Origin of the sequence: Nocardia sp. GCM10030253, from assembly GCF_042675075.1 — a bacterium.
Classification (GTDB): Bacteria; Actinomycetota; Actinomycetes; order Mycobacteriales; family Mycobacteriaceae; genus Nocardia.
Map to the genome: position 1 here is coordinate 605 of NZ_JBHTDL010000002.1, position 227479 is coordinate 228083.

The 227479-nt window shown below is 65.6% G+C and carries 210 protein-coding genes, 1 tRNA gene and 12 pseudogenes (1 of these 223 only partly in view); 97 read left to right on the forward strand and 126 right to left on the reverse strand.

Going from position 1 to position 227479, the window contains the following annotated elements:
* A partial coding sequence (locus ACFQZZ_RS00405; RefSeq protein ID WP_378672121.1) for a transposase occupies positions 1 to 534 on the forward strand: 534 nt, incomplete at its 5' end.
* A gap of 861 nt (positions 535 to 1395) precedes the next feature.
* Here the strand turns inward: ACFQZZ_RS00405 and ACFQZZ_RS00410 are convergent.
* Together ACFQZZ_RS00410 and ACFQZZ_RS00415 are read right to left on the reverse strand one after the other, a co-directional pair.
* On the reverse strand, positions 1396 to 1863 hold the full coding sequence (locus tag ACFQZZ_RS00410; protein ID WP_378672124.1) for a hypothetical protein: 468 nt from the start codon (positions 1861 to 1863) through the stop codon (positions 1396 to 1398).
* A 140-nt stretch (positions 1864 to 2003) separates the two neighbouring features.
* Positions 2004 to 2234 (reverse strand): hypothetical protein, encoded by a 231-nt coding sequence (locus tag ACFQZZ_RS00415; RefSeq protein ID WP_378672127.1) that lies wholly within the window; start codon positions 2232 to 2234, stop codon positions 2004 to 2006.
* A gap of 25 nt (positions 2235 to 2259) precedes the next feature.
* Here ACFQZZ_RS00415 and ACFQZZ_RS00420 point away from each other — a divergent pair, with 25 nt between their 5' ends.
* Positions 2260 to 2421 carry a hypothetical protein gene (locus ACFQZZ_RS00420; protein WP_378672130.1) on the forward strand — a complete coding sequence of 54 codons (162 nt, stop codon included), beginning with the start codon at positions 2260 to 2262 and terminating at the stop codon, positions 2419 to 2421.
* Here the strand turns inward: ACFQZZ_RS00420 and ACFQZZ_RS00425 are convergent.
* The 3 genes from ACFQZZ_RS00425 to ACFQZZ_RS00435 all read right to left on the reverse strand — a co-directional run bounded on the left by ACFQZZ_RS00425 (position 2418) and on the right by ACFQZZ_RS00435 (position 5246).
* On the reverse strand, positions 2418 to 3128 hold the full coding sequence (locus ACFQZZ_RS00425) for a hypothetical protein (protein ID WP_378672133.1): 711 nt from the start codon (positions 3126 to 3128) through the stop codon (positions 2418 to 2420). The two genes, ACFQZZ_RS00420 and ACFQZZ_RS00425, sit on opposite strands and share 4 nt — an antisense overlap.
* Before the next feature lie 198 nt (positions 3129 to 3326).
* On the reverse strand, positions 3327 to 4187 hold the full coding sequence (locus ACFQZZ_RS00430; RefSeq protein WP_378672136.1) for an alpha/beta fold hydrolase: 861 nt from the start codon (positions 4185 to 4187) through the stop codon (positions 3327 to 3329).
* 234 nt (positions 4188 to 4421) lie between these two features.
* Entirely contained in the window at positions 4422 to 5246 is an 825-nt protein-coding gene (locus ACFQZZ_RS00435) for an endo alpha-1,4 polygalactosaminidase (protein ID WP_378672139.1), read from the reverse strand.
* A gap of 641 nt (positions 5247 to 5887) precedes the next feature.
* On the opposite strand from ACFQZZ_RS00435, the gene hrpB reads away from it, so the two are divergent.
* The 5 genes from hrpB to ACFQZZ_RS00460 all read left to right on the forward strand — a co-directional run bounded on the left by hrpB (position 5888) and on the right by ACFQZZ_RS00460 (position 12289).
* The gene (gene hrpB / locus ACFQZZ_RS00440) at positions 5888 to 8329 is read left to right on the forward strand and encodes an ATP-dependent helicase HrpB (RefSeq protein WP_378672143.1); all 2442 of its coding nucleotides are present in this window, start codon (positions 5888 to 5890) and stop codon (positions 8327 to 8329) included.
* 614 nt (positions 8330 to 8943) lie between these two features.
* Positions 8944 to 10395: an amidase gene (locus ACFQZZ_RS00445; protein WP_378672146.1), complete on the forward strand. Its 1452-nt coding sequence runs from the start codon at positions 8944 to 8946 to the stop codon at positions 10393 to 10395.
* A gap of 37 nt (positions 10396 to 10432) precedes the next feature.
* The gene (locus ACFQZZ_RS00450) at positions 10433 to 10564 is read left to right on the forward strand and encodes a hypothetical protein (protein WP_378672149.1); all 132 of its coding nucleotides are present in this window, start codon (positions 10433 to 10435) and stop codon (positions 10562 to 10564) included.
* Between the two features lie 69 nt (positions 10565 to 10633).
* The gene (locus ACFQZZ_RS00455; RefSeq protein ID WP_378672152.1) at positions 10634 to 11302 is read left to right on the forward strand and encodes an LppP/LprE family lipoprotein; all 669 of its coding nucleotides are present in this window, start codon (positions 10634 to 10636) and stop codon (positions 11300 to 11302) included.
* Between the two features lie 366 nt (positions 11303 to 11668).
* The gene (locus ACFQZZ_RS00460; protein WP_378672155.1) at positions 11669 to 12289 is read left to right on the forward strand and encodes an AAA family ATPase; all 621 of its coding nucleotides are present in this window, start codon (positions 11669 to 11671) and stop codon (positions 12287 to 12289) included.
* Between the two features lie 43 nt (positions 12290 to 12332).
* Here the strand turns inward: ACFQZZ_RS00460 and ACFQZZ_RS00465 are convergent, their stop codons facing one another.
* From ACFQZZ_RS00465 to ACFQZZ_RS00475, 3 genes are all read right to left on the reverse strand, one after another.
* Positions 12333 to 13262 carry a dihydrodipicolinate synthase family protein gene (locus ACFQZZ_RS00465; protein WP_378672159.1) on the reverse strand — a complete coding sequence of 310 codons (930 nt, stop codon included), beginning with the start codon at positions 13260 to 13262 and terminating at the stop codon, positions 12333 to 12335.
* 196 nt (positions 13263 to 13458) lie between these two features.
* A complete protein-coding gene (locus tag ACFQZZ_RS00470; RefSeq protein WP_378672162.1) occupies positions 13459 to 14250 on the reverse strand; it encodes a hypothetical protein in 792 nt (263 codons plus the stop codon).
* Between the two features lie 48 nt (positions 14251 to 14298).
* The gene (locus ACFQZZ_RS00475) at positions 14299 to 15537 is read right to left on the reverse strand and encodes an alpha/beta hydrolase family protein (protein WP_378672165.1); all 1239 of its coding nucleotides are present in this window, start codon (positions 15535 to 15537) and stop codon (positions 14299 to 14301) included.
* On the opposite strand from ACFQZZ_RS00475, the gene ACFQZZ_RS00480 reads away from it, so the two are divergent.
* Positions 15536 to 16261 carry a TetR/AcrR family transcriptional regulator gene (locus ACFQZZ_RS00480; protein WP_378672168.1) on the forward strand — a complete coding sequence of 242 codons (726 nt, stop codon included), beginning with the start codon at positions 15536 to 15538 and terminating at the stop codon, positions 16259 to 16261. The two genes, ACFQZZ_RS00475 and ACFQZZ_RS00480, sit on opposite strands and share 2 nt — an antisense overlap.
* A gap of 435 nt (positions 16262 to 16696) precedes the next feature.
* On the opposite strand, the gene ACFQZZ_RS00485 is transcribed toward ACFQZZ_RS00480, so the two are convergent.
* Both ACFQZZ_RS00485 and ACFQZZ_RS00490 read right to left on the reverse strand, forming a co-directional pair.
* Positions 16697 to 19879: a tetratricopeptide repeat protein gene (locus ACFQZZ_RS00485; protein ID WP_378672171.1), complete on the reverse strand. Its 3183-nt coding sequence runs from the start codon at positions 19877 to 19879 to the stop codon at positions 16697 to 16699.
* Between the two features lie 122 nt (positions 19880 to 20001).
* A complete protein-coding gene (locus ACFQZZ_RS00490; protein ID WP_378672174.1) occupies positions 20002 to 20310 on the reverse strand; it encodes a hypothetical protein in 309 nt (102 codons plus the stop codon).
* A 659-nt stretch (positions 20311 to 20969) separates the two neighbouring features.
* On the opposite strand from ACFQZZ_RS00490, the gene ACFQZZ_RS00495 reads away from it, so the two are divergent.
* The 3 genes from ACFQZZ_RS00495 to ACFQZZ_RS00505 all read left to right on the forward strand — a co-directional run bounded on the left by ACFQZZ_RS00495 (position 20970) and on the right by ACFQZZ_RS00505 (position 23074).
* Complete coding sequence (locus ACFQZZ_RS00495; RefSeq protein WP_378672177.1) at positions 20970 to 21869, forward strand: EamA family transporter; 900 nt, start codon at positions 20970 to 20972, stop codon at positions 21867 to 21869.
* Positions 21866 to 22435 carry an NADPH-dependent FMN reductase gene (locus ACFQZZ_RS00500; RefSeq protein WP_378672180.1) on the forward strand — a complete coding sequence of 190 codons (570 nt, stop codon included), beginning with the start codon at positions 21866 to 21868 and terminating at the stop codon, positions 22433 to 22435. Before ACFQZZ_RS00495 ends, ACFQZZ_RS00500 begins: the two co-directional genes overlap by 4 nt.
* Positions 22436 to 22522: 87 nt before the next feature.
* The gene (locus ACFQZZ_RS00505) at positions 22523 to 23074 is read left to right on the forward strand and encodes a MarR family winged helix-turn-helix transcriptional regulator (protein ID WP_378672183.1); all 552 of its coding nucleotides are present in this window, start codon (positions 22523 to 22525) and stop codon (positions 23072 to 23074) included.
* Between the two features lie 306 nt (positions 23075 to 23380).
* On the opposite strand, the gene zomB is transcribed toward ACFQZZ_RS00505, so the two are convergent.
* Both zomB and ACFQZZ_RS00515 read right to left on the reverse strand, forming a co-directional pair.
* Positions 23381 to 25315: a flagellar motor control protein ZomB gene (zomB, locus tag ACFQZZ_RS00510; protein ID WP_378673193.1), complete on the reverse strand. Its 1935-nt coding sequence runs from the start codon at positions 25313 to 25315 to the stop codon at positions 23381 to 23383.
* A gap of 26 nt (positions 25316 to 25341) precedes the next feature.
* Positions 25342 to 25443, reverse strand: a pseudogene (locus ACFQZZ_RS00515) (decaprenyl-phosphate phosphoribosyltransferase); the annotation flags it as partial.
* Positions 25444 to 26216: 773 nt separating this feature from the next.
* Between ACFQZZ_RS00515 and ACFQZZ_RS00520 the strand changes: the two are divergent.
* Positions 26217 to 27056: an NAD(P)-dependent oxidoreductase gene (locus tag ACFQZZ_RS00520; protein ID WP_378672186.1), complete on the forward strand. Its 840-nt coding sequence runs from the start codon at positions 26217 to 26219 to the stop codon at positions 27054 to 27056.
* Positions 27057 to 27447: 391 nt separating this feature from the next.
* Here the strand turns inward: ACFQZZ_RS00520 and ACFQZZ_RS00525 are convergent, their stop codons facing one another.
* Positions 27448 to 27687: a hypothetical protein gene (locus ACFQZZ_RS00525; protein WP_378673196.1), complete on the reverse strand. Its 240-nt coding sequence runs from the start codon at positions 27685 to 27687 to the stop codon at positions 27448 to 27450.
* 371 nt (positions 27688 to 28058) lie between these two features.
* Between ACFQZZ_RS00525 and atpB the strand changes: the two genes are divergently transcribed.
* From atpB to ACFQZZ_RS00555, 6 genes are all read left to right on the forward strand, one after another.
* A complete protein-coding gene (gene atpB / locus ACFQZZ_RS00530; protein ID WP_378672189.1) occupies positions 28059 to 28781 on the forward strand; it encodes a F0F1 ATP synthase subunit A in 723 nt (240 codons plus the stop codon).
* Between the two features lie 47 nt (positions 28782 to 28828).
* Positions 28829 to 29089 carry an ATP synthase F0 subunit C gene (atpE, locus tag ACFQZZ_RS00535; RefSeq protein ID WP_378672192.1) on the forward strand — a complete coding sequence of 87 codons (261 nt, stop codon included), beginning with the start codon at positions 28829 to 28831 and terminating at the stop codon, positions 29087 to 29089.
* Between the two features lie 6 nt (positions 29090 to 29095).
* Positions 29096 to 29569: a F0F1 ATP synthase subunit B gene (locus ACFQZZ_RS00540; protein ID WP_378672195.1), complete on the forward strand. Its 474-nt coding sequence runs from the start codon at positions 29096 to 29098 to the stop codon at positions 29567 to 29569.
* A 4-nt stretch (positions 29570 to 29573) separates the two neighbouring features.
* Complete coding sequence (locus tag ACFQZZ_RS00545) at positions 29574 to 30071, forward strand: hypothetical protein (protein WP_378672198.1); 498 nt, start codon at positions 29574 to 29576, stop codon at positions 30069 to 30071.
* Positions 30072 to 30234: 163 nt separating this feature from the next.
* The gene (locus ACFQZZ_RS00550) at positions 30235 to 30393 is read left to right on the forward strand and encodes a hypothetical protein (protein WP_378672201.1); all 159 of its coding nucleotides are present in this window, start codon (positions 30235 to 30237) and stop codon (positions 30391 to 30393) included.
* Positions 30394 to 30490: 97 nt separating this feature from the next.
* Positions 30491 to 30955 (forward strand): NUDIX domain-containing protein, encoded by a 465-nt coding sequence (locus ACFQZZ_RS00555; protein WP_378672204.1) that lies wholly within the window; start codon positions 30491 to 30493, stop codon positions 30953 to 30955.
* Between the two features lie 437 nt (positions 30956 to 31392).
* On the opposite strand, the pseudogene ACFQZZ_RS00560 reads toward ACFQZZ_RS00555, so the two are convergent.
* A pseudogene (locus tag ACFQZZ_RS00560) lies at positions 31393 to 32237 on the reverse strand (APC family permease); the annotation flags it as partial.
* 142 nt (positions 32238 to 32379) lie between these two features.
* Here ACFQZZ_RS00560 and ACFQZZ_RS00565 point away from each other — a divergent pair.
* Complete coding sequence (locus ACFQZZ_RS00565) at positions 32380 to 33021, forward strand: SAM-dependent methyltransferase (RefSeq protein ID WP_378673198.1); 642 nt, start codon at positions 32380 to 32382, stop codon at positions 33019 to 33021.
* Here the strand turns inward: ACFQZZ_RS00565 and ACFQZZ_RS00570 are convergent.
* Both ACFQZZ_RS00570 and ACFQZZ_RS00575 read right to left on the reverse strand, forming a co-directional pair.
* Positions 33018 to 33335, reverse strand: a complete 318-nt coding sequence (locus ACFQZZ_RS00570; protein ID WP_378672206.1) for a hypothetical protein — start codon at positions 33333 to 33335, stop codon at positions 33018 to 33020. The two genes, ACFQZZ_RS00565 and ACFQZZ_RS00570, sit on opposite strands and share 4 nt — an antisense overlap.
* Positions 33332 to 33676, reverse strand: a complete 345-nt coding sequence (locus ACFQZZ_RS00575) for a dihydrofolate reductase family protein (protein ID WP_378672209.1) — start codon at positions 33674 to 33676, stop codon at positions 33332 to 33334. The genes ACFQZZ_RS00570 and ACFQZZ_RS00575 overlap by 4 nt, the downstream gene beginning before the upstream one ends.
* 225 nt (positions 33677 to 33901) lie before the next feature.
* Here ACFQZZ_RS00575 and ACFQZZ_RS00580 point away from each other — a divergent pair, with 225 nt between their 5' ends.
* Both ACFQZZ_RS00580 and ACFQZZ_RS00585 read left to right on the forward strand, forming a co-directional pair.
* Entirely contained in the window at positions 33902 to 35044 is a 1143-nt protein-coding gene (locus ACFQZZ_RS00580) for a tyrosine-type recombinase/integrase (protein WP_378672212.1), read from the forward strand.
* 134 nt (positions 35045 to 35178) lie between these two features.
* Complete coding sequence (locus ACFQZZ_RS00585) at positions 35179 to 36783, forward strand: hypothetical protein (RefSeq protein ID WP_378672215.1); 1605 nt, start codon at positions 35179 to 35181, stop codon at positions 36781 to 36783.
* A 56-nt stretch (positions 36784 to 36839) separates the two neighbouring features.
* On the opposite strand, the gene ACFQZZ_RS00590 is transcribed toward ACFQZZ_RS00585, so the two are convergent.
* Together ACFQZZ_RS00590 and ACFQZZ_RS00595 are read right to left on the reverse strand one after the other, a co-directional pair.
* Positions 36840 to 37007, reverse strand: coding sequence for a hypothetical protein (locus tag ACFQZZ_RS00590; RefSeq protein WP_378672218.1), 168 nt, complete (start codon positions 37005 to 37007; stop codon positions 36840 to 36842).
* Positions 37008 to 37201: 194 nt separating this feature from the next.
* Positions 37202 to 37873 carry a dihydrofolate reductase family protein gene (locus tag ACFQZZ_RS00595; protein WP_378672221.1) on the reverse strand — a complete coding sequence of 224 codons (672 nt, stop codon included), beginning with the start codon at positions 37871 to 37873 and terminating at the stop codon, positions 37202 to 37204.
* A 780-nt stretch (positions 37874 to 38653) separates the two neighbouring features.
* Between ACFQZZ_RS00595 and ACFQZZ_RS00600 the strand changes: the two genes are divergently transcribed.
* The 3 genes and pseudogenes from ACFQZZ_RS00600 (at position 38654) to ACFQZZ_RS00610 (ending at position 41013) form a co-directional block, all read left to right on the forward strand.
* On the forward strand, positions 38654 to 39088 hold the full coding sequence (locus ACFQZZ_RS00600) for a YbhB/YbcL family Raf kinase inhibitor-like protein (RefSeq protein WP_378672224.1): 435 nt from the start codon (positions 38654 to 38656) through the stop codon (positions 39086 to 39088).
* A 151-nt stretch (positions 39089 to 39239) separates the two neighbouring features.
* A pseudogene (locus ACFQZZ_RS00605) lies at positions 39240 to 39472 on the forward strand (VOC family protein); the annotation flags it as partial.
* A 371-nt stretch (positions 39473 to 39843) separates the two neighbouring features.
* Positions 39844 to 41013, forward strand: coding sequence for a lipase family protein (locus ACFQZZ_RS00610; protein WP_378672227.1), 1170 nt, complete (start codon positions 39844 to 39846; stop codon positions 41011 to 41013).
* Between the two features lie 614 nt (positions 41014 to 41627).
* On the opposite strand, the gene ACFQZZ_RS00615 is transcribed toward ACFQZZ_RS00610, so the two are convergent.
* Entirely contained in the window at positions 41628 to 42113 is a 486-nt protein-coding gene (locus ACFQZZ_RS00615; protein WP_378672230.1) for a hypothetical protein, read from the reverse strand.
* 586 nt (positions 42114 to 42699) lie between these two features.
* Between ACFQZZ_RS00615 and ACFQZZ_RS00620 the strand changes: the two genes are divergently transcribed.
* The 4 genes from ACFQZZ_RS00620 to ACFQZZ_RS00635 all read left to right on the forward strand — a co-directional run bounded on the left by ACFQZZ_RS00620 (position 42700) and on the right by ACFQZZ_RS00635 (position 47490).
* Positions 42700 to 42969 carry a DUF6400 family protein gene (locus tag ACFQZZ_RS00620; protein WP_378672232.1) on the forward strand — a complete coding sequence of 90 codons (270 nt, stop codon included), beginning with the start codon at positions 42700 to 42702 and terminating at the stop codon, positions 42967 to 42969.
* 260 nt (positions 42970 to 43229) lie between these two features.
* The gene (locus tag ACFQZZ_RS00625; RefSeq protein WP_378672235.1) at positions 43230 to 44255 is read left to right on the forward strand and encodes an Acg family FMN-binding oxidoreductase; all 1026 of its coding nucleotides are present in this window, start codon (positions 43230 to 43232) and stop codon (positions 44253 to 44255) included.
* Between the two features lie 910 nt (positions 44256 to 45165).
* Positions 45166 to 45951 carry a hypothetical protein gene (locus ACFQZZ_RS00630; protein WP_378672238.1) on the forward strand — a complete coding sequence of 262 codons (786 nt, stop codon included), beginning with the start codon at positions 45166 to 45168 and terminating at the stop codon, positions 45949 to 45951.
* A 651-nt stretch (positions 45952 to 46602) separates the two neighbouring features.
* A complete protein-coding gene (locus ACFQZZ_RS00635; protein WP_378672241.1) occupies positions 46603 to 47490 on the forward strand; it encodes an LLM class flavin-dependent oxidoreductase in 888 nt (295 codons plus the stop codon).
* A gap of 331 nt (positions 47491 to 47821) precedes the next feature.
* On the opposite strand, the gene ACFQZZ_RS00640 is transcribed toward ACFQZZ_RS00635, so the two are convergent.
* From ACFQZZ_RS00640 to ACFQZZ_RS00650, 3 genes are all read right to left on the reverse strand, one after another.
* On the reverse strand, positions 47822 to 49075 hold the full coding sequence (locus ACFQZZ_RS00640; RefSeq protein WP_378672244.1) for an FAD-dependent monooxygenase: 1254 nt from the start codon (positions 49073 to 49075) through the stop codon (positions 47822 to 47824).
* Between the two features lie 105 nt (positions 49076 to 49180).
* Positions 49181 to 49522 carry a hypothetical protein gene (locus tag ACFQZZ_RS00645; RefSeq protein ID WP_378672247.1) on the reverse strand — a complete coding sequence of 114 codons (342 nt, stop codon included), beginning with the start codon at positions 49520 to 49522 and terminating at the stop codon, positions 49181 to 49183.
* A gap of 461 nt (positions 49523 to 49983) precedes the next feature.
* A complete protein-coding gene (locus ACFQZZ_RS00650; protein WP_378672250.1) occupies positions 49984 to 50244 on the reverse strand; it encodes a hypothetical protein in 261 nt (86 codons plus the stop codon).
* A gap of 297 nt (positions 50245 to 50541) precedes the next feature.
* Between ACFQZZ_RS00650 and ACFQZZ_RS00655 the strand changes: the two genes are divergently transcribed.
* The 3 genes and pseudogenes from ACFQZZ_RS00655 to ACFQZZ_RS00665 form a co-directional block, all read left to right on the forward strand.
* Entirely contained in the window at positions 50542 to 50868 is a 327-nt protein-coding gene (locus ACFQZZ_RS00655; protein ID WP_378672253.1) for a helix-turn-helix domain-containing protein, read from the forward strand.
* Between the two features lie 123 nt (positions 50869 to 50991).
* A complete protein-coding gene (locus ACFQZZ_RS00660) occupies positions 50992 to 51603 on the forward strand; it encodes a GNAT family N-acetyltransferase (protein ID WP_378672255.1) in 612 nt (203 codons plus the stop codon).
* 123 nt (positions 51604 to 51726) lie between these two features.
* A pseudogene (locus tag ACFQZZ_RS00665) lies at positions 51727 to 51987 on the forward strand (hypothetical protein); the annotation flags it as partial.
* A gap of 12 nt (positions 51988 to 51999) precedes the next feature.
* Here the strand turns inward: ACFQZZ_RS00665 and ACFQZZ_RS00670 are convergent.
* The 9 genes and pseudogenes from ACFQZZ_RS00670 to ACFQZZ_RS00710 all read right to left on the reverse strand — a co-directional run bounded on the left by ACFQZZ_RS00670 (position 52000) and on the right by ACFQZZ_RS00710 (position 59883).
* Entirely contained in the window at positions 52000 to 52431 is a 432-nt protein-coding gene (locus tag ACFQZZ_RS00670; protein ID WP_378672258.1) for a YdeI/OmpD-associated family protein, read from the reverse strand.
* Between the two features lie 105 nt (positions 52432 to 52536).
* Entirely contained in the window at positions 52537 to 53166 is a 630-nt protein-coding gene (locus ACFQZZ_RS00675) for a glyoxalase (protein ID WP_378672261.1), read from the reverse strand.
* A 140-nt stretch (positions 53167 to 53306) separates the two neighbouring features.
* Positions 53307 to 53970, reverse strand: a pseudogene (locus ACFQZZ_RS00680) (ISL3 family transposase); the annotation flags it as partial.
* Between the two features lie 133 nt (positions 53971 to 54103).
* The gene (locus tag ACFQZZ_RS00685; protein ID WP_378672264.1) at positions 54104 to 54463 is read right to left on the reverse strand and encodes a hypothetical protein; all 360 of its coding nucleotides are present in this window, start codon (positions 54461 to 54463) and stop codon (positions 54104 to 54106) included.
* Between the two features lie 115 nt (positions 54464 to 54578).
* A complete protein-coding gene (locus ACFQZZ_RS00690; RefSeq protein WP_378672267.1) occupies positions 54579 to 54941 on the reverse strand; it encodes a hypothetical protein in 363 nt (120 codons plus the stop codon).
* Between the two features lie 400 nt (positions 54942 to 55341).
* On the reverse strand, positions 55342 to 55899 hold the full coding sequence (locus tag ACFQZZ_RS00695) for a hypothetical protein (RefSeq protein WP_378672270.1): 558 nt from the start codon (positions 55897 to 55899) through the stop codon (positions 55342 to 55344).
* An 816-nt stretch (positions 55900 to 56715) separates the two neighbouring features.
* A complete protein-coding gene (locus tag ACFQZZ_RS00700) occupies positions 56716 to 57177 on the reverse strand; it encodes a hypothetical protein (protein WP_378672273.1) in 462 nt (153 codons plus the stop codon).
* Positions 57178 to 57225: 48 nt separating this feature from the next.
* Positions 57226 to 58479: an alpha/beta hydrolase gene (locus ACFQZZ_RS00705; RefSeq protein ID WP_378672276.1), complete on the reverse strand. Its 1254-nt coding sequence runs from the start codon at positions 58477 to 58479 to the stop codon at positions 57226 to 57228.
* 590 nt (positions 58480 to 59069) lie between these two features.
* Positions 59070 to 59883, reverse strand: a pseudogene (locus ACFQZZ_RS00710) (IS5 family transposase).
* A 471-nt stretch (positions 59884 to 60354) separates the two neighbouring features.
* On the opposite strand from ACFQZZ_RS00710, the gene ACFQZZ_RS00715 reads away from it, so the two are divergent.
* Both ACFQZZ_RS00715 and ACFQZZ_RS00720 read left to right on the forward strand, forming a co-directional pair.
* On the forward strand, positions 60355 to 60573 hold the full coding sequence (locus tag ACFQZZ_RS00715) for a hypothetical protein (RefSeq protein ID WP_378672279.1): 219 nt from the start codon (positions 60355 to 60357) through the stop codon (positions 60571 to 60573).
* Positions 60574 to 60702: 129 nt separating this feature from the next.
* On the forward strand, positions 60703 to 61332 hold the full coding sequence (locus ACFQZZ_RS00720) for a LysE family translocator (RefSeq protein ID WP_378672281.1): 630 nt from the start codon (positions 60703 to 60705) through the stop codon (positions 61330 to 61332).
* 44 nt (positions 61333 to 61376) lie between these two features.
* On the opposite strand, the gene ACFQZZ_RS00725 is transcribed toward ACFQZZ_RS00720, so the two are convergent.
* Entirely contained in the window at positions 61377 to 62255 is an 879-nt protein-coding gene (locus tag ACFQZZ_RS00725) for an alpha/beta fold hydrolase (protein WP_378672284.1), read from the reverse strand.
* Positions 62256 to 62363: 108 nt separating this feature from the next.
* On the opposite strand from ACFQZZ_RS00725, the gene ACFQZZ_RS00730 reads away from it, so the two are divergent.
* Positions 62364 to 64358, forward strand: coding sequence for a BTAD domain-containing putative transcriptional regulator (locus ACFQZZ_RS00730; protein WP_378672287.1), 1995 nt, complete (start codon positions 62364 to 62366; stop codon positions 64356 to 64358).
* Positions 64359 to 64369: 11 nt separating this feature from the next.
* Here the strand turns inward: ACFQZZ_RS00730 and ACFQZZ_RS00735 are convergent, their stop codons facing one another.
* Positions 64370 to 65326: an alpha/beta hydrolase gene (locus ACFQZZ_RS00735; RefSeq protein ID WP_378672290.1), complete on the reverse strand. Its 957-nt coding sequence runs from the start codon at positions 65324 to 65326 to the stop codon at positions 64370 to 64372.
* 72 nt (positions 65327 to 65398) lie between these two features.
* A complete protein-coding gene (locus ACFQZZ_RS00740; RefSeq protein WP_378672293.1) occupies positions 65399 to 66331 on the reverse strand; it encodes an NADP-dependent oxidoreductase in 933 nt (310 codons plus the stop codon).
* A gap of 133 nt (positions 66332 to 66464) precedes the next feature.
* Here ACFQZZ_RS00740 and ACFQZZ_RS00745 point away from each other — a divergent pair, with 133 nt between their 5' ends.
* The 5 genes from ACFQZZ_RS00745 to ACFQZZ_RS00765 all read left to right on the forward strand — a co-directional run bounded on the left by ACFQZZ_RS00745 (position 66465) and on the right by ACFQZZ_RS00765 (position 69769).
* Entirely contained in the window at positions 66465 to 67013 is a 549-nt protein-coding gene (locus ACFQZZ_RS00745) for a MarR family winged helix-turn-helix transcriptional regulator (RefSeq protein ID WP_378672296.1), read from the forward strand.
* A gap of 95 nt (positions 67014 to 67108) precedes the next feature.
* On the forward strand, positions 67109 to 67327 hold the full coding sequence (locus ACFQZZ_RS00750; RefSeq protein ID WP_378672299.1) for a hypothetical protein: 219 nt from the start codon (positions 67109 to 67111) through the stop codon (positions 67325 to 67327).
* A gap of 150 nt (positions 67328 to 67477) precedes the next feature.
* Positions 67478 to 67795 carry a BTAD domain-containing putative transcriptional regulator gene (locus tag ACFQZZ_RS00755; RefSeq protein WP_378672302.1) on the forward strand — a complete coding sequence of 106 codons (318 nt, stop codon included), beginning with the start codon at positions 67478 to 67480 and terminating at the stop codon, positions 67793 to 67795.
* Between the two features lie 352 nt (positions 67796 to 68147).
* The gene (locus ACFQZZ_RS00760) at positions 68148 to 68927 is read left to right on the forward strand and encodes a helix-turn-helix domain-containing protein (protein WP_378672305.1); all 780 of its coding nucleotides are present in this window, start codon (positions 68148 to 68150) and stop codon (positions 68925 to 68927) included.
* Positions 68924 to 69769: a fructosamine kinase family protein gene (locus tag ACFQZZ_RS00765; protein ID WP_378672307.1), complete on the forward strand. Its 846-nt coding sequence runs from the start codon at positions 68924 to 68926 to the stop codon at positions 69767 to 69769. The genes ACFQZZ_RS00760 and ACFQZZ_RS00765 overlap by 4 nt, the downstream gene beginning before the upstream one ends.
* Positions 69770 to 69857: 88 nt before the next feature.
* Here the strand turns inward: ACFQZZ_RS00765 and ACFQZZ_RS00770 are convergent, their stop codons facing one another.
* The 3 genes from ACFQZZ_RS00770 to ACFQZZ_RS00780 are packed head-to-tail and all read right to left on the reverse strand — an operon-like array spanning position 69858 to position 72875.
* The gene (locus ACFQZZ_RS00770) at positions 69858 to 70733 is read right to left on the reverse strand and encodes a TIGR03619 family F420-dependent LLM class oxidoreductase (protein WP_378672309.1); all 876 of its coding nucleotides are present in this window, start codon (positions 70731 to 70733) and stop codon (positions 69858 to 69860) included.
* A gap of 1 nt (position 70734) precedes the next feature.
* The gene (locus tag ACFQZZ_RS00775; protein WP_378672311.1) at positions 70735 to 72312 is read right to left on the reverse strand and encodes an FAD-binding protein; all 1578 of its coding nucleotides are present in this window, start codon (positions 72310 to 72312) and stop codon (positions 70735 to 70737) included.
* A 41-nt stretch (positions 72313 to 72353) separates the two neighbouring features.
* On the reverse strand, positions 72354 to 72875 hold the full coding sequence (locus ACFQZZ_RS00780; protein WP_378672313.1) for a VOC family protein: 522 nt from the start codon (positions 72873 to 72875) through the stop codon (positions 72354 to 72356).
* A 60-nt stretch (positions 72876 to 72935) separates the two neighbouring features.
* Between ACFQZZ_RS00780 and ACFQZZ_RS00785 the strand changes: the two genes are divergently transcribed.
* On the forward strand, positions 72936 to 73583 hold the full coding sequence (locus tag ACFQZZ_RS00785) for a helix-turn-helix domain-containing protein (RefSeq protein ID WP_378672316.1): 648 nt from the start codon (positions 72936 to 72938) through the stop codon (positions 73581 to 73583).
* A gap of 540 nt (positions 73584 to 74123) precedes the next feature.
* Complete coding sequence (locus ACFQZZ_RS00790) at positions 74124 to 76430, forward strand: arylsulfatase (protein WP_378672319.1); 2307 nt, start codon at positions 74124 to 74126, stop codon at positions 76428 to 76430.
* An 80-nt stretch (positions 76431 to 76510) separates the two neighbouring features.
* Here ACFQZZ_RS00790 and ACFQZZ_RS00795 read toward each other — a convergent pair whose 3' ends face one another.
* Entirely contained in the window at positions 76511 to 77527 is a 1017-nt protein-coding gene (locus tag ACFQZZ_RS00795; RefSeq protein ID WP_378672322.1) for a CobW family GTP-binding protein, read from the reverse strand.
* 121 nt (positions 77528 to 77648) lie between these two features.
* Positions 77649 to 78917 carry a guanitoxin biosynthesis MBL fold metallo-hydrolase GntH gene (gene gntH / locus ACFQZZ_RS00800; RefSeq protein ID WP_378672325.1) on the reverse strand — a complete coding sequence of 423 codons (1269 nt, stop codon included), beginning with the start codon at positions 78915 to 78917 and terminating at the stop codon, positions 77649 to 77651.
* 530 nt (positions 78918 to 79447) lie between these two features.
* On the opposite strand from gntH, the gene ACFQZZ_RS00805 reads away from it, so the two are divergent.
* On the forward strand, positions 79448 to 79864 hold the full coding sequence (locus ACFQZZ_RS00805) for a DUF2254 family protein (RefSeq protein WP_378672328.1): 417 nt from the start codon (positions 79448 to 79450) through the stop codon (positions 79862 to 79864).
* 140 nt (positions 79865 to 80004) lie between these two features.
* On the opposite strand, the gene ACFQZZ_RS00810 is transcribed toward ACFQZZ_RS00805, so the two are convergent.
* Entirely contained in the window at positions 80005 to 80487 is a 483-nt protein-coding gene (locus tag ACFQZZ_RS00810; RefSeq protein WP_378672331.1) for a hypothetical protein, read from the reverse strand.
* Positions 80488 to 80899: 412 nt separating this feature from the next.
* Here ACFQZZ_RS00810 and ACFQZZ_RS00815 point away from each other — a divergent pair, with 412 nt between their 5' ends.
* Positions 80900 to 82390, forward strand: a complete 1491-nt coding sequence (locus tag ACFQZZ_RS00815) for a glyceraldehyde-3-phosphate dehydrogenase (RefSeq protein ID WP_378672334.1) — start codon at positions 80900 to 80902, stop codon at positions 82388 to 82390.
* A gap of 190 nt (positions 82391 to 82580) precedes the next feature.
* Here ACFQZZ_RS00815 and ACFQZZ_RS00820 read toward each other — a convergent pair whose 3' ends face one another.
* The 4 genes from ACFQZZ_RS00820 to ACFQZZ_RS00835 all read right to left on the reverse strand — a co-directional run bounded on the left by ACFQZZ_RS00820 (position 82581) and on the right by ACFQZZ_RS00835 (position 87020).
* A complete protein-coding gene (locus ACFQZZ_RS00820; protein ID WP_378672337.1) occupies positions 82581 to 83147 on the reverse strand; it encodes a hypothetical protein in 567 nt (188 codons plus the stop codon).
* A 131-nt stretch (positions 83148 to 83278) separates the two neighbouring features.
* Entirely contained in the window at positions 83279 to 84079 is an 801-nt protein-coding gene (locus ACFQZZ_RS00825; protein ID WP_378672340.1) for a crotonase/enoyl-CoA hydratase family protein, read from the reverse strand.
* Positions 84076 to 86244, reverse strand: a complete 2169-nt coding sequence (locus tag ACFQZZ_RS00830) for an acetate--CoA ligase family protein (protein WP_378672343.1) — start codon at positions 86242 to 86244, stop codon at positions 84076 to 84078. Before ACFQZZ_RS00830 ends, ACFQZZ_RS00825 begins: the two co-directional genes overlap by 4 nt.
* Positions 86245 to 86246: 2 nt before the next feature.
* Entirely contained in the window at positions 86247 to 87020 is a 774-nt protein-coding gene (locus ACFQZZ_RS00835; protein WP_378672345.1) for an enoyl-CoA hydratase/isomerase family protein, read from the reverse strand.
* A gap of 232 nt (positions 87021 to 87252) precedes the next feature.
* Here ACFQZZ_RS00835 and ACFQZZ_RS00840 point away from each other — a divergent pair, with 232 nt between their 5' ends.
* The gene (locus ACFQZZ_RS00840) at positions 87253 to 88632 is read left to right on the forward strand and encodes an amino acid permease (RefSeq protein WP_378672348.1); all 1380 of its coding nucleotides are present in this window, start codon (positions 87253 to 87255) and stop codon (positions 88630 to 88632) included.
* 14 nt (positions 88633 to 88646) lie between these two features.
* On the opposite strand, the gene ACFQZZ_RS00845 is transcribed toward ACFQZZ_RS00840, so the two are convergent.
* Complete coding sequence (locus tag ACFQZZ_RS00845; RefSeq protein WP_378672351.1) at positions 88647 to 89549, reverse strand: MurR/RpiR family transcriptional regulator; 903 nt, start codon at positions 89547 to 89549, stop codon at positions 88647 to 88649.
* Between the two features lie 288 nt (positions 89550 to 89837).
* Between ACFQZZ_RS00845 and ACFQZZ_RS00850 the strand changes: the two genes are divergently transcribed.
* Positions 89838 to 90221 (forward strand): MmcQ/YjbR family DNA-binding protein, encoded by a 384-nt coding sequence (locus tag ACFQZZ_RS00850; RefSeq protein ID WP_378672354.1) that lies wholly within the window; start codon positions 89838 to 89840, stop codon positions 90219 to 90221.
* An 86-nt stretch (positions 90222 to 90307) separates the two neighbouring features.
* On the opposite strand, the gene ACFQZZ_RS00855 is transcribed toward ACFQZZ_RS00850, so the two are convergent.
* Positions 90308 to 91024, reverse strand: coding sequence for a spermidine synthase (locus ACFQZZ_RS00855; RefSeq protein WP_378672357.1), 717 nt, complete (start codon positions 91022 to 91024; stop codon positions 90308 to 90310).
* A gap of 110 nt (positions 91025 to 91134) precedes the next feature.
* On the reverse strand, positions 91135 to 91932 hold the full coding sequence (locus ACFQZZ_RS00860; protein WP_378672360.1) for a HugZ family protein: 798 nt from the start codon (positions 91930 to 91932) through the stop codon (positions 91135 to 91137).
* Between the two features lie 95 nt (positions 91933 to 92027).
* Here ACFQZZ_RS00860 and ACFQZZ_RS00865 point away from each other — a divergent pair, with 95 nt between their 5' ends.
* Positions 92028 to 93122 carry a hypothetical protein gene (locus tag ACFQZZ_RS00865; RefSeq protein ID WP_378672363.1) on the forward strand — a complete coding sequence of 365 codons (1095 nt, stop codon included), beginning with the start codon at positions 92028 to 92030 and terminating at the stop codon, positions 93120 to 93122.
* Positions 93123 to 93347: 225 nt separating this feature from the next.
* On the forward strand, positions 93348 to 94208 hold the full coding sequence (locus tag ACFQZZ_RS00870; protein WP_378672366.1) for an SDR family NAD(P)-dependent oxidoreductase: 861 nt from the start codon (positions 93348 to 93350) through the stop codon (positions 94206 to 94208).
* A 52-nt stretch (positions 94209 to 94260) separates the two neighbouring features.
* Here ACFQZZ_RS00870 and ACFQZZ_RS00875 read toward each other — a convergent pair whose 3' ends face one another.
* The 3 genes from ACFQZZ_RS00875 to ACFQZZ_RS00885 all read right to left on the reverse strand — a co-directional run bounded on the left by ACFQZZ_RS00875 (position 94261) and on the right by ACFQZZ_RS00885 (position 96832).
* Positions 94261 to 95247, reverse strand: coding sequence for an SMP-30/gluconolactonase/LRE family protein (locus ACFQZZ_RS00875; protein ID WP_378672369.1), 987 nt, complete (start codon positions 95245 to 95247; stop codon positions 94261 to 94263).
* Positions 95248 to 95510: 263 nt separating this feature from the next.
* Entirely contained in the window at positions 95511 to 95945 is a 435-nt protein-coding gene (locus tag ACFQZZ_RS00880; protein WP_378672372.1) for a PPOX class F420-dependent oxidoreductase, read from the reverse strand.
* Positions 95942 to 96832 carry an NAD(P)-dependent oxidoreductase gene (locus tag ACFQZZ_RS00885; RefSeq protein WP_378672375.1) on the reverse strand — a complete coding sequence of 297 codons (891 nt, stop codon included), beginning with the start codon at positions 96830 to 96832 and terminating at the stop codon, positions 95942 to 95944. Before ACFQZZ_RS00885 ends, ACFQZZ_RS00880 begins: the two co-directional genes overlap by 4 nt.
* A 103-nt stretch (positions 96833 to 96935) precedes the next feature.
* On the opposite strand from ACFQZZ_RS00885, the gene ACFQZZ_RS00890 reads away from it, so the two are divergent.
* Positions 96936 to 97322: a MerR family transcriptional regulator gene (locus ACFQZZ_RS00890; RefSeq protein ID WP_378672378.1), complete on the forward strand. Its 387-nt coding sequence runs from the start codon at positions 96936 to 96938 to the stop codon at positions 97320 to 97322.
* Between the two features lie 615 nt (positions 97323 to 97937).
* Here the strand turns inward: ACFQZZ_RS00890 and ACFQZZ_RS00895 are convergent.
* Both ACFQZZ_RS00895 and ACFQZZ_RS00900 read right to left on the reverse strand, forming a co-directional pair.
* On the reverse strand, positions 97938 to 98654 hold the full coding sequence (locus ACFQZZ_RS00895) for a metal-dependent hydrolase (protein ID WP_378672381.1): 717 nt from the start codon (positions 98652 to 98654) through the stop codon (positions 97938 to 97940).
* 72 nt (positions 98655 to 98726) lie between these two features.
* A complete protein-coding gene (locus ACFQZZ_RS00900) occupies positions 98727 to 99098 on the reverse strand; it encodes a DUF4913 domain-containing protein (RefSeq protein WP_378672383.1) in 372 nt (123 codons plus the stop codon).
* A gap of 77 nt (positions 99099 to 99175) precedes the next feature.
* Here ACFQZZ_RS00900 and ACFQZZ_RS00905 point away from each other — a divergent pair, with 77 nt between their 5' ends.
* Positions 99176 to 99940, forward strand: coding sequence for a hypothetical protein (locus ACFQZZ_RS00905; protein WP_378672385.1), 765 nt, complete (start codon positions 99176 to 99178; stop codon positions 99938 to 99940).
* Positions 99941 to 100004: 64 nt separating this feature from the next.
* On the opposite strand, the gene ACFQZZ_RS00910 is transcribed toward ACFQZZ_RS00905, so the two are convergent.
* The 4 genes and pseudogenes from ACFQZZ_RS00910 to ACFQZZ_RS00925 all read right to left on the reverse strand — a co-directional run.
* Positions 100005 to 100592: a hypothetical protein gene (locus ACFQZZ_RS00910; RefSeq protein WP_378672387.1), complete on the reverse strand. Its 588-nt coding sequence runs from the start codon at positions 100590 to 100592 to the stop codon at positions 100005 to 100007.
* Positions 100593 to 100870: 278 nt separating this feature from the next.
* The gene (locus tag ACFQZZ_RS00915; RefSeq protein ID WP_378672389.1) at positions 100871 to 101545 is read right to left on the reverse strand and encodes a winged helix-turn-helix transcriptional regulator; all 675 of its coding nucleotides are present in this window, start codon (positions 101543 to 101545) and stop codon (positions 100871 to 100873) included.
* Positions 101546 to 101968 carry a VOC family protein gene (locus ACFQZZ_RS00920; protein ID WP_378672391.1) on the reverse strand — a complete coding sequence of 141 codons (423 nt, stop codon included), beginning with the start codon at positions 101966 to 101968 and terminating at the stop codon, positions 101546 to 101548.
* 628 nt (positions 101969 to 102596) lie between these two features.
* Positions 102597 to 103349: pseudogene (locus tag ACFQZZ_RS00925) on the reverse strand (alpha/beta fold hydrolase); the annotation flags it as partial.
* 48 nt (positions 103350 to 103397) lie between these two features.
* On the opposite strand from ACFQZZ_RS00925, the gene ACFQZZ_RS00930 reads away from it, so the two are divergent.
* The 6 genes from ACFQZZ_RS00930 (at position 103398) to ACFQZZ_RS00955 (ending at position 111430) form a co-directional block, all read left to right on the forward strand.
* The gene (locus ACFQZZ_RS00930; RefSeq protein WP_378672394.1) at positions 103398 to 103958 is read left to right on the forward strand and encodes a TetR/AcrR family transcriptional regulator; all 561 of its coding nucleotides are present in this window, start codon (positions 103398 to 103400) and stop codon (positions 103956 to 103958) included.
* A gap of 132 nt (positions 103959 to 104090) precedes the next feature.
* Positions 104091 to 104723, forward strand: a complete 633-nt coding sequence (locus tag ACFQZZ_RS00935; RefSeq protein ID WP_378672397.1) for a YitT family protein — start codon at positions 104091 to 104093, stop codon at positions 104721 to 104723.
* 161 nt (positions 104724 to 104884) lie between these two features.
* On the forward strand, positions 104885 to 105775 hold the full coding sequence (locus ACFQZZ_RS00940) for an SGNH/GDSL hydrolase family protein (protein WP_378672400.1): 891 nt from the start codon (positions 104885 to 104887) through the stop codon (positions 105773 to 105775).
* Between the two features lie 108 nt (positions 105776 to 105883).
* Entirely contained in the window at positions 105884 to 107359 is a 1476-nt protein-coding gene (locus tag ACFQZZ_RS00945; protein WP_378672403.1) for a flavin-containing monooxygenase, read from the forward strand.
* A gap of 9 nt (positions 107360 to 107368) precedes the next feature.
* On the forward strand, positions 107369 to 109066 hold the full coding sequence (locus tag ACFQZZ_RS00950) for a GMC oxidoreductase (RefSeq protein WP_378672406.1): 1698 nt from the start codon (positions 107369 to 107371) through the stop codon (positions 109064 to 109066).
* A 147-nt stretch (positions 109067 to 109213) separates the two neighbouring features.
* Positions 109214 to 111430 carry a molybdopterin oxidoreductase family protein gene (locus ACFQZZ_RS00955; protein WP_378672409.1) on the forward strand — a complete coding sequence of 739 codons (2217 nt, stop codon included), beginning with the start codon at positions 109214 to 109216 and terminating at the stop codon, positions 111428 to 111430.
* Between the two features lie 21 nt (positions 111431 to 111451).
* On the opposite strand, the gene ACFQZZ_RS00960 is transcribed toward ACFQZZ_RS00955, so the two are convergent.
* The 6 genes from ACFQZZ_RS00960 to ACFQZZ_RS00985 form a co-directional block, all read right to left on the reverse strand.
* Complete coding sequence (locus tag ACFQZZ_RS00960) at positions 111452 to 112720, reverse strand: hypothetical protein (RefSeq protein WP_378672412.1); 1269 nt, start codon at positions 112718 to 112720, stop codon at positions 111452 to 111454.
* A 238-nt stretch (positions 112721 to 112958) separates the two neighbouring features.
* Positions 112959 to 113663, reverse strand: coding sequence for a DsbA family protein (locus ACFQZZ_RS00965; RefSeq protein WP_378672415.1), 705 nt, complete (start codon positions 113661 to 113663; stop codon positions 112959 to 112961).
* Positions 113664 to 113810: 147 nt separating this feature from the next.
* Entirely contained in the window at positions 113811 to 116129 is a 2319-nt protein-coding gene (locus ACFQZZ_RS00970; RefSeq protein WP_378672418.1) for a molybdopterin-dependent oxidoreductase, read from the reverse strand.
* Positions 116126 to 117100: an enoyl-CoA hydratase/isomerase family protein gene (locus ACFQZZ_RS00975; protein WP_378672421.1), complete on the reverse strand. Its 975-nt coding sequence runs from the start codon at positions 117098 to 117100 to the stop codon at positions 116126 to 116128. Before ACFQZZ_RS00975 ends, ACFQZZ_RS00970 begins: the two co-directional genes overlap by 4 nt.
* A gap of 342 nt (positions 117101 to 117442) precedes the next feature.
* Positions 117443 to 118057 (reverse strand): TetR/AcrR family transcriptional regulator, encoded by a 615-nt coding sequence (locus tag ACFQZZ_RS00980; protein WP_378672424.1) that lies wholly within the window; start codon positions 118055 to 118057, stop codon positions 117443 to 117445.
* A 43-nt stretch (positions 118058 to 118100) separates the two neighbouring features.
* Positions 118101 to 118991 carry an alpha/beta fold hydrolase gene (locus tag ACFQZZ_RS00985; RefSeq protein ID WP_378672427.1) on the reverse strand — a complete coding sequence of 297 codons (891 nt, stop codon included), beginning with the start codon at positions 118989 to 118991 and terminating at the stop codon, positions 118101 to 118103.
* Between the two features lie 140 nt (positions 118992 to 119131).
* Here ACFQZZ_RS00985 and ACFQZZ_RS00990 point away from each other — a divergent pair, with 140 nt between their 5' ends.
* Positions 119132 to 120991, forward strand: a complete 1860-nt coding sequence (locus ACFQZZ_RS00990) for a Na+/H+ antiporter (RefSeq protein WP_378672430.1) — start codon at positions 119132 to 119134, stop codon at positions 120989 to 120991.
* A gap of 8 nt (positions 120992 to 120999) precedes the next feature.
* Here the strand turns inward: ACFQZZ_RS00990 and ACFQZZ_RS00995 are convergent, their stop codons facing one another.
* A complete protein-coding gene (locus tag ACFQZZ_RS00995) occupies positions 121000 to 121548 on the reverse strand; it encodes a TetR/AcrR family transcriptional regulator (protein ID WP_378672433.1) in 549 nt (182 codons plus the stop codon).
* A 238-nt stretch (positions 121549 to 121786) separates the two neighbouring features.
* Here ACFQZZ_RS00995 and ACFQZZ_RS01000 point away from each other — a divergent pair, with 238 nt between their 5' ends.
* The 3 genes and pseudogenes from ACFQZZ_RS01000 to ACFQZZ_RS01010 all read left to right on the forward strand — a co-directional run bounded on the left by ACFQZZ_RS01000 (position 121787) and on the right by ACFQZZ_RS01010 (position 123958).
* Positions 121787 to 122410, forward strand: coding sequence for a TetR/AcrR family transcriptional regulator (locus ACFQZZ_RS01000; protein WP_378672436.1), 624 nt, complete (start codon positions 121787 to 121789; stop codon positions 122408 to 122410).
* A 37-nt stretch (positions 122411 to 122447) separates the two neighbouring features.
* A complete protein-coding gene (locus tag ACFQZZ_RS01005) occupies positions 122448 to 123128 on the forward strand; it encodes an enoyl-CoA hydratase-related protein (RefSeq protein WP_378672439.1) in 681 nt (226 codons plus the stop codon).
* A 48-nt stretch (positions 123129 to 123176) separates the two neighbouring features.
* Positions 123177 to 123958: pseudogene (locus ACFQZZ_RS01010) on the forward strand (crotonase/enoyl-CoA hydratase family protein).
* 36 nt (positions 123959 to 123994) lie between these two features.
* Here the strand turns inward: ACFQZZ_RS01010 and ACFQZZ_RS01015 are convergent.
* Entirely contained in the window at positions 123995 to 124717 is a 723-nt protein-coding gene (locus ACFQZZ_RS01015) for a dienelactone hydrolase family protein (RefSeq protein WP_378672441.1), read from the reverse strand.
* Between the two features lie 250 nt (positions 124718 to 124967).
* Between ACFQZZ_RS01015 and ACFQZZ_RS01020 the strand changes: the two genes are divergently transcribed.
* Positions 124968 to 126113: a lipase family protein gene (locus ACFQZZ_RS01020; protein ID WP_378672444.1), complete on the forward strand. Its 1146-nt coding sequence runs from the start codon at positions 124968 to 124970 to the stop codon at positions 126111 to 126113.
* A 116-nt stretch (positions 126114 to 126229) separates the two neighbouring features.
* On the opposite strand, the gene ACFQZZ_RS01025 is transcribed toward ACFQZZ_RS01020, so the two are convergent.
* The 4 genes from ACFQZZ_RS01025 to ACFQZZ_RS01040 form a co-directional block, all read right to left on the reverse strand.
* Positions 126230 to 126856 (reverse strand): TetR/AcrR family transcriptional regulator, encoded by a 627-nt coding sequence (locus ACFQZZ_RS01025; RefSeq protein ID WP_378672447.1) that lies wholly within the window; start codon positions 126854 to 126856, stop codon positions 126230 to 126232.
* A gap of 19 nt (positions 126857 to 126875) precedes the next feature.
* A complete protein-coding gene (locus ACFQZZ_RS01030; protein ID WP_378672450.1) occupies positions 126876 to 127019 on the reverse strand; it encodes a hypothetical protein in 144 nt (47 codons plus the stop codon).
* A 46-nt stretch (positions 127020 to 127065) separates the two neighbouring features.
* Positions 127066 to 127524, reverse strand: a complete 459-nt coding sequence (locus tag ACFQZZ_RS01035) for an FAD-dependent oxidoreductase (protein ID WP_378672453.1) — start codon at positions 127522 to 127524, stop codon at positions 127066 to 127068.
* A gap of 290 nt (positions 127525 to 127814) precedes the next feature.
* Positions 127815 to 128723 carry a dihydrodipicolinate synthase family protein gene (locus ACFQZZ_RS01040; RefSeq protein ID WP_378672456.1) on the reverse strand — a complete coding sequence of 303 codons (909 nt, stop codon included), beginning with the start codon at positions 128721 to 128723 and terminating at the stop codon, positions 127815 to 127817.
* A 70-nt stretch (positions 128724 to 128793) separates the two neighbouring features.
* Between ACFQZZ_RS01040 and ACFQZZ_RS01045 the strand changes: the two genes are divergently transcribed.
* The 7 genes from ACFQZZ_RS01045 (at position 128794) to ACFQZZ_RS01075 (ending at position 135821) form a co-directional block, all read left to right on the forward strand.
* The gene (locus tag ACFQZZ_RS01045; RefSeq protein WP_378672458.1) at positions 128794 to 129738 is read left to right on the forward strand and encodes a LysR substrate-binding domain-containing protein; all 945 of its coding nucleotides are present in this window, start codon (positions 128794 to 128796) and stop codon (positions 129736 to 129738) included.
* A gap of 315 nt (positions 129739 to 130053) precedes the next feature.
* Complete coding sequence (locus tag ACFQZZ_RS01050; RefSeq protein ID WP_378673201.1) at positions 130054 to 131166, forward strand: methyltransferase; 1113 nt, start codon at positions 130054 to 130056, stop codon at positions 131164 to 131166.
* Between the two features lie 84 nt (positions 131167 to 131250).
* Positions 131251 to 133068 (forward strand): fatty acid--CoA ligase FadD11, encoded by a 1818-nt coding sequence (fadD11, locus tag ACFQZZ_RS01055; RefSeq protein WP_378672461.1) that lies wholly within the window; start codon positions 131251 to 131253, stop codon positions 133066 to 133068.
* 157 nt (positions 133069 to 133225) lie between these two features.
* On the forward strand, positions 133226 to 133693 hold the full coding sequence (locus ACFQZZ_RS01060; RefSeq protein WP_378672464.1) for a WXG100 family type VII secretion target: 468 nt from the start codon (positions 133226 to 133228) through the stop codon (positions 133691 to 133693).
* Positions 133694 to 133710: 17 nt separating this feature from the next.
* The gene (locus tag ACFQZZ_RS01065) at positions 133711 to 134013 is read left to right on the forward strand and encodes a WXG100 family type VII secretion target (protein WP_378672467.1); all 303 of its coding nucleotides are present in this window, start codon (positions 133711 to 133713) and stop codon (positions 134011 to 134013) included.
* Complete coding sequence (locus ACFQZZ_RS01070; protein WP_378672470.1) at positions 134010 to 135476, forward strand: hypothetical protein; 1467 nt, start codon at positions 134010 to 134012, stop codon at positions 135474 to 135476. Before ACFQZZ_RS01065 ends, ACFQZZ_RS01070 begins: the two co-directional genes overlap by 4 nt.
* 9 nt (positions 135477 to 135485) lie before the next feature.
* Positions 135486 to 135821 (forward strand): hypothetical protein, encoded by a 336-nt coding sequence (locus tag ACFQZZ_RS01075; protein WP_378672473.1) that lies wholly within the window; start codon positions 135486 to 135488, stop codon positions 135819 to 135821.
* A 45-nt stretch (positions 135822 to 135866) separates the two neighbouring features.
* On the opposite strand, the gene ACFQZZ_RS01080 is transcribed toward ACFQZZ_RS01075, so the two are convergent.
* Together ACFQZZ_RS01080 and ACFQZZ_RS01085 are read right to left on the reverse strand one after the other, a co-directional pair.
* Complete coding sequence (locus tag ACFQZZ_RS01080) at positions 135867 to 136016, reverse strand: hypothetical protein (protein ID WP_378672476.1); 150 nt, start codon at positions 136014 to 136016, stop codon at positions 135867 to 135869.
* Complete coding sequence (locus ACFQZZ_RS01085; protein WP_378672479.1) at positions 136003 to 137277, reverse strand: saccharopine dehydrogenase family protein; 1275 nt, start codon at positions 137275 to 137277, stop codon at positions 136003 to 136005. The genes ACFQZZ_RS01080 and ACFQZZ_RS01085 overlap by 14 nt, the downstream gene beginning before the upstream one ends.
* A 96-nt stretch (positions 137278 to 137373) precedes the next feature.
* Here ACFQZZ_RS01085 and ACFQZZ_RS01090 point away from each other — a divergent pair, with 96 nt between their 5' ends.
* On the forward strand, positions 137374 to 137556 hold the full coding sequence (locus tag ACFQZZ_RS01090) for a hypothetical protein (RefSeq protein ID WP_378672482.1): 183 nt from the start codon (positions 137374 to 137376) through the stop codon (positions 137554 to 137556).
* A gap of 234 nt (positions 137557 to 137790) precedes the next feature.
* Here ACFQZZ_RS01090 and ACFQZZ_RS01095 read toward each other — a convergent pair whose 3' ends face one another.
* From ACFQZZ_RS01095 to ACFQZZ_RS01110, 4 genes are all read right to left on the reverse strand, one after another.
* Positions 137791 to 139182, reverse strand: coding sequence for a PQQ-binding-like beta-propeller repeat protein (locus ACFQZZ_RS01095; protein WP_378672485.1), 1392 nt, complete (start codon positions 139180 to 139182; stop codon positions 137791 to 137793).
* A complete protein-coding gene (locus ACFQZZ_RS01100; protein ID WP_378672487.1) occupies positions 139179 to 140522 on the reverse strand; it encodes a hypothetical protein in 1344 nt (447 codons plus the stop codon). Before ACFQZZ_RS01100 ends, ACFQZZ_RS01095 begins: the two co-directional genes overlap by 4 nt.
* 272 nt (positions 140523 to 140794) lie before the next feature.
* On the reverse strand, positions 140795 to 140968 hold the full coding sequence (locus ACFQZZ_RS01105) for a hypothetical protein (RefSeq protein WP_378672489.1): 174 nt from the start codon (positions 140966 to 140968) through the stop codon (positions 140795 to 140797).
* A 417-nt stretch (positions 140969 to 141385) separates the two neighbouring features.
* Positions 141386 to 142228 carry a PaaX family transcriptional regulator C-terminal domain-containing protein gene (locus tag ACFQZZ_RS01110; protein ID WP_378673204.1) on the reverse strand — a complete coding sequence of 281 codons (843 nt, stop codon included), beginning with the start codon at positions 142226 to 142228 and terminating at the stop codon, positions 141386 to 141388.
* A 193-nt stretch (positions 142229 to 142421) separates the two neighbouring features.
* Between ACFQZZ_RS01110 and ACFQZZ_RS01115 the strand changes: the two genes are divergently transcribed.
* A complete protein-coding gene (locus ACFQZZ_RS01115; protein ID WP_378673207.1) occupies positions 142422 to 143420 on the forward strand; it encodes an alpha/beta hydrolase family protein in 999 nt (332 codons plus the stop codon).
* Positions 143421 to 143547: 127 nt separating this feature from the next.
* Here ACFQZZ_RS01115 and ACFQZZ_RS01120 read toward each other — a convergent pair whose 3' ends face one another.
* Together ACFQZZ_RS01120 and mshC are read right to left on the reverse strand one after the other, a co-directional pair.
* On the reverse strand, positions 143548 to 144648 hold the full coding sequence (locus tag ACFQZZ_RS01120; RefSeq protein WP_378672492.1) for an MBL fold metallo-hydrolase: 1101 nt from the start codon (positions 144646 to 144648) through the stop codon (positions 143548 to 143550).
* Positions 144649 to 144721: 73 nt separating this feature from the next.
* The gene (gene mshC / locus ACFQZZ_RS01125) at positions 144722 to 145960 is read right to left on the reverse strand and encodes a cysteine--1-D-myo-inosityl 2-amino-2-deoxy-alpha-D-glucopyranoside ligase (RefSeq protein ID WP_378672495.1); all 1239 of its coding nucleotides are present in this window, start codon (positions 145958 to 145960) and stop codon (positions 144722 to 144724) included.
* Between the two features lie 275 nt (positions 145961 to 146235).
* Here mshC and ACFQZZ_RS01130 point away from each other — a divergent pair, with 275 nt between their 5' ends.
* Positions 146236 to 147102, forward strand: coding sequence for an LLM class flavin-dependent oxidoreductase (locus ACFQZZ_RS01130; protein WP_378672497.1), 867 nt, complete (start codon positions 146236 to 146238; stop codon positions 147100 to 147102).
* A gap of 65 nt (positions 147103 to 147167) precedes the next feature.
* Here ACFQZZ_RS01130 and ACFQZZ_RS01135 read toward each other — a convergent pair whose 3' ends face one another.
* The 5 genes from ACFQZZ_RS01135 to ACFQZZ_RS01155 form a co-directional block, all read right to left on the reverse strand.
* Entirely contained in the window at positions 147168 to 148148 is a 981-nt protein-coding gene (locus tag ACFQZZ_RS01135; protein WP_378672500.1) for an aldo/keto reductase, read from the reverse strand.
* A gap of 61 nt (positions 148149 to 148209) precedes the next feature.
* The gene (locus tag ACFQZZ_RS01140) at positions 148210 to 149010 is read right to left on the reverse strand and encodes an SCO1664 family protein (RefSeq protein WP_378672503.1); all 801 of its coding nucleotides are present in this window, start codon (positions 149008 to 149010) and stop codon (positions 148210 to 148212) included.
* Between the two features lie 3 nt (positions 149011 to 149013).
* Positions 149014 to 149598: a DUF3090 domain-containing protein gene (locus tag ACFQZZ_RS01145; RefSeq protein WP_328400927.1), complete on the reverse strand. Its 585-nt coding sequence runs from the start codon at positions 149596 to 149598 to the stop codon at positions 149014 to 149016.
* Positions 149599 to 149669: 71 nt separating this feature from the next.
* Positions 149670 to 150440, reverse strand: a complete 771-nt coding sequence (locus ACFQZZ_RS01150) for a histidine phosphatase family protein (protein ID WP_378672507.1) — start codon at positions 150438 to 150440, stop codon at positions 149670 to 149672.
* Between the two features lie 43 nt (positions 150441 to 150483).
* Positions 150484 to 151413: an undecaprenyl-diphosphate phosphatase gene (locus ACFQZZ_RS01155; protein WP_378673210.1), complete on the reverse strand. Its 930-nt coding sequence runs from the start codon at positions 151411 to 151413 to the stop codon at positions 150484 to 150486.
* 283 nt (positions 151414 to 151696) lie between these two features.
* Between ACFQZZ_RS01155 and ACFQZZ_RS01160 the strand changes: the two genes are divergently transcribed.
* The 4 genes from ACFQZZ_RS01160 to ACFQZZ_RS01175 all read left to right on the forward strand — a co-directional run bounded on the left by ACFQZZ_RS01160 (position 151697) and on the right by ACFQZZ_RS01175 (position 156242).
* On the forward strand, positions 151697 to 152665 hold the full coding sequence (locus ACFQZZ_RS01160; protein ID WP_378672509.1) for an aldo/keto reductase: 969 nt from the start codon (positions 151697 to 151699) through the stop codon (positions 152663 to 152665).
* Between the two features lie 89 nt (positions 152666 to 152754).
* Entirely contained in the window at positions 152755 to 153786 is a 1032-nt protein-coding gene (locus ACFQZZ_RS01165; RefSeq protein WP_378672512.1) for a hemin ABC transporter substrate-binding protein, read from the forward strand.
* Positions 153787 to 153925: 139 nt separating this feature from the next.
* Positions 153926 to 154999 carry a FecCD family ABC transporter permease gene (locus tag ACFQZZ_RS01170; RefSeq protein ID WP_378673213.1) on the forward strand — a complete coding sequence of 358 codons (1074 nt, stop codon included), beginning with the start codon at positions 153926 to 153928 and terminating at the stop codon, positions 154997 to 154999.
* A gap of 379 nt (positions 155000 to 155378) precedes the next feature.
* Positions 155379 to 156242 carry a heme ABC transporter ATP-binding protein gene (locus ACFQZZ_RS01175; RefSeq protein WP_378672515.1) on the forward strand — a complete coding sequence of 288 codons (864 nt, stop codon included), beginning with the start codon at positions 155379 to 155381 and terminating at the stop codon, positions 156240 to 156242.
* Between the two features lie 28 nt (positions 156243 to 156270).
* On the opposite strand, the gene ACFQZZ_RS01180 is transcribed toward ACFQZZ_RS01175, so the two are convergent.
* From ACFQZZ_RS01180 to ACFQZZ_RS01200, 5 genes are all read right to left on the reverse strand, one after another.
* Entirely contained in the window at positions 156271 to 156789 is a 519-nt protein-coding gene (locus ACFQZZ_RS01180; protein ID WP_378672517.1) for a hypothetical protein, read from the reverse strand.
* A 29-nt stretch (positions 156790 to 156818) separates the two neighbouring features.
* Positions 156819 to 158042, reverse strand: a complete 1224-nt coding sequence (locus ACFQZZ_RS01185) for an alpha/beta hydrolase (RefSeq protein WP_378672520.1) — start codon at positions 158040 to 158042, stop codon at positions 156819 to 156821.
* A gap of 754 nt (positions 158043 to 158796) precedes the next feature.
* Positions 158797 to 160890 (reverse strand): MMPL family transporter, encoded by a 2094-nt coding sequence (locus ACFQZZ_RS01190; RefSeq protein WP_378672523.1) that lies wholly within the window; start codon positions 160888 to 160890, stop codon positions 158797 to 158799.
* On the reverse strand, positions 160890 to 161423 hold the full coding sequence (locus ACFQZZ_RS01195) for a hypothetical protein (protein ID WP_378672525.1): 534 nt from the start codon (positions 161421 to 161423) through the stop codon (positions 160890 to 160892). Before ACFQZZ_RS01195 ends, ACFQZZ_RS01190 begins: the two co-directional genes overlap by 1 nt.
* A 6-nt stretch (positions 161424 to 161429) precedes the next feature.
* Positions 161430 to 161786: a hypothetical protein gene (locus ACFQZZ_RS01200; RefSeq protein WP_378672528.1), complete on the reverse strand. Its 357-nt coding sequence runs from the start codon at positions 161784 to 161786 to the stop codon at positions 161430 to 161432.
* 165 nt (positions 161787 to 161951) lie between these two features.
* Here ACFQZZ_RS01200 and ACFQZZ_RS01205 point away from each other — a divergent pair, with 165 nt between their 5' ends.
* The 3 genes from ACFQZZ_RS01205 to ACFQZZ_RS01215 are packed head-to-tail and all read left to right on the forward strand — an operon-like array spanning position 161952 to position 164336.
* Positions 161952 to 162974 carry a YncE family protein gene (locus ACFQZZ_RS01205; protein ID WP_378672531.1) on the forward strand — a complete coding sequence of 341 codons (1023 nt, stop codon included), beginning with the start codon at positions 161952 to 161954 and terminating at the stop codon, positions 162972 to 162974.
* Positions 162974 to 163255, forward strand: a complete 282-nt coding sequence (locus tag ACFQZZ_RS01210) for a DUF5703 family protein (RefSeq protein WP_378672534.1) — start codon at positions 162974 to 162976, stop codon at positions 163253 to 163255. The genes ACFQZZ_RS01205 and ACFQZZ_RS01210 overlap by 1 nt, the downstream gene beginning before the upstream one ends.
* Before the next feature lie 4 nt (positions 163256 to 163259).
* A complete protein-coding gene (locus ACFQZZ_RS01215; RefSeq protein ID WP_378672537.1) occupies positions 163260 to 164336 on the forward strand; it encodes a quinone-dependent dihydroorotate dehydrogenase in 1077 nt (358 codons plus the stop codon).
* 55 nt (positions 164337 to 164391) lie between these two features.
* Here the strand turns inward: ACFQZZ_RS01215 and ACFQZZ_RS01220 are convergent, their stop codons facing one another.
* Together ACFQZZ_RS01220 and ACFQZZ_RS01225 are read right to left on the reverse strand one after the other, a co-directional pair.
* On the reverse strand, positions 164392 to 164796 hold the full coding sequence (locus tag ACFQZZ_RS01220) for a hypothetical protein (protein WP_378672539.1): 405 nt from the start codon (positions 164794 to 164796) through the stop codon (positions 164392 to 164394).
* Between the two features lie 53 nt (positions 164797 to 164849).
* On the reverse strand, positions 164850 to 165128 hold the full coding sequence (locus ACFQZZ_RS01225) for a hypothetical protein (protein ID WP_378672542.1): 279 nt from the start codon (positions 165126 to 165128) through the stop codon (positions 164850 to 164852).
* Between the two features lie 467 nt (positions 165129 to 165595).
* Here ACFQZZ_RS01225 and ACFQZZ_RS01230 point away from each other — a divergent pair, with 467 nt between their 5' ends.
* The 3 genes from ACFQZZ_RS01230 (at position 165596) to ACFQZZ_RS01240 (ending at position 168912) form a co-directional block, all read left to right on the forward strand.
* The gene (locus ACFQZZ_RS01230; protein WP_378672545.1) at positions 165596 to 167092 is read left to right on the forward strand and encodes a carbohydrate kinase family protein; all 1497 of its coding nucleotides are present in this window, start codon (positions 165596 to 165598) and stop codon (positions 167090 to 167092) included.
* A gap of 215 nt (positions 167093 to 167307) precedes the next feature.
* Positions 167308 to 168087 (forward strand): GTP cyclohydrolase II, encoded by a 780-nt coding sequence (locus ACFQZZ_RS01235; RefSeq protein WP_378672548.1) that lies wholly within the window; start codon positions 167308 to 167310, stop codon positions 168085 to 168087.
* Between the two features lie 96 nt (positions 168088 to 168183).
* Complete coding sequence (locus ACFQZZ_RS01240; RefSeq protein WP_378672551.1) at positions 168184 to 168912, forward strand: GTP cyclohydrolase II; 729 nt, start codon at positions 168184 to 168186, stop codon at positions 168910 to 168912.
* A 138-nt stretch (positions 168913 to 169050) separates the two neighbouring features.
* On the opposite strand, the gene ACFQZZ_RS01245 is transcribed toward ACFQZZ_RS01240, so the two are convergent.
* From ACFQZZ_RS01245 to ACFQZZ_RS01255, 3 genes are all read right to left on the reverse strand, one after another.
* Complete coding sequence (locus ACFQZZ_RS01245; RefSeq protein ID WP_378672554.1) at positions 169051 to 169578, reverse strand: YbhB/YbcL family Raf kinase inhibitor-like protein; 528 nt, start codon at positions 169576 to 169578, stop codon at positions 169051 to 169053.
* 20 nt (positions 169579 to 169598) lie between these two features.
* Positions 169599 to 170912 (reverse strand): M20/M25/M40 family metallo-hydrolase, encoded by a 1314-nt coding sequence (locus tag ACFQZZ_RS01250; protein ID WP_378672557.1) that lies wholly within the window; start codon positions 170910 to 170912, stop codon positions 169599 to 169601.
* A 262-nt stretch (positions 170913 to 171174) separates the two neighbouring features.
* Positions 171175 to 171531: a winged helix-turn-helix transcriptional regulator gene (locus tag ACFQZZ_RS01255; protein WP_378672560.1), complete on the reverse strand. Its 357-nt coding sequence runs from the start codon at positions 171529 to 171531 to the stop codon at positions 171175 to 171177.
* A gap of 141 nt (positions 171532 to 171672) precedes the next feature.
* Between ACFQZZ_RS01255 and ACFQZZ_RS01260 the strand changes: the two genes are divergently transcribed.
* The 3 genes from ACFQZZ_RS01260 (at position 171673) to ACFQZZ_RS01270 (ending at position 173536) form a co-directional block, all read left to right on the forward strand.
* Complete coding sequence (locus ACFQZZ_RS01260; RefSeq protein WP_378672562.1) at positions 171673 to 172542, forward strand: NAD(P)-dependent oxidoreductase; 870 nt, start codon at positions 171673 to 171675, stop codon at positions 172540 to 172542.
* 146 nt (positions 172543 to 172688) lie between these two features.
* Positions 172689 to 172773 (forward strand) — tRNA-Leu (locus ACFQZZ_RS01265).
* 340 nt (positions 172774 to 173113) lie between these two features.
* Positions 173114 to 173536, forward strand: a complete 423-nt coding sequence (locus ACFQZZ_RS01270) for a hypothetical protein (RefSeq protein ID WP_378672565.1) — start codon at positions 173114 to 173116, stop codon at positions 173534 to 173536.
* Here ACFQZZ_RS01270 and ACFQZZ_RS01275 read toward each other — a convergent pair.
* Positions 173525 to 174738 (reverse strand): IS3 family transposase gene (locus ACFQZZ_RS01275; RefSeq protein WP_378673216.1). Its coding sequence is split into 2 segments (ribosomal slippage): positions 173525 to 174507 and positions 174507 to 174738, totalling 1215 coding nucleotides; the frame shifts between segments, so codons are not numbered across the junction. The two genes, ACFQZZ_RS01270 and ACFQZZ_RS01275, sit on opposite strands and share 12 nt — an antisense overlap.
* Positions 174739 to 174876: 138 nt before the next feature.
* Here ACFQZZ_RS01275 and ACFQZZ_RS01280 point away from each other — a divergent pair.
* The 3 genes and pseudogenes from ACFQZZ_RS01280 (at position 174877) to ACFQZZ_RS01290 (ending at position 178403) form a co-directional block, all read left to right on the forward strand.
* Positions 174877 to 175095, forward strand: coding sequence for a hypothetical protein (locus tag ACFQZZ_RS01280; RefSeq protein ID WP_378672568.1), 219 nt, complete (start codon positions 174877 to 174879; stop codon positions 175093 to 175095).
* Between the two features lie 605 nt (positions 175096 to 175700).
* Positions 175701 to 176822 (forward strand): annotated as a pseudogene (locus ACFQZZ_RS01285) (zinc-ribbon domain-containing protein); the annotation flags it as partial.
* A gap of 138 nt (positions 176823 to 176960) precedes the next feature.
* Entirely contained in the window at positions 176961 to 178403 is a 1443-nt protein-coding gene (locus ACFQZZ_RS01290) for a zinc-ribbon domain-containing protein (RefSeq protein ID WP_378673219.1), read from the forward strand.
* A gap of 1221 nt (positions 178404 to 179624) precedes the next feature.
* Here the strand turns inward: ACFQZZ_RS01290 and ACFQZZ_RS01295 are convergent.
* Together ACFQZZ_RS01295 and ACFQZZ_RS01300 are read right to left on the reverse strand one after the other, a co-directional pair.
* Positions 179625 to 180479, reverse strand: coding sequence for a hypothetical protein (locus ACFQZZ_RS01295; protein ID WP_378672571.1), 855 nt, complete (start codon positions 180477 to 180479; stop codon positions 179625 to 179627).
* A gap of 367 nt (positions 180480 to 180846) precedes the next feature.
* Positions 180847 to 181743 (reverse strand): hypothetical protein, encoded by an 897-nt coding sequence (locus ACFQZZ_RS01300; RefSeq protein WP_378672574.1) that lies wholly within the window; start codon positions 181741 to 181743, stop codon positions 180847 to 180849.
* Between ACFQZZ_RS01300 and ACFQZZ_RS01305 the strand changes: the two genes are divergently transcribed.
* A complete protein-coding gene (locus tag ACFQZZ_RS01305) occupies positions 181733 to 181954 on the forward strand; it encodes a hypothetical protein (RefSeq protein ID WP_378672577.1) in 222 nt (73 codons plus the stop codon). The two genes, ACFQZZ_RS01300 and ACFQZZ_RS01305, sit on opposite strands and share 11 nt — an antisense overlap.
* 760 nt (positions 181955 to 182714) lie before the next feature.
* On the opposite strand, the gene ACFQZZ_RS01310 is transcribed toward ACFQZZ_RS01305, so the two are convergent.
* From ACFQZZ_RS01310 to ACFQZZ_RS01335, 6 genes are all read right to left on the reverse strand, one after another.
* Positions 182715 to 183263: a hypothetical protein gene (locus tag ACFQZZ_RS01310; RefSeq protein WP_378672579.1), complete on the reverse strand. Its 549-nt coding sequence runs from the start codon at positions 183261 to 183263 to the stop codon at positions 182715 to 182717.
* A gap of 639 nt (positions 183264 to 183902) precedes the next feature.
* Complete coding sequence (locus ACFQZZ_RS01315) at positions 183903 to 186065, reverse strand: DUF4132 domain-containing protein (protein WP_378672581.1); 2163 nt, start codon at positions 186063 to 186065, stop codon at positions 183903 to 183905.
* 522 nt (positions 186066 to 186587) lie between these two features.
* Positions 186588 to 186977: a hypothetical protein gene (locus ACFQZZ_RS01320; protein ID WP_378672584.1), complete on the reverse strand. Its 390-nt coding sequence runs from the start codon at positions 186975 to 186977 to the stop codon at positions 186588 to 186590.
* A gap of 276 nt (positions 186978 to 187253) precedes the next feature.
* Complete coding sequence (locus ACFQZZ_RS01325) at positions 187254 to 187592, reverse strand: Tn3 family transposase (RefSeq protein ID WP_378672586.1); 339 nt, start codon at positions 187590 to 187592, stop codon at positions 187254 to 187256.
* Positions 187559 to 187951: a DUF4158 domain-containing protein gene (locus tag ACFQZZ_RS01330; RefSeq protein ID WP_378672589.1), complete on the reverse strand. Its 393-nt coding sequence runs from the start codon at positions 187949 to 187951 to the stop codon at positions 187559 to 187561. Before ACFQZZ_RS01330 ends, ACFQZZ_RS01325 begins: the two co-directional genes overlap by 34 nt.
* Complete coding sequence (locus tag ACFQZZ_RS01335; RefSeq protein ID WP_378672591.1) at positions 187918 to 188301, reverse strand: DUF4158 domain-containing protein; 384 nt, start codon at positions 188299 to 188301, stop codon at positions 187918 to 187920. The genes ACFQZZ_RS01330 and ACFQZZ_RS01335 overlap by 34 nt, the downstream gene beginning before the upstream one ends.
* Before the next feature lie 292 nt (positions 188302 to 188593).
* Between ACFQZZ_RS01335 and ACFQZZ_RS01340 the strand changes: the two genes are divergently transcribed.
* On the forward strand, positions 188594 to 188899 hold the full coding sequence (locus tag ACFQZZ_RS01340; protein WP_378672593.1) for a hypothetical protein: 306 nt from the start codon (positions 188594 to 188596) through the stop codon (positions 188897 to 188899).
* 142 nt (positions 188900 to 189041) lie between these two features.
* On the opposite strand, the gene ACFQZZ_RS01345 is transcribed toward ACFQZZ_RS01340, so the two are convergent.
* The 7 genes from ACFQZZ_RS01345 to ACFQZZ_RS01375 form a co-directional block, all read right to left on the reverse strand.
* Entirely contained in the window at positions 189042 to 189473 is a 432-nt protein-coding gene (locus tag ACFQZZ_RS01345; protein WP_378672596.1) for a YbaB/EbfC family nucleoid-associated protein, read from the reverse strand.
* Complete coding sequence (locus ACFQZZ_RS01350) at positions 189470 to 189946, reverse strand: hypothetical protein (protein ID WP_378672599.1); 477 nt, start codon at positions 189944 to 189946, stop codon at positions 189470 to 189472. Before ACFQZZ_RS01350 ends, ACFQZZ_RS01345 begins: the two co-directional genes overlap by 4 nt.
* Positions 189947 to 189962: 16 nt before the next feature.
* Positions 189963 to 191276 carry a hypothetical protein gene (locus tag ACFQZZ_RS01355; protein WP_378672602.1) on the reverse strand — a complete coding sequence of 438 codons (1314 nt, stop codon included), beginning with the start codon at positions 191274 to 191276 and terminating at the stop codon, positions 189963 to 189965.
* A complete protein-coding gene (locus ACFQZZ_RS01360) occupies positions 191273 to 191569 on the reverse strand; it encodes a WXG100 family type VII secretion target (protein WP_378672605.1) in 297 nt (98 codons plus the stop codon). Before ACFQZZ_RS01360 ends, ACFQZZ_RS01355 begins: the two co-directional genes overlap by 4 nt.
* Positions 191570 to 191572: 3 nt before the next feature.
* Positions 191573 to 191887 carry a WXG100 family type VII secretion target gene (locus ACFQZZ_RS01365; RefSeq protein ID WP_378672607.1) on the reverse strand — a complete coding sequence of 105 codons (315 nt, stop codon included), beginning with the start codon at positions 191885 to 191887 and terminating at the stop codon, positions 191573 to 191575.
* A 383-nt stretch (positions 191888 to 192270) separates the two neighbouring features.
* Complete coding sequence (locus tag ACFQZZ_RS01370) at positions 192271 to 192753, reverse strand: hypothetical protein (protein ID WP_378672610.1); 483 nt, start codon at positions 192751 to 192753, stop codon at positions 192271 to 192273.
* Positions 192754 to 193039: 286 nt separating this feature from the next.
* Positions 193040 to 193468, reverse strand: a complete 429-nt coding sequence (locus ACFQZZ_RS01375) for a tetratricopeptide repeat protein (RefSeq protein WP_378673222.1) — start codon at positions 193466 to 193468, stop codon at positions 193040 to 193042.
* Between the two features lie 542 nt (positions 193469 to 194010).
* Here ACFQZZ_RS01375 and ACFQZZ_RS01380 point away from each other — a divergent pair.
* Both ACFQZZ_RS01380 and ACFQZZ_RS01385 read left to right on the forward strand, forming a co-directional pair.
* Positions 194011 to 194112 (forward strand): annotated as a pseudogene (locus ACFQZZ_RS01380) (hypothetical protein); the annotation flags it as partial.
* 13 nt (positions 194113 to 194125) lie between these two features.
* Positions 194126 to 194488, forward strand: coding sequence for a hypothetical protein (locus tag ACFQZZ_RS01385; RefSeq protein ID WP_378673261.1), 363 nt, complete (start codon positions 194126 to 194128; stop codon positions 194486 to 194488).
* Between the two features lie 31 nt (positions 194489 to 194519).
* On the opposite strand, the gene ACFQZZ_RS01390 is transcribed toward ACFQZZ_RS01385, so the two are convergent.
* Together ACFQZZ_RS01390 and ACFQZZ_RS01395 are read right to left on the reverse strand one after the other, a co-directional pair.
* Entirely contained in the window at positions 194520 to 194957 is a 438-nt protein-coding gene (locus tag ACFQZZ_RS01390; RefSeq protein WP_378672612.1) for a DUF2871 domain-containing protein, read from the reverse strand.
* A 14-nt stretch (positions 194958 to 194971) separates the two neighbouring features.
* The gene (locus tag ACFQZZ_RS01395) at positions 194972 to 195343 is read right to left on the reverse strand and encodes a DUF4267 domain-containing protein (RefSeq protein WP_378672615.1); all 372 of its coding nucleotides are present in this window, start codon (positions 195341 to 195343) and stop codon (positions 194972 to 194974) included.
* Positions 195344 to 195516: 173 nt separating this feature from the next.
* Here ACFQZZ_RS01395 and ACFQZZ_RS01400 point away from each other — a divergent pair, with 173 nt between their 5' ends.
* Positions 195517 to 196431 carry a LysR family transcriptional regulator gene (locus ACFQZZ_RS01400; RefSeq protein WP_378672618.1) on the forward strand — a complete coding sequence of 305 codons (915 nt, stop codon included), beginning with the start codon at positions 195517 to 195519 and terminating at the stop codon, positions 196429 to 196431.
* Between the two features lie 354 nt (positions 196432 to 196785).
* A complete protein-coding gene (locus tag ACFQZZ_RS01405) occupies positions 196786 to 197163 on the forward strand; it encodes a nuclear transport factor 2 family protein (RefSeq protein ID WP_378672621.1) in 378 nt (125 codons plus the stop codon).
* Positions 197164 to 197408: 245 nt separating this feature from the next.
* Here the strand turns inward: ACFQZZ_RS01405 and ACFQZZ_RS01410 are convergent.
* The 5 genes and pseudogenes from ACFQZZ_RS01410 to ACFQZZ_RS01430 all read right to left on the reverse strand — a co-directional run.
* A pseudogene (locus ACFQZZ_RS01410) lies at positions 197409 to 197717 on the reverse strand (alpha-mannosidase); the annotation flags it as partial.
* A 139-nt stretch (positions 197718 to 197856) separates the two neighbouring features.
* On the reverse strand, positions 197857 to 198636 hold the full coding sequence (locus ACFQZZ_RS01415; RefSeq protein ID WP_378672623.1) for an enoyl-CoA hydratase-related protein: 780 nt from the start codon (positions 198634 to 198636) through the stop codon (positions 197857 to 197859).
* Positions 198637 to 198742: 106 nt separating this feature from the next.
* Positions 198743 to 200149: a selenium-binding protein SBP56-related protein gene (locus ACFQZZ_RS01420; RefSeq protein WP_378672626.1), complete on the reverse strand. Its 1407-nt coding sequence runs from the start codon at positions 200147 to 200149 to the stop codon at positions 198743 to 198745.
* A gap of 407 nt (positions 200150 to 200556) precedes the next feature.
* Positions 200557 to 204009 (reverse strand): hypothetical protein, encoded by a 3453-nt coding sequence (locus ACFQZZ_RS01425; RefSeq protein WP_378672629.1) that lies wholly within the window; start codon positions 204007 to 204009, stop codon positions 200557 to 200559.
* On the reverse strand, positions 204006 to 208967 hold the full coding sequence (locus tag ACFQZZ_RS01430; protein ID WP_378672632.1) for a WD40 repeat domain-containing protein: 4962 nt from the start codon (positions 208965 to 208967) through the stop codon (positions 204006 to 204008). Before ACFQZZ_RS01430 ends, ACFQZZ_RS01425 begins: the two co-directional genes overlap by 4 nt.
* 419 nt (positions 208968 to 209386) lie before the next feature.
* Between ACFQZZ_RS01430 and ACFQZZ_RS01435 the strand changes: the two genes are divergently transcribed.
* Positions 209387 to 211552 (forward strand): WD40 repeat domain-containing protein, encoded by a 2166-nt coding sequence (locus ACFQZZ_RS01435; protein ID WP_378672635.1) that lies wholly within the window; start codon positions 209387 to 209389, stop codon positions 211550 to 211552.
* Between the two features lie 21 nt (positions 211553 to 211573).
* Here ACFQZZ_RS01435 and ACFQZZ_RS01440 read toward each other — a convergent pair whose 3' ends face one another.
* Entirely contained in the window at positions 211574 to 212794 is a 1221-nt protein-coding gene (locus ACFQZZ_RS01440; RefSeq protein WP_378672638.1) for a WD40 repeat domain-containing protein, read from the reverse strand.
* Between the two features lie 178 nt (positions 212795 to 212972).
* Here ACFQZZ_RS01440 and ACFQZZ_RS01445 point away from each other — a divergent pair, with 178 nt between their 5' ends.
* Both ACFQZZ_RS01445 and ACFQZZ_RS01450 read left to right on the forward strand, forming a co-directional pair.
* Positions 212973 to 215210 (forward strand): caspase family protein, encoded by a 2238-nt coding sequence (locus ACFQZZ_RS01445; RefSeq protein WP_378672641.1) that lies wholly within the window; start codon positions 212973 to 212975, stop codon positions 215208 to 215210.
* A gap of 358 nt (positions 215211 to 215568) precedes the next feature.
* Positions 215569 to 216726, forward strand: coding sequence for an FIST N-terminal domain-containing protein (locus ACFQZZ_RS01450; protein WP_378672643.1), 1158 nt, complete (start codon positions 215569 to 215571; stop codon positions 216724 to 216726).
* Between the two features lie 65 nt (positions 216727 to 216791).
* Here ACFQZZ_RS01450 and ACFQZZ_RS01455 read toward each other — a convergent pair whose 3' ends face one another.
* Positions 216792 to 218057: an aminotransferase class I/II-fold pyridoxal phosphate-dependent enzyme gene (locus tag ACFQZZ_RS01455; protein ID WP_378672646.1), complete on the reverse strand. Its 1266-nt coding sequence runs from the start codon at positions 218055 to 218057 to the stop codon at positions 216792 to 216794.
* Between the two features lie 292 nt (positions 218058 to 218349).
* A complete protein-coding gene (locus tag ACFQZZ_RS01460) occupies positions 218350 to 218985 on the reverse strand; it encodes a TetR family transcriptional regulator (protein WP_378672649.1) in 636 nt (211 codons plus the stop codon).
* A 97-nt stretch (positions 218986 to 219082) separates the two neighbouring features.
* Between ACFQZZ_RS01460 and ACFQZZ_RS01465 the strand changes: the two genes are divergently transcribed.
* Positions 219083 to 219865: an SDR family NAD(P)-dependent oxidoreductase gene (locus ACFQZZ_RS01465; RefSeq protein WP_378672651.1), complete on the forward strand. Its 783-nt coding sequence runs from the start codon at positions 219083 to 219085 to the stop codon at positions 219863 to 219865.
* Between the two features lie 330 nt (positions 219866 to 220195).
* A pseudogene (locus ACFQZZ_RS01470) lies at positions 220196 to 220408 on the forward strand (glyoxalase); the annotation flags it as partial.
* Between the two features lie 39 nt (positions 220409 to 220447).
* Here ACFQZZ_RS01470 and ACFQZZ_RS01475 read toward each other — a convergent pair.
* The 9 genes from ACFQZZ_RS01475 to ACFQZZ_RS01515 all read right to left on the reverse strand — a co-directional run.
* Complete coding sequence (locus ACFQZZ_RS01475) at positions 220448 to 220915, reverse strand: hypothetical protein (protein ID WP_378672654.1); 468 nt, start codon at positions 220913 to 220915, stop codon at positions 220448 to 220450.
* Positions 220916 to 220971: 56 nt separating this feature from the next.
* The gene (locus tag ACFQZZ_RS01480; protein WP_378672657.1) at positions 220972 to 221886 is read right to left on the reverse strand and encodes an SDR family NAD(P)-dependent oxidoreductase; all 915 of its coding nucleotides are present in this window, start codon (positions 221884 to 221886) and stop codon (positions 220972 to 220974) included.
* A gap of 161 nt (positions 221887 to 222047) precedes the next feature.
* Complete coding sequence (locus ACFQZZ_RS01485; protein ID WP_378672660.1) at positions 222048 to 222785, reverse strand: hypothetical protein; 738 nt, start codon at positions 222783 to 222785, stop codon at positions 222048 to 222050.
* A gap of 110 nt (positions 222786 to 222895) precedes the next feature.
* Entirely contained in the window at positions 222896 to 223897 is a 1002-nt protein-coding gene (locus ACFQZZ_RS01490) for a zinc-binding dehydrogenase (protein ID WP_378672663.1), read from the reverse strand.
* A 183-nt stretch (positions 223898 to 224080) separates the two neighbouring features.
* Positions 224081 to 225280, reverse strand: a complete 1200-nt coding sequence (locus ACFQZZ_RS01495) for a VWA domain-containing protein (RefSeq protein WP_378672666.1) — start codon at positions 225278 to 225280, stop codon at positions 224081 to 224083.
* Positions 225277 to 225927 (reverse strand): SRPBCC family protein, encoded by a 651-nt coding sequence (locus ACFQZZ_RS01500; protein ID WP_378672669.1) that lies wholly within the window; start codon positions 225925 to 225927, stop codon positions 225277 to 225279. The genes ACFQZZ_RS01495 and ACFQZZ_RS01500 overlap by 4 nt, the downstream gene beginning before the upstream one ends.
* A gap of 13 nt (positions 225928 to 225940) precedes the next feature.
* A complete protein-coding gene (locus ACFQZZ_RS01505) occupies positions 225941 to 226828 on the reverse strand; it encodes an AAA family ATPase (protein WP_378672671.1) in 888 nt (295 codons plus the stop codon).
* Positions 226825 to 227418: an NTP transferase domain-containing protein gene (locus tag ACFQZZ_RS01510; protein WP_378672673.1), complete on the reverse strand. Its 594-nt coding sequence runs from the start codon at positions 227416 to 227418 to the stop codon at positions 226825 to 226827. Before ACFQZZ_RS01510 ends, ACFQZZ_RS01505 begins: the two co-directional genes overlap by 4 nt.
* Positions 227415 to 227479, reverse strand: the 3' end of a protein-coding gene (locus ACFQZZ_RS01515) for an XdhC family protein (RefSeq protein ID WP_378672676.1). Its footprint extends 829 nt past the window's final position; 65 of the gene's 894 nt are visible here — the last part of the coding sequence; its start codon lies off the right edge, out of view; its stop codon occupies positions 227415 to 227417. The genes ACFQZZ_RS01510 and ACFQZZ_RS01515 overlap by 4 nt, the downstream gene beginning before the upstream one ends.

Genomic DNA, 227479 nt, shown 5'->3' on the forward strand with positions numbered 1-227479 from the left:
CTCACCGAACTACTCGCCGAAACCGGCACCAGCGTGATGAACCTCTACGGCATCGGCCCTTCGGGAGCGGCACGACTGCTCGGCGACATCGGCGACATCCACCGGTTCCCCAACGCTGGCCGGTTCGCCTCCTGGAACGGCACCGCCCCCATCGATGCCTCCAGCGGCGACAACCAACGACATCGCTTGTCCCGCACCGGGAACCGGCGAATCAACCGCGTCCTGCACATCATGGCCATCGTGCAATTACGCAACGACACCCCGGGCCGCGCCTACTACCGACGCAAACTCGCCGCCGGGAAGACACCGATGGAAGCACTACGCTGCCTCAAACGACACCTATCCGACGTGGTTTACAAACAACTCCTCCGCGACGCCCACCAACGCTCAGGGGCGAGCCCGGGAGGACATTCGGGGGCGTCTCTGACATCCAGCGCGGCCGACTCAACCCCAACGATCGACACTTCGGACAAGTCACTTCCCGAACCCGCCACCAGCGAGACTACGCCCCAAACAACCGCCCTCTTGACATAGAGGGGTGCCAGAAGCGGACGTTCGCCGGACACGCGATAGGCGGCATCAGGGCTGGCTGAACGGCTGCGAGTGGGCACGGTGTGGGTCAACGGATTCGAGACCGATGACTTGACCGTGCCCGCCGCAGGCCGGGGACCATACGGATACGGACGATCGAAAAGCCTTGCCGTGCTGGACAAATACTCTGACCTGAAACCTCGGTTCCGTAAGCGCGGGAGAAGATCACCCGCTTGCCGTAGCCGGCCGGTGCGTCACAGCGCACGCAACGGCCCGTCCGCGGCGGCCCTGCGCAGCCCCTCGGCCAGCGTCTGTGCAGCCGCCACCACGTCCGCGCCGTTGCCGCGGATGGTCGGCACGATCACCACCTGATAGGGCGCCGGTACCAGGCCCCGATCATTGTGTGAGTCTCACGATCCCGCCGAGTATTCGGGTGTCCCAGCACGTGGTGTGGCACAACGCTTCTCACCCTTCCATGCTGGCATAGCGGATGCCGAACGCTGTCGCGAAATTCGTGCCCATGTAGTGCGATGTGCAGGCCTGCAAGCCTTTACCGTCGCACATCATCGACTCGATCGTCATCGTCGAGACCGCGAACCGCTCACCGGGTGTCTACTGCGCCATGCACTACCGGCATCGCCGCGTACTCGCGCGCCACCTCCTGTAGATGCCCAGCGCGAGCAGCATCTCCTCGCGCTTGCTGCTCATCGGCATGCGCGGTGTGGCCTTTGTGTCACAGGAACTCGGTGGTGCGCAAGAACATTCGCGGCCTCATCTCCCACCGGGCGACATTGGCCCACTGGTTCAGCAGCATCGGCAGATCCCGACGCGCCTCGAAACTTGCGCTGAAAACAAGCTCGGATGCTACGGCAAAACCAGGTCCGGGCTGTAGATACGAGCAATCCCTTGGCCGTCTTTGGTGACCTCGGTGAAACTGCGATAGCGATGCCCCGGCTTCGCCAGTGCCTTGTCCACAGTCAACGGCGGGGAGGGATACCTCCCGTTGATGCAACGAAATGGGCCACTGGTCGCGACCTCTTCGTTCGCCCCGGTCTCATACGCGTTGTAATCCACAACCTTCACAACCATGGTGCAATCAGTTTCGGGCGTGATGGCCCCATTTTTGATCGTGAGGCCGCCAAATGCCCTGGGTACCCCATTCTCGGCGTAAATACAGGACTCTACTTCCGCGGAGCCATCGCTCGACAGAAATGAGCCCGAGCAGCTGTAAGGGCTGTCCGGGGCCGCAAGAGCAGCCGGTGCGATCAAGAGCAGTGGTGCTGCAGTGGCGAAAACGCAAGACAGGACACGTGATAACGAACCGATGGGCATGTCAGACCTTTCGATATCAGATTTATCAGATTCCCAACGAATGACCTTGTCACCCTATGTGTGCCACCGGCAGGCCACACGATCGTAGTAAGTGGGGCACTCGCTACGAAAACGTGTGCCCCACTAGGGGCGCCAAATTATCAGCGTAGTGCACCGCCGGCTCGCCTTCCCTTATGCGGGAATACCCAACCCGGGCCGAGGAGGACCGTGGGCGGCAGGTCCTCGGCGTCCTGCTCGGCATAGAGGATCCGCAAGACTTCACCGACGCCGACGAGGTCCAGGATCGACTTCCATCGCTCGGCCGCGTCAAAGGTATCGAAGCGTTCGGATGGTTGTTTGCCGTTGCGGCGGTAGAGACTTGGAAAGCGCAAGCCGAACTCGCCGGACCACTCTCCGTTGCCCGAGACACACACCCCACGGCCATCACTGAGCGGGTCGCAGCCTTGTCACCTGGCCGACCGCGACGCGCTGTTGAACTTCATCTCCCTGCACCTGCCCGGGTCGACGCCGCCGACCATGTGCACGGTGATCCCGAAGGAGCTCGACGAGCAGATCTAATCTGCCTCCGGGGTATCGCCCTGATCGTGGCTCGGCAGCGCGCCTCGGAGCAACCGGCTCTTCCTTCGATGGAGGTGAAGCAAAACATCGCCGATCTCGTTCGGGCCGTCTGGATGGGTGCGTGCGAACTTCAGGACTTCCATCCGGCTGTCATCGGCAAGTTCCTGCCATGCGGCACCGAGCGTGTTTGCTGTCGATGCGCGATCCTCGCTGTTGAGGAACGTTGCAGCAGCCGACAGTCCCGCCGAGACAAGTGCGATGATCGCGGCCGTGACTCGAAACTGTTCCGAAGAGAGGCCAGCGGCACCAGCGATCCCGGCCAGGATCGCCGCAGGCAGCCCGAGTATGAAGTAGGCGCGTCCCCAGCGTTTGCTCGACCGCCGAAGGTCGAAGGCGTGAAGGTCTGCCTCGGCCACCAGATTTACCAATGCGGCCCGTTCGTCCCTCGGAGGTGTACCCAGGACATCATCGAGCTCGGCGCGCAGCCGGGCACGCCGACTCAACTGGCGCCTTCGGACCGGCGAACGTTGGATTTGCCCTGTATCTTGGGGGAGCACCATGGGGCCGCGCGCGCGAACATTGCGGACTTCCATCGACGCACCCCACATGACGTCGGCCTGCGACATCGGCTCCGCAATCGCTTGGCCTGTGTCCGGACCCAACGGGTCGTCGATTGTCTTACCACCGTCAGTACCAAGATCGCTCATCGCTATCTCCGTATCCGTCGCAGACGTCGGCAATGCTCTCACTTCGCGCGATGCTGCGCTCGGCATTCGGCATACGTGAGTGACGAACTGACGTTTGCTATGTGTATCGCGGGCTCGTCGATGCTCGTGTCGAGGGTTAGTCCACCCCATAGGTAACTCTCGGTCGAGAGCGAGGTAACAGCGCGCGTTCGGGTGCGCTCATTCCGAATGGTCATGGGCTCGAAATCCGTAGTGTCGGCGCAGGAAAGGGATGAGGTGGTCGGCGACGGCCACGGGATCATCGGCGAAGGGCCAGTGGCCCAGACCCGGCAGGACCTCGACCCGGCTGTCCGGCCAGATCATCGACTGGAGATGGGCGTGGCGGGCGGGCAGCCACGGATCCGCACCACCCCACAGGACCAGGGTGGGAATGTCGGTGGGCAGGGTCGGCAGGGATCCGGCCAGCATGGACGCCGGATCTCGCGCGGCCCGGTAGAGGGCGAGGACGGTGCGGCGGGTGTGGGCGTCGTAGTTGTCGTACATACGGTCGATGAAATCGACGGGCAGTCGTGGATTGGCGCGACGCAACAGCAGGCGCATTCCTATTCGGTTACCGACCATTTGTACGAATTCGCCGAGCAGAGGGGTCTGCCAGATGCGCGCGTAGGTGTGCCACCGATAGTCCGGCATGGCACCGGCGTTAAGCAGCGTCAATGAGGCGAGCCTGTCCGGGTGAGCGGCCGCCCACGCCAATCCCCATGGCACACCGAAATCGTGGGCGACCAGATGTACCCTGGCGATACCGAGTTCGTCGAAGGCCGCACCGAGAAAAGTGCGGTAGTCCCCTTCGACGCGATGGTCGAATCCGGGAAAGGTGCGCGCCGATCCGAATCCCGGCATATCGAAGGCGACCGCACGCGCGAAATCCCCGGTGCGATCCAGAAATTCGCTCCAATCGGCTGCACATCCAGGCGATCCGTGCAGAAACACCACAGCCTCGCTCGCCCCCACATCACCGGCCTGCAATACCGTCCCGGTGACGCCGTGGCAGCTCAGCGGCCTCGAAGTGATCGAGCCCATCGGCGGCCGCCTCCTCACTAGAATCCATCGCGCCGTGATACCGCGCGGCGATATCCGGCGAGCGTACCGACGCACCCGCCCTCCTGGCATCGTGCCGCGAGCGGGTTCCGTCTGCACCCGAGGGCGGAGGCGAACCTCCACCCTCGGTCGAATCCGTGGACCGGCTCGATGCCGTTGCATATGAAACGTGTTGACTACTAACAGAATTCGACCATGGTGTGCGCTTTCGCCGGTTCAGCACGTCTTCCGGACGTAGCCGGGATCACCCGGAGTGGAGACGTCGACATCCCTGAGCACGATGCTCAGCCTGCTTGCGTAGCCTTCGCACGCCGCCGACAGGCCTGGTTCGGTGTATTCGATATCGATGACGTGGTTGTCGTATGCCGTCGCGTAGACACCACACTCCGCAGTGTCACCGCATTCTTCGGACACCGCGAAATCCAGTCCGGCAGCGGTCCTTTTGTCCACGAGTTCGGCGCCGTTCTTCTGGCCGATGGCCAGGCCGCGGTCGTGCGAGTGCTTGGCGAGCATCGCGATGAAGATGACCGCTTGGTCGGTGGTCAGCAGCTCCTTCGATCGGCTGTAGCTGTCATAGTTGTCGACCTCGACGGCATTGAAACGCTTGTTCGCGCACTCGTCGATCCACTGGTTGACTTTGTCCGCGATACGGGTGCGCTTCTCGGCTGTGCGGATGTCCAGCAGCGCCTCCTTCCACCTCGTGTCGTAGACGACCTTGCCGTCCTTGTCGCGCAGCAATAGGTCCTCCGGCCACTCGCTCTCCGCCTCGGGCTGGACCTGAAAGCCGTTCACGTAGCAGATGTTGTACAACCCATCGGCCCGCTCGGCGCTGTGATCGCGACTGACGACCGTGACTCCCGCCGGCGGATCGTAAGGACTGGTGATCTGGTAGTCGAACCCGGCATGTATCGGAGGCAGGGTTATCGCCGGTGCAGCGCCCGCGGTACCGGCCTGCTGCGCAACGATGCTGGTGGCCGCGGCAACGCCCGCTAGTGCGGTCGCCGAGCGGCGACGAATGCGTGCGGTGGAAGTGGTGATCACAAGCCCCTTTTCGTTCCTCGATGACGGCTCGGTCCGACGGGCTTCACCGGCCGAAGATCCATCACGCACCATGCCGGAAACCCTTCAGGCACAGGCAGATACAACCATCACCGGCCAGCTCCGTCAAAGCCCCGAGATCGGTGGCAGCTCGACCGCTATACGGGTGACTTTGTCGCCAGTAGGATGTCGAGATAACTTGATGCAGACCCGGCTCCATGGCGATCCGCGCATGGGGCAGAGAGCTATGCCGAGGCATTGGAACCCAAACAGCGGGCTCTGATCCCCGGATCTCACTTCGCGGTGCACGAGGAGCAGTTCCAACAAGCATCCTGCGTCGCCGAGGACTTCCTACTCGACAAGCTCAGCGGGTAGGGCCTCGCTGCGGTCAGGGGTGCGGGACCAAATCGGTGTTGCTCCACCGACCCCATTCGACCAGCCCGCGCCTAGCGTGCGGGTCAGCGGCCGCACAACAGCGTCTCGGAGGTCGAGGCTGTGGATGTCTGGTTACCGACCGGACCGCCTGAACCTGATTTGTGACAGATTCGCACACAATACGAAGCGTCCAATCGCAGTCCGTGACGGTATCCGTGCGATGGGGTAGCGCGTCGTTGATTGGAGCCGAGGCCGCAGACTGGTTGGTAATGAAACTGCCTGAGCTTCCTGATCTACCGGTCCGTGGCGTTCTCGATCGTATTGTCGAGACGTTGGCCGAGCGCGTAACTGCTGTGCTGGTCGCGCCGCCGGGAACCGGGAAGACGACGTTGGTGCCGTTGGCGTTGGCGGCGGGGACTGCGGGGCGGGTGCTGGTGGCTGAGCCTCGACGGTTGGCGGCTCGAGCCGCGGCTGGGCGGATGGCCGCTTTGCTGGGGGAGTCGGTGGGGGAGACCGTCGGGTACTCGGTCCGAGGAGATCGGCGAGTCGGGCGGGAGACTCGGGTCGAGGTCGTCACGTCGGGGTTGCTGGTGCGACGGTTGCAGGGCGATCCCGAGTTGGCGGGGGTTGATGTGGTTGTCCTCGACGAGTGTCATGAGCGGCATCTCGACGCGGATCTGTTGTTGGCGTTGCTGCTCGATGCTCGGGCTGGGTTGAGGCCGGATCTGCGGGTGCTTGCTACGTCGGCGACTGTTGCGGCCGAACGGCTTTCGGTGCTTTTGGGTGGGGATCGTGCGGCGCCGGTCGTGCAGGTCCAGGGTCGGACCTATCCGGTGGACATGACGTATGTTCCGTCGTTGCCGCGGGAGCGGGTCGAAGCGCAGGTGGCGCGCGCCACCCGGGCCGCGCTCGCCGGAACCGAGGGTGACGTGCTGGTCTTCCTGCCCGGGGCAGCCGAAATCCGCCGGACGACAGCACTTCTGGACGGCGTGGACGGCGTGGATATTGTTCCGTTGCATGGCAGACTTTCCGCTGCGGGGCAGGACACGGCGTTGCGGCCCGGGCCGCGGCGGCGAGTGGTGTTGTCCACGGCGGTGGCGGAGTCCAGTTTGACGGTGCCCGGGGTGCGGGCGGTGGTGGATTCGGGACTGGCTCGGGTGCCACGCATCGATCGGGGGCGGGGGTTGTCCGGCCTTGCGACAGTTCGAGTTTCGGCGGCGGTGGCCGAGCAGCGCGCCGGGCGGGCCGGGCGTGAGGCACCGGGGCGGGTGTGGCGATGCTGGCCGGAATACGAGCACGGCACGTTACCTGCCTATCCGGAGCCGGAGATTCGGACGGCGGATCTGACGCGGTTGGCGTTGGAACTGGCGTGTTGGGGCACGGCCGATGGCCATGGCCTCGCCTGGTGGGATGCTCCGCCGCCCGGTGGGTTGGCTGCCGGCCGGGATGTATTACGCGCGTTGGGGGCCGTGAAGGGAGACGGTGATGTGACCGAGCGTGGGCGGCGCATCGCCCGGATCGGGCTGCATCCTCGGTTGGCGCGGGCGTTGCTCGATGGGGCGGCCGAGGTCGGTGCGCGGGCGGCTGCGGAAGTTGTCGCCGTCCTCGACGACGACACCCTTACCTGCGGAGTCGATCTCACGGCCGGGCTGCGTATGCTGCGGCGCGAGCGGCCGGCGCGCTGGCGGCGGGAGGTCGAGCGGCTGGCACGATTGGTCGAGGCGTCGGACGGGGTCGATGATCCGGCTTTCGTTGTCGCCCTGGCTCATCCGGAGCGGCTGGCGCGACGACGCGGCCCGGGGTCGGCGAGCTATCTCATGGTTGGCGGCACTGCGGTGACGCTGCCGACCGGTTCCGGAATAGGCGATGCGGAGTGGCTGGCGGTCGGCGTCGCGACGCGCGATCCGGGTCGTTCCGACGGGTGGATACGGTTGGCTGCGGTCGCCGATGAACAACTGGCCCGCCGTGCCGCATCGAGTCTGCTCACGACCGTCGACGAGGTCGATTGGATCGACGGCGATGTGGTTGCCAGGAGGGTTGAACGACTGGGGGCGATCGTGTTGTCGGAGAAGCTGATTCGTGATCCTGATCGCCAATTGCTCGGCGCCGCGGTGCGTCGTGGACTGAGCTCGACCGGTGTCGGCCTGCTGCGCTGGGATTCCGATGCGATCGCCTTACGTCAGCGCCTCGACTTCCTGCACCGCACCCTCGGCGCCCCCTGGCCGCCGGTCGATGACGAGTCACTGCTCGCCGCCGCCGACACCTGGCTCGGCCCCGAACTCGCCACCGCCCGCCGCCGCGCCGACCTCGAACGCATCGACGCCGGACCAGCGCTGCACCGCCTGCTGCCCTGGCCGGACGCCGCCCGTATGGACGAACTGGCGCCGGAACGCCTAGAGGTCCCCTCCGGCAGTCGCCCCCGCCTCGACTACTCGACCGACCCGCCGGTGCTCGCGGTCAAAGTACAGGAAGTTTTCGGGTGGACAGACGCACCACGCCTGGCCCATGGCCGCGTCCCGATCGTGCTGCACTTGCTCTCGCCCGCCCAACGCCCGGTCGCAGTCACCGCGGATCTGGCATCCTTCTGGCGCACGGGCTGGCCCCAAGTCCGTGCCGATCTCCGCGGCCGTTACCCCAAACACGCCTGGCCGGAAGACCCCGCCACCGTGCCCGCCCACCGCGGCACGGCCCGCAACGCGGGCCGCGGCTAGCCAAGACCCCGCGCGCTGACCCCTCGTTTGGCTCCGAAAGTCGGGGCCGGTGTTCCTTACCGACCGCAAGGCCCGCTCGTCGGTGGCGAAGAATGATGTCGACCCGTCGACCGGACGGGCGCGGCTGTCATACCGGCGCGCGGCCGAGTTGTTCGAGGCTCACACCGGCCATTACGACGACGGCCCCTGTACCTTGCACCAGCTGCGGCACTCGCGGTTGACCCACGCTGCGGAGAGGGCGCGTCCACGCCGGTGCTGATGAAGCTGTCTGGGCATACCTCGGTTCGCAGCCTTGCGAAGTACGCGCGGGTGTCTGATGAAGGTCTCCTGAACTTCAGGCCGACACCGATCCCGCCGCGCGTCGCCATCGCCAGCGGTCGGGCGAATAGTCTGTGGCCGGGGGAAACATGATGAGTATTGAGACATCCATCCCGTTGCACGAAGCGGCATTTCATGGCTTGTGCCAGTGGAGTTGGTCCACTGTCGACACTGCGACCTGGGGCAGACCTTCTACGAAGGCAGAACGAGTGCGTGACTTCGGCGGCCTGTTCGACTTTCCCGTTGTGTGAATCGGCATTTTATGGCTTCTGCGGCGCGCCGATACCGTCGGATTCATGGAATGGAATCTTCAGTCGGCAGAAGAACTGTCGGCGGCGTTGCGGGCCGGTGAGGTGACCTCGGTGGAACTGACCGAGGAGGCGATCGCTCGTATCGAGCGGGACGACAAGGTGATCAACGCGATCTGTGTGCCGGATTTCGACCGTGCGCGGGCCGCCGCAAGCCGTGCCGACCAGGCGCGCGCCCGCGGCGAGGACCGGCCGCTGCTCGGTATTCCGGTGACGGTCAAGGAGTCCTACAACATGGCCGGGCTGCCCACGACCTGGGGCATGCCGCAGCACGCGAACTATGTGCCGGCCGAGGACGCGGTACAGGTGTCGCGGTTGAAGGCGGCCGGCGCGGTGCTGCTCGGTAAGACCAATGTGCCGTTGATGCTGCGAGATATCCAGAGCTTCAACGAGATCTACGGCACCACCAACAATCCGTGGGATCACGGCCGCACGTCGGGTGGATCCTCCGGCGGATCGGCGGCGGCCCTGGCGTCCGGATTCGGCGCGCTGTCCATCGGCTCCGACCTCGCCGGTTCGCTGCGCACCCCCGCGCATTTCTGCGGTGTCTACGCGCACAAGCCGACACTCGGGCTGGCGCCGACCCGCGGCATGGTCGCGCCGCCCGCGCCAGCCTTGCCGATCGACCTCGACCTCGCCGTCGTCGGCCCGATGGCGCGCACCGCCCGCGATCTCGCGCTGCTGCTCGACGTGATGGCCGGACCGGACCCGCTGACCCACGGCGTCGCCTACGACGTCGCACTGCCGCCCGCGCGCCACGAGCGGCTGTCGGACTTCCGTGTCCTGATCATCGAGGACCATCCGCTCATTCCGACCGGATCGGCGGTGCGGGCGGGCGTGAACCGGGTCGCCGAGGCGCTCGTCGACGAGGGCGCCCGCGTCGAACGGCGCAGTCCGCTGCTGCCCGATCCGACCGAAGCGGCGACGCTCTACATGCTGCTGATGCTGTCGAACGCCGCCGCAGGTATTTCCGTCGACGTGTACGAACAGCTGCAGACCCACGCCGCCGCCCTGAGCGCGGACGACCGGAGTCTCGATGCGGCGCGGCTGCGCGGCATGGTGCTCAGCCACCGCGACTGGGTCGAGGCGAACAACCGTCGCGAACTCCACCGCCACGGCTGGCGGCAGCTCTTCGCCGAGTTCGATGCCGTGGTGTGCCCCATCACGCCCACTCCCGCCTTCCCGCACGACCACAACGGAGGTCTGGAGAACCGGCACATCGACATCGACAGCGTCGAGTACCCGTACTTCGACCAGCTCGTCTGGGCCGGTGTGGCCACCATGCCCGGCCTGCCTGCCACCGCCATACCCGCGGGCCGGTCCCCCGAGGGGCTGCCGGTGGGAGTGCAGCTCATAGGTCCGATGTTCGAGGACCGCACCCCGCTGCGGCTGGCCGAACTGCTCGAGCAGCAGATCGGCGGCTTCCAGGCACCGAAGTAGGGCGCACTACCGGGTGTCCTGCGAGGACGAGGTGCGGATGACGAACGACAAGCTGGTCGCACAGAACACGGTCGATGACGTCGACCGGCACTCGAACAGTGAATGGCTCGGTGTCGGCAATTTCCTTGGCAGAGACGACCTTTCGTGCGATGCCGGAGCAAGCCCATAGAATTCGGGGTGTAACAGCAACCCTCCCGGATCCGACCTTCCCAGCAGAGCCAATTCGGGAGGAATTCGAATGAGAAGGATCATCGGTACGGTTTTCGCGGCGATCTTGGTGACCGGTGCGGTCGCGGGATGTCAGAGCACCGCGACGCCATCGGTGACCGGACAGCCGACGCCCGGTGCATCGGGCCCGGCCACCGCGTCCGTCACCGCCGCACCGACTAGTTCGGACTCGACCCAGGACACACCGGCGCAGCGGTCGCCGACGACGACGCGCACGCAGGCCAATGACGCCCCTGCCACCGCAGGTAAAGGCAGGTGCGTCGATCTGAACTCGGGTGTGGTCAACAGCGCGATCACATCGATCGGCCCCTCGGTGGGCGGTGCCCCGTACATCATCGACAGCGCCACCGACGCGCCTGTCGGCTCCTGCCCTCAGCTGCTCTGGGTGCTTGCGGCAACGCCGGGCGGCACGGCCAGCTCGCCCTACCATGTGCTGTTCTTCAACCACGACGGGTATCTCGGCACCGCGACACTGAAGGCGACGTCGTACACGAGCGTGGTCGACTCCTCCGACCGCGGTGTCCAGGTGCGCTATCGCTGGCTGACAGGCAACGATGCCAACTGCTGCCCCTCGGGCGGTCCGGTGGTCATCACCTACACCCTCGGCTCGGACGGCCGCAAGGTCATGCCGAACCCGTCGATCCCGGATGAGGTCGCCAATCCCGGCGCTCACCGCTAGGGCGTGTTTTGAAGTGGTCGTTGCGAGGTTGAGCGCCGATGTTTCGGCGAGTTGTCAAATGAGTGCTTCTGTGTCCCAAAGTTATTAGATAGATTGGTCCGCGATCGGTTGGGAGCGTCCAGATCGGTGGTCGGGTCGCCGCGCACGGCGATCAGGTGAGCGACCTTTCACCTGCCTGGGGCGGAGGGCTTCGACGGCGCAGCTGGTGGCCATGTCGATGACATCGTGCGGGCTGAGCCCGAGATCGGCTTAGGCGGGCAGGGACGCCGCGAACCGCTCGTGCGGCGTGTTCGGGATGCCGAAATTGCCGCCCGCGATCAGCCGGATTCCGACTACGAGCATCGCGCTCAAAATAGGATCACCGTCGTGCAGGCACGGCAAGGTGATCAGGTGGGTGTGCTCCCGGAGGCGGTGACGGCGGCGTTGGATGATGTGGCCGCAACGCTGAACGGGCGGGGTGTGGTTGTGGTCTGTGGGTTTCCTGGTTCTGGCAAGTCCACGGCCGCAACGTATCTCGCTGCTCAGGTGCAGGCGATTGTGTTGGATAAGGACAGTTTCGCGCCGCGTCTCGAGCAGGATGTGATGCGCGCATTGGGTGGCGATCCGTTCGATCGTGACAGCGAGGTGTATCGGTCGGTGGTGTCGCCGGGGGTCTACGACGGGCTGATCCGCATGGGGTTGGGAATCGGGATCTGTCACCCCGTGGTCCTGGATGCGCCGTTCCTATCGGTGATTCGCGAAGCAGCCGTCGCCGGGTTGCGATTGGGGCAGCACCTGCGGGGGCGAACCCGGACACCGGATTCGCTTGTAGTGCACACGATATGGCTCGACAGTCCGGCTGGGCGGGTCAAGGAGCGGATGATCGACCGCGGCGCCGAGCGCGACGCGCCGAAGCTCGCCGACTGGGACGCTTACCGGTCTGCTGTCCTCGACAGCGGTTTACGCGAGATCGCGCACGATGTCGTTGATGTCGTTATCAGCAACTGACGGCGAAGATCGACCGCAGGGGAGCGCTGTCTGGTTGATCGGCTCAGATGGACTCGAGGATATCGATCATGATGTCGCGCATGAAGCCACGAACTTGTTGATATTGTTCGGCCGTCGCGGCCGACAGCGGCGGCCGCATGTGTGACGGGAAGCCGGGAAGGCGTTGTGCGAGTGCGGCTTTGGCGAAGGATATATCGGTGACGGGGATGGATTTACGGGTATCGCTGTAGAGGTCGAAGTTGCGTTGCAGGGAGTCGGCGCGGGCCTGATCTCCGGTGCGAGCGGCGGCCGCGATGGCGACCGGTAGCTCGGCGACCGGGCCGCCCGCGCCGGTGACAACGCCGTCGACACCGATCTCGGTTACCTGCGCGCCGATGCGGTCATCGCCGATGAACACTTGGAGATCCGGGCAGCGGGCCTTGAAAGCTTGGGTGATCGCCAGGTCTTTTCCGGAGTCCTTGATCCCGCACAGTTGCGGAAACCGGGTGGCCAACCGCGCCACAAGATCCGGGCTCAGTGGGTTCTGGGTGTGGCGTGGGAAGTTGTAGAGCAGCACCGGCAGTGCCGTGGTCGTGATCAGGTCGGTGAAGTACTGCTCGACTCCGGCTTCGGGGGCATCGGCGAAGAAGTAGGGGCTGATCGCGGCAAGCCGGTCTGCGTGATCATGGGCGTGGCGCGCCAGTGTGATGGCTTCACCGATGGCGGTGGAGCCGATGTGGGCGATCAGCTCGCCGGGCCATCGACCACGGCAGTACTCGACAATCGAGCACCGTTCGGTGCCGGTGAGGCTGGCGAACTCGGCGGTGGTTCCGTTGACCAGGATTGATCGGACACCGTTGGCGGCGAGCAGGTCCAGGTAGTCGCCCAGTGCCGCGAAGTCGATGCGGCCGTCGGTCTGGAACGGCGTCAGGATCGCCACGATCGGCGAGCGCGCCGAGGCATACGAACCCTCTACCTGCACTGCGCAGTCCATCCTCTTCTCGGTACCGGCACGTTGACACCGGGGTCAGCTGCTGGTCGGCAGCCGGTTCCAGTCGATCGTGAGCGCGCGTACGCATCCGGTTCCTGCTCCACCAAGAAATGCGCGCATTTCGCGCCGATGATGCCCGCGGCGCCGATGATGCCCGCGGCGCCTATGACGAGATAGGTGACGGCCACGGGGGCCGAGCCTAGCTGACCACCACCACCGGTCTGATCGGCCGCCGGATGCGCTGGCGCTGCTGCCGGTCAGCGTTCCGGCGGGCGCTCCCGACGCTGTCAAGGAGTGATCGAGCCACCGTCGCGTGGGATCGATCTCGAGAGCCTGGCCGAGGGCCTTCCCACCCGAGGGTGGTGACGTATTCGTAGAGCGCGAAAGCTGCGGTGGGACCACCGGCAAGGACCAGTCCGGTCAGGCCGCCCACCGCGCCGCCCAGCCCGACGACCGGGAGCACTGCCACGACACAGCCGAGGCTGAGAATCACACAGGAGGCGCCGGCCAGGGCGAACCCGATACCGATACCGACGACGGCGCCGATGGCGGTTCCGATCAGGCTGCCCACCGACGTGCCGATGCTCACCGCGTTGATGAGATCGTTCATGGCGAGCTGGTTTTCGAGTGGGGAAGCGACGGGTCGGAATGCGTCGTGGCGGATGCCGTTGGTGTCGGGCGTGAGGGTGAGTGTGCGACCGTCTGTGGAGATCTGTTGCTGGACCGGGAGCTGCTGGCCGTCGATCGAGAAGGTCAGCGGCAGTGCGGTGAGCATCTGTCCTGCGGTGTCGCGGATAGCGACGGCCCGGCGGTCCTCGGTGACGGCGAATGTTCCGTGGTCGAGGGTCGTGACCACCGATTTGTCAGCCAGTGTCGCTAGGTATGTCACGGGCTGCGGGGCCGTCTCGGGTGCCGCTGTGGCTGGTGCTGCGGCGAGGCTGACAGCGGCCGTGGCGAGCAGTGCGGTGACGACCGGTCTGCGGATTTTCATGGATTCCTCATCTGGGTGATGCGTGGATGGCATGAAATGGTTTGGTGCTCAGGCGGTCAGCTGGTCCAGCAGCCACGGGATCATGACCTCCCAAGCGGCGGGAATGTAGTCGGCTTGACAGTGGGCGGAACCGGGTTGGCCGGACGGGACGATGTGCAGGGCCTTCGGGGCCTGGATGGCGTCGTGCAGTTTGTGGGCCTGCTCCACGGGCACGAGCGCGTCGTCGGCGCCGTGGACGATGAGAATCGGATTACGGATCAGGTGGGCGGCCGGGGCCATCGTGAATCTACGGGCATCGAGGAACGCCGTGGCCGGGTTGCCACCTCCGAACACCCATGCCCCGTATTGGGCGAGGAATAGCTTGGACTCCAGATCGCTTCCACTGGAAAGGATTTCGGATTCGTCCCAGATCGCACCCCAGACGACGGTGGCCCGTAGCCGCCGCTCGAAAGCGGCGGACCGTGCGGCGTAGTAGCCGCCGAGGCTGATTCCGATCAGGCCGATCCGGTCCGGGTCGACTCCGGGGCGTTGTTCCAGATAATCGACGGCTGCCTTGGTGGCCACTTCGTAGTCGTAGCGCGACAGGATGTCGCGGAATCGCAGGGAAGCGCCGTTGCCGGGACCGTCGACCAGTAGGACACCGATTCCCTGACGTGCCAATTCTTTTCCGGCCCACAGATAGAGCTCCTCGCCGATGCTGTCGAGGCCGCCGAAGAACACCACCGCTGGATGATCCTGCGTACCAACGCCTTCCGGCGGAACGTAGTAGGCGTCGAGCACCGTATTCTCGGGAACCTGGACCCGTTCGACCCGGGAGCCCTGGGTTGCCATGGCGAAGGACTCCCGTACCTGCCGGTACATCGCGATCTTCGTATCGAGCGCGGAACCCAGTGGTGGGATGAAGAACTCGGCGGCGCGCAGGTAGTTGGCCGCCCGCAGGGCCGTGCTGCGCGCCGCGAGGGGGTCGATGACGGTCAGTTCCCTGGCGCGGTCGGCCAACCCGTGGCCAAGGGCTGCGAACTCGCGCACCCAAGCTTCCGCGTTCGGGGACGGTCCGATCGCCTGGACGGCGGCGGACACCTCGTCGGGGTTCGCGCCGCCCATCGGTGCCTCGCCGAGCAGGCGGCGCAGTTGGAAGTCGAAGAACGGGCGGTCGAGCCAACGCTGGATGGGCACGGACGCGGGTTCGGCCCGCGCCGGTGCGGCCGTGGCCATGGCCAGGGCGCCGGCGGCTAGGGCTCCACTCGCCAAAAAATGCCTTCTATCGAGCGTGGATCGTCGGTGCATGGTGGGGCTCCTCATCAACCGAATTCTTAACGCATTCGAAAATGCGTTAATGGAGTTTGAGGCTGTAGCCCTCGGATGTCAAGCTTTCGACGTGACACAGGGACAGGGCACCCAGACCCAACGCAGGTCCAGGCCCGGCGGGCGCAGCGCGCGCGTCGTCGGGGCCGTGCACAAGGCGACTTTCGACCTGCTGCTGCAGCACGGGTACTACGGTTTCGAGATCCCGGACGTAGCCCGCATTGCCGGCGTCCACCCGACGACGATCTATCGGCGCTGGCAGGACAAACAGGACCTGGTTGCCGACGCGATGCTTGCGCACATGGCCCAGCAGATCGGCACGCCGGACACCGGCTCCTTGCGCGGTGATCTGGCGGAGTTGATCCACGATGTCGCTGCGGTCCTCATGCGGCCGCCGATGCTCGCTTTGTTACGGGTGCAGGTCGCGATGGCCGATACGGCGCCGAATGTGCGGGCCGCGGGTCAACGATTCTGGACAACGCGTTTCGGCCACTCGGCCGCGATCGTCGAACGCGCGATAGCCCGCGGCGAACTGTCCGACGGAACAGATCCGCAGGAGTTCAACGAGTTTGCGATCGCCCCGCTATACCTCCGGGTCCTCGTCACCGACGGCTCCGTCGACGACGACTTCATCCGCAATTGCGTCCATCGCACCCTCCGCGCTTTCGACGCCACGGGTGCTGGTCCCGCAGGCTCGGACAGCTGACTGCCGCTCGGCGGCCTTGAATTCTCCATGTCCCAGGCACGCCGGACGGGCACAGGGCTGACGACCGTGCGCGTTCGGGTGATACCGCCACCCCGTCACCCGCCGTACGTGCCGAACCCGATGCGGCTCGGCGAGGGCGATCGAACGAGGTACGACGATCTGGTATCCGCGCGCGGCCGCGGCGTGAAGAATAACCGAAACAGCCTCGGCCGCAGTCATTTCCGTGCTGGGCAGCTGAGTAGTATCCGACATTGTCGAACACCGCACCCGCCGATCCTGTCGATGGTCGGAGTCATCTGCACAGATTTCCGAGCCCTCTGCCCGCAGCGCCCATACCTCGCTGGCTGTGACTTGCCACCAGAATGACAGTGGTTGCCCCAGGGGGGTCACCAGGTCGCAGAGCTCTCGTCACGATTGTGTCAGTGGCTGAACGGTTCACTTCTCGGATTCTTGCCGACTGCGCACTCGTTCGAGGTTGCGGCGGTAGATTTGAGTCGCGGCATCCTCGGGGCCGAGCACCCGCTCCGAAACGGTGAGGTTTTGCTCGAGCAACGTGATCGCCTCTCTGATCCGGCCTGTCGACTGGTACGCGATCGCGACGTTGTTGAGGAAGTACAGGGTGTCGGGATGATCCGTGCCGAGCACCCCTTCGTGCCCGCCGAGAGTCCGCTCGTGCAACGTGATCACCTCCTGCGGCCGATCTGCCGCTAGGTATGCGCTGGCTAGATGGTTGCGGGACGCCAGCGTGTCGAAATGATCGGCACCGAGCACGCGCTCACGGTCGGTGAGGTTCTGCTCATGAAGCGTGATCGCTTCGGTAATCCGGCCAGCGGACTTGTAGGCCTCGGCGAGGCTTTCGCCCAAGGTCAGCGTCTCGGGGTGATCGGGACCGAACACCCGCACGTGGTCGGTGAGGTTCTGCTCGTAGAGCGTGATCGCTTCGGTAATCCGGCCTGCGGACTTATAGGCGTCGGCGAGGCTTTCGCCCAGGGTCACGGCGTCGGGGTGATCGGGACCGAGCACCCGTGCCGCATCGCAGATGTTCTGTTCGTAGAGCGTGATCGCCTCGGTGATCCGGCCCCCCGCTTCGTATGCGGTGCCCAGGGCGTGGCGGGCGGATACAAAAGGGTTGCGATCACGGCCGTACGCCTGCTCCACATCGATGAGGTTGCGCTCGGCCAGCGTGATCGCCTCCGCGATCCGGTCGGCCGCCAGGTACGCGAAGGTCAGGTGATAGCGGATTTGCAGGGCATCGGGGTGGTCAGGACCGGCCATGCGTTCGGTGTCGGTGAGATTCTGCTCGTAAAGCGTGATCGAATGCTCGATTCGGCCCGCCGACTTGTATGCACCGGCGAGGTCGTTGCGAAAGACCCGAGTATCGGGATGGTCGGGTCCAAGCACTCGCAGTGCGTCAGTGAGGTGCTGCTCGTACTGCGTGATTGCGTCCTCGATTCGGCCTGCGGACTTGTAGGCGTCAGCGAGGGACTTACGGGCGATCAAGGTGTCAGGATGATCAGGACCGGCCATGCCTTGGCTATGGATGAGGTTCTGCTCATAGAGCGGGATCGCCGCGCCGATCCGGCCCGCCACCTCGTATGCGTGGGAGAGAAGGGTGCGGGAGCGCAGAGTGCGGCGATGGTCGGCGCCCAGCACCCGCGTGTGATCGATGATGTTCTGCTCATAGAGCGGGATCGCTTCTGCGATCCGGCCTGCGGCCTTGTAGGCATCGGCGAGACTCTCGCCCAAGGCCAGGGTGTCGGAGTGATCAGGGCCGAGCACTCGCGCAGCGTCGCGGGCGTTTTGCTCGTAGAGTGTGATCGCCTCGGTGATCCGGTCTCCCGCCTCGAATGCGCTGGCCAAGGCGTGACGGGAGGCCAAGAAACGAAGGTGATCACGACCGTACTCGCGTTCGACGTCGGTGAGGTTGCGCTCGCCCAGCGTGATTGCCTCCGCGATCCGATCCGCTCCCCGATACGCCAACGTCAGGGCGTAGCGGGAGGCGCGGGTGTCACTGTGGTCGGTACCCAGCACCCGCTCGCGGTCGTTGAGGTTCTGCTCGTGCAGTGTGATTGCTTCGTCGATCCGCCCCATCGTGGCGTAGGCGCGGGCGAGGTGGTGGCGAATCTGCAGGGTATCGGGGTGATCATCACCGGCCACACGTTCGGTGTCGTTGAGGTTCTGCTCGAACAGCGCGATCGCCTCCTCATTCCGGCCCTCCTCCTGATATGCGGCGGCGAGGTCGGTGTGCGTGGCCAGAGTGTGGAGGTGTTCGGCACCGAGGAGATGTCGGCGCACAAAGATCGTGCGCTGGAGATAGTCGATGGCCCGCGCATGCTGGCCGTGGCCGGTGAGGAAGACAGCCGCGTTATGGAGGATGTCCGCGGTCTTGATGGTGTCGAAGACGGTGTGGGCGGCGAGCGCGTCGATGTGCGGGAGCAGGGCTCGCAATGTGGCCCAGTTGGTGGGATCGTCAGGGCTTCCCTTGGGCAGGGCACTGTGCAGGGCGGACGTCGCGCTGGAATGCCAGTATTGGATCGCGTCGGGGCTGCGATCAGGATCAGTGGGGTCCGGGGTGCGGGCGACAGCCTGCACGAGCCGGTGGATCGACACCGAGGCGGTGCCAGGGTCCGGGGTGACCATGCTGTAGGCGGCCAGCACCCCGATCGCGGCGTTGAGCGAGCGAGGACTCGCGAAGTACTCGCACAGGATGAGGGGAATGGCATCTGGCCCGTACCAAGCCAGGGCGCGCAGCAGGTCCGCCGCCGCCATGTCGGTGGCGGCGATGCGGTCCATGGTCACCCGCCAGATCCGGGCGATCGTCCGCTCGGGATCGGTGTCGACAGCCGCCCGACGGAACATGTCGCCTGGGTGGTCTGCCAGCAGCTGTAGATAGATCCGCGGAGTGGTGAGCGGGTTCTGCGCCATATACGCACCGGCCTGCTCGATAGCCAGCGGCAGATATCCCAGCTCAGCACACAATTCGACGGCACCATCCTCCGCACGGGGCCCTGCGGCGGTGAGTACGCCGATGAGCAGCCGCAGCGACTCGTCCGGCTCGAGCACACCCAGGCGCACGATCGCAGTGCCCGGCTGCCAGCCCGAGGAGCGTCGGGTGGTGATCACGACGCGTCCGGTTCCGGCTCGGGCGAGCACAGCGGTGATGTAGGCGTGATTGTCGACGTTGTCGAGGATCAGCAGCCATCTGGTGTGGGTGGCCAGCCACTGCAAAGCCCGCTCGGCGAGCTGTTCGATCTGCAGCGCCTGCGCCAGTGCGGGCTGCAGCTTGGCGGCGAAGCCCGCGAGGCCCTGCTCGACGGCAGCCGCGGTATCGGCGGTGATCCACAAGACCGGCGCATGCCCGTGGGCGCGCGTTGCGGCCCAGTGCGCGACCAGGGTGCTCTTGCCGATCCCGCCCAACCCGTGCACGGCCTGCACCACCACCTGCCCTGGATCGGTCAGTACGGTATCGAGCCTGTGTAGCTCGGCTTCGCGGCCGACGAACTGGCCTGGCCGCACAGGCAGATTATCGATCCCGGGAGGGGCGTCAACCTCGGCGATAGGTTGGAATGCCTCCGGCGGCAGGTGCACCACCCGAGAGTTGTCGCCGGTCTGGATCACACCAGCGTTCCCCCCGACGGCCGCTGCCCGATCGCCTGCGGCCTGCACCCCGACAGCGGGGACAGCATCAGCCGTCGCAAGTGCCGGGACGCCGGATCGCTTGCGGCCCAAGCCGAACCATTTCACGCCGATGTCGGCCTGTTCTGGTCGCCGGTGGTGATGTCGCCGTGTGCGTCTCTGCCGATGGCGACCGAACGTTCTCCACGCGCCGACACCGAGTGGTCAGACGTTGGTGAGGTGGTGGACTGGCGCTGGTACTGCCATAGCGAGGTCCCGGCACCGGCCACGGTCAGTGCCACGACCACGACCCATAACCACCAGGACCCTCCTCCGGTCGCCAAGTTCACCACCACGGCCAATCCGGTAGCCACCACAGCCGCCACAGCGACAGGCGCCACCACCGGCACCAAAGAGCCTGACCGTGAACTCATCACTGCCTCCCCACATCCGGCCGACCACGGTGTACCCGCCACCTAGCCGAAACCTGTTGGCCCACCGTCATTCGAATCAATGACAGCACATGTGTGGCAGGGCTGAAAGACGAATCACTCGAGCCGCTCGCGGGCCCGCCGAGATTTCCTGCGTATCGGAGCGGGTGTGGTGGTGTCCTGGCCGGTGAGCTCGGCGATCGTGACGAACACGGGCTCTGGGGGCGCCGACACCGAGTACGCAGGGTGGGGGAGAAGCTGCTGCCGTCACCGGTCTCGGCGCGATGTCTTTGTGAGGTCCAGCCGGTCCGGTGCCCGTCGCGATGATCGCACGCGGTGTCGCGCCCGCGAAATGCAGTTGACCCTGGCTGGGGGTGCCGTGCCGGCCAATCCGGACACGATCGGACGACGGATGAATCCTGAAGCGACGCCACCAGTGCCGCAACCATTTCGACGCATTCTGGCCCGCGCCCCTGGCCGCCCCCATCGGATCTGCTGACCCCACCCAACGAGCTGACCACCGCCGTCACACCTGGCAGCCCCATATCCGACCGCGGCGACTCCCTTCGCAATTCGTCTCGACATCGAGAGACTTGACATCGACACTGTCGAGTGGTGTTATCTCGATGTCGAGATTAATACGCAGAAGGGGGCGGCCGGACATGGTCACCATCGCCGCACGAACATTCGAGACATATGGCCGAACGACGACATCGCTGCACGACATCGCGCTCACCGCGATCGCGCCCGCGCTGTTCGGAACCGTCTATGCCGCAACAGCTCTCCTACTCCCACCGGATCGGCCGATGCTGGCCGCGGCGATGCGCGCGCTGCCTGCCGGACTGCTCATCCTGGCGTTCACCCGAACGTTGCCGCGCGGAACGTGGTGGCCCAAAGCCATCGCGCTTGCGACCCTCAACGTCGGAGCGTTCTTCCCGCTGCTGTTCGTCGCCGCGTACCGCCTGCCCGGCGGGCTCGCCGCCGCCATCGGTGCGTTGCAACCGCTCATTGTTGCGGCGCTGGCGTTCCTGATATTGCGGACCCGCACTCCGCACGCCATGTTGCTCGCGTGCCTCACGGCCGCGGCCGGCGTCGCGCTCATGACAATGACCGCCGCGACCACGCCGGACCCGATCGGCGTCGCCGCGATGATCGCCGCGACCACGATCCTCGGCCTGGGGATCATCCTCGGAAAGAAGTGGGGCTCACCGGTCCCGCCACTGACGATGACCGGCTGGCAGCTCACTATCGGCGGACTGATGCTCTGGCCGCTGACCCTCGTAGCCGAAGGAGTGCCATCGACGGTCACCGCCCAGAACGTGCTCGGCTTCCTCTACGTCGGACTCGTCGGTACCGCCCTCGCCTACACGATGTGGTTCCGCGGGGTGCAGCGACTCGCACCCACCTCGCTATCGCAACTGTCGACCATCAACCCGCTCGTCGCGGCCCTGGCAGGCCTTGCCCTTCTCGGTCAGACCTTCACCCCGTGGCAACTCACCGGATTCGCCATCACCCTCATCGCCCTCATCGTCGGCCAGTCCATGAACAGGAACTCGAAATGACCTCCACCGCACCCGAATACCGTGTCCTCGCCCTTTCCGGAAGCCTGCGCGCCGACTCGTACAACACCGCACTGCTGCGTGCGGCTCGCGAACTCGCGCCCAGCTCGATGTCCATCCAGTTCCACTCCGGTCTCGGCGACCTGCCGCTGTACAACGAAGACCTGGAGAAGGGCCCGCTGCCCGCCGCCGTGCACGACCTGTACCAGCAGATCCTGCAGTCCGACGCACTGCTCATCGCGACGCCGGAGCACAACGCGTCGATCCCGGCCGCATTGAAGAACGCGATCGACTGGATGAGCCGCATGCCCGACGGGGCGGGAATGAGCGGCAAGCCGATGGTTGTGGCAGGCGCGTCGCCCGGCGCCCTCGGCACGGCGCGGGCCCAGCTCGCGCTGCGCCAGATCCTGGCCGCCGTCGGCGCCGACGTCCTCACGAAGCCGGAGGTGATGGTGTTCCGTGCGCACGAACAATTCGACGCCACAGGCACTTTGACCGATCCGTTCACCCGGACCCGGCTCGTGGACCTGCTGTCCGAACTGGCTCGGCGAATCAAGCGAGGACCGTAGCATTCTCAGTCGACCTCGAGAGATTCCCCGTCCGCGAACCCACGAGTGCGCGGACGGGTAATCTCGATGTCGAGATAAGGAGTGGGAATGACCGACAGCGTCGATGTGATCATGGATCTGTGGCGCCACGAGGTGCCGGAACTGGCCGACGACCTGTGGCCGGTGGCGATCGTGGGGCGAGTACAGCGGCTTTCGCGCATCCTCGACCGCGCACTGAAAGACTTCTACGCCGAGCACGGACTCGAGGTCTGGGAGTTCGACGTCCTCACCACGCTCCGACGCTCCGGCCCGCCCTACGAGCTCACCCCCGGTGCACTGCTCGAAGCGGCCATGATCACCTCGAGCACGGTAACCAACCGGATCGACCGCATGGAAGCCAAGGACCTCGTCGAACGCCTCCGCGACCCCGACGACCGCCGCTCGGTCCGCGTCCGCCTCACCCCCCACGGAAAAGAACTGGTCGACCGCGTCTTCCGCCTCCACCTGGCCAACGAAGCACACCTACTCCCGGACTACACCCCCACGGGCTACCGCCAGTTCACCGGCGAACTTCGCCGCCTCCTGGAACACTTCGACGACCACCTCGACCGTGACCGGGCCACCTCAGCGGCCAGCTCCGAGGCGGCAACGCCGAACTGAAGCATCCGCGGCTGACGGCACGAGATTCGACGGTCGGGTGGGACGCTCCTCGGGAGCGCCCCACCCGCTGTTTCACCCCTCGATCAGCGGCCCGAGCGGGGCAGCCGGTCGAGATCGATCTTCGGCGTGGTGCCACACAGGCACCCGAGCTCGCCAACGATCGTGGCGAACAATGCGGCCGCGACACCATCGCAGCCTCCACCGGCGAAGCCCCCACCCCGACCATAAGGTTCCGTCGACCGCCGCGATACACCCACCAAATCTCCGCAGGTCAACCACTCACTCCAGGAGAGCTGCGCCCTTCGCTCATGGCTCGCCTATGTCAAGACGCAACCTCGGTGCGTTAGGGTCGCTCCGGTCGACCACGTGGCACCGCTCGATCTCGTATTCCGGCACCCGGTCGATGCGGTACTTGGCGTATTCCACCGACTGCTGGATGTTGCGCCGGAATCGGTCGAAGGTGAGCGGGGCGCGGGTGGCGGCCAGCAAATCCCGAGTTTCCGGGCAGCTCAGGGCGGTTCGGATCCGGGTCACCCAGCCCTCGTCCAGGAACCATGGCATCCAGGGATGCTCGTCCACCATGCCGGCGTCCACGACCACCCAGTCCGAGTCGAGGTTCTTGTCATGGCCGATACGGGCATTCGGGAACCTAAAAGTGTGTGCGGCAAGCGGATACGACAGACCCATCGGATCGAGGACGCGGACATCGAGGGGCATGTTCATGCCGATCATGCCGAGGTTCACGAAGAACACGGTATGCCCGGCGCCACCATCCGGGATCGGTGTCGGAGGCGGGACGATGGTCCAGCTCCAGGACGGCGAATTGATGAGCAGACCGCCGTTCGGGCTTCTTGCGATATCGCCGACCATGGCGCGCATACGCGGGTAGTTCAGGTAGTCCTCGGCGCGGAGCGGGTGATCGTGGCCGGTGGTCTGGACGTAGTAGAGCCGCTCGTCTGCGATGCCGGAGGTACTGATCTTGGTGTCGGTCTCGATGGCGGTGGCGTTGGCCGCGAACAGCGCCCAGCCCATGGTTCCGGCGAAAGCCGCCGGCACGATCAGGAAGGGCCGGTCGGTGCGGCGCGGGTCCGCCTGCGCGGCCGAAGGCTTCAGCGGCAGCACCATGACGGGCAGCAGCAGGCAGAACAGCTGCGGCAGGAGCATCCGGCCGTGCATGAAGTCGCCGCCGACACGGATCTCGTAGACGGCCAGCAGGACACCGCTGCCGAGCATGAGTGCGACCACCGCGACCGGGGTCCGCAGCCACCCGCTGAGTCGGTGAATACGTTCGCGCAGAGCTGGTTTCCCATCGCGGTCGGACGCGATAGCGGCATGACCACCAATGCGTCGGGACCGCACCGCCACCACCGCGGCCACGCCCAGCATCACCAGCGGCACCCACAGCCAGTACGGCCCAACCAGATTCCACAGGTAGACCAACCCCTGGCGCCATTTCGCGCCGCCCGCATCTTTGGCAACCGCCGTATTCGGGTACGGCAGACCGTAGTAACCCATGCGCCAGATCTGATAGGCGCCCGGCACCACGCCCGCCATCGCCACCATCAGTGCACGGAACATCCACGGCCGCACCCGGATCCCCGGCTGTGGCGCGCAGCAGATCATGAGCAGCGCCAGCGCGCCGACCAGCGTCATCTCCGGCCGGATCAGCGGCGCCAGACCTGCGACGAAGGACAGGCCGAAAATGCCTGCGAAGCGCATTGTTTCGGCGCGGCTCCAGCGGATCAGCCACCACCACAGCACCGCCAGCCAGCAGATGACCAGGCTGGACTCCAGTCCTGAGGTGGCATAGTCGCGGGCCGGGGGCACCGCGATATAGACCAGAGCGCCTGCCGGAAGCAATAATTGGGCACCGCGGCCATCCCACAACCGGGCCGCGCCCAGCATCGCGAAGACGATGGCCGCAACCGACAGCGTCAGCGCGATACCCAGCACCACGTACTCCAGCCGCGCCTGCGTCAGCCAGCTGAAGAACCAGATGAGGTAGGTCCAGGCTGTACTGGTGTTGACTTCGACGCGCTCACCCGCATTGAAGACTGGGCCGTTGCCCGCCAGCAGGTTTCGCACTGTACGCAGCACGGTCAAGCCGTCGTCGGCGATCCAGCGCCGCTCCCAGCCGCCGATCGCGAAAAGCGCAGCGGTGAGCACAATTCCGCTGACGAGAGTCGTGCGAGATGGTCGCTGTGTCGCCGGCGCAACCGCGAGCTCTTCGCTCACCACCATGTCGGGCGAGATCGTCAGCGTCACCTAAGCGAACCGAACGCCATGATGAGCAGGAACCACTGTGGGCGGCCGGATACCGGCGACCATCCCCCGGCCACCGCGCTCAGCAGGAAGCCGGAGGACACGAGACCGCCGCGCTGTCCGGGCTGCCCGGAAAGGTAACTCATGGATCTCCCCCTCATTGGTACGGGCGAACCATACCGTGCGATCCAACGAGGGGCCAAAATCTTGGGGTCAGCCGTGCGGCCGGACCGACGTCGAGGATTTTTCGCGCACAAGCACTTTCAGAGCAGCAGCGCCGAGCCTGCACCAGCAGGCCACTACGGTCGCGGGCCGATCGGCGAGCATCCTGGGCGGTTTCCGCATTGGACACGTGCTTGGGCGTATTCGGGGGTACTGCCGTCCCGGCGTAATGTCGAAAGCGGCTGCCTGCTCGTGGGAATCCCACATCGCAAGCATCCGCTGATGGCTCAGTTATCGCGGCAATGGCCCACTTTCGCTGGCAGCGGACATGACAAGGGGCCGCCGTGGATGAGCGCCGCCCACAAGTCGGGACGCGTCGGAGGTTGAGCGCGTAGGTCGCAGGTGGTGCGGTGCAGGGCGGTGGCGGCCTCGGTTCTGGCCTGGCCGACAAGGCCTACTCCTCGCGCGCCAACTGGCACGGCCGCGCGGGCACGGCATCCGCGCAACCAGGTTGTCAGCGGCATTCCGCCGCGCGGGTCTGAAGTCGATCGTTGCTTCTGACGGTCGGGATGCCATCATGGCCAGCAGGGCTCTGGGATCCAGCTAGCGGGAGTCGGCACTGTCTGGTTAGCGATCATGACGTATCCGTCTGGTGTGCGAGCGGGATCCGCTACGGAGATGTCTGGTCACAGCGAATTCGAGAGCCGAGGAGGTCGGTATGGATATCGCGGTGTTGGGCATGGGACAGATGGGGCGGGCGCTGGCCGGGCGTCTGCTAGACGGTGGGCACCAGGTGCGGGTGTGGAACCGAACGAGGGGTAGGGCTGGGCAACTCGTGTCCGGAGGCGCTGAGGAGGCGCAGAGTATCGCTGCGGCTGTGGATGGTGTGGATGTCGTTGTCACTATGTTGGCCGACGACGCCGCGGTCAGGGCGGTGGCGTTGGGGGAGTTGCGTCCGTTGCTTGGCTCCGCGACCATCTATGTCGACTGCTCGACGGTGTCGCCTGCGCTCAGTGGTGCGCTGAGCGAGGGTTTTGCGGATCGGTTCGTCGCTATGCCGGTCCTCGGTGCTCCTGCTGCGGTCAGTGCGGGCCAGGCGGTGTTGCTCGTCGGCGGTGCGGCTGACCAGATCGACCGTCTCGGTCCGATGATCGATTCGCTGTCGGATACGGTCCGGCGCTACGACACGGCGCCACTCGCTCTCACCGCCAAGCTGACGAGCAATATGTTGTTGCTGTCCGGCGTTGTCGCGCTGGCCGAGGCGTTCGCCGTCGGCCGGTCGGGAGGACTCCGGGGCGATCAATTGCGGGATCTGCTCGCCACGAGCGTGGCGCCCGGATTACGGAACCGGTTCGACAGTGTGCTGACCGGCTCTCCCGAGGGGTGGTGGACCGTCGTTCTCGGAGCGAAGGATGCTGGGTTGGCGATCGAAACAGCACGTGCCGCTGGTGTCGAGTTACCGTCGGCCGAGGTGGTGCGGCACCTCTATGAGGCAGCGGCGTCCCGTCAGGCGGATGCCGACATCGCGTTCGTCGCCGACCTGTACGGCCGGCCATAGCGCTCCGGCTCGTTGGTGTCAGGAGGACGTCGGCGACTCGATGATCGGGATTCGCACGATGAGGGTTGTCCCGCGTCCGGGATAGCTCGTGATCTATGGCCGCCGAGGGCTTCGACGCGGTCGGTCAGACCGATGAGGCCTGACAGCGAGGTGCACGTGCGGGCCGTCGGTTCGGGCGTGGACGTGGATCCCGGATGCCTGCGCATATTTGATTCGTGAGTGCTTCTGCCGCAACGTAATACGCGGCCACTTCAGCGGATTCCGGTACCCGGTCGGTCAGGTCGAGATTCAGTTCGACAGGGACGGACGCGCGGCGCGCCAGTGCCTCGAGCGCGGGGCCGAGTCCACCTTTGGACAGGATCGCGGTCTATGTGGATCGGTGCGAACCGGCCTACGGGATCAGGGCCAGCTGACGGGACTGCGCGACGAGTGCGCCTGTGCTGTCCCAGATTTCGAAGTCTTCGCGGAAGCCGTCGATGACGTGGTTGGTGTGGATGCGGCAGGCCAGCCAGCCGAAGCGGGGCCGGATATGCACCGTCAGTTCGATGGTGGAGGAGCGGGTAAGGGCCGCTGATTCCATACGGTATTGATGCCGATCGGCAACGTGCAGATGGGCATCTCCCCATCTAATCGCACACGACCCAGCTCAGTCAATAGCGTTGCCGCGATGAAATGTAGCAACTATGCTACGTAGTATTACGACGTCAACGGGGAGGCCTGGATGGCGATATCGCTAGTTGTATTCATTTGCGCCGGATTGGCGCTCGGCTGGGGGAATGCTCGATTCACTCGTGTGGCGGTTGCCCGGATCGCTGATTCGGCGACCGCGGGAGCCGGACGTCTTGCGCTCCTCTCAACCACGAGATTGTTTGTCCTGACGGCTATTTCGGTTGCTGTGGCCCATCTCGTGCGGCCGGGCGGAGTCGGAATCTTCTTCGGGCTGGGGGTATTTCAAGCTGGTGCGCTGCTTTGGGGCGCGCGGCCGATGGCGCGGGGGCGGACATGACGGCGATCAAGGTCGGTGAGCACGAAACCGCGCGGTGGCTCGGGATGGAGTTCAACGTCGACACGATTCTGTCGACGACGGTCGCGGCGGCGATCGTGCTCGGTCTGGCGTTCTATCTGCGGGCGACGGTGACTTCCGGTGTGCCGAAAGGGGTTCAGCTTTTCTTCGAGACCGTGACGGTGCAGCTGCGCGGGCAGGTGGAGAACGCCATCGGGATGCGTATCGCTCCGTTCGTGCTGCCGCTGGCGGTCACCCTGTTCACCTTCATTCTGCTGTCGAACTGGCTGGCGGTACTGCCGATGCGATACGGCGAGGGCGAGCTGATCCATCCACCAGCGGCGGACGTCAACTTCGTCTATGCGCTCGCGGCATTCGTCTTCGTCAGCTACCAGGTGGCCGGTGCGGTCCGGCGCGGACCGCTCGCTCACTTGAAGCAACTGCTGAAGGGCCACACTGGTTGGGGCCCAATGGTATTCATCAATATCATCGAGGAGATCGCCAAGCCGCTGTCGCTGTCGCTGCGGCTGTTCGGGAATATGTTTGCCGGTGGCGTGATGCTCTCGGTGATCACCCTCCTCCCGGCCTGGATCAGCTGGGGGCCCAATGCGGTCTGGAAACTGCTCGACCTGTTCGTCGGGCTCATCCAGGCGTTCATCTTCTCGCTGCTGACCATCCTCTATTTCGGTCAGTCGATGGTGCGCGAGGACGAGAACCACTGACCGGCAGTCGAAGACATTCCTGTTCCACGAAGAAGGGAAGTGAAAAAATGGCGGACATTACTAACGCGGGCATCATCCAGGCGGCGGCGCTGATCGGCGGTGGATTCATCATGCTCGGCGGCGCGATCGGCGCGGGCTTCGGAAATGGTATGGCGGGCTCCGCGCTGATCAACGGTGTTGCCCGGCAACCGGAGTCGGAAGGTCGACTGCGCGGAAACTACTTGATGGCGGTCGGCCTGATCGACGCGGTGTACTTCATCAACCTCGCGTTCATGGCGCTGTTCGTGTTCGCGACACCGGGTAAGTAGCGGGCCATGTCGACGAGAAATGCTGCCGGGGAGAACTTCTTGCTCCCCAACGGTACGTTCTTCGCCGAGTTGCTGATCTTCCTGACCGTGCTCGGCGTCATCTGGCGCTTTGTTGTTCCGCCGATCCACCGGGTGCTGGCGGAACGCGAAGCGCGGGTCGCCAAGACCGCGGCTGATCAGCAAACAGCTAAGGATGCGCGTGCGGAGGCTGAGGTTGCCTACCGGTCGGCGCTCGCGGATGCGCGTGCGGTGGCCACCGGAATCCGGAATCGGGCACGCGAGCAGGGCCGTTCGATCATCGAGCAGCGGCGGTGCGCGGCGCAGGAGGAATCTGATGCGGTGGTGACCCGGTCGGTGGCCGAGCTACGGGCGGATGCGGATCGGGTGGCCGCCGACCTTCGGGACAGTGTCGATCCGCTCGCGCAGACGCTCGCCGATCGGGTGCTCGGCGCCGAAAACGACCGGGCGGGAAGGGGATAGGCGCATGTTCCACATCACCTGGGACTGGCCCATCTTCCTCAGCCAGCTGTTCGGTTTCGCGGTCCTTGTATACGTCCTCGCCAGATGGGTGGCGCCGCGAGTTCGTGCGGCAATGGTCAAGGCACAGGACAGTATTCGAATTCAGCTGGAGGAGAGCGAACGCGCGGTCGTCCAGGTCGTCGCGGCTGCGGAAGCGCACGAAGCGGCGCTGGCTCAGGCGGGTCTCGCGGCGGCGCAGCTCGAAAAGGACGCGCATGCCGCCGCAGAACGGATTCTCGCGGACATGCGGGAGGAAGCCGAGGAGGTGGCAGTGCGCACGAAGCGACATGGTCTCGAGCGGATCGGGCAGGTGCGCCGGGAGCTGGTCCACGAGTTGCGGGCGGGATTGCATGCCGCCGTCCTGGAACGGACCGAGCACATGGTGCGGCATCGGCTCAGCTCGCCGCAGGCCAAGTCGGGCGGCGTCGACCGGTTCCTGGACGAACTCGAGGCGATGGCGTGAACGCGTGATGTCCTGGTCGCTGGGGCCGTGGTCGATGTGCTGTTGGCTGGAGCCTTCCTGAGCCCCGACGCCATGCACTTGGGTGTGACCGGAGAGGCTGATGCATCTCGCTGTAAGAACTTGGATTCAGTGGCGCGTTCGGCGTGGGCGGAATGTTCATGACGTGGCTGCTGGCCTCGCGGTCGACCAGCCACGTCAGAAGCGTCAGTTGTTCATCGACTTCCTCGCTGCCATGACGGTGCTCGTAGACGTACCGCCAGATGCCGATGTATTTCCCGAGTGCGGCGCAGCAGTGCCGCGCCGCTATACGTCCGGCGTATAGCCCACCCCTCGCCAACCGATTAGGCTCGGTTCGTTTCACCCGCTGTTTCGGAAAATGCCTGGTCAACGGTGTAACTGAAGGTGAAAGGAATGCATGTATGAGTGTGACGGCCGAATCCAGTCAGCAGACAAAGCCCCAGCGGCACAAAGTGACCGGCGATGTTCATCTCCTGCTGCGCCGTGGCAGTGCGGTGCTGTTCGGTCAGCGCCAGAATACCGGCTTTGAGGATGGTGCGTGGCACCTGCCGTCTGGACACGTGGAGGCCGACGAATCCGTCATCGCTGCCCTGATCCGTGAAGCTGGCGAAGAGATCGGCGTGACAATCGAGGCGAAAGATGTGCAGTTCAGCCACATCATGCACAACTCGTCGTCTGGTGGCCGGATGGCGTTCTTCTTCACGGTTCGCTCCTGGCAGGGGGAGCCGACCAATCTGGAGCCGGACAAGTGCAGCAATCTGGAGTGGTTTGCGTCAGATGCCCTGCCCGATCATATGATTGACTACTGCCGCGTAGCCATTCAGCACATCCAACGCAGCATGCCCTTCTCGATCTACGGCTGGTAGTCCCGTGGCGGCACGCAGTGATGGCCCTGTTGTTTGCATTGCCTCGCCCAGGCCGAATTGTGGAGCGTGCCGCTGTTCCCAGTTGCTGATCACGGTGCACATCAGACACGAGCAGTCCATTGCTGCCGATGTTCCGTTGACCACGGTCGTGCTGGCGGCGCTCGATATTCCAACGCTCCTCATTGCCAACGACATCGGCGACGATCAAGAAGGCCGGAATGTTCGGGACTGGTTGCAGCACAGAGTTCCAACCACTGCTGCAACCAGTACCGAGGCCGTCACCCCGTGGATCGTGGTGGTCGCTGACGACCACCACACCCGCAACTCGGATTGCCCATCTCCTAGGCGTTGCCGATGGCCTCGCTGTGGCCGGGATCGCCCGCACGCACCACTTCACCGGTGAACATGGTGGCGGTAGTCAAGGGTTTCCCTCTCGATCAGTGCGAGAAAACATCGGCGGCTCCGGGCTCGGTGTCCAGTACCTCGCGTTTGAACATCAACAGGTAAACGAAGTACAACCCGCCCGCGATGAGCAAGCCGACCGCAATCAGGAGTGAGGTCACGGCAGTTGAGGGCGACACGATCACGAACGGCACGACAGCCGACCACACCAGCGCGCCGATCGCTACCGGCATCTCGAAGCGCCCGAGATCGAACGCGCCCTCCTTACGGTCCAGCCGCCTGCGCACCCAAGATAAAGGACGATTATCGCGCCGTAGAGGACCGCCGAGATGATCGTCCCCACCGTGAGCAACTCCAGCAGTGCGCCACCGGGCAGCGCGGCCATCAGGACGACCCCCACGACGACGATCAAGATGGTCGCCGGAATCGGTGTCTGCGTGCGCGGGTTGACCTGACGCATCAGCGGGTAAGCAGGGAAACGTGCGTCGCGCGACATCGCGAAAACCATCCGCGAGCAGGTGGCCAGGGTCACCATCCCGGCACCGAAGAATGCGAATGCGATCGCGACCAGCAGCGTCCGCTCCATCACCGGCCCCAGTTGATCGCGCAGGATCGCCGCCACCGGCGTGTCGATGGCGCTGACCCGGGGGACATTTTCGATCGCGATCGTGAGCGCGATCAGGAACACCAGTCCCAGCACCGCCGCCACCACGACCGACCCCACGCTCGCGCGCGGGACGCTGCGAAACGGGTCCTTGGCCTCCTCGGCCATGTTCGCCGCGGAGTCGAAGCCGACGAGCGTTGCGAGCCCCATGATCATCACAGCCATCAACCCGCCGCCGACGGCGAAATAGTTGGGGGCGCCCTCGGTGATACCGCGCCAGGCGGTTCCAGCTGGGTGTGCCGGATCTGAGCCCGATCGGACTTGCGGGAGCGGCAGATTCCCGCCCCGGGACCGACTACGGTCCGGGGGTATCTAAATCCCCACGGCGGCGTCGTCTCGACCGTGCCCTGATACCAACATCTTCGACTTCCAACAGCCGATCGCCGTGATGTTCATGGGCGTGCTCGGTTACGCCCGCACCTGTGACGACATGCTGCGGATCATCCACACCATCATGGCCGCGGTGCCTGCAGGCAGCTACCTGGTCCTGTGGGATCTTACCGTCGCGGTCTTCGTAGGAGCGCTGCTCGAGCCGCCTGGTCGCCGAACAGCCCGACGGGACTGCCGTCTACTGCTGCGGGCCGACGGGCTTGATGCGTGTTCTGTCCGAATGTGCCGGACCCGCACTGCTTCTCGAACGTTTCACCCCGTGGATCGCGACGACAAGCCGGCCACCGAGTTCGACCTGTACCTGTCGCGAACCGGCGTCTGGTCCATGTACCCGAGGCGGTCAGCGCGCTGGATGCCTTGCGAACAGCGCTGCCCACAGCACCAGGGTCCTGCGAGAACGGGCTGTGCGGAAGCTGGCTCGAAGCCGGAGGCCCCGACCGCCACATCGATGTCGCGGCGGATTCGCGGGAGATCTTCCACCCGTGCGTGTCCCGATCCCGGGCACCGTTGCTGGTGGTCGACGACTGATGACTGCGCGAATCCCCTGCCGACGCCTCGGCGATGCCGCTACCGACAGGGGATCCACCGCGCAGCCGTTACGCGCGGTTAGGCGCAGGCGCGGTTGAGTTCGTCGGTGAAGGGCGTGAGGTCGGGGACCTCGTCATCGATCAGGGCGCCAGCGTAGGCCGCGATGGCATCCCGTTCGGCACCCTGCGTGGTGTCGGCCAGGCCGCTCAGCCTGCCGGACAGCGCGGTCGCGGTCGCCTCGTCCATGGTGCCGCCGGTCGTGTCGATGGCGATGTTGATCAGCTCGATGGCTTTGGCACAGCTCAGAGACTGGGCGTGCGCGGGCGTGGCGGGCAGCGCGATGAGCGCGCCCGCAGCGATGGCGAGCGCGGCGGCGACGGACGAAGACTTGATCATGGTTTCCTCTCGAAGGTGTGCGAGTCGGGACCGTAGCAGAGATGGACGACATCGTTGTCGTACACCTCGTCGGACTTGAGAGCGAGGCGGACGGCGCTTGCATCCGAGGACCAGAACCGCGCGCCGGAGCCCGGGGCGACCGGATGCACGAACAGGTGCAGTTCGTCGACGAGACCGTCGGCGAGGAGAGCGCGAACGAGGGCGCCGCTGCCCGAAACGTAGATGTTGCCCGCGGATTCGTCCTCGAGCCGCCGGATCTTGTCCGCGTCGCAGGACCCGAGCCACGTCGTCTCCGCCAGTCGAGGTCGAAGCCCGGCCAGCCGGTGAGGGTGGTCTGCCACGTCGTGGTCCGATTGTCCGCGAGCAGTAGGCTCCCCCAGCTGGCGCCTTCCCGTCGGTGCCCGGCAGCGACACCGCCTGTGAACACCACTGCCGCACTCAAATCCGGCCCTGCCGGTTGTCTGTCGTCACCACGCATGTCACATACGCGATCCGCGATCCGCGTGTCCTGTTAACTGCACTTCAGTCGTTGATCCACGGGTCTAACGTTTGTGGGGGTGCATCGAGTGGAGGAGCAAAGGCGCGCGCTTCGTGACGGGCGTATCGAGCTGCCAGCGGTCGGGAGTGTGCAGCAGGTCGGGCCGCCGGGGGTGGTGCCGTACATCGTGGTGGTCCACGGGTCCGAAGTTGACCCTGTCTCGTCGTTTTTGTCGAGTTTGGTGTTGTCCGATGTCAGTCCATTGACGGTGCGGTCCTATGCCCACGATCTGCTGCGGTGGTGGAGGGTTCTGGCCGGGCTGGGTGTGCGATGGGATCGTGCGACGCGCGAGGATGTCGAGGCGATGGTGGGGTGGATGCGGTCGGCGGTCAATCCACAACGCCTGCGCTCCAACAATTCTGGCTCCCAGCCTGGGTCGGTGAATCTCAAGACCGGGAAGCCGGTCCTGTCCGCGGGATACGCGGCGTCGACGATCAACCACGCGTTGACCGTGGTGTTCGGGTTCTATGAGCATCACCTCTTGTACGGGCGCGGTCCGTTGGTGAATCCGGTGCCGGCCTCGCCTGATCGACGTCGGATCCAGCAACGAGGCCCGCTCGACCCGCGGCCGCGCCTGCGTCGGGCACCGATGCGGCAGAAGCTGCCGCAGCGCGCGCCGCGGTCAATTCCCGACACAGCATGGTCGGCTCTCTTCGGAGTGCTGACCGATGACCGGGATCGGGCGCTGCTGGAGTTCGCGGTGTCGTCCGGCGCCCGCGCGAGTGAGTTGTTGGGCGTGTGTGGCGAGCACGTCGACTGGGGCGAGCGCCGGATCTGGGTGGTGTCCAAGGGAACCCGGGACTTGATGGCTGTGCCGGCCTCGCCCGACGCGTTCGAGCTTCTGGCCAGGTATTTCGACCAGCATGGAACGCCGAAGCCGTCCGAGCGGATCTGGCGGGCCCTGCGTGGGGATCCGCGGCCGCTGACCTACTGGGCGCTGCGGCGGGTGATGCAGCGGGCCAACGACGAGCTCGGCACCAACTGGACGTTCCACGATATTCGACACACCGCGGCGACGCGCATGGCGAAGGATTCGCAGTTGACGTTGCCGGAGGTTCAAACGATCCGGTGCGTCACCGGCATCTGTCGACCACGGAGATGTATTTGCTCCCGCGGATCGAGGAGCTGCACGAGAAGATGCAGGAGTTCTACTCGCGGTCGCGACCGGTAACCACTTTCGTCAACGGCTATTCGGCCGAGGACATCGCGACGGTGTTCGGTGGGTAACGTTCGCACCGACCGCCCGGGGAGATCGCGACGAGAGGCCGCTGCGCCGCCGACCACGAGATTATCAGGCCTTCCGTCGTGGCGGCACCTCCTGTGCCTCAGCGCCTGCACCGGCACGGCGATCTGGACAACGCGTCGGCGGCCGCGCTCTACGAGATAGCCTGTCGGTTTCGCGCCAGCCCCGACAAGCGCCACGATGTGCGCGACCGTGGGTTCCAGCTGCTGTGCGACTACCTCGCGCAGCATCCAGGGCAGACGTGGCAACAGCGTTGGGAGGCCAGCGAACTCGGCACAAGAGCCGTGTTGCTGACCGAGGTCGTCGAGAACAAGACCCTGCGTGAGCACGTCAGCCGGGCGTTGGGAGCGATGTATGCGCTGCGGGTCATCAGGCCGACCCTGGCCGTTTTCCGGGCGAACAAGCTCGGCAAGTACATCGAAGTGTTCGTGGCGGCCGAAGCCGATCCCGCACTCGATGCCTATATCGCGGCCGTGCAGGCCACCGATTCCACCGTGACGTTCAAGAGCTGGGCCGTTCGCGATGTCTGCACCGCCCTGACCGTGCAAGGGATTCCGTTCTCGGACCTTACCCCGGAAGCGTTCCTGCATCACGCTCAGCAAACCAGAGAGTCCACCAGCCGCACCGGCCTTCATCTGAGCAAGTACATCGGTCATCTCGCTTGGCAGGTGATGCACAGCATCGGGCACTTTCCGCCGACAACCCCGACGACTCTGCGTGGTGCCCTGCGATCGCCGCAGTTCACCACCACCGAGATGGTCGACCGGAACGAAGTCATCGATCCGGCGATCCGCCAGATGCTCATCGACTACCTCGACCGGCGGGCCCCGAGCATCGAGTACTCCACGCTGTCGATGATCGGCACCAACATCGTCAAGTTCTTCTGGAAAGCCGTCGAGCGGATCAACCCCGAGCAAACCGACCTGCGGTTGTCCGAGGACCTCTACCAGCAATGGCGCGCCACCGTCGACTTCTGCGAGGACGGCACCCCGCGCTCGGACCCGTGGAACATCCTGGGAATGGTGCAGGCGATGTACTACGACATCCAGGTGTGGGCTGTCGGCGAACCGCAAAGGTGGGCACGCTGGTCCGCGTCGTGCCCGATCCCGCGCGGGGAAATGCGTCAGATCACCAAGCACAAACGGCGCGCCCAGGAGAAGACCCACCATCAGATCCGCACCCTGCAACCGCTGCTGCCCGTTCTGGTCGACTACGTCGACAAACGCAACGCGCATTGGCGCGAGGTCCTCGAACGTGCGTCGGCGGCCGAACACGACGAGAGCTTCGTCCACGAGGGGTACCGCTATACCCGGATCATCACCCGCGGCGATGCCCAGCTGATCGCGGACGGTGACCGGCCCGGTGTGCATGGTGCGCAGTCCGCGATTCGGGCGCACGGTCGATGTGGCCGTGTACGAGGATGCCGCGTTCTGGATGTGGGCGATCATCGAAACCCTCCGGCACAGCGGGCTGCGCATCGAAGAACTCACCGAACTGTCGCAGTTGAGCGTGCGTCAATACCAGCGACCGAACGGGGAAGTCATCGCCTTGCTCGTCGTGGCGCCGTCCAAGACGGACCGCGAACGCGTCATCCCGATGTCCGCGGAGCTGTTCCATGTCATTGTTCCGATCATGATTGGTTGCACGACAAGCACTTTGAGTGCTGAGCTGCCTGCTTGGCAGTCTTGATCGGTCGGGCAGTACCTGGTTCGGATCGTGTGTCTCATAGAGGTTTTCGGTCGATGGCTGCCAGGAGTTCCTCCACCGCCCGCAGCGACGAGCAGGGGTCGGTGGCGCACAGTTCCGGGTAGTCACCCGATACCGCCATGTACACCGTCTCGGTGACAACCCAGTGCACGTGGATCGATGACATCGGTATCGCCTCGTTCATGAGGGTCTCCGTGCTCGCGGAGGGAACGCGACGAACGCCGCTGGCACGCGCGAGCGGCGCTCCTGCACTCGGAAGATGTTCTCTCCGACTCTACGCGCCCGCTCACCCGCGCAGAGTCTGAAACTCCTGCTCAGAGAAGCCCTTTTGTTCGCGCGGCATGAGCGGGTGTTGGGCAGGAAGCTACTTCGTTCCGGCTACTCCGCGGCCGGCGACGCCGTACCGGCGACCCGGTCGTAGGTGAGGAAGGCCGCTCCGCTGCCGAGGACCGTGTGGTCGACGAGGTTCCACGCATCGGGGGCGAAGCTCGCCGAGCGGCCGAACATCGGAATGCCGGCGCCGAGGGTGAGCGGGCTGAGCTTGACGATAACCTGATCGATCTCGCCGTAGAGCGCGCCTGCCAGGTCTCCGCCGCCCACGAGCCAGATGTCCTTGCCGCCTTGACGTTTCAGCTCGCGCACCGTCGCCACCGGATCATCGGCCACGACCTTCACCTGCGGGTCCGGGCTTTCGGTCAGGGTCCGGGAGAAGACCACATGCTCCAGATGCGGGTAGGCATCGGACACCCCGACCGCCAGCCCGATCTCGTAGCTCTTGCGGCCCTCGACGACGGTGTCGAACCGAACGTTCTCGGCCGTGATGCCGAACGCGGCCCGCGCCGCCCCCGGCAGCGTCTCGGGGTATCCCTCGATGAGGTGCTTCAGGTAGTCCTCCGACGGAGTCCAGAAGCCACCGGGCCCGCTCGGGTCCGATCCGTCCGGGCCCGCGATGAAGCCGTCGAGAGTGGAAGCAATGAGGTACACCAGCTTGCGCAAAAAAGGCCCTTCGTTGATCGGATGGTGAGTGTCCGGTCCGAACCGGACGTCCACCGAGCTATCACTTCGTTGAAGTTGGACCAGTAAAGCACTTCATCCAAAGTACTGCAAGCAGAGTGTTATGTGAGGTGGGCCACCACTGCCGAGCATCCCCGACGTTGGCGTACCGCACGACGCGGCGACAGATTCTCGCTACATTCGGCATTACAGTGCGTCGCTCATCGCCCCGAGCTGGCCCTGCGCGAAGCAGTGGCCGATTCGGTGGAGCTGCTTGCCAAGTGCAGAGAAGAGGTCCGCGCCCACGCATGCAACAGGCCCGGTGCATTACCCGCCAGCTCCAAGCCGTCAATCTTCAAGCGCAACGGCACACTGCTGGCATTGAACGCGGCGTCCGGCATCGAGATCAGCCGCCTCGAGTCGACGACAACGCGCACCGGTGGATCCACTACGCGATACGAGGGAGGGTCGAACTCGTCCCGCCATTCATCAAACATAGTTTCGAATGGCAGACCGCGGTTGCGGTGTGGCTGTTGAGGACGACCGCTCGCGCTCATGGCAGTCGACCGCGGGAGGGGAATGCGGCGGTCCCTTCTGATGACGGCCGTATGACCGTCGGGGACGGTGGGCGAGTCCGTTCGCCGAAGGCCGGCTGCACTGCCCACGTCGGCCTACTGTTGAACCATGACTCCATACCGTTCGCCTGGTATCCGCCAGAGTCCTGGCGCTGGGGCTTGACGGGGCATGCGGCAATGCGGACACCAGCGAATCGAGGGACTTGAACGACCACAACCATCCCGAGCGGAGGTCACGATGTCTGCGACGAATGAGATCAGTGTGAGCAGTAGCGCTTTCGCCGACGGCGCACCTATTCCCCCGGTGTATTCGTGCAGCGGCAGGAACGAGCCGCCGCCCTTGACCTGGACCGTGCCAGCGCAAGCGGTTCGAATGGCCTTGATCATGGACGACCCCGATGCGGTGGGCGGCCTCTTCACGCACTGGGTGGTCAGCGATATCCCGCTGACCACGACTTCCAGCCGGGTGGGCCGGGCACCGGAGGGCGGTGCGGTAAGCGCCAATAGTGCAGGCCGAGCCGATTATTTCGGGCCATGCCCGCCGGTCGGGACTGGCGTGCACCACTACCGGTTCACCGTGCACGCGCTGTCGCGCCCGATCGAGTTGAGCCCGGAAACCCCGGTGGCTCGAGCGATATCTGCGATCGAGAGTGTCAGCATCGGGCACGGCCGGTTGATCGGCACCTACGCCAATTGACACGCTCCGGCCAGAACGGTATCGAGGACGGGCAAAAGGATATCGGCGGCCAGGGGACAATCCGCTCCACCCGCGACCGTGAATTCCGCCAAGTCGGGCTGATCATCGGCCCTGCCACTTAACACAGACGTTCGATGCGCACAGAATATTCAGTCGCAGCACCGAGCCGAAGCGCGGGAAACTGCCGCTGCACCTTGACGTGAACCCCACCGACCGCGATCAGGCGCGGAACTGGAACGACTGCTCGCCGCGGGTGCGCGGAAGGTCGACATCGGCCAGACCGGCGCCGCAACGTGGCACGTGCTGGCCGACCCGGAGGGGAACGAATTCTGCCTGCTCCGCCGTCGGGTCGAGGCGTTGGAGGGCCATCCGAACGCACGGTAATGGCGCATTCCGCCCGTTCTCGCGAGTAGTAGCCGATTATCGCAAGTTCATGAATGGACGGGCTCCTAAATCCCGCGTTTGCGCGCTTTCATGTCGTAACTTGATGAGTCGTGAAGCATCTGTTGACTGCGGCCATGATGGTACTGGGTCTTTCGATCACAATGGGGCAGATACCTGCCCGTGCGGAGGCGGATCCGCCGGAATCTTCGGTGTCGGTTGCCCCGTCCGTTGGTGTGCGGGAGGGTCCGAACCCGCTGCAGCAGTGGATCGATTCCCACCTTCCCTCGCCGACGAAGATGTTACCGCGAGCGTCGCGGCCCCTTGCGGCACCGAGTGATCTGCCGCAGGAACTGATAGCGCTTTGGAACGCTGTGCAATCCGCGCCGACCGGTGACCCACTGTTCGACACCTGGCCGGCGGATCTCGCCCGCTATGCGCCCGGCGACATTCTGGAATGGCGGGATGTGACGGCGTCGGCCAGGCCGACGCTGCTTCTCCTGAACTTCACCTTCATTTCACGCGCCACTCTCCTGAAATTCCGCACCACCAACTCCGCCGGTGAGCCCTCCATCGGCACCGCGACGCTGGTCCTTCCCCCCAAGGCGTGGACGGGGCCCGGCAGCCAGCCCGTCTTGGTGAACGCGCCAGCCACCAACGCGCTCAACAAGCGCTGCACCCCCGGTTACGTGCTCTCCCACGGCATGGAAGTCCCGACCGGCAACGATTTCACACCGTCGCCGACCGCCTGGGCGATCGAGCACGGCTACGCGCTGATTATCCCCGACCACGAGGGCCCCCTGATGGCCTACTCGGAGCCGGCCGTCGCCGGACACAACCTGCTCGACTCCATCCGCGCGGTCCGTAATTTCGCCCCGGATCAGTTCGGCGAGAGCCGTTTCGCCTCGACCGGATACTCCGGCGGTGCCATCGCTTCCCACGCTGCGGCCATGTTGGTACAGGAATACGCACCGGAACTGCTCCCGTATTTCGCTGGCGCGAGTTTCGGTGGATTGGTCACCGACTATCGCCGGTTCGCCCACGCCTTCGATGGTTCCTACATCTCCGCGTTCCTGCTCACCACCGCGCTCGCGCTCGGCCGGGAGCACCCAGAAATCCTCGGCCTTATGAACCATGCGGCGCAATGGTTGGCGACGTCCCCCATTAAAGATAACTGCAGCGGTAGTTTCGGTGCACTCGGGATAGTGCCCATCCCGGTCGACACGATGGCCACAATCGATAAGTCGCTCGACAGCGAATCGGCCGAGGCAATCTTCCAGCGTCTGAGTTTAAACGGCCGGAAATCGGGAGTGCCGCTGTTCATTTACCACGGTATCAACGATCCTTGGATTCCCGTGCCGGAGGCCGAGCAGTTGTGGCGCGAGCAATGTGCTCTGGGGGTGGCGGCGACGAAGAATATCGTCGGCGGTGAACATCTGGCGGCCTACGTCAGCTCCTATAGCGCGACCATGGATTGGCTGGATCAACGATTGCGCGGTGTGCCTGCGACCGGAACATGTGCCGCGACACCCGGCGGACGGTGACACCGCCGTCGATCGCGGCGTGGTCCACCGGTCGCGCCGCAGAGACCTGCGCCTCGTAACCGATTTCAGATCCCGTCGACCGACGTCATAGTTCGCCGATGACCGACGTCGGAACGCCGACCTGAGCGGGATCATAGGCCGCCAGGCCGGTCGCGGCTCGTAGCCGATGTGCGGACGGGAGGTTGGGGTGCCGGCGGGCCGATGTCGAAGATGAGGATCACAATGTGCTTGTTCGGCAGACGACGCCGCGCTTTGTCGCACAGATCCTCGGCCAATACATCCGCGTCCGGGTAATTGCTGCGCCATGACGGCGCCCGACTATGGCTAGTCAACTCTGCGCCCTCGATGTCGTTAAACCACTCGCTCTAGACGGTGATCCGCTCCACCCCATTGCAAGCTGTGTCAGTCGCTGCCGTCGTATTCGCGCTCCAGCTCGTGTTTGGTGTCGAGCTGGTTATTGGTCAAGCATCTCCGGAAAGAACTGCGCGACAAGGGAATCCACTCGTCGCTCCGGGAAACGGAGTACGAGTTCCACCATGGTGCGCAGACCATGCTGATCCTGCACGGTGACTGAGTGTGCCGTGTCCAGCGATCACTGGACACGGCACACGCGCTCAGCTCAGTGTGAACGTCGCCGTACCCGAGATCTGCTCCATCTCCCTGTCGTTCGAGTCCAGCGCGACGATCCGAGCCTCCACCCGGCCGACGCCCGGCGCCGTGCCGAAACCGACGATCACGCCGTCCACCGTGTTTTGGACGACACCGTTCACGACGCGGTGCTGCTGCCCGTCCGCGTACCCGGTATTCAGGTTCTTGAAGCGCACAGCGACCTTCCAGTCCGCGCAGCTGTCCCCGGTCTGGGTGACGTTCACCCGCACGCCGAACGTGCCAGGCTTCTCCTGCCGCACGGTGACCGCGTCGATGATCGCGGAGCAGCTGGTCGGAATCAGGCGCGTCAGGGTCGGCGAGAACGGAAAGCCTGGGTCGTGCGGAATGGCGGTAGATGGCGCTGCGAACCCAACGACCCCGGCGGCGGTCACCGCTGCGATGACACCAGCGCGGGCCAAAAACTGTTGCAGCTGCTTGCGATTGAGAGTCATGCCTGGTTTACCGGGCCATCAGCAGCCGTTGTTACGACAATGTTGCGTTAGTGAAATCACTGTAACATCCGGAATAGATGCTGTTGATGATCTCGTCGACCAGGACCGAAATCCGTTACAGCTCTGAAGATCTCAACTCCACCGCTGATCCGGCGGCAACGGCAACTGTTCCAGCCCGCCGAGACCCCGTCGCTGGGCGAACTCACATCGCGAGGAGTACGACCGCAATCGCTATCAGCACCAGCAGCCCCCACGCACAGCGCGCGACGATGACACCGGCTCTGGAGCGGGAATGCGACGCTCGCCCGGTCGGCGTCAAGGACTGAAGTCCGACGTCGTGGGGCGATCTCGGTCCATGCTGTGCTGGCATCTGCTGCCCGTAGGCCGATTGCGCGGGCACCGGGCCGCCCGAAACCAGGTTGTGCGAACACCGGCTGTCGCGGCACGGATTGCCCTGTAGTGGAGGGCATTTGGTTCCAAAGCTGCTGACTCATCTCCGCCATCGGCTGTTGCGGCATAGATTGGGCTGCCGCGGAGGGCATTTGATACGTGGGCTGCGGGATCATCCGTTGTATCGGCTGCGCAGGTGTCGTCGGTCGGTCGTGCCTGCGGGCACAATTTTGCTTACGACCGCACGCTGGACGAGGCACGACCGCGCAGCGCGGTCGTCGCGGCGCTCGGTGATGACTGGGATCCGGTCGCGGTGCTCGCCGAGGAAGATCTGGCGTACGACATGCTGTACTCGAATCTCGACGACGAGCAGCAGCGGATCTGCGAGGAACTCGTCCGGGCCGGGATCCTGCCGGATCGGGCGACGCGCTATATCGCCGGGGTTGCCAAATCGGGTCCTTGGTAGCCGATGGCCAGCGCGCGGATCCTCAGCGTCTGTTGCAGCTCGACGGTGGCGTTGAGGAGAGTCTGTGCCCTATTGCCGGTGCACGCGTCCGGCGAGGTGACGTCGATGGTGAACCGAAGACGCCGCGCACACGGTGGACATGATCACCGGTGATCCGAGGTGGGCGGGATTGGCCGACACCCGTCCGGGGCGATTCGGATTCCGGCAGCCGCGTGGCGGATCTGGAACGACTGACCAGGGGGAGGAGGACACTGGAAGTCATGACCGATAGCCACGCGTCTTCCACACCGCAGGTGCCGGATATCGCCACTGTGGTGGCGGCGCTCGAGCTGGCCAGCCGCGCTCCCTCGGTGCACAACACCCAGCCGTGGCGCTGGGAATTCGATGGCAGTGAACTGCTGCTCTACCGCGACGAGGACCGGCGGCTCGGCGCCGCCGATCCGCAAGGGCGGCAATTGGTCATCAGCTGTGGGGCGATGCTGCACCACTTGCGCACCGCCTTGGCCGCCCACGGTTGGCACACCGATACCGTGCGGGTGCCCGAACCGGCCCGGCCCGAGCTGCTGGCCCGCATCAAATTCCGTGCCTGGCCCGACCCGCCGGCCGCCGTGAGGACCCGCGCGCAGGTCATCGAACACCGCCGCACCGACCGGCTTCCGTTGACCCCGCCCCCGGGATTCGACGCCATCGTTCACACCGTCCGCATGCTGACCAGCCCACATGATGTCGAACTCGACGTCCTCGACGACAACGCCCGCCCCGTGCTGGCCGCGGCCTCCCAGCAAGCCAGCGCCAGCCGCCACTACGACATGGACTACCAAACCGAACTGCAGTGGTGGGCAGGACACACCGCGACCACCGAGGGCGTCCCCCGCACGGCGCTGACCTCCGACGCCGAAGCCTCCCATGTTCCGATCGCGCGCAGCTTCCCCGCCGCCCCGCACTCCCAGCGCCGCGGTGACCTCGACGACCAAGCGCGGCTACTGGTCCTCAGCTCCGGCGGCAACACACCCGCGGACTGGCTACACACCGGCGAAGCACTCTCAGCGGTCCTACTCGAATGCACCGCCGCCGGGTTGGCCACCTGCGCGCTGACCCATATCACCGAGCTACCCGCCGCGGTCACCGCCATCGAACCCACGCTCACCAAGGCAGGGACACCCCAGGTCATCATCCGGGTCGGGGCCGCACCCACCGATGCCACATCACCCCCACCGACCCCGCGCCGCCCGGTCACCGAAATCCTGACCGTCCGCCCAGCGCGCCCGGCATCCGTCGACCACTGACCGACCGGCACTGTGCTGCGCACCGGCAGATTTCTGGCTCGGCAAGGCAATCGGCTATCGGCCGCGCACGACAAGGGGTCCCGGTAGTAGTCGCCGAAGAAGCAACGGATATGGCGTAGCCGCTGGTGAGGCTGACGATGCTACGGGGTTGGCTGACTGAGGTGCGCTGGCCCGCGCGCGGGGATCGCGGGCACCTGTTTGCCGCTCTCGCGCGCGAAATCTATTCTGCCACTGATCCGTTCACCACCACCCCCGCCCGCCACCGGCCCCGGGCGCCGACTGTGCGGTGGGGTGAGACGTCAGGGTCGCAGCTGGGTTTCTCCCACCTGGAACGGCGGGCCGCGCGCCAGTCTGCTTCGCGCGCGTACCGCCGTCCCCCACGCACCTACGCGCGGCGCGTCGTGGCCGCGCCCGCGGCGAGCGCGGGGTTGCGGTCACGACACCCGGATGTCCACACTGAGGGAGACCCCCGCCGCACGGGCAGCGAGGGCCTCCCTCAGCTAGTAGGGCTCGAGCGTGATCGACAAGGACCCCCGGGTCCACCGAACGGTCAATCGAAATCCACGCTTCACGAGCATCACCTCCTTCCTGGGGAATCGGGTACCGGACGCAGGACGCGCAGCCCGGCCAAGGTCGTCGCGTCCTGCGTTCATCACAGCCCATCGCACCCCTCCTCACAACCGGCCCCGAGGGACGTTTCAGCGGTGACCTTAGACCTCTTTCGGCATAGACCAATGAACTATTAGGGCACATGCGACATACCGAATAAGCGGTTGACAATACCCATCCAAGCCCCCAAGAATTGGGCTCTGAGCTGGTGATGCAGCACGAGTCCTTGACCCCTATAGCACCTGATCCCGGAGACCGGTGGTCCGCTCAAACGGGTCCGGCACTTCTCGAAAGGGATGCAATGGGTACACGAACGGTCACCGCCGACCGACTCCTGCGCGACGCGGTCAAGCGCTCGGGCAGGCGATCCACTGTGCAGCTGCCGGGGCAGTTCGTGCGCAAGGTGGACCCGGATCAGACCCGGACCCCGCTGTCGGAGATGTTCGAGGGCGGCGAGGCCCCGATGAAGCTGTACCTCACCTTGGTGCTGCTCACCTGCGCGGCACCCCACGACCTGCACGACAGGGCCGCCGATCACTACTGGGCCGAAATGCTCGGATACGAGGAGCAGGACCACACCCGCTTGATCGCCGGTGCCGGAACCAAACGGATCAAGCGCGCCATGCGCAGACTGACCGGTAGCGGGCCCACCGCGAACACGCGCTGGGTCGCTCGCGTGCGCGAACCCGGCAAGGGCTACAAGATCGAGGTCACCCACTTGCCGCGCGGGCGGGCACCGTACATCACTGTGCCGCTCGAGTTCTGGTCCCACGGCTGGATCGCGGTGATCTCCGCGCGTGCGTTGTTCGTCTACCTGATCCTTCGCCTGATCCTGGCAGGCAAGGACGACCACGCCGGCACCCACGTCAACGGTTCCGATCGCGGCGAGTACCTGATCAAAGACGACACCTGGCAGCGCGGGCTCAAGGAACTCGAGGAACTGCACCTGGTGCGCACCGAGATCGCCAAGGTCGTGCCGGACCGCTGGAGCAACGAGCGCATCCCCCGCAAGGTCGTCTACCTGAACAACGAGTACCTCAAGACCAACCGCGCACCGACCCAACCCGTGGACCTGGACAACCGGTAGGGGGGCGGCCGGTTATCGTCACCCTCACCAGCGGCTACGCCATATCCGTTGTTTCTTCGGCGATTACTACCGGCACCCCCAGTTGAACGCCAGCGCTCCGGGGTGCGGGAGTCCAATGGGGCACCGTGCCGGCGTTACTACCGGATGACCTCGGTCGCACCGACGGTCGCCGCCCGGACTCGCCAACTGCTCCTTCCATAGGAGCTCTCCCGACCCGGAATCCCAGCCGAACATGCCCACTGCGATAGCGCGCGAAACCCTCGGCGAGCCATCGCTTCCCGCGCACCCCGATATCGTGGCCGCCTATCCGCAGACATCTTTGGACTGTAGTGATTCGATCTGCGCGTCGAGGTGGTGGTTCTGATCGCGAATCTCGACACCATCTGGGGAACAACGAACTTCGTGCTCGCGAATCTCGACACCACCACCGGAGTGGCGATGGCACGCATGGTTGTGCATCACCGCTGACACCGCGCCGACGACGAGCGCCCCTATGTGGTCTTGTGTAGCTGGAGGGTAATGGATCAGATGTTCTTCCGGGGACCGGACCATGCGGGCGGATTACGGGCGCCCACAACACGTCGACCCCGAGGTCATCGATAAGGTCGGGACTGGCTGAAGGCGCGCTGACGCGGCTGGCATGATCGCGGTGTGAACCTACGATTCGGTATTCAGTTGGCGCCGACGGTGAGCGAGCTGCCGCAGCTACGCGCGATGGCCAAGGTAGCGGACCGGGAAGGCCTGGATCTGCTCGGCATCCAGGATCATCCGTACTCGGGCGGGCTGGCCGATACGTTCGCGGTGATCGCCACGGTGCTGGCGGAAACCGAACGGCTGCGGGTGTTTCCGGATGTGGCCAGCCTGCCGTTGCGCGGGCCCGCGATGCTCGGGAAGCAGAGCGCGACCTTGGATCTGCTCAGCGGCGGGCGATTCGAACTCGCTTTGGGAGCGGGCGCGTTCTGGCCCGCGATCGGCGCCATGGGCGGCCCAGTGCGGTCGAATCCCGAAGCGCTGCAGGCACTCGAGGAGGCCACCGCGATCATCCGGGCCATGTGGCGGCCGGGGACGAAGGCGAAAGTCGAAGGCACGCACTACACCGTGAAGGGCGTGCAGTCCGGACCCGCGCCCGCGCATCCGGTCGGGATCTGGTTCGGCAGCGTCGGCCCGAAGGCCAACGCCCTCACCGGGCGTATCGCCGACGGGTGGGCCGCGCCCATCCCGCACTACCTACCGTACGAGAAATGGCAAGCGACACAGGACATCATCTCTGCCGCCGCGATCGACGCGGGACGTAACCCGGCCGAGATCACCCGGATGGCACAACTCGTCGGAACGATCACCGACACTCCGGGGCCGGTCACACTGCGCGGCGAGGAACCGATTCGCACCGACGCCGCTGGCTGGGCCTCCATTCTGGTCGATCTCGCGATGGAGACCGGCTTCGACACATTCGTGTACTGGCCGGAATCCGCCGACGATACCCAACTCCGCCGCTGGATCGGTGACGTCGTTCCTCCCACCCGAGCCTTGTGCGCCTGACGATCACAGGTGCCCCCACCCGCATTCGGTTTCCTACGTTGGACACACCGTGGCGGGGTTGCGTCCAGCACCGCTGGTCGCGGTGCTGACCACGGACGCGGGTATGGCTGGCAGCGATATTGTCGGCACCCAGTGGGCAGCCGGCCACGACGAGGCCGCCCAGCTTGCGGTATCGACCTCATCCAAACTGGCGACCGCGTGCGGCCGGACGAGAAACATGATCGTTGCCGGAGCCGACAACCACCCGCCGTTCGGGCTGCTGGATACGTTGCGTGCGGATGTGGTTGCCGCGGCGCGGCGGTGGCGTGCCGGTGGCCGGCTTGTGCGGGAATCAGAACATCGTCTGATCGGTCGGGATCGGTTCGGGTGGGCGTCGTGGCGAGGGCAGTGCCATCGCGAGTTCTCCCCGTCGGGCAGCCCGCCGCCAGCGCTGTCCGGAGTCGATGGCACGCCGGATCTTGCGCACAGTGGGTACCTGTGTGAGCAGGTGTAGCTGATATCGCCACGGCATTTGTAACCCGTGCCGAGCCGCCATCGCGTAGGCGAACTGCACGGCACTGCGGTCGAGATATCGGTCGGCGTGTTCGAACCAGATCATGCTGGTACGGGCGGCGGCCTGTATCGGGCGCAGCGCAGCGCGCCGCTGCGCATCGTAGTTCTCCAGTGCGTCGGCGACCTCGGCATGCTCATACAGGTTCTGTGCGAGCACGACGGCGTCGACGATTGCCAACCGAGTGCCAGAACCGATGGTGAAGTGCGTCGTGTGCGCTGCATCGCCGAGCAGCACCACGTTGTCGTGATACCAGGTCTTGTTGGTTACCTCGGGAAAGCGGCTCCACCTTGCGAACTCGCCTTGTGTCTTGCTGATCAACGAGTGACCATCGAGAAGGCGCGTGAATATGTTCTCCAGAACACGCAAGTTCTCCAGGTTGTCCAGGGAATCGAATCCCAGTCCATGCCAAGTCTGCGGTTGGCACTCAACGATGCAGGTGCTGATTTTTTCGGCAACCGACGGGTAGGCATGGAACCAGATCCAACCGGCCGAGGTGTGTTCGAAGGCGAAGGTAAATCGGGTGAAGACCTTGTCCGTACCGAGCCAGATATATCGATTCTCGCCGAGTGTGACGGACGTGCCGAAGCGATGATTACCCAGCTGCCGTACCCGGCTGTTCGCGCCGTCGGAGGCGACGATGAGATCGATGTCGTCGAGGCCGGACAGATCGTGGACCTCTCGCCCGTGCTGGACATCGACGCCCAGGTCGCTCGCCCGTCGGGAAAGTACGTCGAGCAATGCCGCGCGCCCCATGCTGAACCCGTAGCCCCCGAAATGTGCGACCTGGTCGTCGCGCACATGGATTGCCTGTTCACGCCATAGGACCGACCCGGCACGCACCGCCTGGGCGCTGTCGGGGTCATTCCGATACAGAATGTCGAGCAGGTCGTCCCAATACACGACGCCCCAGCCATAGGTGGACCCAGGGGGATCGCGGTCGATCACCGTGATGTCATGGGCTGGATCGCGCCGCTTCATCGAAATAGCGAAGTACAACCCGGCCGGCCCGCCACCGATACACACAATCTTCATCTCGTCACCAGCTCCAGCCCGGTTGGTTGAACCTGGCTTCACGTGATCGGTACTCGATGCAACCGAGCCCGGCACGCTGTGCGTGTCCGGGCTCGGTTACCGGCGCTAGAAGCTACCCCAGCTACCCCAGCCGCCCCAGCCGGGATTCCATCCCCAGCCGCCCCAACCCCAACCGCCGCCGTGACCCCAACCCCAACCGCCGCCGTGACCCCAACCCCAACCGCCGCCGTGACCCCAACCCCAACCGCCGCCGTGACCCCAACCCCAACCGTCGCCGCGACCCCAACCGGGGTTGTCGACGAGTTGGGTTACAGACGTGGGCGTCGTTGCGTGCGCGGTAGGCGCTTGCGCCGCGGCTGTGACGACCGGAATCGCGGCAACTGCGGCTATACCGGCAGCGGCCGCCAACCGGGCGAACTTCGTGTGTGATTTCTTTCTCTCGGTCATGATAGGGCTCCAAATGCTGTCCCGACCTGCTCGAATTCTACGCGGTTTCGCCGAACTCTAGAAGTCGCCACGTTGACCCATCTAAAACGCCCGCCACATTCCCCAGCGTTGCCCAATCCGAGGATGCCCGCGTACTCCGTGGCGGAGGAACCCCGGTGGCGACGGTCGCAAAAGGGTGCGACGAACGAGCGTTGACGGAGCTGACCCAAGGCCATCACCAACTGGACTCAACCCAACATGCCGGCCGAAAACGCACTATCCGCCACAGCAACAGTCACAGGGGCTTGCGCCGAACGGGGCACCGATGCGAGCGGGTGCGTCGTCCGATCCTTCGACTTCATCCGGCCGGGCCCCGCGCCAACCGATTACCTCGACACCGCCGTCGAGCCTGCCCCTTGGCCGGAACAGACTGAACCGCGCCAGCAGTCCATTCCGCGGCTGCGGTCGGTCAGCGAACCGCCCTACTTCACGCCCAGCCCGCGCCGACGGCGGCAGTTCCGGCTCAGATGAGCCGTGGACGGCGGCGGCAGGGAAGCTCCCGTCAGGGTGACCCGGGTGACGTCGATCGGAGCGGCTTTGGTGTCGCTGGTGGGGGTGATGCGGCGTAGGAAATCATGCGCCGCGAAAGCGACGAGTACGCCGACGAATAGCGCGCTGAGTACCGCGGGGAATAGGCCGACCTGCCCGATGCGTCGGCCGATCGCTTTGCTGGGTTTGCTCACCCGTTGACGCATTTGCCCGAATCTGTTGGCGGGCAGTCCAGAACGCTTCAATCTGATCGTGGGCAATCCAGGATGCTCGAAGCTTGTTGCGGGCAATCCAGGATGTGCTACGCCCAACGCCCATACAGTGTCCCCTCAATTCACATAGGTCAGATACTGAAAGTTACTCTGCGCTTGCTATTTTGAGAGCGGTGTCCGTGTCATCCGACTTGTTCGGCCCGACCACACCGGGGTCTGTCAGGCCGCGTCCGCCGCCGGGAGTGTGAGGCCGGTGTTGTCGGTGATGCGGGTCAGGATGTGGACGCGGAGCGCGCGAGCGACGGCGAGCTGGCCGAGTCATGCGGGTGGAGCCGCAAGCGGTCGTGGGCGAGGTTCGAGTCCCAGATCGGTCTGACGCCTGAGCGTGCCGCGATGATGGTCCGATTCCGTTACGCGGTCGAAGGTCTACTGGCGGGCCAACCTGCTGCCGACATCGCTGTGGCCTGCGGTTATACCGATCAGTCCCACCTCTGTCGGGATGTGTCGAGCTTCGCGGGCAGCACGCCGGGGGCGCTGTCGGGAGAGGCTCTCACCCCCTTCTCGAAGCTCCGCCACCAGACTTGGGGAACATTTTTCCAATACTGAGCGGGGCCGGTCGGCCGATAGTGAATCGGGCCGACGATCCCTCGTCGCTGACAACACCAGCATCAGGAATCGCTTGCCTGGATTGGCGATCACGCACACCAGTCACCGTGAAAGGGTTGAATTATGGAAACTGAGCTCATCGTCCGACAGGCGACTTCGGCGGACCGCGATGCGGTCGTGGAGGCGTTCGGTGCGGCATGGCTCGACGAAGCAGGGACCGCGTGGGTGCTGGAAGGCAACCCTGTCGAGATATTTCTCGCCGAGCACGCGCCCGCCATGATCGACCGTGCCCTGCACGATGACGAAGTGTGGATCGCGGCTGCCGGCGCGGAGATCTGGGCGGTATCGATCTGGCAGACGGTCATATCCGCTGACCGGGTGCTGGCGGAAGCGGCCGAGGCACAGGCGCTGGCCGACGCGGCACCCGACGTGCGACCGTTCCAGCGGCTGACCACGCTGACGGCCTTACTTGCCAGGGAGCACCCGCGCGAATTTCCGCACCGCTATCTGCAGGTGATCGCCACCGTGCCGCAGCGCCGCGGCTCCGGTGCGGGCGGTGCGATCCTCGCCGACCGGTTGAAGGCAGCCTCGGACGCTGGTGTGCCCGCGTTCCTGGAGGCGAGCACCGAACGCTCGGCCCGCCTGTACACCCGCCGTGGTTTCGTGCGCGACAACATGACGCATACGCTGCCCGACGGAGGTCCAACCTTGATCCCCATGTGGTTCCGCGGCTGAGGGCCAGGGCCTGCGTCTACGCGCCCGTGCACCAATTGTCGCGTCCGGCTGAATACTGACCCTCTGATTCCGCTTGGGTTCAACAGCTTGTCGCAACACTCCTGCTAGAAGACGGGTGTGCGAGTGGTTGGGAAGCGTGGTGCCAAGCGCCGGTTGGCATTGGAGGCGCAGTACTGGGAGTTGATCCTGGCCGGTGTCGGTCCGGTCGAGGCCGCCAAGCGTGTCGGGATCGGCCGGAAGATCGGATACCGGTGGCGGCACGAGAACGGCGGCTTACCTCCCTCGCGGATCTCCGACGACGTCCGCTCGGACCGATACCTGAGCTTGCTCGAACGTCAACGCATCGCCACCCTGCGAGAACGCGGGCTCTCGATTCTAGAGATCGCGCGCAGACTCCTACCGCAGGGTGGCGATGGCCTTGTCGATGCGCCGTTGGCGTGTGTCAGGCTTCTTCGCGCTCTCGATGGCGTGTACGTGCTCGCGCTTGCGGCTATAGGCAAGGTTGTCATATGCGGCGCGGGCGACGGGGTCGTCGTCCAGGGCTCGGGCGAAGTCGGGGGGCTCGACGACGACGCGCGGCTGGGTGTCGAGCTCCAGCTCGACCTCGACCTCGTCGCCGATCGCGACACCGGCGGCCTGCCGGTTGGCGTTGCTGAGGCCGAGCAGGTAGCGGCCGCGCATGAGGGCGACCCGGCTCTTCCAGGAATGCCCGTTGATCGTGATCGTCACTGGCGGCCGCGCGCCCTCGCCGAACGCTGCTACCACCTCGGGCGGAACTTCCAGGCCCCGCATTGGCTCGGGTGGCTCGACGTGGGTCCGAAACTTCATGATCTTCTCCTGTTGTTCTGCTGCGGGCGCCGGCCTTCTGGGCCTCCGCCATGATCTCCTCGACCCGCGCCTCGCTGCGGACGACGTAAGTCGGATGTAGCCCGCTCAGGCCGTTGCCTCCCACGCGAACCCGTCCGGGTCGGTGAACGAACCGATGCCGCTGTCCATGACGATGCGGTGCGATCCGCTGCCTTCCTGGGAGACCCCCGCCTCCTTGGCGGCAGCCTTGCGTGGGTACAACGCCAGGGTGACCGGCGAGCTCGAGTTCGCGAACTCGGCGTACTTGCCGCCGAAGCTCTTCGATGCCGTCAAGCCGCGATCGACATAGAACTGCTTGCTGGCCTTCACATCCGTCACGCCCATCAGCAACACCAGGTCGTCGATTTCGCGGGTGAACGGGCCCACGTCTTTCTTCTTCGAGGTGGCGATCTTCCAGATCGTGCCCTCCGGCGCCTGCACCACCGCGCTGTAACCCCACAGGCTCTTCTTCGCGGGCTTGAGGACGGTGAACCCGGCGTCGACCGCGGTGCCGACGAGGCTGTCGACGGTGGAGGGCTGCGACACCACCAGCGACAAGATGAATCCACGGAAACCGGTCGTCGGCGCCGGCGAAGCCCGGAACCCGAGCCGGTCACCCAGTCCGAACGCGGCGTCGTAGGCCGCGGCAGTGGCCTGGGGATCGGCCACCTCGAGGTGAACGTTGATGTCGGTGCTGATGTTCGCGTTGATTTCCATGCTCATAACGCTAGACACGGGCCACGTCGGTCACATCCGTGCCGGCCACGGAACACACCACTGAGCTGAGACCGTGGGAGCACGGTAAACCCGCCGACGAGTCCAAGCCTTTGAGCGCTCATCGGCATGACAGTGTGTTCGGTCGCCGCCAGCCCATGCCACAAATGCCACCGGTCCGAAGCCAGGATCACTGCGCCATGCCTCGAGTGTCTCGGATCTGCGGTCGGGTAGCACGTCGATCCGCTCATGCGTGACGGCATCGATCAGGACTGTGCCGTAACGGTTTCGGTGGCGCGCTGCGAAGTCGTCCACGCTCAGCACCCGCGGCACCGGCCTTGCGGGGCGGGAATACGCAGCAGGATCCGCACGGCGGTGTGGCGCGACAACCCCACCGCCAGCCGCGACCGCAATCGTGCTGCCGCCGCCCGGCCAGCTCCCACACCACCGGCCGCACTGTCGGGTCAGGCGAACAGTTCGCCGATGGTAACGTTCCGCAACACCGGGCATCACGAAATGTGTTGCAGCAGTTGAGTGTTAGACAGAACCGCCGCCGAACCCGCACCCGCACGACAACCGCCCGGCCATCGACCGGAACGTCGGCGAGGGCTCGTTCGTGATAGCTGTGCACCCGGCCGGACTCGGCACCTCGAGCCGGACAGGACGCTGGCCCGTCCGGCGTTCGCGTCAGCACAAGGATCCGTTCACCCTCATCCACAACACGCTCGACAACGGGGGTGACAATCCCGAAAACGCCACGCCAACAACAACATTCACCTCACGCGCCGTCGCATCGTGCCTTCTCAGAGCCTCATCCGCCACCGAAAGTGCACCAGAGCCGTTTTCCGGACAGACCCATGATTTGAGCCATTCGACGATGAGGGGGAGGGGGGCGCTGCAACCCATTTTCCGGGGGTTGGAGTCGGGGGATGCACTGCGGTCAGCAGGTCGGGTTTCCGTATTGCGCGGCGCTCAGGATCAGGAGGTAGCCGGACGCGATGATCAGGATCCCGGCGCTGAGTACCGCCATGGGGAGCGGGCCTATCCTTCGGAGGTTGAGCCACAAGTAGGCGAGCGCGAGCGCGCCGAGCAGGAGCATGACAATTGCGCCGGTGGTTTGGATCGTGTCGATCAGGGTGTAGTCGCGGTCGCGTTGTTCACGGGAGCCGTGGACTCCTACGTCGCAGAAGTCGCCGTTTGCGGGGGTGATGAGGTAGCTGGCCAGGAAGATGGTGGGGCCGAGGAGGATTGAGCCGAGGATGTAGAGAAGCGCCGCGGGGATTGGGCGGATCTTGATCATGACGACTCACGATAGTTCGCGGTCGTGGGGACTCCGTGGACGTTGTGTGGAGATGCTGTGGGGTGGGTGGTCCAGGTTCTGTCTCGAAGTCGTGAGGGCGGGCGCGAACCCGTCCTCACTGGTCGCTGAGCCAATGGTTGATGGCGGCGATATGGAGAGTGGCCAGGTATCGGACGGCGAGTTCGTCGAACCAGGTGGCTACTGCCTGGTGTTGTTTGAGGTGGTTGATGCCGCGTTCGACGGTGTTGCGGTCCCGGCAATGGTGGTGTCGAACTCCGGGGGCCGACCACCGTCGGAGCCGCGGTTTGCGGCGGTGGGCGGCCTGGTCGGCGGGGATCGCGATGGTCGCGCGGATGCGGCGCTGTCGCAGGTATTCGCGGTTGGCGCGGGATGAGTAGGCTTTGTCGGCCAGGAGCCGGTCCGGGCGGGTACGTGGGCGGCCGTATCCGAGCCGAGGAACCGCGATCGCCTCGAGCACGGCGGTGACTGCGGGCTGTCACCGGCTTGTCCACCGGTGAGCAGCATTGCCAGGGGGTTTGAGTCCTTGTTCGCAGGCCAGGTGCACTTTGCCGGGATCGGCCCAGGGCATGATCAGCGGGTTCGGTGCCGGTCTCGCTGGGTGGTTCGGCTTGGACGGCCGGGTCGCGGCGGCGAAGGCCTGCAGCATTCTGGTGATCGACACACCAACGCGGACAACGTGTTCCACAAACACCCAGGTGAGGGGCACCGCAATGCGGTGCCCCTCACCTCGAGCCGCTTCGAGACAGAACCTAGGTCGCGGGCGGGGTCCGGCTCCACTGTGGGAACTGTCGGTTCACCCCGTGGCCGACCCGGCCGGAGTGAGGAAGGGTGTGCTCGAGACCGAAGGATCGCTGCTCTTATTTCACGCCCGCCTTGATGGCGGCGTCCTGTTTCTTCGCGATCTCGATTGCCACTTCGGCCGGGACACGTTCACCGTTTTTGCTGTTGAATTCGAGGATCGCAAAGGCCCTGCCTTCACCGAAAGCTACGACGGTCGTCCCACCCGGGGCATTCAGTACGCCGCCGCCAACACCGACGTCGACGGGAGAAAAGGCCGCGCCTCCGGCTTTCTGGGACATGGCATCCTTTGCCGCCGCGACGGCTGCAGCGGCGGTCTCCGAATTCTCGCGCACAGTGATAGACGTACTGATCTTCTCAGTGGCCTCACTGTTGCCGAAAATGCCGGTAATGCCAGCCTGCTCCGGCTTGGTGGTCTTCAATGTCCAGCCGGCGTCGATGTCGCTCGGCTTGATGAGCAGGCTCGTGTAGTCGATCGATGCGGGCGACGAGGCCGCGACGCTGGTCGACGCGACCGAGGTGGTGGCGGACGACGATTTCTCGTCGGAATTGCAGCCGGCGATTCCGACGGACAGCGCCGCAGCGGCACCGAGTACCGCAACTTTCGATATCTTCACCCGAGGATGATGACAGGGGCGCAAATCTCGCGCAACCTAGGACCCCGGACGTCAATGCAAGATATGCGGCAGGAACTCGCCCTGAGGTTCCCCCGCATTGCTGGAGGGCGGATTCTCAGGTTCCAGCCGGAACCGGGTGATGGTAGCCGACTTCGAACTCGTCCGGTGATCGCCACCCAGCTTCTTCTCGATTGCGCTACCGGCGACCTCACCTATATACCAACGCGGGCATCATCTTTCGCCGAAACGAAGGGTGGGTGGCACCGCGTCGCAGTGCCACCCACCTTTACTTCGAAACAGGCCCTGACTCCCGTAAACCGTTGTGCTGGAACAAACTTAGAGCGTGTCTACGTGGTCGCTTTCGCGAGTTTCTGGTAGCAGGTGAGGGTGGCTGCGAGGGCGAGGAAGTCGCAGAAATGGTTGGCGTAGCGGTCGTATCGGATGCCCAGGCGGTGGTAGCCCAATTGCGGGCAGCACGAACACGTTGCGTGCCTACGCTGACGTGCTCAACCGGACCGCCGAGGCGATCGGTCCCGGCCGCAAGTTCGCCGAGGTGGTCGACACCGATATCGGCGACGCACTCGCTGAACTATGGGGCGAGGTAAAACCGACGACCTGGAATCGCAACCGCGCCGCTGTCGGCTCCTGGCCGGCCCGGTGTGCCGACAACCAACACCTGCCCTGCCCGGCTCAAGTGGCAGCGCGAGAACAACGACGACACCGAGGCCGTGTCGCGTTCCCGGATCGACCGGCGGCGCGACGTACCGCAGGAATACTGCCCAGGCAGGATGCTGGACCGGGTGCGCTGCCGGAAAGTCAGAAAAGATGGCCGATGGACTCAGGGAAAGGGGCTCCCATCGGGCCACCGGGATCAAACGGAGGAGTCGAGCCCGAAAGGCTCATGTAGTGGTCCGCGGTTTCCCGCACCGATAGCCCGAACCGGTCCGGTGTCTGGGTAAAGGCCGCTCGCGGCGGTGCGTCACGGTCCGTTCGGGTCGGCCAGTCGGCCTCGATCCAGGAGCGCACTACGTGATCGAAACATGCACCCACGGCATCCGGAGCGATCCCGACGACCCAGTACGAGATATCGAAGAACTCGGTGATGTCGCCCGGGTCGCCCGCACGGTAGGGCAGTGTGACACCCCGGTGCAGCCGAGCCTGCGGGATCGCCGGATGTACCAATGACAACGCGGCTTCGCCCGGCAGCACACCCAGCGTTCGCTGGAGATGCCCGTACAGCTGATCCAGAGCCGCCGCTCGGGTAGGTTCGGAACTCATCACACCGCCGATCGTCTCAATGCTGCCGCGATACGCCCGCGGCAACTATCAGGAAACCAGATCGCCGCGGCCGGTGATGATGAGCCCGATATTTTGCGCGGCCGGATTTGTGGAGGCCAGGTAGAAATCCGACCTATGGTCGTAACCGTTCCAGCGGTCAGGGATCAGCGACATCGACTCGAACGTTCTCGCACCGTACTCGGGATCGGTGGGCAGTGGGCCGTGTGTATCGGGCATCAGGTGCACGTGATCGCCGGAAGACATCGTCGAGAAGACGTGGTCGGCGGTGTTCTCCGGCGCGACGCCGCTGAGACTCAGTTCGCTGGCGTTGTTCGTACCGGTGCCCCAGCTACCGATGAACACGACGTCGTCGGTGTCGAGCCTCGCTCCGCCCCCGGCGGAATGGCCGGTCAGGACACTGGCATAGGAGTGGCCGAGTGTCGTGATGTGTCCGGGCGAGCCCTCGTGCGTGGCGCGCAGGCCGGTGTGAAATTCGCGCGCTCCGGCAGCCCCGTCCTGCGCGAACTGCGGGAAAATCGTTTCGACAAAGGATTGTGGTTGTTGGTAGACGTCCCAGTAGGAGACCGACGTTCTGGCGCCGGGCGCGCTGAGCAGCGCTAGCTCCCGTAACTGTGCAACGGTCGGACTTGCGTACTCGAGCGCGTCGCCATCGCGACCGGCGGGCCCGAGCAGAACTGCGGTATTGTCGGCGAAGTCCGGATCATCCAGTGAAAACGCGACCCTTCTGTTCTCGTCGATATGGGCGAGGTAGATCCGCGGCTCACCGGGTTGCTGCGCATCGAGCATTTGCCTGAGCTGGGAAAAGTAATCGCTCCGGTTGAAATCCTGGGATTCATGGGCTCGCCGCAGCAGATCGTCCAGGTTGCGGCGGTTGAGTAGGTCTCGGTCAGCGTGTGGAATCCCATTCCGATTCCCCAGGAACGGATCCAAGTGGAATAGCTCTGCTCTATCGGCTTCGGAAAGGTCTTCCCAGGCGTGGCGGAGCTGCCGTGGATCACGGGGTAATCCGATGTCGGGACGTGCAGGCCCGGACGCGGCGGCAAGCGGCTGTTCCCGCTGTAGCGCCTCGAAAACCCGCGCGTTGTTCTGATCGGCAAGGATGTACTCGTAATTTCCGCGCATGACCGCATCGCGAGTTCGTCGGTACACGGTCTCGGATATCCCTTCGCCCATTTCCAGGATGATTCGCTCCAGGCGCTGGGCAAGCACCCGGGCACTGAAGATCGGGAGATGGTTCTCCTGCAGATACGAGTCGCCGGGATCCGGCCTGGCGCCGCGCATATCACCACCTCGGCGTCAGCTGATCAGATCCGGCCGGGCTGCCGACCATGCCGTCGGGTTGGCGCGCAAGCGACACCGCGGACCACCGCGGCCGAAGCCCGGCAATTGAGCCAAGTCTGCCAGATAACCCTGACGGTCAGTAGTGTCGCTTGCGCCGGTTTCGGCGGATATGTTCTTCGACCCTCGTATAGGACCCGTATTCGGGTATTCCCCGATTCATGTCGTTGGGTCGCGACCGGGTCTTCCTCGGGCAGCCTCGCCGTAGGCGGTTGACAACTCGGTCGGTGGTGCGTCCGATGGCGGGATGGCCAGGGGCAGTCGGGTGAGGGGTGGGTGACAGAGCGTACCCGAGGGCATGGCGTTGAAACGCGCGCGGCGGCGTACTCTCAGGTGCATCCGGGAGAAGTGTTACTGCACAGTCTATTTCGCGGTTCGATGCAGGGCTGCCCTGCTCTCGGTTTCAAAGGAGCATGCCATGAAGGCGAGCTATCAGCACAATCTTACTTTGCCCGAACACATTTCATTCGTAGTGCAGCGGGTTGCAGATGCCACCGTGAACCAGGCCGCTGTGGACGCGTATGTCAATGGGTTCAATAGGACCGTGTCTCATGTCGCTGATTTCGCCTGTGGCCGGTCAATGCTGCGGCGAGGGTGAGGAAGCCCAGGAAGTGCGTGGCCTCGCGTCGTAGCGGATGTTGAGCCGGTGGTAGCCGGTCAGCCAAGAGATTGTTCGTTCGATGACCCATCGGTGTCGGCCGAGGCGGTCGCTGGATTCGATGCCCTTGCGGGCGATCCGGACGCCGATGCCCCGGTCACGGACCCATCCGCGCAGCTCGGTGTGGTCATATGCCTTGTCGGCGTGCAGCTTTGCCGGTCGGCGTCGACACGGCCCGCGCCGCGACCGCACTGCCGGGATCGCCCGCACGAGCGGGCGCAGCGCTTCGGCGTCGTTGGTATTGGCTGCCGAAATACCCACGGCCAGAGGCAGTCCCACGCGATCGGACAGCACGTGGATCTTCGAACCGGACTTGCCTCGATCGACCGGGCTCGGGCCGGTCATATCGCCCCCTTTCTCGCTCGCACCGACGCCGCGTCGATCACCGCCCGCGACCAGTCGATCAAGCCCTGGCTACCCAACTCGTCCAGCACCGCGCGATGTAATCGCCGCCAGAGACCGGCCTCGGTCCAGACGGTCAACCGGCGATGTGCCGTCGGGACAGTGACCCCGAACGATGGCGGCAGCATCCGCCACGCACAACCGCTGGTCAGCACGAACACCACCGCGGTGAACACGGCCCGCTCATCGACCGGCGCCGTGCCACCACCCTGCGGGCGAGCCTCGAACTTCGGCAACAAAGGCTCGACCAGCACCCAAAGCCCATCCGGGACCAGACGTCGCGACAGATCATCGACCACGACCAGACAGCATGCGACACAACCAGTTACGACACACATCGAACGGTAACAACGACGTGAGACACGGTCTTAGCGTCGCAATATCTGCCGCAACGCTGTGCGTGGGCGCATCGACTTTCATCTGGTTGCGCCGGCCACCCCCAGCCGCGGTGCCTGTAGCACAGCAGCGTGCCTACGCTGTGGAGCGTCTGGCCGAGGCGGTGGGTAAGCGATGGCACGCAGAGGCGAAGATTCGGGGTCTCTATGACCCCGAGCCATTGCTGGTGCGGTGGTTGCTCAACGAACGCAATATTTCAGACCACCGCCATCATTTTCTCTGCGTGCGGCCGGTCCTTTGGCGAGCGACCTGCTGTCCTGCACAGAAGGACACCGGCCAGATATGGGTCCAACCCGCTGCGTCCGCGCATACATCGGAGTCCCCGTCAGTGCCGTCGATGGTTGATATTTCTGGCGGTCCGGATGAACGGACGCCGCGACCTGGAACCGCTGCGACTGTTCGACTCCCGCACGGCAACAGGACGCCTTCTGAGTAGCGTGCAGCGGTTCGCCAATTACGAACGCCCCGAACTCGTTACGAGCGCGGGGCGTTCGGCGTCGTGGCTGTTGGGCGAGGCCGGAAAGCCGATCGCACCCCTACCGAATCAGTCGAACGACTGCACCCTCGACTGCATCGAATGACTCGGTCACGCGGCGCTCGAGGGCGTATCGCTGATTCTGGGCACTGCTGAAGTGGCGAATGGGCTGGGAAGTGAGCAGCGTCCGGGGTGACCATGGACCCTCAGATCCACGCGCAAAGGAGACCGCAGAATGCACGCGATCAACTGGGTCGGGTTCTTCCCCGCCGCTGTCCTCGTCTCGCTCATCCCGGGGGCAAGCCAGATCCTCGGTCTGAACAATGCCATGCGCCATGGCATTCAGTACGCCCTGGCCGGTGTGGGTGGTCGGCTGGCCGCCTTCGCCGTACTCGTTGCGCTGGTTGTGGCCGGACTCGGCGCGACGCTGGCGGCCTCGGCAACCGCGCTGACCGTGATCAAGTGGGTCGGTGTCGCCTACCTCGCCTGGATCGGGATCCAGGGCCTTCGGCGCGCATGGCGGCCGACGGTCGGCTCGGCACCGGGTATGGACGCGAGCGCGATCCGGTGGCGCGTCGTCGGAAACGAATTCGCCGTGGGGATCAGCAACCCGAAGGCGCTCCTGCTCTTCGCCGCGCTGCTTCCCCAGTTCGCCGACGAATCGGCAAGCGAGTTCGGCACGCAGATCGCCCTGCTCGGCGCGGCGTACGTCGGCATCGAACTGGTCGTCGGCCTGGGCTACGTCATCGTGGGCGGTCTCATCGGCGCGACCGGTTTCTCGGCGCGAACATCGCGCCGGATCGACCTGGGCAGCGGAGTGTCCTTTCTCGGCTTGGCCGGACTGCTCGCAGTGGACGGCATCTGACGCCGGAGCAGACTCAGCCTGACAGCTGCTCGATCCGCGAAGGCTCAGCGCTCGACCAGGTCTCGGATGGCGGCGACGACGGCTCCGGGGGCTTCTTCGGCCATAAAATGACCAGCGTCGACGGTGCTGTGGGCGAGGTCCGATGCCCAACTCGACCACAGCGCCGCCGCTTCGAATCCGAGCGCGGCGCCCCAGTCCTGCTGCATGACCGTCACGGGCATCGACAGGCGGACCCCTGCCGCACGGTCGGCGCGGTCGTGGTCTACGTCGATGGTCGCTGACGCGCGATAGTCGGCCACGATCGAGGGGACCGCCGCGCGGCAGGCGTCCAGGTATGCGGCGCGCACGGGCGCGGGGATCGCGGCGGGATCCTTGGTCCACTGGTCGAGGAAGTAGGCGAAGAAGGCATCGGCGCTGGCGGAGATCATCTGTTCGGGTAGTCCAGGGGGTTGCGCCATCAGGTACAGGTGGAATCCGACGGCGGCGGTGGTGCCGTGCAGCACTTCCCACATGTCCAGGGTGGGCAGCACGTCCAGGCAGGCGAGGTGGGTGATCGCGTCGGGATGGTCGAGTCCGGCGCGGAAGGCGACCAGTGCGCCGCGGTCGTGCCCGACGAGCGCGAAGCGTTCATGGCCGAAAGCCGCTGCCAGGGTGACGATGTCGGCGGCCATGCGCCGCTTGGAGTAGGTATCGGGCCCGGCGTCGGCAGGTTTGTCGCTGCCGCCGTAGCCACGGAGGTCCGGGACGATCACCGTGTGGTCGGCGGCCAGGTCGGTGGCGACGTGACGCCACATCAGGTGGGTCTGCGGGAAGCCGTGCAGCAGCACGATCGGGGTTCCCGAGCCGGCGACGGCGACGTTGAGGGCGACATCGTCGGCGACCGTGACACGGTGGTAGTCGAATCCGGGAATGGTGCTGGTCATCGTAGGTGGAATCTTTCGTCCGTAGGTGTTCCGCAGGGTTTGTGCGGATCGAGTTCGAGCGTGCGGTGCCGCGATGAGCAACCGATGAACGCGCACTACATTGGCCTGATGCGGTTTCAGGTACTCGGTCCGGTCGCTGTGCACGACGACCTGGGCGAACCGGTCGGACTGCGCGGTCCCCGCTACCGCGAGGTGCTGGCCCGGCTGATCCTCGCGCACCGGCGGGTCGTTCCGGTCGGTCTGCTGGTCGAGGATCTGTGGGACGAACCACCTGGGGACGCGGTCGGCGCGATTCGGACCTTCGTCGCCGGATTGCGGCGCGCGCTCGAACCCGACCGTCCCCCCCGCACACCGGCACGGCTGCTGGTCACGCAAGGGCTCGGTTACGCGCTGCGGGCCGAACCCGATGCCGTCGATGCGTGGCGATTCGACGACGCCGTGAGGAGCGCATCGAAACTCCCTGCAGGACAGGCGTTCTCGCTACTGACCGAGGCGCTGAGCTGGTGGCACGGACCTGCCTACGCCGACTTCCCCGAGCAGGGCTGGGCGCAGGCCGAGCGGTCGCGACTCGCTGAGCAACGGCTGCTCGCGGTCGAACGCCGCGCCGAAGCGCAACTGGCCCTCGGCGGTGCGGCGGCGGCTGTTCCCGACCTCGACGCGCACGTCGCCGAGCATCCATGGCGAGAAGACGCGTGGGGGCTGCTGGCCACCGCGCTGTACGGCTCGGGCCGTCAGGCCGACGCACTCGCGGTCCTCGCCCGAGCCCGGCGAATGTTGGCCGAGGACCTCGGAATCGACCCGGGACCGAGACTGCGACGCCTCGAACACGACCTGCTGCGCCAGGCGGAACACCTCGACCCCGGCGCTGCCGATCCCGCCGCACAGGTCTGGGAACAGGCGCGGGCCGCCTACGACAGCGCGGTCCCGCCACGCGCCGCGACACGGCTGGAGTCGACCGCAGGACTCATGCGCGACCTCGCGGTGACAGGCGGCGGGGGGCTCGAAGCTGCTCGCAAACACCGTATTTCGGCCGTGGTCGCGGCCGAGGAGCTCGGTAGTCCCGAGCTGACCGCGCGCGTGATCGGCATCTACGACGTTCCCGCGATCTGGACACGGTCCGACGACCACGGGCAGGACCGCCGACTCGTCGACATCGCCGAGAAGACACTCCTTCGGCTCCCTGACCACGACGACGCCGACCGGGCCAGGCTGCTCGCGACCATCGCCGTCGAATCGCGCGGTGAGCTACCGGTGGAAACGCCGACCGAGGCCGGACTGCGACCGCTGCGCGCAGCCCGCCAGGCCGAAGAAATCGCGCGCCGACTGCACGACCCATCGCTGCTGGTATTCGCGCTCAACGGTGTGTTCATGCAGAGCTTTCAGCGGGCCGGACTGGCGCCGCGGCGCGACGCGCTCGGCACCGAGATCATCGCGGTCGCGGCGAACAGCAAACTCGCCACCTATGAGGTGCTCGGCCACCTCATCCGTCTCCAGTCCCGGTGCGCGGTGGCCGATTTCGTCGGGGCCGACCAGCATGCCGATGCCGCCGACACGGTCGCCCAACGCTATGCGCTGCCGCTGGTAGCGGTGTTCACCACCTGGTACCGCGCCCTACGAGTCAGTGCGACAACCGATCTCGCGACCGCTGAGGCGGCCTATGCGGCGGCGGCCGCCACCCTCGCCGGAGCGGGCATGCCAGGACTCGAGCAGGGTCTGCTGCCGCTCGCCCGGCTGAGCTTGTCTCTGCGACACCACGACACCGACCGGATCGCGGCGATCGAACCCGACACGGACTGGGGACCTTACAAACCCTGGGTCGAGCCCACTCTGCTGGTCGCCCGTGGTGATTTCGCGGGGGCGCGAGATCTGTTGTGCGGCATCGCCTCCCCGCCGCGCGACCTGCTGTTCGAAGCGCTGTGGGCCGTCGTGGCGTACGCGGCCATCGCCGTCGACGATGTCGATGTCATGCGCCGAGCCAGGACCCACCTCTCGCCCGCCGTGGCCGAAACCACCGCGCAGAGCGGACTTCTCGATGTGGGTCCGGTTCGCACCTATCTCGACGATCTCGAATCAGCGCTGTCATCGCACGGCGCGCAGGCGTGAATCACCGGTTCTCAGAGGGAAGCCAGGACGCGGATGCGGTCGGCCATGACGCGGTGCGCGACATCGGAGGTGAAGGCGATCCCTTCGAACTCGTGCGGGACGCCCGCGTGGAGGTGGAATTCGACCGGGACGCCCGCCTGGGACAAGCGCAGGGCGTAGGTGAGGTCCTCGTCGCGGAAGATGTCGAGTTGGCCGACCTCGATGTATGCCGGTGGCAGGTCGGTGGGGTCGGTGACGCGGGCGGGCGCGGCGTGGGCTGAGGTGTCGGGTCCGCCTGCGGCGTCGCCGAGCAGCGCTTGCCAGCCTGTTCGATTGTCGTCCCATGACCACAGGACGAACGGCACGAGATGCGGGTCCGGTGTGCGGGTGCGGTCGTCGAGCATCGGCATGACCAGGATCTGGCGGGCGATGGCGGGCCCGCTGCGGTCGCGGGCCAGGATCGCTACCGCGGCAGCCAGCCCACCGCCCGCGCTGTCGCCGAACACCGCGATGCGGGCGGGATCGACATTCAGGTCGGCGGCGTGTTCGTGCAGCCAGAGCAGGGCGTCGTAGGCGTCGTCGACCGGAGTGGGGTGCGGATGTTCCGGGGCGCGCCGGTAGTCGACCGACAGGATCGGGGTGCCGCTCGCCGACACGTATCGCGACACCGACCCGTCGAACAGACCGACATGGCCGAGGATCATCCCGCCGCCGTGCAGGTAGAGCGCGGCCGGGCCCGGTTCGGTGGGGCTGTCGTCACGTTCGTACCAACGCAACAGGATCGAGGCGCCGTCGGCGGTGACCATCGTGTGGTCGGTGATCGTGACATCGGCCGCGGCCGGTTGGGCGGTGTCGGTGTGGGCGATGACCTGCTCGAGGATTGCGCGGCGCGCATCGACATCGCCGACCAGCGGAGGTGTGCTGTCAGCCATCGCGGCGGCCATGGGGGCCAGCGCGTCGGCGACTTGTGGATCGAGGGTGAAGGACATGACGTATCTCCTTGTGCGACAGCGGATGAGGTGTCAGGGTGAGTGGGATGTACGGCAGCGGCGGGTGCCCGCTCAGGGCAGCAGGATCGTCTTGCCGGGCAGCTTTCCGGTGATGGCTTCGGCGTGGACGGTGGCCAGTTCATTCAGTGACCGTCGCCCGGCCACGTCGATACGCAGGGCGCCGGCATCGACGAGGGCGACGAGTTCGGCGAGCTGTGCGGCGTCGCTGCGGGCGAACATCCGTACCGCCCGCACTCCGCGCTCGGCGTCGGCGTCACCGGGAGTGGTTGTGCTGACGAAGATTCCACCGTCGGCGACCAGGTCGACGAGTTCCGCGGTCTCCTCCGGCGAGGTGGCCACCAGGTTGACCACGACGTCGAACCGCTGCCCGGATACCGCCCGCGTCAACGGAATCGCGGTGTAGTCCACGATGTCGACGGCGCCGTCGGCACGGACCCGGTCGGCGCTGCGCGCGCTCGCCGTTGCCGTGACCACGGCTCCGGTCCGTGCGGCCAGCTGGACGGCGTAACCGCCGACCGCACCGCCCGCACCGTTGATCAGCACACTGTTCCCGGCAACCAGGTCGGCATGGTCGAACAGCGCTTGCCAGGCCGTCAGCCCTACCGCGGGAAGTGCGGCGGCGTCTGCCAGCTCGACGTCGCGGGGGGCTGTGGCCAACAGCTCGGCGGCGACGGCGACGTACTCCGCGGCCGCGCCGTCGGTATTCATCGGGAGGAACGCCACGATCGCGTCCCCCGCTTCCCAGCCGCTCACCTCCACACCGACTTCCGCGATGGTGCCTGCCACGTCGATGCCCGGCACATGTGGGAAGGACACCGGGAACACCTGCTGCAAGTAGCCGGCGCGGATCGCGACATCCACCGGGTTGAACGAGGTCGCGGCTACCTTCACCACGACCTCCCCCGCGGCGGCGACGGGTCGGGGCGCTTGCTCGTAGGCCAGGACTTCGCTGTCGCCGTGGGCGTGGAATCGCACTGCCTTCATGATCTCTCCTCTGTCTGCTGCTTCGAATTCGAAGCATGTACAGACGGTAACCTGCTTCGAGTTCGAAGCAATACCCGCGAATGCGGTGATTGTCGTCACTATGTTTCGAATTCGAAGCAGGTAAGGTGCGGGCATGACAGCCCACGACTCCACCCCTGCGGCGGACACCGGCGACGTCGAGCCGCTCGAGCCCGGCCAACTCGGGGCCTATTTCGCGCTCCTGGAAGCAGTCGGCCTGCTCCAACACGCCATCGAGCAGCAATTGCGCGCCGAAGGAGACATCAGCTACGTGCAGTTCCAGCTCCTGGCACGTCTCCTCGAGGCCCCCGGCCCGCTCACCATGACCCAGCTGGCCGACGGCGTCGTCTACAGCCGCAGCGGTCTCACCTACCAGGCCGGGCTACTGGAGAAGGCCGGTCTCATCACCCGCGCCCCCTCACCAGAGGACGAGCGCGCCACACTAGTCACCCTCACCGACAGCGGCCGCGACCTGTTCCACCGTGTCCTGCCCGGCCACGTCCAGCTCTCCCGCGACCTGCTGTTCGACTCCCTCACCGACAACGACGTCGACCACCTCGGCGACATCATGACCCGCGTCCGCGACCACATGCGCGCCCAACCGCCACGCTCGGCCGCTCCCCGCAAATCCCGCGCCACCACCCCGACCACAGCGCCCGGCTGATCAACCTCACCCGAACCGCGCCGATTGAGCACGAACTGGGCAGAGATCGGGGGTCGCCCCTGGTCCAGCTGCTGGCGGCCGGTATCCCGGATCGAGTGGCCAGTGTCAGCCTGCTCTCGGCAGGTAGTCCGGCCGCGAACGTGGAGGCGGGTCTGGCGCAGCGCGAGAAGTCTTGGTATTTCCTGTTCTTCCAGTTTCCCGGTATCGCGGAGCGCTGGCTGTCGCTGACGACTTCGCCAACGCGAGACAGTTTCTGGGCTCCCATCCGGAGCTATCGGAGGTCATCGAGCGACTGCGCGACCCGCGTGCGCTGAGCACCTCGCTCGGGCTGTATCGCACCGGCGCGGGACCACAGCTACTCGTCGAACCTCCTCAACTCCCGCCGGTGCTCGCGCCGGTCATGGGGATCTGGAGCAGCGAGGATCGTTTTCTGACCGAGGAGTCGATGGTCGGGACGGAGCAGTATGTTCGCGGATCGTGGCGGTACGAGCGACTCGACGGGATCGGCGCTGGCGGCACTGCGCTGTATTCGACGGCAGCTCATCGACGACATCGGCATCGAGCCACGGATTTCGCTGCGCGCGCTCGAGCACCGCATCCTCCGACAGGACCCGGACCTGCTGCTACCAGGGGCGGTGCGTGCGGCGGGGCAGTACGAGGACCGATCGCCCCGACCCAGGAGGTGGCGGCCGAACTGCTCGGCTTGCCGTTCAGCACCTACCGCCGCCACCTGTCCACCGCGGTGGAGCGGATCGGCGACCTGCTCTGGCATCAGGAGTTGAACGGCCACTGAGCACCACGCGCGGGAAACAATGACTCCCAGTAATCAGACAACGCCCGCGCGGCGGCGGGATCGTCGAGCATCCACCAGTGCCCGGCTGCGGGCATGAGCAGCACCGCCTTGGAGACTCGGGAGCTGCCGTGGCGACCCAAGGTCGGCGAAGGTTGGTCAGGACGCGGATGTTTTGGTGGTCGTCCTGGGTCCTCGTCGGCGCCGCCATGCCGGTGGTTCGCCCTCGGACACAAACACGTAGTCATCGGTCGGTCCGTCACACGATCGCCTGCCGACGGTAGCCGTGTCGATTACCCGCGAGGTAATGGCCGTGCCGACCGCGAGTTCGTAGGATTCGGGTGGTGACTACCCAGACTGCCGGTGACCTGCTGCGGCATTGGCGCCTCGAGCGCAGGCTCAGTCAGCTGGAACTGGCGGGACGCGCCGAGACCTCCACCCGGCACCTCAGCTTCATCGAGACCGGTCGCGCTACGCCGAGCCGCACGATGCTTGTGCATCTGTGTGAACAGCTGGAGGTTCCGCTGCGCGAACGCAATCGCTTGCTGCTGGCGGCGGGATACGCCCCGGTCTACGCCGAACCGGCCCTCGACACCCCCGCGATGGCGCCGGTGCGCGAGGCGATGCGGCAGATGCTCGTCGGGCTCGAGCCGTTCCCGGCGCTGGCGATCGATCAGAACTGGAACATGGTCGACGCCAACGCCGGTATCGCGCTGATGCTGCACGGTATCGACCCGGCGTTGCTCATCGCGCCCGCGAATGCCCTGCGATTGAGCCTGCACCCCGATGGGATGGCAAGCCGCATCGTCAACCTCGCCGAATGGCGCGGTCACCTGTTCGAGCGGTTGACGCGCCGGATCGAGCTCACCGGCTCGCCGGAACTGATCGAACTGCTCGAGGAGTTGCGCGGATATCCCGGCGGGGAGATCGAATTGTCCTTGCCGGAGCCCGACCAGGTGGTGGTGCCGCTGCGCCTGCGGCATGACAACCACGAGCTGTCGTTGATCAGCGCGACAACAGTGTTCGGCACCCCGATGAACGTCACCGTCGCCGAATTGGCCATCGAATCGTTCTATCCGGCCGACCAGGACACGAAGAAGCTGCTGGCGACGGCGCAATCGTGAGTGTCGCAGCGGATCTCGGTGAACTGCTCGGCGCGCCGGTCCGGGCGGTGACCGACCTAGGGGTGAGACATTCGTGGACGTTGCATCGCGCGATACTGGCCGACGGCCGTCACGTTTTCGCGAAGGTCGCCGACAATCATGCGGAGGTACTCACCGCGGAAGCGGCCGGTCTGGCTTGGTTGCGAGCCGGGGCACCAGGACTCGTACCTGAGGTGTTGGCGGTCGACGACCGCATGCTGGTGCTGCCGTGGTTGCCGGAGGCCCCCGCCACCCCCGCCGCCGCCGAACGTCTCGGCCGCGAACTCGCCGCGCTGCACGCGAATTCACCAGCGGCATTCGGTGCGCCATGGTCCGGCTGGATCGCCGATCTTCCTCTGGACAACACCACAGGTACCGGTCCATGGTCACGCTGGTACGCCGAACGCCGTATCGCCCCCTACCTCCCGCACGCCGCCCCGCATCTCGGCCCCGACGGAATCCGCCTGCTGGAGCGCGTCATCGAGAACATCGATGCCTTGGCCGGCCCGCTGGAACCACCCAGCCGCCTGCACGGCGACCTCTGGTCCGGCAACATCCTCTGGACCGCCGACCGCGCGATCCTCATCGACCCTGCAGCCCACGGCGGCCACCGCGAAACCGATTTGGCCATGCTCGCCCTCTTCGGTGCCCCCCACCTCGACCGAATCCGTGCCGCCTACCAAGAAACCCATCCGCTGTCCGACGGCTGGCGCACCCGAATCCCCTTGCACCAACTGCACCCACTACTTGTGCACGTCGTGCTATTCGGCAGCAGCTACAGCGACCGAACCATCACCGCCGCCACCGCCGTACTCGCGGCGTAACACACCCTCCCCAGCCATCCGCCGCGCATCGACGGTGCATTGAACGCGTGTTGGCATGCGGTGAATGGTGTCTCGTAACCCGTTCGGCTCACCCGTTCGTTCGCGCGATCACCTTCTCGGCGAACCGCGACAGATTGGCGATCTTGGTGTCCAGCGGCTCGGTGTCGACCTCGGTCGTGTACGGGTAGCGGAAGCCGACGATGACATCGGTAACGCCCTTGTCCTCCAGCCGTTTCACGCCGTCGACGGTGAACCCGTCGAGCGAGATGACGTGCACCTCGAAGTCCTCGCGGGTGCCGTACTCGGCGCGCAGCACGGTCAATCGATCCAGCAGCCGATCCAGTTCGGCCGGGTCACCGCCCGCGTGCATCCAGCCGTCGCCGCGCTGTGCCGCACGCCGCAGCGCGGGTTCGCTGTGCCCGCCGATCAGGATGGGCAGCGGGGCCCGCGGGACCGGATTGATCTTGATCGGTGCGATGTCGTAGAACTTGCCGTGGAACTCGAAGTAGCCGCCCGCGGTCAGCCCGCGCACGATGTCGATGCACTCGTCCATCCGTGCGCCCCGATGCTCGAACGGCACCCCCATCATGTCGAAATCGTCCGGCCACGGACTGATTCCGACGCCGAGCCCGAGCCGGTCACCGCTGAGCGCGGCGATGGAGGCGGCCTGTTTGGCGACGAGCACGGGCGGACGGATGGGCAGCTTCAGCACGAACGGTGTGAACCGCAGCGTTGTCGTCACCGCGGCCATGGCGGCGGTCACCACGAACGCCTCGACGAACGGCTTGTTCTCCAGGAACTCCCGGCTGCCGTCGGGCGTGTACGGGTATTTCGCGTCGGAGTCCTTCGGGTATGCGACGCTGTCGGCGACGACCATGGTCGTGTACCCGGCCTCCTCGGCCGCGCGGGCCAGCGGCACGTAATACGTGGGGTCGACCATCGTCTCGGCGTAGGTGAAGCGCATATCAGAGGTCCTTCGGTGCGGAGGTGTGTGGTACGTCCGCCTGTTCGGCGGGCGGTGTACTCGGGCGGGTGCCGTGCGCGGCATGAAGACCCGCGCGGCGGCCGAAATAGGAGCCCTCGCCCAGGCAGGTGCCACTGGAATAGCCGGAGCTGTCCTGTGCGATGTTCGAGGCGCAGGCACCCGCGGCATACAGCCCGCCGATCGGCGATCCGTCGGCGCGCAGCACCTGCCCGTCGACGGAGGTGGCCAGCCCGCCGAGAGTGAACCCGACATAGGTGGCCTTCGCGGGCGTGAGATCGAAGGCACCCCACGGGCCCTCGGTCAACGGCGTCAGCCAGTCGGGATGCTTACCGAACTCCGGATCGTGCCCCTCGGCCGCGGCGGCGTTGTAGGCCGACATCGTTCGCCGCAACGCGCCTACTGGGAGAGCGAGGGCGGATTCCATCGCGTCGACGGTGTCCCAGCCGTCGACGAACTTCACCATCGGCAGTTCCGGCCACACCATGTGGTTGGTGTCGACGATCAAATACGCCGTCGAATCCGGTTGCGCGACAACCGCGGCGGCGGTGCGGCCGTGATAGGAGTCCTCGGCGACGAATCGGCGCCCCGCCTTGTTCACGATGATGCCGTGCAATAGATCGGCGGGCGGATAGAACGATGCCGTCATGAACGCACCGTCCATGTGCGCGGTCGCGGCGCCCGCCGATTGCCCGAGCCGGATACCGAGGCCGTCGTCGGACGGGACACCCAGCGGCAGGAAGTGTTCGGCGAGCCGGGGCGTGTAGGCGGCGACCATGTCCCGGTTCATCACATAGCCGCCCGCCGCCAGCACCACCGTGCCCCCGGCCGCACCGTCGCGCCACCGCACACCGACGATGCGACCGGTGGGATCGGCAACCAATTGCTCGACCCTGGTCTCGTAGCGCACGGCGATGCCCAGTTCCCGGACCCGCTCGGTGAGTGCGGCCATCACCCGATGACCGCCGCGCTCGGCCGGCGCATTCACCTTGTGCCCACGCGGCGCGGGCGGCGCCTGATCGCGGTAGGGCCACACCTTTTCGTTGCCGGTCCACATCAGCCCTTCGGTGCCCGGCTGCACGACGGCCTTGCCGGGATAGAACGACCGCTCGAACTCGACGCCGTGCGCCTCGAGCCACTGGAAATGTGCGACGCTCCCGCGGCAGTAAGCATCGATCTTCGCCGGATCGGGTTTCGGGGTGACCGCTTCCAGGTACGCCGCCATCGCCTCGACGCTGTCGTCGTAGCCGGTGGCACGCTGCACCGGAGTGCCGCCGCCGAGATAGAAATGTCCGGCCGCGAGCGCCGACGCCCCGCCGGCTGCGCTGTTGCGTTCCAGGATCAGCACCCGCGCCCCGGCCTCCGCTGCGCTGATGGCGGCACAGGATCCGGCGATACCGAAGCCGACAACGATGACATCGGCGGTCTCGTCCCACCGGAGCTGGTCGCCGATCAACTCGGGTAGCTCGGTGCCGCGCACGATCACCTCGGCCGTCTCGTCCCACTCGGGCTCGTCGGCATCCAGCTCGGTGCCCACAGGGCGCCGTTCGGGGGAGCCCATCGGCAATCCTGCGCTCGAGCGAGCGTCGGCGCGGTCACCGCCTAGGTCCATGGGTTCGAATATCCTTCCGGGATCAGGTAATCGAACATCGCCCGCATGTCCGCGGATAGCCGCATCAGCTCGACATGCGAACCGAACGCCCCGCCGTCGAGGTAGGCGAACTCCATCCCGACGCCCTCGAACGAGCCCCTGGCGAGGATCTCGGAGCCCCTCGCCGTCGCCGCGGCCAGTGCGGCATCGAAGTCCTCAGGAACCCACGCGACATGATGCAGCCCGGGCCCGACGCGGTCGAGATGTTCGGAGTAGAGGCTCGTCCCGCTCCTCGGCTCGATCAGCTCCAACTGCTGCCCGCCCGCATAGCCCAGCGCCACGGTGATCGTGTACTCGGCGGGGGCGCCGCGCAGTTCGGTGGATTCCGGTCCGAAGCGCACATCCGGGATGGTGAGCCACTCCGCCACACCGTAGCGCTCGGTGAACTCCCGCTGCGCGCCCGCCATATCCCGGACCACCCAGCACAGCTGGAATATCGGCCCGTGCGCGATGCGGCGATCGGTACTTCCCACGCCATCAATTAATCACTGATGCTTAACATCGTCAATACTCGGGTTTAGTACAGTTCGGCTATGCCCATCGACGATTCGCGCGCGGCACTGCTCGACGCCGGGGAACGACTCATCGCCGAACGCGGTGTCGACGTCCCACTGCGCGACATCGCCACCGCGGCGGGCCAGCGCAACAACTCCGCGGTCCACTACTACTTCGACTCACGCACCGGCCTGATCGAAGCCATCGTCGAGCGCCGCATGAACTGGCTGGAAGAGCGCAGAATGCAGCTGCTGGCCGCACACGAGGACGACGGCACCGCACATGAGGTCCGCACCTTGGTCGCCATGCTCGCCGCACCGATGCTCGAACTGGTCGGCACCGACGGCGTCACCCACTACGGCCGATTCCTCGAAGTTGTCCGCGCCCACCCGGTGATCGCCGACGCCCGCCGCCTCGCGGGCGCCGACCGTGCCGCGGTCCGCATCATCGCCGCCCGCCTGGACGCCGCACTCCCACAACTGCCCGCCCGCCGACGCCGCCAACGCCTGGAAACGATGGCAACGGTCATGTTCGCCCTCATCGCCGACTACGAACGCGCACTGGAGTCCGGCGTGCGCACCGCGAGCCCGGACGCAGACACCGCCGAAATCATCGACATGATCGTCGCCATGCTCACCGTCCCCACGCGCGAACCGGCTCCCGCGGGCCGCGACCGATCGCGCTGATCCCCGCCCCTCAGTCCTGCGGCCCGTGCTCGACCTCGCCCGATTTCGAGGCCGCGTCCGCGGCGGCCATCCCGCAATCCTGGCGGCATCGCACGATCGGGTTTCTCCGCTCGGCATCCGAGTACTGGGTCGGGTCGGGGGCGATCTCGGCGATGGTGACGTGCCCGGTTTCCTCCCGTCAAGGCCGGATGGTCCTCGCGGCGGGGAAACCACATGGCGTGCTGATCCGGGCTCCTGTTCTCTCATCTCATCTTGTCTCGCTCTGTGAGCATCGGCGGCCGGACCGCCTGGTCGCGTCCCCGAAGGGGGTGACCGATCAGGGTGCGGCGGGGTTGAATGGAGAGGGCGCGTGATATCGCATCACCATCCGCACCGCCGCCGTGCAAGCGGTGTTGAGAGGGTGCCAGCTGTCCGCGGCGTCGATGAGGTGCTGCATGCGCGGTTCTCCGGAACTGTCTCTCAGGACTCGATGACTTCATGCAGAACCCCGAAGATCGCCAAGTCGTGGCGAGTCGGTGAATCGTTCGAGCGAGGAGAATCATGAATCCGCAAGAGGTGTTGCCGTTTCCGCCGACTCCGTCTGCGAGCACCGCCGGCAGAACGATGCAGGATTCGGTTTATGCGCAACGTGAAAAGCCGCGCCGCTTACCCGAGGATGTACCGAACATCCTGATCATCTTGGTCGACGACGCCGGCCCGGGTCTGCCGACCACCTTCGGCGGGGAGGTACGAACCGACACGCTGACCAAAATTTATGAGGAAGGCATCGGGTACAACCGTTTCCACACGACCGCGATGTGTTCGCCTACCCGGGCATCCTTGATGACCGGCCGTAACCATCATCGCATCGGCAACGGCCAGGTCGCGGAACTCGCCAACGACTGGGACGGGTACGCCGGGCAGATCCCCAAGAGCAGCGCACTCGGGGCCGAGGTCCTCAAGCAGTACGGCTATTCCACCGGCGCGTGGGGCAAGTGGCACAACACCCCTGCCATCGAAACCACCGCCGCCGGACCGTTCGACAACTGGCCGACCAGTATCGGTTTCGAGTACTTCTACGGCTTCCTCGCCGGTGAGGCCTCGCAGTACGAGCCGAACCTGGTCCGAAACACGACTATGGTGCTGCCCCCGAAGACACCCGAGGAGGGCTACCACCTCAGTGAGGACCTCGCCGACGACGCCATCGGCTGGCTGCACAGACACAAAGCCTTCGAACCCGACAAACCGTTCTTCATGTATTGGGCAAGCGGATGCCTGCACGCTCCGCACCACATCATGAAGCCGTGGGCCGACAAGTACGCCGGCAAGTTCGACGACGGCTGGGACGCCTACCGGGCGCGGACCCATCAGCGGGCCAGGGACCTGGGCTGGATTCCGGCCGACACCGAACTGACCCCGCGTGATCCGCGACTGGCGGCCTGGGACGACATCCCCGATGAGCAGAAACCGTTCCACCGACGGCTGATGGAGGTGGCTGCCGGCTTCGGCGAGCACGTCGACGTCCAGGTGGGTCGGCTGATCGATGAGGTCGAGCGCCTGGGATACGGCGAGAACACTTTGGTGTTCTACATCTGGGGTGACAACGGCTCCTCGGGTGAGGGACAGAACGGCACCATCAGCGAGATGCTCGCACAGAACGGCATACCGACCACGATCGACATGCACATTCGAGCGCTCGAAGAGATGGGCGGCTTGGACGTACTCGGTACACCGAAGGTCGAAAACCAGTACCACGCCGCTTGGGCGTGGGCGGGAAGCACACCGTACAAGGGGATGAAACTACTCGCCTCACACCTGGGCGGCACCCGCAACCCGATGGTCGTGCGCTGGCCGGCGAAGGTCAAGCCGGATCCCACGCCGCGGACCCAATTCCACCACTGCAACGACATCGTCCCCACCATCTACGAGGTCGTAGGTATCACGCCGCCGCTGGTGGTCAATGGTGTTCCGCAAATCCCGATCGACGGCGTCAGCATGGCCTATTCCTTCGATGACCCGGACGCGAAAGGCCGCCTCCGGACTCAGTACTTCGAGATCATGGGCAGCCGCGCGATCTATCACGACGGCTGGATGGCGTCGGCGTTCGGCCCGCGGGCGCCGTGGGTTCCCGGTGCGCCCCCCGGCATCAAGGAATGGACGCCTGATCAAGACCAGTGGGAGCTCTACCACCTCGACAAGGACTGGTCGCAGGCGCACGACCTCGCCGACCAGATGCCCGAGAAACTCGCCCAGCTCAAGGACACCTTCTCGATCGAAGCGGCCAAGAACAGCGTCTACCCGGTCGGCGGCGGCCTGTGGATTACCGTGCTTCATCCCGAGTTGCGGATTTCGACCCCGTATCGGGAATGGAACTTCACCGGCGACGTGATCCGGATGCCCGAGCCCTGCGCCCCGAGTCTGGGCAATCGGGCGAATCTGGTGACCATTGATGCGGACATCCCTGACCGCGCGAACGGCGTCCTCTACGCACTCGGCGGTGCCGGCGGCGGCCTGACCTGCTACGTCGACGATGGATTCCTGTGCTACGAGTACAACCTGTTCATCATCCAGCGCACCAAGATCCGCTCCGAACACCGACTCCCGACCGGTCCCACCACCATCGAGGTCAAGACGGTCTATGCGGGGGAGGCCAAACCAGCAGGCCCGCTCGACATCACGATGAGTGTCAAGGATGCGCCCTATGGCAGCGGGCAGGTGCCGATCAGTGCCCCGCTGCTCTTCACCGGCAACGACTGCCTCGACATCGGCACCTGCCTCGGAGGGTCGGTTTCCCTCGACTACTTCGACAAGGCGCCCTTCCCGTTCAACGGCCACATCGACAACGTCAACGTCCGCTATCTCTCGTAAACAGCAGACGCGCAATCTGCGGAAGCAGTCTGGGCGCGTCCAGGTTTCTCTCCCGCGCCCGCACTGTCGCCGACGTCCGCTCATCGGGGCACCACTGTGCGTAAACGCGGCGGGTCAGATGGGGCCTGGTGCGGTGTCTGCGCCATCTCGATCTGGGTGCGCAGCGCCACAGCGTCGAGGCGACCAGCGGCGCCGATGACGACGATCCGTGTGTGTGGCGTCCGCTCGCCCCATTGATCCTGTAGCGAGATGTCCACGCGCTTCCCGACCACCTGGAGCACCGCACGCCGCTCTGGCGCCTCCGACGTATAGATCAGGCCCTTGGCCCGATAGATGTCAGGCGGCAATTTTTGAACCACTTCGCGCAGCGCCTCCAGTGAGAGCGGCAGCTCGCTCTCGTAGCTCCAGACGCTGAATGTCGTCGACTGGTCGTGTGTGTGGTGGTCGTGACGACAGCATGGGTCGGTGCAGCCGGCGTCTGCGAGGGCGCGCACGTTGAGATCCGCTTGCGCCGGGTCGAAACGTCCGACCGAGAGCAGGATGTCCAGTGGCACGTCGCCGTGGCTGGCTTCGACGAGCCGGTAGCGATGAAAGCGGCTGTCAAGCCAGGCCCTGATCCGGTCGGTCTGGGCTCGATCCACCAGATCCATCTTGTTCAAGATGTTCATGTCGGCGAAGGCCATCTGACGGATCTTGAATTCCATCAACTCGGGGACCGCCAACAACTGCTCGGCGTCCACGACACACACGATGCTGTCCAACCGGATGCGGTCCCGGAAAAAGTCCGCACCGAAGGTCACCATGATGCCGGACGGATCGGCCACCCCACTGGCTTCGAGGAGGATGTACTCCGGCCGCTCAGGGCGGTTGATGGTCGCCATCGTCGTCTCGATGAGATCGTCGCGGATCGTGCAGCAGATGCAGCCGTTGGCCAGACTGATGACATCGGGTGCCACCCCGACGATCAGCTCGGCGTCGATGTTGATGGAGCCAAAGTCGTTGACCAGCACCGCCACTCGCAGTCCGTGGTCCCCGTTCAGGATCCGATTCAGCAGGGTCGTCTTCCCCGCGCCGAGGAAGCCGGTCAAAACCGTCACGGGAATGGGCACCGGCCCGGTGCCCAGGTCGTGGTCGATTGCGTCACAGTTCAACGGTTGCATCGGTTCCCCGGGCGAAGTTCATGTCCAGAATCCTGTCTGCGAGCTCGTGGCATGATCGTCAGCCGAGCTTCAGGGTGAAGTCCTTGGGGAAGTTGGGCGTCTGTTCCCGATACACGTCCGGTGGGTAGTAGACCCTCGGGTCGATCTCGGTATCGCGGGTGGCCTGCTCCTGGATCTCATCACGGTTGTACTCGGGGTTCGGGAAGGCGATCTCGGGCGGCCCCGCTGCAGTGGGGGATTTGAGCGCGAGGAGATCCTCCGGGCTCAGCAGCTGTGCCGGATCAGGTCGGGCAGGATTGGCCGCGTCGGGCAGCACGGCGTCCCGGACCCAGATCGCGTCCGTCGTGACGTTCACGACGGTCACGTCCAGGCCGAATTCGAACCACCCGTTGTAGTGCGTTCGGATGCCCGCGATGATTTCCGGTGCCGTCCCCCGGTCGTACTCGAGGTGGGTGGCCATCCCCAGCCGTGGTTTGAGCTGGTTGAGCAGGTATCCGACGGCGTACGGGACGGTGTGGGCGCTGTCGATTGTCGTGTTGCCGATGAGCTGAGGTATCCCCATGCGCGATTCCGAGAGACTTCCCAGGTCAGCCTGCACCTCGGTGACGAATACATCTACATCCTTGGAATGTTTCAGCGTCAATTTGTCCGGCCGGCCGTCGCCGGTCCACACGAAGGACAGACCGTTCCAGTCGAGGCGATAGGCGCTCGCCCCGTCCATGACGTGTGAGCGCGGCCAATGCCGAACTTGGACGCCATTCCTGTCGTAGCACAGGCCGTTCACGTCCTGCCAGTCGAACTCGTTGACCTCGACTTCATACCCGTCGCCCACCGCCGACGTTTTGAAGGATTTGGTGTGCCAGTGGGTCATCTGTTTCATGCCCTCGATCATGGACTTCGTGCCATCTTTCGGCGTTCGTCCCGACGGGCCGTGCACCCGCAACGGCTTCCAGCGCAGCAGCCAGGGGGCGAAGCAATAAAGGTAGGGCAAGTCCGCAAAATGGTCGACGTGCAGATGCGAGATGAAGATGTCGTTCACCGCCATGATCGGCACCTGCATAGCGACGATATTGCGGAGGCAGCCCGAGCCCAGGTCGAAGAAGAATCGATCCCCGTTGCCCAGTTCGACCATGATGCTGGTGCCGGCCTGGTCGCGGCGCGGCGGGAAGGGGCAGCTTCCCACGAAGGAGATCCGCATTTCGTCCGGGCCGAGCGTCTCGCCAACCGGGAAGTAGTTGCTCGCGTTCACCACGCTCGGGGTCGGCCGGAAATAGGGCGGCAGGCTGATCCCGCTGCCCGGTTGTCCCCCATAGGGGTTCTCGGCCATCGCCGGGCTGTCGCCGGATATTGGTTCGTCAGTTGAATTCACTACAGTCTCCTTGTCGGAGCTGAGTTCGAGCGGACGGGCAACTCGAGTGAAACCGCCGAAGCCGGGCGCCGTGATGGGCTCGGACTCGACACGAGACGAACATAATCGTCCCCGGGTCAGCGGGGTGCAATGGCGTCGGCGCGTGCGGCAACCGCCGATGAGCCGGCCGGATGGCGCCGATTCCCGGACACCCGGAGTGTGTGCCCGCACTCCAATCAGTCAATACCGACCACCCCGGCGCCGTGTGGGAAACGGTCCACATTCTTGCGAATAAGCTCGATCCTCACCGAGTTGAGCATTGATTCCACTCCTAGCGCGGCGATGCCGGCTCGCAGTCCGCTCCTGGCAAGCACCGCTGACAGAGTGGTCATGTCGTGGGGTGCGAGAGTCGTGTGAGGTACTCGTACACCTCGGCTTCGGCCATGATTGGTCTATGGCCGACGCCAGTGGCGAGGTGCGGTTCCGCCGACTGAAGACGCCGTGTGGTGGTGGGTGAGGCGCGGACCTTCGAGCAGGACCTGTTGTTCTCCTTCCAGCTGCTGTCCGACATCGCGCTGCGAGCACTCGATAAGAATGACCCAGCGTCGGCCGTCGAGGCCCTCGACTATCTGGAGGACTTACTCGGCTGGATTGCCTCCGCGCAGACTGGACCCCTGCGCGTCGCCGACCGCAGCGGGACAGTACATGTCGTGATCCACTACCCCGGGTGGGAGGATTTCGTGCGGACCGGGCTCGATAGTGTCATCGCCGCCGCGATGGACTTCCCCACGGTCCTCCTCCGCATCAAGGTGCTGCTCGAGCATGTGCGCAACCGCGCCCGGCCCGACCGTCACGACCTGCGATTTCGGATGCTGTGTCCGTCGGGCGTCGATTGCAGTCTCACAGAGCACCTAGCCGCCCCATAAGATCGTTGCTTTCGAGGGGTGCCCCCGGGGACCGCTCTATCCAGCGGTCAGCGGTAGCCCAGCCGCTGCCCGGGGATGTGGTGGGCGGCGAGATCGAGCATGTTCTCCGCATCCGACGCGGATGGCGGATATAGCCGGGCTCAAAGAGCCGTGAACGTACCGAACCCCGAGGAAAGAGTGACGGCGAGGCCGCCGGCAGTCGCGAGGGCGACGATCCGGCCCGCTCCGGTGAACACCGGTACCGGCGCCGGCGCGCAGTCGCAGGGCTGCTGCGCTGTTTCCCGATCTGCCACGTCGACCACACCGGATGCTCCGGTCGTCAGGTTCGACCACCGGATCCGAGCGTGGGAGTCGAGAATGCTGCTACCGCCGAACGGTCCGGCGTTGGCGACACCGAAGGTGGTTACTCCGGGTTCGTCGCCGACGGTCGCCGTCAAGTAGATGCTGAATTGCGTTGGAATACCCCATGATTGAGATATTTTCACCAGCGGGAGCTGGAACATGGCCGTCTGCGCGGCGTGGGCGACGGTGTGCTGCCCCAGCACCAACGCACTGACCATTGCACCGGCGAAACCCAGCTTGGCGCCCACACCGGCAGCCCGGCGAACCACGTTGTTCGTCACTAGCTCTCCTCACAGTCGATTCCGGCCTGCATCGATGCCGGCGACGCGATGACGATCGATGACATGATCGCCGGATCGGCGTTGCCGACAGCCGCATTCACGGGTGCTGCCTGTGCAGTCGACGAGGCGCCGTGAACGAGCACCCTGCCAAGTAAACAACCCGAGGTGCGATATTCACGGCACCGACCCGCCCAGACTCTCGATGAATCCTTATGCCGGAGTCGGCGCAGCACCCGAAGAAGAGTGGGCCTCGAACGAGATTCGTTGGTATTGCCGGTTCTTCGCGAACCGCTTGATGCTCGGTCGGCGTCACCATCTGGCGATCTCACCAGTGGGTATCCGGCCTCGGTGATATCGCGGCTCTCATTAGCATCGATGTGTCGAACAAATCGAGGAAATCCGAGGACCTGTGTTGACTACCGAACAACTTGACCGCTGGAACGCTCAGGAAGCCGCCGCGGAGGTGATGATTCCCATCATCGGCACGTTGTATCGGGGGAAGGGCGTGACGATCCTGCTCCACAGCCGGTCGCTGGTGAACAAGTCGGTGATCAGCATCCTGCGGACGCACCGCTTCGCGAGGCAGATCGGGGGCGAAGAGTTGTCGGTGGACGAAACCCTTCCCTTCCTGCAGGTGCTCAGCGAGCTGGATCTGGGGCCATGCAAGATCGATCTCGGTCAGTTGGTCATGACCTATCACGCCGACGATCGCGGACTGTCGATCCGCGAGTTCACCGCAGCGGTCCTGGCCGACGTGACCAACGGCAACAAGGCTCGGTCACAGGGCCCAAGGGATGTTGTCCTGTATGGCTTCGGCCGCATCGGTCGTCTGGTCACTCGTCTGCTCATCGAGAAGGTCGGATCCGGCAGCGGGCTGAACCTGCGTGCCGTGGTTGTGCGCAAAGGAGGCGACGACGATCTGGCCAAGCGTGCGTCGTTGCTTCGCAGGGATTCGGTGCACGGACACTTCAACGGCACGATCAAGGTCGATACCGACAATGACACGATCACCGCGAATGGGAACGTGATCAAGTTCATCTACAGCGATGATCCGACGACGATCGACTACACCGAGTACGGGATCAAGGACGCGATCCTGATCGACAACACAGGTAAGTGGCGTGATCGTGTCGGGCTGTCGCAGCATCTGCGCCCCGGCATCGCGAAGGTCGTTCTCACCGCACCCGGTAAGGGCGACGTTCCGAATATCGTGCACGGCGTCAACCACCGCAGCCTGGACCTGTCGCAGCAGATCTTCTCGTGCGCCTCGTGTACGACCAACGCGATTGTTCCGCCGCTCAAGGCCATGGATGACGAGTACGGCATCATCCGCGGTCATGTGGAGACGGTTCACTCGTTCACCAACGACCAGAACCTACTGGACAACTATCACAAGGCGGACCGCCGCGGTCGATCCGCGCCGTTCAATCTCGTGCTCACCGAAACCGGTGCCGCGTCCGCGGTCGCGAAGGCGATGCCGGATTTCAAGGCCAAGATCACCGGCAACTCGATTCGTGTTCCCACCCCCGACGTATCGGTCGCGATTCTGAACTTGCAGCTCGAGCGAGAGACGACGAAGAGCGAGGTGCTCGCGTATCTGCGTCAGGTGTCACTCGCCGGCCCGTTGAGTCGAAACCTCGATTACACCGCCGCCACGGACGTGGTTTCCAGCGATTTCATCGGATCGCGCGCAGCGTCGATCATCGATGCCAATGCCACGATCGTCGAGGGTGACACCACGATTCTGTATGTCTGGTACGACAACGAATTCGGCTACTCGTGCCAGGTGGTGCGGACGGTGCAGTACATCTCGGGCATCGAGTATCCGACCTACCCGCAGGTCGGCGCGCGGCTGGACCGCGCCGCCGACACTCCCGTACTGACTGCGACCGACGCGCGGTAACTCGCGCGGCCGCGAGCAGCCGAAATATCGGCCGGTACCCGAGCGCTGCGGGCCCCCTGCTCTCTCGGCAGGGTCCCTTCGTCGCGGGCGGCCCGATGATGAGCCGCCAAGCTTGGAACCGTCCGGGTCCCTATGCTCGAGGACATGGCGATCCAGCGGATGGACCACGTCGTCGACGACGACGAGGCTGCTACCGCGGTAGTCGGATCGGCATCCCTTCGTGGACAAGTCCGACGGGCAGTGCTCGTAGCGACGCGTGGTCGCCGAGTTGGACCAGTCGTGGATTGAAGTGTTCGTGTACGTAGGTGCGTCCACCGTCGGCGTCGTGGATGATGTACGACTTGAACGCGGACAGTGTCGGTTCGTCGCCGCCTTGCCATGGCGCCAATCCGCTGGACACTTGTGCTCGATATTGCGGTATCCGCTGTTGTCGGAGTTGTATGCCGAAGGGGATCGTGGTGTCGGGGTTGCCCATGCGGCGGCGGGCGATGTTGTCGGTGACGACGTGGTTGATGCTCACTACTTCGTGCTCGCTGGTCACCAGGCAGGATCGGCGTTCCAGCACGGGGGCGTCGGTGTCGAGTGCTAATGCTTCCCGGATCGTGTCCGAGAGAGATTCGGGCGCTGTATCGCCCTGGGTATCGACCCGGACGAACAGGGTTTCACCGGTGAGAGCTTCGAGCAGCACGGTGGTGGAGCCGTCGCAGGAGAGCAGCATTCGGACGGTCGGTCCCAGCTGCACGGTGTGTTGGTTCATGCGAATCCATCTATCTGGTCTGGGTGCGGTCAGGCCGCGACAATGCCCTTGGCTTCAAGGGAATCGGTGTGGTGACGGGATCGTCGAGAGGCTTGGATCAGCCGGTTGCCCGCGAATGAATCGCGGTCTGCTCATCGACCGGTGAAGGCGGGTGGTCTGTGCTCCAGCACAGCCGCGACAGCCTCTCGGTGATCATTGGTGTGGTGGGCGGCAGCCTGCATCGCCGCCGACAGCTCCAGGAGGCTTTCGAGGCTTTGCTGCTGGCCCTCGCGCAGTAGTCGCTTGGTCATCCGCAGCGCGTGCGGCGGGTTGGCGCACACCCGAGCGGCGAGCTGGTGGGCCGCGTCGAGGAGGTCTTCGGGTTCGACGACCTGGGAGACCAGGCCCCACTCGAGAGCGTTGTGTGCATCGATCGGTTCACCGGTGAAGGCCATCTGACAGGCCCGGGCCATACCGATCGCCCTCGGCAGCAACCAGGCGCCGCCGTCGCCGGGAATGAGGCCGACCTTGATGAAGCTCTCGGCGAATACCGCGGTGCTGGCGGCGATACGCATATCGCACAGTAGTGCCAGATCGCAGCCTGCGCCGATGGCCGGACCGTTGATGGCTGCGATCGTGGGGATTTCGCAGTGGTACAAGGCTTTCGGGATGCGCTGGATGCCGTGCCGGTACCCCTGGCGCAGCTCCGCCGGTGCGCCGCCGAACATTCCGGCCCGATCGCGCATGTCTTTGACGTTACCGCCGGAGGAGAACGCAGACCCCGCACCGGTGAGAATCGCCGCCCGCAGTGTGTGGTCCCGATTGGCCGCCGCCACTGCGTCCTCGAGGGCGGTGACGGTGTCGGCTTCGGATATCGGGTTGCGCGCCGCCGGGTTGTTCAGCGTCCAGACGGCGATGTCGCCGGTGCGGTCTATCAGGATCGGTTCACTCACCTGTGATCTCCAGTTGTCTTCTCTGACAATATGATTCGGACATCGAGCGGGACTGTTCCCGAGCTGGATGCGATGACCGGATTGAGATCGAGTTCGGATATCTCCGGGTGCGCGGCCACGAAATCACCGATGCGGACGAGGAATCGGGCCAGCTGGTGCCGGTTGACCGCGGGGAGATGGCGATAGCCGTCGAGCATGCGGGAGGCGATCGTCTCGTCGATCATTTCGAGGGCCTCGAGCTCGGTCAACGGGGCGGCCCGGAATGCGACATCCCGCAGCGCCTCGACCATCACCCCACCGCTGCCGAAAGCCACCACCGGACCGAAGATCGGATCGTGCGTGGCGCCGACGAGCAGTTCGACACCGGGATCGACCATCGGGGTGACGATCATCCCGTCGATGTGGGCACCGGGCATATGGGCACGGACGAAGTCGATGATCGCCTGAGTGTGTTCGGCCGCATCGGAGGCCACCACCCCGAGCCGGACCCCTCCGACGTCGGATTTGTGGATCACCTGTGGTGAAACAACCTTCAGAGCGCACGGCTGCCGGTAACCGGCGACGGCCGCGACCACTTCCTCGACCGTCGGTGCGAAGATCCAAGCGCCGACGCCGATTCCGGCGGCCGCAACCGCCCGCCGTGCGGTCGGCTCATCGAGAGGTCCCGAGCCTTGGATGGGCGGGGCGGGGGGCGGCAGTACGAGCGAGGAGCGTTGCGCGGTATCGGCCAGTTTGCGGCCACGCCGCTCCAGGGCTACCGCCACTCGCACGGCGTGGTCGATCGAGCTGAGCACCGGTACTCCGCCGGCCCGCAGGCGGTCGTGGTTGTCTATCTCGAGAGCGGCGTAGCAGCTCTGGATCAGCAAGGGGACACCGTGTTCGGCGGTGAGCGTGAGTAATATGCCGGCGGCGGCGTCCTCGATCCGGCGCAGCCCGGAGTCGAATCGGAGGTGGTAGCCACCGTAGAGGCCGATGATCAGTACGAGACCGACCTCGGGATCACGCATGAGGATATCGACGGCCACGGCGAACACGATGGGGTCGGTGTCGGTGGCGCCGGCCACGTCGACTGGATCGACCACGGTGGCGGCGCTGCCCAGCAGTTGTCGCAGTCGCCGCTGGGTCCGGTCGCCGAGCTCGGCCAGTTCGAGGCCGCTGGCGGCAAGCGCATCGGCGGCCAGCGTCGCGTGGCCACCGCCATCGCTGAGGATCGCGACTTTGCGACCCTGAGCGATCGGATTGCAGGTGGCGAGGGCACCGGCGACGACAGCGAGCTCGTCGGGGCGGTCGACCAACTCCACCCCCGCCTGCCGCAGCACTGCCGTTGCCACCGCGTCGGAGCCCGCGATCGAGCCGGTGTGGGACCGCGCGGCGCGGCGGCCGACTTCCGATCGTCCGCCACGCAGCGCGACAACCGGTTTGTCCGGCACGGCCTCGGCGGCGGCGACCAGAAACGACCGTCCGTCGACGAATCCCTCGGAATGGATCGCTACGACACCGGTGCCCGGATGGCGGGCGAGCTCGGTGAGGCATTCGTCGTAGCGGACGTCGGCCTGGTTTCCCAGCCCCACATAGGCGTGGAAACCGGGACCTCTGATTGCGCGATTGTCGTTGACCACCGAGAGCAGCATGTTCCCGCTCTGCGTGATCACACTGATCGGGCCGTGCGGAACATCCTGTAGGCCAACCAGATTCGCGCCCGAGGAAACGTTGATCAGGCCCGAGGTGTTGGGGCCGATGACACGAATGCCGGTCTCGGCAATCGCCGCAGCCAGTGCGGCGTCGAGTTCGGCGCCGGCTTCCCCGATCTCGCCGAATCCATTGGCGAGCACCACGGCTCCGGCGATGCCGGCGGCGGCGCACTGGCGCAGCGAGTCGGGGACAGCGGCGGCAGGCACAGCGATCAGCGCGACATCGATGCCGTACGGGAGTCGATCGATCGACGAACACACGTCGAGGCCGAGGATCTGCCCTGCGGTCGGGTTGACCGGGTGGATGGGATGCGCATAGCCGGCCTGCAGCAGGGTTCGAATGGCGTGGAACCCGCGCTTGGCCGCATTGGCGGACGCACCGACGATAGCGATGGAATGTGGGTCGAACAGCCGCTCGAGGGCGGTGCGCGCGGGCGTGTCGATGCTGGGCGTGTGCTCGTCGATGCTGGTCATACCTATTTCCCTTCGAAGATGGGGGTGCGGCGTTCGGCGAACGCGGCGACGCCCTCGGCCCAGTCGCTGGTTGCCATCAACTCGAGCAGCATTCGCGGCTCGGTGGTGAACGCGACATCGAGGGGGTCGTTGCGGCGCAGCGCGGCCTTCATCCGGGCCAGCGCGAGTGGCGCCTTCGCCGCGAGGGTTTCGGCGAGCTCGCAGGCCGACCCGAGCAGCAGATCCCCGGGCACCGTGGAATGGGCCAACCCCCATTCGAATGCCTGCCTGCCGGTGAATCGGTCTCCGAGGATCAGCAGGTCCATGGCCCGACGCAGGCCGACCAGACGCGGAAGCCGGGTGGTCACGCCGCCGCCGACGAAGGTGCCGATGCTCACCTCGGGGAAACCCATCTGCGCGTCCTCGGCCATGACCAGGAAGTCCGCGCTGACCGCCAGCTCCGCACCCGCACCGAGGGCGTAGCCGTTGACCGCCGCCACCACCGGCGTGTCCATCGTCTGGATCTGCTCGCAGGCGCGCTGGCCCAGGTCGATGTAGTCGGCCTGCTCGGTGGGGGTCCTCGTGCCGGACTTGTGCGCTTTCAGGTCGGCACCGACACAGAACGCCCGCCCGGCGCCGGTGAGGACGACACAGCGGATATCGGGATCGGAGTCGGCGGCAACCAGTTCGTCGATCAGCGTTCGATACAACTCTTCGCTGACCGCGTTGAGCCGTTCGGGGCGGTGCAGCACAAGTGTTGCGGTGGAACCGGATCTGCTCACCAGCACGGTGGACATGGGCCTCACTCCTTGTTGGTCGGTGCCTGAAATGCTTTGTGGAGCAGGAGGATCGGCCAATCGGTCCGCCTCGCGATCCGCTGCCGTGGTGCATGCGATCGTCGCACGATGCCATCAGAATTGCAACGCGAAACATATTTGCAAACGCCATTGCATAAGCTCGGTCGGCGGTGTTTCATGACTCACTACCAGTCGTCGGGTCACAGCCCACGGGTCCATGGAAGAAGGCATCGTGCCCACCACGGGAAATTTGAAGCACAGCATCAACACTCGCCAGCTGACGATGATCGGAATCGGCGGAGTTATCGGCGCCGGGTTGTTCGTCGGCAGCGGTGAGGCGATCTCCGCGGCAGGGCCGGGCATCGTCCTCGTCTACCTACTCACCGGCCTCGTCATCATCCTGGTGATGCGCATGCTCGCCGAACTGGCCACCGCCAGCCCCGAGACTGGATCGTTCTCGAGCTACGCCTCCCGAGAACTAGGTTCTTGGGCCGGGCTGTCGGTCGGATGGGTGTACGCCTACCACTGGTGTGTCACAGTCGCTTTCGAGGCCGTCGCTGGTGCGGCGATCGCCGATCAACTGCTGCCGTCGGTGCCGACCTGGCTGTATTCGCTGATTTTCATGAGCGCCCTGACCGGTGTGAACCTCGCGGCAGTGACCTCCTTCGCGCGTTTCGAGTTCTGGTTCGCCATGATCAAGGTGATCGCGATCGTGGCCTTCATCGGAATCGGCATCGCGGCGTTGTGCGGCTTGTTCCCGCACTACGACACGCCAGGAACGGCGAATCTGCTAGGGCACGGTGGCCTGTTCCCGAATGGATTCACACCATTGTTCGTGGCGTCGTTGACGGTTTTCTTCTCCTACTTCGGCACCGAATTGGTGACGATCGCCGCAGGTGAGGCAAAAGATCCAGTCAGCGCGGTGCGCGTGAGCATGCGCAGCGTCGCCGGACGCATTCTGATCTTCTACGTCGGCTCCATATTCGTAGTCGTCACGCTCTTGCCTTGGAACGCAACGCAAGTCACCCACAGCCCTTACACCGCGGTGCTGAACCTGCTGGGAGTTCCCGGTGCGCAGACCATCATGAATCTGGTCGTGCTCACCGCGGTGTTGTCGTGCCTGAACTCGGGTCTCTACTCGTCCTCACGCATGCTGTTCGCACTCTCGCGCCGCGGTGAAGCCCCCCGCTGGCTGGGCACGACGGCCCCCTCCGGGGTACCCGTCGCCGGTGTTCTTGCCGCTTCGAGTGTGGGATTCCTTGCGGTGGTGGCGAATTACTTCGTGCCCACCGGAGCGGTTTTCACCTTCCTGCTCAGTTCCTCCGGCGCGATCGCGGTTGTGGTCTACCTGTGTATCTGCGCCACCCAGATCGCCGGACGCCGAAACAAAACCGTTGCGCAGATCACCGACCTGCCGGTGAAAATGTGGGGCTCCCCCTACCTGTCCTATGTGGTGGGAGCCATCCTGCTGGCCATCGTCGGCGCGATGGCGCTGACCCCCGGCACCCGGACTCCGCTGGCGCTGACGCTGGTTGTTACCGCTGCTGCCGTCACCGCAGGCCTGATTCATCAGCGTCGAAGGGTCGCGGCACAGCTGGCATCGGCCGAGTAGAGGCTCCGCCTGCGCTATTCGCTGGGCGTATCGGCGTAGGTACCGAACTCGGCCAACAGTCTTTCCTCGTCGAGCAGTGTCGGACGCACCTGATGCCCCAGGAGGTGTGCGACCGCACCCGTCATCGCTTGGACGAGGGAGGTGAAGGCAGTCATCGATCGCAGCACGCTCGCGCTGGACGCCTCGATATAGAACGTGTCGTGCGCTGACATCGCGAGCGGTGAGACGGCGGTATCGGTCAGTGCGATGACGTGGGCGCCGCGCTGCCGAGCCCACTGCGCAGCGCGCACGGTGTCGAGGCTGTAGCGATGGATCGATATCGCCACGAAGCAATCGCCCGCATGGACCCGGCGCAGTTCATCGGTCAGGGATCCCGCGCTGGCATTGATCGTCGCCACGTCCTCGCGCAGCATGCCGAGCAGATAGCTCAGCAGATACGCCGGAGCGTGACATTTGCGCAGACCCATCACGTGTACCCGGGGCGCTCGGGCCAGCCGATCGACGACCGACTCCCACATCACGTCGTCGATGCGCGCAAATGTCCGGGCGATATTCGCTTGGTCCAGCCCCACCGTCTGTTCGAGCAGCCCGGCGCCGTCGGCTACGAGGTGCTCGAGATTGTCGAAGCGGCGCAACAGTTGCGCTTGCTCCTGCAACCGTTCGCGACACAACCGCGTGAGCCCGGGGTACCCCTTCAAACCCAGACCGTTGGCAAAGCGCACGACAGTGGCCTCATTGACCCCGACCGCACCCGCCAGCTCGGAAACGGTCATGAACGCCACCGCTTCAGGATCCGACAGCACTCGCTGAGCCAGCTTCTTGTGCGAAGTGGACAGCGAATCCATCCGGCTGCGGATTTCGACCACCAACTCGTCGAAGCTCGCAGGACCCGATGTAACCTGCGCGTTCGTGTCCACCGAGCCTCCTCCTGGTCCACCCCTCGCCGACTACCTCGTAACGGCGACACTCTGCCAATCTAGCCGATTCCGCCGGTAGCGCAGTCACCCGAACAGGCTCGCGTCGAGGCACCCGCCGTGACCGAGCGGCCTGCCGCGAGCAGCGAGATGTCCGGACCCGCGGATGGATGTGGTTGAGTTGATACATGCCGATCACCTTGCTGCGCCGCGTCTTCGCGACCGCGTACCCGGTTGTCGGGACAATGTCGGTGGTGGCCGCTTCGGCGGACTCCGGCCAAGAGGTCCACGGTGGCCGTGCACAGTAAAGAGTTCTTCCGGATCGTCGACACACTCGTCGACGTGCAGCGCGCCAAAGGCGACAAATACACCACTTTCAGTGTGCGCGGCAAGCGGTTCGGCTACTACTGGCCGCGGACCGAGACCGTCGGCTTGAAGCAAACCCTGTCCGAACAACTGGCATTGGTGTCCGAAAGGCCCGAGGTATTCGAAATACAGTTCACCGCAGGCGGGTTCGGTTGGGTGGTTGTCCACCTCGCAGGCATCGAGGTCGACGAGTTGTCCGAATTGGTCTTCGAGGCATGGCGGTTGTCCGCCCCCGAGGAACTGCTCGCCGAAGTCCCCGACTTGGCACAGTCGACACCCCCATCCACGGACTCGATGAGCGCACCCTGAGCGACGCCCGCAGTCCGGCTCGGACCTGCGCTACAACGGCCGAGCACACGAACGGGAGCGGCTGAAAGAGCACCGCCTCCTGATCGTCAGACCCGGGTTGCCAGATAGATCGTGCTCGCTGACCGGGAACGGGTGAGCGGATTGTCGAAGCTCACCCGCTCTGCCACGACATCGGTGAAGACGCTGTCGAGGACAGCGAGGAACTCGGCGTCGGGAGCATCGTCGGACCACATCGCGAAGGTGCCGCCGGGGGACAGGAACACAGACACGGCAAGCAACCCGTCGCGGGTGTAAAAGGTCGCGTGCGGGTCATGCAGCAGGTGACGTGGCGAATGGTCGATATCGAGCAAGATCGCGTCATACGTTCGGCCGGGCCGCTGCGGATCGAACCCGACCGAGCCCGAAGCGGCGGCGAAGAAATCTGCACACACCAGCGCAACGCGACCGTCCGCGGCCAGCCCGGCCGTGTCGGGCAGCAGACCCCGTACCTGCCAATCGATGACCGCTTCGGAGTATTCGATCACGGTGAGCGTACGAATCCTCCCGTCCTCCAACGCTTCCCGCGCGGTATAACCCAGACCGAGCCCGCCAACGACCACATCCAAACCCGCACCCGGCGTACGCGCCAGCCCCCGCCGCGCCAACTCCCGCTCCGCGACGGTGAACAGACTCGACATGAGGTACTCATCCCCGAGCTTGACCTCGTAGACGTCGGCGCGCACCGTCGGATCGAATCGCCGCCGCAGACTGACCTCACCCATCGGCGTCTGCTGCCAGCCCAGTTCCTCGAAGTGTGCGCTCATCGCAGTGACGATAGCCCCAGACTCGACGATGAGCTGGTAGGTGCCGTAGACCGAAGTCGCTGGACAAAGCAGTGGACGGACGATCTCCACTCGCGCTGTGCGACGTGCGATCAGCTCTCGCGCGACCGCCGTGCCAATTCGACCGTAGCCGCCCGCAACCCGTCGATCGAATCCAGCGGCGTCAGGTAACCCACCCGAGTACGTGCCACCCCGCGCGGCGTGACGACCCGCAGATCCAACCCATATCTGTCGGCGCGCTCACAGCTCGCCGCCGTCGAATCCGGATACCCGCCGAGCACCCGCGCCATAGACAGCAGCGCATCGGCGTGATCGTCGTTGAGATGCGTAATCGCCGCGGCGGCAACCGGTATGACCGGGTCCGGCGCGGCAGCGGCATACTGCTCGGCCGTCGCCGAATCCATCCGCCCATACCCACCGACCCACCGAATCCGCTGCACCCGCAACACCCACACCGCGAAATCGCTGTAATCGATGTAGTACCTCGCCGCCGGCACCGCCGCCAGATGCGCCCGCCGCGCAGCCTCGGCCTCCGCGCCGACAGGCTGCTCGACGACACCGGCCAGAGTAATCCGGGTACCCGCCAACGGGTCGGCGGGCGGATTCGGCTCCACCACCGCGATGCTGGCCCGTGGATCGGCAGCCAGATTGCGGCCGTGCTCCGCCATCCTGGACACACACAACACCGGCTGCCCATCCAGCAAGCCATAGGTGACGAACGACGCCCACGGCGACCCGTCCGCACTCAGGCTGGCCAAGGTTGCCGTATTCGTCGCCGCCGCAACAGTTCTGGCCTCCTCCGCCGCGGAGGGTCGTGCGGAATTCACCACCGGCGCGGTCGGCTGCGGAATCGAAGGCGCGTCGCCGGGATCACCGTGATCGAGAGTCATGCTCCTCAGCGTGCCATGGAGAAACGCCGCTCAGAGCAGAGGGATGGACTGGATTGCGCGCGCGCAACCACGCCGAATCAGCAAGACTTGCGGATGTGACCCGATATGCATTCGACGCAGACCGCAACGCGCTAGTCGCCATCTGGGCGACCGGACGCGGCGATCTCGCGGCGACGGTGGCCGTACTGCCACCGATAAGCCCAGACCAGGCAACAAGTTTGGCGTCGAATCTGACCACCCTGTCCCGGTTCCAATGGCGCACCTACACACACCCGGCCAGCGCCGCGGGGGATCCCGACATCCCCAACAGCGAGGCTTGGCGCCGCGCAGAGGAACGCAGAAACTTCAAGGAAGTCGACGCCGCCATCCGCACGCCGAACCTGCCGACCGACCATGGCCTCATCGTCTCCTACAGCGGCGTCGTAGAGTCCGCGCACCGCGTCGGACGCACCCTGCACAGCATCGACGACCTCGACCTGCACGGCACCATCCTCGCCGAGGTCGCCACCGAACAAGCCGCCATCGAATCCGCGGAACTGGGCGACCTCTCCGGTCGCGCACGCCAAGCCGTCGAGCTGTCCCGACCGGATGTCTCACCCGCCCAAGTGCAAGCCGCCGACGAACTGCTGCGCGCCGACCCACTCGGCTCCATCGAACTGTTCACCGAACTCGACCCCGCCTCCGCCGCGGTCGCGGCCGCCCACTGGCTCGACGCCGCCGCGGAAGTAGCGGGCGAACTGGCAGGCGTGCCGACCGTCGACGTGGTCGTCGAGGCCGACGACATCGAAGCCCTGCAAGTGGAAACCCCAACCCTGGTACTGGAACGCCTCGGCGCAGGCGAGACACCGACCGATATCGTGGTCGACCTGATCGCGGAAGCCATGTCGGTCTCGGAAGGGCACGTACCCGCACCGTGGGCCGTCGTCGGCCGAGTGGCCGAAATCGAAGAGCAGGCCCGCAAATTCGACCTCGACAGCGACACCCGCGAAGCCCTGCTCGCCGAATTCCGCATCAGCCGCCTCGACCCGGTCCGCCCCGCCCTCGACCTCCTGGAAGACATCCTCGACGGCATCCGCGGCTGCCTGCTCCTCTACACAGCCCACAGCACCGGTGACCCCGACGACATCGAAGCCCAATTCGCCGCCGACGTCCGCGGCGAAGCCGACGCCCATCCCGAACAACTGTTCTGACTTGCCTGCCCGGACACTGTCGCAGCACATCCGCACGAACCCGTGCGATGAGCCGGAGAGTGTCCGGGCAGCCCGCTCGACTGTGGTCAGCATCGCTGACCGGTAAGCCATCGACGCAAGCCGGCATAGACACCGTCGTTCGCGACGGAAACCCTTGCCGCCCTGGTGTATACCGATGTTCCCGAACGACCCGAGCGCCTGTGTCCCAACACGTACCGTGAGAATATGGAACCGGTACTTGTCACAGGCGCGGCCGGCGGCATCCAAGGATCGACCGGACGCCGCGTCGTCGGACTGCTCCTCGAACGCGGACTCACAGTGCGCGCACTGGTCCGCACCGACGACGAACGCGCCGCCGTACTGCGCGGATTCGGCGCCGAGGTCGTCATCGGCGACCTGCGCGATATCGCCTCGATGCGCGCCGCACTACAGGGCATCCGCTCGGCCTACTTCACCTATCCGGTCATCGACGGCCTCATCGACGCCGCAGGCACCTTCGCGGCCGCCGCCCACGAAGCAGGCGTCGAACGCGTAGTAGCCGTATCCCAACTCGCGGCGGGCCCTCAGGCAGGCACACCACGGATGCGACAGCACTGGGTGGCAGAACAGATCCTCGACTGGGCCGGAATCGGCGCAATCCACCTGCGCGCAGCGGTCTTCTTCGAAAACCTCGCGCTACTCGCCACGGCGGCCGACAACCACACCCTCGCCATGCCGATGGGCCCACCCGAGACGGTGCTGCCGCTGATCGCCGCTGACGACGTGGCACGGGTCGCGGCGGGTCTACTCGCGGACCCCAGCACCACTGCCGACCCGATACTCCTGCTGACCGGCGAAGTCATGTCCATCGCCGAGGCCGCCCACACACTCGGCACTACCTACACCGACCTTCCGCCCGACCAATGGCACCAATGGGCACTGGAGTTCTACGGCTCCGCCCACGCCGCCGAACACCTGTCGAAGCTGTGGGAGATCTTCCGCATCCTCGGCGAAGGCACCGGCCTGTACCAAGTCACCGAAGCAATCGAACAGCTCGGCGGTCATCGGCCGACCACCCTCGCCGACTTCGCAGCCACCCGGACCTGACCGGGATCCCGGCTGCGCGGGCCACGGGTCAGCTCGCCAACCCGGCCGCTGATCAAGACGGAACGTGTGTCACGCCGACGGCAGTCTCGGTGAGGCTGCCGAGATAGAGAGTGCCCTCGTGCTCGACAACGCCGGTGACCATCGAGAAGTTGGTGCCCTCGATCTGGAGGTCGTGAACAACGTTGCCGTCGAAGTCGACCGCCATCACCCAGATCGTCTTCGTCGGCTTCGGCTGGAGCCACTCCGGGAGCGTCCAGACGATCTGACGCAGCACACCCGGCAACGGAAGTAACCGATCCAGCAACGGATTTCGTGGGGAGGGAAGGGTAATCCAGACGAGCCCGTCGCTACCGAGACCCATGTTGTCCGGGAAACCGGGCAGGTTCTCGATGAGATAGTCGTGGGTGCCCGCCTTCGGTCCGGTGAGCCAATAGCGCGAGACGCGATACGCGCCGGTCTCGGCAACCACCACGCACGAACGGTCGGGGGACAGGACCACCCCATTGGCGAATTGCAGCCCATCCAACAGTGTTTCGACGGTGCCCGACGGATCGCGGCGCAACAGTCTGCCGGTACCGGAGTGCTCCAATATGTCGCCCATCCACTGGTCCAGGCGATAGCGGCGGGACGACGAAGAGAAGTAGATCGTGCCGTCGTCAGCGCGAACGACATTGCTGGCGAAGGGGAGTGGTTCGCCATCGACCTGGTCGGTCAGAACTTCGAGGCCGCCGTCGGAATCGAGACGCAACAGCCCGCGGATCGAATCGCAGATGAGTATCGATCCGTCCGCATCGGCGTGCAGGCCCAACGGCCTGCCTCCGGTGTTGACGAGGCGGCGCACGGCCCCGTCGGTCGGGTCGATGCTGAGAATCGAGCCGTCATCGATCCCGGCGAGCACTCGCCCATCGCGCGCGAGCACCACGTCCTCAGGTCCGACACCGGGCACCTCCAGCCTGGCGAGCGGGGGGAGCGGTGTGGCGCTGCGGGTTTCGCGAGCGCGGGGGAGCGCTGGCGGCGGCGTCCAGCGTTGGGGTTGCATCGTCGGACCGGCAAACATGCCTCAGGTTAGCCCGTCAGGCGTCGCCCGCCGGGCAGATTAGCTCTTCAAAAACATAATCTTACGTAGATATGCGCATCTACGCATGTTGCTACCCACACATAATCGCCAACGCGCCCGGCTACGCCGAACGCAGCAAGGACAGGGGAGGGGCGGTTCCGATGCTGCTCCACCCACGCCGTCGATAATGGCGCGGGTGGAGCAGTGTTCTCGTCCAGAAGCTCGAAGTCGGCTGTGCCGTTGAGCTATTGACGGATCTCGGTGCCGTACACGTGGTCGACTGTCATCGTGATCAGGACCCGTCGGTCGGTCACCATGACCGACCGATACTCGTCCCAGTCCGGATGGTCGCCTGCGGCAACGCGGTAGTAGTCCACCAATGCTTGGACCTCGGGACCGTTGGGGTCGGTGCCGGGACCGGTGAGCGTGGCCATGCCCTCGGCAGTCGCCCACGCCCAGCCGTCTTGGCTGGTCACCTCCAGGGTGGCTCGCGGGTCCCGACGCAGATTCGCGATCTTGGCGGTTCCCGCGGACGTCGACACATAGATGATTCCGGCCTCCCGATCATAGGAAGGCTGGACCGGCGAAAGCTGAGGGCGGCCGTCAGACCTGATCGTCGCGAGGACTCCGAGTCGACTCTCCGCGAGCAGCGCGTGTGGATCGAATGGGGCGGCGGTCATGACCGTGGCTTGCGGAACTGCTCGATCATGGCCGCGTAGCCGTCGCCACCGCGGCCCTCGGCCACCGCCCGGTCGGCCAGCGCCTTGACGAACCTGGGCAGTTCGGCATTGATACCGAGAGACTCACTCTCCTCGATGAGATGGTCCATCGACGCCAGGTGGGTGTCGATGGTGGCATCGTCGGCGGGGTACTTGCCCGCGTCGATTTGGTCCGCATAGGCGGTGATCCATCCAGTGATGGCGCCGATCCCTTGATTCACGAACGGGGCGACCGTCGCGGCGTCCACTCGCGCGGTGCCGAGCAAGGCAGCGGCGTGCAGGAATCCGTTGAGAACGCTCCACATGACGGTCAGCATCGCCATGTCGTACAGCGAGGACAAACCATGATCGACGCCCAGGTAGGTGGTGGCCGAGCCGAGGCTCTGCAGGGTCGACTCGTGTGTATCGAAGGCCTGCCGCGGACCGCTGTAGAGGAGAATGGCGTCGTCGGTGCCGATGGCCGGGGGAATGGCCAGGATCACGCCGTCGAGGTAGGTGATACCCTGCTGCGCCGCCCGATCGGCGGTGTCACGGGCTTGCTCCGAGGTACCCGAGGTCAGGTTCACCAGGACCCGGCCCGCGAGCACGTCGCCCAACGGGTCGAGAAGCTCACGCGCAGCCTGGTAATCGGTGACGCAGATGATCACCAGCGGGCTTGCCGCGACGGCATCGTGGGCGGAGGCCGCGAGGGTCGCGCCGCGCGCGACGAGCTGTTCCGCTTTGGCTGCCGAGCGGTTCCAAACGGTTGTGGGGTGTCCGTCTGCGAGGAAAGCTCCGGCCAGCGCCTGGCCCATCAATCCGAGGCCGATGACTGTCACCGGAGCGTGGCCGGTGTCGGAGTTGGGCATGTGTTGCTCCCGTTCGCTTCGCTCTACTGTTGCTGACCGAAGGGCTCGGCCATGGCAGTATCATCGACCTTCATATCAATATGAAGGTCAAGGAGAAGCGACGATGTTGATCGGGGAACTGAGCCGCCGAACCGGAGTCGGTTCGCATCTGCTGCGCTACTACGAATCCCAGGGTCTGCTCGAGCCCGACCGCGGTACCAACGGCTACCGCGAGTACACCGACGACGCCATCCTGACCGTAACCCAGATCAGGGGGCTGCTCGAGGCGGGACTCTCGACCGAAGACATCGCGTACTTGCTGCCCTGCGCGACCGGCGCCGCCCCCGAACTCGCGCCCTGTTCCGAGCTGGTGGACGTTCTCCGAGCACGCCTGCACGGGCTCGACGAACGCATCGACGCGCTTACCCAATCCCGCCAGGCCCTCGACAGCTATCTGAACGCCACCGAACGAGCGCTGGCGACATCCAGCGCGCGCAATCCGCCACGCTGATCGACCCGCGCGCGGAACGCGGCGAGGTGACCGGTGCAAGCCGCCGACGAATTGCTTGGGCGGGTAAGGCATTCGGTGGGCGTGGCAGAGTCAGTGGCTTGAATCAACCAGTGCCGTAACGACTTTTCGGCCGAAAGCGCCGATCCCATGGACACCTCCATGGGATCGACGCTGCTTCGGGGTGGGGTAGAGGGTGGGCATTCGAACGAGTGGGGGAGTGTGGCATGCCAGCTGGAGCGTCGGTAGTGGGAGGGCGGTCGGTATCGGGTGTTCCCGATCGGTCAATGGCGCGAACTGCTCGGGATGTAAGTGGTCCGCCGACCGTAGCTTGCTTGATGGGACAAACATGATTATATCGAGCTATGCATATCTTTGCATGAAGAACATACCCATGTCATAGCCAACAACCAGACCTACCTACTACCAAAGAAGCAAGGGCACAGGAGGTCTGCGGCCGTGCTCGGTTGAGTAGAGCAGGGGAGGGTAACTAAGCGGTCTACCTGAACTTGGCCTGGGGCTCGGCAAGCCAGGGCCAGTGTCATGTGGCGACTGTCCTTTCGTCGAAGACCGGTCGGTGTCCAACGATAGGGCAGTCGCCACATAGCGCCCCGGCTGTCAGGGGCTGGTGGTGAAGACGTGCCAGAGCACGGCGAGCGTGCCGAGTGTGAACAACGGCGACAGGACCCAGGTCTCGACCTTGTTGCCGGTGCGGTCGATGATCGGAACGCGGGTGCGCAGCGGGAAGGGCCAGAAGAGGCGGCAGCCGCGGTCGGTGAGGCAGTCGCCCGCGAGGTGGGCCAGTGCGCCGAGCCCGACGGAGAACGGCAGCCAGACCGGTTTGTCGCTGATCCAGTGATCCATTGCGAACGTTCCGGCGGCGGCGAGGACCACCACCGTGCCCCACGCTTTGATGCTGTCGCCGGAGGGGCAGAGGTGCAGTGCGCGTACAGCGAGAGCCAGGAGGAAGAAGACGAGCGAGAGGGTGAAATAGCGTCCGATCCAGTGCTCACCTGCCCAGGTCGCGTACCCCACGGCGATCACGAACGCGAACGAGTGCGTGGCATGTCGGTGCCCGCCCGATATCCACGAGATGAAGCGGCATAGATAATACGAGACCGGTCCGAGCACATGCGCGATGGTGCCGTTGGGGTGGTCTGCGTCGGGCAGAAGTGCGGCGCCCGCCGTCAGGAAGACACCCAACAGCAGATCGACAGGGCCGAGTTGCACGTCCGGACTTGTCAATACGGGATACGTCAACGCCGAGATGGGCAGCGTCGCCGCCGCCACCGACCAGGCAAACGCGCCACTGGTCGCATGAGAATGTCCTAACACCGCATGAACGTTAGTTGACCACAGTACTTTTCAGATAAGCGCGGCGAGGGACGGTGAACTGTCGGTCGTGACTCAGTCGTCTCGAGACAGTGTGGGGGACCGGAATAGTTGTGGGAAAGGCGCTTTCAGTGGCAACGGTGGGATCTTGGCGGAATGGCCGTTGCGCACCGAGCAGCCGCTGAACGGCCCGTCAGGGCTGAGCAGGACACTCATCTGGGCGTCGGCGTGGTCCAGCAACCACACCGAGAGCCCGGTGTGCGCGTTGAGCCGGTAGTACTCCCATGTTCTCCAGAGCGCATCCAGGCGCGCGACGGCCTCGGCGTGCTGCCACCATTCGGGGCACCACGCGTGGATGTCGATGTCGCGCCGGTAGATCAGGCTCAGATAGTTCTCGACGAACTCCGGAACAGATCTGTAGACGGATGGTGTTTGCTCGTCACTCATTCGTCCCCCCGTGCAACGTGGTCGGTCTACCTTTGAGGGTAGCGACGAATCCTGGTCGCTTTGATACCGTTCCGGTCATGTCGGGTACTGGTGGGTCGGCCGAATTCCGTCCGTTCCGCGAGGTGCTCGCCGAACTGGACGCGGCCTTTGCGCGGGCGCCGCGACCGTCGCGCATCGATGCCTGTTCCTGCTGTACCACGGCGGAAGTGGTTGCCGTCCTGCTGAGCACGCCACGGAAGCTGTTGAGCGCCAGCGATCTCCAGGAATATGCCACTAGTTCGATGATGACGATGGGGTCGGCAGCGGACCTGCGGTATTTCACGCCGCGCATTCTGGAGTTGTGCCACACCGGTGAAATGACCTGGCCCGACATCGAAATCGTCTACGACCATATGCGTCGAGCCGACTGGAAATCATGGCCCGAGGCGGGCATCGTGGCAGAGCTGATGGACGCACTGTGGGCCGACGTGCTGACCGAATATCCGTCCAACGAGGATCCCGCCGAGTTGTTGTGTGCGTTGGGTAGTGCGATGGGGAGTGTCACTGCGTATCTGGTGAGTTGGTCGCTGCTGGGGACCGGTGCGGCCATTCGCAATCTGCGTGACTTCCTGGTCGACGACGTTGCCCTGCGTCACGGCAGACTGGTGCCGAAGAATGCCTTCTGGGACTCGAATGACTACCCGTACAACGAGGTTGCCCGGTGGCTGACCGACGGGGGAGCCCGACAGGCTGTCGAGCAGGCGTTCGCACGGACGACGGACGCCGAACTCATGGAGCTGCTCGTCGAGTCACATGATGTGCTCGGGGTTGTGGATGCGGGTCAACGATCCGGCCACGCATAGCGCCATGATGGAGCCGATGACGGGCTGCTGCTTGGGGGCCGCCGAATCGGCGTTGGCATTGACGTCAGCGGGCAGCTACGTCGTCGGGGCCGAACGGCGGGAAGTAGTCCGTTTCAGTGCGAGTGATGCGGAGACCTGGGTTGCGCTGCACGGCTGTGAGATCTATGTCGACCTGTGTGTGGATGGTCAGGTCGGTGAGGTTGTCCAGGGGCGGCAAGGGTCCGAACGTGCCGTAGGCGAGGGTGAGGGATTTCAGGCCGGTGATGTCTCGAATCGGGGACATGTCGGCGACATCCACGACCGCCAGGTTGAGCTGGGTGACAGTGGTTCCGGCCAGTTGGTCGAGTTCGATGTTTGCGGGGCCTGCCAATTGGAGGAGTTGCCATGATCGGCCGGTGAGAGGTCCTAGGTCCATACCGTTTTCGTCCCAGAGGAGTGCTTGGGTGAGGGCTGGCAGGTAGCGGATGGGTTCGAAGGTCCAAGCGCACCAGTAGTCGGTCGTGAGGCGGCGGCGTCGCACGATCGGACCTGCGGGTGGGGGTGTATCAGTGTCCGAGTGATGGAGGACCCGGCGCCAACCCGGGGAAAGGTTGGCCCAGATGTCGGCCCAGTCGTCGTCCGTGACGAGGTGGTCACCATCGTCGGGGACCATCACGGTGTCTTTGCGGGTGGTTGTGATGACGCTCGGACAAGGTCCATGAGACGGAACCATAGTCGTTGGGGTGCTGGGAGATACAGACGTTATTGCGCCGGAGCCCGGGAACCTGAGTCTCACAGTCGTCCGGATTCCTTGACGGCGTTCGGTCTAGCGAGGGCGGAGCGTCGCCGCCGTTTCCGGTTTAGCCGCCTGATCGACGAATGACGGGTAGACGGCGCTACCCAGCCAAGGATGAAAACCGGGCCGTCCCGCCGTGGGCGACCGGAGTGCGGTCATGTGTCGATTCGGAAGAGTTCCGCGAATCGCTCGAGCAGTCTCGAATTGCCCTTCAGGATGGTGACAACGTCTTGCTCCACGGACTGGGCAGGGGTCAGTGTGCCCGCGATCAGGTGGCGGATCCCTGGGCCAGTGACGAACTGCAGTTCAGGCTCGCCGCTGGGCAGCGAGCCTCCCACCGGCGGTGTCGGGGGAGCGATCTGGAACACCTTCAACTCGCCGTCGCCGACCTGGGCACGCAACTCGACGGCACCCACCTGGATCTGGAAATCCAGTGACATCGAAGCGAATTCTGGTCTGAACGCGGTTCGCAGTGCCATCGTCAGCGAGTCGGCGGTGACGATGTCGTCATCCTTGGGTTCGCCCATCGACCGGAATCCCCATCGGCCGAGCGCCAGCACGATCGGCTCGAGATCACGCCCGTATCCGGTGAGTTCATAGACGAGTCCGCACCGTGCCAGTGCGATACGACGGATCACCCCGCCCTCCTGCAACTCCTTCAGGCGCGCGGCGAGGATGTTAGTCGGTATCTTGGGCAGGCCCTGCTTCAGGTCGGTGTAACGACGCGGACCGACGAGCAGGTCACGGATGATGAGCAGTGCCCAGCGTTCCGTGACCAGCTCGACGGCAGTGGTGATACCGCAGTACTGCCCATAGCTGCGGGCAGCCACTCAGACCTGAGCCTGCTCGGCCGGATATGCCTCCGGGCCTTGTTCGGCCGCCTGCGGTGCCATGTACAGGAAGGCCAGGTTGTTGCCGTCCGGGTCCTCCAGGTCACGGCTGTACATGAAACCGAAGTCCTGGGCCGGCCGAGGTTCGGAACCACCGGCGGTCAGACCCGCCTGGACGACCGTGTCGACATCCTCCCTGGAGTCGAGGGAAAGCGCAGTCTGGACCTGTGCAGTGGTCGCCGGGTCGGCAATTTGCTTGTCGGTGAAGTTGGCGAAGAATTCGCGCGTCAACAGCATGAATTGGAAGTTCTCGTCCCACACCAGGCAGGCGACGTTTTCGTCGGTGAAAAGCGGATTGATGGTTGTGCCGATTGCGGTGTAGAAGGCCTTGCTGCGCTCGAGGTTCGCGGTCGTGTAGCTCACGGAAATCTTCGTAGGCATATCAGATTGCTCCCTTGGTGGTTTCATCCGGAGGCTCCGATACTTGCAAAAAACAAGCAGACTTGTCAATAGCAAGCGCCCCGACGGCACCCTTCAACCCTGGCGATGAGGGCGCAGTGCGGAGCGCGTGGTCGTCGGCGCCGTATCCCAGGAGGGAAATGTCGGACGGCAGCGCCGAGGCGGGGAAGTGGAGCGAGATGAGAGGCGGGAAGCAGGGTGTTCTCGCAGGCGCCCAGGAGGGCGCCCACGGCACCTCAACCTGACATAATGTTGATTATCGGCGTTACAACGGGGTGGGCGGAAGTGGCTTGTGGCGACGGAACGCTGTTGCGGCGTTTGGTGTTTCGTCTGTCGGTTCGGGCTTACTCCGACCTGGTCCGCCTCGGGTTTGATGCGCTGCGCTGTCGTGGCGGGTGCATGGGTTGCGGTCCCCTCGGCGCGATTTCTTCGTGATGGAAATTTTCCGGCGTTCCGGGGCTCGTGTCGAAATGTATTGGATTCGGCCAAGATTCGACTAGCTGCTACTCCCCTCCTAGCTCCATATCTTCCCTTAATTCGTCACAGTGACGAAATGGGGGAAAGTTGGTGGCCCGACGAGTGCGCCCACCGTTCAACCGTCCCGCGTATGTGCATCGTGGACCTGGCCGCGGTAGGTGTCGACGGTTGTCTCGGGGTCTCGCCAGAATGTGGTCACCAGGTCGGCCAGTTGTTCCGGAGTCTGGACGAGCGGGCCGACATGTCCGGCGGCGGGCAGTAGGACCAGTGCCCCCTTGGTCAGATGCCGTGTTGCCGCCGTGGCGTCGGCGACGGACCACATCGGATCGGCATGTCCTGTGGTGAGCAGCGTCGGGGTCTCGACCGTGGCCAGCGCGGGTGTCAGGTCCTGACGGGCGAGGCTCAGCCATGAGATCGCGTGCAGCATGTCGGCGCGGTGTGCTCGGCGGAACGCGTCGCCGACGAGTGCGGCTCCCGCGGGGTCGTCGGTACGCGTGTCGGGGCCGAGGAGGGCGTCGACGACGATGTCGGCCAGTCGACGCGCGCCGACGATGCGATAGAGCAACGCCAGCAAGCGGATTCGTCGACGTTCGGCTGGGTTGAGTGCGCGGATCGGGGCGCCGATGGCCATCAGCGTTCGGCAACGTTGCGGGTGCGTGGCGGCGAACAGGACGCCGACGTGACCGCCCCAGGCGTTGCCGACCCAGTCGACCGGTTCGTCGATCCCCCGGTGATTGAGCACGTCTTCGGCTACGCCCACGCAGTCGTCGAGCGTGAACCGACGTGAGGGTGGCGGGTTGCCGCCGTGGCATGGTCCGTCGATGAGTATGAGGTGGCGTTGCTGGGCGAGGCGTTCTTCGACGCGGGTCCAGGTGGTCGAGTCGACGAAGGTTAGTCAATGCCTCGGTCGTATTCCATGGAGCGACGCAGTCGGCTGACGGCGCAGACGCGGGAACGCATCATCGCCGCCGCGGCCGAGTTGTTCAGCCATCGAGGTGCTCGGGCGACGACCATGAATGCGGTGGCACGGGCGGCGGACGTGTCGCCTGCGACGGTCGGGAATCACTTCGCCTCCCCGGATCTGCTCATCGAGGCCGTCATCGAGCGACTGCTGGGTGAACTGAACATCCCCGACCGAACCGTTTTCGCCGGCGCTGAAACGCTGCCGGAGCGGGTGCGTGCGCTGACTGCGGCGATGTTCGGTTTCTACGAGCGCACGTATCGGTGGTTCTACCTCCTCGGTGCGGAACTCGCCGATGTACCGGCGGTGGCCCGCGCCGACGCGGAGTTCCGGCAGGCGATGCGTGTGCTTTACGCCGACGCGCTCACGGGTAACGACGATGATCTGCTCGCCAGGACCACCGCTGGTCTCGTCCATCCCGCGACGCTGAGTGCGCTGACAGAAGCGGGCCTGTCGGTCGACGAGGCCGTCGAGGTGGTCGCCGACGCCATCGTGCAGCGCGCGGCACGGCGGTGACACCGGGCGGATCCAGTTCGAGCCATGAATTCGATGCGGTCTGGGGGCATTGGCGGAGTCGCCGCTCTCTACAAGTCCAGTGGTTGGCAAGTGGATCTGTTTTATAGGACCAGTTGGCGGCAGGCTGGGTGAATGCTGGTTCGGCGTTTGGTGGCGCTCTATGTCGGGTTGTGGTTGTACGGGCTGTCGATGGCGGTGATGATTCGGGCTGGGCTGGGGTTGGATCCGTGGGATGTGTTCCATCAGGGTGTGGCGGCGCATGTGCCGATCAGCTTTGGTGCGGTGACGGCGGTGACCGGTGTGGTTGTGCTGCTGGCGTGGATTCCGTTGCGGCAGCGGCCCGGTGTGGGCACGGTGAGCAATGTCGTGGTGATCGGGGTGTCGGTCGATGCTGGTTTGTGGTTGTTGCCGGAGTGGGATTCGATCCCGGTGCGGGTGGCCGCTATGGGTGCGGCGGTCATTTTGAATGCGGTGGCGACGGTGCTGTATATCGGTGCGGGTATGGGTCCTGGGCCGCGTGATGGACTGATGACTGGACTGGTTCGGCGGACCGGATGGTCGGTGCGGTTGGTGCGGACCAGCATCGAGGTGTCGGTCCTGGTAACTGGGTGGATGTTGGGTGGCAGCGTTGGCATCGGAACGCTCGTATACGCGCTCGGTATCGGGCCACTGATCCAAGTGTTGATCCCTTATGTCAATCGGTTCTTGCCGGGATTTCATGTGGACGGAGAGGTCGAGCTCGCCGCGGTTCCTGCCACACCGTGACAACGATCGGTGGTGTCGAATTGCCGGTGGAGGGTGCGGCGATGTCTCGAGGCCTCTCCCCTTCGGCCTGCGAAGTCATTGCTCAGGTGATACTTTCACCCATGCTGGACGGACGTCCAATTGATTCGGCTCGCGGCGGCGGGCTACCTGTGGAGGGGTTCATGAACAAGGTGTCTCGGGCGGTGATCGCGTGGGCGGCCGCCTGCGTGGCGTTGCCTGTCGTTGCGCAGTCCGCTTCGGCCGCACCGCCGCAGTTCGGTGAGTATGTGGCGCTGGGTGATTCGTGGGCGGCGGATTCGACGTTGAATCCGGGGTTGGTGACCGAGGAGTTCGTACCGTTGAGTTGCGCGCAGAGCCGGGGTAGCTATGCCAAGCAGGTCGCCGCGGCGCTGGCGGTTCCGGTGTTCCGGGATGCGTCCTGTGGTGGTGCGCAGACTGTCGATATGACCGGAAGTCAGGTTGCGTCGCGAGGGGTCAATCCCCCGCAGTTCGATCGGCTGACTCCCTCGACGGACTTGGTGACGGTGCTGATCGGTGGCAACGACGCGGGTTTGGCGGCGGCGGTGCAAGCGTGTCCGACGCTCGACGCCGGGGCGACGCCGTGCTTGAACTCGTTCGTTGTCAACGGGGTTGATCGGATGTCGGTGAATATCGCGGCGGCGGAACCGAAGGTGGTCGCGACGATCGAGGGTATCCGGGCGCGCGCACCGCATGCGCGGATTCTGGTGCTGAACTATTTCAAGAGTGTCGGTGCCGAGGGTGGTTGTTTTCCGGTGATCCCGATTTCCGATGGCGACGCGCAGTGGGTGGGCCGCAAGCTGATCGAGCTGAATGCGATGGTCGCGCGGGCGACCGCGGTGGCCGGCGTGGAGTTGGTCGATACCTACGGTTCGAGTGATGGGCACGATGCGTGCAAGCCCGCGGGTGTGCGGTGGGCGGAGGGGCTGGTGCCGTTCAGCAGCGACCCGGTGGGTCCGGCGGTGCCGTTCCATCCGAACCAGCTCGGCGCAGACCATCAGGCGCGTAGCGTGCTGGCCGCGGTCGGTAGGTAGCGCACCGCCACCCGTGGCGGAACATCCGTCCACGGATGGCCGAATATCTCGATTTCTTGGCCGCTCGGCTCTCTCGGCAGATGTGTCCTGGTTCCTACAGTTGGCGACATGACAAGCACACCGTCCGTGCTGATCGTCGGTGCCGGGTTCGGTGGACTCGCCGCCGCGCTGGAGTTGAAGCGGCGCGGGTATGACCGGTTCACGATCATCGACAAGGCCGCCGGACTCGGCGGGGTCTGGCGGGACAACACCTATCCGGGTGCCGCCTGTGATGCGCCGTCGGATCTGTATTCGTTCTCCTTCGCTCCGAACGCGCACTGGCCGAAGCGGTTCGCGCAGCAGCCGGACATTCTGGCGTACATGCACGATGTCGCCGAGCGGAATGGTCTCGGTGAGCACCTGCGGTTCGGTGTGGAGGTCGTTTCGGCGGACTTCGACACCGATCGTGGGGTGTGGCAGGTGGCGACGGCGGCCGGCGAGGTGCTCGAGGCGGAGGTATTCGTGCCTGCGGTCGGTCAGCTGTCGCGTCCGGTGCTCCCCGATATCGCGGGCATGGACTTGTTCGGTGGGGACGCGTTCCATTCGGCGCGCTGGGATCACCGTGTGGATCTGACCGGCAAGCGGGTCGCGATCATCGGCACGGGTGCGAGCGCGATTCAGATCGTTCCGGCGATTGCGCCGAAGGTCGGGCAGTTGACGATTTTCCAGCGGTCGGCGCCGTGGATAATTCCGAAGATCGAAAGCTATTACGCGCCACCGAAGCTGGCTGCGTGGGACAAGCGGTCGATCGCGACGAGGTTCCCGGTGATCCAACGTGCGGAGCGGTGGGGTTGGTATGCGTTCTATGAGTTGGTGACTTCCGGGCTGGAGGGCAACGGGCGCATCGCCGAGGTGATTTCCGGGTGGGCGAACCGTCATCGTGCGTCGCAGATCACCGACCCGGAGTTGCTGGCGAAGATGACGCCGGACTATGCGGCGGGTTGCAAGCGGGGCCTGATGGCGAGCAACTATTACCCGGCGGTGGCGCGGCCGAACGTGCACGTCGAGACCTCGCACATCAGTGAGATCACCCCGACCGGTGTGCGCAGCGAGGACGGCGTGCTGCACGAGGTCGATGTCATTGTCTACTGCACGGGTTTTCAGGCCACGGAGTTCTTGGCGCCGATGGTGATTCGTGGAATCGGCGGCAAGGAGCTGCGTGAGGTGTGGTCGGGTGGTGCGCGCGCCTACAAGGGTCTGACGGTGCCGCATTTCCCGAACATGTTCATCATGTACGGGCCGAACACCAATCTCGGTGCGGGCTCGATCATCTACATGCACGAGCGTCAGGCGCGCTATGTCCGGCAGGCGGTCGAGCATCTGCGTGGTGCTCGCGGGTATCTCTCGGTCAAGCCGGAGGTGGAGTCGCGTTTCGACGAGGAGATCCAGGGGCGTCTCGAGCACACCGTGTGGACGAAGTGCACCAGCTGGTATCGCGAGGCGAGTGGGCGGGTGTCGACGAACTGGCCGGGCCGGATGAGCGAGTACGACAAGCGAACTCATTTCGATGCCGGTGACTATGACCTGACTCGGACCGGAAGGTAAGGCACACACATGACGACGCACTACGACGTGCTGGTGATCGGGTCCGGATTCGGGGGCAGTGTTACGGCGCTGCGGTTGACCGAGAAGGGCTACCGGGTGGGTGTGCTGGAGACCGGTCGCCGCTTCGCCGATGAGGAGTTCGCGAAGAACTCGTGGCATCTGAAGGAGTACCTGTGGGCGCCGAAGTTGGGTTGCTTCGGTATTCAGCGGATGACGTTGCTCAACGACACGTTCATCATGAGTGGCTCCGGGGTGGGTGGTGGTTCGTTGGTGTATGCGAACACGCTGTATGAGGCGCCGGATACCTTCTACCGAGATAAGCAGTGGTCGCACATCACCGATTGGAAATCGGAGTTGGCGCCGCATTACGACCAGGCGAAGCGGATGCTCGGGGTGACGACGAATCCGGCGACGACGCCGTCGGATCGGGTGATGCGGGCGGTCGCGGAGGATATGGGGATCGCGGACACCTATCGGCGTACTCCGGTGGGAGTGCTGTTCGCCGACAAGGACAGTCGGCCGGGTGCTGAGGTGGCGGATCCGTTCTTCGGTGGGGTGGGTCCGCGGCGGCGGGCGTGTACGCATTGTGGTGAGTGCATGACCGGGTGTCGGCACGGGGCGAAGAACACTTTGGTGAAGAACTACCTGTTCTTGGCGGAGCAGGCTGGTGCGACGGTGCATCCGTTGACGACCGCGGTGGCGGTGCGGCCGTTGCTCGATGGTGGGTATGCGGTGGATACGGTGCGGACCGGTCGGTGGGTGCGCACCGCGAAGCAGACGTTCACCGCTGATCAGGTGGTGTTCTCCGCGGCCGCGCTCGGCACGCAGCAGCTTTTGCACACGCTGAAGGATCGCGGGGTGTTGCCGAGGGTGTCGTCGCGTCTAGGGCATCTGGCGCGCACCAACTCCGAGGCCGTGTTGGCTGCGCGCTCGCGGAACACCGATTCCGACTTCACCAAGGGCGTCGCGATCACCTCGTCGATTCATCCCAACGAGTACACCCATATCGAGCCGGTGCGTTACGGCAGGGGCAGCAACTTCATGGGGTTGATGACCACGGTGTTGGTCGACGGTCAGGACGGTAAGCGACGCTGGGTGTTGGGCCTGCGTGAACTGTTGCGGCAGCGTCGGGATCTGGTGACGATGCACAATCCGAGGCGTTGGTCGGAACGGATGATCGGTCTGCTGGTGATGCAGAACCTGGACAATTCGATCATCACCTACAACAAGCGTGGCTTGTTCGGTAGGCGGATGACCACCAGGCCGGGGGCGGGTGCGGCTCCCCCGGCGTGGATTCCGGAAGGCAACGAGGTCACCCGTCGGGTCGCGGAGAAGATCGACGGTATTGCGCAGGGCAGTTGGACGGAGATGGTGAATATCCCGATCACCGGTCATTTCATCGGCGGCTGCGCGATCGGCGACTCCCCCGACACCGGTGTTGTCGACCCTTACCAGCGGCTGTATGGGTATGAGGGTCTGCACATCGTGGACGGTTCGACGATTTCGGCGAACCTCGGGGTGAATCCGTCGCTGACGATTACCGCGCAGGCCGAGCGGGCGATGGCGTTGTGGCCCAACAAGGGTGAACGGGATCAGCGTCCGCCGCTGGGTGCGCGGTATCGCAGGATCGAGGTGATCGCGCCGAAGAACCCGGTGGTGCCTGCCGCGGCGCCGGGTGCGTTGCGGTTGTCGATCACACCGATCTAAGTGTGTGCCGGCGGGTGTCGCTGTGGTCGGAAACTGTTGCGAGCAGGTCGTGTTCGCGATCGATGGTATCGGCGGGAACTGTCCCGGAGGCGGCGAACGCTTTGTAGTCTGAGAGAGAAATCCTCTCAATGGTGTAAAGGACGGCTCATGAGTGCTACCACCGTCGCGCGACAATGCACGCTGTGTGAGGCGCACTGCGGGATCCTGGTGACCGTCGAGCAGGAGAGGGTCACTCGGATCGAGGGCAATCCGGAGGATGTGTTGTCGAAGGGATACATCTGCCCGAAGGCGACGGCGATGGGTGGGCTGCATCATGATCCGGATCGGCTGCGGACCCCGGTGCGGCGCGTCGGTGACTCGTTCGAGCCGATCGGGTGGGACGAGGCGTTGCGGGAGATCGGGCAGCGGCTGCGGCGGGTGCGGCGCGAGCACGGACACAGTGCGATCGGGATGTATCTGGGAAACCCGGCGGCACACAGCTCGTCGGTGATCTACGGTGCGCTGCTGCGGGCGGTGTTGTTGACTCGCAACTTCTTTTCGGCGTCGTCTATCGACCAGTTCCCGCAGGAGTTCGTGGCGTGGCGGATGTTCGGGTCGAATGTGCTCATGCCCGTCACCGATATCGATCGCACCGATCGGTTGGTGATCATGGGTGCCAACCCCGCGGTGTCCAACGGGTCGGTCACCACCATGCCCAATGCCAAGCAGCGCATTCGGGATGTGCGCAGGCGCGGCAAGGTGGTGGTGATCGACCCGCGGCGCACCGAGACCGCGCGGCTGGCCGATGAGCATGTCGCTGTCGCGCCCGGCGGTGATGCGTACCTGCTGTTGGCGATGCTGCATGTGTTGGTTACCGAAAACCTGTGTGATGAAAGGAAGATCCGCGCACAGTGCACCGGCTGGGACGAGCTGCGGGCGTTGGTCGCGCAGGTCACCCCGGAGCGAGTGGCGCCGCACGCGGGCGTCGACGCGGATACCATCCGCCGGTTGGCCCGCGAGCACGCGGCCGCGGACTCGGCGGTGCTGTACGCGCGTATCGGGGTGTGTCAGCAGGTGACCGGCACGCTCACGCATTGGCTGGTCAACACGATCAATGCGGTGACCGGGAATTTGGATCGGCCGGGTGGGCAGATGTTCGCGACGCCGCCGATCGATGCGGCGCGGTTCACGAAGTATCTGCCGATGGGGTACGGGGCGTGGACGGATCGCTCTGGTGTCTACAAGTCGTTTCGTTCCGAGCTGCCGGTGGCGGTGCTGGCCGATGAGATCCGCACCGAGGGTGCCGGGCAGATCCGCGCGATGATCACCTACGCCGGTAATCCGGTGCTGTCGACACCGCAGCGCGGCACGCTCGGTGCGGCGTTGGATTCGCTGGATTTCTATGTCGCGGTGGACATGTACATCACCGAGACGACCCGCCACGCCGACATCATCCTGCCGCCGATCTCGCCGCTGGAACGTGAGGACGTCAACATCCTGTTTCCGGTGTTCAGTGTGCGCAACAACCTGCGCTACGACGCGCGGGTGTTCGAACCGCCCGCCGATGGGTTGGAGGATTGGCAGATCATGGCGCGGTTGATCACCGAAATGGTGCCGTTGCCCATGCGCCGGTTCACGTCTCGTCTGCTCAATGGGGTGTTCGAGCAGGTCAGCCCGGTGCGGTTGGCGACTCTCGGGGTGGCGGCCGGTCCGTACGGGGTGCTGCGGCGTGGACGTGCAGGGTTGACGGTGGGGAAGGTGCGTGCCGCCGCCGGTGGTATCGACCTCGGTCCGTTGCAGCCACGGTTGCGTGCACTGATCGGGACGAAAGACCGCAAAGTATGTGTGGCACCACCGGATTTCGTCGCGGCCGCCCGCGTTCTGCTCGACGACGCCGACCGCGGTGCCGCGCTCACCACACCGGCCGAGGGATACGACCTGAAACTCATCGGCCGACGCCACCTGCGCAGCAACAACTCCTGGCTGCACAACCTCCGGCCGATGGTGAAGGGCCGCGACCGCTGCACCGCGCTCATGCACCCCGCCGACGCGTCCGCCCGCGGCCTCACCGACGGTGAACCGGTCGCGGTCAGCTCGGCCACGGGTTCGATCGTGGTGACCCTCGAGGTGTCCGACGACATCCGGGCAGGCACGATAGCCGTCCCCCACGGTTGGGGTCACCGCGAACCCGGCGTCGGTTGGCAGGTCGCGGCGTCACTGCCCGGCGCGAATGTCAACCTGCTGCACGATCCCGCGCTGACCGACACGTTCTCCGGTAACTCCGCGGTCAACAACACCTGGGTGACGGTGACCAGTGCTCCGCCCCCTGTCGTCGAGGACGGCGCTGCCTCGGGGAGCGATCGCGCGCCCGTTCCGGCTTCCTGATATTCGATTTGGCCAGCGTCCTTACCTGGATTTGTTCACCAAACCGAGGCAGATCACCGAACTGTCGAAATCGGAATAGCCGGAGAAAAATTTCTCGGAGGTACTCTGGAGAATGCGCATCGGGTCATCCGGGTCATTTGCTTCGTTATGGTTCGCGTGCCACCAGTTGCCATTCGTTGTGTCATAGAATCCGTAGTCGTAGTTGATGAATCCTGGCTTGGCTTGCGAAAAATCTAACCTCATATCCACTCGGCCGGTTACTTCGTCCGGCGTGAAGTTGTTGGGTTGAGGGTAATGCGTTGCACCCGTCTGGATAATATTGTCCCCCGAGACCACCAGCTTTCCGGAGGAGTCTGTGACCATTTCCTGCCCGGACCAGAAGTGTTTGGCGTAGATGGCCGTCTCCCAGTCCGATGGCTTGCCAGGCGGCAATTCGTAGACGATGTCGTACAAGGGTGCGAGATCTTTGTCCGCGCGAATCATTCGCATGAACTCGGAGGCATCCTTCGGTTTCTGCGCAAGGATATCGTCGATCTTTTCGGCATATGTGGAAACTCTCTCGAAAGTTCGCTTATCGCCTTCCACTTTCGACTCGCGCCTGATTTCCTTCATTTCTTTTTCATACTCTTTGGACATGTCGGCCATGACATCTGCTGCATTCAATCGTGCATACTCGAGCTCTTTCCGGTCGGTCTCGACCGCTACGAGCGCTTTCTGTACCTCTGGGGAGTCTTCGGTAGCGCCCGGCTGATTTCGTTCGTGCTCGAGCTTCTTCTCTGAATCGCGGAGCCATTTCTGCCGGTTGTTGACATCCTTGTTGACGATGTCTCCGGGTGCCAATATTTCCTCCACCCTCGCAACGGCCCGATGCGAAACAGGGTCGGCGAAGGCGAGTGCGGTCGACGGATGCCGGCGACCGGTCAGGCCTAGGTGCAACATTGTTACGCCGACACAGCCCTTATCGAGAGTTTCCAGTTCGTCGGAGGTCATCTTCCTGCCGATTTTGGCCTCCCACATCGTGATGAACTCATCCTTCGAATAGCGACGCTGACCGACAGCGCGCGCAGGGTCCAGTGGTGGCGTCAAGTTGTAGCGTGACCGATTCCGCTCGAAGCCACGCCCGGAGATCCCGTGCGTGTGGTCGGTATCGACCAGTCCATGGGTCCCGGTCGAAAGGCGGCCAGCCCTACTCTCGTACTCGTTGTGGGCGATATGCCTGGTTGCCCTGCCGAGCCCGCTCGTCAGGCGTGCGACACCTTCGAGGATTTTCGCGATGGGGCCGCTGGTCAATCGAGGGCCGCCGTCGATAGCGGCTGCGCCGTCATGGCAGCCGTCACGTCACCTCCCGCGTGGACACTCGGCTGCTCACCGTGCCGTGTGGATCGTTTGCTGATCATCCCGTCTGCGCTGCAGACGAGATTCCCAATTCTGGGAATAGTCTCGGGAGCTCGTATGTGTTGCTACGGCGATCGGGTGGGCGGAGGTGCGGCAAAGACCCGTGACAGCCCGGTCGCGCTGCGTAGCCCGGTCAGTGCGCGCTGTCCTCGAGGGCCGACATGTCGATTACTTCGCCGCGGTTGATGCTGCCCCAATCTCGGCCTCGGACATACGGTTTCAGTACTTCGCCGATCCGGGCGGCGTCGGCGGGGGCTTTCGGGCGTTGCAACTCGTAGACGTGCGGGAATTCGAGCATGCCGGTGACCAGCTCCCAGAGGCGGATGGCGCGTTGGCCCGTCGGTGGGTCGATGAGCACCGGGCCGAACAGTGGGGAGCCGTCGGGGAAGAACAGGGTGGGGACACCGAAGCCGCCGGTGTCCAGGACGCGCTGGTGGTCGGTGCGGACGTCGTCGTGGGTGGTGGGGTCGGCTATGGCCTCATCGAGCACGGTCGCGGGGAAGCCGAGTCGCCGTAGCAGTTGCCTGGCAACCTCTGGGTCGTGGGGTTTGCCACCCAATTCGTGGAGTTCGCGGCCGGTTTCGGCATACCAGCGGTCCAGGGCGTGCATGTCGTTGCGGCGCAGCAGCGCGCCGATGCGCATCAGCGACCAGCCATAAGACCAGGGCCGCTGCCACGGATGCTTCTTGCCCTCGACGCGGTTGACCTCTTCCAAGCTGAAGAAGCGCCACTCGATGCGCACACCGGTGATCCGGCGGACCTCACGCATCCACAGCGACGTCTGATACGCGAACGGGCACATGGGATCGAAATGGAAGTCGACGGAGTCCGGCGTCATACCTGTCGACGCTAATCCGCTCGCCCGCCGAGAGCCAGATCCGATTCGCGCCCGTCGTGCGATGCCGCCACACCACTCGCCGGAGCTCGACATCGCCGCACCCGCGATCGAGGACGTGGCGGTTCGATCGCGGGAGCGGTCAGGTGGTCAGGGGTTGGGGAGGGGTTCGATTCGGGCGGGGACGTGTTTATGCCAGGGGGTGCCTGCGATGGGGTCACGCCAGGTGAGGTCGGTGAGTTCGTTGGCCGCTACGCCGGTGCGGAGGGATCCGTTGTCGGTGGGCAGGTCGAGGCCGAAGCCGTTGGGGAGGGAGGCGTGGCCGGGTTGCATGCGGTCGTTGATTTCGACAGTGGCGGTGGCGGTGCCGCGGCGGGTGGTGATGGTGGCGGTGTCGCCGGTGGCCAAGCCGAGGCGGTCGGCGTCGGCGCGGTTGATGCGCAGGGATCCCTCGGCGTCGCGGCGGCGCCAGGTGGTGTCGCGGAAGATGGTGTTGGCGGTGAAGGAGCGGCGTTCGCCCGCGGCGAGGACAAAGGGGAATTCGGGAGTGGTGTGGGTCGCGGAAGTGGTGGTGAGTTCGCGTAATGCGTGCAGGAGTTCGGGGATGGCCACGGGAATTCGCTGGTCGGGGTGTGGGAGGTAGTCCCAGGCGTCGGGGTAGTCGTCGACGGTGAAGGTGACTCCGGAGCGGCCCGCGAGGATGGCGTCGAAGAGGGCGTCGGCGCTGCGATGGCCTGCTCGGCGCATCGCGGCCGGATGCAGTTTCGCGACACGGTGGGACAGCGCCCACAAGACCGCCGCCGAGTGGGCGCTGTCGGGCAGGGTGGGTCCGAGGGTTTCATACAGTAGATACGGTGCGAGTCCGGCGATCGTGTTGTCCATGGCCAGCAGCGTGGCGAAAGTCAGCGCATACGGGCGGCGGCCGAGCTTGGCGGCGATCCGCAGTGCGGTGAGTTTCGTGCGGCCGACGGCCCGGAGTTCGCGGATCAGGCGGGCATAGATTTCCGGTTCCGGGAGGGTGCCCGGCAGCGGGTCCAGGACGGGGGCACGCAGGTGGAAGGTGTTGTGCGGGAACTCGAGATTGAAGAAGGTGGCTTCCCACTTCTCGAATTGGCTGGCCGCGGGCAGCACGTAGTCGGCGTGGCGGGCGGTTTCGGTGAGGGCGACATCGATGACGACGACCAGCTCCAGCGCGTCGAGAGCGCGCCGGAAGGTCGTCGAGTCGGCCAGCGAATGTGCCGGGTTGGCGGATTCGATGATCATCGCGCGGAAGCGGTCGGGATGGTCAGTGAGGATTTCCTCGGCGATCGAGTTGCACGGGAGCATGCCGCCGAGGATGGGTGCGGCGGTGACGGGGCTGCGTTTGATGTCGCGGCTGTAACCGGCCAGCGGGGCCATCCATGAATGTGGTTGCATCGCACCGCGTTTGGCGAAGTTACCGGTGAGCAGCCACAACAGTTTGTTGAGGTAGGAGATCAGGGTGCTGTTGGGGCTCTGCTGGACGCCGAGGTCTTCGTAGGTGGCGACACTGCCCGCGGTGCCGATGCGACGAGCTGCGGCGCGCACGAGTTCTTCTGGGACACCACAGATTTCGGTGTATCCGGGAACGTCGATAGTGCGCAGGTCGGCGACGACCGCGTCGGACCGGGTGGTGTGTTCGGTGAGGAAAGTGTGGTCGAGCAGGTCTTCCTGGACCAGGACGCCGAGTATGGCGGCCAGGCACCAGGCGTCGGTGCCCGGCCGGACCTGCAGGTGGATGTCGGCGAGGTCGGCGGTTTCGGTGCGCACCGGATCCAGCACGATCATGGTGCGCGCCGGATCCTTCGCGATCTGCTGCAGCACCGTGCGGGCCCGCGGAACTCCGTGTGACTGCCACGGATTCTTGCCGAGGAACACCGACACCTCGGCGTGCTCGAAATCGCCGGTGGTGTGTCCGCCGGTCAGGTGCGCATCGACCCAGCCCTCGCCGGTCTTCTCCTGCGCGAGTGCGGTGGACCGGTAGCGGCTGCCCAGGGCGCGGCGCAGCGCGCCACTGTAGGCGCCGCCGAGATGGTTGCCCTGTCCCCCGCCGCCGTAGAAGAAGATCGCCTGCCCGCCGTAGTTGTCGCGGATTTGTGCCAGTCGCGTGGCGATCTCGGAAATGGCGGTGTCCCAGTCGATTTCGGTGAAGCTACCGTCGGCTTCGCGGCGTAGCGGGGAGGTGAGGCGGGCGCCGCCGTTCTGATAGTGGTCCAGGCGCAGTGCCTTGTTGCAGGTGTAGCCGGCGGAAGCGACGTGCTCTTTGTCGCCGCGGATCTTGGCGAAGCTGCGGCCGTCGAGCTGGATCAGTAGCCCGCAGTTGTTCTCGCACAGGATGCACGCGGTCTTGTGCCACTGCTGCTCGCCCCGCTGCTGCTGTGCGGCGCTCGCCAGCTCGGTCTCCACGGACTCGGGGTTGACAGACTCAGCGCTCGCCGACTTGGTGCTCATCGGCTGACCTGATCGACGCGGGTTCCGTTGATCCATGCCTTCGGCTCGGCGAGGAACGGGGTGTCGCCCAAGCGGGTGAGGTCTTCGAGGAAGGCGTCGGTGGTTCGGGTGGCCGCGGCGCTGCTGCCCGTGGACAGGAATGCGGCCAGTTCGCGGTTGAGGCTGCGGGACAACGGTTTGTCGGTGCCGAAGTAGATGGCGCGTTTGAGCTCGGCGACGACAACCGGGTTGCGGGTGGCCAGACGCGCGGCGGTGGCCTCGGTTTCGGCGAGCAGGTCGGCTTCGGCGGTCAGGCGATGCACCAGACCCAGCCGCAGGCCGTCCTGCGCGCTGACCGGTGCGCCTTCGAGGGTGAGTTCGATGGCCTTGGCGGCGCCGATGAGTCGGGGTAGGCGTTGGGTTCCGCCGCCGCCGGGAATCAGGTTGGCCAGCGATTCGATCTGACCGAGTGTGACGTGCTCGGCGTCGGCGGCATAGCGCACGTCGCAGGCCAGCGCGATCTCGTGGCCGCCGCCGAGCGCGGGTCCGTTGATGGCGGCGAGGTAGACCACGCGGGATCGGTTCATCCGCAGCGTGGTTCGTTTCCAGCGATAGCCCCACACCATGCCGGTGCCGAGGCCGCCGCCGAACCGTGCCAGCATCCGTGCGGCGCCCGGTACGCGCAGGGCGCTGTTGAGCACCGGGATCAGTGGGATCACCGCGCGGGCGGGGATGAACGGGTGCGGCAGCGACACCATGCCGGTCAGAGCGTTGGGGTCGGCGTGGGTGAGGAAGCGACCCGGCAGACCGCCGGTGAGCACGATCGCACCGACCGTGTCATCGGTGTCGGCGGCAGCGGTGAGCAGGTCCAGGTCGCGGACCACGGCGGGGGTGACGAAATTGAGCGGAGGTGCGACCACGCTCGCGGTGAGCACTCTCCCGTGCTGGGCCAGAGTAATGGTCTCCAAGGGGAGATCAGCGGCTCGGGACATCGGTGTCTCCCTTGATCGGCACACGTCAGTGGGCGGGCCCGAGTCGTTTCGGTGTGAAACCGATCCAGCACCCAGCACTGATTATGGTCTCCACCATAATCAGCGTGTCAAGGGGTGACAGGTAGGTGGCGGCGGTGCGTGGCCGGCCCGCTGCCGGGTTCGACGCGGTTCAGGCGGACCTCGTAGCACCGCCATTACCCGACAGCTTCGGTGGTCGTGATGCGATGCCGATGGCACCGACGTCCGCGTGTGCGGCGTTGTCGGATCCGGCGAAACCCGCTCACCACTGACGAGACGGCATGGCGCGGCTCGGCACGATGCTGATGGCGACAGGCGCTGTCGCTAGCCCAAGGCGGCGGTGAGGTGGTCTTGCAACTCGCGCACCGTGTCTTCGAGAGGCTTGGTGTCGCGCTCGACGCGGCACAGGGCGATGGCGCCCTCGACGGCGGCGACGGTGAGGGTGGCCATCCGCGCGGCGCGGTCGGCGGCGACGTCGTGGCGCACCAGCAGATCGGTGAGGGCGCGGTGCCAGCGGGTGAAGACCACGGCGGCGGCGCGCGCGAATTCCGGTGCGTCGTCATTGGTTTCGACGGCGACGGCGAATATCGGGCAGCCCGCACGGTAGTCGCTGTCCACGAGGGTGTGCCGCCACAGGGCGACGAAGTTGTCGAGTGCGGTGATCGGGTCGTTGTCGCGGGTGATGGACTCGATGAATTCCGACATCACGACCCCGGCAGCGGTGACCGCGTCGGTGACGAGCTGGGTGCGCCCGCCGGGAAAATGGTGGTACACCGAGCCGCGGGGGGCACCGGTGGCGGCCAGTACCCGGTCGACGCTGGTGGCGCTTGCTCCGTGGATGCGCAGGGATTCGATGGCGCCGTCGATCATGCGCCGCCGCGCATCCGAGGTGCGCGGGCGGGCGGTGGGTTCGCTGCCTGCTCGGCGTGCCGCTGCCATACCCGCCATCCTATGGGAGAGTCCATAATGGCGGGTGGCGGCCCTATTTCACGCGCGTGCCGTGGAAGTCGAGGACGGCGGCCAGGGTGTCGTCGGGGGCTTCCAGCTGCGGATAGTGGCCGACGTTCGGCAGTTCGACGACATCGGGATCCGGGATCAGCTCGCGGTAGCGGCGCACCATGTGCGCGCCTGACACCGGGTCGAGCAAGCCGTCGATCAGCCGCAGCGGCACCGTGGTCTGCTGCAGTGCGCCCACCCAACGTTCCCGGTTGGCCCTGCGTTCGCGCATGTAGCGAATGAGCTTGTGGCCGTTGCGTTTTCCGTGCTTGCTGCACCACAGCAACCAGAACTGGCGCATCTCGTCGTCGCTGGGTTCGGTGTCGGGGCCGAAGACGGCCGCGAGGTTGCGCGCGAAGGTGCGCTCGGTGCCGAGGATGCCGATCAGCGGGCCGAGCGGACTGGCCAGCAACCGTTGGATCAGCCGGGCGCGGTGGGTCTCCGGGAACAGTCCACCGTTGAGCAGGCACACCGATTCGATCACCAGCGAGTCGTCGCCGTCGGCGCGGCGCTGGGTGTCGCGGGCCAGCAACTCCTGGGCGACGGTGTCGCCGTAATCGTGGGCGAGGATGTGGAACCGCCCGACGCCCTGCTCGCGCAGCAGGTTCTCGTGGATGTCGGCCTGATCGGTGATCGCGTACTGGTAGTGGCGCGGTTTCGCCGACCAGCCGAACCCGATCATGTCCGGTGCGATCACTCGCGCGAACCGCGCGCACAGGCCGGGCCATACCGCATGCCAGTCCCATGATGCGGTGGGAAATCCGTGAATACACAGCAGTGTGCCGTCCTCGCCGGCTCCGCCGTCGCGCCAGAAGATCTGGTGACCGCGGTGGGTGTGGCGCCGTCCGCTCGCTCGCCAGAGCGCAAACTCCTCCATATCAACCTCCTCCATGTGTGTCGACAAGCATTGCGCGCGAACGCGGGCGGCACAGCGATTCCGCCGAACCACCGACAGAGTTCATGTCACGTACTGTGCGGTCGGTTCGCGCCGGTGGTTTGCTCTGCGAGAATGCCACAGTGCATGTCGCGTTCGGCCTCGTTGTTCTCGTCGCGTCGGCGGTGTCGCTGGCGGCCTTGGCGCGCCGGTTCGGAATCTCCGAACCGCTGGTGCTGACGCTGGCCGGGGTTGCGGCGTCGTATATGCCGTTCGTGCCGGAGGTTCATCCGGATCCGGAGATCATTCTGCTCGGGTTCCTGCCGCCGCTGCTGTACACGGCGGCGATTCGGACCTCGCTGGTGGATTTCCGGGCCAACGCGCGCACCATCGCGTCGCTGTCGGTGGGTCTGGTGCTGTTCAGCACCTTTGTCGTGGCCGCGGTGGTGTGGTTGCTGTTGCCGGTGCCGTTTGCCGCCGCGGTGGCGCTGGGCGCGGTGGTGGCGCCACCGGACGCGGTCGCGGCGACGGCGGTGGCGCGCCGGATCGGGATGCCGCGACGCATCGTGACCATTCTCGAGGACGAGTCGATGTTCAACGACGCGACCGCGCTTGTCGCGCTGCGCACCGCGATCGCCGCGTCGGCCGGGACGGTGACGGTGTGGAAGGCGGGCGGGGATTTCCTGCTCGCCGCGGGCGGCGGCGCCGCGGTCGGGATCGTGGTGGCGTATCTGCTGGCGATGCTGCGCCGCCGGATCACCGACCCCGTCCTGGACACTTCGTTGTCGTTCCTGGCGCCGTTCATCGCGTATCTGCCCGCCGAGGGTATCCACGCCTCGGGTGTGATCGCGGTGGTCACCTGCGGGATGATCCTCGGGCACGGCGCGCCGGTTTGGCAGAGCGCGGCCTCCCGCATCGCCGAGCGAACCAACTGGCGGACCATCCAGTTCATTCTGGAGAGCGCGGTGTTCCTGATCGTCGGGTTGCAGATGCGGGCGATTCTCGAAGGCGCGTGGAGCAGTGGGCTCGACCATGGCCGGCTGCTCATCGCGGCGGCGGCGGTGCTGGCGGCGGCGATGCTGGCGCGGCCACTGTGGATCTATCCGTGGTCGCTGCTGTTCCACCGGATCAGTCGTGCCGGATCGGATACGCCGTTGAGTCATGCGACGGTGGTGTCGTGGGCGGGGATGCGCGGTGTGGTCACTCTCGCGGCGGTGCTGTTGCTGCCCGAGGACACCCCGCAGCTGCCGGTGCTGAAACTGTTGGCGGTCGTCGTTGTCGCGGGCACCCTGCTGGTGCAGGGCACGTCGCTGCCGTTGCTGGTGCGGTTGCTGCGGCTGCGGGGACCCAGCCGGGCCGAGGATGCGCTGCAGCAGGCGAATCTGCTGCAGCAGGCGACCGCGGCGGGGCTGGCCGAGTTGGAGCGCCGGATCACCCCGGACACGCCGCCCGGGGTCGTCGAGTCGTTGCGTGATCGGGTCGCCTGGAAGACCAACGCGGCGTGGGAGCGACTCGGGCGCGCGGAATCCGAGCAGGCGACACCGACCGCGGAGTACCGGCGGCTGCGCCTGGAAATGCTGCGCGCGGAACGGGAAACGGTGCTGCGCGTACGGGATTCGGGTGCGCTCGACTACGTGATCCTGCAGCACGTGCTGGCCAGGCTGGACCTGGAAGAGTCGATCATCGACCGCTTCGACGACACTGACGAGGAGACTGTCGAACCCCTCGCGCTACCCGGGACGGCCGAGGACTGCGAGCACCTGCGTGACGCGCCGCTGGTGCTGGAACCGGTCGAACCGGACGAATGCCAGGAATGCCTGGCCGAGGGCATGACCTGGGTGCATCTGCGCATGTGCCTGGAGTGCGGGCACATCGCCTGCTGTGATTCCTCGGTCGGCAACCACGCCTCCAAGCATTACGGCGCGACCGGGCATCCGGTGATGCGCAGTGTGGAGCCGGGTGAGGCGTGGCGCTGGTGCTATGTGGACGAACTACTGGGCTGAGCGCGCCGTCAGCGGCGGGCGTGGGAGTAGATCAGCCGGGCGTATTCGGTGAGCAGCTTGTCCAGCGAGACGTCCTCGCCGCCTGCGGCGATCTGCTGGTAGCCGATCAGCATCGCCATGCCCAGCGAGGTGACCACCGCGGCGGTGTCGTCGTCGCCGACAACACCTTTGATCGCCTTGTGCACGGTGCGGCGGCGGGACTCATCGACCCGCTTGAGCGCGAGGTTGACCGATTCGTCGTTGGCGGCCCAGGCGCGGATGGCGGCCTCGGCGGCGTGGTGCAGGCCCGAGGCGAGGTCGGACATGGCGCGGATGTCGTCGTCGGGGTTGCCCTGGTTGAAGTTCAGTGTGCGCAGGATGAGCACCTGACGGTTCTCCCAGTGCTCGAGTAGCGCGTCGACGAAGCCTTGCCAGTTGCCGAAGTGGTGGTAGAACGAGCCGCTGGTGACGCCGAGGCGGCGGCACAGCACACCGATGTTGATGCCTTTGAAGCCGAGTTCGGCGAGCACCTCCAGAGCGGTGTCGAAGTACTGCTCCTTGGTGACCACTCGTGACATCGGTGCGCCGTTCTGTCGTTCGGGCAAGGCGGGGAGGACCGAACAGTACCGCATTGTATGGCCGGTTCGTGCGAGCGGAACGAAATCTACGATGGGGGACTCTCGGCACCGGAAAGTATCCGTGACCGGCCGAAACATGAAGTGGCAGTGCGCAACAGAGGCTCCGGCGCCGGGGGTGGAGGAGCTCGCAATCCATGCGATTTCATAACAGAGCAGTTGCTCTGTTATTGTCGGCGGTATGCCTCGTCCCCGCACCCACGACCCCGACGCCGTGCTCGATGCCGCGGAGTTGCTCGCCGTGCGGTCAGGTCCGGCCGCGGTCACCATCCGCGCGGTCGCGGCGGCGACCGGGGTGTCCAACGGCGCGATCTATCACACCTTCGGCTCGCGCGCGGAACTGCTCGGGCGCACCTGGTTACGTGCCGCGCACCGGTTTCTCGCCATGCAGACCGCACTCGTCGACGCCCACCTCGCGGCGGCGTCCGATGAATCGGCGTCGGCGGCGGCGATCGAGGCGGTGCTGGCCGTGGCCGAGACTCCGGTGCTTTTCGCCGAGCGATTCCCCGAGTCCGGGAAGCTGCTGCACCTGGTCTCTCGCGACGAACTGCTCGGCGACGAACTGCCCGGCGCGGTCGCCGCCGAACTGGCCAGCACCGACCGGACCCTGGTGGAGCTGATGGTCCGCCTGTCACGCGCCCTCTGGAGTCGCGGCGACGGGCGGGCCGTCGACGTCATCACCACGTGTGTGGTCGATCTGCCGACCGCGATCCTGCTGCGCCGCGGCCGGCTCACCAATCCCCTTGCCCGCGAACATCTGCGCGCCGCGGTGCGCGCGGTCCTGGACGTGGGACCACCGCACTGACCTCCCGTCTTCCGAAGACCCCTCGAAAGGAATCACCATGCCGACCCTCAGCCACCACGACAAGATCGCCGTCCTCGACCTCGGCGGCGACGAAAACCGCTTCTCCCCCGCCTTCCTCGAGGCCGTCAACGCCCACCTCGACACCGCACTCGCCGAAGGCGCGCAAGGTCTGGTGACCACCGCGAGCGGCAAGTTCTACTCCAACGGCCTCGACCTGGACTGGCTGGTCGCCAACGGCGAACGTACCCAGTGGTACGTCGGACAGGTGCAGGCGTTGCTCGCGCGGGTGCTCACCCTGCCCATCCCGACCGCCGCCGCACTGCCCGGGCACGCCTTCGGCGCGGGCGCCATGCTGGCCATCGCCCACGACTACCGCGTCATGCGCGGCGACCGCGGCTACTTCTGCTTCCCCGAGGTCGACATTCGCATCCCGTTCACCCCGGGCATGGCCGCGCTCATCCAGGCCAAACTCGCCCCGAAGTCGGCGCTCGCCTCGATGACCACCGGTCGCCGCTTCGGCGGCGTGGACGCGCAGGCCTACGACATCGTCGATGCGACCGCGGCCGAGAGTGCGGTGACCGCCACCGCGCTGGCACTGCTGGCCCCGTTGGGCGGCAAGGACTCCGGCACCCTCGGCGCCATCAAGAACACCATGTTCGCCGGTGCCGTCGCCGCGCTCACCGCCGATGCGCCCTCGGAAATCCCACTGTCCCGGTAGGTTTCCACCTAACCGATCCATCGCGGACGCAGCACCGAGGAGACCGTCGTGAGCGAGGCCGCCACCCTGGAACGCCGGGGCCACATCGCCGTCATCACCCTGAACCGACCCGAGGCGATGAACGCGGTGAACTCCGCGCTGTCGGTCGCGGTCCTGCGGCGCTCGAGGAACTGGCGGCCGATCCCGATCTGCGGGTCGGGGTGATCACCGGCGCGGGCCGCGCCTTCTGCGCGGGCGCGGATCTCAAAGAGCTCTCCCGCGGCAACGGGATCGGCGACCCCGAGCACCCGGAGTACGGATTCGCCGGACTGGTCCAGCATTTCGTCGACAAACCGCTCATCGCCGCCGTCAACGGCTTCGCTCTCGGCGGCGGCACCGAGATCGTGCTGGCCAGCGACCTGGCCGTGATGAGCGAGGACGCCACCCTCGGTCTGCCCGAGGTCAAACGCGGCCTCATCGCCGCCGCGGGCGGACTGCTGCGCCTGCCCCGCCAGATCCCACCCAAGATCGCCCTGGAAATGGCGCTGACCGGCACCCCGATCGATGCCGCCGCGGCTGCCGGGTGGGGTCTGGTCAACCGGGTCGTGCCCGCCGATCAGGTGTTGCCCGCCGCCCTCGAACTCGCCGAAACCATCGCCGCCAACGCCCCACTGTCGGTGCGCGCGTCCAAACGAATCATCCACCGTGTCAACGACTTCGGCTCCGACTGGGATACCCCCATCTGGGAGATGAGCATGCAGGAGGCGATAGCGGTGTTCCTCAGCAAGGACGCGCTGGAAGGTCCGCGCGCCTTCGCCGAGAAACGTGCCCCGCAGTGGCGCGGCGAATGACGTCGCGCGCTGAGACTCGGCCGGGGTCGGCAGTCGCTACGTCGTGTCGGTCTGTGCGGCACCGTCTTCGACGGTGAGGTGGCGGTCGAAGAAAGCGAAGATGCGGTGCCAGGCGTCGCGGGCCGCGTCTTCGTCGTAGCCGAGGCCGGTGACGCGCAGGAGCGGTTGCACGGCGAAGACGTTGGCGAAGCCGTGCATGGTGCCGGGGTAGGACTTGATGTCGTGTTCGACGCCGAGTTCGGTGAGCGCGCGGTCGAGCTTGGCAGGCGCGCCGATCAGGGACGGGTCGAGTTTGGCGTAGCTGGCCACCACCGGGCAGGCGCCGTCCAGGATGGTGCGATAGTCGCCGTAGAGGCCGGGATAGAACGGCGCCGCCGCGTCGAATCCCTTGGGGGCGGTGAGCAAGGCGAAGCCGCCGCCCATGCAGAAGCCGATGACCGCGGTCTTGCGCGTGCAGTCGGGGTCGGCGAGCAGGCGGTCGCGTGCGGCGAGGATGTCGCGCACCGGCGGGCCCTGGCCGGTGACCAACAGTGCGCGGAAGATCGAGCGGATGCAGCGAACTCGACCGCGGGAGAACAGGTTCGGGGCGATCGCGAGGTAGCCGTAGTCGGCCAGCATCTCGACATTGTTGCGGACGTCGGTGCCGAAACCCATGCCGTCGTGAATCACCACGACTCCCGGCCATGGGCCTGTGCCGGTGGGGCGAGCCAGGATCGCTTCGATGGTGCCGTCGGGCGCGTCGAGCTCGATGGTCCTCATGACCATCAAATCTAGGACACTGTCTCAGACGTTACAGCTCAACGTCGGCTACCACCGGATGGGGCGCATCTGGCCCATGATCATCAAATCCCGGAACTCCGCGGTCCGGTGGGCTAATCTCTGCGCCGGGAGAGTCCGAAGCGGCACCTGATCGACAGCGCACGGCGCAACTTCGCCCCATGCTCGAGCTCTGGCAGTGCGTTCGATCGAAAGGGGAACTGTGCTCATGCCCCGGCCGCAACGGCGGGCGATGTTCATCGCAATTGCTGTGGCCCTCACCGTATTCACGGCATCGACCCTCGTCGCGGCCCAACCGACCGACGAGTCGAGTTTCGACCCCGACCCCACCGGCGACGCCTACCTCGATCAGCGCTTCGCCACCGACGGGTTGCCCAACGGGGCGATCCTGTCGAGCCGCTCGGTGCGGATTCTGCCGCCGCTGTCGGCAACCTCCGCCTTCGACGCCTGGCAGGTGTGGTTCAAGTCGACCGCCGCCGATGGCGCCTCGATCGCCGCGCTGACCACGATCATGAAACCGAAGGCGTGGAACGGCAGCGTCGTCAGCAACAACTACGCCATCGACAGCGTCGGACTCAAATGCAACCCGTCGTATCAACTGACCCACAACCTGGCCATCGAGGCGCCCGACATCACCCGCCAATTGCTGTGGCGCGGTTACGCGGTGGTGATGACCGACTATCAAGGCCCGAAAATGGCCTACGCGCACGGCCCCACCCAAGGCCGCGAAGTGCTCGACGGCATCCGCGCCGCGCTCGCGTTCCCGCAGGCCGGCCTGGCGGGCAGCCCGACCGCGATGATCGGCTACAGCGGTGGCGCGATCGCGACCGTATGGGCGGCGCAGATGCAGCCCAGCTACGCACCCGAGCTGACAATCCTGGGCGCCGCGGCGGGTGGCACGCCCGCGGATCTGAGCCTGCTGCGCAAAACCATGGACGGCAAACCGCCTGCCTCGGTGCTGTATCTGATGGCGGCGCTCGGCGTGGCCCGCGTGACGCCAGGAGCGTTGGACCTGCTCAGCGACGCCGGAGTGGTCGCCGCGCAGGAGAGCAAGAACCTCTGCTCGGACGCCGCGTTACTGGGTGTGGCGCCGGTGCCATTGCGTTCGTGGACCAAGGTCGACCCCTACGACACCGACGTCGCGCGCCGGATCTACCGCGAGACGAAAGCCGGTGGCGCGACACCGACCATGCCGATCTACCTGTGGCACGGCCTGTTCGACGCATGGATCCCGCTCTCGGGTGCGCGCGCATTGCAGCAGACCTGGCAGAACGCCGGGGTGGATGTGTCGCTCACGGTGCTGCCGTGCGATCACATCACCTGCGCGTTCGCACCCGGCGCCGTGGACCGGATCGACACCTGGATGGGGCGGTCGTAGGTTGTCACGCGCTGCTGTGTGCACACCGAATTGCACGTCGTGCCACCGACGTGCTCGTGCACGATGAGGGTGATCGACGCACCGATGTGCACCGGGTGCAATGCTGCAGGCGCTCATCAGAGCGGCGGCGTCAACAGGTTGAGCAGGTTGCGCGCGAAGTGTCGGTAGCGTTCCGGGGTGAATCGTTCCGGTTCGGTGAGCACCAGGTGGGCGGCGCGTTCACCGGCCGCCAGCAGGGTGATCGCGGTGAGCTCCAGGTCCAGGATGTCCAGGCCGGGGCGGCGGTCGCGGCCCCACTCGAGCAGCGCCTGCAATTGCGTGAGGGCGAACTGTCGTGCGGTTTCGGCACGTTCGCGGACTTGCGGGGGTGCATTGTCGGCGGGCAGGGCCAGTAGTCGCCACGAGTCGGGGTTGGCGGCGACAGCGTGCAGCAGGTTGGTCATCGCCGTGAGCAGAACATCGTCGAAGTCGCCATCGGCGTCGAAGGACGGCATCGCCTCGGCGAGTGTCGACAACGCGCGCTGACCCTCGCGCTCGAACAAGGCCAGCAGCAGTGATTCGACACCCGGATAGGCCGCGTAGACGCGAGGTTTCACCAGTTGCGCTTCCCGCGACACCGCCTCCATGGTCACCGCCGCATATCCGCTGCGGTGCACCAATTGCAGGGTTGCATCGAGTACCTGCTCGCGCCGCACTTCCAGCAGCATCCGCGGCTGGCGGGGACGCTTGGCGGGCCGGCTCACCGCGCTCACAGTAGTCGGATCAGTAGAAGGCTCGCGTGCCAAGGCGCGGCATCGGGACCTGCAGCGGACCGTTGGCCAGCCACGCGCCCGCAGGCCACACAGCTGGTGCGATCCGCGCGGCGATGGCCCGCTGCGCGCGGGTCACGTGATCGCTACCGCGCATACGGCGCAGCGCCTTCGACGAGACGTCACGATTGTGCAGGCCCCACTTACGTCCCGTGCAGGACCCGCACCCCGTCCTCGCTGCTCTCGAGTCCGGCAACCGTTGCACCCCAGCGGAACTCGACACCATGAGCAACACATTCGGCGAACACGATCTGTTCGGTCCTACGCTGCGCAAGACTGCTGGCCAGCCGCGACAACACCGGTGTCGCCGCGCCGAGATGCTGGCTGAACACCCGCCGCCCACCGTAGAAGGCGTCATACCCGGTCGGCATCACCCCGGCCGCCCTGATCTGCCCACCCAGCCCCGGCAGCACCCTATCCAGCCGCCACAGACTCGGAAACATCAACGCGATAGCCCGACTGCCCGGCCGCACCCGATCCTGCGGCTCGGCCTCGAGCACCACCGTCGGCAACCCACGTCGCGCCAGCGCGAGCGCCGCGATCAACCCGACGGGTCCCGCTCCGATCACCACACAGGGATCGGTCCGAATTCTTCCGGCCACCGGCCACCTCCACAACGGTAGTGGCCCAGCAGGACCGGCCACAGATCGATAAGTACGGACTCGTAGTTACGGTAGCGTACTTATCTCGCACGCGACCCCTCACGCGCACGAATCCTGCCGGGGCCCAACGGAACCCCTGCCCTGGGCTGCCCAGAATTACCATGGCCCGGGCAGGTTCCGTTGTGCTGCGGCGAGCCCTGACCGATTCCGGCGATGCGCCACTGAGGGTGTTGCCCGAAGAGGTCGAGGTTCTCCTCGAGAGCCTCGAGGCCCCACCCCGGTCGGGGTCGTCAGATCTGCACTTCGGCGAGATCGGCGAGTAGTTTCCCGGTCCGCGCCACCGCGTCTGCGCAGGCGGGGAGCAGGGGTAGGCGGACATCGGGGGTGGGGATTCGGCCCTGGGCGTGCAGGACGGCCTTGATCACCGTCGGGTTGGGTTCGCTGAAGGCGGCGGCGGACATTGCTGCCAGTGCTGCGCCCAATCTGCGGGCTTGTGCTCGGTTTCCGTTGCGCCAGGCCGCAATCAGGGCGACGAACGGTGTGGTGGTCAGTTGCGCCGAGGCGAGGATGCCGCCTGCGGCGCCGAGGGCGAGCAGTGGGGACAGGAATTGGTCGTCGCCTGCGAGGACGGCGAAATCCGTGGGTAGGTCGCCGAGCAGGTCGATGATGTCGGCGTCGATGCCGCCGGTCGCGTACTTCACCGCGGCGATGCCGGGCAGGCGGCCGAGTTCGCGCAGGGTGTCCGCGCTGACGGATCGGGCTGTGCGGTAAGGGATGTGGTAGATGATCACCGGCACCGGACTGCGTGCCGCGAGCTGGGTGAAGTGTGCGCGGACGCCCGCTTCCGACGGGCGGGTGTAGTAGGGCACGGGGACCAGAGCCGCGGTGATCTCGGAGTGGGAGGCGAAAGCGTCGAGTGCGGTGGCGGTGGCGCGGGTGTTGTTGTCGCCCGCGCCGACGATCAGTGGTGCGTTTCGGGTGCGGCAGACTTCGGCGCACACTGCGAGGACCGTCCGCCTTTCGTCGGCATCGAGGGTGGCCGGTTCGCCCGTGGTGCCGAGTGCGACGAGTCCGGTTGCCCCATCATCGAGTACGCGGTGGGCCAAGGATTCGAGTGCGTCCACGGCGATATGTCCGGTGACGGTGAACGGGGTGACGAGCGGGACGAATATCCCCTGCAGAGCTTCGTGCTGAGCCATCTGTTCAGCTTGTCGGCACGATACCCACAGGTCTAGTTCGCATTTGTGCCGTCGAGCGTAAGCTCAGCTGATGCTCGATGTGCGCAGGTTGCGACTGTTGCGGGAACTGGCGCGGCGCGGCACGATCGCGGCGGTCGCCGAGGCCATGGCCTTCACCCCGTCCGCGGTCTCGCAGCAACTCAGTGCGCTGGAGCGCGAGGCGGGAGTCGCCTTGCTGCAACGCACCGGGCGACGGGTGAGGCTCACCCCGGCCGGTCACACGCTCGTCGGGCACGCCGAGGCCGTACTGGCCCGGCTGGAACAGGCCGAGGCGGATCTGGCGAACACCGAGGCCGGGCTGACCGGGCGGCTGCGGATCGGCGCTTTCCCTTCCGCGACACAGGCTTTCATCCCCGCCGCGCTGAGCGCCCTGGCCGCGGACCATCCCGGCCTCGAACCTCATGTGGCGGAACTCGATCCGGCGCTGGTCGCGGACGCCCTGCGAGCGGGCGAACTGGATGTGGCGCTGGTGCACGACTACGACCTGGTGCCGTTCCCACCCGAAGCCGGTGTGCGCACCGAACCCCTCTACCGCGAGATCATGTTCCTGGCCTCGACCACGCCACGCGCCGCCACCCCCGACACGGTGCTCACCACGTGCCGCGACGAGCCATGGATCGTGGCGACCACCGGCACCCGCTGCCACACCATGACCATGCGCGCCTGCCAGGCCGCGGGCTTCCTGCCCCACATTCGCCACCGAATCGACGAATTCGGCACAGTTCTGGCCTTTGTCGCGGCAGGACACGGCGTCGCACTGGTCCCGGAACTGGGTGCGGCACATCCGCCCGCCACCGTGATACTCACCGAACTGCCCATCGCGCGCCACACCAGAATTGCCTTCCGCGCAGGCGCCGACCGGCATCCGGCCATCGCAGCGTTCGCCGCGGCCATGCATGCGACCGTCGGCGCAAGCGGTGCCCGCGGGAGCGTGAACGCGCCGCCACGACATCACCAGCGGCCGTTCGAGGCCTAACTCCGCAGTACCCAGTGGGGCCCCGGTCGTGGATCGCGATGCTCGGATGCGACGGTGACTGCCATTCCCACACACCCGCGGCACCCCCACCCCACCTGGTGTGGGAGTCTTGTGGGGTATCTCAGTGAAAGGGCTTCTCGTGACGCTCGGCATGGTCCTCGGCGACTCCTTCGCTCGCGCTTCGACGCAGGACCACTAGCCCTTCTCCGTTGCGACCCTCGTCACCCGGGTCCGACACCGGCTGATTCCCGCTCCTGGTCGAAGTGCTCTCCGTGCCCATGCACGTTCGATCACGAGGAGCACGCTGTGCCCACCATGCACTGGACCGAAGCCGACACCGACCGCAGCGCTCGCTGGCATTCCGAGAGCGCCGCCCCGATGCCCCGACACGTCGTCGTCGCCGATGACACCATGCGTGCCGATACCGCCTATCGCTTGGCGTGTGAGGGCACCGCACTGTTGTGGCAGGGCGATTTTCAGCAGGCGCGGCAGTTGTTGCAGGCGCTGCGTCGCCGCATCGACCGCATCGCGACGCCACCGGGCGCTGGCATCGCCGAATCGTTCCACCTCTATCGCAGAGCTCGCGGCCATCGTGCGCGGGTGCTGGGAAAATTGATCGTCGAGCTGTCGGAGGGCCATACCCTCGCGCTGCGCAGAGCGCCTGATCTGCGGCAGGTGTGCGCCGAGACCTACGGGTCATCGGGTGAACCGATGGTCGTCTCGTTCACTGAACTGCTCGGCGCTATCGGCGCGCAGCAGTGGCGGGCCAAGGGCGTCGATGTGCCTGCACTGGGGGCGCGCATCCATCCGCACTACGGAGTCTTCTCACCCGTGCGGGGTGAATATGTCGATCTGGTCGCACGGGCCCCGCTGCCGACGGGGCATGGAGGTCCCCGCGCCGGGTTCGACCTCGGCACCGGAACAGGTGTGCTCGCCGCCGTGCTCGCCCGTCGCGGCATCGATCGGGTCGTGGCCACCGACATCAACCCGCGTGCACTGGTCTGCGCCCGCGACAACATCGACCGGCTCGACCTCGCCGACCGCATCGAGGTGATCGGCCCCGACCTCTTCCCCGACGGTCGCGCCGACCTCATCGTGTGCAACCCACCCTGGCTGCCCGCGCGTCCCACCGCCGCCGTCGAACAGGGCGTCTACGACCCCGACGGCGCCATGCTGCACGCCTTCCTGAACGGCCTTGCCGCCCATCTGGATTCGGGCGGCGAAGGCTGGCTGATTCTGTCGGACCTGGCCGAGCACCTCGGGCTGAGAACACGCGAAGAACTGACCGACGCCATCGCCTCGGCGGGGCTGCGCGTGCTCGACCGCATCGACACCAGACCGCGCCACACTCGACCGACAGACCCGACCGATCCCCTGCACGCCGCGCGTGCCGCGGAGATCACTTCGCTGTGGCGTCTGAGCGGCTAAATCGCGCGAAACGTCCCGCGCGGCTCGGCTGGCGACTTACCGTCGGTGACAGCAAAGGCCGGGCGACGTGATAGAGACTGTGCGATGAATCAACCGAACACTTCGTGCGCTGCATTTCAGCGCACCGCCGCGATCGAACCGGAGGCGGTCGCGGTCCGCTCCATCGGCGGCGGACAGACCCTGACCTGGCGCGAATACGCCGATCAAACCAGGCATGTCGCCGCAGGGCTCAACGCCCTCGGGATCGGCCGCGGTGACACCGTCGCGCTGATGATGAGCAATCGGGTCGAGTTCTATCCGCTCGAGGTGGGCGCCCAACACGCCGGGGCGACCTCGTTCTCGGTGTACAACACCCTCGCTCCCGAGCAGTTGAACCATGTGTTCACCAATGCCGAGAACCGGGTCCTGATCTGCGAGGAACAGTACGTCGAGCGGATCCGCTCGTGCGGGGTTCCGATCGAGACCATCGTGTGCGTCGATGCAGAGCATGCCGGAACCATCAGTGTGGCCGAGTTGAAAGCCATGGGCCGCACCGATTTCGACTTCGAAGCGACCTGGAAGGCAGTGCAGCCCGAGGATGTCGTGACATTGGTCTACACCTCCGGCACCACCGGCAACCCCAAAGGCGTGGAGATCACCCACGCGAACCTGCTTGCCGAGGCACACGCCTTCAACGCGGTGCTGCCCGTCGAATTCGGTGACCGCCAGACCTCCTACCTGCCCAGCGCGCACATGGCCGACCGCATGACCGCACTGTATTTGCAGGAGGTCTTCGGCACCCAGATCACCGTGGTGCCCGACCGGAAGCTGCTGCCCGCAGCGCTACTGGATGTGCATCCGACAATCTGGGGTGCGGTGCCGCGAGTATGGGAAAAGTTCAAGGCCGCGGTCGAATTCTCTGTCGCCAACGAACCCGACGCCACCACCCGCGCCGCCTTGCAGTGGGCGCTGGAGGTGGCCGCGCGTAAGGCGGCCGCGCAGCTGGAAGGGCGACCGATCGCGGCGCGACTTGCGGCCGAATGGGCCGAGGCCGACAAACTGGTGCTGTCGAAACTGCGCGCGAAACTCGGTCTGGACCAGGTGAAGTGGGCGATGTCGGGCGCGGCGCCGATCCCACCTGAGACCCTCGGGTTTTTCGCCGGCCTCGGCATTCCGATCTCCGAGATCTGGGGCATGTCCGAGCTGACCTGTGTGGCCAGTGCCAGCCCGCCCTCGGAAGCGCGCCTCGGTGCCGTCGGGCGGATGCTGCCCGGCATGGAGTCGAAGATCGCCGAGGACGGCGAGTTCCTGGTCCGCGGTCCGCTGGTCATGCGCCGCTACCGCAAAGAACCGGAGAAGACCGCCGAGGTCATCGACGCCGACGGCTGGCTGCACACCGGTGACATCCTCACCCGTGACGCCGAGGGCTTCCTGCGGGTGGTGGACCGCAAGAAGGAACTCATCATCAACTCCGCGGGAAAGAACATGTCCCCGGCCAACATCGAGAACGCGATCAAGGCCGCTGCCCCGCTGGTCGGCGCGCTGGCCACCATCGGCGACGCTCGGCCGTTCAACACCGCGCTGATCGTGCTCGACGCCGAATCCGCGCAACCATATGCCCTCCAGCACGGCCTCTCCGATGCCGACCCCGCCACGCTCGCCGCCGATCCCGGCGTGATCGCCGAGATCGCCCGCGGTGTCGCGGCGGGCAACGCGAAGCTCTCGCGCGTCGAGCAGATCAAACGCTTCACCATCCTGCCGACGTTCTGGGAGCCCGGCGGCGACGAGGTCACCTTGACGATGAAGTTGCGCCGCAAGCCGATCGACGCGAAATACGCCACCGAGATCGAGCAGCTCTATGCCGCCGAACCCGCGGCGACAGTGCACGAGCCCGCCGAATCCGTGGACGTGCCCGCCGGCTAGCCGCGTCCGTGGTCGTCGGCTGGCCGAACTCGAAGACGTGCCGCGAGTTCATGGTCGCTCGCCAGCTCGCGATAGCGCGCCCAACCCGCGAAGGTCCACGCTGGCTGGTACCGCGTCGGGATAGGTTGCCGCTGTAACCGGGCGGCGATCGGTCAGAGTGTGGCGGACGCATTCTCGAGCATCACGCTGCCTCGAGCGACCCCGGCAACCACACCCGTTTTGCCGTCTGTTGCTCCTGGGAGTACGGTCCCAGCGAAGACATGCGGGGATAGCACGCCCGCTCTGGGGTGGATTGGCAGGGGGAATATTGACTACGGGAGATCCATCGTCACTATCCGTTGAGACCGACGAGGTTAAAGCGTTGGGACGCTTGGCATTCCAGATAGCGGAGGAGTGTAGATCCGGGTACTCGTCGCTGGTGACCGATACGAAGATCACGATCGATAGCTGGGTGGGGAACAACGCCGGCACTTTCACCGCCGCGTGGGAGGAGTTCCACGAAGGCGCTGACCAAGTGTGGGACGCGTTGTTCGAGCTGGCCGAAAAGCTGGGAGTCACCGCCGAAACCCTCCGCGCGACCGACCAGTCGTACGCCGCCGGGATCAGCTCCCTGGACCTACCCTGAATGGGAACAGACATCTCATGACCGCTTATACACCAGCATTCTCGGTCGACCTCGACAAACTCGAGGAGTTGGCCGCTCGCATGCGCGGATACCAGGCAGCCGTCGCCGATCGGCTGGCGGAGCTCGAGGCGAAAGCCAAGGAAGTCGAAGGCGTATGGGTCGGCGCGGCAGCGGTGGCCTATAGCGAGGCGCACACGGAGTGGTTGGCGGGGGTCACCGATATGCAGGACGGGCTTGCGGCTCTGGAAGGGGCCGTGAAGGACGCCCACGAAAGCTACACCAATGCCGCATCCCAGACCCTACGGATTCTGGGCATATGAGCACCAAACTCGAGGTAGATCCCAAGGTCTACTACCAGGCCGCCACCAACTGCTTCGACGCCGCCGCAGCGCTGAACGACAGCTTCAAATATGTCTTCTCCGAACTCAACAGCCACGGAAAGATGGCGGGCAGAGACGAAGACGGCCGGGCCTGGGCGAGCTCCTACGACGAATCGGCCCGTGAAGCAGTAGCGTTCTTCGGGCAAACCTACGCGACCCTGCGCGCATACGGCACCGCCCTCAACGACCTCGGTTTCGAACATGCCAAGTCCGATGCCACGCTGAAGGGAACAACACAGCCGGAAAGGCCGAAGGATCCATCATCCACAGTGACCTTCGGGCCCTACGCCCTTCCGGCTTCAGCAGCCGGAGGAACCCCGCAAGGCATTGCGCAAGCGTCCATCGAAGTCCTCGACGCCATCAATTGCCCTCTCCCGGACGGTAACACCCAAACGCTCGCCAAGGCGGCCGAGGCATGGGATCGGCTCGGCACGATCTATCAGAACACCAACGCCAAAGACAAGATCACGATTGCAGCCAGCCTCTTCGACGGGGTGACCTCCAAGGATGCGGTGCAGGTTCGGGAAGACCTGAAGACCTTGGAGACCTCCATCGCAGAACTGCTCAACACGTGCAAACAGATCAGCAAGACCTGCACCGACTACAAGGAATCGATCGAAGAACTACGCAACGAGATCAAGGGATTCCTGGAAGCCATCGTCCAGGAAGCTGCGATCAACGTAGCGATCACCGTCGTCGCCACATGCCTTACCGGTGTCGGCGGCCTGATCGCCGGCGCCAAAGCTGTCGAGTCGGCACGACGATGGGCCGTGAAGATCAAAGCGGCCATCACCGCCTGGCGAGCACGTAAAGCCTTGCAGCTCAAGGGGCTGGCCGACGACGCGAAGGCCGCGATGGCAAAGGCCAAACAAGCCGTCAAGGACCTACACGATCGGCTGGGGAAGAAGAACGACCAACCCAACAGGCCTCGCAGCGGATTGGATGCTCTGACCGACGAAGATCGGCGGGCGCTTCTGCAAGGGCCCAGCGACCTCCGCGGCCGGTCCTTGACCGACATTTTGCGGAGCGGCGATACCCCAACTCCCGAGCAGCAACGCCAGATCGACGCACTCAATGAAGCGTTGGGCAAGTTGCCCGCCCATGAGGGGCCGGTGCTGCGGAACACCAACTTGACCACCGAACAGCTCGACCAATACGTGCCAGGGAAGTCGACCACAGAGCACGGGTTCACCTCTACGACCCCCAACCCGAAGGGGGTGAATGAACTCACGGTGCAGAACTCGAACGTCGAATTCCAGATCGTGAGCAAAACGGGGCGCGACTACAGCCAGTACGGCACCCCGGACGAGGTTCTGTTTCCGTCCGGGACAGAGTTTCTGGTGCACAGCAAGACTGTCGATCCGGCGACGGGCCGGACCGTGATTCAGATGTCGGAAATCTAGGACGAACCCATGCCGAAAAAAGTCGGTGGCAAGACCTTCCACACCCGCGAAGAACTCGAAGCGCGCGGGGTGATGCCTTCGCCGGAGGAAATCGCGCGCAATCAAAAGATCCTCGACGACTTCAATCGCACTCTCCGCAACGCCCCACCAGCGCCCGAAGGGGAGGCGCCGGGGTTCGGTGGCCGGTTCTCCGATGATTTGGGGGGCACCGAGTTCGAGGGCTGGACCCGAGACCCGAAAACGGGCGAGTGGTTCGACAAAAAAGGACGACCGGCCTACTACGCAGACGGTCGACGGATCACCTACAACGAGGAACCCCACGAGCAGCGAGACCCTCAACAGTGACCACCACACCCGACCTCACCCCCAGACGGTCACGCTAGTGCCGTGTCAGGCAGCCTTCGGTGGGTAATCCAGGTGTCGGATCTTGGATCCGACAGCGAAGTTGCGCACCGGGCCGGTGTGGTGGTCGTGCCAGCGGATGTAGTCGCCGATCGCGGCGCCCTGCTCGCCGTGGCTGTGATGGTCATTCCCGGACACGGCACCAGCTCAGTCCGTGGTCGCGCCTGCCAACTGGAGGTAGCGTCCCGATCGGGCACTGTTCGACGACGACTCGGCCACGCTGCCGTTCTGGATCGAGGTGCGCGGCCAGGTCGTCGAAGAAACGATCGATATCGATGATCCCCTCGGGTGGGTGCACCCCGGGGCGGATCGCGACGCCGTCCACGAGCTGAGCCAGGCTCAGCGCCAACGGAATTCCGGTCGCGCGCGCCATATCGTCGGTCAGAGCGGCGCCTTCGCTGAGCGAAGCGCCGCCGTCGAGGTGGGCGAGCACCGCATGCGGGTCGCCGTTCTTGCTGCCATAGGCGACGGCGAAGAACGGCGGCAGCGTGCCGGGAGACTTGAATCCGACGGACCGGACCATCGAGCGCAGGCCACGCCGCATTGTCGGCTCCGCGAGCGCGACCGCGGCGGATTCGTTGGTGAGCGTGCCCCGGTCGAGGTCTGTGCGCAAACCATCGAGATAGGCGGCGGTGCCGGGGGTGATCACCATCAGATTCGCCGCCGTGCCCGACGGTGCCAGCGTCCGGCGCAACGTCACCGGTTCGGGATGGCCGACGGTGTACGCGGTACCCGCGCGCCCACCCGGCACCGCCAAAGTCACTGGCCGCAGTGGCGGTTCGCGCACGATGTCGCCCGCCCGCACCACGGCCACGGTTCCGCTGATCTGCTGCATCCAATGCACCGCCGCCGCGGTCGGCGTCCCGTCGGGGCCGGTGAGCTGGGTGTCGGCGCCGGTCATAGTGGGCACATCGACCGGCCACGCTGTGTAGATGTCGGCGAGGCTGTCGAGTTCCCGTGCCGCGCGTGCCGCGAGCAGGTTGCTCACCCCCGGGCTCGCACCCATTCCGATGATCGCGCAGACACCCGCTGCCCGTGCGTCGTCATCGAAATCGAGCATCTGCACGGTCGGCTCCCAGTCGTCACAGATGTCGAGATAATGGGTGCCGGTGTCGATCGCGGCCCGCAGCACGGATAGGCCGAAACGGTAGTACGGGCCAACAGTATTGAGGACCACATCGGCCTCGGCGAACACGCGGTGCAGTGCCGCCCGGTCGGTCACGTCGACCCTGCAGGCGTGCGCGTCGGCGCCGCTGTCTGCCAGCTCGTGCGCCAATGCCTGCGCGGCGGCCAGATCACGATCGGCGACCACGATCTCGTGCACCCCGCGCAATGTCGCCGCCGTGCGCACCGCCATCGCCCCCATCGCGCCACAACCGCCCAATGCCAGAACCTTCATCGCATGTCCCCGATCTCCCAGAATAGTTCATTCTAGATACGATCGACGGTATCATGAACGATACTGTCGACCAGTTCGCCCGTCGACGGAAGGGGCATGATGACCTTCGAGCGACTCGAAGTGGTCGAAGCGGTGAGTTGTGTTGCGTTCGCCGAGGTTGGGCTGCCCTTCAGCGGACCGGGCGCCGGCGCGGTACCCGCCTGGATTGCCGTCGACGTGGACCGGGTTCTGGATCGCCACAACCCCTGGGCGCGGCCATTCCCGCGCGGCCGTGGTTGAGGAGCACTACCTTCTGCTGCGTGAGCGTCTGGTCGGCGAGTTCGGATGTACTGCGCCACAGCGGGTCTCACCCGGAGATCACGCGCCCCGCTGCGTGTGAGTGCGTCCGAGATTCGGGACCGTCCCATGTCATCCGCGGGTTCGTGCCCGGTATTCGTTGAGACGGTGCCGCGATATGGGCCGTTGTCCGGTACAAGAGCAGCGACGAACGCGGGATCTCGAGGCAGTCCGGTTTCAGCGTTCGAGAGGACGGAGCCCGATCATTGTCCGGGCACTGGCGTAGGTGTAGCGCCCCTTCCCGTGTGCGGCGAGTTGACCGGGTTCGGTGAGGGCATCGAGATCGGCGTTCACGGCGAGAAACGGAATGTCCCACGCAATGGCGCCGGTTCGCGGGTCGACCGCCCAGAGTCCGGTGTGGTCGGACAGGACAACGGTGTGTCTGTCCCATCCCTGGATCGTGCCGAAGCGGGTGGTGTCGGTCCGCCACAGCCGGTGTCCGGTGCGTAAGTCCAGGCCGGTTGTGGTGTGCGCGTGGATGTCTCGCAGTAGTGCGATGTCGCCGAGAATTGCCGCCGCGGTGCCGGTCGTGGCATTGATGTTGTATTCGTTGGTCTCCCGGGGTGCGGAAATCAGGTCGGGGCTGTGCCATATCGGGCTGCCGGTGCGGCGGTCATGGGCGCTGTCGCCGAGCAGGACGGGGATGGTTTCGTCGGTGGGGAGGTCGATCGAAAGGGTTTGGGCGACTTCGCTATCGGTGGCGGCAATGGTGCGGCCCGTGCGGTCGAGGATGGTGCTGCCGGTGATCCTGTGGCCGCGGCATTCGGTTCGGGTGTGCACGACCAATGCGCCGCTGGTTGCGCCGGCGTCGGAGCATCCGTCCTGGGTCGCGCTCCAGGTCGGCTTCCCACTGGTGAGGTCGAACCCGGCGAGATCGACGCCGAGGGTGAATACACCCTGGCCGTGGGACACGTCCAAGGCGTCGGCGGGCAGATCTTCCCACGCGGTACCCATGCTGAACGCCTGGGACCAGTACGCATCCGGATCGGCGAGCGTTCCGGCATGGACGCGCACGTCATCGGATTCCACGTCACCCTCGGCGACATACACGCGATCGTCGAGGGTCGCGATGGCGAAGGGAAGCCAATCCGTCGGCGTGCGCGTGACCTCGCCGGTGGCAACGTCGTATCCGATCATTGCTTGGTCGGAAGTGAAGCATACGACCTGGTCGTCGACAGGGGTTGGCCCGCAACCGCGCAGGTCCGCGGCGGGGGTCCGCCAGCGCTGTGCACCGGTGCCGGCGTCGATGCCGACCAGCACAGGATCCCGCAGGTACATGCCATCGTCCGGCACACCGACCACCGTCACCAGCGTGTCCCCCGCGTCAACAAATCCTGGTCCGCCGGTATCGAATTCGGTGCCCGCCCTAGGGTCGCGGAACTCCGCGCCTGCTCGCCCGTAGGCGGCGGCGCTTGTCGACCACGCGAGGCCCGGAGCGGAGTCCGCGGTGCCGGTGATCTTGCGCGTGCTGTCCTCGGGTTGTGAGAGGACCACCACCGCACCGGCGCTGGTGATTACGGCCGCCGTGGCGGCGAGCACGAGGTTGCAAAGCCCGGGGATCGTTCTCATCGCGACACCTCGAGGCCCGGATTCAGGGCGATCTCCTCGAGTAGCGCGAACGGCAGAGGCTCGGCGGGGGCGTCGGCGGAGGTGACCTGGATCCGTGTCCCGGACTGGCGGGTGACGCTGACAGTGCGGGTCGTTCGCGGCGAGGGCGACGGCTCCATCAGCGTGCTTCGCCATTCGCGGGTCTCGACCACCGCCCCGTCCGGCAGCCGCCGTGACTCCACATGGGTCGCGCCGTCGTTCGATGAAGTATCAGGCTCCTGCGGGAGGGGCTGCCCGGTGCTGATCGCGACGCTCAACTGCGATTGCCGGCCGGGTGTGGTTACTCGAACCGCCTGGCACACCCCGCCCGTGCCCGCTGGTAGCAGCGCCCCCAGCGGCCGGTCGAGGGTCAAGCCGTCGAGCGGAATCTGTGCCAGCACCGCGTCCCATCGGCGGGCCTGGGCCTGATCGATCACAGCGGAGGATTCCGAGCCGATATGGCAGGACTCGGGCGGGCTCGGCGTTCCGGGCGGAACAGGCGCGCTGATGCGGAGTCCGGGGGCGATGACGAGCGCGACGAGATCATCGTTGGTCAAGGGGACGGCTCGGGCACGGCCGGTTGCGTCCGTGGCATCATCGGTGGCGTTCGCGTGGGCGACGGATCCGTCGGGCAGATAACCGGTGGCGGTGCGCGAAAGGGTACGAACCCCATTCGTCTCGTACCAGGTGTCATCGGTATCGACGATCGTGCCGTCGGGGAGGTGTCGCCTCTCGTCGAGGTTGCCGGCGACGCACGGCGGGATCGGCGTGGTGGACTTCCGAACGGTCACCGACAGCGTGCCCGCTCGGTCGCCGCGCAGCAGGGTGGCGTGCGCAGTGGTCCAGCCGCCGAGTCCCTTATCCTCCGTGGGATCGCCGAGGATCGGCTGGAACACCAGCGAGCGATCCACCGTTGCGAAGGCGATCTCGACATCACCGGGGAGCGCATCCTGCAGCACCTGCGTCATCGCGACGGCCTTGGGGCCGGAGAACCACGGATAGGACGGATTGTCGTATCCGTACGTGTCGAAGTAAGCCATCCCGATCGATTGCCCTTGCTGTGGGGGCTCGACGACATCACAACCCGGGATCTGCACCGGAAACGTGACCGGCGGAGTGACATAGGAGTATTCGGCGGCCGGATCCGGCGGCTCTGACGTGGTGGGGGTGACCGGTGCGGTCGTCAACTCCGGCTCCGGCTCGTGCAGCAGCCCGGCGATGAGAAAAGCGGTCGCCACGATCGCTACGCAGGTCAGACCCACCGTCCATCGGGTGACAGCGGGGGAAGGCGCGGTCGGTTCCTTGTCATCACCGGTTTCCATGTCCTGCATTGTGTCTGCCCTTACCGACATGCCCCACTCGCAGAGGGGTATCGGATGACAGCGATCCCAACCGCCGACCGCGCGCTCCGCGGGGTGATGGTGCGTTCGGCCGCACTCGGCCGGGCCCAGATGACCACAGCCCGTTGACCTTCGGGCGCGGCGCGTGGCCGGTTCTCTCAGCGCTCAACGCGGCACTGCAGCATGTTTCCGTAGCGCTGTTGTCGCGAGATCCAGCGGGAAGTTTCGGCTTGCTCCTGACGTAACGTCAGGTCCTAGCGTCGGCGGTACCAGCGCGAGGTGCGTCGGTGGAAGTGAGATGGAAGCGGATGGACGACGGGAATCGAGCAGGTCACCGGCTCTACACCGAAGCCGATGTCCAGCGCCTGTATCAGGTTGACGGTGTCGTCGACCCTGTCAAATTCTGTGGACCGGTTGAGATTGTTCATGCCGCGAGGGTTTGGGAGCGGCCGTGTCAGTGGTGTTCTCTACGCTGCCGTGCATGACCCGGTCCTGGACGCGACCGCACCAACACCTCCACCCTCCTCCCAGCCCCCTCTCCCGCGAGCTGGTCGGCACCGATCCTGATGGGGTGAACACTCGCCCCTCGTCTGGCGGCACGCTGCCCGTGGCGCCGCTACGCGAATCAACAGGTTGCCCGTGACGGAATCCATCCGTGGCCATCCATGCCTGGCGTGGGCAGTGACGACGCGCTCGTGGCTTCCCGGTCATCAGTTCGTCACCGGGGTCGTCGTCGGCGAGCAGGATGATGCCGGTGCGGGCACTGGGGTCGGCGTGGGCGAGGAAGTGGCCGGGTGCCAGCCGCCACCAGCGCTACGGCGGTGGACCCGAAGGGGCGGCAGCGTCTACGAAACAGTCTGCGTCGCAGCGTGTTCGGTCACCTCGCGGATCACCTCGGCGTAGCTGCGAAACAGGCGCGGTGGAGTGCGGGTGATCTCGATGGCGCGCAGCTGTGACCAGCATTCGGCCACCACTCGGCGCGCCCGAGTTCCCGCCCATGGCCGCGGCAGCAATTCCGGTGGCAGCAAGGGGTCCGGGTGCATTGCCCGGGTGAATTCCGCGGCCAGCTCGATCGTGCAGGTCACCAACTCCGTGTCGGAGAGTTCGGCAGCTCGCCGCAGCCGTCGCAGTCGGTGTTGTGCGACATCGAGGAGCCTGCGGTGACCTGCGGCGATATCGTCGAGCGGCCACAGGCGTGCGGCGATATCGCGTGGCGATTCGATCCGCCCGACCCGCAGCTCGCAGGTCGTGAAGGTGGTCAGGTGGTCGAGCACATCCAGCTCGGCCGCCAGTGATCGGAGCTGTCGCTCCCACGGATTCGCGCAGACGTACAAACCGCCCTGAATCGGTGCGCCACCGAGGTGGACAATGCCGTCACGTATCGAATCCCTTGCCTGCCTGGCCGTTTCGGGAATGGCGAAGGCGACGAGATGCCATGTGCCGTCCCATGGCGCCGCTCCGCGATCCTGCTCGAACATGTAGCGCACGTACTCCACATCCGGCGCCAGCGTGCTCTCGACCTCGGCGCTCGCACGCAGTATCGCCTTGCGGCCCCGGCCCTCCTGGGTGAACTGGCCGTCGATAACCAGACGCCGGACGCACAGCCGGATCTGCTGATCGCTCATTCCGAGCGCGTTCGCCACCGTGTAGAGCTCATCGGCGTCGATGGTGGCGTCCTCGCGGATCATGCTCTCCACCAGCACGCGTGTCGGTACTGCGGTGGTGTCGTCGGTGTTGTCGTCCACCCCTGACCTTTCGGCTCGGCAATCCTTCCGATCATAGTATGATCAGATTCCATACGACCGTTTATAGAATGAACGATTCGGAGATGTCATGGAACCCGAGCGCCTCCGATTGCCGCACCGTCGCCGCCGATGGCGGGTGCTCGGCGCGCTGATGACAGTGCTGGCGGTGCTCGCCGCGGCGGGCGGCTGGATCGTGTATCAGAACAGCTACGACCTGCGCGAGCGGCAAGTCACCATTCCGGGTGGGGCGCAGCCGCTCAACGGGGTGCTGGCGCTGCCGAAGGACAGTGTGGGCCCCTTCGGTCTGGTGGTCTTCATCCACGGCGACGGTCCCATCGACGCCACCCACGAGAGCTTCTATCGTCCGATGTGGGAGTCCTTCGCCCGAGCGGGCTACGCATCGTTGTCCTGGAACAAGCCCGGTGTCGCCGGCGCACCCGGAAACTGGCTGGATCAGAGCATGGACGATCGCGCGACCGAGGCCATCGCCGCGATCGCCTGGGCTCGAACCCGGCCGGAGATCGATCCGCAGCGCATCGGACTATGGGGTGCCAGCCAGGCAGGGTGGGTCCTGCCCAAGGTCGTGAACCGAGATCCGTTGCTGCGGTTCATGATCGCCGTCTCGCCCGCCGTCAACTGGCTCCAGCAAGGCCGCTACAACACCATCGCCGAACTCCATGCCGACCATGCCGACCAGGCCCGGATCGATGCGGCACTGGCAGACAGAGAACGCAGGCTGCGACTGCTGCGCGCCGGCGCGACCTTCGAACAAGCTGACGCCACCGGCGAACTCCCGCCCGACATGACACCCGACCGCTGGCGCTTCGCCCAGAAGAACTACCTCGCCGACGCCTCCGCCGACCTCGCCGAAACACACATCCCCACCCTGCTGATCCTCGCCGACCACGACATCAACGTCGACATCGCCGACACCGAAACCACCTACCGCAGACTGATCCCCGACCCTGCCCTGCTCCATGTACAGCACTATCCCGACGCAACACACTCACTGATACGCAAGGACATCGAGACCAGCACCATGAAGACCACCATTGTCGCCATCGTTGCGCCCCGCTCACTGTTCACCGCCGGCTTCCTGGCCAACCAACGCAGCTACCTCGAGCAATTCCGCTGAGGAACCGCGTCTTCCCGGGACATGAGCGTGCGGCTTCTCTGGTGGACTTGCCGCAGCCATGTCCGGCTCGCCTGCGTCGGCGGGCGTCCATGTGTGCGGCAGGCTCCGGCCGAGTTGCGCGAAAGTCCTACAACCGGAAGGTCAGTCGTTGGGGGCTGAGGTAGTCGACCGGGTCGTGCAGTGCACGCAATTCCGGGCGCTTTCCTGGTGGGAGGCGGGACAGTTCTTCGTGCAGCGGGGCGTCGTAGGTGGCGGCGGAGGCGGTCAGACCGGGTAGCCAGTTGTCGTGATGGCTCGGAACGAACAGGGTGGGGCGCAGGGATTCGATGTAGCGGCGGGGGTCTCGGAGGCCGTTGGTGAGTTGGTTGTAGCCCTGGATGGCGCCGATTTGGACGTCGGTGGGTGGGAGGCCGGCGAGGACGTCGAAGACGTGGGGGGCGTTCTCGGTGAGGGGACCCGCGGAGTCGTGCCAGACCAGGGAGAAGCCGGGGACGCGGAATTGGTAGAGCAGGACGCCGTTTTCCTGGTCGCGCAGGCGCGGCAGATTCTGCAGGACGCCGTCGAGGGTGGGTGGGTATTGGACGATCGCGCACAGATCCGGCAGCGGGAAGAAGGGGGACGAGGGGTCGGTGCGGTCGGGAGCCGTTGGGGCGGAATGCAAGTGTCGGATGGCAGTGACCGCAACAGTGCCGACAGTGAATTCGTGTCGCTCTCCGATGAGGGTGTTCGCGTCACCCAGAGCGACGGTCGGGAAGGACGGGGCCGACACCTGGGCTCGGATGGTGGCGCAGTGTTCAGCGGTGCCGTGCACGACCGCGCCGGAGGCCTGCGCGATCCGGCCTGCGTCACCGGCGTGGTCGAAGTGCCCGTGCCCGATGAAGATTGCCTCGGGACGTAGATCCGCCAGATCTTGCGGGGTGGCGGGGACGTAGCCGGAACTGGTCAGTCGCGGGACCCACGCGTCGAGCAGCAGCACCGAGCCGCCGAGGGCCAACGCATAGGTGGTGCAGCCGACCCACGACAGCGCCACCCGATCGGCACGCACCGCGCCGGTGTCCGGGTCCACGATGTCCGCGCCGAAGAAACGCTGACGTGCCGCCACCGTTCGGGCGCCGGCAGGTTCGGCGGATGCTTCGAGGCGGCCCGCGGCAATCAGTGCGGCGGCGCCGAAGGCGCCGCCGAGCATGGTGCGCCGACCGATCAGGACACGCGGATGAATCTTGGACACGTGTGTACCAGATCACGGAATCACAGCACGGGCAAGAGCTCCTGACCGAGGACTCGGGCGAGTCGAACAGGACCTACAGATGCACGCCCAGCAGGGCATCCACCGCCGTGGCGACCAAGGTAGGAGCGTCGCGGTTCGCACCACCGTATTCGAGGGCCTGGTTGGCCCAGTTGTCCACGGCGGCCAAGGCTTTCGGGGTGTCGAGGTCGTCGGCCAGGTGCTGGCGCAGGCGGGCGATCGTGTCCTCGGCGGCCGGACCGGAATCCAGGGACGTCGTGCGCCGCCACAGGTCAAGGCGCTGGATGGCCGCCGCGAGGACGGTGTCGGTCCACATGCGGTCCTGGCGGTAGTGACCGGCGAGCAGGCCGAGGCGGATAGCGGCGGGGTCGGTGCCCGCGCGGCGCAGCTTGGAGACCAGCACCAGGTTGCCCTTGGATTTCGACATCTTCTCGCCGTCAAGGCCGATCAGACCGGCGTGCACGTAGTGGCGGGCGAAGCGGCGCCCGGCGATGAGGGCTTCGGCGTGGGCGGCGGAGTACTCGTGGTGCGGGTAGATCAGGTCGCTGCCACCGCCCTGGACGTCGAATTCGGGGCCGACACGGTTGAGTGCGATCGCCGCACACTCGATGTGCCAGCCGGGACGGCCCGCGCCGAAGGGGGCGGGCCAGGACGGTTCGTCGGGGCGGGCCGCGCGCCACAGCAGCGCGTCGATGGTGTCGCGTTTGCCGGGGCGGGCCGGGTCGCCGCCGCGTTCGGCGAACAGCCGGTCCATGGTTTCGCGGTCGTAGCCGGATTCGTAGCCGAACTGCTCGGTGGCGTCGGCGCGGAAGTAGATGTCGGGGAATTCGGCGTCGTCGACGACATAGGCCGCACCGGAGGCCAGCAGCTTCTGTACGAGCTCCACGACCTCGTCGACGGACTCGATGGCGCCGATGTAGTCGCGCGGCGGCACGATCCGCAGTGCGGACATGTCCTCACGGAACAGATCGATCTCGCGGGTGCCCAGATCACGCCAGTCCAGGCCGTCGCGGGCGGCTCGTTCGAACAGCGGGTCGTCGACATCGGTCACGTTTTGCACATAGTGCACATCGTGGCCCGCGTCCCGCCACAACCGGTTGACCAGGTCGAAGGTCAGGTAAGTTGCCGCGTGCCCGAGATGGGTGGCGTCGTAGGGAGTGATCCCGCAGACGTACATGGTGGCGGTCGGGCCGGGGGTGACCGGCCGGACCTGTCGGTCGGCGGTGTCGAACAACCGCAACGGTGGCCCTGCTCCGGGGATGGTGGGTAGGGCGGTATCGGACCAGGACTGCATGATTCGAGGGTAAGGGTGTGGTCGAGATCATCGGCCTTCGCCCCGTCTGATTCGCGACGTAGCACACCCTCATGGCGGGTTGCGACCTGCGCGAATGTTACGACCGGCAGATGTCAAGGTTTTCGCGCTCGCTGGTTCGATGCGAAGCGCGACCGAGTTGCGAGGTCGGCGAACCGGGCGAATCGGGTTCTCGCAATCACCGAGCAGCCGCGCTGTCGGCTGTCGGGGCGGCTCGATCGAGCCCAGCTGTCGGTGCCCGGAGCTATCGTGACCGGATGACTGTCCTCGGTGCCGTCTCGCTCCCCCAGATCCCTCCGGAACATCTTGCCGCAGTGAGCAATGCGGCGGAAGACAGCGGTCTCGACGAACTCTGGCTGTGGGAGGACTGCTTCTGGGGCGGTGGCATCGCGGCCGCCGCGACGGTGCTGGCGCGGACCGAGCGAGTGCGCGTCGGCATCGGCGTGCTGCCGGTGCCATTGCGCAATGTTGCACTGGCTGCCATGGAGGTCGCCGCGCTGCTGCGGCTGCACCCGGGACGGATCATGCCGGGATTCGGGCATGGAGTGCAGGAATGGATGGCGCAGGTCGGCGCCGGCGTCGAGTCACCGATGACATTGCTGCGTGAACAACTCGGCGCGCTGCGCGGGTTGCTCAACGGTGAAACAGTGACTGCCGCGGGCCGCTATGTGCGGCTGGACAAGGTCGCGCTGGACTGGCCGCCCACCATGCCCGCGCCGATCCTGGCCGCCGCGAGCGGGCCTCGCACCCTACGGCTGTCCGGAGAGCTCGCCGACGGCACGATCCTCACCTCACGCACCGCCCCGGACGGCGTGCGTGTGGCGCGGGCTCTCATCGATGAAGGGCGCGCTGTAGCCGGTCGGACCGAACCTCATCAGGTGATCGTGTACCTGGCCGCGGCAACCGGACCGGACGCGGCCGCACGCCTGGCGGCGAAGGCCCGGCACAACGAATTCCAGGAGGGTGCTGGCGTCGCGGGCGACCCCGATGCCATCGCGGACGCGGTGCGCCGATACGTGGCCGCCGGCGCGGACACCGTCGTGCTCGAGCCGACCGACGACGACTCGGATCTGGTGGAGTTCGTCCGTTTCGTCGGCGAGAAAGTGCGTCCGCTGCTCGGCTGAGTCCTCAGCGCACCTGCTCGGCCCGCGACATCCTGCCCGCGACCGGTGTGCACAAACGGTTGCCGTCAGCGCAGTCGACGCCCGTCGACCAACGTGGCTCTATCCCCGAACGCGAAGGGATGCGGCTCGCATTCGGCAATGAAATCGCCGGGGAACCCGAGCGCGAACGGTGCCGCGGCCTCCAGCCGTCGCACCGCGTCGTCGGAGAGCGTGAGCTCGACCGCGCCCAGATTGTCGATGAGCTGCGCGACACTGCTGACACCGATGATCGGCACTACCGCCGCGGACCTGTGCCGGAGCCAGGCCAGCGCCACCTGAGCGGGACTCGCCCCCACTTCGGCGGCGACCGCTGCGACGGCGGCGGACGCGGCACGATCGCGCGGGGTCAGCGTGGCCTCGTCGACCCGGCGTCCACTTGTTGCGCCCGCGAGCAAGCCGCGCGCGAGCGGACCCCATACGGTGACAGTCATTCCGAAGGATTCGGCCATCGGCAGCAGTTCCCGCTCGATATCGCGCTGTAGCAGGTTGTAGGGCACCTGCAGGCCGGCGAACGGCGTCCGATCACGCCATTGCGCCAGGGTGTTGGCGCGGGCGACCACCCAGGCCGGGGCGTCGGAGATGCCGACGTAGAGGATTTTGCCTGCGCGGACCGCGTCGTCGAGTGCGCGCATCGTTTCCTCTATCGGGGTGTGCCGGTCCCACAGGTGCACCCAGTAGATGTCGATGTAGTCGGTGCGAAGCCGCCGCAGGCTCTGCTCGAGGGACAGCACGAGATTCTTGCGGTGGTTGCCTGCGGCATTGAGGTCACCGGTGTCACGCGACAGGGTGTATTTGGTGCCGATGACGAAACGGTCGCGTCGTTGGATGACCGAACCGAGCAGGTTCTCCCCGTCGCCGTAGGCCGATGCGGTGTCCAGGACATTGCCGCCCGCGTCGGCATAGGCGTCGATGATGCGTCGGCTTTCCTCGGCGTCCTCGAAACCCATTGTGCCCAAGACGAGTTCGGAGATTCGCAAGCCGGTCGAGCCGAAGAGTCGGTATCGCATGTGCCCAGTCTTGTACACCGCGTGGTCTCGCAGGGAGACCCTGCGGGGGCCACCCTGACGCTCAGAAGGCGGGCCAGGGAATCGGGCGGGAGGTGCGCGGCACCGGCATCACCGGGTCGTCCAACAGCTGCTGGGTCCGATCGGCGAGTGCTTTGATCTCGGTGTCGGTGAGGTGCGGGGCGAGCGCGTCGGCGACTCGGCCGGGCAGCGCCTTCGCGAAGGCGGTGATGTCGTCGATCAGATCTTTCCCGACGCCGCGGCCGGCCCATCCCCACAGCACCGTGCGGAGTTTGTGCTCGCTGTGCAGGCAGATGCCGTGGTCGACGCCGTAGACCTCGCCGTCGGTGCCCTCCAGGGCGTGTCCACCCTTGCGGTCGGCATTGTTGAGCAGTATGTCCAGTACCGCCATGCGCTGCAGGCGTGGATCGTCGGCGTGGATCAGCGACACTTCGTTGCCCGCCGGGTCTTGGGCGCGTAGCACTTCGCAGAACCCGTCCGGGACCGCGCCCGCCGGGACCAGGTCGATCAGGTCGAGGCGGTTGCCCTGCTCGGTGTGGTTGTCCACCGCGTCTACCCAGCGCTGCACCATGCCGGGGCCGTAGGGGCCATCGCGCAGGATGGTTTCCGGGATGACGCCCCAACCGAGCGCATCCGAGATGAGATACGAGGCCACCTCGCGGCCGGCGAGGGTGCCGTCGGGGAAATCCCACAGCGGCTGCTCACCGCGCACCGGTTTGTACACCACACGCAACGGCGAACCGTCCGGGCCTGCGGTGCCCGGCACATCACAGACCAGGGTGACATTGCTTGCGACGGTCACCCGTCCGATCACCGTCAAGTCGGCGGTGTGCCACGCAGCCACGGGCTACTCCTCCAGCTCGGCCGCGCCGAAAATATCCCCGCGCTTGTATCCGTTGGTGCGCACACACATGTGGCCGCGCGCCGAGAGCGGTTCACCGCATAGCGGGCACGGCGGACGCCCCGCCGCGATGACACGGGTCGAGCGCAGCGCGAACTCCCGCGCCTGGATCGGGGTCAGGAAAACCCGCACCGCGTCCGGGCCTTCCTCGGTGTCGTCGAGCACGACTGATTCGTCGACCTCGGTCTCGGTGATCGCGAGCAGCTCCACCACCACGGCACCCGCATCGGCGTCCCAGCCCAAGCCCATGGTGCCGACCCGGAATTCCGCATCGACCGGCGTCACCAATGGGTCGACGTCGGCCACATCATCGGCCTGCGGCGGCACCTCGGCGCCGAAGCGGCGCGCGACCTCGTCCAACAGCAGACCCATGCGGTCAGCGAGCACCTTTACCTGCTGCTTCTCCAGCAGCACGCTGACAACGCGCGGTTCCTGCACGGCCTGCAAATAGAACGAACGATCGCCCGGCTCACCGACAGTCCCGGCGACGAAACGATCGGGGGTGCGGAATACATGGATTGCGCGTGACACATGCACCTCCTGATACGTGACCCTGATCGACTACCCGCGGCGCACAGACATTCAACACGCCGACTACTCGTTTACAAGGAATCTCGACGCTCCGCATTCCCATTATCCGCACTTCCGGTACCACCAAGCTCCCCGCCGGGAACGGGACCGGAGGTATCGACCGGTTCGGCGTCCCCCGCGGAGCGGGAATCGGCTACCGGCCGTAGCGGATTGGACGCCGCCAGCGCCGAAAGGTCGGTCCCGGTGTCGTTGACACGCCACACATACGGCGCGGTCGGGGTATAGCGAACGACACTGATCGACGCAGGCTCCACCACGATGCGCTGGAAACCGTCCAAATGGATGCCGAACGCGTCGGCGAGCACCGACTTGATGACATCACCGTGCGAGCACGCGACCCACAGCACGTCGTGGCCGTGCTGCTCGGCGAATTTCCGGTCGAGCTCGCGGATCGCGGCTACCGCGCGGGCCTGTACCTGCGCGAGGCCTTCCCCGCCGGGGAACACCGCGCCGGAGGCATGCCGCTGCACAACCTTCCACAGCGGTTCGGTCAGCAGATCGGCCAGTAGCTTGCCGGTCCAGTCGCCATAGTCGACCTCGATCAGCCGGTCGTCGTATTCCGGTTCCAGGTCCAGCTTCTCCGCGAGCGGTGCGACAGTGCGCTGGCAGCGCAGCAGCGGCGAGTGCACGATGTGCTCGATGGGCAGTGCGGCCAGCCGGTCGGCGAGCGCCCTGGCTTGCTCGTTGCCGTGTTCGGTCAGGTCGACGCCTTGGCTGCGGCCCGCGAGGGTGCGGGCGGTGTTCGAGGTCGACACACCGTGTCGCAGCAGGATTACCGTCATGCGGCCAGCCTAATGGGCGGTATCGGACGCAGTCCGTTGGCGATCATGTCGCCGACACCACCCCGCCGGCAAGCAGACCCATCACGGTCAGGCCGAGCACGATGCGGTAGCCGACGAACCAGTCCAGGGAGTGCTTGGCGACGAATTTGAGCAGCCAGGCGACCGAGGCGTAGCCGACGACGAACGCCACGATCGTGGCAACGAGCAGCTGAGGGCCGCTGGCATTGAGTCCTTCCCCGGCCGGTGCGAACGCGTCGGGCAGGCTGAACAGGCCGGATGCGGTCACCGCGGGAATAGCGAGCAGGAACGAGAACCGCACAGCGGCTTCACGCTCGAGCCCGAGGAACAGACCGGCAGTCGCGGTGGCGCCGGAGCGCGACACACCCGGGATCAACGCGAGGCATTGGGCGAAGCCCATGACGAGCCCGTCGCGGGTGGTCAGTTGCTCGATCGGGCGGATCTTGCGTCCGTAGTACTCGCCGGCGGCGATGACCAGCGCGAACGCGATCAGCATGAACGACACCAGCCACAGGTTGCGGGCACCGGTGCGGATCTGATCTTTGAAGAGGAAACCGAGTACGCCGATCGGGATGGTCGCGATGATCACATACCAGCCGATGCGGTAGTCGAGCTCGCGCTGTGCGTCGTCGTCGAGGACCATGGGAGCCCCCGGGCGCATGACGGGAAGCTTCGTAGTGACCTGGTCGGTGAGCGGAACGGTTTGCCTGGCGGACCCGTTCACCTTGCTCAGCAGAGTGGTAAACCAGGCGCACACGATGCGCCAGATGTCCTTGGCGAAATACACCAGTACCGCGGCCTCGGTGCCCAGTTGGGTCACCGCGGTGAACGAGGCGCCCGCGTCGTCGCCGAAGAACACCGCCGATACGATGCGCAGATGCGCCGAGGAGGAAATCGGCAGAAACTCTGTGAGTCCCTGCACCAAACCGAGTACCAGCGCCTGTACCCAGGTCATGGACTCGCCGACCACGCACCCTCCTCCGCTTCTGCCCGAAATATCCGTTCCGGCTGGGCAATTGGTCTATGGGCGGGTCGCACTGACATGATCACCGCCGCAATCACGCAGCGACAGTACAGTGTCGAGCTGAGGATCGGGTGCCGGGGCGATGACGCGACCACGGTCGGAGGGGCCCCGCGACACGCGGCGGCGGCATAGATGCGACGCACAGTGCAGGTGACCGCCCGCATCCGCTCGCACGCTCTAGGCTTGGCGCCGTGACGAAATCGCGGACACGGTGATGGAACAGCGGACGGTCGGTCGCAGTGGCCTACGGGTGTCCCGGATAGGTTTGGCGACCCACACGTGGGGTTCGAATACGGATGCCGACGAGGCGGCCGTGCAGCTGGTGGCTTTCACCGATGCGGGCGGCACCCTGGTGGACACTTCCCCCGCCTACGGCGGTGGTGCGGCGCAACGGATCCTGGCCGACCTGCTCGGTGACCTGGTGTCGCGTGACGATCTGGTGCTCAGTGGCTGTGCCGGTGTGCTGCCGAGGATTTCGCCCGCGCCCGCGGGTCCGCCCGCGCCGGAACCGGCCCGCCCGACGGTGGATACCTCGCGACGCACGCTGCTGCGTCAGCTCGATCGGACACTGCTCGAGCTCGGCACCGATTACCTCGATATCTGGAACGTCGCCGCCTGGGATCCGCGGACTCCGCTCGACGAGGTTGCGGCGACCCTCGAATATGTGGTGCGCTCGGGACGGGTCCGGTACGCGGGCGTGCGCGGGTTCGGCGCCTGGCAGTTGGCCAGTCTCGCCGCTATCGCGCCGATCGCCGCCGCGCAGGCGCCGTATTCGCTGCTTGCGCGCGGCACCGAAAGTGCCTTCCTGCCCGCGGCGGACCATCACGGAGTCGGATTGATCGCGTCCGCACCGTTGGCGGGTGGCATCCTCACCGGCAAATACCGCGACGGCGTGCCCGCCGACTCGCGCGGCGCGGACGAGGCCACCGCCGCCGAAATCCGCCACCGGCTCGACGAGCGCGCCACCCGGGTGGTGGACGCGCTGGTCACCGCCGCCGACGGCCTGGCGACTTCGCCGCTCGCGGTCGCACTGGCGTGGATTCGGGATCGTCCCGGCGTCTCGAGCATGATCGTCGGCGCTCGCGATATCGGGCAGCTGACCGGGGTGCTTGCCGCGGAAGCCCTCGAACTACCGAGAGCCATCGCGGCCGCTCTGGACGACGTCAGTGCACGCACGGAATGACGCAAGTTAGCCTTGCCTGCATGAGGTTTGCGACGTCGAGGCATTCAGCTTGTCGGGCGCGCTCGTCCGAGCCCGTACGGACACGGCGGATGGGGCGAGTTCGAACCGGAGCGCAGCGTGCCGTCTTCGCGATTCTCGCGCTGACCGTGCTTGTCGGGTCGGCCGCGTGCGACACCGGCAGTGATGCCAACACCTCCGGACGGCAGGGGCAGAGCACCGCCAAGCTGGAGAGTCTCGACCCGGTGCCGATCGGGCCGGAACCAACTCCCACCCTGCCGGTGACGGTGCGGTCGTTCGACGGATCCGAGGTCACCGTCACCAGCGCGAGCCGCATCATCGCCGCCGACCGCTACGGCACCCTCGCACAGATCGTGTGGGCGTTGGGCCTCGGCCCGAAACTCATCGGACGCAGCACCGCCGCCGCGTTCCCCGCCGTGCAGAACGTGCCGAACGTGACCGGCGGCAGCGGCTCGCTGAACGTGGAATCGATTCTGGCGCAGCGCCCTTCGGTGTTCCTCACCGACAGCACCAGCGCCGCGCCCGCAGTGCGCGAGCAGTTGCGCGCGGCGGGCGTCACGGTCGTGTACTTCGATCCGCAACGCACCATGGACGGTGTGGTGCCCCAGATCGAGGCCGTCGCGGGCGCACTCGGTGTCCCCGACCGCGGGCAGGCCCTCGCCCAACGCACCCGTGACGAGATCGCCGCCGCGACCGCCGCGGTGCCCAAGCAGGACAAGCCGCTCACCATCGCCTTCCTCTACCTGCGCAGCACAGCCATCACCATGCTCGCAGGCCCGGGCTCCGGCGCAGACGCGCTCATCGCCGCACTGGGCGCCGAGGACGCGGGCGCGGTGGCCGGATTGCGTGAGCCGTTCGTCGCGATCACCAGCGAGGCAATGATCGGTGCTGCCCCCGACGTACTGCTCGTCATGTCCGACGGCCTGAATTCCGTCGGCGGCGTCGATGGTTTGGAGAAGGTCCCCGGCATCGCGCAAACCCCCGCCGGCCGCAATCGGCGTGTGGTCGACATGTCCGACGCGGTGCTGCTGAGCTTCGGCCCCAACACCGGCCGCGTCATCGCGGCCCTGAGCGAGGCCGTGTACGGCACCCGACCGGCATGAGCATCGGTGGCAGCGGCCTGATCGGTGCATCGATGTCGGGGCTGGCGGCCTCGAATGTCGGCGAGGTCCGGTCGTGAGTGAACCAGCGTCGGGGACGTCCGGGGCCGAGCGTTCGGGTGGCACCGCGATCGACCCTACGATGCCGCACAGTCCGCAGCCGACCTCCCCCAAATCTCGGGGCCGCTCGCGCACCACGATCGTTTTTGTGGTCGCGGTGGCGGTGCTGGTCTTGCTTGCGCTTGCTTCCGCGGCGATCGGTCAGGTGCCGACCACGCCCGCTGAGGTTGCGGGCAGTGTGCTGCACCGGATCGGGCTGGACTGGGGTCCGATGCCCGCGCATCCGTCGGGTGAGGTGACGCTGTGGCAGGTGCGTTTCCCGCGGGTGGTGCTGGCGATGCTGGTCGGTGCGGCGCTGGCGACAGCGGGTGCATTGCTGCAGGGAGTGTTCGCCAATCCGCTCGCCGAGCCCGGCGTGATCGGGGTGTCGGCGGGTGCGGCGGTCGGTGCGGGCACGGTCATCGTGTTCGGCGGTGCCTTCGTCGCTGCCTGGTCGGTCGCGGCGGCGGCTTTCGTCGCCGGTCTGGCGACCACTTTGCTGGTGTATGTGCTGGCCCGATCCAACGGACGCACCGAAGTGGTCACCTTGGTGCTCACCGGCGTCGCAATCAATGCCTTCGCAGGCGGACTCATCGCCTTCCTGCTGTTCGTCGCCTCCCCCGCCGCCCGCGATCAGATCGTCTTTTGGCAGCTGGGCAGCCTCAACGGCGCCAACTGGGACTCGGTGAGCGTGGTCGCTCCACTCACCGCTGTCGGCGTACTCGCCGCGATCCTCATCGCGCCCCGCCTCGATCTGCTCGCCCTCGGCGAATCCGCCGCCCGTCATCTCGGCGTCGACGTAGAGCGCTTGCGCCGCAACGTCATCGTGGTCGTCGCTATCCTGGCCACCGCGGGCGTCGCCTTCACCGGCATCATCCTGTTCGTCGGTTTGATCGTCCCGCACCTGGTCCGCATGCTCGTCGGTCCCGCCCACCGTGTTCTCATCCCCTTGAGCGCCATCATCGGCGCGGTGGTCCTGCTCGCCGCCGACGTCGGCGCCCGCTCCCTCGTCGACAACGCCGACCTCCCGCTCGGCATGCTCACCTCGCTCATCGGCGGCCCCTTCTTCTTCTGGCTGCTGCGCCGGACACGCGCCCGCGCGGGAGGATGGGCATGACCGGCTCATCGACGCGTTCCTGGCTGACCTCGGCTGCGGCTTCCCCGGCTGTCAACGGCTGGTGGTCGTTTCTTGGCGGCTGCCGCCGGCGCACCGACCGGAGTTGGGATGGCCCGGCACGGCCGGAACAGTCCAGACAGGCTCGGCTGCTTGCCGTGGAATCAGACCTGTCCTCCCGCACTGAGCGGCGCGACAGCGTGGCCTCGGGACGTTCCCGCAGGTTCGGTACACGCACGCAATCAGCGCAGTCGTCCGGTACTGGGCGACGTGACGGCCGCAGTCACCGTGTGACCGGCATGCGGCTGGGTCTCGGTGGAGTTCTCGCACGGACGGATGATTCGCCTGCGACGCCCGACCGCCTTGCCGTCGGGGGCGACATATGAGCGGCATGCGGCAAGGGCTCGGCGGGGTTTTCGCGCGGACGCACGAGCTGCCTGTGGCGCACGAACGGGATTCGGTCACGCTGCGCGCGGTCGGCGTGAGCATCGATCGACGCGGCGCTACCGGAACGGGAAGTCGTCGCGTGCTCGAGGCAGTGGACTTCGACGTCGTTGCCGGGCAGGTTGTCGCGCTGGTCGGCCCCAACGGCGCCGGTAAGTCCACGTTGCTCGCCGCCCTCGCCGGCGAGCTCGCCCCGACCGAAGGCACGGTCGAACTCGACGGGCGGTTGCTGGCCCACTGGTCCGCGCTCGACATGGCGCGCCGCCGGGCCGTGCTGCCGCAGAGCCACACCGTCGGGTTCCCGTTCACCGCGCGCGAAGTCGTCGCCATGGGCCGTGCGCCGTGGGTGCGCACCGAGCTGCGTGCGCTCGACGACGAGAAGATCGCCGCCGCGATGGCCGCCGCCGACGTGGAACACCTTGCGGCACGGTCGTTTCCGACACTGTCGGGCGGCGAACGCGCGCGCGTCGCCCTGGCGCGCGTCCTCGCCCAGGACACCGCCACCCTGCTGTTGGACGAGCCCACAGCCGCCCTGGACCTCGGCCATCAAGAGGCCGTGCTGAACCTCGCCACCACCCGCGCCGAAGAAGGCGCCGCCGTTGTCGTCGTCCTGCACGACCTCGGCATCGCCGCCGCTTACGCCGACCGCGTCGCGGTCCTGGAATCCGGCCGCATCGCTGCTGATGGCCCACCGCGCGAGGTCCTGACCACCGAACTGCTCAGCCGCGTCTATCAACACCCCGTCGAGGTGCTCGACCACCCGATCTCCGGCGCCCAGCTAGTCCTCCCGGTCCGACGCTGAGCAGCCGCCCGCCCGCGAAAATCGGCCGCTACGTGCGATGATTCATATCGTCGGCGCGGAGATCGCCATCTACGGCAGGAACGCCCGGGTGCCCAATCGTTGTCGGCAGCGGATTTCCGCCAGCCGTACCAGGCGGGAAGGGCGGTGTGGAACCTGACAGGCTGAGGTATCCATTGACGCTCTGTTGGATGGACAGCCCGTAGCCGTCCGGGGTGCGAGTGAAAGCAGCCCTCGGTCGGGAATTCCTCTCCGTCTGCACACCCCATCCCATACTGTTCCACGCTTTTGTGACGAGGTCGAAATGCGCGTCGGACGCATCCGGGGTGGTTCCTACTAGCCAGTAGGATATATCGAAGTACTTCGGTCCGATGCCGTCGCTGTCATCGTCGTCGTTGCAGGGCATGGTGATGCCGGTGCCGAGACGAGCCGTAGGTATAGCCGGGTTATACAGCGCCAGTGAAAGTTTCGGTGGGAGCGTCCGAAGAGTTTCGATGAAGTACTCATGCAAGTGCCGGCGTGCTGCTGCTTCAGTAGCTGCTGGTGACATCGGTCAATCCTTGGAGTCGAGGGCCGCGTTCATATGTTCCCGTCGATCATCGCCATATCTGAGCGGCCGGCGGCGATCATCCCCATTTTCCATAGTGACCGGTTGGAACTGTCGAAATAGGATTGGTGATTGTCGGGGTTCCAGCCCAACGAGGTCAACGGGCCGCGAACTGAATCGGAGGTGAATCGACTGATGTCGCCGAAGCTCGGGCTGGTGGGCATCGGACCGTGAACTTTTGGCATCAGCTGGATAGAGTCGTGTTCTGCCACTGTGGCCAAAACGGAGTGCTTCATGTCGGCGGGGTCGACACCGATCAACGTGAGATCGCCGACATTCTTGGCGCCCACTCCGAAACTGCCTAAGAAAATGACTTGGGAAGCATCGAGCCCCGGACCCAGCATCGCGTGCCCAGTGGTGACGGCGCCGTAGGAGTACCCGATGACGGTATTCCGCGACGGCGGACCCTCGTGTGTCACACGCAGTCCCTCCTGGAAACGCCGTAACATCGGCGCGCCGTGCTCTGCGTATATCGGCTCAACGGCTCGGACCACATCCGGTGGACCCATATACCCCGACCACCGGATCACCGACGTTTCGGCGTCAGGGTCTATCAACATCGTGGCAGATCGCAGCTTCTCGGGCTTCTCCAGACCCTCCAGCGGTCCCCTTCCGGCGCCGACGACGTAGGTGATAACGTTCCGGGCCGTATCAGGGTTGCCGAGACAGGTCACCGAACGGTACGGCTCTTCGATCACCGACAGGAATCGTTGCGTATGTCCAGTCGGTGACTCGAGTCTGGCCGCGATGAGATCGTAGCCCGCCGCGGTCTCCTCGTCGAAATTCGCGGCAGCTCTGTCACGCAGCATCGACAAGGTCTGTCTGTTGTAGTGGTCGCGGTCGACGTGTGGGATGCCGTCATGGTTGCCGATGAACGGATATATTCGATGCAGCGCATCCCTCTCCGCTCGTGATAGTCCTGTCCACATGGCGTGGACCTCTGCGGGATTGACGGGCAGGACGAGTCCGGCCGGGTGATGCGGCACAGTCGCGTGATCTTGGAACCTCAGTGCGTACTCTAAATCTCGGCGGTCGTAAAGGTCGACCCCGTGTCTCATTTCCGCCACGGTCGGCCTGTAGAAGTCATTGCCGACACCAGCACCGAGTCTGCGCGCGGCTGCCTCCAGTCTATGTGTCACTGTCTGCATGTAGTGATGCAGGTGAGCATCGAGGATCCAACTATGGAAAGTCCGCATGAGCTATCCAGTGACTTCAGTGTAAACGGTTGCACGACAACGCAATTGACGCAATCGTGCCAATTGTGACAACTCTCTTGCTCCCCGCGATAATGTTTCCGCACCAACCTCGGAGCACGTCGGCAGCGCGCGGTTTCCGGGCGCGGCCATGCGGGCACCAACTCCTCCCAATGTGGATCGACGGGTGTCGCACCGGCGACTTTCGAGCGCAGCGGCCACGTCGCTACGGCCGTCGCAGCTCCAATGGCGAGACGTGGCCCAGCACGGCACGACCGGCCCGGCTCTAGTGCCGGGCGGCTGCTGGTCCGCGACCGAAATGCGGATGGAACGGCGTAGAACACCTGCACCATCGACTGATTGAGGCGCCATCGTCGCCAGAGTGTAAACTATTCGGCCGTGTTGCTGATTTCGGATCCGTAAAGGTCATTGAAATCTGTTGTCACAGTGGCATACTCCCTCCCACGGGTTTGCAAGGCATGCGCAACCGGCCCACCGACCTCTGCCTCCAGCCATGTCCACCGCCCCACCGCACCCGACCATCGCAGGAAGGTGAAAGCGGCACTGCGGCACGTCAACTGGGTCGTATAATCCAGCGTCCGGTCGCGCAGACAGTTGGGCCGCCGCACGACCCGGCGCGGTGAACGAATCAGCTTGTGCCGGATCTCGCCGAGCACGTCTTGACGGCTTCCGCATTTCGGAGCCTTGCGGATCGGCCCGCAGCGCCCCGGTGATCACGCTCTACGCCGGATCGTTGTCAGCGCCAGATCAGTTTCAGCACCGCGGGCGTCAGCAGCATGCGGATCACGGTCGCGTCGATGATCAGCGCGGCGATCATGCCGTAGGCGATGTACTTCATCAGCACCAGGTCGGAGAAACCGAACGCGCCGGTCACCACGATGAGAATCGCCGCGGCGGAGGTGATGACGCCGCCGGTGTGGGCGATGCCGTAGCGGATCGCCTCCGGTGGGTCGGCGCCGTTCGCGCGGGCCTCGGCCATGCGCGAGAGCAGAAACACCTCGTAGTCGGTGGACAGTCCGAAGATGACCGTCACGATCAGCGCGAGGACCGCGAACATCAGTGGGCCTGGCGTGAAATGGAAGATCCCCGCGCCGTGGCCTTCCACGAAAATCCAGGTCAGGATGCCCAGTGTGGAGCCGAGGCTCAAGGCGCTCATGATGACAGCCTTGAGTGCGAGCACGAAGGACCGGAACGCCACGTACATCAGCGCGAGCGCGGCGACCACCAGGATCGCGGCCAGTAGCGGCAGGCCGTCGAGCAGTCCGTTGATGCTGTCGCGCTCCAGCGCGGGCACGCCCGCGACCATCACGTCCACACCGGGTGGTTCCGGAATGGCACGCAGCGCGGCGATCACCGTGTCGGCGTCGCGTTTGTCGGCCAAGCCCGCGTTGAGCACATTGATGCCGTTTTTGGTCGGCGCACCGGGTTCGAAACGTCCGGTGAGTCCGGGAACCTGGTTCGCCTCGAACCGGATGTCGCTGAGCTGCTGTGGGTTCGCGCCGATCACCACGAGTTTCAGCGGCTCGGTGCGGAAGCTCGGGAACAGCTCGTCGAAGCGTTCCTGAGCGACCCGGGCCGAGTTGTCGTCGGCCAGATAGCGTTCACTCAGCCCGCCGAACTCGATGTGGCGGAACGGGATGCTCAATGCCAGTAGTACGAGCACGATCGGCACCGCCACCAGCCATGGCCGCCGCATCGCCGTGGTGGCAAGTCGCGAGAAGAATCCGGCATCGATCTGCGCCGCGGTTTTGCTGCGCGAGAAGCGATGCCAGCCCCACAGGTCGATGCGGCGGCCGACGATACTGAGCACCGCCGGCAGCGCGGTCACCGACAGCAGCGCGGCCAGCAACACCGAACTGATGCCGCCGTAGGGCACCGAGCGCAGCACACCGTTGGGGAAGATGAACAACGCGCCGAGACTGATCGCGATGATCGCCGCCGAGAACAGCACCGTGCGCCCGGCGGTGGCGACAGTGCGCGCGGTCGCCTCCTCCACCGTGTGGCCCGCGGCCAGCTCCTCCCGGAACCTGGTCACGGTGAAAAGCCCGTAGTCGATCGCGAGCCCGAGGCTCACCAAAGTCACCACCGCGCTGGCGAAGACGTTGACGTCGATGTGGTCGGTGAGCACGCGCATGGTGCCCTGCGTGCCGAGCACCGTCATGCCGCCGATGAGCACCGGAAGCAGCGCACCGATCACCCCGCCGAAGACGAAGTACAGCAGGATCGCCACGATCGGCAACGCGATCATTTCGGCGCGTTTGATGTCGTGCTGCATGCCCTGGTTGATGCCCTCGACGATCGGCTGCAGCCCGGCCAGCTGCACCGTCGTGCCACCGGGCCCACCGCCGTCCCGTCCCGCGCCGAGCTCATCCTTGATCGCGGCGTAATTCTCGACGGTGGCGGTGCCTTCGCCGCGCAGGCCGATGCTGGCGAAGGCGTGGGTGTGCGAGGCGTCGGTGGCCTGCGCGGCGAACGGGCTGTCCCAATAGCTGTCGACCTTCTGGACCCGGTCGGGGTGGCGGGTCAGCAGCTGGTTGAGCGCGCTCGTCACCGCGGCACGCACGGCCGGGTCGTCGACCGTGCTGCCCTCGGGCGCGGTGTAGATGGCGATGATGTCGCTATCGGTATCGCGGCCGAAGGTGTCGTCGGCGATCTTGGAGGCGGCCACCGATTCGCTGCTCTCGTCGAACCAGCCTTCTTGGGTCAGCCTGCCCGCCAGGTCACGGCCGTACCAGCCGGACGCGACCACGGCCAGCGCGAACACCGCAAGGACGAGGTAACGATGGCGATAGACGAAATGGCCCCACCGTGCCAGGCCCGTATCGAGCACTAGCCGCAGGCCGGGGTGCGGTAATCGGCCGAGCGCAGGATGCCGCACAGGTCGGTGCGGGAGATCTTCCACTTGCCGTCGATAAGCACGAAATGCACCACGGTGGTGCGGATCGCGGTGCCGGTGCCGTCCTTGTCCAGGCGCATGGTCGCGGTCAGCGTGCCGTCGCGGTTGTCGAAGACCGGGTCGGTGACTCCGTATACGGCGCGTGGATTGTCCTGCAGCGCCTTGTACATGTCGGGGATGGCGTCTTTGAACACCTCGCCGTCTTCGATGAGGTCGGTGCGTTCGCTGTCGGGCAGCGACGGGTCGAGCGCGCGTTTGATCTGTGCGTCCAGCTCGGCGGCCGTCGGCAGCGGCCGGTGTGCGGCGCTCGACGAGGCGGCGACCGAGGAGGACAGCGACGCGATGGCCGAGGAGCGCGCGGCGTCGACGGCCGCTTCGTCCGGTCCCGTGCTGCACGCCGCGGCCGTGGCCACGCTGAGAAGAGTCGCTGCGGTCAGCGCGGTGCGGGCGAATCGTATGGTTGGCATCACCATCTACATACCATCGATGACGGCACTGATTCGGCCCAGCAACGCCCGGACGGTCGTCACGTCCCGTTCGGCGGCCGCTGCGACCGGCACCGCGTCCGGAATCATGTCCCGCACCAGCGCCACCACACTGCGCTCGTCATCGAGATCGATATCGGTGACCCGCGCCTGGGCGACCGCGACGACGTCCTCGGGCCCGGGTACGTCGCTGTCGAGGTCGGCGCGGTAGATCTCCAGTACGACCGTCGAACGGACCGTGCGGAAGGCGTAGGGCCTGCCGTCGGCGGTGCTGCCGAACCCGTGAGCAAACGGACCAACGGTTATGTCATCGATGGCAAATCCCGATGGATGGTCGGCTTTCAACCGGATCTCCCTGAGCTCGACACTGATTCAACTTAACGGTAACCCCGATCACCGACATTCTGCTCGAGCGGCCACCCCGGTCGGCCGCGACGGTGCGCCATCATGGTCAGATGGTGATGTTGCGGATGATCGGTCGGTAATACGTCGGTAGAAGGAGTTCGGTGGATGCGCCCTCGCGGCTCGGTCCCCTCAGCCATCGCGGGTGTCGCGATGTTGGTGCTGCTCGCCGGATGCTCCTCCCGCACCGATGGTGAGGATCTGCCGACCAGACCACCGGCCACCGCGGCGGTTGCCTCGGACGTGACCTCCGGACCGGCCGATCAGGTCCTGCCGGTCGCCACGCCGATCACCGATCTGCTCGTCGTCACCGGAACCGGCCTGCTCGCGGCGCTCGACGGCAGCGCAACCACTCTCTCGATCATCGATCCGGCCACCAACCCGCCCGCAGTTCGCACGATCGCACTGCCCGCCCGCGCCGCCGCCATCGCACCAGGGCGCACCGGCGAAGTCCTGGCGGCTCTGCCGAATCGGGTGTTGCGCATCGACGCGGCATCGGGCACGACCACCGAGGTGGCGGTTGCGGGCGACGTGCACGCGGTGCAAGTACGCGGCGACGGCTCGCTGGTCGTCGGCACCGCTGACGGCAAGGTGCGCATCCTGTCTCCCGCCGGGGAAGTCCTCGACACCGTGTCGGGGCTCGCCTCGGCCGACGCGCTCGCCCTCACCGGCGATCGAGTGAGCGTGCTGGACCGCCGTCAGACCTCGCTGACCGAGCTCGACCTGCGCAAAGATCAGCTCGGCCTGGCCCTGCGCGCCGGTGACGGCGCCACCAATCTGATCACCGACCACTTCGGCCGCATCATCGTCACCGACACCGCGGGTGACGAACTGCTGGTCTACACGGCCGGACCGCTCGTCCTGCGTCAGCGTTTCCCGGTAAGATCGTCGCCTTACGCACTCGCCTACGATCAGCGGTCCGACACCGTATGGGTGACGTGCACGCAGACCAATGAAGTCGTCGGATTCGATCTGTCGACGGGTATACCGAAGGAAGTGGGCCGCTTTCCGACGGTCCGGCAGCCGAATTCGGTGGCCATCGACGAGCGCACCGGTGACCTGTTCGTCGGGTCCGCGACCGGGGACGGTCTGCAGCGGATCCGGGCGGACCAGCGGAAGGGAGGGCAGTGATGGCGCCGAAGGATGCGGAACCACCAGAGCATCGAAGGACCCGGAGCCCCCGCACAGCGCTCCCGGCGACCTGGGAAACCACCAGCGACGACTATGAGTACGTGCCGCTGCGACTACCACCGGAGGTGAATCGGGTGACCGCGTCCATGCGGCTGGCCATCCAAGCCGAATTCGGCGGCTGGGAACTCTCGCGCGTCCGCGCCTACACAGACGGCAGCCGCCGAGTGCTGCTGCGCCGCCGAAAAACCGCGCTGCTACCCCAGCCCGAACCGGGGATGTGAACCGATGTACGCACTGTTATTGCGCTTGATGTTCCTGCTACCGCCGGAACGAATCCACCATTTGGCCTTCGCCGCGATGAGGCTGGCCGACCGCTTTGCGCCGTCGCGCTGGGCGATGTCGAAGGTCCTGGTTTCCGAGGATCCGATTCTGCGCAACACCGCCTTCGGCGTCGAGTTCCCCGCGCCGCTCGGCCTGGCCGCCGGCTTCGACAAGAACGCCGACGGTGTCGACGCCTGGGGTCCACTCGGTTTCGGTTTCGCCGAGATCGGCACCGTGACCGCCCAGGCTCAACCCGGCAATCCCGCGCCGCGACTGTTCCGGCTGCCCGCCGACCGCGCCCTGGTCAACCGGATGGGTTTCAACAACCACGGTGCCGCCGCCGCGGCCGAGCGACTGCGCGCCCGCCGCGGTGGCCTCCCGATCGGCGCCAATATCGGCAAGACGAAGATCGTCGAACCCGAGGGCGCCGCAGCCGATTACGCGATCAGCGCCGGACTGCTCGGTCCGCTTGCCGACTTCGTCGTCGTCAACGTCAGCTCCCCCAACACTCCCGGCCTGCGTGACCTGCAAGCCGTGGAATCCCTGCGTCCGGTGTTGCAGGCCGTGCTCGACAGCGTCCAGGTGCCGGTGCTGGTGAAGATCGCTCCCGACCTCTCCGACGACGACATCGACGCGGTAGCCGACCTCGCCGTCGAACTGCGCCTGGCAGGCATCGTGGCCACCAACACCACCATCCGCCGCGACGGCCTGCGCACCCCCGCTGCCGCGGTCGAAGCCATGGGCGCGGGCGGCCTGTCCGGTCCCCCCGTCGCCGACCGCTCCCTCGAAGTCTTGCGCCGCCTCTACCGCCGTGTCGGTGACCGCCTCGTCCTCGTCTGCGTCGGCGGCATCGAAACCCCCGACCAGGCCTGGGAACGCATCCTCGCGGGTGCCACCCTCCTGCAGGGCTTCACCGGTTTCATCTATGGCGGCCCGTTCTGGACCCGCCGGATCCACCGCGGCATTGCCGCCCGCCTGCGCGAGCACGGGTACAAGTCGATCGCCGACGCCATCGGCGCCGAACACGGCGATCGCACCTGACCTCTCCGTCCGCTTGATGGCGATCGATGCGGCTGTGCACGGTGTGCACGGTGCGCTATCCGAACACCCGCGGTGGCCCGCTGGGATGCATCGAAATGCGGCGCGAGCGGAAGGTGCGTCGGGTCGTGACCGGTTCTCCCGCCGCCGCGTCGTCTTCGCCCGAATGCTGTCGTAGTCGAGCCAGGATCCGCTTCGACAGCAGGATCACGGCCTGCTCCCAATCGATGCCGACCGCGTCCGCTCGCTTCGTCGCTTCGGATTGCACGTCGCGATCGTGCACGCCGTGTGGGTCGCTGAGGATCTCGTCGAGTTCCATGCCGGCCAGCGCCTGTTCCCTGGTCAACAGCCGGTCGGGCAGCCAGCTCAACAACCACACCGCCTCTCCCGATCCGGTTGTCCGATAGGCCGATTCGGGGGATATGTCGCTGATCATCGTCCATTCGGTCGTATGCACGTTCATGGGTGCCTCCGGTGCAACTGCTCGAGCCCGATGAGCTCGTTGGTGGTAACTGGCTACGAATGGCTCCTGTCGAGCATCCGTTGGTGCAGCAGGCTCAGGGCTTGCCGCACGGTGATTCCGAGTTGATCGGCCAGCGCATGCGCGGTGGGGTCCGATGCCAGGTCCGGTCGGCTGAGGATCTCCTGCAATTCCATCCCGGCCAGTGCCTGTTCGCGGGTCAGTGGGTTGGGCAACCAGCTCAGTCGCCACGCCGGTTCCTCGGGGCCTGCTCGCCATGCCCACTCGGGCGTGACGCTGCTGGTCATCGACCGGCTGCTTTCGTAGATCGTCACGGCTGTCTCCACGGGCGGAGGAATCGTCGCCGAACAGACGCCGACGCTGTGTTGGGGGCGTCGAGCCTCGGCCGATTCGAGTTGCTCGATCGACCGGGGGTCGCTGCCATCGGATGAAGCGGCGCGGGCGACGACGTTGGCTGATTTCTGTCGGATGTCCGGGTGAACGCGAACCGTTCGCCTAGACCGTGGCGCGGTTTGTCTCCAGCTCGGTATCGGAATCGCCGGCGCTGTGTCGGCCGCGCCGCCGAACGTGTCGCATCAGGAAAATCACTCTCATCACCAAACCCTCCCGGTTGCCTGGTGGGCGATCAGATCGCCAAAACCAGTGTGGCATTTGCCCTTCATGATGGTCAATTGCCGGAGTAAGTTGGGGATTGCCGGAACACGTTCGCGCTAAACCCGATCCCCGGCAGTCCGCCACAAGGGCACACTGAATCGACAACGCACACAGGGAGGGGCGGATCGTGCAGAACCTTCCGCAGGACTCTCGCATGGTCGCGATACGCAACATCCTCACGCGGCTGTGCAAGTACTCCGGCCTGAGTTCGGATCGCTTGCGCAACACCGAGATCGACGTCGAGCCCCTGCTCGACCTCGTGGTCGTCCGGCAACGCGCCCTGCGGACGGGGCGGTCACCGGAGGAATCCATGCTGCCTGTCGTCAGTGATATGGCGCGTCGCCTGCAGCCGACCGACCGTTTGATCGCCGACGCGGCGCTGTCGCTGGGCCTGTTGCGCGAAAGCCCCCCGGACGGAGTCGATCTCGACCGCCTCTATGCCGAGAGTCTCGGCCAGCGGCGCGAGTATCTGGCCGAGATGTGGCAGCGGTTGCACGAGACGCTGCGGGCCGAGGTCATCCCGGAGGCGCCGACGGTGAAGCGGCTGCGGACCTCCTCGGAGCATGACGCGTTCACCGCGCTGGCCGGTCTGCTCGCAGGCGAGTCCAGCTACACGATCCCGCAGGTCGCCCCCACCCCGAAAATTGTAGTGACGCTACCGAACTCGCAGCCGCGACCGGGGATGGTGACCGTCGTCGGCGACGCGGTCATGGACCACCTCTACCGGGTCGACCGTATTCCGGCAGTGGACGCGCCTGCCCGCGGCAACAGCTACAGCGAGCATCCGGGCGGCAAAGGGCTCAACCGCGCGGTGGCGGCAGCACGCCTCGGGCTGCAGGTCCGCATCGTTTCCGCACTCGGTGACGACGAAAACGGCCGTCGCATCAGGGAATACCTCGACCAGGCCGGGGTGCGGACCGAGCTGATCAAGACCGCTGCCCTCGCGCCCTCACCGATCACCGCCGTCATCATGACCTCGAGCGGCGACATGGCGTTGATCGGCGTGCAGAACGATCGGGTCCGATTGGAAGTATCGGACCTCGATGGCCCGGATATCCGCGCGGCGCTCGGCGCGTCGGACGTGGTGCTGCTGACCTTCGAGCATCCCACCAGCATCATCGGACAGGTATTGGCCATGGTGCAGAGCATGCGGCCCAAACCGCGCTTGATCGTCTGTCCGACGCCGAGTCTGCGTGTGCCGCAGGATCTCTACCGGTATCTCGATGCGGTCGACTATCTGGTCGGCTCCGCCGACGAGCTCGAGAAAATGATCCCGGCCGTGACCGCCGCGTCGAGCGAGGATGTCGCGCAGCGGCTGCGCGGACTCGGGGTCGGCGCGGTGTGCACGGTGGGCGAATTTCGGTGCGCGATGCGATCGGACGACCTCAACGTCGACGTCACACATTTTCCGCGAGCGCTCAACAATGCGCCGGGCGCGGCGGCCGCGTTCTCGGCGGCTCTCGCCTATCGGGTGGTCATCTCGGAAGGGTCGCTGCAAAAGGAAGACCTGGACTGGGCGACCGGGGCGATGCTGCTGACGCAGAAGCTCGGAGCCGTACCCAGCGCCATGCCGCTGACCGGCGACATCGACCAGATTTTCGAGCGATACACCACAGATCGGTGAGCTTCGAACTGTCAGGAATTGCGACATTTTACCACCGTGCCTCGTACTTCATCTGCTCGATACATCGGATCCGCTACAGTCGCCGTCGTGACCACGCACATCCAACCGCGTCGCCCCCACTCGGGCTCGGGGCAGCATTGATCACAGCTGCCCCCCTGCTAGGTGAAACCGCACATCGGTTCACCCGCAAGGGGCGCGAAACGCAGGTTTCTGTCATGGAAGTCGCCGGCGGCGCCGAGTATGGGTACGTGCTCATCTTCGGTGAGCTATCCGACGGGTGCCTGGTCCGGATTCATTCCCGGTGCCTATACGGCGACGCGCTCGGCTCCGACGACTGCGACTGCGGGCCCGAACTCGACAAAGCACTGAATCTCATCCAGGCGGCGGGCTCGGGCATCCTCGTGTACCTGGAGCAAGAGGGCCGCGGCGCCGGACTGATTGCCAAAGCGCGCGGCTACCGACAGAGCGAGCGCACGGGCAGCGACACGTTCGCAAGCTATGAGGCGCTCGGCTACCCCGCGGATTCCCGCACCTACGACCACGCGGCGAAGAGCCTGGTGGACCTGGGACTGACATCGGTGCAGCTGCTGACCAACAACCCGGCCAAAGCCGAGGAGATACGGTCGGCAGGCCTCAGGGTGACCGTAGTGCCGTTGAGTACCCGCCCCCTGAGCGCACGCGCCGCCGCCTACCTGGAGGCCAAACGCCGCAGGCGCCAGCATTGGATCCCCACCGACCAGGCGCCGTGGGCACCCGCCGACTGGGAATCGGATGCCATGGGCACGTTCCCGGCGGTGCAGCGACCACCCCGGAATCGTTGGGTACGCCTCACCCGCTACCGTCGCTTCGCGTTCTGGCGGCGAGCGTCGGCAGCCAGCGAGCCGACCAACGATCCCGCCCCGCCCGAATCGGCTTCCGTCGCGCAAACCACTATCGACATCGGACCGCAGCGGATCGGTCACGAGGTCGACCATCGAGCCGCCATCCCCGCGTAGCAGTGCCATTGGACCTGCCCTCCGGCTACCATGGATTCATTGTGCGACTGGCAATTTCGCAGTTCGTGCGACCGCTTCACTATGCATCGGAGGAGCATGGCCAAAGCGGCACCGAGCCTCTCCGAGACCGGACATCGGCTGACCCGCAAGGGGCGTGAGCTTCGCGTTCGAGTGATGCCCATATCCGGTGGAGAAGATGGCGGGCATGCTCTTGTCTTCGGCCAGATCACCGACGGTTGCCTGGTTCGAATCCATTCCCGTTGCCTCTACGGCGACGCCTTGCAATCCGAAGACTGCGATTGTGGTCCGGAACTGGACAAGTCCATGGACCTCATCCAGGATGCCGGCTGCGGCGTGCTCGTCTATCTCGAACAAGAGGGACGCGGTGCGGGTCTGGTCAACAAAGCGCGTGGTCTGCGCACCAGCGAGCGGCTGGGCGTCGATACGTTCGACAGCTACGAGCGACTCGGCCTCAGCGCCGATCTGCGGTGCTACCGCCTCGCGGCCGAGGCGCTGACCGTGCTCGGACTGCGGTCGGTGCGGCTGCTGACGAACAATCCGGACAAGGTGCGTGCGGTGCGGGATCACGGCATTGCCGTCACGGTGGTGCCCTTGGGGACGCGGCCACGCAGCGACAAGGCGCGGAAATATCTCGAGGCCAAGCGGGAGCGGCGCGGTCACATGATTCCGCTGGATGATGTGCCTTGGGCGGCGGGAGCGAAACGGTCACACGGGCCGCGGTGGTGTCCGCCGCTGTCGTGGTGTTGGCGGCATTTCGCAGTTGCCGTCAGGACCGTGACGATCTTCGACCTCTGGCTACGCTGAGTGAGCCGCGCCCCGGCTCGGTCGGCCGGGCGTCGAGCTGTGCGGCGAGGACGGCGAACTATCGTCAACGAGTCGCCGTAGGTCCGCAACGCACTGTGGCCCTGAGTAAAATACCCAGGGCCACAGTGCTTTTCGAGGCTACTTCACCTCGTAGGTGGCGACCACGATCGCACGGGCGAGGGTGTGGAAGAACAGGTTGAACCCGAGGAACGACGGCGTCGCGTCTTCGGTGACCTCCAGGCTCTCCACATCGACCGCGTGTACCACCACGAAGTACCGGTGCGGTCCGTGCCCCGCGGGCGGCGCCGCGCCGACGAAGCCGGGGAACGACGCGTCGTTGCGCAGGTTGATCGCACCCTCGGGCAGCGTGCCGCCCTTGCTCCCCGCGCCGCTGGGCAGCGCGGTGGTCGTCACCGGGATATTGACAACTGCCCAGTGCCAGAAGCCCGCCGCGGTCGGCGCGTCCGGGTCGTACACCGTGACCGCGAAACTCTTTGTCTCTTCCGGGAATCCGGACCAGGACAGCTGCGGCGAAATGTCCTTGCCTCCGACGCCGAAGAATTCGCTCACCTGATCGTTGTGCAGCGACTCACCAGGGGTGATGTCCTCCGAGGTCACCGTGAAGGCGGGTACCTGCGGGAGCGCGTCGTAGGGGTTGTAGGTCATGAGATCCTCTCCGGATTGATTCAGCTGTGCAACAAGAAATGTTCCAATACCTGGGTGCCGAATTCGAGGGCATCCACCGGAACGCGTTCGTCTACTCCATGGAACAGTGCGGTGAAGTCCAGATCCGGCGGCAACTGCAGCGGCGCGAAGCCGAAGCAACGAATACCCAAGCGGGCGAACGCCTTTGCGTCGGTGCCACCAGAGAGCATGTAGGGCACGGTGCGACCCTGCGGATCGTGGGCGAGGATGGCGTCGTTCATCGCGTCGACGAGATGCCCGTCGAAAGTCGTTTCATAGGAATCGAGTTTGGTGATCCACTCGCGCTCGACATCCGGGCCGATCAGCTCGTCCACCTCCCGTTCGAACGCTTCCTGCCGCCCCGGCACCACGCGGCAGTCCACAACCGCCTCGGCGGTCTGTGGGATAACGTTCGCCTTGTAACCGGCTTGCAGCATGGTCGGGTTCGCGGTATCGCGCAGCGTGGCGCCGATGATGCGGGAGATGGTGCCCAGCTTCGCGAGCTGACCCTCGATATCGGGGCTCGTCGGATCGAATTGCAAGCCGGTCTCCTCCGACACTGCGGCGAGGAATTCGGCGACGGAATCCGAAAGCACCAGCGGGAAGGTGTGTTTGCCGAGTCGGGCGACTGCATCGGCCAGGATGGTGACGGCGTTGTCCTCGTGCAGGAACGAGCCGTGACCCGCGCGGGCCTTGGCGCGCAGCCGCATCCAGCCCAGTCCTTTCTCGGCCGTCTCCACCAGGTAGAGCCTGCGTTCGGTGCCGTCGGGGCGCGGAACCGTCAGCGAGAAGCCGCCGACCTCTCCCACCGCCTCGGTGATTCCCGCGAACAGATCGGGCCGATTGTCCACCAGCCACTGCGACCCCCACTTACCGCCGTTCTCCTCATCGGCGAGGAAGGCGAAGACGATATCGCGCGGCGGCACCGTCCCCTCGATCTTGAACTGCCGGGCGATCGCCAGCATCATGCCGACCATGTCCTTCATGTCGATCGCCCCACGCCCCCACACGTAACCGTCGCGCACCGCACCGGAGAACGGGTGCACACTCCAATCGGCGGCCTGGGCAGGCACCACATCCAGATGGCCGTGCATCATCAGCGCACCCCGGCTGGAATCGGCGCCCTTCAACCGCGCGAACACATTCCCGCGCCCCGGTGCCCCCGACTCCACGTACTCGGTGATGTAGCCCACCTGATGCAACTGATCGGCCACCCACTGCGCACACTCGCGCTCCCCCTTGGTGGTCGCCAGATCGCCGGTATTGGAGGTATCGAACCGGATCAGCGTGCTGACCAACTCCACCACCTCGGACACGGCACGAGAGCTGCTTATGGGACCCGAGACTTCGCCAGTTGCGGACACGTACCCTTTCCTACCACCTGGCGCCCATATCGCCGTGTTGCCCCTCCCGCCACGTTGCACCGGGACAACCGTCCGGCCCCAGCCTGCGGCGGGCAACCGCGTCCCCGCAGGCATCAGCATCACGCTGATCTCAACCACCGCCCAACTGCCAAGCCCCACAACGCCACATCGGCGAGTGGCGCACGGTGGCGGCGAGGCGCAAGGCACCGCTCGGTCACGCGGACAAGTGGACGCGGGCTGCTCCGATGCGGTCGATGCGGTCGCGACCCCAGACGCCGAGCGGTTCCAGCGCGGCGTTGAGCGCGGTTCCCAGCGCGGTCAGCCGGTATTCGACGCGCGGCGGCACCTCGCGATAGACCTCACGGTCCACGATGCCGTCCTCCTCCAGCTCACGCAGCTGTTGGATCAGCATCTTCTCCGACACCCCCGGCAGTCCCCTGCGCAGTTCGCCGAAGCGGCGCACGCCGTGGTTCTCCAGTTCCCAGAGGATCAGCGCTTTCCACTTCCCGCCGATGACATCCATCGCCGCGTCGATGCCGCAGAAGTATGGTCCGGATCTCTTTTCGCCCATCGTCCGACCTCGCTACCTGTTCACACACCGATTGGTAAGTACCCGACCAAATAGTAGGTACTTGTCGGGCAGTAGGGCAAGGAGCAACCTTGGTTCCAGCGCGCTGACCACCCCATTCACCAACCAAGGAGATGACCCGCAATGCCGGAAACCCAGCACACCCCGGTGACAATTCTCGGACTCGGCGCGATGGGTCAGGCAATCGCCGCGACCCTGCTGCGCGGCGGCAGGCCGACCACGGTGTGGAATCGGACAGCAGGCAAAGACGCCGGTCTCGTCGCCGACGGCGCCACGGGTGCAGCTTCCGTCGCCGCCGCGGTCGAGAAGGGCGGCCTGATTATCGCTGTCCTCAGTGACCATGCCTCCGTGCACGACACGCTCGACCCGATCGCCGGCCAACTCGCAGGCCGTCAGCTGCTCAACCTGACGAGCACCGCGCCCGAGGAAGCTCGCGAACTGGCCGCCTGGGCCGCCGCCCACGGCGTCGACTACCTCGACGGCGGCATCATGGCCGTCCCGGCAATGATCGGCAGGCCCGGCGCCTCCATCCTCTACAGCGGTTCACAGACCCTATTCGACGAGCACCGGGAAACACTCGAATTGCTTTCCGTCGCAGACTATTTCGGCGCCGATGCCGGTCTGGCCTCCCTCTACGACTTCGCGTTGCTTTCGAACATGTACGCCATGTTCACCGGCTTCTTCCACGGCGCAGCCTTGCTTCGCTCAGCAGGAGTGTCTGCAAGCACCTTCGCCGAACGCGCCGTCCCCTGGGTGACCGCCATGGCCCAGCTCCTCCCCGAATACGCCCGCGTCGTCGACAGCGGCGACTACACCACCCCCTTCCAGCCGCTCTCCTTCCACAAGCCATCCGTCGACGCGATCGTCCGCGCCAGCCGCGACGCAGGCGTCGCCCTCGACATCGTCACCCCCATCAAGAACCTCATCGACCGCCAAATCGCCGACGGCCACGGCCCACTGGCCTTCGAGCGAACCGTCGAAGAGCTCGGCTGACCCCGACCCGTGCGCCGTGCGTTCGCCACCACCCCAGCCCCGCCCCGTGAACGCACGGCGCACCGCCCATACCCTCGAGAATCACCAGCTAGAAGCGCGATTTGGTCCATGCGCCCCACATCCGATAACCTTGCTGAGCACCACCGGTCCGGGTGGCGGAATGGCAGACGCGCTAGCTTGAGGTGCTAGTGCCCTTTAACGGGCGTGGGGGTTCAAGTCCCCCTCCGGACACTCAATGACACGGTTTCGTGGCAAATCTGCCCCGGAACCGTGTTTTTTGGGTCTTTGACAGGGGTCCGGACACGTTAGCGGGGGCAAAAATGCCGTGCAGTGGTGTCATTGAGAGGCCCGGACACCTTCCCGATGCCGACGTCGGCTAGCACGGAGGGACCGTCGCCGTGGTCGGGCGCGGGCCTGGGTCGGTTCGATGCGCCTACGTGTCCGAACCGGGCCAAGTACCAGTCGGTGACCTGGGCAAGAGCCATCAAGGTGGGTATCTTCAAGATCTTGACCGTGGCCTGGTGTGCGTCGGATGATGTGTATCTGACAGTGGTGATGGTCGCTGCGAGCCGTGAAGTATTTCCGGTTCGAGCCCCGGCAACTGCCGATGCTCGACAGCTGCGGCGGTGATTTTGGCCGCTCACCGGCTGGTTCTCCTCGATTTCGTGAGTACATCGACCAGCTGCGCACGAAGGTCGCGCCGACCACGCTGGCGACCTATGAGTCGGCATGGCGTGCGATCAGTGAGGAGTGGGGTGACCGGGAGCTGCGCGAGCCGACCACCGGAGAGATAGAAGAACTGATGGATGCGCATCAGATTCGTTCTCATGGTCGCGCCAATTCGCGTGGCGGACATGCAGCTGCGGAGAATCTGCTGTCGGCTTTGCGGCGCTTCTACAAGCACGCCGAGCGTGACAATCTCATCGATCCCTCCCGCAATCCAGCGTCGGCGGCGATGAATCGCCCCGGTGAGTCGGGAGACTTATTGGTGTGACAGCTCAGCGGTCTGCTGGGCTGGTTGTTGAGCGTAGTAGGCGGTCTCCATCTCGACTGGGGGTATGTCCCCGCAGTATTGGTAGAGGCGCCGGTGATTGAACCAGTCCACCCATTCGGCGGTGGCCAGCTCGACTTGGTCGAGGGTGCGCCACGGGCCGCGCGGCTTGATCAGTTCAGTTTTGTAGAGGCCGTTGATCGTCTCGACGAGGGCATTGTCGAAGCTTGATCCCACCGCCCCGACCGAGGGTTGGATCCCGTGCTCGGCGAGCCGTTCGGAGAACGCGATGGATGTGTATTGAGAACCCCTATCATTGTGGTGCACAACGTCTTTCACGTCCCAGCCCTCTCGCTCGCGAGTCCAGATCGCGTGCTCGATCGCATCGAGCACCAGCGTCGTGGTCATCGACGTGGACGTGCGCCAGCCCAGGATCCGGCGGGCGTAGGCGTCGATGACGAACGCCACATACACCCACCCCGACCAGGTGGACACATAAGTTATGTCCGCTACCCACAACCGGTTCGGAGCCGCCGGCGCGAACCGCCGTTGCACCAGATCCGCCGGCCGCGGCGCGGCCGGATCCGGGATCGTGGTGCGTTTAGCTTTGCCACGCACCGCTCCTCGCAGGCCGAGCTCACGCATCAGTCGTTCGACGGTGCATTGAGCCACCTCGATTCCTTCCCGATTCAGTTGCAGCCACACCTTTCTCGCACCGTAGACGCCGAAGTTCTCGGCATGGACGCGCTGGATCTGCGGCTTCAACTCGCCGTCACGCCGCTGCTGCTGCGTTGCGGCTTTGCCGCGGTGCGCGTAATAGGTTGACGGGGCGGCTTTTATGCCGAGCTCGGTGAGCGCGGCGCAGATCGACTCGACGCCCCATCGCAGGCCGCCGCGTTCACGGCGGCCCTGATGTTCGGTGATGAACCGAACGATCAGCGACTGGGCCGGTCGATCTCGGCGGCGAAGAAAGCCGACGCGGCTTTAAGAATTGCGTTGGCGCGCTTGAGTTCTGCGTTCTCCCGCCGCAACCGGCGCAGCTCCTCGGATTCCCCGGTCGTCACGCCGGGGCGGGATCCGGTGTCGATCTGACCCTGACGCACCCACTTGCGAACCGTCTCGGGGGTGCCGACCCCGAGCAGGTCGGCGACCGCTTTCATCGCGGCCCACTCCGACTCGTGCTGATCACGGATCTCGGCGAACATCCGCACGGCCCGCTCACGCAGCTCCTGCGGGTACTTCTTCGAACTCGACACGACTCCATCCTTCACAGAGGTTGAAGTCTCCCGACACTCCGGGGCGATTCAGACCGCGTCCGCGAGAACCTGCCTTGGGCAAGGGAATTGGAGGTCACCACCTACTCGATCACCGAGACCGTGCGTGCCCACGTCCGGCAGCTGTTCGGCGAAACGGTCGAGCGCGTCTACGTCGGGCAGCACCGCGAAGACACAGCTGTACTGACCCACCTCCGTGGCGATGTCATCGAAGCACTTATGACGATCACCGGCGAAACCGCATCCACTCGCCAGGAGCAAACGGCCTTAGGGCTCACCCGTCAGTAGGCGAACGCGATAGAGGACGCTGGCGAACCAACCTCAGGTGGGATCAAAGGCCCGATACCCTTCACGGAACAAACTGTGCGCGTATGGGATGTAGCGACCGGCCGCCCGATCGGTAATGCTTTTCCTGGTGTCTCGGTGCGCCGTATCGCCGGCAAGGACCTGCTGGCTTGTCCGTCATCTCTGGGTTCTGGCCCACTTTTCGTGATAGGCGTTGCCTTGTGACGTGCACGGACACGCGCGTGACCACCTGGAGAAGCGCGGGTCGCGGCAAAATAGTGTGATTGCTGCGTGTATCAGCGCGGGCCTGCTACGTCCGACAGGTTTCATCTCCGTCCGTCCGAGTTTCGATGGAGTACGCAAGCTCATGGAGCACCCGAAAAATGCGCACGCAGTCGGGCCGCACATCGGCGAACAGCGCCGCGCGAGCCGGGAGCTCCCGTGGAACACGTTGTCGATCTCCGCAATTCCGGCGGCCGTCAGACGTACGAGTGCCGAGAGTCGATCATCTGAGGTTCTGGACACGCACCGACATGGACAATTCGTCAGGCCAGTGCGCCGCGGCTGCGAGGTAACCTAAACGCACAGTTGGGATCTCAGGAGGGACATTGGGGCGCGGATCGCCGAAACCGGGCCAGTCGCTCGCAGAGAGATGCTCGGATGTCGCCGCCGAGTGGCACCCGACCCGGAACGGCTCCCTCCGCGCCGTAGACCTCGCTGCCGGTTCACACACAAAGGTCTGGTGGCTGTGCTCTAGCTGCGGCAATGAATGGCAAATGGCCCCGAAGGTTCGAGCCGCACCACCATTCAGCGGCTGCCCGCCTTGTTCGTACAAGCGAGCTGGCGACATTCTGCGCACGCCGTATCCCGGCGAATCTCTGGCCGAACGGCACCCGCAGGTTGCTGCCGAATGGCACCCCACAGTGAACGGCGAGCGTCAGCCCGGCGAGGTGTCGCAGGCGAGCGCCACCAAAGCGTGGTGGCTGTGTTCCGATCCTGACTGCGGGCATAAGTGGCAGACGGCAGTCGCAAACCGCACGAGCGGCAAACGCACCGGTTGCCCAAAGTGCAGTCGCCGTCAACGCAGTCTGCCCGACGCGGGCCAGTCGCTGGCCGACCTACACCCAGATCTCGTCGCCGAGTGGCACTCAAACAAGAACGGCAACACTTCGCCGTCTCGGTTCAAGCCCGGATCTGGAACAAAAGTGTGGTGGCAGTGTCGCGATTGCGCCCACGAGTGGCAGGCTACTATTGCGAGCCGCGCCGTGCAGGGCAGCGGGTGCTCGCCGTGCAGCTATAAGGTGCGAATTGCTCTGCGCGACAAACCAAAGCCGGGCCAAAGCTTTGTGGAGTTGCACCCAGAGATTGCCGCACAGTGGTGTGCGGAAAGGAACGGCAACCTACGGCCAGAAGGACTCAAACCCGGCAGCGACCGATTGGTTTGGTGGCGGTGTCCCGACCGAGGCCACAAGTGGCAAGCGCGCATATACACGAGGACCGGTAAGGCCAAGACTGGCTGCCCCGAATGCCGAGATCTCCCCAAGCCGGGACAGTCACTTGCCGAGCGCTTCCCCGAAGTCGCAGCTCAGTGGCACCCGACTAAGAACGGGGATCGCACACCACAAGACTTCAAGCACGCCAGCAAGTTCATGGCGTGGTGGAAATGTCCAGCCCAAGGGCACATCTGGCAAGCACCGATCCTTAACCGTCGGAACGCTGGACCAACGAGCTGCCCCAAATGCACGCTGTGGGGCACCTCCGAGCAAGAGATCCGACTAGCGTACGAGCTTCAGGCGGCGGGCTGCCCCGTCGACCACGATCACCCGCCGATTCCGGTTGTAGGCCGAGCCCCGGTCAGAGCCGACATCGTGATCCCTGACTACCGACTGATTGTCGAGTACGACGGGAGCTACTACCACCACCTGACCGATGCAATTCGGAAGGACACCAAGCAGTCACAGGCTTTGATCGGCGCCGGTTGGACCGTCATTCGCGTCCGCCACCACCCGCTCACCACGATCAACCCGTCAGATATCGTGGTCGCCGCAAGTGCCTCGATCAAGAACATCGCTGTCGCTGTTCTTGCGAAGTTGACCGAGCTGGGCCATGAACCGGCGCATAGCGAACGCTATCGCGCAGTCCCCGAACTTTGGGCCGGAGCCGAGGCGGACGCGGTCATATATCGCCATCACGAAAGCAGCCTCTCGACGCTATACCCAGCGATCGCAAGTGAGTGGCACCCGACAAAAAACGGCTCCGCCGATCCTGCGTTTACCAACCCCGCCGCGAAAGCCTCCGTTTGGTGGCAATGCAAAGCGTGCGACCACGAATGGCGAACCACTCCCAAACACCGAACCAGCGACGGAACCGGATGCCCGGTGTGTTCTAGGCGAACGCTCCGCATGCCGGGCAGGTCACTTGGCGACCTTCGTCCCGATCTGGTTGCCAAATTCCATCCGATCAAAAATCGAGAGCTTTCGTTGTTCGACCTGAATCCCCGAGTCACAAATGTGGCGATCTGGTGGCTATGCGGCGACTGCGGACATGAATGGCAGACAAAGGATCCACGCCGTGCAGGCTGCCGCCCCTGCGCGGCTAAGCGGCGAATCGTAGGAATTGTTACCCCCGAGCGGGGCCGGTCACTAGCCGACCTGCATCCCGACTTAGCGCGGCAGTGGCACCCCACGAAAAACGGCAACCAACTTCCGGCGGCTGTAACTCCCCGTTCGTCGAAACCGGTCTGGTGGTTGTGCGAACAGTGCGGAAACGAGTGGAAGCGCAGCCCCGGCGTCAGGGTGTCCAAGGGTTCCGGGTGTCGCAAATGTTCGTCCAAGGTCGTGATGCGCCAGCGAATGCAGCCTGCACTTGAGCGTTCTCTGGCGGCGACTCATCCCCACCTGCTCAAAGAGTGGCACCCTTCGAAGAACGTCGATATCGACCCGTCCAAGATCGGCGAAGGCAGTGCTCATCGCGTCTACTGGCTGTGTTCAACTTGCGGTAATGAGTGGCCAGCGATGGTCTGGACCCGAGCGAAAAATGGACACGGCTGCAAGCGGTGTGCCTCCCGCGCTATGGGTGCCGCAAGGCGTGCCGTTCGCGAAGGGAACTCCCTCGCGGAGTTACACCCCGACTTTGCCGCGCAGTGGCATCCGGACAGAAACAGGGCGGCGACCCCCGCGACCATCAACGCGGGCACGCACACGAACTATTGGTGGCTATGTGCCAGCTGCGGATACGAATGGTCGGCGAAACCCGGAAACCGTATTCGGAGCACCTATCTTTGCCCCATCTGCAAGCAGAAGCGCGACTAGGTGCGCTCCTGAACAATCCCCACCAACTCGTCAATCAATGCGCGAAGTAGATGGTTCAAGGTAGTAGGGCTGCCCGAGTCCATTGAACCTACTTGTGCAGTGGTACGCACTGGATCTTTACATTGATCGACATCAGATCAGCGATGAGGTTTCACGCGATCATCGGTGCGGGTTCAGGCGGTCATCGCAACGCTTGGTTGAGTGCCCGACGCGCGCTCCGCGGCATGTGCGTGCGTTCGCCGGTGGGTGCGGTGAACAAGCCCAAAACACCTGGGCGCGGCATGATCGGACGCGTCACCCACCCCGCAGCGAGAGTAGATCCGACGTTCATGTCGAGCTACGAAGCCCGCCGACCCTGGGTCTCGCGGGTGGTGTTGTGGTGCTGGTCCACCTCTGGTCGATATGACTCCCGGTCCGCGACGTTGCGACTAAAGTCCGAGTTCGTGGGAGGTAGTAGCAAAGCTGAATCGCTCCAATGGAATTGGGTGACTTTGGAGGAACGGGCTCACGTCGTGAACCCGAAGAAGCTTGCTCGGACGATGTGCAAGATCTCGGTGGAGTCGGATGATCCATTGAGCGCGAGTCGCCCGACCGAGGTTCGACGGTGTGGTTTGTGCTGGAACGCATCACAATCCGAACGTGCGCGTGAAGTCCGAAAGGCGAAGAGGGCCGCGGAGAAGGCCGTGACCAAGGATCGGCAACACCGACTGCGGGCGCAAAAGGCGGAGATGGACGATCGCAAGGAGCGATCGGCCGACCGTAGCAGCTCGGTTCCAACCGTCAGCGGAGGGGCACCCGGCCTCGGCAAACGATGCTGAGCGGGACGTAGGTTTGGCCGACTCGATCAGCGCGATATGCGGCTATTACAGTGCGTTGCTGCCGAGCCTCGAAGTCGCCTGATTGCGAAACGCCGCCAGGGAATATTAGGCGGCGTAACCTCCGACTGCGGTGGCGAGTGCCGACGTCCGACAAGCGCCTCTCGGCGAGTGGTCGCTCGTAGCGACAAAGGATCTCGTTTCAGGACCACAGGTCGCAAACCACTCGATCCGTCCTGCGGACAGCAATATCCGGTACGTGTTGTACACCGTCGGATCCGACGGCCCGGATCCGACGGTCGGATCGTGGACCGGACCGTCTTCACCGCTCTGGACTGGCAGCCCAGCCGTTGCCTCCATCGCGCTCCGCTGTGGCGGTAAGCGGCAGAAATGAAAGCAGGCATCGCTACCTCATCTTCCTTACCTCGCCTTCGCCTGACGCGATTACGTTCCAGGTCGACGCCTGCGCCGCGATCTCAGCGGCGAGTTCATCCGGCAAATCCAAAGAGGCGGCGCCAGACATCAGCGCTATCGCATCACTCGCTTCGCGCGGCAATCCTTCGTCACCTGGCTGCCAGAGGTTCAGCACCGGCACCCGCGCGTTTTCCGGCACTCGGAGGTGGACTTCTCCGCCGTAGTCCTCGTGTTCACGCCATCGGCCGATGACAATTTTCGCGAGTTCCGGGAAGTACCGGTGGTGTTCCGAAGGACGATGATGAAGCGCGATCAGTGTGGGCCGTCCGATTTCGCGGAGCGTTTTCTCGAGTTCGAGATCCTCTCTGGTCTGCTGCCAAAAGTAGGTTATTTCCCCACCCCAGTTCTGGAGGTATGGTTCGAGCCCATCCCCGACCGCCTCGATTGTGTGAAGGTTTGCGACAGTACATATCTCGTTCGTTCGTGCCGCCCGCTGATCGACTGCGCTCAGCACACCTGTGGTCAGGATGCGTTCGACTTGTGCATCAGTGAGCAGTCCTGCTTGAAGCGCGGCAGCGACCTTGTCTGCGAGAAGTTCCTGGGACGTCGCTCTCAGCCCATTCACGCGGATATCGTCGACTTCGGACTCCATCAACCGCGTGCAGTGATAGACGACGACTCCGTGCTCGGCCAGTATCAGCTCGATTGCACGAGAGAGTTCTTCCGGCGGCCTCAGATCGGATGTGAAGCGTGTCTGGCAGCCTGGGTGTCGCGCACCGAGAGTGGCCAACTGACGGAGTTCGGGTGGCCATGACTCGGGGTCGTCGAGATTGACCGGCTTGTCCATCGAATTCCCTTTCCACACGTATGAGCAACGGTGTCGTATTTCCGAGAGCCGTGAAGTCGCCGACAATCGGGAGCCAGCTGCCCGGGTTCCTATGCGTTCCCTTCCGCCAGACAACGGTTGCGATTTAACCTTCCTGTCGGATTGTGGCGATACTGCCCGCTGGAAGACCGTGGCCCCACTAGCGTCGCCAGCCGAAACCGGCTGTCGCGCAACGGATGAGAAGCTGCCGCCCGGCGTGCTCCCGAGCAGGGCGGGTCAACGACTCCCCCCATACCCCGGATGGCCGCCGCGGTTCGCGACGCCGCTCACCTGGTCGGGTGAATCGACCCTCGCGAACCTCGGACATCGGAATGCCTTGCCGTGCCGTCTATTTGAGCATGGGTGCTTTACCGTGAGGCCTGAACCATACGTTGCCAACCTCGTCAGTGAAGGTGATGTCTGCCCGGACCTGGCCATCCCCTTCGGCGATGTAGGCCACGGTGGTGTCCCTGTCCGTCGGGAGCACTGCCGGGAATGAATCCTGCATTTGCGCGATCGCCTGCCTGAGCATTTCCTGCTGGATCCGGGGGGCGAGCTGATCAGCCATCGTGCCGCCGTAGACACCGGCGACAGATCCCAGGCTTCCGCGAAGCGCTTCCCGTACCACCTTGCCCATCAGATCGCCGAGTGACTGGTGATTCTTCGCGGGCACGCACTGGTCCGCTGTGCGCTCGCCACGGGAATCGACGAGGTAGACCGCTACCTCAAGATCGGTGATCGGGCCACTGCTCCCGTTGTTGACGATAACGTTCCAGATCCCGGGGCCTAACGGGTTCGACTCCACCGAGCAGGTCACGGCGCGAGGTCGCGCAAGCGAGGCAGCGGGCTGCCGAGCGGGTTTCCGTTCGAGCGCGGAGACATCGTATTCGATGGCGCGATGGACCTGGTTCTGCAGATCGTTGGGATTTGCGTACTCCCCGAGCAGGCCTTCTTGGCGGAACTGTGCCTTGAACTCGTCGAGTCGCTTCAGTTCTTCCCATGGCGTGTCGTGTGGAAGCGGCTCACTGGAGAAATACACATGGACGGGCTTGCCGGCTTTGCTGGCTCGCGTAATCTCTTCGGCGGTACCAGATACGGCCTCGGCGGTCTGGGTACCGAGCCGGCTGTCGAAGACGGCGATGACGATGTCGCAGCTGTCGACAGCCTGGGCGTTGATGATTTCTTGACCGGCCCCGTTCATCAGGGGGACGGCATTGCGCTCCCAGCGCCACGGCATGACCGTCACCCCACAGGCCTTTGTTTCGGCGGTCAAAGCCACGTTCACTGCTGCCTCGCAGGAGCAGGCAGCATTGCTGATCGCGGCAGGTCAGCAAAGCAAAGGCGGATTGCGCGGAGAGGATGCCACCGAATCGATAGACACGCTGACCACGAAATCAACTGATGGACAACGAAAGCAAGTGACCAAGTGGCAGACCCCAACGACGTCGGCGGAGTGAACGTGCGACCTAGGAACGGAGATATTCCGGCAATCTTCGATGAGCTGTGGGCAGTCGTGGTCGAACCCGACGAGTGGGGGCGATTGAAGTGGTCACCTACCCACCAAGATTGGTTGCCGTGGCTGGTCAGCCCGATCGGCTACTTGCGGGGTTTCGCGCCAACGCCGCTGTCGCAGCCGCTCCGCGACGACATCGTCGCGCGCGTGCCCGCGGTGGTCTCAGAAGCCTCGGCGGCAATACAGGAACGATTCGCGAACAGAAGCCATTGCGCCCGGTGTGGTGGCGGAGTAGCGGACCACTACGCGATGCCGGATGTCTTCGGCGACGCCAAGGTCTACTGTCTACAGCTACCTGACAGAGCGTTGGTTCCGGGGTCCACCGTCAAGCACTGGGCAAGCCTGGACGCATGCAGACGAGTTATGCCCCGTTACGTGTCCGACCAGCACGGCGACGAGTGGATCGAGTACACACACGGTGATGGGGTTCCCGCTTCTCTCGCCGTATCGCAACCATGGTGCCGCGATTGCCGGACAGCGGCCAAAGCTGTAGCGGCCCGCGCGAAGGAGGAGGGCCTCACCACAGAGAAGTGGCTTCGAAACAACGAGAAGGAGCGACTCGACGTGCGCCGAGGAAACCGCCGCCACCGATGACGGTGCTGGTTCCGGGGCTGGTCGTCTGCGACGACTGAAACCACCGAGGCACCGACACGTTTTGGATCGGCAGAGCCCGCCCAGGATCTCGCGGATGGCGGACCGGCCCGCTAGGTATCGAGGAAGTCCCATTCGTCACCCAGCACCCAACGCAACGCCGACAGTTTGCCGTTGAGCATTCCCAATTCGAAGGCATCGTACGGCCCGATATTCTCAAGACCGTAGGTTTCTTCGATCCGTTTTCGTCCCTGACGTGCGACGCGCTCGTGCTTCTCGAGTTCTTCGGTCTTGCCTTCGGCGATCAGCTCGCGGTCATGCCGCATTGAGCGCTCGTACCAAACCTTGTCGAACATCTCCTTTTCAGCGGCAAGTATCTCGTTCAGCCCGCGCGGGTCGTCCGGAAACCACATCTCGGCTATGAGTTCGTCCAGATAGCTATCGAACTCGTCGCGCAGGCACTGCTCAAGTCCGTCGACCCCGAGCCGATATGTCGAGTGGTCAGCAGCGAACATCTCGGCCAAGTCTTCATGAGGCTGGCGCTGGTCGCCGTGTGTGGCCGAGAAATCAAGGGAGTTCGACGTCACGAACGCGAAGGCGTCACCAGGGCCAGCATCGGTAAGGACAGTCGCATACATCTCGATCGGCAGCGCGTCCGCCACGCTGTTGCGTTGCCGATGAAATGGCGCGGCCTTCGCGAGTGCCCGCGCTACCACCCGTTCCTGGTCGCCGGTAGAAGGCTCGATTCGCTTGCCCGTCCCCAGCAGTGTTTGTGAAGTCCGGCTACGAAATCCGGGGTATGTGTTTCGTAACCGTCGTTGTCCCAGGGCAGAATGCTTGGTACAGCTGACCAGTCGGTACCGTCGACGCTTCGGCTTCGAGACTGCAACTCGGAGTTGGGGTTTCGAGTACGACCTCTCCGAGACTCGACTGCATTCAATGCGGTACCCGGGCATACGGCTGCCCGCAGCCGTTAGCCCGGGTACCGCCGCGCACGAAAAGAAGCCCCCTCCATGTCCAACGGTGTGCGGCCCGACCGCCCCGCTGCGCTCGTTGCCCCTGCCCCTGCCACACCGATGTGGACGTGGCCGTCGGCGTTCGTGGCAGAGGTGCGACCGGTATACGGCAGAAACCTGCCGTCAGACCATATTGGCTGGTGAGAACCGGCGCCGAAGCGGCGGACAGCACCGAGCCGGTCTGTGATGCGGTCGGTGGATCGGCGGGCGGTTCCCAAGCGGAAGTGCGCCACGAGATGGCAATCGGTGTACTGAGTTCGACCAACTGTCGCGCCTGAAGCATTGTCACGGGAGTTGGCTCAGGATGGTTGGGTCGGTGATTTTGGTGTCGTTGGCCAGAAGCAGGGCTTTGCTGAGGATCACCGACAGCATCCGGTCACCGTCGAACGGCAGGAACGAGTCCGGTTCGGTTGTTCGTGCCGAGGGGACGATGCACAGGTAGCGGTTGTTGGGGTCGATCAGGACGTTTCCTGAGCCCAGGTGGATCCGATACGAATGCTTAGTACCTCGCACGTGCAGGAATCTGTCTTCCACGGTGCATTGGTGGCCGATGGCCAGTCGGGGCAGCAGCCTGGTCAGCAGGTCACGTCTGGTTTGTGCAGTCTGGTTCAGGTCGCCGAAACTGTAGTCGGTCCAGTAGTCGGCGAACCTGCCGTTCGGACCACCGTCGTACCATGTCGGATCGTTGCCGATGCTGGCCACACCGACGAACAGGTCCACGTCGCGCAGTACTTCGCTCAGGACCAGTTCGGGCACGTCCGACAGTGGCAGTGGCTCGGCCGACCCATGGAAGCCGCCATGGAAAGCGCTGTTGGCAAGGTTCTGTGGTGCGTCGATCGGGTAGAACCGCACCTGGTCGGTGCGCAGGCGTAGATAGCTGCCGGACTCCGTGATGTCGACGTCCCCAATGTCGTCGCGTTCGCCCTCCACCCAGTATTCCGCGCGCACACCCCACTGCGGCAGTTCACGGGTCGGTGGCGGCACGGAGGTGTCGGCATCCAGCAAGAGCTTGTTGCGCCATCCCCGGACAGCGGCCAACGCGTGGAACTGGTGTTGGCGCAGGATGTGCGCCGCGAAGCGGTTCGAGTAGGTACCGGTGTGGCGTTCTGCGTCGGTGAGTAGGTAGACCTCGCGATGGGCTTGTTTGAACGGCTGCCGGATATTCTTGCATTCCAACCACTCTCGCCATGCGAGGATCTCCTCCGTCGAGCGGCCGAGCGGGTGCCACAGCTCCACGATGTCACCACCCACCGGGTTGTCCGCCACGTCGCGCAGCGCGCCGTCTGCGTAGCCGCAGGTGACCCCGTCGACTGTCCACAACAAACGGCGGGCGATCGTGCCCACCAAGGGGTGGTCGATATAAAACTCCCGCCACGAGGGGTAATCCCAGCTGCGGCGCTCCAGGAACTGGCGATCCAGCCGTTCGACTTGGGCGGTCAGCATCTTGCCGATGTCCTTGGCCGTCGCCTCGAGTTCTTTCAATTCCTCGGCATGGTCGCGTTTCACCGCGGCCGGGACGCTTTTCACCGGTTTGCTCGTGAACCAGCACAGCACCGCCTTGGTGCCGTCCACGGTCACCGTCGCCGACGCAGCGCCGAAGGCGAATTCCGCCGTGCCTACCGACGTCAGGCCGTAGGTGGGCACGGCCATCTCCTCGATCTGAGTGCGGGTCAGCCCGAGCGCGTGTGCCTTGGCCTCCAGCGCGGCGTTGATCAGCTTCAACGTGCCCTTGTAAGTCACCGTGGCGGCCAGGCGGGCCAGCTCACCCAGCGCCGCCTCGCCGCTCACCTGGCTCAGAGCGTAAACACCAGCGTTGGCTATCTTCGGGTTACGTGGTCCCAGACCCTTGATTTTGCGCAGCGACGTTTCCACCAGGCCGCCCAGGATGCGGGCAGTCGTCGGCTGCGGGGGCCGATACGTCAGCAGCCACAGCAGACCGCGCACCGCGTTCGCGTTGAACGGGTCGTACTCGTCGTTAAGGCCGGGATCTTCGGCGAGACGATGCCGCAGCGGTAATGTCCTGGGTCGGCCCACCAGCTCCAACAACGACAGCACCTTCTCGTCGAAGGAATCCACCTTCGCCAGCAGCGCTCGACCGGTCTTTTCCCACTTGGCGTTCGGTCTTCCCATCGTGGCGGTTATGGCGAAGGCCAGCAGGTCGTGCCAACCCGGAGACGAGCACACCAGCTCCAGTGCTCGGTCCGCCCATTGCTCACCCACATTGACCACTGGTTCGGGACATTGCCGGGCGACCTCTGCAACACGAGAGTCCAGGTACCTCTCGCAGGCTCCGCGGCGGTACACCGCGACGACCTCAGGGCTCAAGATACGTCCTGACGCCAGTTCCGCTAGGGCCAGAGATGAGTCGATCGCGAAAAGGCTTAACCTGCCGTGGTGGTTCGACAGGGTTTCCAGCACTGCTCGCCGTTCTTCGACCAGGATCGGCAAGGTGGGTGCGACGGTCGACGCCAAGAGCAGCAGAGAGTGCTGCTCGCGCTCCGAAGCGGTAGGGAACGCAACCGCGCAAGCGCGAGCAAGCCGTTCGACCGTCTCGGTCGGCAGTTCACGCACCTTGGCGAACAGGGCATGCCATAAGGCATAGTCGGACGCCATATGGGTGGACTCGGCGATCTGGTGTACCCGCACAATCTCGACGCACAACCTGCCCATATCGTCCGCAGCGATGGCATCGAGGACCGCTGTCTTGTACTTGGAAGGAACGATGCTCTCCTGCAGATACTTGACCCCGTGTCGGATGTGCTCGGAAGCGGCCGGGGCCGCTGCGGCGCAGACGCGAGCCAACCGCTCGGAGGTCTCGTCTGGCAAGACGCGTGCCACGTTCGATACCGCACCCCACACGTACTTGTCGGTCTCCGTCTGATACGCCTGCAGATATGCGTCGAAGAAGGCGTCCATATCGTCCGCGGCGATGGCGGCCCGCGCCGCGGTCTCGTACTCGGACCTCGACATTCAGCCACCCACCAATGCAACGAGCTTCAGGAATGTGATTTCCACACCCAGTGGCAGCGCGACCACCTCGTCCAACTCCTCGATCTGTCGATCGCCGACCAGGACCACGAAACCGTTGCGCCCGAAAGCCTGCAACGCCGCCTCGCACTGGCGTTCCAGATCGACACGACCAATCGTGCGGAACCCGCCGCGCACCACCTCGGCATCCGCCGGCAGCACCAGACCACGAAATACACCACCGCCCGCGGTGGCATTGTGCTCGGCGACCTCCTGGAATACCCGCCGCCGGATGATCTCCCGCAGTGGCAGCCGCTCCTCGGTCACCTCGAACATCCAGCCGTCGTCGCGACCCCCGGATGCCGTTTCGTCGACCACCTTCACACTCACCATGACGACAGGGTAGGCACGACCCCTGACAGAACTCGAGAACAGTTTCCCACCAGTGGCCTGCTCCAAGAATTCGTCGCTGCCACGGTGCCGGCCTCGGCCGAGGTCGAACGCGCGCCACGGCTGATGGCCGCTGGGACAGCGCTTACACCCCGGACAGAGGCGATCAAGATGCTTGCGAATAAGCCTCCCGCTCTCGATTCAGATCCAGGCGGGTAGTCATGTCGAGCCGGAAGCTGGCCGGCGAGGTTTCCCGAAGAACGGCGCTGGCGGGCCACGTCAGACTGTGCCGGTGGGGAACAGGGCGTGGGGTTCGAGGTCCAGGCGCGTGACCGGCTCACCGTCGGGTGGGGTGAGGTTGAGCACCCAGTCGCCGAAGCGGCGGATCGTGCGCGTGATGTACGGAGTGATGGTGGCCAGATCGTCCGGATCCACCGGATGCCCTTCGGCCGCCAGCGCGTTCGCAGCATCGGTGATGACCAGGGCGGTGGAGTAGATCGCGCAATTGGCGACCAACTCGTTGAACTTCACCACCCGTTCCTGATGAACGGGATCGTTGTGACCGATCAGCTTCCCACCGAACATCAGCCACGCGGCGAACCCGTGGAACGCCTCCACCCGGTTCGTGATCGCCGTGATCTGCTGCCGCAGCTCGGGTTCGGACAGAAACCGCAGAACTTGCCCAGCGATGCCGCCTTCGCCGGAGTCTTCAACCGATCGAACTCGCTGCGCCGCGCCACCGGATCCACCAGCAGCAGCCGCGCCATCCGGGCCCGGTCCGTGATCGGGATCCGGTTCGCCACCGTCGAGAAGAAGCCGGAGTTCACCTCCGTGCGGATGCTGGTTGTCATCGCGTCCAGGGTGGTGTACCCAGGCAGCTCGCACGAGGACCGGACCAGCTCCTCCAACGCGACGTTGATCAGGTCCGCCGGATTGTCCTTCGTCAGCGCTGCCGCCCGAATAGCCTTCTCCGCCACCCCCGCACCCTCGCCGGCTCGTACACCACCCCCAACCGAGTACGGACGAACTCGCGGTGCCGCCACAACGTCCGCTCCGACTCGTGGCCGGCCACAACCGAATCCGCGACACCGAGCATGCTGCGCACGTAGGAAACCACGGCATCAGGCACATCGGCCAGCTTCGGGAAGTACCCCAGCCGCTGATAGCACTTCAGCAGCACCACCAACGCCAGCAAGTGACCATCAGACGTGGTCTTCGACCGTGCCCACCCGGTCTCGTCTTCGGACGGAGTGAACGACTCCGCGATCTCCCGTGCCGACACCACACGCTTGAACCGCGGATACGCGGTGCGATCGATCGAAGCCACGAACCCACCCGGAACAAGAACATCAGCAGAGGACCCGAACCTTAATCGGCACCACCCGCCACACCGACAACGGGTCTCCCACCGGCCACTATGGCCTCAACGGCAGGTTTCTGCCGTATTCCGGTCGACCCTCTGGCAAGCGTCATCGTCGTGGCCGGCCTCGCCTACAATTTCGCGTTGATCACGCGAGGCTTCACCGCCGACGACGCGGTCAAAATACGCTGATGATGGTGATTCCGCTCGTCACCATCGTGCAGCCGAGCAGCTCGCTCGGTGCTCCAGCTTCTCGGAGATGGGTTCCATCGGCTCGGTGGTGGGCACGCCCATGAGCCGCGATCCGCACCACGGTTCGTGTGGTCGGCTGGTGCTCGAGGCGAACTCGGCCAACAAGTTCATGGCGATGCTGCGCCACATGCTCGCCTGGTCCGGGCTCACCGCCGGCCAGGTCGCAGTGAGCTCGAAGTTGCTGCGCAGCACCGCCTGTCGATTCGTGGACCCGAAGAACGCCACCCTGCCCAAACGCCGCGTCCAGGTCGAGGCCTTCGCGCGAGCGTGCCGGTTGACACCACAACTGGTTACGCGGGTGTTATCGATCTAGGACGAGCTCAACGGCACCGAGCTTCGTGTAGTCGAAGTAGCGCGAATCATCAGCGAAGTCGGCCACGTCCACACCGCGATGACTATCGCCTGGTGATCTGCGGACATCAGATCTTCGTCGTCGGCCATGTGCAGGTCGTTGTCTAGCGGTTCCAGCCGCGCCTGTTCATGCGGTCGAAATAGGCGTCATCAGCCGCTTGGATCTCTTCTTCGGTCATCGGCTGTCGAGGTTCGGTCACCGCGGCCTCGGCCTTGCCGAGTAGTTCCTGCATGGGGTTACGGAGGCGGGAGTCGGCGTTTCGGATGATCTGTTCGGTTTTTGCTGCAGCATCGGCTCGTGCTCGTCGGTGGCAGTCGAGCAGGGCACTTGTCAGTTGTGCGCTGGTCCAGCGCATCGCGCCAGGTGCGATCTGCAGGCTGGTGATGTCGCCGTTCGCGCTGACTTCGATCGTGACGCCACGGACCTCGGCGTGGCCGGTGATAGAGGCCGCGGATTTCGCGAGATTCTCTCCGCTGCGCCGGATCCCGGCGAGGTTCTGCTGGAGCTGCAACTCCCATTCTGGGAGGTCGGTCATGAGCGCCTCAACTTCTTCAACACCTGCTTCAAAACCCCTGGCATCGGTCGCATCTCGTCTCGACGGACCTTGTCCTGGCCGGTGTAGATCCTGTAGTAGCGAGTGAGCTCGGGGCCCAACAATTCGACCACGCCGGGCTCATCGAAGATGTTCTCGACAAACGACACAGCGATCAGGTCGGAGACCGGGTTCTGTCCATCACCCCACGCCTGTTCGAGCCGGTTGAAGAAGGGCGCCAACCGCGATGCCGGATCAGCGCTTTCCTGCACGATCTGAACGACCCAGCGTGAGACGTCGCCCATGAGCATCGTCGGGAGTATCTCGTCGTAGTCGTTGACATGCTCGGCTATGAGCGGGCGGATCTCGGGCTCGAGGTTGGCGAGATCTCGGATGAACTGTGCCTGCTCGGGCACCAAGGTCCTCGACCAAGTATCGATTAACTCCAGGATCTCTTTGTCGGTTCTGTCGTTCATGTTTCGCCTCCCTTTCCTATCGTCCGGCCAATGCATCCATGAGGTTCTGCAGCTCTCGAATCGCGACGGCCCGGTCGGCGGGATCGGTGTTGGCCTTGTCCATCAACCATTTCGCGAGTCCTCGCTGTGACTCCATCGCCTTTTGCAGGTGCCATCGACCTTCGGTGGGTTCCAAGGTTTTGAGTTCGTTGCGGACCGCGTCTGCGGTTGTCCCATCACCAACTCTGCCCGGATTATTCGCGCCCTTGTAGAGGTCGTTGAGGATGTTCTGCAGTCTCGTGTCGTTGACGGTCGGTTTGACCCCGGGCGGTTTGGGTCCCACTCCTGGCGGCCCACTGCCGGGATCGGATCGCCACAGTTTGGTCTTGGCTTTCTCCAGCCATTCGCCGAGCCTGGTCAGCATCGCCTTCAGCCTGCCGGTGACTGCTGAACCGATGCGGGCAACGAGAGTGGTCACCTTGGCGACGAGCCGGTCGATGATGCGCCCGATGCGGGCGGCATAGATGCCGATACGCGCCACCAGAGCACCATGGCCGCCGAGTTCGGAAATCCCTGCGGTGAACGGCGCAAGGACGGCCATCCCTACTTCCCACGCGGCGGTCTCGATCGCCATGTCCTCGAGCTCGTCGAGGATCTCGCTGTGTGCGTCGTCGAGGTGTTGGGCGTACTCGCCGCACGCGTCACCGATTTCCCGATACGCCGCCTGCAGTTCCAGGAAGTTACCGGAGGTTTCACTGCAGGTAGCGACCGAAGCGGGGATTTCCGGTGACTGCTGGTTCCCCAACATCCCGACCGCATTGGGAAACGGGAGGGTCGCGGTGTCCAACGCCGCCGCTGCGGCGTACCAGACGTCTTTCGCGGCTCTCAACTGATCCTGGTGCCCGTTGGGCCACATCAACCCCGACACCGACTTGATCAGCGACCACCCGAACGGATCCGCGCCGCCCCCACCACCAGCTGACGGGGCCGAGATCGCAAAACACGGATCGATACTCGGCGTCGGCGCCGGAGGTGGCTCGATACCGTTCGCGGCGGCTTCGGCAGAGGCGTGGTTGTGGGCTCCGGCCGCGATCAGGTCGCTGATACGCGCGCACGTCGACACCAGCTTCGAGGAGCTTTGCAGTGCCGCGGCCGCGGCTTCGTCGTAGGTCGTCGCCCACTGAGTGCCCGCGCTGTCACTACCAGCCATCCCGCCGTATCCGGACAGCGTGCGCACCAAGGCAGCGTGGACCTCGCCGACGTCGTCGCGGATGAACGCCAACCCCTCACTGGCGGAGCGGTAATCCTCCTGCCGGCACACGATGATCGGGAAACTCGCAGGAGGGCTCACGGCCACATCTCCAGATTCGTCTGGGCCGCGCCGGTGTAGCTGGTGTGCGCCCGACGCGCGACCTCACGCAACTCATCGAGGTTTTCCCGCATCTCCGCCGCACCGGCCATCCACCGGTCATGCGCGCCGCGCTGAGCTTCAGCCGCCAGACTCGACCACGCCAAGTGCAGCTCGGCGATCTTCTGATCGACCTCCGCCAGCCACCCCTCAACATCGGCACCGAATTTCGCCATCGTGGTGATCGCGTCGTCGAGCTGCTCGAGATTCACCCGGTAGCTGTAATCGTCGGCCACGGCCTACACCTGATCTTGCGCTTGCGTGAGCGCGTCGCTGTTAGCGAGGTTGCGCATCTCATACCTGTGGGCCGACTCGAGGAGCTTCGCCGCCGAGGTCTCGAGCGCAGCGACGATCTCGTCGGCACCCTGTTTCCACTCGACCCACGACTCGTCGTAGGCGGACGCGGCTCTGCCTTGCCAGCCGTCCGAGAGAAGCTCCTTGCCGACCGTGTTGTCGAGCTGCACGACCCCGTCCCTGATGGTTTGGGCTTTGTCAGTGATGAATCGGGCAGCATCACGGAGTCGATCCAACTCGACCCGGAGTTCGTCGGACATGCCTTCTCCCCTCGTAATGCTGTCCACGGATTGCCTCTGAACTATAGGACGCAACGAAGGACCGCCCGGTTCCGTGTCGCTGCGCAGCGTTCGCCCCTGCCGATACCCTGATCGAAGCCCAACAAAGCCCTCAGACGCCACAAGCACTAGAGCAAGCCGGCCCGTCGGGACCCAGTTCGGTTCCTCGGCGACCGCGTGTAATGAACTCGCGAAATCTGTTGTATCCTAATCGGATTCGATCAGCGATGCCGAAGGGTGCGACCGATCGCGCCCTTATCGAACTCCTCCTCCCCGCAGCCGTGGTATCCGAAATATGCACTACCCTTCGGCCGACAGTGGCCGACGATCCCAGGAAGTCGACCGGCGTGTGATGCGCGTTCGCTTTACTGGGTGTCCGGAAAGAATTGGATCTGAGGAGGCGAGAGCGCCAGTTCATGCCGAACGGCGGCAATAAAGCTTTCGAAGGCTCGTCGGGCTGGGATCCGTATCTGCTCCCAGTCCTCAACCGGAAACCGGCGGTGTTGCGCCTCGTAGAAGAGTTCAGTCACCCTGCGGTCCAACGCCGTTGCGGCGGAGACCACCGGCGCCGAGCCATGGAGCCAGACCGCAATGAAGGCGCTATCCCAGGCCTTGAACCCATTGGTGCGGGCGTCGGCAACCATCCCAGCGAAGGTGTCCGTGTCGGGATCTGCGATGGCGAGTGCCCGGATTACCTCATAAATGGATTGGAACTCCTCAGCGTAACGCTGATAGCTGGCAGTCTTCTGATCGCGACGCCATCGTGTGGACTCGGAACGCGCATCCCAGAGTCGCCCGACCGCGATGCCGACGAGGGCAGCGATTGCGGCCAAGATCGCCGAGTTCATGATGACCTACCCCCTGATATTCGAAATCCGTTGTGCCGCTGATGGATCCGCAGCTCGACGGTATCAGCTTGTCGTCGAGCCTGCGCGATAGTCGATCAGTGCTGCTCGAACTGCAACCCGCCTATGTAACCGGCGGAGGGAGTGTTCGAGACCTGCGGCAAACCCACGCATTCGGCATCGGAAAGTCCGCGACGAGCTCCGACCGCGCGCACGCTGATTTCGCCAGACATGGAACTGCTTCTCCTGGCCGGGACTCGATGCTACAGAGGCACATGGGTGCGGTGATTCACCGTGACGATCTCCGCGTGACGAGACCTCGCGGCTTTTCGTTGGCACGTTGTGCGCGTTGGTGTCCGGCGCGATGCCACCAGTCTGTAGCTTCGGCGAGTTGGCCGAGGTAGCGGTGGCGGATGGCGAGGTTGTGCATGGCGTCGGCGTGACCGGCTTCGGCGGCCCGCTGGTACCAGGTGATGGCTTCGTCGACGTGGAGCGATTTGTCCAGCGCTACGGCGAGATTGTGCATGGCGTCGGTGTTGCCGAACTCTGCGGCTCGGCGCCACCAGAGTTCGGCGTCGTTGAATGCCTTGACCTTATGCAGCAGGTTCGCCAGATTGACCATGGCGATGAGGTTGCCCTGTTCGGCAGCCTTGCGATACCAATCGTGCGCTTCGCGGGCTTTGCTCTGAGTAGAGAGGAGATTGGCGAGGTTGTTCATCGCGCCGAGGTGACCTTGGGATGCGGCGTGCCGCCAGGAGAACTCTGCCTGGGGAAGATCGCCTTGGTCGGCAGCATCGAGACCGCGCTCGAACAATTCCTTCGGGTCTCCGAGGTCGGCGGACGGGTCCGCGCTGAAAATGCGCAGGTCCCCGGCGACGTTGACGCTTCGCCGTCGCGGGCGGGGGTGACCGCGTTGACGCAGGAGTTGATCGACCCGCTGGTAGAGCTGGTCGAGGGTGAAGTCGGTGCCGGTGGCGGCGCTGAGCAGGGCCGCGGGCCGCGATACCTTCGTCGCTTGGCGCGCTTCCGCCCTTCGTCACCGACATCCCGAACCTCGAAAGGACGCGGCGCGGAAGGAGAGCGCGTAGCCACAGTCCAGGCGAAAGCGCTTGCCGCACTTGGTCACCGCGGATACTTGTCACCTCTGACGTCCGCGATCAAGTCGATCCATGCCCCTGGCTTCAATATGAAATCTAGCCTTCTGGACGCCGTTCAGATTGGTGATGAATCGCCACCGCGCCGAACGGCTGGATCCAGGCCGTGAACTTCATCCTCACCGGCGCGCTGTTCGCTGTCGTCGCGGTCGGGATGCGTCAGCGCATGGTTGCGGGCATCGGGCGAGTGTGGGCACCACGGTTGGTGGGCGTGTTCGCGGTTGGGCTGGTCGGAGCCGGTCTGTTCGCCTGCGATCCGAGCCGGGTATCCGGTCGGAGCGGCCGAGGTCGCTACCTGGCACGGAGCGTTGCACGGTGTCGCGTCCGGTGTCGCCGGGGTCGGACTGCTCGGCTTCTGCGCTGTGGCATTCCGGCGGTTGCGGTCGGAGGGCAACACCGCGGGTGCGGTGGTGAGCGCGGTCGTGTTCGTCGTGTTCGCGGTTCTGCCGTTCACGATCCCCGGCTCGACGAGCGTCACTTTCGCCATTGCCTCGTTCATCGCCCGGGGGTGGGTGGCAGTTTTTGCCGCCGGTCTGCGCACCCAGACGGCGGTCACGCCGCAGACGCACGTAACGCTCGCCTGAAGTAACGCGAATGCGCGGATCGGCGCGTCTTTCACGAGACAAGACTTTCGGATCGGACCGGCGCGGGGTTTTCAGTGACGCGTTTGCCCAGGGTGATGAAGAACAGGACCAGGCCAACGGTGAGGATGATGTGGCCGCCTCCGGCGAGATGGGCTGCTATTTCGCTGGTTTCGTGGCCGAGGACTGTCCGGGTGCCGCGAACGGTCATCACTGTGACGGTTAGTGCTAGGCCCGCGTTATAGGTCCAGAAGAACGGGTTGAACAGCTTGCCCGCCGTGAGCGTGAACATTTTCTCCAGCGCCAAGACGATCAGGAAGAACAGCATGCCAAGGGCCAGCAGGTGGGTGTGGACGAGTCCTAGTTGGGAGTCGCCGGTGAAGTCGTTGAGTTTGGTGATTTCGCGGTAGTAGAGGCCGGAGACGAGGCCGACGATCATGTAGATGTGCGCTGCGTTGTAGATCTTTTTCACGACAGTCCTCGGATTCAGGCGATGAAGAGTAGGGCGGCGCTGATCAGCACAACCACGGCGGTGGCGAAATGGATGCCGAAGGCGGTGGCTTTTGTTCCGCCGTTTCGCAGGACGATGAGCGTGTCCCCGAAGGGAGTCAGGGAGACCGCGAGCATGTACCAGCCGACCGCGTCGGCGTCGGCGAAGATGATCAACGCGAGGCCGAGGACGCCGGAGGTGAAGTCACGCAATCCTTTGACGGTCAGGTAGGCGGCGTCGCCGTCCGGTTTGGCGGGAACGCCGAAGCCCTCCGCGGCGGATTCCGGGGTCAGCAGAAACCGTGCTCCGATGAACAGCACGAAGACGATGAGGAAGATGGCGAGGCCATAGGCGATGGCGGTGAGCATGATCCAACTCTCAGGACGAGACAGTGAAACGTTGGGCCGGTGAATTGCGGGACGGCCGCTGCCGCCAGGTCAAAACCGACCCCTCTGAATGTTTTTCGTAGGACGTTCTATGATCAAGCGTTCGCCGACCGTGATCAACGACAAATCACCCAAGGGTCGTTAACCAGCGGGCAATGATCACGAGGGCAACGGTGGAGCGAAACGAGATCGAGGCGTTCCTGACGTTGTGCGAGGAACTGCACTTCGGTCGGACCGCCGAACGGCTTCGGGTGTCGACGGCACACGTCAGCAAGACGATCAAGGCAGTGGAACGCCAGGTCGGGGCGGCATTGTTCGACCGGACGAGCCGCAAGGTCGCGCTCACGCCAGTCGGGGCGCAGCTGCGTGACGAACTGCGCCCTGCTTATGAGCAGATGCAACGTAGCGTGCGGAACGCCAGACTGGCCGGACGAGGAATCGCCGGGACGTTGAGGGTCGGGTATTTCGGATCCGCTGGTGGCCGGTATCTGCTTGAGGTCGGCGAGAAGTTTCACGCGCGCTACCCCGAGTGCGAAGTGCGGATTACTGAGATGCAGCTCAGCGATGGTGCGAACCGGTTGCGCTCGGGTGAGGTCGAAGCCCTGCTGTGCTGCTTCCCGATGTGTGAGCCCGACATGGCCATCGGCCCTCCGCTGATCTCTGAGGACAAGATGCTCGCGGTTGCGTCCGGCCATGACTTCGCCCGCAGACAGACGGTGTCGCTGGAAGACCTCGCCGACGTCGAGATGATCCAGAACCCACCCGAGCTACCAGCTGACTTCGACGAATTCCACCATCCCAAGCGCACCCCCTCCGGCCGCCGCATTCCACCCGGCCCCACGGCGACCACCTTCCAGGAAATCCTCGCCCTGGTCGGTGCGGGCAAGGGGGTCTACCTGACAACCACTCAAGCGCCACTGTTCTACACGCGCCCTGACGTCACCTTCGTCCCTGTCACCGACGCCCCACCGCTGCAGTTCGGCCTGGGTTGGATGAGCACGGGACTCACTCGACGGGTCGAAGCGCTCGTGCAGGTGGCGGTCGATGTAGGCAACCAATTCAGGAGCTGAGACGCGACCCGAACAGGCGGCTGATCGCCAAGTTGTGGCGAATCACCCGCTTGTGTTCCACGCGATCCAAAGATCGCGGCATGTTTGAAAGGGTATGGGTTAGGCGTACCAAAGCGGGTTCTTCCAAACCCTCACGGTTTGAAAGAGGTCCGCTTAGGTACACAGCAAGAGCCGAAATCCTTTGCAAAGCACGGGATTTCGGCGCTTCTCGTATCTGTTGGCGATTTGAACACCTACGAGACCTGTTGCCCGGGGATCGAGTCAAGGTTCGACGTAATCGCGCCCGGTGCTGTGCTGTGTCGCTTCGTGACCCACACTGGGTGATATTGCCGGGTACAGGGTGAGGATGGCGGAATGGCTGAGGCGGATGGTGTGTTCGATGCGCTGATCGATACGTACTGTGAGGGGTGGAGTGATCCGGATCCGGTGCGGCGGCGGAGGTTTCTCGGCGACGTGTTGGCGGAGGGTGCGACGTATACCGATCCGACTGTGCACACCAGTGGGGTCGATGAGTTGGCGGTTCATATCGATGCGGTGTTCGCGCAGCAGCCGGGGATGCGGGTGATGCGGGTCAGCCGGGTAGATGCTCATCATGGGATGGCTCGGTTCGGGTGGCGGCTGGTGCGGGCGGATGGTACGGCGTTGCCTGATGGAGTGGATTTCCTGGAGGTCTCCGCGGAGGGGCGAATCCGTAGGATCGTCGGGTTCTTCGGCGGGTTGCGGAGCATCTAGCGCGGGTTCATCCGGCGGGGAGCGGGTGGTCCGGACCGCCCAGGGGGCCACAACGGCTTTGCCCGCCGGTTTCGTCCTCCAGTCGTTCCCAATAATGAGAATTGATGAGCGGTGGGGGCCTGCGGCCGCATTAGCTACAATCACGAGATTCGGCGGTTTCGTGAGATTGCGTACCGCCAGTAAGGCGTTCGTTGAGTCGGTGGGGTGCGCCGTGAGCGCTTCGAGGGCTACCTTCTCCTGCACGTCGGCGGGTTCTGATACTCGGCCTCGGCCTCGGCCTTGGCGAAGAAGGCGGCGGGGGTGTCCCACACCACTCTCGGCGAGCCCTCGAGGTACTTCATCCTGGCGGCCTTGGCGACCATCTCCCGTGTCGTCCCGCCACCGCCGTCGCCCCACCCGGTCGGTGCCAGTGACATCGACGCCCGGCCCTTGTCTTTGAAATTCCTTGCAGCATGCGCGATCTCGCGGCCATGCATCGAGCAGTTATAAGTGTCGACCGGCGGAAAATGGGTGAAGATCCGGGTTCCGTCGATGCCCACCCACAGGAATGTGTGGATCCGGTAACCACGCTCAGCCTGTTCAGAGTGAACGGACCCAACCGATCAAGTCACCAGTGCAGACGAGTTCGGACATTCAGAACAGGGCGCAGCAGCCAACCGGGCACCAGCACACGAAGGTGCAGCCGTTGCGGCGCTAATCCCGCCAGACGGGTGGGCGCTTCTCCAGGAAGGCCGCCATTCCTTCCCGAGCGCCGGGCAGTTGAGCGGCGCCGGCCATGACTTCCAAGGCGATGGTGTAGGCGTCGGCTTCGGGGCGGTCGAGTTGCGCGTAGAGGGTTCGTTTGCCGAGTGCCTTGCTGGCCCGGCTGCCCCGAGTGGCGCGGGCGAGCAACTCGTCCACTGCGGTGTCCAACTCGGCGTCGGGCACCGCGCGGTTGATCAGGCCCCACTGTTCCGCAGTGCGTGCATCGATCGGGTCGCCGGTCAGGGCCAGTTCCATCAGGCGTTTGCGGCCCACGGCGCGGGCCACCGGCACCGCCGGGGTATGGCAGAACCAGCCGCCCTTGCCACCCGGCAGCGCGAAGTTGGCTGACTCGGCGGCGACGGCCAGGTCGCACGAGGCAACCAGCTGGCAGCCGGCTGCCGTCGCCAGACCATGCACCCGCGCGATCACCACCTGCGGCACCGACTCGATGGTCGACATGAGCTCGGTGCACAGCGTGAGCAGCTCCCGCACGCCGAGCAGGTCACGCGCGGCGACGTCGCCGAAATCGTGTCCCGCGGAGAACACCGGACCGCGCGCCCCGAGAACTATCCCGGTGGCACCGGTCTCGCCAGCGGCCCGGAACGCGGCGAGCAGCTCGGCCAGATGTTCGCTCGACAGCGCATTGCGCCGCTCCGGCCGGTTCATGGTGATTCGCATAGTGTCGCCGTCCCGGGCGACCAGCAAATGCCGATACTCCAAGGTGGTCATGCCTCCACGGTAGATCTCCCGCGCCGCGGGGGCCGCCGATCAGCGCGATTCCGCTGTGGCAGCGACGCAACACCGATCACCGCCGATTCCCGCTCGTCGCCCCTCACTACCGGTAGCAGTAGGAGTCGGAGGAGGCGTCGCCGCCCTGGAGGCGCACCTGGTGTACCCGCAGACCTCGAAAGTCCTCGTCGTGCGGGAAGAACGACTCGTCGATGGTCATTCCGCCGTCGGGATCGGTGTGCATCACGGCCATCCAGGCGCCAACCCCGTCTGGGTAGAACTGATCGTCCCACGCGCCATAGAGCGAGTTGGTGAGGTAGACCCGCCGACCGTTGCGGCTGATCTCGACCATCTGGGGGCCGCCGGCAAGCGGCTGGTTCGGCGCGGCCGGGTGGGCGGTGCGGCCCACGATCCCGCCGAGCCGGACCGACCCGGTCTGTTTCGGGTTAGCCGGGTCGCGCACGTCGAACTGCTGGAGCTCCCCGGTACCCCAGCACGATACGTAGAGGTAAGCGTCGTCGACCGACAGGTCGATGTCGCTGACCAGCGGCGGCACCGCGCCGAACGGTTTCAGTGCCGGCGGCAGCAGGTCGGGATCAGCCGGCTCGGCCGGGATGGTGATCACCTTGTCGACCGCCCACACGCCACCATCACGGTGCCAACGCCACACGGAGGCCGACAAATCCTCGGTCGAGATCACCACGCCGACGAACCCCCAGGTGGCGTCCGGATCGTGCGAAGGGCGCAGCTCGAGTGGCATCTGGTACTGCTCGCCGAGATCGATCCGCTGCTGGTGCCGACCGGCGGTGAGGTCCCAGAAGTGGATCGCGTGGCCGTACTTGTTGGCCAGCAGCAGCTCCGGCTGCAGCCCGTCCTCGATCATGGACGGGGTGCCCCACTCGCTGCTGATCAGCGTGTTCTGGTTGAGATGCCACCAGGCGTCGTACGCGAGGTATTGCGGCCCACGGTCGGTCTCCCATTGCCGCAGCACATCGAACGTGCCGTGATCGAGCAGCGCGATCCCGCCCGGCCCATCCGATCCGTCTGCCCCGCCAAGGCAGGTCATGAAAACACCGTCCGGCCCGCAGTGCAGCGTGTGTGGACGGGAGTAGCCGGCCTTGGCCGCGAGCTCGGAGCCGTCCACGATCTTGGACAGGGTGGGGTGGCGTGGGTCGGGCTGGGTATCGAACACGTACAGGCGCGACGAGCGCAGACCCGGCACGATCAGGTACCGCCGAGCCAGCCCCTCCATGTGGTGGCCCTCATGCTTCAGCGCACTGCTGCAGGCGTTCCAGCCGAAATGGTGCAGCTCGTTGCCCAGGTGGGGTACCTCGGTCCAGCCCACCACCCGGCCGTAGGTGGCCGAGCCCGGATCGACATCGACTACTGACAGCGCATCTGGCTGCTGTGCCGCGCGGTCGAACGCAACAACGTATGCGAGCCGCTCCGGTGGCGCGGCCGCCGCCTCCGCTGCGCTCCGATAGAAGGTCGGGTCCATGTCTGAGTGATTCATTTCCAGCCTCCTTGATGTCGATAGGCGGAGACCCACGCACCTCGCCCGATCTGGCGGTTCCGAGGTGGGCGCGACCCGTGTGGTCGCGTGCTGTAATGGCGCGGGCAGGCAGTAACCAGTCTCGGCCTTTCGACGTAGATCCACCAGTGCGCCCGAGTTCCGCGACTTCTTCAAGGCCTACTACGGACCGACTGCTAGCGCCTCGTCGGTGTGCACCCGGGACGGCCTCCTCGCGGCATCGAAGTCGTTGGGGTTGGTGGCCCGGGATGCCCAGGGCGGCGGGAGCGATCGGCGGATCACGGCAGCGCTCGGCGGCTGAGCCTCATCGGCGGACTACCCACTGAGCGCGGCACCGCACGCGAGTACGCGGTTTCCTTGCGCCGCCGTCACTGTCGGCCCGACGGGTGCTACCACTCGGCGGGCAGCACGATCGCGCCGACGAACACAGTGCGATCGGCGAGCTCCCGGGATATCTGGGGATCGTCGCGACCGGCGAAATGTTCGGTCTCCCGCAGACGCAGCCGAAGGTGACCCGCGGATGCGGGTAGCGGCAAGGGAGGAATGGTTCCGTCCTGACCGCGCTCGACGGTATGGCCGGGTACCGGCCGCCACACGGGCAGCGCCGAGTCCACGTCGGGGTCGTCGACGAGGAGATCGAGCCGTTCGGGCTCGACCGAGGCCGGGCAGGTCTCGAGCACGACTTCCACACGGTTGAGCGGAGTCGGCGAGGTGCCGGACACGGTGACGTGCAGCTGCGATCCACGGCGTTCGACAACCACGCGGCGGTCGGGAAGCAGCGGAACACTTTCGGCGATCACGGCCGGGGACAGCTCTAGCCCGTCGAGGCTGTCGCGTTGATAGCGCGCGACCGCGAGCCGAACGAACGGGTTGTAGGACTGGCGTTCGGGCGGCACCGCGAATTCGACGTCGGCGAACCAGCGGTCACCGCTCGGTGTCACCGAGAACGGTACGACGGTGACCGGTCGGCCCACTTCGGCCAGATCGACCTCGGCCGGGTCCGCCGCGCCCGCGAACCACGACGACGGTGGAAACGGCTCGGTCGCCGGTGTGCCGAACAACGGGTCACGCCCCATGCGGGTGACAACGCCGCTGATCGACGGAGGCGGATCGGAGGTCGGCGCGACGAGAACCGCGAGCTGTTCCCCCTCACCGGTTTCGTACCAGGGACGCGCCAGTTCGACCCGCACGCGCTCGCATGCTCTGGTGAGTTCGATGCGATCGGGACCGATCCGCTCCTGTGTCCAGCGAAACGCGGGCACCACACCGAGCACCGTCGGCGCGCTCGGGCGCGCCGAGGACAGGACGTCGACCGGTGCCTGGGCGCGGGTCAGCTCGAACGCCGATTCGGGTTCGGTCGGTTTGAAGTATTGCCGGAACCGGCTGGTCGCGTGGAGGGTGTAGGTGACGGTGCGGTGTTTGGTATCGCCGAACTCGTGCCGGATCCTGACCGGCGGCAGCTCGCCGCGCGCGATGGTCTGACTGTGCAGATGCGCGAGGGTGACCTGTCGTTCGCCCGAACCCGCTTGCGGTCCGACATCAGCGAATTCGGTCCATGCGGCCGCCACGTCCAACCGGCCGGTGCTGTCGGTGTCGAGTCCGGCGTCGGGCCCCGCCGCCGGGAAGGTCGGCTCGAGCAGCACTGTCGTATCGTGCTGATTCCGAATGACAGCGGCGGCGGGCAGATCCCACCGTGGTTCGCGCAGCGGGCGTTTGACGGCGTGCACCACGAGCACGCGGCGCGGCGGCGTGACAATCGGGTTGCGACCCAGTTTGGTGCCGTCGGGCGAGATCGTGGGATCGCCCGCGCCGCTGCCCGCGAGGAAATCGCTGATCGCCAGATGATTCGACAGCTCGCCGTCGAGAGTCGAGGTCAACTCGATCGTCGCCTGCTTCGCCTTGGCGAGGGTCACCTCGAGGGTGTCACCCGCCCAGTGCACGGTGATCGGCCTTGCGCCCGAGTTCTCTTCGAGTCGAATCGTCTTCGGCGCCGGGTCCGGCCAGGACGGTGCCCACGCGCTCAGATCGCTGATCGACGTGGCGAGCCCGAGTTCGGTCTTCGCCACGAATGCCTGTATCCCGTTCGCGACCGGGTCGGGCAGGCCCGCGCCCGCGCCGTCGGAACGCATGGCCCGCTGAGCGAGCGCGAACGATTCCGGGTCGGACAGGTCGTCGAACATGCGGTGCTGCTCGATGAGCGGGAAGGGCACGGTCGGCGGGCGTATGGTGCGTGACTCGGTCGCCGGATAGTCGGGGTCCGCGGTGTGGATCTGCGCGACCGTCATGTCGTGGTCGCTGCGAATCACCAGACGCTCGATCCCAGCACCCGCCGCGTATCCGGCCGGGCCGTGCAGGGTGGGTGGCTGGACGGGCTCGTGGCGCAGATAGCTCACATTCGCGCTCGCGATCGTGTTATCCCGCAACTCCTCCGGTGTGAGTCCGCCGCCCGCCATGTCGGCGATACGGACGCGCAGTTGATAGAGGTCGGCGAATCGCAGGGCGGGCATTCGGCCGCGGGGAATCGCGAAGTCCCAGCGGAAATCGAACGGCAGGGGGTGTGCGGGATTGTCGGCCGGACCGCCGGTGTCGCCGCGCAGATTCGGCATGGGAACCGCCAGGTTCCAACCAACCCAGCGCAGCACGACCTCGTCGGCGCGCAGCGTGCCGTCGGCTCCGCGCACGGCTGCGAAGGGTTTGACGTGACCTTCTTCTCGGCCCGCCACGATGTCGACGCCGTTGACGCGGTAGCTCGCGTCCCGTTCGCACACCGACTGCCACGCAGCACCCTCGCGCCGGACATCCACGCGGTAGCCGAGCACCAGGTCCTCGGCCGTGAGCACCGCATCGCCCATCGCGCTCGCGTCGCGGCGGCCCGCCGCACCGCGCCGCTGTTCGAAGTCCCGTCGCCGGGCGGGCCGGATCAGCGCGATACCCGACGACCGAATCGGTGGCATGACCGGGTGGTCCGGCGGGTTCAGCGCGTAGTCGTGCGCGGCTTGGCGAAGGCCGTCGGCAGCCCCATCGATGTCGAATGTGGATATGGCCCATCGTTTCTGCGCGGGTGCGGCGGTCGGATCGGTGAGCGAGACGGAATCCGACAGGTCGAGCACGCCCGCGCGAATTCCTGAGGCCGCATCGGCGGGAGCGGGCCGGAAGACCGTGTCGGTGAGTTCGTAGCGGGTCCACGGTGAGGTGACGAACTGGCGCAGGAACGGCGGATCCGAACAGCGAACCGAGAGCGACCACGTACCGGGTTCCAGGTCCGCGACGGGGATGCGGAGTTCGAATACCAGTCCGAGTTCGAGCAGCACCGCGGGGTGTTCGCGAAGGTTCGACACCGTGCGGTGAAAGTCCGCGACCACGGGCAGCGGTGGTTCGACCTCGCCCGCTGGCGTGCTCACGGCCGAGTCGGCCCACCCCGCGATCTCGGCGTCGAGGGCGGCTGTGGTCTCCTCACGGCTCTTGTCGGCTCCGGTCCTGGTCAGGCGCCGGACAGTCGTGGCGACCTTCGTGCCGGTGCGGAACGTATCCGAGACCACAGGGGCCGCACGTGTCCTGTTTCTCCACGCCCTGACGAGACCGGCGTCGCCGCCGAAGAATTCGGACCACAGTTCCGATCTCGCCCGGCTGACCAGGCTGGGGATGTGCTGCGTGCTGCGTTCACCCGTCGCCGTGCGCAGGCGGATCTCGAAGCCCACCTCGTCGTTGAGCGTCGCCGGCCAATCCTGCAATCCGAAGTCGCCGAGGCTGCCCTCCGCGAGCTTGGGGACGACGAGGACTCGCACCGACGCCTCCGTCGCGCGCCGCCCGCTGGGGACGCCGACCCAGAGCAATTCACTCATTCCTTCCCCATTTCGTAGACGCGGGCCACGTTGTCCGCGCAGGCGGTGACGAATACGGCACCGTCGATGCCGGAAACCATGTGGCTCACCGGTTTCGGGTGGATCAATCGTTCCGTTTCGTATCCCGTGGCGGGATCGATGACGGCGACGACCCGGTGAGCGGTGGCGACGACGAGGTCTCCGCCTGCGGTGAACGCGAGGTCGTCGACGACGGCGCGAGTCGTGACGTCGGGCAGCCGTACCGCTTCGGCACCGCCGATCTCCCAGAGATAGACATCGTTTCCGGTCCCCGCGGTGGCGAGCAGTGCGCCGTCTCTCGACAGCGCCGCCGTCGTGACCGGACCCGGATGCTCGAGCGGGCGGAATCTGTACTCCCCGGTGCCCGCGTCGATGACCATCGCGCGTGCGTCGTCGCTCGCGCTGACGAGCGTATTTCCGTTGACCGCCAACGCACGGATGCGCGCGTCGTGCGCGATCGGGGCGTGTAATTCGGCTCCGGTCGCGGCAGAAAGTATCCGTATCTTGCGGTCCACGCAGGCGGTCGCCACCCAGGCCGAGTCCGGCCCGAACACGATGTGGGTGACCGACTGCGGATGGGCCGCGGACCACAGCGGGACCTGTTCCTCGGAATCCGCCCCTTGTGTCCGCTCGAACATGCGGGCGGTGCGGTCGGCACTGGCCGTCGCCACCCAGCGGCTGTCATCGCTGAAGGCCACCGCGTTGACCCGCGCATCGTGGCGCGCGCTCCATCGAGCGGCGGTGAGGGTGTCGTAGAGGCGGCAGCGTCCGTCACTGCTCGCGGTCACGACGCTGTGCCCGTCGGGACTGACCGCCACCGCGCTGACGATTCCGTCATGGCCGCGTTCGAGCATGGCCTCACCGGTGGTGACGCGGAACACGGTCAGCCAGGACTGCGCCGCGTCCGCGGCGATACCCGCCACCGCGGCGATACCCGCGGCCGCGGCGCTGACGGCGGACAAAGAGATCGAGGCCCCGCAGTCGCGCCGCGACCGAGCTCGGGTGCCGAGTTCGTAGACGCGCAGGAAGTCCGCGCCTACCGCCGCGATACGTCCTCCGTCACCGCTGAGCGCGAGGTCGGTGACGTCGAGACCGGGATCGGACCAGACCGTCGACCCGGTGCGTGTGTCGATCACCGACAGGCCCGCATTCGGTGTGTCGGGCGGGGCGGGCGACAGCGGGATATTGACCGCGAGTTGGTCGCTGTCGGGCCGGAACGCGGCAGCCACCGAGTAGGACTGGCGGGTCTTCGGGAACCGATGCAGAACGCGCCCGTCCGCGGTCGAGAGCAGTGCGAGGTCTTGCACGCTCAGTAGCACGAGCTTGCTGCGGTCGGGGCTGAAGCCGATCGTGTCGAACCAGATATCCGCGGCGGTCAGTTCCGGTGCGTCGACCACGGACCGCGTCGGAGGTAGGCCGTCGGCCCCGTTCCGCAGCTCGTAGGTCGCGATGGTTCCCGAGGTCGTGCTGGCGCACAGGACCGCGTCGTCCTCGAGGGTGAATGTCGCGGCCGAAGGGACGAACCGGTGTTCGCTCACCTGCCATCGCCTGTCGCCGGTTTCGGCGTCGACAACCGACGGGCACGCGGTACACATGAGCCTGGAGTCCATGCTGAACCGCGGCCGCGCCGTCGCGCCGCCCTCCTCGGCGAGCAGTGCGCCGGTCGCCGCGTCGAGCATGAAACTGTGCGACCACGAACCGTCCTGGGTGCTGGAGCCGGTGACACCGAGCCGGGTGCCGTCGGGGCCGAAGCAGAGGAAGCCGCCGCCCGGTGCCTCCCACAGCTGTTCGCCGCTCGCCGAATCGAAGCAGAGAATTCCCGTGGTCCCGTCCTGTCTCAGGGTGCTCACCACAAGGTGCCGTCCGTCGGGCGCGAAGGCGAGATCCGCGGCGCTCATTTCCGGTTTGTTCCAGACGATCTCACCCGACATGCCGTCGACCACCGTGATTCCCCACTGCGGGGACAGGCCCGACAGTCCGTTCAACAACCCGTTGGGGGCGGCCGCGAACCAACGGCCGTACCGACTCGCGGCGACCCTTTCCGCGGAGTGCGGCAATTCGACGTCGAGGCCCAGGTGGACGTGTTCCGACTCGATCACCGATCGCGACCCTTGGCCGCCGTCCCCGTCCCGCTGTCGTTTGCCGCGGCTCAGGCCCGCGAACGCGGCTCGGTACTCGACCCACTGCGCGAGAGCGCCCGCCGGGTCGCGCGCGGCGAGGGGACGGGCCTGCCCACCGGCGAGAACCCATTCGCCGCTATCCAGTTCGACGCTGTCCGACCAGAGCGTCAGATCGATCTCGATGACCAGCGTCGCGCGACCGATGAGTGCGTTGCGTTCGGATTGATACGTCAACGACAGGCACAGCTCGATCGACACACTGATGAGGCCGAGCACCTCCACACAGCCGCCGATGCGCAGATAACCGGTCAATGTCACCGCGCCGTCGCGCTCCAACACGAACCGGACGCCGCCGAGCGCGTGCACTTCGCCCGAGGCGACGACGAAGTCGACCGCGACGAACGCGCCGAACTCGAGCGCCGCCTCCAGGCGGCGAAGCCCGTCCCGGTCGAGTTGGATCTCGACGTATCCGCCGCCACCGAACATCATCACGCTGAGCTGGAAGGGGTTGACGCGACTGGCGAATCCGAGCGCGACGCTCACCGGATCACCGTTGAACGGAATGTCGATGCCCGCTGTCAGGGCGATATTGCGCATGACGAACGCGCCCGCGGCCACCGGGGGCAGCGGCAGGGAGTATCGCACCGCGACACCGCGGGGCGATACGTCGAGCAGTTTGCCCGCCGCTCCGAGATCCACCGCTTCCTGGAGTTTGTCCAGCAACTTCAGCTCACCCAGGAACTCCGCCTCGACACCGTCGACATCGACATCGGGTGCGCCGCCGTCGACCTGCGCGAACTTCAGGTTCGCGAAGGTCAGTCGCAACACCCGTTTCGGGCCCGGCGGCAGTTCGAGGGTGAAATCCTTGACACTGCACACTGTTTCGTTGCGGTTCGGGCCCGCCGAAACCGTCAGGTCGAGGCGGGTGCTCGGCTGTGCGACGAACGGCCCCGTCGAGCGCAGTGCGACGTCACGCCACTGCATCCTCACCTCGGGCGCGGATCCGGTCGACGGGATCGCGGTGATCTCCGGCGGCAGCCGCAACTGCGTCAGCAGCGTCTTGAGCGGGAACCCGAGCAGCGAGGCCCGGTCGGAGGGAAACAGCGCCGCCGGATCGATCGTTCCCGTCCCCGGCTGCGGCATCGCCTGCAGGTTGACCGGGCCGAGCGACCGTGAGATCGCGTTGGCGACGAATTTGGGGGCGACCAGTCCCCCCGACTTATCGGCGGCCCCGGCGAAATCGATGTCGCGGACCTGCCCCGGCAGCATCTCCAGCAGGACGTCCTCGGTTCCGTTCTGTAGATACTTCTCCGAGAACTTCACCGCCGAGACACCCGTATCGCCCCGGAGCACCCGCAGCGCGGGCAACGCGATCTCGAGTTGGGTGAGCGCCGCGCGGTATCCGTCGGTGAAGTCGGCTTGCTGCGCGATGCCCCCGATCGTCACCCCGTGCACCTCGTGCACATCGCCGCGCCCGCGCGTGCGAGTGTCGGCCACGTTGATCGGAGTGGGTGCGAACCGCACCTGCGCGGCACCGTAGTCGGCGGCCAGGCGTCGGGCGAGTCCAGGGTCGGTCAGCGACGAGGAGGTCGGGCCGAGAGCGATATCGGCGACGAACAGCAGCGGGACGGCGAACGTCGCGACCCCGCTGCCGGTTGTGCACCGGATCGGAAAGGACACCGCGGTCGTGTCGGTCCTCGTCGGACGGAAATGGGTGGCCTGCATACCGATTCCGGGTAGCGCCGTCATCTGCCATGCCGCACCCGCGACACTCCCGTTGGGAGAGGCGATATCGGCGAAGGTCGTCGTGCGGATCTCGATATCGCCGAGGGGGAACTGTCGGCGCAGCGCGGCGTCGGCGGGTGCGCGACGAACCGGCTCGACAATGGTGAGAACGCCGATCCGCCGCAGCACTGCGGCACCGGAGGCCGTGGGATGCCGGTCGAACTCCCTGGTGACGATCTCGAGGTATTCGGCTCGATGTCCCAGCGGATACATGACACCTTCGAACCTGGCGCGGACCTTCATATCGCGTCCGAGTACGGATTGCTGTTCCCACTCGAACCCGGCCCACGCTCCCTGCGCGTACAGCGTGCCGCCCAGGGAGCTGAGTTCCAGCCTCGTCGCCGTCGCCGGTTCGACCCCCGTTTCCAGCGCGAGCCGAGTGCGCGCCGATCGCGGCAGGCCGAGCGTGTTGTTGGGTGCTTGCGGGCCGAACGAGGGGTCCGCCGTGTCGGCCGTCGCCGCGTCGGCACGCACGGTGAGAAGGGCGTCGGCGGTCGCGCTCGTCGACTGCGCCGCGGCGTCCATGAGCCTGGTGCGCCACATCCCGCTGACCCCGGTGGACGTCACCGGCTCCACCGAATGACGGCACACCACGGTGCCCGATGCCGTCTGCGGTCCCGGCACGAGTAGCGTCCGCCACGGAAGCTCCACCGCGGTGTCGTTCGCGGTGGGTACGCCGGCCGACACGACGACCGGGACACCGACGACAGCGTCGAGTATGCCGCTCGCCGTCAACGGAATTCGCCGTCCCGCGGGGATCGCGAAGACGACACGGCTCTGGCCCGAGAGCATCCCGCGCCAGCCGGGAACCGTCGCACCACTCGTTCCCGCGGGCAGCAGCACAGGAGCCGCTGATCCCGGTGGCGAACACTCCTCCGCGACGTGCTGCGGCGGGAAGACAAGGGTCAGCCGGGCGCGCTCGCCTGCGGCCAATACCGGAATCCCGGCGTCGTCGGTGCCGTCCACCGTGAATCCCGACCAGCTGATGCCGACGAAGAGATGGTCGTCCGGACGTAATAGCAGTAACGGTTCCATTGCGACGAACTCCTCCTGCGCCGCAACGTTTCGGGACTCACGGCGATCGATGGCGAATGTCGACCGAGCAGTTCCATCGTCACCGGCATCTCACCGCCGCAAACGAGTAGCAAGGTACTCGATTCCCTCGATCCGCCGCCGACTTCCCGCGTCGATGGGATCCGGGTGGAACGGATGGCTCGGAGACGGCCGTATCCGGTCCACACCACACTGCTCTAGCGGCATCTTCGCTGCCGCACAGCCACACTCGAAGGTGAGGTAGCCGACTACGCATCCCGTGCCGCCGAGGCCCCGACAGAATGGAGACGAGATCACACGAGCAGGTTGGGCAATCCATCCGCAACCGGCAGAGGACTTCGTCCAAGAATTCTCCGGCCGCGAACACACCCGGCGGCTACCGACTCCGAGGCGGTGACATCGTGAGCGACTTCGGCACTCATGTCGCGGGCGGTTCCCTTCCGTTCGTCCCCGACTTCTCCCAGCTCGTGACCTGGGGTGCGGCCGACGAATGGATCGCGGGCTGCTGGCGCGGATCGGCCACCCGACCGGGGGGACTCGCGGCCATGGACGGGGGTACCGCGGCACCGCTTTGGCGTATCAACGACGGCGTACTCACTCCGTCGGGGCTGGCTGTCAGCGGGGACGGTGCGCGGATCGTGTGGTCATACACCGGCGGGTCGTCCCCCGTGCCGGACGGAGGACATCCGGGAGCGGGCCGTGTCCGCGTGATCGATGCGGGCACCGGTGACGATCTGTGGAGCGCCGCGCCTCGGGCATTGCGGCCGCGGTTCAGCCCCGACGGCGCGCTGCTCGCGTTCCAAGCCGGTGCCGCGGTCCAAGTCCACGAGGCCGCGAGCGGCGCCCTGCGATGGCGGCAGGAGCTGCGACAAACCCTTCCGCCGCCACCGATCGTGTTCGGCCGCAACGCGAAACTGCTGCTCGTCCGCACGGATGCGGACGAAGTCCAACTGTTCGCGGCGATGACCGGTGTCCCGGGCGCAACACTGCGTGACAGTGCGTCGGTGGTCTTCGAATTCGACGACGACGATCGTCGAATCCTCGCGTTCGGCGCCGATCCCGATCCCACGATTCGCGTATTCGACGCCGACACCGGTGCGGTCCACGCCGAACGTACTCTCCAGGTCACCGGCGGGCACGACTTCGCGGGCCCACTACTGCCGACCGGGCCGGGTGCGGGCCCCGCGGCTATCTCCGTCGGTGCCGGCCTCGTTGCGGTCGCCACGAGGGCAGGCTTCGGCGTGTTCGATCTCGCCGACGGTCGGGCCCGTTTCCGCCCTGTCGCCTTCGACCGGTTCGCGGATCTGCCCCGCACGGTCGCGTTCGCACCGGACGGACGCACCGTCTGCGCGCTCGGTCCGTTCGGTTCGGGCGAGAGAATCGCCCGGATATTCGACGCAACCACCGGTTCGGTCCTGTGGGAGGACCGAACCCAGGTCATCGGTGCGGTGGGCTTCGGCCCCGCTGGCACCCGCTTCGCCGTGGCGGGCTCGGCCGAGACCCCGGGTAGCGGCTTCATCGACGTCTACTCCACCGGGAACAGTCCGGGAGAACCGCGATGGGAGCGCCCGCTGCAAGGACGCCCCAGCCTCGTGGCAGCCGGGAGCGACACGGTCGCCGCGGTGTACGCCGATCAGCAGACCAGCCGGCTCACGACACTGCGTGTGGACAGCGGCGAACTGCTGCGGGAACGGACGATTCCGGGGGTGGTGAGCGCCCTCGCGGTGTCGCGTGTCTCCGACTTCTGCGCCGTAGGTGGCAGCGACGCGACATTGCGCGTCTTCGGCATGCGCGACGACACCGAGCACTGGCGCGGTCGCCACCTCGGGCCGATCAACGACATCGCGATCGGTTCGGAAGCCGACGGCGTGATCGTCACCGCGAGCAGCGACAAGTTCGCGAGACTGTTCCTCCGGGCACTCGCCCCCGGCGCCGACCCGAACGACAACCCTCCGCGATGGAAGTCACCGCACCCGATGAGCGTGACCAGGATCGCCATCAGCGCCGATCGACAATGGATCGCGACCGGCTGCGCCGACAGGCATACGCGCATCCTCGCCGCCGACGACGGAGACATCGTCCATCCCCCCTTCCGGCACGACGGCCGGGTCCGCGCGCTCGCGTTCAGCCGCACCGGTTCGCTGCTCGCGACCGCGAACGACGACTCGACCGTGACATTGATCGATGCGTCCACCGGCGTTTCGCGGACGCTCGCCCATCCGACCGGTGTCACCGCTGTCGCGTTCGGCAGCGACCCGACGCTGATCGCGACCGTCACCGGAACACCGGAACACACCGTGCGGATCTGGCAGGTCACCGCCGCGAGCGCGACGGTCACGATGACTCTGGCCGAACCCGCGCCGATCAACGCCGCAGAGTTCGCCCCCGCGGCGTCCACGCTGGCCGTGGGAACCGACTCGCAGACCGTAGTCATGATCGATGCGGCAGCGGCGGGCGAGATCCGGCGGATGGTGCTCCGAGATCCGGTGGTCGATATCGGTTTCGATACCGCGGGCACTCTGCTGGTCCTCGCCGCGGGAACCTCGGTACACGGGTTCAATGTCTGATCGACCACCGCCGGCGGCAGGTCACACGACGATGCCGGACAGATCCCACACCTTCGCGACTCCGTCGGCCGCGACCCCCACCTGACCCCAGCCACCCGTGACGGCGAAGGTCGAGTCCGGTGCCAGCGCGACGGTCGTGATGGTCATGCCGGTGTCGAAGCGATGAAGTTCCTTGCCGGTCGACAGCTCCCAGATCCGCAATGCGCCGATCTCGTCGCCGGACACGGCGAATCCCAGGTCCTGTGAGATCGCGACACCGACCACCATCTTCCTGAGGGCCGGCGCCGGCGCGCCCGACGGCGGCTCGAACTCCCGCACGATGGCACCGGGTGGTGTGGAATCCATTGCCGCGAGCGAGATATGGCCGTCGATGTCACCCATCAGCATCCGTGTGCCGTCGGGTGACAGCGTCATCGCGGTCCGCTCCTTTCCCGCTGTTCGGGCGAAGGAGCAGAAGAGTTGGTCGGCGTCGAGGTCCCAAACCATGATCTCGGGTTCGCCCGGATCGGCGAAACCGTGGAACGACGCCACCAACCGGCCTCCGGCAGGAAAGGACATGTCGAAGATCCTGCCGTTCTGCAAGCCGTCGAACTGCTTGATCTCGGTCAGCGACAGGTCGTATTTCGAGTACCGGCGGCCATGGGCCGAGAGTAGGGAAGCGCTGTCCACGAACGCGACACCGGTACCTTCGGTGGTCATCGACAGGGGCGTGCGGGTTTTCTCGGCGCCGGACACCGCGTCCAACAGGATCACCCAGTGTCGCTCGGTAGCGGCCGCGACGAGCGTGCCATCGGGTGAGAACGCCACGGCGAGCGGGACGTCGTCTATCCCGGAGAACAGATGCCTCGCGATCATGCCGGTGTTCAGATCCCACATGACAACGTGGTCCAGCGGGGCTCCGGTCAGCAGCCGGCTTCCATCACTCGACATCGCCATGCAGCGGACGCCCTCGTCGTGCGCGCCTGTGAGTGTCCTGATCAAACCAGCCATTTCTCGACTCCACTCCGGTAAACCGCAGGCAATTACTCCATTCGATTCTGCTCGACCGCGACGGCGCCAGATCGAGTAGTCCGGTACTCGATTTCTCGTCGGATCCGCCGAAGGAACTTTTATCGCGACTATCCGATCGGATATTCGCGAACCGGACTCCCGCTGCGGGCAATTCGCTCGGTGAGCGTGCCGATCCCTCGACCGACGAACCCGTCGGCGCCGCGGACGAATCCGCTGTCGAACGCAAGGCATGCATACGGAACAACCATCGAACCGAAGTCGAGTGGCCGACTACTCGCGTGATGTCCCAGACGTCGACGAAGGATCGAATACACAGCGTGCGGTCAACCTGAGCCACAGATGGCCGAGCGTCCCGACCGCGGACCGGCATTTCCCACTTATGCATCGCTCACTGAGAAAGGCACGAAAGATGACACTGGAACTCGGCGATCACGTCTGGTACTGGAATGGACTGATTTCACTCGACAAGAACATTCCACGGCTGGACTGGTTTCCCGATGCGAACCCGCAGGACCCGACCGACTATCGAGGGCACGGCAAAGAGATCTACAACTATGTCGTGCACGCCGACGAGATCGCCCGCGGCCGTCCCCATATGCGGAACCACGAGGGAAGCTTCGCGTGGCTGAACAACAATCCGGGCAACATCACCGGAATCCCGGGCGGGCCGAATTACGGCCAGTACCCGGGCAAATTCAATTGGCACAACTTCCTGATATTCCCCACGTGGGCGGACGGCTACCACGCCATCGCCGCGCTGCTGCGGTCGGCGAGCTACCGGGATCTGTCCATCCTCGCCGCGTTCGAGCGGTACGCCCCGGCCTCCGACGGCAACGACCCCGTCGCGTACGCGAACGCGGTGGCCGCGGCACTCGGCCTGTCGGTGTCGACCCGCGTCGGCGACCTCGACGACAATCAGATGCTCGTCATGCAGGACAAGATCCAGGAAGTCGAAGGCGCCATCCCGGGTGACAGCCTCGCCTGGGACTCGGAGGACATCCCGCCGGAAATCGCGGGCCAACTACCGGCATTCAGACGCATCGGCCGCCGCCCGCAAGCCCTCCCCCGATCCGGCGGGCCCTTCTCGATCGCGATGTCCGCACCCGTCGATACTTCGGGATATACCACGGGACTGGGCGGCCCGAACCAGGGCGGCCACGTCGGCCAGCATTGGTACATCCACTACGGCATGGATCTCGGGGGCGGCGCGGGCACTCCCGTCTACGCCGCGTTCGACGGCCATGTCACGAAATACCAGCCACACGATCCCGCGCTGGACAGCGGCAAGGTGTATGGCGCGCAGATCTTCATGCGCGCGCACAACGACATGATGGGCGGGTTCTACACCCACCTCACCGACGTGCCGGCCGGACTCGGCCCCGGAACCGTGGTCGCCCGCGGCGACCTGCTCGGCTACATCTACGAATTCGGCGGGATCACGCCCCACCTCCATCTCGCACTGGTCGAGATCATCGGAGGCGCGCCGAGCGGACAGTACGTCGGAGTCGATCTCTACCAGCTCTTCACGAGTATGCAGTCGGGTGCCCCGGATACGACTGTCCCGGTTACCTTTTCGCAGGACGGGAGCCCGCCCGAACCGAGCTGGCGGGGCGCGCGCGTCGGCGTACTCCCCTCCGGAGCGGTGCCACCGAAAGCGCAGCAGAACCTCGCATCGCGGGCGGTCGGCACCTCGAAATCATCGATCACCGCGCGGCAGTCGTCGCCGAGTGCGAACGGCCTCCCTCGAGCACGAGCGAGGCGGAACGGAAACGAAAGGACCAGCATGACCGGGCACTCCTTGCATATCGGATTGAACCGAGTCGACCCCGACGCCTACGGCGGCTGGGACGGCAGGCTCTTCGGGTGTGTGAACGACGCGAATTCCATGGCGGCCATCGCCGCAGCGGAAGGGTTCGCGACCACGAGGAAACTCCTCGACGACGAAGCCACGTCGTACGCGATCATCGGCGAGATCGGTCAGCTGGCGTACAACGCGCAGCCGGGCGATCTGGTTCTCATCACCTATTCCGGACACGGCGGCCAGACCTGGGATGCCGACGGCGAAGAGGAGGACAGCCAGGACGAGACCTGGGTCGCCTTCGACCGCCAGATCGTCGACGACGAGCTCTACCGGATGTGGGCCCAGTTCGCCCCCGGCGTGCGCATCGTCGTGTGTTCGGACAGCTGCCACAGCGGCACGGTGGCCAAGGACCAGTTCAAGCGCATGATGCGCACCGCTATCGCCCAAACCGCGGCGAAGACCGCGCCGACACACAAGGACTTCGTGAAGGTGATTCAGGGCGAACCGAAAGCGATGCCGCTCGAGGTCCAGCGTGAGGACAACAAGCGCAACCGCCAGTTCTATACCTTCGTGCAACGGCTGAGCGGACCGCAGGCTCGCGCGGACATCCAAGCGGGCGTCGTGCTACTGGCAGGTTGCCAGGATTCCCAGCTGTCCTACGACGGCACCACGAACGGGCAGTTCACCGAAGCGTTGCTCACCGTGTGGTCGCAGGGAACGTTCAACGGTGGATACTCGCAGTTCCACAGCAGGATCATGAACATTATGCCGCCGGATCAGGTTCCGAACCTGTTCACGATCAACGCGGGCGCGGACTTCCTCGACCAGCGTCCGTTCACGCCGTAGCGGTATCGGGCTGGGCCGCCCTCGACTCGCCGACGGCGGCCCAATGATCAACTGACAAGTAGGGTAGTCAGTCACAGCTGCGGTGTCCGGAGTTGAGACTCTCTATGAAAGTCAGTGGCCTGACCTGGGAGTTCGTCACTCTATGCGAGTACCGTTCGTCACCACAAAGTCATTAGCCGACCTGAGGATTCGTCATCTGACTCCCACGACACGAACGGCTCCCACCGCATCCGACCGGTCGCCCTCGCCATGTCTATGCGGCAGCGGAGCGCGGATGGCGGTACTACCGGGGCGTTGGGCTGAAATATGTTGTGCGGCAATAATACCTGCAGGTCTGTAGGTTGGCTACGATGGAAGGGTGCGGATCGGAGTCGGGCTTTCTGCCGCACCCGACGCGGGACAGGCGGGTGCGGAGGCTGCAGCGCACGCACTCGATCAGCTTGCGGGCGAGACGCTGTCGCTTGCCGTGCTGCTCGCGTCCCGGGCATACGCCGACGAGGCTTCGGCCGTGCTCGCCGGTGTCCACCAGTCGGTCCGGGTGCCCGCGCTGGTCGGATGCGTGGCGCAGGGTGTGGTGGCGGGCCGCCGCGAGATCGAGGACGAGCCCTCGGTGGCGGTGTGGCTGGCATCCGGATTACCCGCCGCCGCCGAGACGTTCCAGCTGGAGTTCGTCCGTACGACGACCGGCGGGCTGCTCGCCGGCTACCGCTTCGACCAGGCCGTAGGCGACTTCCACTTGCTGCTGTCGGACCCTTACTCGTTCCCGGCCGATCTACTACTCGAGCATCTGAACGCCGATTTGCCCGGCACTGTTGTGATGGGCGGGCTGGTGAGCGGTGCGCAAGGCCCAGCCGGCAGCAGGCTGTTCCGGGACCGCGAGGTACTGACCTCCGGCGCGGTCGGTGTACGGCTTCCCGGCCTGCGCGGGGTGCCGATCGTATCGCAGGGATGTCGGCCGATCGGGTACCCGTATATCGTCACCGGCGCGCGTGGCGCGCTGATCACCGAGCTCGGTGGCCGGCCGCCGAGCGAACGGTTGCGGGAGATCGTCACGGTGCTGCCACCCGATCAGCTAGAGCTGCTGACGCACGGCCTACAGATCGGAATCGTGGTCGACGAGCATCTGGCAGCGCCCGGGCAGGGCGATTTCCTGATCCGGGGCATCCTCGGCGCCGACCCGTCGAGCGGCGCGATCGAAGTCGGCGAGGAGGTCGAGATCGGCACGACCGTACAGTTCCAGGTCCGCGATGCGGTCGGGGCGGACAAAGATCTGCGTGCGGCCCTCATGCAGGCGAGTTCGGATCTGCCCGGGCGCCCGGTCGGTGCGTTGCTGTTCACGTGTAACGGACGCGGCCAGCGAATGTTCGGGGTTGCCGATCACGACGCCGCGACGATCGATGACCTCCTCGGCGGCATTCCGCTTGCGGGTTTCTCGGCCGCCGGCGAGATCGGTCCCATCGCGGGCCGCAACGCGCTGCACGGATTCACGGCCTCGATAGCGCTGTTCGTCGAATAAGCGGCAGTCGGTCAACTTCGATCATCGCCCGCGACCTCGCGTAGCACGGCCAGCTGTTCGGCTCGCTAGGACGGGCACGGAGCGGCCGACACTGGCGTAGTCGGTGGCGTGGGCCAGGAGGGCTCCGCTTCGTGTGACCTGTGCCCGGCCGCGGATAGGCGGCCCGAGATGGCCGCGGCGATCGCCCGCGTCCGTTCCACGTCTCGGCACAGTTCTTCGACGATGTGGGTACTCACGTGCGACACGGTCACGATGTGCGCCCGATCGCCGACCGTCGCCAGGTGATATTTGCCGCAGATCCACTCGGCGGGCCGATCGAAGGCCACGACGATCGATGAAGGGTGCAGTTCAGGATGCAACCCTGCTGCGGCAAGACGCTCGGCGGTCTGCTGCGCCATGGCGAGGGCCGCGCGGGCATCGCGCGCCAACCCCTTCAGCCCCTTGGACGCGAGCGCGAACCAAATGAGCACGCTGGCGAGCCCACTGCGCGAACAGCCGAGGGTGGCGTCGGTCGCGCCGACATACTCGCCCTCCACCTCGGCGGCGACCAATTCCGACCGGCACATCGCGAGTGCACACGGGACGGGCATGCCGAGCCCTTTGTGCATACTCACCGCGATGCTGCCGACCGCGCGATGCGCGAAGCCCCAGGACGCACTGTCCGCGGTGAACGGCACGATCAGCCCCGACAGCGCCGCATCGGCGTGCACATACACCGGACCCGCCACCGAGGCCGCCACCACAATCGCGTCCACATCATCGATCGCGCCTGTCATCGTCGTGCCGATGGTCGCGACGACCACCGCACCGCGACCGGCATCGCGACGGCATTCGCGCGCCAACTCCGCCACGTCCATGCGGTCCTGGGCATCACATCCGATGACGACCAGTTCCTTTCGCATCAGCCGCGCGTTCTTTCGGATCGAATAGTGGGCGGCCTGGCTGCAGTAGACCCTGGCGTCGGGCAGCGATGTACAGCCTCGATCGAGTCCGAACTGGTTGGCCTCGCTGCCGCCGCTGGTCACGTATCCGTAGGTTCGGTCGGGGTTGCCGTTGGCCAGCCGAGCCATGAAGTCGACGACCGCGCGCTCCATCGCTTTGGAGTTGATATCCGACTTGTCCGCGCTGCCCGGGTCGCCGACATTGTTGATGAGGATGTCGAGTAGCCCGCCGAGTCGGCTGAAACTGAACTCGAGGTTGCCAGGAAACCCGAGCACATACGGTTCTTTGCCCCGCATACCGGTGATGAAGGCATCGAGCTGCGAGAGCAATTCCTCCTCGGGTCGAGGAGATCGACCGATTCGGTGCTGGTCGGAAATCGAGATGTTCACGCGTACCGCCTGGTTTGCCGACGGTGTCGCCTTGCGTCATGTCGGTATTCGGGCAGAGGTTAGCAACGTTCCGGCACACGACGCGGAGCACGATTTACCAATGGTGAGAGGTCGATCCGAGCAGAGTGCGCTTATCGGCATCCGCGTGGCATACAGAAGTCAGAACTGTCCCCGCGAGGAAACCAGTACATCTCCGGCCGACTCACGCGACGAGGCCGGAAACCTCGTCGGCACGGGAGATTTTGAACTACAGATGCGCACCTGCGCCACCGGACGGACTGAAACGTCGCGCCTAGAGCAGGCTATGGGTGGCGAGGCGGGCGAGGCAGGTATCGACGACGTCAGCGGCAGAGCTGGGCTCCTTCCCCGCGGCCCACAGTTCGGTTGCCAGGCGCACGGCGGTATTGGCCATGGCCGCTGTGAGGGCGACGTCGAGGTCGTCGGCGGAGCGGCCGGTGCGGGCGGCAAGGATTGGAATGAGCTGGTTTTCGCAGTCGTGCTGGACGCGCAGCCAGGTCGCGCGCAGGGCGGGGAGTTGGGTGGCGGCGTGCACCAGCGGACGCAGGCTCGTCTCGGCGATACCCTCCGCCGCCAGCGTGCCCGCGGTGGCGGCGCGGTAAGAGCGGCTCAGCGCCTCGCGCAACGGCAAGTCGGGCGGACAGGCGGCGAGTTCGTCCGCCCAGGCCTGGGTCCCGATGGCCAGCAGCGGCGCGACGACATCTTCCTTGCCGGCGAAGTAACGGTAGAAAGTGCGCAGCCCCATGCCTGCGGCAGCGGCGATATCGTCGACAGTCGTTGCGGCGTAACCGTTTTCAATGAAGAGGTGCGCCGCAACCATTGCCACTTCGCGGCGCGTGGCCGCGCGGCGGGTCGCACTGAGTGTCGGACGCCCCGGACCGGGCGCGGCACGGTTTCGCTCGCTGGTCACAGGTGCACTGTACCGAGCCCGCACCATTTAATGGCGTCGAGTGCCATTTTCGGCATATTGTGTCAGAAACAGTATCCACTGATCAGGGAGAGAGCCCATGAACCGTCTCGAACAGCGCCGCATTCTGGTCACCGGCGCCGGATCCGGCATCGGCCAGGCCACCGTCCTCCGTCTGCTGTCCGAGGGCGCGGTTGTCGTCGGCGCCGATGTCAACGCCGAGGGCCTGGAACTGACCCGCAAGCAAGCCGCCGAAGCGGGCACCGACACCCGGCTGACCACCCTCGAGATGAACATCGGCCGGGAGGTCGACGTGGTCGCGGGCGTGAAAAGCGCCATCGAATCCCTCGGCGGGCTTGACGCACTGGTCAACGCGGCGGGCATCCTGCGCGCGGCACACACCCACGAGACATCGCTGGACCTGTGGAACCAGATCATCAACGTCAACCTCACCGGCACCTTCCTGGTGATCCGAGAGGCGCTGCCCGCACTGCTCGCCAACCCGCGCAGCACCATCGTCAACTTCAGCTCCACCTCGGCCAACTTCGCACACCCCTACATGGCGGCATACTCCGCGAGCAAGGGCGGCATCCAGACGCTGACCCACGTGCTGGCACTGGAATACGGCAAGCAGGGATTACGCGCGGTCAGTGTCGCCCCGGGTGGCATCAAGTCGGGCATCACCGACTCCACCCCCGGCCACCTCCCCCAGGACTCCGACTGGTCCTTGTTCGGTCGCCTGATCGCCGTTCTGCCGCAAGATAATCCGGAAGAGCTGGCAGGCCCCGAGAACGTGGCCGGTGTCATCGCCATGCTCGTCTCCGACGACGGCCGCTTCATCAGTGGCACCGAGATCCGGATCGACGGAGCGGCGCACACGTAGTGCTGGTGCCGCCCGACTTCCCTTCGCCTGCTTGACCGCAGTCAGCCCAAGGCTGGCGAAGGCTCGTCCGGCCCGTGTGGTCGTGTCCACGTGAGAGAACCACGTGCGTGCGGCACTATGCGCGGCATTCGGCTAGTTACCGGACGTTGCGATGTCGGGTGAAGGATCCGTTCTCGCAGTGCCGTTTTCAGCGCGTCCTGTGTTGCGAGGTAGTCGGCACAGCTGCTTTTGGCGGGCATCGATGGGTTGTACAGGGGATGGATGCCCAGCAGAACGCTGACGATCATCGGCGAGGGTCTGCGACGATGGCGATCATCGCGGTGTTGCCGTGGCTTGACCGTGGCGAAGAGCTTCGGCGGCAAGTACGTCGAGTTCGCGACCCCGGGGTCGACGGTCACACTGGCGATGTACCCGCGTCGTGCCGCCGCCAAGGACGCCGGCGTCTCCCCCGAGGGCACCGACTCGCACCGGATCGTCATCGGCGGTACTACCGGTTCCTTCACCGACCCGGACGGATTCGTGTGGGAGACCACGGCCGCCTGAGATCGGACACCGACACCACGCGCGTCCCCGCGGGTGCGGTCACGAGCGTTCCGCCGTTCCCGCGCCGTTGTCGCGGGCTTCGACGGCCTTGACGGTCTTTCCGAGCGCATGTCTCAAGACGCCCTTGCCGACGGTTCCGACCACGACGCCGAGCACCCGTCCCTTGAGGTTCTTGCCCTCGCGCACCACGACAACATCCACATCGGTCGTCCCGTCGGGCCGGCGTGTGAATGTGTATGTGTGGCCTGAGTGACCGCCCCACACGTTGGAGTCGGTGGTCGTCATGACGACGCGATCGGGGTCTGACCAGTCGTAGTGCAGGCGTTCCCAGATGCCGTGCGAGCCCTCCGTGACGTCGGCCTCACCGGGGCCTCTGGCGTGCACCTCGAGGTATTCGTCGGTGCTGTTGCCGAACAACTGTGAGCGGCCGGGCCCGAAGTCGGTAAGCGCCGCGACGAACTGCTCGGGCGTCGAGTTCGTCGTCTCTTTGAAGTGGATGGTGGACATGTTTTTCTCCTTTGCTTCGGCAGTGACGGGGTGGAGAGCGATGGCGGCCGCTGCGATCAGACAGGGAAGGTGACTCCGGTCAATTTCTCCGAGGCCGCCCACAAGCGTTGTTGAATCGCCATGTCATGCGATTGTGAACTCGATTCGACGATTTTCGGGTAACCGCGGGTCTCCAAGAATCCACCCGGTCCGTAGTACTGACCGCCGAGCACGTCGGGGTCGGTGGCCGCGCGGAGTATCGACAAGGCACCCATCGCTGGGCTCTGCGTGGCGATGGGCGCGATAACAGGCACGAGCGCACGCAGCGCCGCCGGCATGTTGCGCATCAAGTCAGTGTTGGCGGCACCGGGGTGAGCCGCGACCGCGATCGTCTTGCCGGTGCTGGACAGGCGACGTTGCAGCTCGTAGGTGAACATCAGATTCGCCAGCTTGGACTGGCCGTACGCCGCCACCCGGTTGTAGGACCGTTCCCCCTGCAGATCGTCGAAGTTGATCCGCGCCCGGATACGATGGCCGACGCTGCTGACCGTGACCACCCGCGAGCCCGGTACCGGCAGCATTCTATCGAGCAACAGCCCGGTGAGCGCGAAGTGTCCCAAATGATTCGTGCCGAATTGCAGCTCGAACCCGTCGCTGGTGATCTGCCTCGGCGTGTACATCACCCCAGCGTTGTTGACCAACAGATCGATCGTGGAATACGCGGACCTGAGCTGCTCCGCAGCATTGCGCACGGATTCCAGCGAGGTTAGATCGAGCTGTTGGACGGTGGTGTCCGCGCCTGGGACAACGTCGGCAATACGGTCCGCGGCGTGTTTACCCTTGTCCACATCTCGCACCGCCAGCACCACCGACGCGCCGTGCGCCGCGAGTGCCCGAGCGGCCTCGAACCCGAGTCCGCTGTTGGCGCCGGTGACGATCGCCAGTCGACCCTTCTGAGCTGGTATGTCTTGCTCCGTCCACCTGTTCGCCATATTTCCTCCCAAAGATCGGTCGGTCCGTCGGTTCATCCGACGAGCCCGGCGGGGGTGAGACTCATATTCACACCGTCGCCCTCCCTGCACCGTTGCGCAAGAGGCGGCAACCGCCACGCACGCGTGCACGACAACATCGCCATGGCCATCGTCGAGTGAGCTCAGATATTCGGGCGCGGCGAGCCGGGACGGGCCGCCTGATGGCGCGCCGCATCGTACTGCTCGAAATATGTCTCGCCCACGACGAACATTCCGTGTTGCGGCAGCCAGAAGTCACCCAACCTCGCCTGCTCGGCCAGCGGCCCCGGAGGACCGATATCGATTCCATCGATTCGTGCACGACTGTTCTCGACGGTCCACAGCATCCGGGGGTTGGCCCGGAACCATTGACCGTTCGGGGAAGTGCCGGCGAGCCGCACCCGCCCGACGCCCAGCGCCGGACCCGCAACCCGCGACATGAGCGACAGGACCGCAGGCCGTCGCCACAAAGCCGCGGGCAGCATGCGACCGAGACCCGTCATCGCCGCCGTCGCCGCCGATCGTCCCAGCTCGAGATCCCACACGAGCCTGTTCCGCACCTCCACAGTGAACGCGGACGGACCCGTCCATGTCACCGAGATGTGTTCAACCCGTGTGTCTTCGATTGCCGAGCCGAAATAGCGGGCGCAACTGGCCTCTGGGGAAACACTGCTGTAGATCACCCATACACCGGCCGGGTCTCGATGCCACACCGAGTCGTACCCTTCACCGACCGAGCTGGCCGGCAAATGCCGAAACGCCAAGTAGTGGCCGCTGGCGAACGGCATCCCCATCAACCCGTAGCCGGAAAACCGTTCCTGATCCTCACCCGATGGGAGCGCTCTGTCGATTTCGGCGATCGATCGTGGGCTGTCGGTCATCTCCAGCCTCCTAGAGGAGTGGACCCCGCACCGGTTATCTTACGTACCTCGCCGACGGCTCCATTCCGTTGCTGCCGGATCTGAATTGCGTTGCGGCCAACCCTGAGCAGTCAGACCGTGAGGACCATGCGGTATCGGGCCCGTCCCTGTTCCATTGCGGCATAGGCCTCGGCGGCTTGATCCAGCGGCCGTTCCTGGATTCGCGCGCGCACTCCGGACTGGACCGCGAATTGCATCGTTTCCTCGACATCGCGCGCAGTGCCGGAGGCGTGGCCGGTGACGCTGAGTCCGGGCACGATCAGCTGCATCGGGCTGATCGGCAATGGCTCGGCGGTGACGCCGATGGCGATGAGTTCACCGCGCGGTAGCAGCCCACCGACCGTTTCGGCCATGGCTGAGGCGCTGCCCACGGTCCCCAGAACGACCGACACACCACCGAGCCCGCGCAATGCTTCGCTGACGTCGCCGGCGGTCGAGTCGATGTAGCGGTGGGCGCCGAGCGCACGGGCGTCGTCGGATTTATCCAGGCCGCGGGCAATCGCAATCGTTTCAAAGCCCATCGCGCGCGCGAACTGCACGCCGAGGTGGCCCAGTCCGCCGATCCCCAGAATGGCCACGCGGTCGCCGGGCACCGCCCTGCTTTCGCGAAGCGCGTGGTAGGTGGTGACTCCGGCACAACCAATCGGCGCCGCCTCGGCCAGGGAAAGCTCGTCGGGGATGCGGGCCAGCGCATTGGCCGGTACGGTCACCGACTCGGCGTATCCGCCGGGGTACTGCCAGCTGGGGACCTGCAAGTTCTGGCAGTGGATGAAGTCGCCTTTCCGGCATGGAATGCACTTGCCGCAATGTCCACCGAACCAGCCCACAGCAACACGGTCACCGACGACGTAGTTGTGGACATCGGCGCCCAGTTCGGCGATCTCATGCCCGGGTGTCAGCGGCCACGCCATGTCCGGGAACGCGCCGCTGATGAACGCACGGTCGGTGCCCCAGATCCCGCACGCCGAGACCGCGAGGCGCACATGGTCGCGAGGCGGTGAGGTCGTTTCGACATCGACCAGTTTCAACGCCGCACTGGCGGACTGCACGTGAACAGCCTGATGAGTAGACATCGGTATCCTCGCTTTCCTCGGGGAGCGGCAGCGGCGTCGAGGGCCTCATCGCAGCGGGACCGAGGCAGCGGCGCCGGCAATTCTCACACGGTAATCGGGCATTGAGTATTTCGGCTATCCGGCCGTGACGGTGCCGTACCGGCCGACGGCAACTACCTTCCCGACGTCCTCCCCGGCTAGCCATCAGGTGAGAACCGCCGATCCCAGGGCTTGCATGAACGCGTGCATGCCCGCCAGCGTGTGCGCGGGCATCATGATGTCGCAGTAGGGCAAGGCTGCCGCCATCGCACCGGTGGCCGGCTGGAATCGGGAGTCGCCCGCACGGGGATTGAGCCAGATGACGCGCCAAGCCCGACGTCGGATCCGGGCCATCGCACGGGCGAGGACATCGGGGGTGTCGCTGTCCCAGCCATCCGATGCGATGACGACGACGGCGCCGCGCACCGCGTTGCCGGACGGAGTTGCAAGCAGCGCGCCGAGGCATCGGCCGATGTGCGTGCCGCCGTAGCGGTCGACCACCTTGTCGTTGGCACGGGCCACCGCGACATCCGGCGAACGGTGCGCCAGCACCGAGGTCAGCCTGGTCAGCGAGGTCGAGAAGGCGAAAACCTCGGGGCGATCGGGCGAACGGCGCTGCATCGCGGCCCGCATCAGGTGCAGGTAGATCGTCGAATACGGCTGCATCGAGCGGCTGACGTCGCAGATCATGACAATTCGGCGCGGACGGCTACGTGGACGAGTGCGGACCAGCACCGCCGACTCCCAGCCGGTGCGGCGGGAGTTGTTCATTGTCGCCCGGAAGTCGATCCGCTTGCCGTGCGGATGGTTTTCGTAGCGCCTGCTGCCGCGCCGCGGCCAGTGCGCCGACGCCTGCTCCAGCCAGGCCTCGACCGTCCGCAGATCGTCCGGATCGAAGTGGTCGAACGGTTCCTGTGCTCGTGCCGCGAACCGGCTCGGCAGGACATCCGGCAGCACCACACCCTGGTCGGTCGATCGGTCGGCGACGATCGCCGAACGCAGTGTCACCCAAGGGACTTCACCGCCTTGCCGAGACTGCCCCCGACCGCCCACGCGCGGTGTCGACGCGCGTTCGGTCGGCAGTCTGCGCGTTCGGCTCGGCGGGTCCACGCCCAGCACCGCGTCGGCGAACACCGTGGCGAAGACCGCGTCGAAGGCGGCGAGATCTTGCACGCGATCGACGAGCGTGAGCCGCGCAGCCCAGTAGAACTCGGTGCGCGACCGCGGCGCCATGCGGCGCAAGGCCTGCACGAACAGTGCTGGCCCGCTCGGCGCCACCGCGACGCCACCACGCCGCAGCCGCGCGACCACCGCGACGGCGAATGCGGCCAGATCGACACCCCGTAGTAGTACCGCTCGTGTCATCGCTTCCCGCGCATCTGCCTGCGTACCAGGACAATTGCGAGCGCGGCCGCCAGCCCGAACGCGATCGCCGGTGCATACTTCTTGATCATCGCGGGCACGACCAGATCGACGAGGTCGAGCGGTGCCGGCTCGGGTTGTGCGACCGGTTGCGGCCGCATCTTTCGGCTGTCCGGCCCGACCAACGGCTCCGCGGCGGCCGAATCGCTCGCCGCGAGTTTCGCTTCCAGGGATGCGACGAACTGACCGACCAGTTTCTCGGACACCTGCTGCAGCGTCCCGCTGCCGAATTGGGCGAACTTGCCGACGATCTTGAGGTCGGTGTCCACGGTGACGCGGGTCTTGTCGCCATCTTCGCGCAGTTGCGTGGTGATGGTCGCCGCTGCGTTTCCGGATCCGCGTGAATCCCGGCCGCTGCCGTTGATGACGGCACGATGGTCGCGTTCGTCGCGCTCGACGAAATTCGCCTTCCCCGTGAATTCGCTTGTCACCGGGCCGACTTTGACCTTCAGTTTGCCGAGGAAGTCGTCTCCCTCCCAGCCGACCATCTGTGCGCCGGGCATGAGCGGGACCACCTGTTCGAGGTCGGTCAGCAACTCCCATGCCTGCTCGACGGGTGCGTTGACGGTGAACTCGTTGGCGATCTTCATCGGAGTATCCCTCTCATCCGGTAGCCAGGCCTTGGGTGTATTCGACGAATGCCGTGTGCACGGTGGCGCGGTCGTCGGGTGTCTTCGCCAGTGCGCTCAGTGCTGCGACCGCCTCCGGCGCTGTGAGATCAGCGACGTCGAGCATCGCCAGCGCGGCGATCCAGTCGATGGTCTCGGCGACGCCGGGCGGCTTGTCGAGATCGAGATCGCGGGCGCGGCCGACGAATCGGGTGGCGTGCTCGATCAGCGCGTCGGTTGCCCCGGGCACGGTGCGTCGCACGATCGCCACCGCGCGGGCCGGCTCCGGGTAGTCGATCCAGTGGTACAGGCAGCGCCGCCGCAGCGCGTCGTGCAGGTCGCGACTGCGGTTCGAGGTCAGCACCGAGAGCGGCGGATGCTCGGCGACAAAGGTTCCGAGCTCGGGAACTGTCACCGTGGCCTCACCGAGGAATTCGAGCAGCAGAGCTTCGAATTCGTCGTCGGCACGGTCGATTTCGTCGACCAACAGCACCGGGGGCGTCGGACCGCGATATCGCACACAGCGCAGGATCGGGCGGTCCACCAAGAATGCCTCGGTGAACAGGTCGGCTTCGGTGAGGTCGGCGCCGCGCGCCTCGGCGAGCCGGATGCTGAGCAGCTGACGCTGGTAATTCCAGTCGTACAGCGCTTCGCTCACGGTGAGGCCCTCGTAACACTGCAGGCGTATCAGCGGTGCACCGAGCACGGTGGCGAGAGTCTTCGCCGCCGTCGTCTTGCCTACTCCCGGTTCGCCTTCCAGTAGCAGCGGCCGACCCAACGTGGTGGCCAGATAGAAGGCGGCGGCGGTCCCGGTATCGAGCAGGTAGTCGTCGGCGTCGAATCGCCGCACCACGTCCTCGACATCGTCGAACGGCGACATCATGGTGACGCCGCGGCGCGCAGGCGTTCGTAGTCGTCCCAGGTGTCCACGTCCAAGGGCATCGGTGCGTCGACGTCGAGTCGGGACACCGTGACGCGGCCCGACTCGATGATCTTCCACACGGCTTTGTCGCCGTGCAATCGGGCCAACTCGCCGAATATGCTGCGACTCAACCAGAATGGATGCCCGATACCGTCGTGGTAGCGGCAGACCGTGATCGCGGCGGTCGTTCCCTCGGCGATCAGTCTGTCGACGGTCGCCGCCGACAGACCTGGTTGATCACCGAGCATCAGCACGATTCCGGCGGCCTGGGGACGCACCGAGCTCAGAGCCGAACGCAACGACGACGAACAGCCCGAACCGAAGTCGTCGGCCATGGCCACCTCCAGCCCGTCGAGATCGACCTGCTGCCGGACCGCCGCGGCTGCGCCGCCGAGAGTGACGATGATCTGATCGAAAGCGCAGGATCGCACCACGTCGAGGGTGGCGCCGAGAACCGTCGTATTCCGGTACGGCAGTAGCTGTTTCGCAGTGCCGAGACGCCGTGAGGTTCCCGCGGCGAGTACGACTCCGGTGACGAACCCGACTGTCATGAGCCCGTCCTCGCCGCGGCGAAGGAGGTGCGGCAGCTGGAGCTGCAGAACCAGTGGTCGA

Excerpts from the sequence above, each read along its gene's own strand:
- ACFQZZ_RS00410 (WP_378672124.1), bottom strand. The coding sequence starts at position 1,863 with ATGCCCATCGGTTCGTTATCACGTGTCCTGTCTTGCGTTTTCGCCACT.
- ACFQZZ_RS00425 (WP_378672133.1), bottom strand. The coding sequence starts at position 3,128 with ATGAGCGATCTTGGTACTGACGGTGGTAAGACAATCGACGACCCGTTG.
- ACFQZZ_RS00430 (WP_378672136.1), bottom strand. The coding sequence starts at position 4,187 with ATGGGCTCGATCACTTCGAGGCCGCTGAGCTGCCACGGCGTCACCGGG.
- hrpB (WP_378672143.1), top strand. The coding sequence starts at position 5,888 with ATGAAACTGCCTGAGCTTCCTGATCTACCGGTCCGTGGCGTTCTCGAT.
- ACFQZZ_RS00445 (WP_378672146.1), top strand. The coding sequence starts at position 8,944 with ATGGAATGGAATCTTCAGTCGGCAGAAGAACTGTCGGCGGCGTTGCGG.
- ACFQZZ_RS00450 (WP_378672149.1), top strand. The coding sequence starts at position 10,433 with ATGACGAACGACAAGCTGGTCGCACAGAACACGGTCGATGACGTCGAC.
- ACFQZZ_RS00455 (WP_378672152.1), top strand. The coding sequence starts at position 10,634 with ATGAGAAGGATCATCGGTACGGTTTTCGCGGCGATCTTGGTGACCGGT.
- ACFQZZ_RS00465 (WP_378672159.1), bottom strand. The coding sequence starts at position 13,262 with ATGGACTGCGCAGTGCAGGTAGAGGGTTCGTATGCCTCGGCGCGCTCG.
- ACFQZZ_RS00470 (WP_378672162.1), bottom strand. The coding sequence starts at position 14,250 with ATGAAAATCCGCAGACCGGTCGTCACCGCACTGCTCGCCACGGCCGCT.
- ACFQZZ_RS00480 (WP_378672168.1), top strand. The coding sequence starts at position 15,536 with ATGGTGGGGCTCCTCATCAACCGAATTCTTAACGCATTCGAAAATGCG.
- ACFQZZ_RS00475 (WP_378672165.1), bottom strand. The coding sequence starts at position 15,537 with ATGCACCGACGATCCACGCTCGATAGAAGGCATTTTTTGGCGAGTGGA.
- ACFQZZ_RS00490 (WP_378672174.1), bottom strand. The coding sequence starts at position 20,310 with ATGAGTTCACGGTCAGGCTCTTTGGTGCCGGTGGTGGCGCCTGTCGCT.
- ACFQZZ_RS00495 (WP_378672177.1), top strand. The coding sequence starts at position 20,970 with ATGGTCACCATCGCCGCACGAACATTCGAGACATATGGCCGAACGACG.
- ACFQZZ_RS00500 (WP_378672180.1), top strand. The coding sequence starts at position 21,866 with ATGACCTCCACCGCACCCGAATACCGTGTCCTCGCCCTTTCCGGAAGC.
- ACFQZZ_RS00505 (WP_378672183.1), top strand. The coding sequence starts at position 22,523 with ATGACCGACAGCGTCGATGTGATCATGGATCTGTGGCGCCACGAGGTG.
- zomB (WP_378673193.1), bottom strand. The coding sequence starts at position 25,315 with ATGGTGGTGAGCGAAGAGCTCGCGGTTGCGCCGGCGACACAGCGACCA.
- ACFQZZ_RS00520 (WP_378672186.1), top strand. The coding sequence starts at position 26,217 with ATGGATATCGCGGTGTTGGGCATGGGACAGATGGGGCGGGCGCTGGCC.
- atpB (WP_378672189.1), top strand. The coding sequence starts at position 28,059 with ATGACGGCGATCAAGGTCGGTGAGCACGAAACCGCGCGGTGGCTCGGG.
- atpE (WP_378672192.1), top strand. The coding sequence starts at position 28,829 with ATGGCGGACATTACTAACGCGGGCATCATCCAGGCGGCGGCGCTGATC.
- ACFQZZ_RS00540 (WP_378672195.1), top strand. The coding sequence starts at position 29,096 with ATGTCGACGAGAAATGCTGCCGGGGAGAACTTCTTGCTCCCCAACGGT.
- ACFQZZ_RS00545 (WP_378672198.1), top strand. The coding sequence starts at position 29,574 with ATGTTCCACATCACCTGGGACTGGCCCATCTTCCTCAGCCAGCTGTTC.
- ACFQZZ_RS00555 (WP_378672204.1), top strand. The coding sequence starts at position 30,491 with ATGAGTGTGACGGCCGAATCCAGTCAGCAGACAAAGCCCCAGCGGCAC.
- ACFQZZ_RS00570 (WP_378672206.1), bottom strand. The coding sequence starts at position 33,335 with ATGATCAAGTCTTCGTCCGTCGCCGCCGCGCTCGCCATCGCTGCGGGC.
- ACFQZZ_RS00590 (WP_378672218.1), bottom strand. The coding sequence starts at position 37,007 with ATGAACGAGGCGATACCGATGTCATCGATCCACGTGCACTGGGTTGTC.
- ACFQZZ_RS00615 (WP_378672230.1), bottom strand. The coding sequence starts at position 42,113 with ATGACTCTCAATCGCAAGCAGCTGCAACAGTTTTTGGCCCGCGCTGGT.
- ACFQZZ_RS00625 (WP_378672235.1), top strand. The coding sequence starts at position 43,230 with ATGACCGATAGCCACGCGTCTTCCACACCGCAGGTGCCGGATATCGCC.
- ACFQZZ_RS00630 (WP_378672238.1), top strand. The coding sequence starts at position 45,166 with ATGGGTACACGAACGGTCACCGCCGACCGACTCCTGCGCGACGCGGTC.
- ACFQZZ_RS00640 (WP_378672244.1), bottom strand. The coding sequence starts at position 49,075 with ATGAAGATTGTGTGTATCGGTGGCGGGCCGGCCGGGTTGTACTTCGCT.
- ACFQZZ_RS00645 (WP_378672247.1), bottom strand. The coding sequence starts at position 49,522 with ATGACCGAGAGAAAGAAATCACACACGAAGTTCGCCCGGTTGGCGGCC.
- ACFQZZ_RS00660 (WP_378672255.1), top strand. The coding sequence starts at position 50,992 with ATGGAAACTGAGCTCATCGTCCGACAGGCGACTTCGGCGGACCGCGAT.
- ACFQZZ_RS00670 (WP_378672258.1), bottom strand. The coding sequence starts at position 52,431 with ATGAAGTTTCGGACCCACGTCGAGCCACCCGAGCCAATGCGGGGCCTG.
- ACFQZZ_RS00675 (WP_378672261.1), bottom strand. The coding sequence starts at position 53,166 with ATGGAAATCAACGCGAACATCAGCACCGACATCAACGTTCACCTCGAG.
- ACFQZZ_RS00685 (WP_378672264.1), bottom strand. The coding sequence starts at position 54,463 with ATGATCAAGATCCGCCCAATCCCCGCGGCGCTTCTCTACATCCTCGGC.
- ACFQZZ_RS00700 (WP_378672273.1), bottom strand. The coding sequence starts at position 57,177 with ATGAGTTCCGAACCTACCCGAGCGGCGGCTCTGGATCAGCTGTACGGG.
- ACFQZZ_RS00705 (WP_378672276.1), bottom strand. The coding sequence starts at position 58,479 with ATGCGCGGCGCCAGGCCGGATCCCGGCGACTCGTATCTGCAGGAGAAC.
- ACFQZZ_RS00715 (WP_378672279.1), top strand. The coding sequence starts at position 60,355 with ATGAACGGACGCCGCGACCTGGAACCGCTGCGACTGTTCGACTCCCGC.
- ACFQZZ_RS00720 (WP_378672281.1), top strand. The coding sequence starts at position 60,703 with ATGCACGCGATCAACTGGGTCGGGTTCTTCCCCGCCGCTGTCCTCGTC.
- ACFQZZ_RS00725 (WP_378672284.1), bottom strand. The coding sequence starts at position 62,255 with ATGACCAGCACCATTCCCGGATTCGACTACCACCGTGTCACGGTCGCC.
- ACFQZZ_RS00730 (WP_378672287.1), top strand. The coding sequence starts at position 62,364 with ATGCGGTTTCAGGTACTCGGTCCGGTCGCTGTGCACGACGACCTGGGC.
- ACFQZZ_RS00735 (WP_378672290.1), bottom strand. The coding sequence starts at position 65,326 with ATGTCCTTCACCCTCGATCCACAAGTCGCCGACGCGCTGGCCCCCATG.
- ACFQZZ_RS00740 (WP_378672293.1), bottom strand. The coding sequence starts at position 66,331 with ATGAAGGCAGTGCGATTCCACGCCCACGGCGACAGCGAAGTCCTGGCC.
- ACFQZZ_RS00745 (WP_378672296.1), top strand. The coding sequence starts at position 66,465 with ATGACAGCCCACGACTCCACCCCTGCGGCGGACACCGGCGACGTCGAG.
- ACFQZZ_RS00755 (WP_378672302.1), top strand. The coding sequence starts at position 67,478 with ATGTTCGCGGATCGTGGCGGTACGAGCGACTCGACGGGATCGGCGCTG.
- ACFQZZ_RS00770 (WP_378672309.1), bottom strand. The coding sequence starts at position 70,733 with ATGCGCTTCACCTACGCCGAGACGATGGTCGACCCCACGTATTACGTG.
- ACFQZZ_RS00775 (WP_378672311.1), bottom strand. The coding sequence starts at position 72,312 with ATGGGCTCCCCCGAACGGCGCCCTGTGGGCACCGAGCTGGATGCCGAC.
- ACFQZZ_RS00785 (WP_378672316.1), top strand. The coding sequence starts at position 72,936 with ATGCCCATCGACGATTCGCGCGCGGCACTGCTCGACGCCGGGGAACGA.
- ACFQZZ_RS00790 (WP_378672319.1), top strand. The coding sequence starts at position 74,124 with ATGAATCCGCAAGAGGTGTTGCCGTTTCCGCCGACTCCGTCTGCGAGC.
- gntH (WP_378672325.1), bottom strand. The coding sequence starts at position 78,917 with ATGGCCGAGAACCCCTATGGGGGACAACCGGGCAGCGGGATCAGCCTG.
- ACFQZZ_RS00820 (WP_378672337.1), bottom strand. The coding sequence starts at position 83,147 with ATGAACCAACACACCGTGCAGCTGGGACCGACCGTCCGAATGCTGCTC.
- ACFQZZ_RS00830 (WP_378672343.1), bottom strand. The coding sequence starts at position 86,244 with ATGACCAGCATCGACGAGCACACGCCCAGCATCGACACGCCCGCGCGC.
- ACFQZZ_RS00835 (WP_378672345.1), bottom strand. The coding sequence starts at position 87,020 with ATGTCCACCGTGCTGGTGAGCAGATCCGGTTCCACCGCAACACTTGTG.
- ACFQZZ_RS00855 (WP_378672357.1), bottom strand. The coding sequence starts at position 91,024 with ATGAGCGCACACTTCGAGGAACTGGGCTGGCAGCAGACGCCGATGGGT.
- ACFQZZ_RS00860 (WP_378672360.1), bottom strand. The coding sequence starts at position 91,932 with ATGACTCTCGATCACGGTGATCCCGGCGACGCGCCTTCGATTCCGCAG.
- ACFQZZ_RS00870 (WP_378672366.1), top strand. The coding sequence starts at position 93,348 with ATGGAACCGGTACTTGTCACAGGCGCGGCCGGCGGCATCCAAGGATCG.
- ACFQZZ_RS00875 (WP_378672369.1), bottom strand. The coding sequence starts at position 95,247 with ATGCAACCCCAACGCTGGACGCCGCCGCCAGCGCTCCCCCGCGCTCGC.
- ACFQZZ_RS00880 (WP_378672372.1), bottom strand. The coding sequence starts at position 95,945 with ATGACCGCCGCCCCATTCGATCCACACGCGCTGCTCGCGGAGAGTCGA.
- ACFQZZ_RS00885 (WP_378672375.1), bottom strand. The coding sequence starts at position 96,832 with ATGCCCAACTCCGACACCGGCCACGCTCCGGTGACAGTCATCGGCCTC.
- ACFQZZ_RS00890 (WP_378672378.1), top strand. The coding sequence starts at position 96,936 with ATGTTGATCGGGGAACTGAGCCGCCGAACCGGAGTCGGTTCGCATCTG.
- ACFQZZ_RS00900 (WP_378672383.1), bottom strand. The coding sequence starts at position 99,098 with ATGAGTGACGAGCAAACACCATCCGTCTACAGATCTGTTCCGGAGTTC.
- ACFQZZ_RS00905 (WP_378672385.1), top strand. The coding sequence starts at position 99,176 with ATGTCGGGTACTGGTGGGTCGGCCGAATTCCGTCCGTTCCGCGAGGTG.
- ACFQZZ_RS00910 (WP_378672387.1), bottom strand. The coding sequence starts at position 100,592 with ATGGTCCCCGACGATGGTGACCACCTCGTCACGGACGACGACTGGGCC.
- ACFQZZ_RS00930 (WP_378672394.1), top strand. The coding sequence starts at position 103,398 with ATGGAGCGACGCAGTCGGCTGACGGCGCAGACGCGGGAACGCATCATC.
- ACFQZZ_RS00935 (WP_378672397.1), top strand. The coding sequence starts at position 104,091 with ATGCTGGTTCGGCGTTTGGTGGCGCTCTATGTCGGGTTGTGGTTGTAC.
- ACFQZZ_RS00940 (WP_378672400.1), top strand. The coding sequence starts at position 104,885 with ATGAACAAGGTGTCTCGGGCGGTGATCGCGTGGGCGGCCGCCTGCGTG.
- ACFQZZ_RS00945 (WP_378672403.1), top strand. The coding sequence starts at position 105,884 with ATGACAAGCACACCGTCCGTGCTGATCGTCGGTGCCGGGTTCGGTGGA.
- ACFQZZ_RS00950 (WP_378672406.1), top strand. The coding sequence starts at position 107,369 with ATGACGACGCACTACGACGTGCTGGTGATCGGGTCCGGATTCGGGGGC.
- ACFQZZ_RS00955 (WP_378672409.1), top strand. The coding sequence starts at position 109,214 with ATGAGTGCTACCACCGTCGCGCGACAATGCACGCTGTGTGAGGCGCAC.
- ACFQZZ_RS00965 (WP_378672415.1), bottom strand. The coding sequence starts at position 113,663 with ATGACGCCGGACTCCGTCGACTTCCATTTCGATCCCATGTGCCCGTTC.
- ACFQZZ_RS00970 (WP_378672418.1), bottom strand. The coding sequence starts at position 116,129 with ATGAGCACCAAGTCGGCGAGCGCTGAGTCTGTCAACCCCGAGTCCGTG.
- ACFQZZ_RS00975 (WP_378672421.1), bottom strand. The coding sequence starts at position 117,100 with ATGTCCCGAGCCGCTGATCTCCCCTTGGAGACCATTACTCTGGCCCAG.
- ACFQZZ_RS00980 (WP_378672424.1), bottom strand. The coding sequence starts at position 118,057 with ATGGCAGCGGCACGCCGAGCAGGCAGCGAACCCACCGCCCGCCCGCGC.
- ACFQZZ_RS00985 (WP_378672427.1), bottom strand. The coding sequence starts at position 118,991 with ATGGAGGAGTTTGCGCTCTGGCGAGCGAGCGGACGGCGCCACACCCAC.
- ACFQZZ_RS00995 (WP_378672433.1), bottom strand. The coding sequence starts at position 121,548 with ATGTCACGAGTGGTCACCAAGGAGCAGTACTTCGACACCGCTCTGGAG.
- ACFQZZ_RS01000 (WP_378672436.1), top strand. The coding sequence starts at position 121,787 with ATGCCTCGTCCCCGCACCCACGACCCCGACGCCGTGCTCGATGCCGCG.
- ACFQZZ_RS01005 (WP_378672439.1), top strand. The coding sequence starts at position 122,448 with ATGCCGACCCTCAGCCACCACGACAAGATCGCCGTCCTCGACCTCGGC.
- ACFQZZ_RS01015 (WP_378672441.1), bottom strand. The coding sequence starts at position 124,717 with ATGAGGACCATCGAGCTCGACGCGCCCGACGGCACCATCGAAGCGATC.
- ACFQZZ_RS01020 (WP_378672444.1), top strand. The coding sequence starts at position 124,968 with ATGTTCATCGCAATTGCTGTGGCCCTCACCGTATTCACGGCATCGACC.
- ACFQZZ_RS01030 (WP_378672450.1), bottom strand. The coding sequence starts at position 127,019 with ATGCGCGGTAGCGATCACGTGACCCGCGCGCAGCGGGCCATCGCCGCG.
- ACFQZZ_RS01040 (WP_378672456.1), bottom strand. The coding sequence starts at position 128,723 with ATGGCTCAGCACGAAGCTCTGCAGGGGATATTCGTCCCGCTCGTCACC.
- ACFQZZ_RS01045 (WP_378672458.1), top strand. The coding sequence starts at position 128,794 with ATGCTCGATGTGCGCAGGTTGCGACTGTTGCGGGAACTGGCGCGGCGC.
- ACFQZZ_RS01050 (WP_378673201.1), top strand. The coding sequence starts at position 130,054 with ATGCACTGGACCGAAGCCGACACCGACCGCAGCGCTCGCTGGCATTCC.
- fadD11 (WP_378672461.1), top strand. The coding sequence starts at position 131,251 with ATGAATCAACCGAACACTTCGTGCGCTGCATTTCAGCGCACCGCCGCG.
- ACFQZZ_RS01065 (WP_378672467.1), top strand. The coding sequence starts at position 133,711 with ATGACCGCTTATACACCAGCATTCTCGGTCGACCTCGACAAACTCGAG.
- ACFQZZ_RS01070 (WP_378672470.1), top strand. The coding sequence starts at position 134,010 with ATGAGCACCAAACTCGAGGTAGATCCCAAGGTCTACTACCAGGCCGCC.
- ACFQZZ_RS01075 (WP_378672473.1), top strand. The coding sequence starts at position 135,486 with ATGCCGAAAAAAGTCGGTGGCAAGACCTTCCACACCCGCGAAGAACTC.
- ACFQZZ_RS01085 (WP_378672479.1), bottom strand. The coding sequence starts at position 137,277 with ATGAAGGTTCTGGCATTGGGCGGTTGTGGCGCGATGGGGGCGATGGCG.
- ACFQZZ_RS01090 (WP_378672482.1), top strand. The coding sequence starts at position 137,374 with ATGATGACCTTCGAGCGACTCGAAGTGGTCGAAGCGGTGAGTTGTGTT.
- ACFQZZ_RS01095 (WP_378672485.1), bottom strand. The coding sequence starts at position 139,182 with ATGAGAACGATCCCCGGGCTTTGCAACCTCGTGCTCGCCGCCACGGCG.
- ACFQZZ_RS01100 (WP_378672487.1), bottom strand. The coding sequence starts at position 140,522 with ATGGAAACCGGTGATGACAAGGAACCGACCGCGCCTTCCCCCGCTGTC.
- ACFQZZ_RS01105 (WP_378672489.1), bottom strand. The coding sequence starts at position 140,968 with ATGAACAATCTCAACCGGTCCACAGAATTTGACAGGGTCGACGACACC.
- ACFQZZ_RS01110 (WP_378673204.1), bottom strand. The coding sequence starts at position 142,228 with ATGATCCGCGAGGACGCCACCATCGACGCCGATGAGCTCTACACGGTG.
- mshC (WP_378672495.1), bottom strand. The coding sequence starts at position 145,960 with ATGCAGTCCTGGTCCGATACCGCCCTACCCACCATCCCCGGAGCAGGG.
- ACFQZZ_RS01130 (WP_378672497.1), top strand. The coding sequence starts at position 146,236 with ATGACTGTCCTCGGTGCCGTCTCGCTCCCCCAGATCCCTCCGGAACAT.
- ACFQZZ_RS01135 (WP_378672500.1), bottom strand. The coding sequence starts at position 148,148 with ATGCGATACCGACTCTTCGGCTCGACCGGCTTGCGAATCTCCGAACTC.
- ACFQZZ_RS01150 (WP_378672507.1), bottom strand. The coding sequence starts at position 150,440 with ATGACGGTAATCCTGCTGCGACACGGTGTGTCGACCTCGAACACCGCC.
- ACFQZZ_RS01155 (WP_378673210.1), bottom strand. The coding sequence starts at position 151,413 with ATGACCTGGGTACAGGCGCTGGTACTCGGTTTGGTGCAGGGACTCACA.
- ACFQZZ_RS01160 (WP_378672509.1), top strand. The coding sequence starts at position 151,697 with ATGGAACAGCGGACGGTCGGTCGCAGTGGCCTACGGGTGTCCCGGATA.
- ACFQZZ_RS01165 (WP_378672512.1), top strand. The coding sequence starts at position 152,755 with ATGGGGCGAGTTCGAACCGGAGCGCAGCGTGCCGTCTTCGCGATTCTC.
- ACFQZZ_RS01170 (WP_378673213.1), top strand. The coding sequence starts at position 153,926 with ATGCCGCACAGTCCGCAGCCGACCTCCCCCAAATCTCGGGGCCGCTCG.
- ACFQZZ_RS01175 (WP_378672515.1), top strand. The coding sequence starts at position 155,379 with ATGAGCGGCATGCGGCAAGGGCTCGGCGGGGTTTTCGCGCGGACGCAC.
- ACFQZZ_RS01180 (WP_378672517.1), bottom strand. The coding sequence starts at position 156,789 with ATGTCACCAGCAGCTACTGAAGCAGCAGCACGCCGGCACTTGCATGAG.
- ACFQZZ_RS01185 (WP_378672520.1), bottom strand. The coding sequence starts at position 158,042 with ATGCGGACTTTCCATAGTTGGATCCTCGATGCTCACCTGCATCACTAC.
- ACFQZZ_RS01195 (WP_378672525.1), bottom strand. The coding sequence starts at position 161,423 with ATGCCAACCATACGATTCGCCCGCACCGCGCTGACCGCAGCGACTCTT.
- ACFQZZ_RS01205 (WP_378672531.1), top strand. The coding sequence starts at position 161,952 with ATGCGCCCTCGCGGCTCGGTCCCCTCAGCCATCGCGGGTGTCGCGATG.
- ACFQZZ_RS01210 (WP_378672534.1), top strand. The coding sequence starts at position 162,974 with ATGGCGCCGAAGGATGCGGAACCACCAGAGCATCGAAGGACCCGGAGC.
- ACFQZZ_RS01215 (WP_378672537.1), top strand. The coding sequence starts at position 163,260 with ATGTACGCACTGTTATTGCGCTTGATGTTCCTGCTACCGCCGGAACGA.
- ACFQZZ_RS01220 (WP_378672539.1), bottom strand. The coding sequence starts at position 164,796 with ATGAACGTGCATACGACCGAATGGACGATGATCAGCGACATATCCCCC.
- ACFQZZ_RS01235 (WP_378672548.1), top strand. The coding sequence starts at position 167,308 with ATGGAAGTCGCCGGCGGCGCCGAGTATGGGTACGTGCTCATCTTCGGT.
- ACFQZZ_RS01240 (WP_378672551.1), top strand. The coding sequence starts at position 168,184 with ATGGCCAAAGCGGCACCGAGCCTCTCCGAGACCGGACATCGGCTGACC.
- ACFQZZ_RS01245 (WP_378672554.1), bottom strand. The coding sequence starts at position 169,578 with ATGACCTACAACCCCTACGACGCGCTCCCGCAGGTACCCGCCTTCACG.
- ACFQZZ_RS01255 (WP_378672560.1), bottom strand. The coding sequence starts at position 171,531 with ATGGGCGAAAAGAGATCCGGACCATACTTCTGCGGCATCGACGCGGCG.
- ACFQZZ_RS01260 (WP_378672562.1), top strand. The coding sequence starts at position 171,673 with ATGCCGGAAACCCAGCACACCCCGGTGACAATTCTCGGACTCGGCGCG.
- ACFQZZ_RS01295 (WP_378672571.1), bottom strand. The coding sequence starts at position 180,479 with ATGGACAAGCCGGTCAATCTCGACGACCCCGAGTCATGGCCACCCGAA.
- ACFQZZ_RS01305 (WP_378672577.1), top strand. The coding sequence starts at position 181,733 with ATGACCGTCACCCCACAGGCCTTTGTTTCGGCGGTCAAAGCCACGTTC.
- ACFQZZ_RS01320 (WP_378672584.1), bottom strand. The coding sequence starts at position 186,977 with ATGGTGAGTGTGAAGGTGGTCGACGAAACGGCATCCGGGGGTCGCGAC.
- ACFQZZ_RS01340 (WP_378672593.1), top strand. The coding sequence starts at position 188,594 with ATGGGTTCCATCGGCTCGGTGGTGGGCACGCCCATGAGCCGCGATCCG.
- ACFQZZ_RS01345 (WP_378672596.1), bottom strand. The coding sequence starts at position 189,473 with ATGACCGACCTCCCAGAATGGGAGTTGCAGCTCCAGCAGAACCTCGCC.
- ACFQZZ_RS01350 (WP_378672599.1), bottom strand. The coding sequence starts at position 189,946 with ATGAACGACAGAACCGACAAAGAGATCCTGGAGTTAATCGATACTTGG.
- ACFQZZ_RS01365 (WP_378672607.1), bottom strand. The coding sequence starts at position 191,887 with ATGTCCGACGAACTCCGGGTCGAGTTGGATCGACTCCGTGATGCTGCC.
- ACFQZZ_RS01370 (WP_378672610.1), bottom strand. The coding sequence starts at position 192,753 with ATGAACTCGGCGATCTTGGCCGCAATCGCTGCCCTCGTCGGCATCGCG.
- ACFQZZ_RS01375 (WP_378673222.1), bottom strand. The coding sequence starts at position 193,468 with ATGAACAACCTCGCCAATCTCCTCTCTACTCAGAGCAAAGCCCGCGAA.
- ACFQZZ_RS01395 (WP_378672615.1), bottom strand. The coding sequence starts at position 195,343 with ATGCTCACCGCCATCGCCTATGGCCTCGCCATCTTCCTCATCGTCTTC.
- ACFQZZ_RS01400 (WP_378672618.1), top strand. The coding sequence starts at position 195,517 with ATGATCACGAGGGCAACGGTGGAGCGAAACGAGATCGAGGCGTTCCTG.
- ACFQZZ_RS01405 (WP_378672621.1), top strand. The coding sequence starts at position 196,786 with ATGGCTGAGGCGGATGGTGTGTTCGATGCGCTGATCGATACGTACTGT.
- ACFQZZ_RS01415 (WP_378672623.1), bottom strand. The coding sequence starts at position 198,636 with ATGACCACCTTGGAGTATCGGCATTTGCTGGTCGCCCGGGACGGCGAC.
- ACFQZZ_RS01420 (WP_378672626.1), bottom strand. The coding sequence starts at position 200,149 with ATGAATCACTCAGACATGGACCCGACCTTCTATCGGAGCGCAGCGGAG.
- ACFQZZ_RS01425 (WP_378672629.1), bottom strand. The coding sequence starts at position 204,009 with ATGAGTGAATTGCTCTGGGTCGGCGTCCCCAGCGGGCGGCGCGCGACG.
- ACFQZZ_RS01430 (WP_378672632.1), bottom strand. The coding sequence starts at position 208,967 with ATGGAACCGTTACTGCTATTACGTCCGGACGACCATCTCTTCGTCGGC.
- ACFQZZ_RS01440 (WP_378672638.1), bottom strand. The coding sequence starts at position 212,794 with ATGCCTTGCGTTCGACAGCGGATTCGTCCGCGGCGCCGACGGGTTCGT.
- ACFQZZ_RS01445 (WP_378672641.1), top strand. The coding sequence starts at position 212,973 with ATGACACTGGAACTCGGCGATCACGTCTGGTACTGGAATGGACTGATT.
- ACFQZZ_RS01465 (WP_378672651.1), top strand. The coding sequence starts at position 219,083 with ATGAACCGTCTCGAACAGCGCCGCATTCTGGTCACCGGCGCCGGATCC.
- ACFQZZ_RS01475 (WP_378672654.1), bottom strand. The coding sequence starts at position 220,915 with ATGTCCACCATCCACTTCAAAGAGACGACGAACTCGACGCCCGAGCAG.
- ACFQZZ_RS01480 (WP_378672657.1), bottom strand. The coding sequence starts at position 221,886 with ATGGCGAACAGGTGGACGGAGCAAGACATACCAGCTCAGAAGGGTCGA.
- ACFQZZ_RS01485 (WP_378672660.1), bottom strand. The coding sequence starts at position 222,785 with ATGACCGACAGCCCACGATCGATCGCCGAAATCGACAGAGCGCTCCCA.
- ACFQZZ_RS01490 (WP_378672663.1), bottom strand. The coding sequence starts at position 223,897 with ATGTCTACTCATCAGGCTGTTCACGTGCAGTCCGCCAGTGCGGCGTTG.
- ACFQZZ_RS01495 (WP_378672666.1), bottom strand. The coding sequence starts at position 225,280 with ATGACACGAGCGGTACTACTACGGGGTGTCGATCTGGCCGCATTCGCC.
- ACFQZZ_RS01500 (WP_378672669.1), bottom strand. The coding sequence starts at position 225,927 with ATGAAGATCGCCAACGAGTTCACCGTCAACGCACCCGTCGAGCAGGCA.
- ACFQZZ_RS01505 (WP_378672671.1), bottom strand. The coding sequence starts at position 226,828 with ATGATGTCGCCGTTCGACGATGTCGAGGACGTGGTGCGGCGATTCGAC.
- ACFQZZ_RS01510 (WP_378672673.1), bottom strand. The coding sequence starts at position 227,418 with ATGACAGTCGGGTTCGTCACCGGAGTCGTACTCGCCGCGGGAACCTCA.